Source organism: Dactylosporangium darangshiense, from assembly GCF_039537565.1.
Lineage (GTDB): Bacteria > Actinomycetota > Actinomycetes > Mycobacteriales > Micromonosporaceae > Dactylosporangium > Dactylosporangium darangshiense.
This window is the reverse complement of sequence record NZ_BAABAT010000021.1, coordinates 1-192,065: the sequence shown is the minus strand read 5'-3', so window position 1 is coordinate 192,065 and position 192,065 is coordinate 1. Positions and strand designations below refer to the sequence as shown.

General features: G+C 72.3%; 173 protein-coding genes and 1 pseudogene. 88 read left to right on the top strand and 86 right to left on the bottom strand.

Going from position 1 to position 192,065, the window contains the following annotated elements; genetic code table 11:
- The 9 genes from ABD901_RS32830 to dinB form a co-directional block, all read left to right on the top strand.
- Nucleotides 1-598 (top strand): DUF4352 domain-containing protein (locus ABD901_RS32830; protein WP_345132706.1); only part of this gene is annotated, 598 nt, incomplete at its 5' end.
- Nucleotides 599-861: 263 nt separating this feature from the next.
- The gene (locus tag ABD901_RS32825; RefSeq protein WP_345132704.1) at nt 862-1,881 is read left to right on the top strand and encodes a LacI family DNA-binding transcriptional regulator; all 1,020 of its coding nucleotides are present in this window, start codon (nt 862-864) and stop codon (nt 1,879-1,881) included.
- 147 nt (nt 1,882-2,028) lie between these two features.
- Nucleotides 2,029-3,681, top strand: coding sequence for an ABC transporter substrate-binding protein (locus ABD901_RS32820; RefSeq protein WP_345132728.1), 1,653 nt, complete (start codon nt 2,029-2,031; stop codon nt 3,679-3,681).
- Nucleotides 3,682-3,782: 101 nt separating this feature from the next.
- Nucleotides 3,783-4,910: an ABC transporter ATP-binding protein gene (locus tag ABD901_RS32815; RefSeq protein ID WP_345132702.1), complete on the top strand. Its 1,128-nt coding sequence runs from the start codon at nt 3,783-3,785 to the stop codon at nt 4,908-4,910.
- On the top strand, nt 4,907-5,887 hold the full coding sequence (locus ABD901_RS32810) for an ABC transporter permease (RefSeq protein ID WP_345132700.1): 981 nt from the start codon (nt 4,907-4,909) through the stop codon (nt 5,885-5,887). Before ABD901_RS32815 ends, ABD901_RS32810 begins: the two co-directional genes overlap by 4 nt.
- Before the next feature lies 1 nt (nt 5,888).
- On the top strand, nt 5,889-6,935 hold the full coding sequence (locus tag ABD901_RS32805) for an ABC transporter permease (protein WP_345132697.1): 1,047 nt from the start codon (nt 5,889-5,891) through the stop codon (nt 6,933-6,935).
- Entirely contained in the window at nt 6,932-7,945 is a 1,014-nt protein-coding gene (locus ABD901_RS32800; RefSeq protein ID WP_345132695.1) for an ABC transporter ATP-binding protein, read from the top strand. Before ABD901_RS32805 ends, ABD901_RS32800 begins: the two co-directional genes overlap by 4 nt.
- A gap of 44 nt (nt 7,946-7,989) precedes the next feature.
- On the top strand, nt 7,990-9,384 hold the full coding sequence (locus tag ABD901_RS32795; RefSeq protein ID WP_345132693.1) for a GH1 family beta-glucosidase: 1,395 nt from the start codon (nt 7,990-7,992) through the stop codon (nt 9,382-9,384).
- Nucleotides 9,385-9,417: 33 nt separating this feature from the next.
- Nucleotides 9,418-10,617, top strand: a complete 1,200-nt coding sequence (dinB, locus tag ABD901_RS32790) for a DNA polymerase IV (RefSeq protein WP_345132691.1) — start codon at nt 9,418-9,420, stop codon at nt 10,615-10,617.
- 34 nt (nt 10,618-10,651) lie between these two features.
- Here the strand turns inward: dinB and ABD901_RS32785 are convergent, their stop codons facing one another.
- The 3 genes from ABD901_RS32785 to ABD901_RS32775 form a co-directional block, all read right to left on the bottom strand.
- Complete coding sequence (locus tag ABD901_RS32785; RefSeq protein ID WP_345132689.1) at nt 10,652-11,176, bottom strand: hypothetical protein; 525 nt, start codon at nt 11,174-11,176, stop codon at nt 10,652-10,654.
- Nucleotides 11,177-11,332: 156 nt separating this feature from the next.
- Nucleotides 11,333-12,766 carry an ATP-binding protein gene (locus ABD901_RS32780; RefSeq protein ID WP_345132686.1) on the bottom strand — a complete coding sequence of 478 codons (1,434 nt, stop codon included), beginning with the start codon at nt 12,764-12,766 and terminating at the stop codon, nt 11,333-11,335.
- Nucleotides 12,763-14,424 carry an NAD(P)/FAD-dependent oxidoreductase gene (locus ABD901_RS32775; RefSeq protein ID WP_345132684.1) on the bottom strand — a complete coding sequence of 554 codons (1,662 nt, stop codon included), beginning with the start codon at nt 14,422-14,424 and terminating at the stop codon, nt 12,763-12,765. The genes ABD901_RS32780 and ABD901_RS32775 overlap by 4 nt, the downstream gene beginning before the upstream one ends.
- On the opposite strand from ABD901_RS32775, the gene ABD901_RS32770 reads away from it, so the two are divergent.
- The gene (locus ABD901_RS32770; RefSeq protein ID WP_345132725.1) at nt 14,423-14,776 is read left to right on the top strand and encodes a UBP-type zinc finger domain-containing protein; all 354 of its coding nucleotides are present in this window, start codon (nt 14,423-14,425) and stop codon (nt 14,774-14,776) included. The two genes, ABD901_RS32775 and ABD901_RS32770, sit on opposite strands and share 2 nt — an antisense overlap.
- Before the next feature lie 22 nt (nt 14,777-14,798).
- On the opposite strand, the gene ABD901_RS32765 is transcribed toward ABD901_RS32770, so the two are convergent.
- On the bottom strand, nt 14,799-15,668 hold the full coding sequence (locus ABD901_RS32765) for an NAD(+)/NADH kinase (protein ID WP_345132682.1): 870 nt from the start codon (nt 15,666-15,668) through the stop codon (nt 14,799-14,801).
- 10 nt (nt 15,669-15,678) lie between these two features.
- Nucleotides 15,679-16,317: a DUF1275 family protein gene (locus ABD901_RS32760; RefSeq protein ID WP_345132680.1), complete on the bottom strand. Its 639-nt coding sequence runs from the start codon at nt 16,315-16,317 to the stop codon at nt 15,679-15,681.
- A gap of 47 nt (nt 16,318-16,364) precedes the next feature.
- Between ABD901_RS32760 and ABD901_RS59180 the strand changes: the two are divergent.
- Both ABD901_RS59180 and ABD901_RS32755 read left to right on the top strand, forming a co-directional pair.
- Nucleotides 16,365-16,712, top strand: a pseudogene (locus tag ABD901_RS59180) (ATP-binding protein); the annotation flags it as partial.
- 282 nt (nt 16,713-16,994) lie between these two features.
- Nucleotides 16,995-17,165 (top strand): ATP-binding protein, encoded by a 171-nt coding sequence (locus tag ABD901_RS32755; RefSeq protein WP_345132678.1) that lies wholly within the window; start codon nt 16,995-16,997, stop codon nt 17,163-17,165.
- Between the two features lie 124 nt (nt 17,166-17,289).
- Here the strand turns inward: ABD901_RS32755 and ABD901_RS32750 are convergent, their stop codons facing one another.
- The 6 genes from ABD901_RS32750 to ABD901_RS32725 all read right to left on the bottom strand — a co-directional run bounded on the left by ABD901_RS32750 (nt 17,290) and on the right by ABD901_RS32725 (nt 28,122).
- Complete coding sequence (locus ABD901_RS32750) at nt 17,290-18,696, bottom strand: MFS transporter (RefSeq protein ID WP_345132676.1); 1,407 nt, start codon at nt 18,694-18,696, stop codon at nt 17,290-17,292.
- Between the two features lie 452 nt (nt 18,697-19,148).
- The gene (locus tag ABD901_RS32745) at nt 19,149-19,688 is read right to left on the bottom strand and encodes a dihydrofolate reductase family protein (protein WP_345132673.1); all 540 of its coding nucleotides are present in this window, start codon (nt 19,686-19,688) and stop codon (nt 19,149-19,151) included.
- 494 nt (nt 19,689-20,182) lie between these two features.
- A complete protein-coding gene (ahcY, locus tag ABD901_RS32740; protein WP_345132671.1) occupies nt 20,183-21,709 on the bottom strand; it encodes an adenosylhomocysteinase in 1,527 nt (508 codons plus the stop codon).
- A 165-nt stretch (nt 21,710-21,874) separates the two neighbouring features.
- Nucleotides 21,875-22,663, bottom strand: a complete 789-nt coding sequence (locus ABD901_RS32735) for an SWIM zinc finger family protein (protein ID WP_345132669.1) — start codon at nt 22,661-22,663, stop codon at nt 21,875-21,877.
- A complete protein-coding gene (locus ABD901_RS32730; protein ID WP_345132667.1) occupies nt 22,656-26,732 on the bottom strand; it encodes an SNF2-related protein in 4,077 nt (1,358 codons plus the stop codon). Before ABD901_RS32730 ends, ABD901_RS32735 begins: the two co-directional genes overlap by 8 nt.
- 175 nt (nt 26,733-26,907) lie before the next feature.
- A complete protein-coding gene (locus tag ABD901_RS32725; protein WP_345132665.1) occupies nt 26,908-28,122 on the bottom strand; it encodes a hypothetical protein in 1,215 nt (404 codons plus the stop codon).
- A gap of 45 nt (nt 28,123-28,167) precedes the next feature.
- On the opposite strand from ABD901_RS32725, the gene ABD901_RS32720 reads away from it, so the two are divergent.
- Nucleotides 28,168-29,361 carry an alanine racemase gene (locus tag ABD901_RS32720; protein ID WP_345132663.1) on the top strand — a complete coding sequence of 398 codons (1,194 nt, stop codon included), beginning with the start codon at nt 28,168-28,170 and terminating at the stop codon, nt 29,359-29,361.
- On the opposite strand, the gene def is transcribed toward ABD901_RS32720, so the two are convergent.
- Complete coding sequence (gene def / locus ABD901_RS32715) at nt 29,330-29,842, bottom strand: peptide deformylase (protein ID WP_345132660.1); 513 nt, start codon at nt 29,840-29,842, stop codon at nt 29,330-29,332. The two genes, ABD901_RS32720 and def, sit on opposite strands and share 32 nt — an antisense overlap.
- Before the next feature lie 112 nt (nt 29,843-29,954).
- Between def and ABD901_RS32710 the strand changes: the two genes are divergently transcribed.
- Together ABD901_RS32710 and ABD901_RS32705 are read left to right on the top strand one after the other, a co-directional pair.
- Nucleotides 29,955-31,721, top strand: coding sequence for a substrate-binding and VWA domain-containing protein (locus ABD901_RS32710; RefSeq protein WP_345132658.1), 1,767 nt, complete (start codon nt 29,955-29,957; stop codon nt 31,719-31,721).
- A 13-nt stretch (nt 31,722-31,734) separates the two neighbouring features.
- Nucleotides 31,735-32,574, top strand: coding sequence for an alpha/beta fold hydrolase (locus ABD901_RS32705; protein WP_345132656.1), 840 nt, complete (start codon nt 31,735-31,737; stop codon nt 32,572-32,574).
- On the opposite strand, the gene ABD901_RS32700 is transcribed toward ABD901_RS32705, so the two are convergent.
- Nucleotides 32,534-33,958 (bottom strand): IucA/IucC family protein, encoded by a 1,425-nt coding sequence (locus tag ABD901_RS32700; protein WP_345132654.1) that lies wholly within the window; start codon nt 33,956-33,958, stop codon nt 32,534-32,536. The two genes, ABD901_RS32705 and ABD901_RS32700, sit on opposite strands and share 41 nt — an antisense overlap.
- 158 nt (nt 33,959-34,116) lie before the next feature.
- Here ABD901_RS32700 and ABD901_RS32695 point away from each other — a divergent pair, with 158 nt between their 5' ends.
- The gene (locus tag ABD901_RS32695; RefSeq protein ID WP_345132652.1) at nt 34,117-34,470 is read left to right on the top strand and encodes a nuclear transport factor 2 family protein; all 354 of its coding nucleotides are present in this window, start codon (nt 34,117-34,119) and stop codon (nt 34,468-34,470) included.
- On the opposite strand, the gene ABD901_RS32690 is transcribed toward ABD901_RS32695, so the two are convergent.
- Nucleotides 34,452-34,838 carry a RidA family protein gene (locus tag ABD901_RS32690; protein ID WP_345132650.1) on the bottom strand — a complete coding sequence of 129 codons (387 nt, stop codon included), beginning with the start codon at nt 34,836-34,838 and terminating at the stop codon, nt 34,452-34,454. The two genes, ABD901_RS32695 and ABD901_RS32690, sit on opposite strands and share 19 nt — an antisense overlap.
- Before the next feature lie 17 nt (nt 34,839-34,855).
- Nucleotides 34,856-35,707: an ADP-ribosylglycohydrolase family protein gene (locus ABD901_RS32685; RefSeq protein WP_345132648.1), complete on the bottom strand. Its 852-nt coding sequence runs from the start codon at nt 35,705-35,707 to the stop codon at nt 34,856-34,858.
- A 42-nt stretch (nt 35,708-35,749) separates the two neighbouring features.
- On the opposite strand from ABD901_RS32685, the gene ABD901_RS32680 reads away from it, so the two are divergent.
- From ABD901_RS32680 to ABD901_RS32660, 5 genes are all read left to right on the top strand, one after another.
- Nucleotides 35,750-36,223 (top strand): phosphatase domain-containing putative toxin, encoded by a 474-nt coding sequence (locus tag ABD901_RS32680; protein ID WP_345132646.1) that lies wholly within the window; start codon nt 35,750-35,752, stop codon nt 36,221-36,223.
- A gap of 112 nt (nt 36,224-36,335) precedes the next feature.
- Nucleotides 36,336-36,599, top strand: coding sequence for a ribbon-helix-helix domain-containing protein (locus ABD901_RS32675; protein ID WP_345132644.1), 264 nt, complete (start codon nt 36,336-36,338; stop codon nt 36,597-36,599).
- Nucleotides 36,596-36,997 (top strand): hypothetical protein, encoded by a 402-nt coding sequence (locus tag ABD901_RS32670; RefSeq protein ID WP_345132642.1) that lies wholly within the window; start codon nt 36,596-36,598, stop codon nt 36,995-36,997. Before ABD901_RS32675 ends, ABD901_RS32670 begins: the two co-directional genes overlap by 4 nt.
- 236 nt (nt 36,998-37,233) lie before the next feature.
- The gene (locus ABD901_RS32665; protein ID WP_345132640.1) at nt 37,234-38,013 is read left to right on the top strand and encodes a hypothetical protein; all 780 of its coding nucleotides are present in this window, start codon (nt 37,234-37,236) and stop codon (nt 38,011-38,013) included.
- Nucleotides 38,014-39,285: 1,272 nt separating this feature from the next.
- Nucleotides 39,286-40,020, top strand: coding sequence for a lysophospholipid acyltransferase family protein (locus ABD901_RS32660; RefSeq protein ID WP_345132723.1), 735 nt, complete (start codon nt 39,286-39,288; stop codon nt 40,018-40,020).
- Between the two features lie 109 nt (nt 40,021-40,129).
- Here the strand turns inward: ABD901_RS32660 and ABD901_RS32655 are convergent, their stop codons facing one another.
- Both ABD901_RS32655 and ABD901_RS32650 read right to left on the bottom strand, forming a co-directional pair.
- Complete coding sequence (locus ABD901_RS32655; protein ID WP_345132638.1) at nt 40,130-40,738, bottom strand: LuxR family transcriptional regulator; 609 nt, start codon at nt 40,736-40,738, stop codon at nt 40,130-40,132.
- Between the two features lie 16 nt (nt 40,739-40,754).
- Entirely contained in the window at nt 40,755-43,271 is a 2,517-nt protein-coding gene (locus ABD901_RS32650; protein ID WP_345132636.1) for a helix-turn-helix transcriptional regulator, read from the bottom strand.
- 227 nt (nt 43,272-43,498) lie between these two features.
- Between ABD901_RS32650 and ABD901_RS32645 the strand changes: the two genes are divergently transcribed.
- Genes ABD901_RS32645 through ABD901_RS32630 form a run of 4 tightly spaced genes read left to right on the top strand, consistent with a single transcriptional unit; the run spans nt 43,499 to nt 48,558 of the window.
- Complete coding sequence (locus ABD901_RS32645; protein ID WP_345132634.1) at nt 43,499-45,016, top strand: dynamin family protein; 1,518 nt, start codon at nt 43,499-43,501, stop codon at nt 45,014-45,016.
- 55 nt (nt 45,017-45,071) lie between these two features.
- Nucleotides 45,072-45,872 carry a nucleotide exchange factor GrpE gene (gene grpE, locus ABD901_RS32640; RefSeq protein ID WP_345132632.1) on the top strand — a complete coding sequence of 267 codons (801 nt, stop codon included), beginning with the start codon at nt 45,072-45,074 and terminating at the stop codon, nt 45,870-45,872.
- Entirely contained in the window at nt 45,869-47,788 is a 1,920-nt protein-coding gene (locus tag ABD901_RS32635) for a dynamin family protein (RefSeq protein ID WP_345132630.1), read from the top strand. Before grpE ends, ABD901_RS32635 begins: the two co-directional genes overlap by 4 nt.
- A gap of 14 nt (nt 47,789-47,802) precedes the next feature.
- Complete coding sequence (locus tag ABD901_RS32630) at nt 47,803-48,558, top strand: hypothetical protein (protein WP_345132628.1); 756 nt, start codon at nt 47,803-47,805, stop codon at nt 48,556-48,558.
- A 139-nt stretch (nt 48,559-48,697) separates the two neighbouring features.
- Here the strand turns inward: ABD901_RS32630 and ABD901_RS32625 are convergent, their stop codons facing one another.
- Nucleotides 48,698-50,239 carry an Hsp70 family protein gene (locus ABD901_RS32625; protein WP_345132625.1) on the bottom strand — a complete coding sequence of 514 codons (1,542 nt, stop codon included), beginning with the start codon at nt 50,237-50,239 and terminating at the stop codon, nt 48,698-48,700.
- A 104-nt stretch (nt 50,240-50,343) separates the two neighbouring features.
- Here ABD901_RS32625 and ABD901_RS32620 point away from each other — a divergent pair, with 104 nt between their 5' ends.
- The 6 genes from ABD901_RS32620 to ABD901_RS32595 all read left to right on the top strand — a co-directional run bounded on the left by ABD901_RS32620 (nt 50,344) and on the right by ABD901_RS32595 (nt 58,941).
- The gene (locus tag ABD901_RS32620; RefSeq protein ID WP_345132623.1) at nt 50,344-51,108 is read left to right on the top strand and encodes a glycerophosphodiester phosphodiesterase family protein; all 765 of its coding nucleotides are present in this window, start codon (nt 50,344-50,346) and stop codon (nt 51,106-51,108) included.
- Nucleotides 51,099-52,478 carry an MFS transporter gene (locus tag ABD901_RS32615; RefSeq protein WP_380139479.1) on the top strand — a complete coding sequence of 460 codons (1,380 nt, stop codon included), beginning with the start codon at nt 51,099-51,101 and terminating at the stop codon, nt 52,476-52,478. Before ABD901_RS32620 ends, ABD901_RS32615 begins: the two co-directional genes overlap by 10 nt.
- 45 nt (nt 52,479-52,523) lie before the next feature.
- On the top strand, nt 52,524-55,520 hold the full coding sequence (locus ABD901_RS32610) for an AfsR/SARP family transcriptional regulator (RefSeq protein ID WP_345132619.1): 2,997 nt from the start codon (nt 52,524-52,526) through the stop codon (nt 55,518-55,520).
- A gap of 44 nt (nt 55,521-55,564) precedes the next feature.
- Nucleotides 55,565-56,242, top strand: a complete 678-nt coding sequence (locus ABD901_RS32605; protein ID WP_345132721.1) for a thymidine kinase — start codon at nt 55,565-55,567, stop codon at nt 56,240-56,242.
- A 54-nt stretch (nt 56,243-56,296) separates the two neighbouring features.
- Nucleotides 56,297-57,559, top strand: a complete 1,263-nt coding sequence (locus tag ABD901_RS32600) for an MFS transporter (protein ID WP_345132719.1) — start codon at nt 56,297-56,299, stop codon at nt 57,557-57,559.
- A 269-nt stretch (nt 57,560-57,828) separates the two neighbouring features.
- Nucleotides 57,829-58,941, top strand: coding sequence for an erythromycin esterase family protein (locus ABD901_RS32595; RefSeq protein ID WP_345132617.1), 1,113 nt, complete (start codon nt 57,829-57,831; stop codon nt 58,939-58,941).
- 169 nt (nt 58,942-59,110) lie between these two features.
- On the opposite strand, the gene ABD901_RS32590 is transcribed toward ABD901_RS32595, so the two are convergent.
- The 3 genes from ABD901_RS32590 to ABD901_RS32580 form a co-directional block, all read right to left on the bottom strand.
- Nucleotides 59,111-60,058 carry an endonuclease/exonuclease/phosphatase family protein gene (locus tag ABD901_RS32590; RefSeq protein ID WP_345132615.1) on the bottom strand — a complete coding sequence of 316 codons (948 nt, stop codon included), beginning with the start codon at nt 60,056-60,058 and terminating at the stop codon, nt 59,111-59,113.
- Nucleotides 60,055-60,441, bottom strand: a complete 387-nt coding sequence (locus ABD901_RS32585; RefSeq protein WP_345132613.1) for a VOC family protein — start codon at nt 60,439-60,441, stop codon at nt 60,055-60,057. Before ABD901_RS32585 ends, ABD901_RS32590 begins: the two co-directional genes overlap by 4 nt.
- A gap of 74 nt (nt 60,442-60,515) precedes the next feature.
- Nucleotides 60,516-61,685, bottom strand: a complete 1,170-nt coding sequence (locus ABD901_RS32580; RefSeq protein WP_345132611.1) for a winged helix DNA-binding domain-containing protein — start codon at nt 61,683-61,685, stop codon at nt 60,516-60,518.
- Nucleotides 61,686-61,728: 43 nt separating this feature from the next.
- Between ABD901_RS32580 and ABD901_RS32575 the strand changes: the two genes are divergently transcribed.
- On the top strand, nt 61,729-63,402 hold the full coding sequence (locus ABD901_RS32575) for an acyl-CoA dehydrogenase family protein (protein ID WP_345132609.1): 1,674 nt from the start codon (nt 61,729-61,731) through the stop codon (nt 63,400-63,402).
- On the opposite strand, the gene ABD901_RS32570 is transcribed toward ABD901_RS32575, so the two are convergent.
- On the bottom strand, nt 63,395-64,366 hold the full coding sequence (locus tag ABD901_RS32570) for a tyrosine-type recombinase/integrase (protein WP_345132607.1): 972 nt from the start codon (nt 64,364-64,366) through the stop codon (nt 63,395-63,397). The genes ABD901_RS32575 and ABD901_RS32570 overlap by 8 nt on opposite strands.
- Nucleotides 64,367-65,002, bottom strand: a complete 636-nt coding sequence (locus tag ABD901_RS32565; RefSeq protein WP_345132606.1) for a class I SAM-dependent methyltransferase — start codon at nt 65,000-65,002, stop codon at nt 64,367-64,369.
- A gap of 248 nt (nt 65,003-65,250) precedes the next feature.
- Between ABD901_RS32565 and ABD901_RS32560 the strand changes: the two genes are divergently transcribed.
- The 4 genes from ABD901_RS32560 to ABD901_RS32545 all read left to right on the top strand — a co-directional run bounded on the left by ABD901_RS32560 (nt 65,251) and on the right by ABD901_RS32545 (nt 67,477).
- A complete protein-coding gene (locus tag ABD901_RS32560) occupies nt 65,251-65,571 on the top strand; it encodes a hypothetical protein (protein ID WP_345132604.1) in 321 nt (106 codons plus the stop codon).
- A gap of 3 nt (nt 65,572-65,574) precedes the next feature.
- Nucleotides 65,575-66,321, top strand: a complete 747-nt coding sequence (locus tag ABD901_RS32555; RefSeq protein ID WP_345132602.1) for a hypothetical protein — start codon at nt 65,575-65,577, stop codon at nt 66,319-66,321.
- 86 nt (nt 66,322-66,407) lie between these two features.
- The gene (locus ABD901_RS32550; RefSeq protein ID WP_345132599.1) at nt 66,408-66,899 is read left to right on the top strand and encodes a GyrI-like domain-containing protein; all 492 of its coding nucleotides are present in this window, start codon (nt 66,408-66,410) and stop codon (nt 66,897-66,899) included.
- 20 nt (nt 66,900-66,919) lie between these two features.
- Nucleotides 66,920-67,477: a hypothetical protein gene (locus tag ABD901_RS32545; protein WP_345132597.1), complete on the top strand. Its 558-nt coding sequence runs from the start codon at nt 66,920-66,922 to the stop codon at nt 67,475-67,477.
- Between the two features lie 8 nt (nt 67,478-67,485).
- Here the strand turns inward: ABD901_RS32545 and ABD901_RS32540 are convergent, their stop codons facing one another.
- The 5 genes from ABD901_RS32540 to ABD901_RS32520 all read right to left on the bottom strand — a co-directional run bounded on the left by ABD901_RS32540 (nt 67,486) and on the right by ABD901_RS32520 (nt 73,549).
- Nucleotides 67,486-68,823: an outer membrane protein assembly factor BamB family protein gene (locus ABD901_RS32540; protein WP_345132595.1), complete on the bottom strand. Its 1,338-nt coding sequence runs from the start codon at nt 68,821-68,823 to the stop codon at nt 67,486-67,488.
- The gene (locus tag ABD901_RS32535; RefSeq protein WP_345132593.1) at nt 68,820-69,569 is read right to left on the bottom strand and encodes a hypothetical protein; all 750 of its coding nucleotides are present in this window, start codon (nt 69,567-69,569) and stop codon (nt 68,820-68,822) included. The genes ABD901_RS32540 and ABD901_RS32535 overlap by 4 nt, the downstream gene beginning before the upstream one ends.
- Before the next feature lie 12 nt (nt 69,570-69,581).
- Nucleotides 69,582-69,953, bottom strand: coding sequence for a hypothetical protein (locus tag ABD901_RS32530; protein WP_345132591.1), 372 nt, complete (start codon nt 69,951-69,953; stop codon nt 69,582-69,584).
- A gap of 802 nt (nt 69,954-70,755) precedes the next feature.
- On the bottom strand, nt 70,756-71,091 hold the full coding sequence (locus ABD901_RS32525) for an ArsR/SmtB family transcription factor (RefSeq protein ID WP_345132589.1): 336 nt from the start codon (nt 71,089-71,091) through the stop codon (nt 70,756-70,758).
- 10 nt (nt 71,092-71,101) lie between these two features.
- On the bottom strand, nt 71,102-73,549 hold the full coding sequence (locus ABD901_RS32520) for a HelD family protein (RefSeq protein ID WP_345132587.1): 2,448 nt from the start codon (nt 73,547-73,549) through the stop codon (nt 71,102-71,104).
- A 96-nt stretch (nt 73,550-73,645) separates the two neighbouring features.
- Here ABD901_RS32520 and ABD901_RS32515 point away from each other — a divergent pair, with 96 nt between their 5' ends.
- Together ABD901_RS32515 and ABD901_RS32510 are read left to right on the top strand one after the other, a co-directional pair.
- Nucleotides 73,646-74,422, top strand: a complete 777-nt coding sequence (locus ABD901_RS32515; protein ID WP_345132584.1) for a phosphotransferase family protein — start codon at nt 73,646-73,648, stop codon at nt 74,420-74,422.
- A 193-nt stretch (nt 74,423-74,615) separates the two neighbouring features.
- The gene (locus ABD901_RS32510) at nt 74,616-75,080 is read left to right on the top strand and encodes a MarR family winged helix-turn-helix transcriptional regulator (RefSeq protein ID WP_345132582.1); all 465 of its coding nucleotides are present in this window, start codon (nt 74,616-74,618) and stop codon (nt 75,078-75,080) included.
- Between the two features lie 150 nt (nt 75,081-75,230).
- Here the strand turns inward: ABD901_RS32510 and ABD901_RS32505 are convergent, their stop codons facing one another.
- Complete coding sequence (locus tag ABD901_RS32505) at nt 75,231-75,734, bottom strand: DinB family protein (RefSeq protein ID WP_345132580.1); 504 nt, start codon at nt 75,732-75,734, stop codon at nt 75,231-75,233.
- Between the two features lie 57 nt (nt 75,735-75,791).
- On the opposite strand from ABD901_RS32505, the gene ABD901_RS32500 reads away from it, so the two are divergent.
- The 4 genes from ABD901_RS32500 (at nt 75,792) to ABD901_RS32485 (ending at nt 80,756) form a co-directional block, all read left to right on the top strand.
- Nucleotides 75,792-77,402, top strand: coding sequence for an MFS transporter (locus tag ABD901_RS32500; RefSeq protein ID WP_345132579.1), 1,611 nt, complete (start codon nt 75,792-75,794; stop codon nt 77,400-77,402).
- Between the two features lie 309 nt (nt 77,403-77,711).
- Entirely contained in the window at nt 77,712-79,430 is a 1,719-nt protein-coding gene (locus tag ABD901_RS32495; RefSeq protein WP_345132576.1) for a hypothetical protein, read from the top strand.
- A 313-nt stretch (nt 79,431-79,743) separates the two neighbouring features.
- Nucleotides 79,744-80,064, top strand: a complete 321-nt coding sequence (locus ABD901_RS32490; RefSeq protein ID WP_345132574.1) for a DMT family transporter — start codon at nt 79,744-79,746, stop codon at nt 80,062-80,064.
- A gap of 134 nt (nt 80,065-80,198) precedes the next feature.
- Complete coding sequence (locus tag ABD901_RS32485; RefSeq protein WP_345132572.1) at nt 80,199-80,756, top strand: TetR/AcrR family transcriptional regulator; 558 nt, start codon at nt 80,199-80,201, stop codon at nt 80,754-80,756.
- Between the two features lie 262 nt (nt 80,757-81,018).
- Here the strand turns inward: ABD901_RS32485 and ABD901_RS32480 are convergent, their stop codons facing one another.
- Genes ABD901_RS32480 through ABD901_RS32470 form a run of 3 tightly spaced genes read right to left on the bottom strand, consistent with a single transcriptional unit; the run spans nt 81,019 to nt 85,186 of the window.
- Nucleotides 81,019-83,118 (bottom strand): 3-hydroxyacyl-CoA dehydrogenase NAD-binding domain-containing protein, encoded by a 2,100-nt coding sequence (locus ABD901_RS32480; RefSeq protein WP_380139483.1) that lies wholly within the window; start codon nt 83,116-83,118, stop codon nt 81,019-81,021.
- Nucleotides 83,119-83,138: 20 nt separating this feature from the next.
- On the bottom strand, nt 83,139-84,350 hold the full coding sequence (locus ABD901_RS32475; RefSeq protein WP_345132569.1) for an acetyl-CoA C-acetyltransferase: 1,212 nt from the start codon (nt 84,348-84,350) through the stop codon (nt 83,139-83,141).
- A gap of 14 nt (nt 84,351-84,364) precedes the next feature.
- Complete coding sequence (locus ABD901_RS32470) at nt 84,365-85,186, bottom strand: class I SAM-dependent methyltransferase (protein WP_345132567.1); 822 nt, start codon at nt 85,184-85,186, stop codon at nt 84,365-84,367.
- Between the two features lie 119 nt (nt 85,187-85,305).
- On the opposite strand from ABD901_RS32470, the gene ABD901_RS32465 reads away from it, so the two are divergent.
- A complete protein-coding gene (locus tag ABD901_RS32465) occupies nt 85,306-85,977 on the top strand; it encodes a winged helix-turn-helix transcriptional regulator (protein ID WP_345132564.1) in 672 nt (223 codons plus the stop codon).
- Here ABD901_RS32465 and ABD901_RS32460 read toward each other — a convergent pair.
- The 6 genes from ABD901_RS32460 to ABD901_RS32435 form a co-directional block, all read right to left on the bottom strand.
- Nucleotides 85,970-87,067 (bottom strand): CaiB/BaiF CoA transferase family protein, encoded by a 1,098-nt coding sequence (locus tag ABD901_RS32460; protein ID WP_345132562.1) that lies wholly within the window; start codon nt 87,065-87,067, stop codon nt 85,970-85,972. The two genes, ABD901_RS32465 and ABD901_RS32460, sit on opposite strands and share 8 nt — an antisense overlap.
- A 9-nt stretch (nt 87,068-87,076) precedes the next feature.
- The gene (locus tag ABD901_RS32455; protein ID WP_345132560.1) at nt 87,077-87,829 is read right to left on the bottom strand and encodes an SAM-dependent methyltransferase; all 753 of its coding nucleotides are present in this window, start codon (nt 87,827-87,829) and stop codon (nt 87,077-87,079) included.
- A 72-nt stretch (nt 87,830-87,901) separates the two neighbouring features.
- On the bottom strand, nt 87,902-88,306 hold the full coding sequence (locus ABD901_RS32450; protein WP_345132557.1) for a MarR family winged helix-turn-helix transcriptional regulator: 405 nt from the start codon (nt 88,304-88,306) through the stop codon (nt 87,902-87,904).
- A 324-nt stretch (nt 88,307-88,630) separates the two neighbouring features.
- A complete protein-coding gene (locus tag ABD901_RS32445) occupies nt 88,631-89,968 on the bottom strand; it encodes a cation:proton antiporter (protein WP_345132555.1) in 1,338 nt (445 codons plus the stop codon).
- Nucleotides 89,965-90,288 (bottom strand): cation:proton antiporter, encoded by a 324-nt coding sequence (locus tag ABD901_RS32440; protein WP_345132553.1) that lies wholly within the window; start codon nt 90,286-90,288, stop codon nt 89,965-89,967. Before ABD901_RS32440 ends, ABD901_RS32445 begins: the two co-directional genes overlap by 4 nt.
- Before the next feature lie 294 nt (nt 90,289-90,582).
- The gene (locus tag ABD901_RS32435; RefSeq protein WP_345132550.1) at nt 90,583-91,512 is read right to left on the bottom strand and encodes an EamA family transporter; all 930 of its coding nucleotides are present in this window, start codon (nt 91,510-91,512) and stop codon (nt 90,583-90,585) included.
- A gap of 89 nt (nt 91,513-91,601) precedes the next feature.
- On the opposite strand from ABD901_RS32435, the gene ABD901_RS32430 reads away from it, so the two are divergent.
- Nucleotides 91,602-92,732, top strand: coding sequence for a LysR family transcriptional regulator (locus tag ABD901_RS32430; protein WP_345132548.1), 1,131 nt, complete (start codon nt 91,602-91,604; stop codon nt 92,730-92,732).
- A gap of 44 nt (nt 92,733-92,776) precedes the next feature.
- Here ABD901_RS32430 and ABD901_RS59175 read toward each other — a convergent pair whose 3' ends face one another.
- A complete protein-coding gene (locus ABD901_RS59175; RefSeq protein WP_380133422.1) occupies nt 92,777-94,042 on the bottom strand; it encodes a sugar nucleotide-binding protein in 1,266 nt (421 codons plus the stop codon).
- An 85-nt stretch (nt 94,043-94,127) separates the two neighbouring features.
- Between ABD901_RS59175 and ABD901_RS32415 the strand changes: the two genes are divergently transcribed.
- The 3 genes from ABD901_RS32415 to ABD901_RS32405 all read left to right on the top strand — a co-directional run bounded on the left by ABD901_RS32415 (nt 94,128) and on the right by ABD901_RS32405 (nt 99,018).
- Complete coding sequence (locus tag ABD901_RS32415) at nt 94,128-95,693, top strand: acyltransferase family protein (protein WP_345132546.1); 1,566 nt, start codon at nt 94,128-94,130, stop codon at nt 95,691-95,693.
- Nucleotides 95,694-95,877: 184 nt separating this feature from the next.
- Nucleotides 95,878-96,984, top strand: a complete 1,107-nt coding sequence (locus tag ABD901_RS32410) for a hypothetical protein (RefSeq protein WP_345132544.1) — start codon at nt 95,878-95,880, stop codon at nt 96,982-96,984.
- Between the two features lie 354 nt (nt 96,985-97,338).
- The gene (locus ABD901_RS32405; RefSeq protein ID WP_345132542.1) at nt 97,339-99,018 is read left to right on the top strand and encodes a hypothetical protein; all 1,680 of its coding nucleotides are present in this window, start codon (nt 97,339-97,341) and stop codon (nt 99,016-99,018) included.
- A gap of 202 nt (nt 99,019-99,220) precedes the next feature.
- On the opposite strand, the gene ABD901_RS32400 is transcribed toward ABD901_RS32405, so the two are convergent.
- Complete coding sequence (locus ABD901_RS32400; RefSeq protein ID WP_345132540.1) at nt 99,221-100,102, bottom strand: LysR family transcriptional regulator; 882 nt, start codon at nt 100,100-100,102, stop codon at nt 99,221-99,223.
- A 203-nt stretch (nt 100,103-100,305) separates the two neighbouring features.
- Between ABD901_RS32400 and ABD901_RS32395 the strand changes: the two genes are divergently transcribed.
- The 7 genes from ABD901_RS32395 to ABD901_RS32365 all read left to right on the top strand — a co-directional run bounded on the left by ABD901_RS32395 (nt 100,306) and on the right by ABD901_RS32365 (nt 110,664).
- Nucleotides 100,306-101,640, top strand: coding sequence for an MFS transporter (locus tag ABD901_RS32395; RefSeq protein WP_345132538.1), 1,335 nt, complete (start codon nt 100,306-100,308; stop codon nt 101,638-101,640).
- 250 nt (nt 101,641-101,890) lie between these two features.
- On the top strand, nt 101,891-102,700 hold the full coding sequence (locus ABD901_RS32390; RefSeq protein ID WP_345132536.1) for a slipin family protein: 810 nt from the start codon (nt 101,891-101,893) through the stop codon (nt 102,698-102,700).
- Nucleotides 102,701-103,420: 720 nt separating this feature from the next.
- A complete protein-coding gene (locus tag ABD901_RS32385; protein ID WP_345132534.1) occupies nt 103,421-106,795 on the top strand; it encodes a ThuA domain-containing protein in 3,375 nt (1,124 codons plus the stop codon).
- Nucleotides 106,796-106,884: 89 nt separating this feature from the next.
- A complete protein-coding gene (locus ABD901_RS32380) occupies nt 106,885-108,189 on the top strand; it encodes a hypothetical protein (protein ID WP_345132532.1) in 1,305 nt (434 codons plus the stop codon).
- A gap of 424 nt (nt 108,190-108,613) precedes the next feature.
- Nucleotides 108,614-109,099, top strand: coding sequence for a DUF1062 domain-containing protein (locus ABD901_RS32375; protein ID WP_345132530.1), 486 nt, complete (start codon nt 108,614-108,616; stop codon nt 109,097-109,099).
- 177 nt (nt 109,100-109,276) lie between these two features.
- Nucleotides 109,277-109,735: a GNAT family N-acetyltransferase gene (locus ABD901_RS32370; protein WP_345132528.1), complete on the top strand. Its 459-nt coding sequence runs from the start codon at nt 109,277-109,279 to the stop codon at nt 109,733-109,735.
- Nucleotides 109,736-109,926: 191 nt separating this feature from the next.
- Nucleotides 109,927-110,664, top strand: coding sequence for a VOC family protein (locus ABD901_RS32365; RefSeq protein ID WP_345132526.1), 738 nt, complete (start codon nt 109,927-109,929; stop codon nt 110,662-110,664).
- 255 nt (nt 110,665-110,919) lie between these two features.
- On the opposite strand, the gene ABD901_RS32360 is transcribed toward ABD901_RS32365, so the two are convergent.
- Nucleotides 110,920-111,369, bottom strand: coding sequence for an endonuclease VII domain-containing protein (locus ABD901_RS32360; protein ID WP_345132523.1), 450 nt, complete (start codon nt 111,367-111,369; stop codon nt 110,920-110,922).
- A 192-nt stretch (nt 111,370-111,561) separates the two neighbouring features.
- On the opposite strand from ABD901_RS32360, the gene ABD901_RS32355 reads away from it, so the two are divergent.
- The 3 genes from ABD901_RS32355 (at nt 111,562) to ABD901_RS32345 (ending at nt 114,645) form a co-directional block, all read left to right on the top strand.
- Entirely contained in the window at nt 111,562-113,010 is a 1,449-nt protein-coding gene (locus ABD901_RS32355) for a coiled-coil domain-containing protein (protein ID WP_345132521.1), read from the top strand.
- Between the two features lie 236 nt (nt 113,011-113,246).
- The gene (locus ABD901_RS32350; RefSeq protein WP_223092257.1) at nt 113,247-113,591 is read left to right on the top strand and encodes an RNA polymerase-binding protein RbpA; all 345 of its coding nucleotides are present in this window, start codon (nt 113,247-113,249) and stop codon (nt 113,589-113,591) included.
- Nucleotides 113,592-113,847: 256 nt separating this feature from the next.
- On the top strand, nt 113,848-114,645 hold the full coding sequence (locus ABD901_RS32345; protein ID WP_345132518.1) for a pentapeptide repeat-containing protein: 798 nt from the start codon (nt 113,848-113,850) through the stop codon (nt 114,643-114,645).
- A 388-nt stretch (nt 114,646-115,033) separates the two neighbouring features.
- On the opposite strand, the gene ABD901_RS32340 is transcribed toward ABD901_RS32345, so the two are convergent.
- The gene (locus ABD901_RS32340; RefSeq protein ID WP_345132516.1) at nt 115,034-115,366 is read right to left on the bottom strand and encodes an STAS domain-containing protein; all 333 of its coding nucleotides are present in this window, start codon (nt 115,364-115,366) and stop codon (nt 115,034-115,036) included.
- A gap of 77 nt (nt 115,367-115,443) precedes the next feature.
- Here ABD901_RS32340 and ABD901_RS32335 point away from each other — a divergent pair, with 77 nt between their 5' ends.
- A complete protein-coding gene (locus ABD901_RS32335; protein WP_345132514.1) occupies nt 115,444-117,045 on the top strand; it encodes an MFS transporter in 1,602 nt (533 codons plus the stop codon).
- A 209-nt stretch (nt 117,046-117,254) separates the two neighbouring features.
- Here the strand turns inward: ABD901_RS32335 and ABD901_RS32330 are convergent, their stop codons facing one another.
- The 13 genes from ABD901_RS32330 to kdd form a co-directional block, all read right to left on the bottom strand.
- A complete protein-coding gene (locus ABD901_RS32330; RefSeq protein ID WP_345132512.1) occupies nt 117,255-117,785 on the bottom strand; it encodes a GNAT family N-acetyltransferase in 531 nt (176 codons plus the stop codon).
- A gap of 129 nt (nt 117,786-117,914) precedes the next feature.
- On the bottom strand, nt 117,915-118,574 hold the full coding sequence (locus ABD901_RS32325; RefSeq protein WP_345132510.1) for a GNAT family N-acetyltransferase: 660 nt from the start codon (nt 118,572-118,574) through the stop codon (nt 117,915-117,917).
- Between the two features lie 104 nt (nt 118,575-118,678).
- On the bottom strand, nt 118,679-119,236 hold the full coding sequence (locus ABD901_RS32320) for a hypothetical protein (RefSeq protein WP_345132508.1): 558 nt from the start codon (nt 119,234-119,236) through the stop codon (nt 118,679-118,681).
- A 175-nt stretch (nt 119,237-119,411) separates the two neighbouring features.
- Entirely contained in the window at nt 119,412-120,041 is a 630-nt protein-coding gene (locus tag ABD901_RS32315; RefSeq protein WP_345132506.1) for a nucleoside/nucleotide kinase family protein, read from the bottom strand.
- Nucleotides 120,038-120,544 (bottom strand): FxsA family protein, encoded by a 507-nt coding sequence (locus ABD901_RS32310; RefSeq protein WP_345132504.1) that lies wholly within the window; start codon nt 120,542-120,544, stop codon nt 120,038-120,040. The genes ABD901_RS32315 and ABD901_RS32310 overlap by 4 nt, the downstream gene beginning before the upstream one ends.
- A 26-nt stretch (nt 120,545-120,570) precedes the next feature.
- Nucleotides 120,571-121,365, bottom strand: coding sequence for a polyprenol monophosphomannose synthase (locus ABD901_RS32305; RefSeq protein ID WP_345132502.1), 795 nt, complete (start codon nt 121,363-121,365; stop codon nt 120,571-120,573).
- On the bottom strand, nt 121,362-122,939 hold the full coding sequence (gene lnt, locus ABD901_RS32300) for an apolipoprotein N-acyltransferase (protein WP_345132716.1): 1,578 nt from the start codon (nt 122,937-122,939) through the stop codon (nt 121,362-121,364). The genes ABD901_RS32305 and lnt overlap by 4 nt, the downstream gene beginning before the upstream one ends.
- A gap of 657 nt (nt 122,940-123,596) precedes the next feature.
- Nucleotides 123,597-124,802: a glutamate mutase L gene (locus ABD901_RS32295; RefSeq protein ID WP_345132500.1), complete on the bottom strand. Its 1,206-nt coding sequence runs from the start codon at nt 124,800-124,802 to the stop codon at nt 123,597-123,599.
- Complete coding sequence (gene kal, locus ABD901_RS32290) at nt 124,799-125,179, bottom strand: 3-aminobutyryl-CoA ammonia lyase (protein ID WP_345132498.1); 381 nt, start codon at nt 125,177-125,179, stop codon at nt 124,799-124,801. The genes ABD901_RS32295 and kal overlap by 4 nt, the downstream gene beginning before the upstream one ends.
- Nucleotides 125,176-125,913 (bottom strand): lysine 5,6-aminomutase subunit beta, encoded by a 738-nt coding sequence (kamE, locus tag ABD901_RS32285; protein WP_345132496.1) that lies wholly within the window; start codon nt 125,911-125,913, stop codon nt 125,176-125,178. Before kamE ends, kal begins: the two co-directional genes overlap by 4 nt.
- The gene (gene kamD / locus ABD901_RS32280; RefSeq protein ID WP_345132493.1) at nt 125,910-127,466 is read right to left on the bottom strand and encodes a lysine 5,6-aminomutase subunit alpha; all 1,557 of its coding nucleotides are present in this window, start codon (nt 127,464-127,466) and stop codon (nt 125,910-125,912) included. The genes kamE and kamD overlap by 4 nt, the downstream gene beginning before the upstream one ends.
- A 14-nt stretch (nt 127,467-127,480) precedes the next feature.
- Entirely contained in the window at nt 127,481-128,992 is a 1,512-nt protein-coding gene (locus tag ABD901_RS32275; protein ID WP_425556741.1) for an amidohydrolase, read from the bottom strand.
- Nucleotides 128,980-130,017: an L-erythro-3,5-diaminohexanoate dehydrogenase gene (gene kdd / locus ABD901_RS32270; protein ID WP_345132489.1), complete on the bottom strand. Its 1,038-nt coding sequence runs from the start codon at nt 130,015-130,017 to the stop codon at nt 128,980-128,982. Before kdd ends, ABD901_RS32275 begins: the two co-directional genes overlap by 13 nt.
- A 209-nt stretch (nt 130,018-130,226) precedes the next feature.
- Here kdd and ABD901_RS32265 point away from each other — a divergent pair, with 209 nt between their 5' ends.
- Nucleotides 130,227-131,561 carry a KamA family radical SAM protein gene (locus ABD901_RS32265; protein ID WP_345132487.1) on the top strand — a complete coding sequence of 445 codons (1,335 nt, stop codon included), beginning with the start codon at nt 130,227-130,229 and terminating at the stop codon, nt 131,559-131,561.
- Nucleotides 131,562-131,760: 199 nt separating this feature from the next.
- Here the strand turns inward: ABD901_RS32265 and ABD901_RS32260 are convergent, their stop codons facing one another.
- Together ABD901_RS32260 and ABD901_RS32255 are read right to left on the bottom strand one after the other, a co-directional pair.
- Nucleotides 131,761-133,287 carry an outer membrane protein assembly factor BamB family protein gene (locus ABD901_RS32260; RefSeq protein WP_345132485.1) on the bottom strand — a complete coding sequence of 509 codons (1,527 nt, stop codon included), beginning with the start codon at nt 133,285-133,287 and terminating at the stop codon, nt 131,761-131,763.
- A 68-nt stretch (nt 133,288-133,355) separates the two neighbouring features.
- A complete protein-coding gene (locus tag ABD901_RS32255; protein WP_345132483.1) occupies nt 133,356-134,135 on the bottom strand; it encodes a M15 family metallopeptidase in 780 nt (259 codons plus the stop codon).
- 271 nt (nt 134,136-134,406) lie between these two features.
- Between ABD901_RS32255 and ABD901_RS32250 the strand changes: the two genes are divergently transcribed.
- The 4 genes from ABD901_RS32250 to ABD901_RS32235 all read left to right on the top strand — a co-directional run bounded on the left by ABD901_RS32250 (nt 134,407) and on the right by ABD901_RS32235 (nt 138,882).
- Nucleotides 134,407-135,486, top strand: a complete 1,080-nt coding sequence (locus tag ABD901_RS32250) for a sugar ABC transporter substrate-binding protein (RefSeq protein ID WP_345132481.1) — start codon at nt 134,407-134,409, stop codon at nt 135,484-135,486.
- Nucleotides 135,487-135,603: 117 nt separating this feature from the next.
- Nucleotides 135,604-136,386 (top strand): ATP-binding cassette domain-containing protein, encoded by a 783-nt coding sequence (locus tag ABD901_RS32245; RefSeq protein ID WP_345132478.1) that lies wholly within the window; start codon nt 135,604-135,606, stop codon nt 136,384-136,386.
- Nucleotides 136,387-136,487: 101 nt separating this feature from the next.
- A complete protein-coding gene (locus ABD901_RS32240; RefSeq protein ID WP_345132714.1) occupies nt 136,488-137,642 on the top strand; it encodes a sugar ABC transporter permease in 1,155 nt (384 codons plus the stop codon).
- Between the two features lie 271 nt (nt 137,643-137,913).
- Complete coding sequence (locus ABD901_RS32235) at nt 137,914-138,882, top strand: ROK family protein (RefSeq protein ID WP_425556740.1); 969 nt, start codon at nt 137,914-137,916, stop codon at nt 138,880-138,882.
- 212 nt (nt 138,883-139,094) lie between these two features.
- Here ABD901_RS32235 and ABD901_RS32230 read toward each other — a convergent pair whose 3' ends face one another.
- The 3 genes from ABD901_RS32230 to ABD901_RS32220 all read right to left on the bottom strand — a co-directional run bounded on the left by ABD901_RS32230 (nt 139,095) and on the right by ABD901_RS32220 (nt 141,445).
- Nucleotides 139,095-139,457, bottom strand: a complete 363-nt coding sequence (locus tag ABD901_RS32230) for a histone-like nucleoid-structuring protein Lsr2 (RefSeq protein WP_345132473.1) — start codon at nt 139,455-139,457, stop codon at nt 139,095-139,097.
- Nucleotides 139,458-139,790: 333 nt separating this feature from the next.
- Nucleotides 139,791-140,723 (bottom strand): acyl-ACP desaturase, encoded by a 933-nt coding sequence (locus ABD901_RS32225; RefSeq protein ID WP_345132471.1) that lies wholly within the window; start codon nt 140,721-140,723, stop codon nt 139,791-139,793.
- Nucleotides 140,720-141,445 (bottom strand): lysophospholipid acyltransferase family protein, encoded by a 726-nt coding sequence (locus ABD901_RS32220; RefSeq protein WP_345132469.1) that lies wholly within the window; start codon nt 141,443-141,445, stop codon nt 140,720-140,722. The genes ABD901_RS32225 and ABD901_RS32220 overlap by 4 nt, the downstream gene beginning before the upstream one ends.
- Nucleotides 141,446-141,598: 153 nt before the next feature.
- Here ABD901_RS32220 and ABD901_RS32215 point away from each other — a divergent pair, with 153 nt between their 5' ends.
- The 3 genes from ABD901_RS32215 (at nt 141,599) to ABD901_RS32205 (ending at nt 143,801) form a co-directional block, all read left to right on the top strand.
- Entirely contained in the window at nt 141,599-142,690 is a 1,092-nt protein-coding gene (locus ABD901_RS32215; RefSeq protein ID WP_345132467.1) for an AI-2E family transporter, read from the top strand.
- A gap of 87 nt (nt 142,691-142,777) precedes the next feature.
- The gene (locus tag ABD901_RS32210) at nt 142,778-143,116 is read left to right on the top strand and encodes a hypothetical protein (protein ID WP_345132465.1); all 339 of its coding nucleotides are present in this window, start codon (nt 142,778-142,780) and stop codon (nt 143,114-143,116) included.
- Nucleotides 143,117-143,165: 49 nt separating this feature from the next.
- Entirely contained in the window at nt 143,166-143,801 is a 636-nt protein-coding gene (locus tag ABD901_RS32205; protein WP_345132463.1) for a nucleotidyl transferase AbiEii/AbiGii toxin family protein, read from the top strand.
- Nucleotides 143,802-144,193: 392 nt separating this feature from the next.
- Here ABD901_RS32205 and ABD901_RS32200 read toward each other — a convergent pair whose 3' ends face one another.
- The 3 genes from ABD901_RS32200 to ABD901_RS32190 form a co-directional block, all read right to left on the bottom strand.
- On the bottom strand, nt 144,194-145,423 hold the full coding sequence (locus ABD901_RS32200; protein WP_345132461.1) for an ATP-grasp domain-containing protein: 1,230 nt from the start codon (nt 145,421-145,423) through the stop codon (nt 144,194-144,196).
- Nucleotides 145,424-145,720: 297 nt separating this feature from the next.
- Nucleotides 145,721-146,440, bottom strand: a complete 720-nt coding sequence (locus tag ABD901_RS32195; protein ID WP_345132459.1) for an alpha/beta hydrolase — start codon at nt 146,438-146,440, stop codon at nt 145,721-145,723.
- The gene (locus ABD901_RS32190; RefSeq protein WP_345132456.1) at nt 146,441-146,683 is read right to left on the bottom strand and encodes a PspC domain-containing protein; all 243 of its coding nucleotides are present in this window, start codon (nt 146,681-146,683) and stop codon (nt 146,441-146,443) included.
- Nucleotides 146,684-147,291: 608 nt separating this feature from the next.
- On the opposite strand from ABD901_RS32190, the gene ABD901_RS32185 reads away from it, so the two are divergent.
- Nucleotides 147,292-147,747 (top strand): general stress protein, encoded by a 456-nt coding sequence (locus tag ABD901_RS32185; RefSeq protein ID WP_345132712.1) that lies wholly within the window; start codon nt 147,292-147,294, stop codon nt 147,745-147,747.
- Nucleotides 147,748-148,043: 296 nt separating this feature from the next.
- On the opposite strand, the gene ABD901_RS32180 is transcribed toward ABD901_RS32185, so the two are convergent.
- Entirely contained in the window at nt 148,044-148,460 is a 417-nt protein-coding gene (locus ABD901_RS32180) for a MarR family winged helix-turn-helix transcriptional regulator (RefSeq protein WP_345132453.1), read from the bottom strand.
- Nucleotides 148,461-148,541: 81 nt separating this feature from the next.
- Here ABD901_RS32180 and ABD901_RS32175 point away from each other — a divergent pair, with 81 nt between their 5' ends.
- Complete coding sequence (locus ABD901_RS32175; protein WP_345132448.1) at nt 148,542-149,609, top strand: NAD-dependent epimerase/dehydratase family protein; 1,068 nt, start codon at nt 148,542-148,544, stop codon at nt 149,607-149,609.
- 926 nt (nt 149,610-150,535) lie between these two features.
- Here ABD901_RS32175 and ABD901_RS32170 read toward each other — a convergent pair.
- Complete coding sequence (locus tag ABD901_RS32170; protein WP_345132446.1) at nt 150,536-152,839, bottom strand: MDR family MFS transporter; 2,304 nt, start codon at nt 152,837-152,839, stop codon at nt 150,536-150,538.
- A gap of 115 nt (nt 152,840-152,954) precedes the next feature.
- Between ABD901_RS32170 and ABD901_RS32165 the strand changes: the two genes are divergently transcribed.
- From ABD901_RS32165 to ABD901_RS32140, 6 genes are all read left to right on the top strand, one after another.
- Complete coding sequence (locus ABD901_RS32165; RefSeq protein WP_345132444.1) at nt 152,955-154,592, top strand: ABC-F family ATP-binding cassette domain-containing protein; 1,638 nt, start codon at nt 152,955-152,957, stop codon at nt 154,590-154,592.
- A complete protein-coding gene (locus ABD901_RS32160; protein WP_345132442.1) occupies nt 154,589-154,960 on the top strand; it encodes a PPOX class F420-dependent oxidoreductase in 372 nt (123 codons plus the stop codon). Before ABD901_RS32165 ends, ABD901_RS32160 begins: the two co-directional genes overlap by 4 nt.
- A gap of 86 nt (nt 154,961-155,046) precedes the next feature.
- On the top strand, nt 155,047-156,207 hold the full coding sequence (locus ABD901_RS32155) for an ABC transporter substrate-binding protein (protein WP_345132441.1): 1,161 nt from the start codon (nt 155,047-155,049) through the stop codon (nt 156,205-156,207).
- Nucleotides 156,204-157,076, top strand: coding sequence for an ABC transporter permease (locus ABD901_RS32150; RefSeq protein ID WP_345132439.1), 873 nt, complete (start codon nt 156,204-156,206; stop codon nt 157,074-157,076). The genes ABD901_RS32155 and ABD901_RS32150 overlap by 4 nt, the downstream gene beginning before the upstream one ends.
- Complete coding sequence (locus tag ABD901_RS32145; RefSeq protein ID WP_345132437.1) at nt 157,073-157,939, top strand: ABC transporter permease; 867 nt, start codon at nt 157,073-157,075, stop codon at nt 157,937-157,939. The genes ABD901_RS32150 and ABD901_RS32145 overlap by 4 nt, the downstream gene beginning before the upstream one ends.
- Nucleotides 157,936-159,012, top strand: coding sequence for an ABC transporter ATP-binding protein (locus tag ABD901_RS32140; RefSeq protein ID WP_345132434.1), 1,077 nt, complete (start codon nt 157,936-157,938; stop codon nt 159,010-159,012). Before ABD901_RS32145 ends, ABD901_RS32140 begins: the two co-directional genes overlap by 4 nt.
- 222 nt (nt 159,013-159,234) lie before the next feature.
- On the opposite strand, the gene ABD901_RS32135 is transcribed toward ABD901_RS32140, so the two are convergent.
- Nucleotides 159,235-160,470, bottom strand: a complete 1,236-nt coding sequence (locus ABD901_RS32135) for a hypothetical protein (RefSeq protein ID WP_345132432.1) — start codon at nt 160,468-160,470, stop codon at nt 159,235-159,237.
- Between the two features lie 96 nt (nt 160,471-160,566).
- Between ABD901_RS32135 and ABD901_RS32130 the strand changes: the two genes are divergently transcribed.
- Nucleotides 160,567-162,432 (top strand): tetratricopeptide repeat protein, encoded by a 1,866-nt coding sequence (locus tag ABD901_RS32130; protein ID WP_345132430.1) that lies wholly within the window; start codon nt 160,567-160,569, stop codon nt 162,430-162,432.
- Nucleotides 162,433-162,479: 47 nt separating this feature from the next.
- Here the strand turns inward: ABD901_RS32130 and ABD901_RS32125 are convergent, their stop codons facing one another.
- From ABD901_RS32125 to ABD901_RS32110, 4 genes are all read right to left on the bottom strand, one after another.
- Complete coding sequence (locus ABD901_RS32125; protein ID WP_345132428.1) at nt 162,480-162,635, bottom strand: DUF6131 family protein; 156 nt, start codon at nt 162,633-162,635, stop codon at nt 162,480-162,482.
- Nucleotides 162,636-162,710: 75 nt separating this feature from the next.
- A complete protein-coding gene (locus ABD901_RS32120) occupies nt 162,711-164,663 on the bottom strand; it encodes a VWA domain-containing protein (protein WP_345132426.1) in 1,953 nt (650 codons plus the stop codon).
- 2 nt (nt 164,664-164,665) lie between these two features.
- Nucleotides 164,666-166,075 carry a sigma 54-interacting transcriptional regulator gene (locus ABD901_RS32115; protein WP_345132425.1) on the bottom strand — a complete coding sequence of 470 codons (1,410 nt, stop codon included), beginning with the start codon at nt 166,073-166,075 and terminating at the stop codon, nt 164,666-164,668.
- A 19-nt stretch (nt 166,076-166,094) separates the two neighbouring features.
- Nucleotides 166,095-166,946: a LysR family transcriptional regulator gene (locus tag ABD901_RS32110; protein WP_345132423.1), complete on the bottom strand. Its 852-nt coding sequence runs from the start codon at nt 166,944-166,946 to the stop codon at nt 166,095-166,097.
- Between the two features lie 71 nt (nt 166,947-167,017).
- On the opposite strand from ABD901_RS32110, the gene ABD901_RS32105 reads away from it, so the two are divergent.
- On the top strand, nt 167,018-167,683 hold the full coding sequence (locus tag ABD901_RS32105; protein ID WP_345132422.1) for a type 1 glutamine amidotransferase domain-containing protein: 666 nt from the start codon (nt 167,018-167,020) through the stop codon (nt 167,681-167,683).
- Here ABD901_RS32105 and ABD901_RS32100 read toward each other — a convergent pair.
- The gene (locus ABD901_RS32100) at nt 167,670-169,205 is read right to left on the bottom strand and encodes an MFS transporter (protein WP_345132421.1); all 1,536 of its coding nucleotides are present in this window, start codon (nt 169,203-169,205) and stop codon (nt 167,670-167,672) included. The two genes, ABD901_RS32105 and ABD901_RS32100, sit on opposite strands and share 14 nt — an antisense overlap.
- A gap of 52 nt (nt 169,206-169,257) precedes the next feature.
- Nucleotides 169,258-169,812: a hypothetical protein gene (locus ABD901_RS32095; protein WP_345132419.1), complete on the bottom strand. Its 555-nt coding sequence runs from the start codon at nt 169,810-169,812 to the stop codon at nt 169,258-169,260.
- A 64-nt stretch (nt 169,813-169,876) separates the two neighbouring features.
- Here ABD901_RS32095 and ABD901_RS32090 point away from each other — a divergent pair, with 64 nt between their 5' ends.
- Nucleotides 169,877-170,251 carry an FKBP-type peptidyl-prolyl cis-trans isomerase gene (locus ABD901_RS32090; protein ID WP_345132417.1) on the top strand — a complete coding sequence of 125 codons (375 nt, stop codon included), beginning with the start codon at nt 169,877-169,879 and terminating at the stop codon, nt 170,249-170,251.
- Between the two features lie 170 nt (nt 170,252-170,421).
- On the top strand, nt 170,422-171,105 hold the full coding sequence (locus ABD901_RS32085) for an adenylate kinase (RefSeq protein WP_345132415.1): 684 nt from the start codon (nt 170,422-170,424) through the stop codon (nt 171,103-171,105).
- Nucleotides 171,106-171,117: 12 nt separating this feature from the next.
- Here ABD901_RS32085 and pgm read toward each other — a convergent pair whose 3' ends face one another.
- On the bottom strand, nt 171,118-172,743 hold the full coding sequence (gene pgm / locus ABD901_RS32080) for a phosphoglucomutase (alpha-D-glucose-1,6-bisphosphate-dependent) (protein ID WP_345132413.1): 1,626 nt from the start codon (nt 172,741-172,743) through the stop codon (nt 171,118-171,120).
- A gap of 115 nt (nt 172,744-172,858) precedes the next feature.
- On the opposite strand from pgm, the gene ABD901_RS32075 reads away from it, so the two are divergent.
- On the top strand, nt 172,859-173,206 hold the full coding sequence (locus ABD901_RS32075) for a group I truncated hemoglobin (protein WP_345132710.1): 348 nt from the start codon (nt 172,859-172,861) through the stop codon (nt 173,204-173,206).
- Nucleotides 173,207-173,240: 34 nt separating this feature from the next.
- The gene (locus tag ABD901_RS32070) at nt 173,241-173,756 is read left to right on the top strand and encodes a DinB family protein (protein ID WP_345132411.1); all 516 of its coding nucleotides are present in this window, start codon (nt 173,241-173,243) and stop codon (nt 173,754-173,756) included.
- 60 nt (nt 173,757-173,816) lie between these two features.
- Here the strand turns inward: ABD901_RS32070 and ABD901_RS32065 are convergent, their stop codons facing one another.
- Nucleotides 173,817-174,200 (bottom strand): SPW repeat protein, encoded by a 384-nt coding sequence (locus ABD901_RS32065; protein ID WP_345132409.1) that lies wholly within the window; start codon nt 174,198-174,200, stop codon nt 173,817-173,819.
- A gap of 395 nt (nt 174,201-174,595) precedes the next feature.
- Here ABD901_RS32065 and ABD901_RS32060 point away from each other — a divergent pair, with 395 nt between their 5' ends.
- The 5 genes from ABD901_RS32060 to ABD901_RS32040 all read left to right on the top strand — a co-directional run bounded on the left by ABD901_RS32060 (nt 174,596) and on the right by ABD901_RS32040 (nt 179,299).
- Entirely contained in the window at nt 174,596-177,535 is a 2,940-nt protein-coding gene (locus tag ABD901_RS32060; protein ID WP_345132407.1) for a glycoside hydrolase family 48 protein, read from the top strand.
- Between the two features lie 82 nt (nt 177,536-177,617).
- Complete coding sequence (locus ABD901_RS32055; protein WP_345132405.1) at nt 177,618-177,932, top strand: ArsR/SmtB family transcription factor; 315 nt, start codon at nt 177,618-177,620, stop codon at nt 177,930-177,932.
- A complete protein-coding gene (locus ABD901_RS32050) occupies nt 177,929-178,351 on the top strand; it encodes an SRPBCC family protein (protein WP_345132403.1) in 423 nt (140 codons plus the stop codon). The genes ABD901_RS32055 and ABD901_RS32050 overlap by 4 nt, the downstream gene beginning before the upstream one ends.
- The gene (locus tag ABD901_RS32045; RefSeq protein WP_345132401.1) at nt 178,341-178,949 is read left to right on the top strand and encodes a TIGR03086 family metal-binding protein; all 609 of its coding nucleotides are present in this window, start codon (nt 178,341-178,343) and stop codon (nt 178,947-178,949) included. The genes ABD901_RS32050 and ABD901_RS32045 overlap by 11 nt, the downstream gene beginning before the upstream one ends.
- Before the next feature lie 11 nt (nt 178,950-178,960).
- Nucleotides 178,961-179,299, top strand: a complete 339-nt coding sequence (locus tag ABD901_RS32040; protein WP_345132399.1) for an MmcQ/YjbR family DNA-binding protein — start codon at nt 178,961-178,963, stop codon at nt 179,297-179,299.
- Here the strand turns inward: ABD901_RS32040 and ABD901_RS32035 are convergent.
- A complete protein-coding gene (locus ABD901_RS32035; RefSeq protein ID WP_345132397.1) occupies nt 179,296-180,411 on the bottom strand; it encodes an outer membrane protein assembly factor BamB family protein in 1,116 nt (371 codons plus the stop codon). The genes ABD901_RS32040 and ABD901_RS32035 overlap by 4 nt on opposite strands.
- 59 nt (nt 180,412-180,470) lie before the next feature.
- On the opposite strand from ABD901_RS32035, the gene ABD901_RS32030 reads away from it, so the two are divergent.
- The 3 genes from ABD901_RS32030 to ABD901_RS32020 all read left to right on the top strand — a co-directional run bounded on the left by ABD901_RS32030 (nt 180,471) and on the right by ABD901_RS32020 (nt 183,005).
- A complete protein-coding gene (locus ABD901_RS32030; RefSeq protein ID WP_345132395.1) occupies nt 180,471-181,358 on the top strand; it encodes a serine/threonine-protein kinase in 888 nt (295 codons plus the stop codon).
- Between the two features lie 76 nt (nt 181,359-181,434).
- A complete protein-coding gene (locus ABD901_RS32025; protein ID WP_345132393.1) occupies nt 181,435-181,791 on the top strand; it encodes a YciI family protein in 357 nt (118 codons plus the stop codon).
- Complete coding sequence (locus ABD901_RS32020) at nt 181,788-183,005, top strand: RNA polymerase sigma factor (protein ID WP_345132391.1); 1,218 nt, start codon at nt 181,788-181,790, stop codon at nt 183,003-183,005. The genes ABD901_RS32025 and ABD901_RS32020 overlap by 4 nt, the downstream gene beginning before the upstream one ends.
- Before the next feature lie 101 nt (nt 183,006-183,106).
- Here ABD901_RS32020 and ptsP read toward each other — a convergent pair whose 3' ends face one another.
- From ptsP to ABD901_RS31965, 11 genes are all read right to left on the bottom strand, one after another.
- Nucleotides 183,107-184,750, bottom strand: coding sequence for a phosphoenolpyruvate--protein phosphotransferase (gene ptsP, locus ABD901_RS32015; protein WP_345132389.1), 1,644 nt, complete (start codon nt 184,748-184,750; stop codon nt 183,107-183,109).
- Nucleotides 184,743-185,036: an HPr family phosphocarrier protein gene (locus ABD901_RS32010; RefSeq protein ID WP_345132387.1), complete on the bottom strand. Its 294-nt coding sequence runs from the start codon at nt 185,034-185,036 to the stop codon at nt 184,743-184,745. Before ABD901_RS32010 ends, ptsP begins: the two co-directional genes overlap by 8 nt.
- Nucleotides 185,037-185,060: 24 nt before the next feature.
- On the bottom strand, nt 185,061-186,107 hold the full coding sequence (locus tag ABD901_RS32005; protein WP_345132385.1) for a zinc-dependent dehydrogenase: 1,047 nt from the start codon (nt 186,105-186,107) through the stop codon (nt 185,061-185,063).
- 13 nt (nt 186,108-186,120) lie between these two features.
- A complete protein-coding gene (locus ABD901_RS32000; protein WP_345132383.1) occupies nt 186,121-186,552 on the bottom strand; it encodes a PTS mannitol transporter subunit IIA in 432 nt (143 codons plus the stop codon).
- Nucleotides 186,545-186,853 (bottom strand): PTS sugar transporter subunit IIBC family protein, encoded by a 309-nt coding sequence (locus ABD901_RS31995; protein ID WP_345132381.1) that lies wholly within the window; start codon nt 186,851-186,853, stop codon nt 186,545-186,547. Before ABD901_RS31995 ends, ABD901_RS32000 begins: the two co-directional genes overlap by 8 nt.
- Nucleotides 186,854-187,993 carry a mannitol-specific PTS transporter subunit IIC gene (mtlA, locus tag ABD901_RS31990; RefSeq protein ID WP_345132379.1) on the bottom strand — a complete coding sequence of 380 codons (1,140 nt, stop codon included), beginning with the start codon at nt 187,991-187,993 and terminating at the stop codon, nt 186,854-186,856.
- Between the two features lie 13 nt (nt 187,994-188,006).
- Nucleotides 188,007-188,957 (bottom strand): 1-phosphofructokinase, encoded by a 951-nt coding sequence (pfkB, locus tag ABD901_RS31985; RefSeq protein ID WP_345132377.1) that lies wholly within the window; start codon nt 188,955-188,957, stop codon nt 188,007-188,009.
- The gene (locus ABD901_RS31980) at nt 188,954-189,715 is read right to left on the bottom strand and encodes a DeoR/GlpR family DNA-binding transcription regulator (RefSeq protein ID WP_345132375.1); all 762 of its coding nucleotides are present in this window, start codon (nt 189,713-189,715) and stop codon (nt 188,954-188,956) included. Before ABD901_RS31980 ends, pfkB begins: the two co-directional genes overlap by 4 nt.
- A gap of 9 nt (nt 189,716-189,724) precedes the next feature.
- Complete coding sequence (locus ABD901_RS31975; protein ID WP_345132372.1) at nt 189,725-190,306, bottom strand: hypothetical protein; 582 nt, start codon at nt 190,304-190,306, stop codon at nt 189,725-189,727.
- A 198-nt stretch (nt 190,307-190,504) separates the two neighbouring features.
- Nucleotides 190,505-190,927 carry an SRPBCC domain-containing protein gene (locus tag ABD901_RS31970; RefSeq protein ID WP_345132370.1) on the bottom strand — a complete coding sequence of 141 codons (423 nt, stop codon included), beginning with the start codon at nt 190,925-190,927 and terminating at the stop codon, nt 190,505-190,507.
- Nucleotides 190,928-190,931: 4 nt separating this feature from the next.
- Nucleotides 190,932-191,579 carry a response regulator gene (locus ABD901_RS31965; protein WP_345132708.1) on the bottom strand — a complete coding sequence of 216 codons (648 nt, stop codon included), beginning with the start codon at nt 191,577-191,579 and terminating at the stop codon, nt 190,932-190,934.
- Nucleotides 191,580-192,065 lie beyond the last annotated feature (486 nt).

Genomic DNA, 192,065 nt, shown 5'->3' with positions numbered 1-192,065 from the left:
GGGCGGGCGGTCCGCGCCGCTGCCGCCGCCGCCACCGCCGCCGCGGCGCCCGCCGCGCCGGGTGGGCCGGGGCGTGGCGACCGGCGTCGCCCTCGCGGCGATGCTGGCGTGCCTGCTGGGCGGGCTGAGGCTGGCCGAGAGCGCGGGCGGGCGCGGCGGGCAGGCCGCGGACCGGCCGCCGTCGCCCTCGCCGTCCCCGTCGCCGAAGCCGACCAAGACGGTGACGGACGGCAAGCTGCGCTTCTCCGTCGCCAAGTTCACCTGCGGTGTCACGCAGGTCGGCGACTGGCCGCTGGTGCAGAAGCCGAAGGGCCAGTTCTGCCTGGTGGAGCTGAAGGTGGAGAACACCGGCGACAGCAAGGGCCGGGTGTGGATCGGCAACCAGAAGCTGCGTGACTCGGGCGGCACGGAGTACGACCCGGATGCGTGGTCGTTGCTGTACTACGACAAGACGCGGCCCCTGGCCAACGACATCGGGCCGGGGGAGACGGTGCAGGGCACGCTCGTCTACGACGTGCCGACCGGGCTCACGTTCACGGAGCTGCGCGTCAAGTCCGGCCTCGTCGGCGGCGCCAGCAGCGGGATCAAACTCGGCTGACCGGCTGTGAGAGCGCTCCATGGGAGCGTTTCCGCCAAGGTCATGAGTGCATCGCCGGTGCGGCCGCAAACGCATCGACGGTGATCCCGAGCAAACACCATGGGCAGTGCCTTGGCAAGGGTTGCGGTGTCGTTAAGTTTCGTTACATCCGTGTTATTGACACCACTGTCCGCAATCCGATTTAGTGTGCCGGAACCGGTTGCGGAACCGGTTCCAGAACACGCTCTCTTGCCAGAAAGCGCTCTCACCGGAAGGATCGCGGCGTGCCGATAACCATCGCCGATGTCGCGGCGCGAGCGGGGGTCAGCAAGACCACCGTTTCGCGGGTGCTCAACGGCAAAGGGGAGGTCGACGAGGCGACCGCGGCACGGGTACGCACGGTCATCGACGAGCTGGGCTACGTGCCCAGTGCGCGGGCGGTCAACCTCGCGCGGGGGCACACCCGGGTCATCGGGATGCTCGTGCCGTCGCTGACCTGGCCGTGGATGGGCGACATAGTGCAGGGCGCGGTGGACGTCGTGGAGTCGGAGGGATACGGGTTGCTGCTGTTCACGTGCAACCGCGGCGCCGAGTCCATGCGCCAGTTCTCCGCGCAGGTCTCCGGCAAGGCGTTCGACGGGCTGCTGGCCATCGAGCCCGAGGGGACCCTGGACTACCTGGCCGACCTGTACGCCGGCGGCCTGCCGGTGGTGCTCATCGACGATCGCGGCGACAAGCCGCTGATGCCGTCGGTGGCGACGACCAACCGGGCGGGCGGATCGCTCGCCGCCCGGCACCTCGTGGAGATCGGCCGGCGACGCCCCCTTGTCATCACCGGCTCCGAGAAGTTCGGCTGCACCCAGGACCGGCTCGGCGGCTTCGCGGACGTGTTCGCGGCGGCCGGCGCGCCGATCGACCCCCGGCTCGTCATCGAGGGGGACTTCACCTACGAATGCGGCGCGGTCGCCGTCCAGCGGGCGCTGGACGAGGGCCTGGAGTTCGACGCCGTGTTCGCGCACAACGACCTGTCCGCCGCGGGCGCCCTGCAGGCGCTGCGGCTCGCGGGCCGATCGGTGCCGCAGGACGTCGCCCTGGTGGGCTTCGACGACATCCTGCAGTCGGCGCACACCGAGCCGCCGATGACCACCGTCCGCCAGCCCATGCGCCAGATGGGCGAGATGGCGGCCCGCCGGCTCATCGCCCATTTCGACGGCACGCCGTTGACGGCCGAGCCGAACATCCTGTCCACCACGCTCGTCGTGCGCGGTTCGACCGTGCCGGCGCAGCCCGAGCGCAACACCTGAAGGTTCTACGTCACGCCGCACCACTGGGCGGGACCGGCCGCAAGGGTTCCGTCGTCATTCCCGATTTTGTAAATGTCCGCCCCACCTGTCGATCCAGGTACAAAAGGAGACACCCCCGTGTTGACCAGACGCTCCGTTCTGCTCGGCATGGCCGGTCTGCTGGCCACGTCGACCACTCTGGCCGCGTGCGGCGACTCGCCGAACGAGAAGGCGAAGAATAGCGGCGCCAAGACGACGGTCCTGACCGTCGGCATGCCCAACGGCCCGCTGACCGAGAACGAGAACCCGTTCCTCACCACCTCGGCCGGGGCCAAGGACGGCTACCGCTGGGTGGTCTACGAGCCGCTGATGATGTGGAACCCCGTCAAGCCGGCCGACCCGATGAAGCCGTGGCTGGCCACGAAGGCGGAGTGGAACAAGGACTACACCTCGGTCAAGGTCACGATCCGTGACAACGCCGAGTGGTCCGACGGGCAGAAGCTCACCGCCGACGACGTCGCGTTCACCTACAAGCTGGTGCGTGACAACGAGGCCCTCAACTCCGGCGGCGTGCCGATCACCGACGCGACCGTGAGCGGCGCGGACGTGACCATCACGTTCAAGTCCCCGCAGTTCGTCAGCCAGCAGAAGGCGATCGCCCAGATCCCGATCGTGCCCAAGCACGTGTGGGAGAAGGTCTCCGACCCGAAGTCCGAGGTCAACAAGAACCCGATCGGCTCGGGCCCGTACACCATCAAGTCCTTCACCCCGCAGACCACGACCCTCGTGGCCCGCGACAAGGGCTACTGGCAGGCGCTGCCGCAGGTCAAGGAGCTGCGGTACACCTCCTACAACGACAACAACGCGCAGACCACGGCCCTGGCCAACGGCGAGTGCGAGTGGAGCTTCGTCTTCATCCCCAACGTGAAGACGGTCTTCATCGACAAGGACGCGGCCAACCACAAGATCTGGGCCCCGCCGGTCCTGGGCATCCACGGCCTCTACATCAACACCACGAAGGCGCCGTTCAACGACCCGAAGCTGCGCGTCGCGATGGGCATGGTCATCAACCGCGACGACATCTTCACCACGGCCGAGGCCGGCTACTTCCACCCGCTGGTGAAGAGCGTGACGGGCCTGCCCTCGCCGGCCGGTGACGCCTACATCTCGGACGAGTACAAGGGCAAGGACTACAAGGTCGACGTCGAGGGCGCCAAGACGCTGCTCGCCAGCGCCGGCTACAAGCTCGACGGCAACACGCTGAAGGACCCGTCCGGCAAGCCGGTCACCCTGACGCTGACCGACCCGGCCGGTTGGTCGGACTACCAGACCTCGCTGGAGATCGTGAAGGCCAACCTGGCCACGATCGGCATCAACGCGACGGTCGACAAGGCCAACCAGGACGCGTGGTTCAAGAACGTCGAGGCCGGCCAGTTCGACGCGGCGTTCCGCTGGACCGAGGGTGGCTCGACCCCGTACGACATCTACCGCACGGTGATGGACGGCGACCAGCTCAAGCCGATCGGCACCGCCTCCCCGGCCGGTAACTTCGGCCGCTTCGACAGCAAGGACGCCACGGCGGCGCTGCGCGCCTACGCGGCCGCCACCGACGACGCGGCCCGCAAGACCGCGCTCGCCACGCTGCAGAAGATCTTCGTCGAGCAGGCCCCGATGATCCCGGTCGGTGCCGACAACATCGGCGGCGCCTTCAGCACGAAGAACTGGACCGGCTGGCCGGACGACGCCAACCCGTACGGCGCCGCTCAGCCGACCCAGGCCAACGCGCTGGACGTCATCCTGCACCTCAAGCCGTCCGCCTGATAATCGGATCGGACCGACACCGCTCCCCGGGTGGCCCTTGCGCGGCCGCCCGGGGAGCGGTACCCCATGAGGACGACACCCCCGAGACAGGACCAACGGCAATGACGTTGAGCGAGAGCCCGGCGGCGCCGGTCGGCGAGGTGGTGCTGGAGGCCGAGGGCCTGACCAAGCACTTCCCCGTCCGGCGGAAGCTGAGCGACATCTTCACCGGCAAGCGGGCCGTCGTGCACGCGGTCGACGACGTTTCCCTCACCCTGCGCCGCGGCAGGGTCACCGCGCTGGTCGGCGAGTCCGGCTCGGGCAAGTCCACCGTCGCCCGGCTGTTCGCCCAGCTGTACCCCCGCACCGCCGGCGACCTGCGCCTGCACGGCGAGACGACGAAGGTCCACGGCGGGCGCCGGTTCCGCGACTACGTCAGCCGCGTGCAGCTCATCTTCCAGGACCCGTTCGGCTCGCTCAACCCGGTCCACACGGTCCGCTACCACCTGACCCGGGCATTGAAGATCCACGGCAATGCCGGCAAGAACGCCGAGGAGCTCGAGGCCGCCCTCGCCGCGCTGCTGACCCGGGTGGCGATGACCCCGCCCGAGCGCTACATCGACAAGTTCCCGCACGAGCTGTCCGGCGGGCAGCGCCAGCGCGTGGCCATCGCCCGCGCTCTCGGTGCGGACCCCGAGGCGCTGCTGGCCGACGAGCCGGTGTCGATGCTCGACGTGTCGATCCGCCTCGGCATCCTGAACCTGCTGCGCGACCTCAAGGAGCGGCTCAACCTCGCCATCCTGTACATCACGCACGACATCGCCTCGGCGCGGTACTTCGCCGACGAGACGATGGTGATGTACGCCGGGCGGATGGTCGAGGGCGGCGACAGCGAGTCGGTCACGCAGAACCCCGCGCACCCCTACACCCGGCTGCTCATCGAGTCCGCGCCCGACCCGGACCGCATCGCCGGCATCGCCGACGCGACCGCCAAGGACCGCGGCAACGGCGAACCGCCGAGCCTGATCCGGCCCCCGTCCGGCTGCCGGTTCCACCCCCGCTGCCCGCACGCGATGAAGCGCTGCACCGTCGACCTGCCGCCGCGGCTGGAAGTCGGCGGCGAGCCCGGCCACTGGGCGGCCTGCTGGCTCTACGACGCCGAGACGGTCGCCAAGGAAGGCGTCGGCTCGGCCGCCGACCCGTCGATCCCCACGCCGCCGGCGCTGCACCTGCCGGAGGAGGCACGATGAGATTCCTGCTGCAACGCCTCGCCTTCTACCTGTTCACGGCGTGGGCGGCGATCACGATCAACTTCTTCATCCCGCGGATGATCCCCGGCGACCCGATCAGCTCGTTCCTGGCCCGCAACCAGGGCGCGGTGTCCGCCGACGCGATCCAGTCGCTGCGAGTGCTCTTCGGTCTCGACCAGAAGCAGAGCCTGTGGCAGCAGTACCTCGACTACTGGGGGCAGCTCTTCCACGGCGACCTGGGCCTGTCCTTCACGTTCTTCCCGTCCACCGTCTCCGAGGTGATCGGGCAGAGCCTGCCGTGGACGATCGGCCTCGTCGGCATCACCACCGTGATCAGCTTCATGGTCGGCACGACGCTGGGCATCGGCGCCGGCTGGCGGCGCGGCACGTGGATCGACGGGCTGCTGCCGGCCACGACGTTCCTGTCCTCGATCCCGTACTTCTGGCTGGGCCTCGTCGCGATCGCCGTGTTCACCGGCCCGGGCAGCTACTTCCCGTCCTCCGGCGGCTACACCCCCGGCCTCGTGCCGGCACTGGACCAGTACTTCATCGGCTCCGCGATCAACCACAGCGTGCTGCCGGCCGTCACGATCCTGCTGTCCTCGATGAGCGGCTGGATCCTCGGCATGCGCAACATGATGGTCACCGTCTCGGCGGAGGACTACATCACCGTCGCCCACGCCAAGGGCCTGTCCGAGCGGCGGGTCGCGTTCAGCTACGCCGCCCGCAACGCGCTGCTGCCCAACGTGTCGGCGTTCGCGCTGTCGCTGGGCTTCATCGTCGGCGGCACCCTGCTGGTGGAGATCGTGTTCTCCTACCCGGGCGTCGGCTTCCAGCTCTTCCAGGCCGTCGGCGCGCACGACTACCCGCTGATGCAGGGCATCTTCCTGGTCATCACCATCTCGGTGCTGGTGGCCAACCTGCTCGCGGACGTCGCGTACCTGCTGCTCGACCCGCGCACCCGAAAGGCAGGCTGAGATGACCGCCACCCCCTCGAGCATCGAGCAGGTCATCCCCGGTCAGGGCGCCATGGCCCAGCCCGACGTCACGCCGGCGGGCAAGAAGGCCAAGCGCAGGCGGTTCCGGTTCATCGCCAACGGCAAGGCGACCACCGGCCTGGTCATCCTCGCCATCTACGTGCTGTTCGCGATCATCGGGCCGTGGGTCGCGCCGTTCGACCCGGACAAGATCACCTCGGACGTGCTGCAGGCGCCGTCGGCCAAGCACTGGTTCGGCACCTCGCACCTCGGCCAGGACATCTTCAGCCAGATCCTGGCCGGCACCCGCAGCGTGGTGATGGTCGGCGCGATCGCCGGCATCGTGGCCACGGTCCTGTCGATCCTCGTCGGCGTCACCGCCGGCTACCTCGGCGGGGTCATCGACGAGATCCTGTCGGTGCTGTCCAACGTGTTCCTGGTCATCCCCGGCCTGCTGCTGATCATCATCATCTGCACTTCGCTGCCGCGCGTGAACGACCTCACCGTCGCCCTCGTCATCGGCCTGACCAGCTGGTCGTGGGGCTCACGCGTGCTACGAGCACAGACCCTGTCGCTGCGCCAGCGCGACTACGTCGAGGCGTCGCGGGCCACCGGCGAGAAGACCTGGCGGATCATCTTCTTCGAGATCCTGCCCAACCTGACGGCCATCATCGCCTCCGGCTTCGTCGGCACCGTCATCTTCGCCGTGCTGTCGGAGATCACGCTCGCGTTCATCGGCATCTCCTCGGTCAGCTCGTGGAACTGGGGCACCATCCTGTTCTGGGCGCAGGGACAGCAGGCCCTCGCGCAGGGCGCCTGGTGGTGGTTCGTGCCCGCGGGCCTGGCCATCGCCATCCTCGGCACGGCGCTGAGCCTGGTGAACTTCGGCATCGACGAGTTCGTCAGCCCGCGGCTGCGCACCTCCGGCCACGGCCCGAAGCGCACCAGCACCGGCGAGAAGGTGCGGATGAAGGTCGGCTTCACGCCGGTCATCCGCCCCGTCGAGCCGACCGGGACGATCGACATGAAAGACGGTGCAACGCGATGACCCAGGTCCTCACCAGGCCGCTGCTGGAGATCAAGAACCTCAACGTCGACTACGGCCTCGGCGACGAGGCCGTGCACGCGGTGCGCGACGTGAGCCTGACCATCCACCGCGGCGAGGTCGTCGGCCTCGCCGGCGAGAGCGGCAGCGGCAAGTCGACCCTGGCCTACGGCGTGACCCGGCTGCTGCCGCCGCCCGGCGTCGTGGCCGGCGGCTCCGTCACCTACCACCCGCCGACCGGCGAGCCGTTCGACGTGCTGAGCCTCTCCCACGCGGAGCTGCGCAAGTTCCGCTGGGCCGAGACGTCGATCGTGTTCCAGGGCGCGATGAACTCGCTCAACCCGGTGCACAAGGTCGACGTGCAGATGATGGACGCGATCAAGGCGCACGAGCCGCAGCTGTCCAAGGCCGCCCGCCTGGACCGGGCCAAGGAGATGCTGCGCCTCGTCGGCATCTCCGAGGACCGCCTCGACGCCTACCCGCACCAGCTCTCCGGCGGCATGCGCCAGCGCGTCATGATCGGCATGGCGCTCGCCCTGGAGCCGCAGCTGGTCATCATGGACGAGCCGACCACCGCGCTGGACGTCGTCATGCAGCGGCAGATCCTCGGCCAGCTCGTCGAGCTGCGCGAGCGGCTGGGCTTCTCGGTGCTGTTCATCACCCACGACCTGTCGCTGCTCGTCGAGTTCAGCGACCGGATCGCGATCATGTACGGCGGCCGGATCGTCGAGGAGGCGCCGTCCGCCGACATCTACCGCGACCCGCTGCACCCCTACAGCGTCGGCCTGCTGCGCTCGTTCCCCGCCCTGCGCGGCGATCGGCGCGAGCTGACCGGCATCCCCGGCTCCCCGCCGGACCTGCGGGGGATGCCGTCCGGGTGCGCGTTCCACCCGCGCTGCCCGAAGCGGTTCGAGCCGTGCGACAAGGAGATCCCGGTCCTGGGCAAGCCCGACGACCATGTCGGACCGGCCCGCACCGTGGCGTGCTGGCTGCATCCGGTCACCGCCGGATAGCACCGCGCTGCCGCGTCATCATCCACGAACAACCCAGGAGAACCATGGACACGACCGCGACCCCCCTCGATCTCGCGAACCCGATCGCCACGCTCCCGCCCTCGTTCCGCTGGGGTGTGGCGACCTCGGCCTACCAGATCGAGGGCGCGGTCGACGAGGGCGGGCGCACCCGGTCCATCTGGGACACCTTCTGCGAGGTCCCCGACGCCGTCGACAAGGGCGACACCGGTGAGGTCGCGTGCGACCACTACCACCGCATGCCCCAGGACGTGGCGCTCATCCGGGACCTCGGCGTCGACCTGTACCGCTTCTCCGTGGCCTGGCCGCGCGTGCAGCCGCGCGGCCGCGGCCCGGTCAACCCCGAGGGCATCGGCTTCTACGACCGGCTCACCGACGAGCTGCTCGCCAACGGCGTCGAGCCGTGGGTGACGCTGTACCACTGGGACCTGCCCCAGGAGCTCGAGGACGCCGGCGGCTGGCCGGAGCGCGACACCGCGTACCGCTTCGCGGACTACAGCATGATGGTCTTCGACGCGCTGCAGGACCGGATCAAGACGTGGACGACGCTGAACGAGCCGTGGTGCTCGGCGATGCTCGGCTACGCCTACGGTGCGCACGCGCCGGGCCGGCGCGACTTCGCCGCCTCGATGCGGGCGGTGCACCACCTGCTGCTCGGCCACGGCCTGGCCACCCAGCGGATGCGCGAGGCCAGCGACGGGCGCCACGAGTTCGGCATCACGCTGAACATGGGCGTGTCGACGCCGCAGACCGACTCCGCCGCCGACCGCGACGCGGCCCGCCGCTCCGACGCGCTGGGCACCCGCATCTACCTCGACCCGCTGGTCCACGGCCGGTACCCGGCCGACCTCGTCGACGACCTGGCCCGCCGCGGCGTGACGCTGCCGGTCCAGGACGGCGACCTCGAGGTGATCAGCACCCCGCTGGACGTGCTCGGCGTCAACTACTACTTCTCCGAGACCGTCTCCGGCGTCGACGAGGACGGCAACAACACCGACCCGGACGGGCTGCCGGTCACCCGGGTCATCCCGACCGGCCGGCCGATCACGGCGATGGGCTGGGAGATCGTCCCCGAGGGCTTCACCCAGCTGCTGGTGCGCCTGCACAACGACTACGGCCTGCCCATCTTCGTGACCGAGAACGGCTCGGCGTTCGACGACGTGCCCGACGAGACCGGCTTCGTCGACGACGAGGACCGGGTGGCGTACTTCGACTCCCACATCGGCGCCGTCGCCCTGGCCCGGCAGCAGGGCGCGGACATCCGCGGCTACTTCGCGTGGTCGCTGATGGACAACTTCGAGTGGGCGTACGGCTACGACAAGCGCTTCGGCATCGTCCGCGTCGACTACGACACGCAGGAGCGCACCCCGAAGCGCTCGGCGCACTGGTACCGCGACACGATCCGCTCCCTGCGCGCCTGAGTATTCCCAGCTCACCCGGCTTTGTGCGAACATATGTTCGTGCCGGGTGGTGCTGCTCATATCCTGCACGCCGACCTCGACGCGTTCTACGCCTCCGTCGAGCAGCGTGACGACCCCCGCCTGCGTGGCCGACCGGTCATCGTGGGCGGGGGTGTCGTGCTGGCGTGCAGCTACGAGGCCAAGCGCCGCGGGGTCCGCACCGCGATGGGCGGGCGGCAGGCCCGGGCGCTGTGCCCGGAGGCGATCGTGGTGCCGCCGCGCATGTCGGCGTACTCGGCGGCGTCGAAGGCCGTCTTCGAGATCTTCCGCGACACCACCCCGGTCGTGGAGGGCCTGTCGATCGACGAGGCGTTCCTCGACGTCGGCGGCCTGTACCGCATTGCCGGCGCCCCGGTGGGCATCGCCGAGCGGCTGCGGGACCGGGTGCGCGCCGACGTGGGCCTGGCCATCACCGTCGGCGTGGCCCGCACGAAGTTCCTGGCGAAGGTGGCCAGCGGCGTGGCCAAGCCCGACGGGCTGCTGCTCGTGCCGCCGGACGAGGAGCTGCAGTTCCTGCACCGGCTGCCGGTGGAGCGGCTGTGGGGCGTCGGCACGGTCACCGCGGCGAAGCTGCACGCGCACCGGGTCACCACCGTCGGGCAGGTCGCCCGCCTCGGCGAGGCGACGCTCGTGTCGCTGCTGGGGGAGGGCCAGGGCCGGCACCTGCACGCCCTGGCGCACAACCGCGACCCGCGCCCGGTCGTCGTCGGCCGGCGGCGCCGCTCGATCGGCGCGCAGCGGGCCCTGGGCCGCGGCCCGCACCCGCGCCCGTTCGTGGAGGCGGTCCTGGCCGAGCTCGTCGACCGGGTGAGCCGCCGGATGCGCACGGCCGGCCGCACGGGCCGCACCGTGGTCCTGCGGCTGCGCTTCGCCGACTTCACGCGGGTCACCCGCTCCCACACGCTGCAACGCCCCACGTCGCACACGCAGACGCTGCTGGACGCGGTGCGCCGCCTGCACGAGGCCGCGGTCTCGGACATCGCCAACCGCGGCCTGACGCTCGTCGGCATCGCCGTCGCGAACCTCGACAACGACGACTCGCTGCAGCTCGAGTTGCCCTTCGACGTGACATCCGGGGCCGAACTGGACACGGCCCTGGACCGGGTCCGTGACCGGTTCGGCTCGGCGGCGCTGACGCGCGCCTCGCTGCTGGGCCGCAGGCAGGGACCAACCGTTCCGCTGCTTCCGGACTAGCTTCCTAGGATGCGGTACACGATGTGCCCCCGCTTCAGACAGGGTTGCCACAGCGCCCGGCCAGGACTCCGCAGTTCCGGCAGGCTTCGCCCGGCTGCCGGTCCTCGTTGCCGCAGACCAGGCATCGTCCGGCGGGGTCGGCCCCCGCGGCGCACGCGTCAAGCACCCGGCCCACCACAACGGGGAGCGGTTCGACCGGATGCTGCTGCGGGTCGGGGCAGTAGGCGATGGCGTGGCAACCCCAGGAGTCCCACGGATGCGCCGACGCGGGGACGCGCCGGCCCTCCCGCTTCCGCAGTCGGCGGCGGACGGCAAAGGCGGCTGCCCGCGGCAGGACCAGAGCGCGGGCCATCTCGAGCTCGTCGAGGGCTCGGACCAGCGACGAGGGATCGGCCTCGATACCGCCGACGATGCGGTGTGTGGTCGCCAGGTGGTGCCAGGTGGCCCGGAAGCCGTACGGCGCGAAGTGGTAGAGACAGTTCCGCAGGTGCATCCGGCGCTGACGGGGGCCGATGCTCTCGTCACGAACCCGGCGGGCGGTCGCGGGGAAACTGGTCACCCCAGCATGATCACAGAGAGGCTTCACCCCTCGGGCTTTGCGTGTTTTCCTAGCATCCTAGGACGGCTTAGGCAGCGTGCCTAACGGCACGCCTCTTTCAAGAACGATCGGCGCTTCGCGCCGAACTGCTCCAACCAGAGCAGCAGGCCTTGAGGGTTAGGCGGTCTCGGTGAGGGGGAGCAGGACGGTGAATGTGGTGTCGCCCGGCTCGGAGGTGACACGGATGTCGCCGTGATGCTTCTTGACGACGATGCGGTAGCTGATGTCCAGGCCGAGTCCGGTGCCTTCGCCGACGGGCTTCGTAGTGAAGAAGGGTTCGAAGATCCGGGGGCGGACCTCGGGCGGGATGCCGGCGCCGGTGTCGTTGATGTCGACGGCGAGGCACTTGCCGGTTTCGTCGAGGCGGGTGGTGATGGTGAGGGTGCCGGCGCCGTGCATGGCGGAGACGGCGTTGTCGATCAGGTTCGTCCAGACCTGGTTGAGCTCGGCGGCGTACGCGGGGATGGTGGGCAGTTGGCGGTCGTAGTTGGTGTTCACGCGGATGCCCTGGGGGATCTTGGCGTTGAGCATGATGAGGGTGGCGTCGAGCAGGTCGTGGACGTCGACGACCTGGAATGGTCCGCGGTCGAGTTGTGAGTATTGCTTGGCGGCGTTGACGAGGCCGGAGATGCGCGCGACGGCGTCGTCGATTTCGCCCATGAGCAGTTCGGTTTCGATGGTGTAGGAGAGCCATCGGATGGCGGGTTCGAGGTCGAGGTCGCCGATGCACTCGGCGATGTCCTGGAGCCAGGGGACGTCGACGCCGCCGGCGACGAGGTTGGGTGCGAGGTCCCAGGCGCCGTTGACGTCGTGTTCGTCGAGCCAGTCGCCGATGGCGTCTTCGGCGTCGCTGGTTTCCAGTGCGGTGCGTTTGGGGGCGTTGGCGGCCTTCTTGACCGCGGTTTCCTGGAGCTCGACGAGGCCGTGGAGTTTTTCGCCGTCGAGGCGGCCGTCGGCGATCATGGCGAGTTTGTGGCGCATACCGGCGACTTTGTCGCGTAGTACTGCGGTGGCGCGGACGGCTGCGGCGGCGGGGTTGTTGAGCTCGTGGGTGAGGCCGGCGGAGAGGGAGCCCAGGGCGAGGAGGCGTTCGCGTTCGGCGACGGCGTTGTTGCTGTTGCGCATGCCGAAGAACAGGCCTTCGAGCAGGTGCATGGCCATGGGGAACCATTGGCGGATGGTGGGGCCGAATTCGGCGGCGGGCAGTTCGTAGACTTCGGCGTCGGTGATGGCGTGCATGGTGTTGTTGTAGAGCTGGGGCACCTGGTCGCCGAGGTATGCCTGGGTGGCGCCGCCGTAGACGCCGATCTGGTCGGTGCGGGAGACTTCGACGTCGTCGCCGCGGATGTTGCGGCTGAGGGCGACGGTGCCGGAGAGCAGGACGACGAAGCAGGTGGCGGGTTCGCCTTCGGTGTAGACGGCGGTGCCGGCGGGGTGGGTGACGGCCCGGCCGCGGGTGGCGAGCCAGTCGAGCTGGGTGTCGTCGAGCTGTTCGAAGAGGAAGAGCTTGCGCAGGTCGGTGGGGGACAGGCTGCGTGCGGGGGTGGTCATTGTCCCTCCACGAGGTACCGGTGGACGAGTGAGACGGCCATGGCGCCTTCGCCGACGGCGGAGGCGACGCGTTTGACGGAGTCGGCGCGGACGTCGCCGGCGGCGAAGACGCCGGGGACCGAGGACTCGAGGTGGTAGGGGTCGCGTTGCAGGAGCCAGCCGGGTGGGGGGCTGTCGCCGGTGAGCAGGTCGGGGCCGGTGAGGACGAAGCCGCGGGGGTCGCGTTGGACGGTGCCGTCGAGCCAGTCGGTGCGGGGTTCGGCGCCGATGAAGATGAAGAGCCAGGAGGCGTTGACTGTGCGGGTGGGTCCGCCGTCGATGGGTCGTAGTTCGAGTTGTTCGAGGTGTTCGTCGCCGTGTGCTGCGGCGACTTCGGTGCAGGGGTGGATGGTGATGGTGGGGACGGCGGCGATCTGGTCGATGAGGTATTGGGACATGGAGGCGTTGAGGTTGGGTGCGCGGATGACGAGGTGGACGTTGCGGGCGTAGCGGGAGAAGAACATGGCGGCTTGGCCGGCTGAGTTGGCGCCGCCGACGATGTAGACGTCCTGGTCGGTGCAGCTGGGTGCTTCGGTGGCGGCGCTGCCGTAGTAGACGCCGCGGCCGTGGAGGTCGGCGAGGCCGGGTGCGGTGAGGCGGCGGTAGGCGACGCCGGTGGCGAGGATGACGGCGTGTGCGCCGATGGTGGTGCCGTCTTCGAAGTGCAGGATGCGGGTGTTGCCTTGGATGTCGAGGCGGGTGGCACGGCAGGCGGTGAGGAGTTCGGCGCCGAATTTGACGGCTTGGCGGCGGGCGCGGTCGGTGAGCTGGGCGCCGGATACGCCGTCGGGGAAGCCGAGGTAGTTCTCGATGCGGCTGGATTGGCCGGCTTGGCCGCCGGTGGCGCGTTCTTCGAGCAGGACGGTGCGGAGTCCTTCGCTGGCGCCGTAGACGGCTGCGCCGAGGCCGGCGGGGCCGCCGCCGACGACGACGAGGTCGTAGAAGTCGTTGGTGGGGGTGGTGGTGAGGCCGACGTGGGTGGCGAGTTCGGTTTCGGTGGGGTTGACGAGGGTTTTGCCTTCGGTGGTGACGACGAGGGGTACGTCGTTGGGGGTGAGTCCGGCGGCGGTGAGGAGGCGTTGGCCTTCGGCGTCGTCGGTGGTGTACCACCGGTAGGAGATCATGTTGCGGGCGAGGAAGTCGCGGACTTTGAAGGATGGTGCGGACCAGCGGTGGCCGACGATCTTGACGTCGGCGGTGGGGCGGTCGGGTGCGGCTTTCCAGGCCTCGAGCATGGCGTCGATGACCGGGTAGAGCTTCTCTTCCGGCGGGTGCCAGGGTTTGAGCAGGTAGTGGTCGAGGTCGACGATGTTGATGGCCTGGATGGCGGCGTCGGTGTCGGCGTATGCGGTGAGCAGGACGCGGCGCGCGCGGGGAAAGAGGTCCATGGCGGCCTCGAGGAACTGCAGGCCGTTCATGTTGGGCATGCGGTAGTCGGCGAGCAGGACGGCGACCTGTTCGCCGCGGAGTTTGAGTTCTTTGAGGGTGTCGAGGGCTTCCTGGCCGGAGTCGGCGCGGACGATGCGGTAGTCCTCGCCGTATTGTCTGCGCAGGTCGCGGGCGACGGCGCGGGAGACGGCGGGATCGTCGTCGACGGTCAAGATCGCTGGCTTGGCCATGGGGTCAATCCAACCACGCTGTTGGGCGGTCGACGAATGTGGTTGTGGGTACGGTGGTGACGTGAGTAATGGGTGTGCGCATCTTGATGTGATTGGGCCGGTTGAGCCGTCGGCGGATGGTTGTGAGGACTGTCTGGCGGTGGGCGGTCAGTGGGTGCATCTGCGGTTGTGCCTGACGTGTGGCCATGTGGGGTGTTGCGATTCGTCGCCGGCGAAGCACGCGACGGCGCATTTCCACAGCGTGGGGCATCCGTTGGTGCAGTCGTTCGAGCCGGGTGAGGACTGGGTGTGGTGTTACGCCGATGAGGCGTTGCTGCGGGTGCCCGGTCTGCCGGAGCACTCGCACAGTTAGTTGCCGGGGCCTCGGGGCCGTTTTAGGGCAGTTCCACTTCGAGGCTGCCGTTGACCTGGAGTTTTCTGCGGGCCCGTTCGTAGAAGGTGGTGTAGCCGAGGCGCACCACCTTCGCGGCGCTGGGTGCGGCGGAGACGGTGAGGGTGTCGCCGGGGTTGAGTTCGCCGAGGACTTCGCCGTCGACTTCGACGACGAGGCGGCCGCTGGTGGGCAGCAGTTCGAGGTCGAGGTCTTCGTTGGGGGACAGGACGAGGGCGCGGTTGAAGGCGGAGTGCGCGGCGGCGGGGACGACGAGGATGCCTTCGACGGTGGGGGAGACGATGGGTCCGCCGGCGGAGAAGCTGTAGGCGGTGGAGCCGGTGGAGGTGGCGACGATGAGGGCGTCGGCGGAGTAGCGGACGAACGGGTAGCCCTGCATGGAGATGGCGACGGCGGCGAGGCCGTGTCCAGGGGTGCGGACGAGGGCGATGTCGTTGAAGGCGGTGACGTTGGTGCCGTCGGGCAGCTGGGTGCGCACGGCCATGCGGGGTTCGACGGTGAAGCGGTGCGCGTCGATGGCGGAGAGCGCTTCGGGGAGTTCGTCGACGCCGATTTCGGCGAGGAACCCGAGCCGTCCGAGGTTGACGCCGAGGACGGGGGTGGGTTTGCCGGACAGGAGTCGCATGCTGCGCAGCATGGTGCCGTCGCCGCCGAGGCTGACGACGAGTGAGGCGCGCCCGACGAGCTCGTCGGCGTTGACGGCGACGGCGGTGCAGTCGATGCGGTCGACTTCGTCGGGCAGGCCGAGGACGGTGGCGTCGCGAGCTTTGGCCCAGTCGATGATGGCGTCGATGGCCGGTTTGGAATCTCGGCGCGGGTGGAGGACCAGCCCGACGGTGTGCACCATCCCCATTGCAGGAATTCTACGGCGTGTAGGCGGCGGCGGGTTGTGGGGCGGGCGTCGGTGGGCGGGGCGGCCTGGGCGGGACGGCGTGCACGACGCATGCGCCGGCGACGAGGGCGACGGCGGGTAGGGGCCCGAGCCAGGGGATGTGGTCGAGCAGCAGTGCCGCGCCGGCGGCGCCGATCGGTACGGCGATGAGCGGCGGCCCGTCGGCGGCGAGCCTGGCGCGTCCTTGGGCGAGGCGGGTGAGGGTGCCGGTGAGGTAGGTGGTGGGTGTGTCGGTGTCGCGTAGCGCGGCGGCCTGCAGCCCGGTGGCGATGGTGGCGAGGGCGAGCAGCGGCAGCTGGGTGGTGCCGTGGGGGTCGTGGCCGGCGATGGCCCAGCCGCCGCAGAGGGTGCACAGGGCGGCGAGTTCGGCGACGAGGCAGCGGGCGGGCGGGATGTGCCGGGCGAGGGTGACGGTCGCGGCGTAGACGGCGACGGCGAGGGCGGCACGGGTGGCGGCGCCGGTGAGGTGGTGCGGGTCGGTGGCGGCGGCGACACCGACGAGGACGAGGTTGCCGGTGATGACGCTGGCGAAGATGCCGCCGAGGTACAGCAGGGCGAGCCCGTCGACGTAGCCTGCGGCGAGGGCGAGTATCCACACGGTGCGGCGCACGGTGTCCGCCTTCCCGTTTGGTTGCGGTCGACCCTCACCCACCTGGGATGAGGATCCGGTGGCGGGGGTACGTTGCGTTGTCGGATGTTTTTGGTCGATTGTTTTTGATCGGGGATTGTTCGGTGGTGTCGATCGCATTGCGCCTGGCGTTGCACCTGCCCCGGGATGCCGCGACGGTACCGCTGGTCCGCCGCCTCCTGGCCCAGTCCCTGCAGACCTTGGGCGTGGCGTCGTCGTGCCGCGACGACATCGGCCTGATCGTGACGGAGGCGTGCACGAACGTGATTGAGCACGCTCAGCAGACCGATGACTACGAGATCACGATCGAGGTGAGCTCGTCCCGCTGCGTGATCCACGTCGTCAACGCTGGTGCGGCGGTGGATCCGTCGCTGTTGTCGCCTTCGCCGCGTTCCGCTGTCCCGGCGTCGCTTCCGGCGTCCGCGGCGTTACCTCCTGCTCGGGCCTCAGTTGCCCAGCCCGTTGTTCCGGCTGCTCGTCCCGCGGCCGGGGCTCCCGTCGCCCAGCCCGCTGTTCCGGTTCGCCCGCCCGCGTCGCCGGCGCCCCCGCGCCCGCCAGCTGCGCCGGCGGCTGCCCGCCCGGCTCCTGCCCAGCCTCGCCCGGCCGCGGGTGAGCCGGTTTCCGCCGTCCCCGCGTACGGCCGGCCCACCACGGCGGCGATGGATCCGCTGCTGGACGCGGTGCTCGACGAACACGGCCGGGGCCTGCACATCATCCGTTCGCTGGCCGACGAGCTGTACCTGACACCCGCCCTGGCCGGCGGCCTGGTCCTGCAGGCCGTGATCACACTGCGGTGGACCGCCGACGCCGCGGTGTGGCAGCACCACTGACCGCGCCCCCGGCCTCGTTCCCGACCTGGACCTCGACGTCGACCCTGTCCTCAGCCTGGTCTGCGACCTCAACCTTGCCTGGTCTGCGACCTCAACCGGGCCTGGCCTGGTCTGCGACCTCGGCCTAGTCTCCGACTTCGACCGAGTCCTTGATCTCGGCGTGGTCCACAACCTTGACCCGGACCTCGTCCTTGATCTCGACAGGGTGGCCGACCTCGCCCTGCTGTCCGAGCGCATCCGCACCCGCCGCCGCGGCTGCCTCGGTCGCACTCCCGATCCGCCCGACGGCATCGACAACGAACGCCACCAGGGCCCCCGCGATCCCGACGCCGACCGCGGCCCGCGCCGACCAATGCTCGATCACGACCCCGGCAACGGCGGTCCCGAGCGCGTTCCCGGCCATCGTCGCGGTACTGGTCCACATCCGCGCCTCGGTCACGGTCCCCGCGAGCGCAGCCCGCTCCGTCACCTCATAGGCAACCGCGTTCAGCGGCGCAACCGGCGCTCCCGCCACCGCGAACAACACGGCGAGCCACCACAGCCCGACAGGCAGCAACAGCGGCACGAGCGCCACGCCCATGAACCCGACGAGCACCACGGGTCGCATCCGCATCACACCGGCCCCGACGAGGCTGCCGAACGCACACGCCCCGAGCAGGACCCCGGCGAACCCAGCTCGTCCGTGCCCTTCGGCAAACCCGGCGGCGGCGACCTGCAGCGCCCCGAGGGTGACCCCGATCGCGGTCCGCGACACGACGAGTACCCGAATCGCCCGGGCCCGCAGCGCGCCGAGCACATCCACCCGCGCCCGACGTTCGGCGACCGCGCCCTTACGCCGGGTCATCGCTTCGACCTGACCCGCCCGTTTGACCGAACGCCGCCGTTGGACCGGGGCCGTCGTCCGGCCGGCACGGTCGCTGGAGTCGGACCCGTCGCGTGACCCGGAGTCGCTGCGGGAGGCGGCGCGCGACGGCGGCAGCAGCGCGAACACGACCGTGGCACCACCGGCGATCGCAGCGGTCAGAACCAGCCCGAGTGCGGGTCGCCCGAGCGCGGCGACGAGCCCGGCGATCAGCGGCCCGGCAATGAACCCGATTTCCAGCAATGCACTTTCGAACCGGTACGACGCCCGCCGCTCCCGCTCGTCCTCGAGCATCGCCACCCAGATACCGCGCATCCACGCCCCGACCGGCGGCCGGGCCGCCCCGCCGAGCACCGCGATACCCGCCACGACACCGAGCGGCACGCGCGGCAGCCCGGCGATCGCCAGCAGCGCCCCGGCGTGCACAGCGGCCGTGACGAGCAGCACCCTGGTCGCCCCGACCCGGTCGACGAGCCGCCCGGTGACCGGCGCCCCGCACGCCGTACCGACGGCGAAGCACCCGGCGACGAACCCGGCGGCCGCGAACGAGCCCCGGCTCTCCTGCACGAACAGCACGAGCGCGAGCGCCACGGCCCCTCCGGCGAGCCGCACGAGAAGGTTCATGGCGGACAGCCCGACCGCGTACGGCTTGCGCAGGATCTTGAACACTCAGGAGTTTCTACGCCTCCCGCCCGCGTCGCGGCCACCGGATTACGCCCAGTGGCAATCCCGATCAGGGTGCCTACGCCGCGCGCGGGCGACACGTCCCGCATACGTGCGACGTGGGCGTGCACCCGCCGAAACCGGGACCTCCGTCCGCGACCGCCCGGCCTCGCTGGGGCTTCGGCGCGGCGCGGTGCCGCGGATCGTGCCGGCAGCAGCACCGCGACCCAGCCGTCGCGGCGCGCGACCGCAGGTCGCCGCACGTGCGACGTGAGCGCGCACCCCATCGAATCGGGGACCTCCGTCCGCAACCGCCCCGGTTTCGGGGCGGTTGCGGCGCGGCGCGGTGCCGCTCCTGCCGCAGGTCGCTGCGGACTCAGGTCGCCGGCTCGCGCGAAGCGCGGAAGCGGGCCGGCGGTGCCGTTGCGGATTATCGAATTACGATTACCGGATTGCAGTTATTTGATAATCCGCATCCAGATGTTGATCGCCTTCGGGGTGTGGCTCACGTGCAACTGTTCCATGCGCACCTGCGGGCCCGAGGGGCGGTCGAGCAGGCGGGTGCCGCCGCCGAGAAGTACCGGGGCGATCAGGGCCAGGACCTCGTCGAGCTCGCCGGCGTCGAGGCATTGGCGGGCGACGTCGGCGCCGAGGACGTTGACGTAGCGGTCGCCGGCCGCGGCCTTCGCCTCGCGCAGTGCGGTAGCGACGTCCGGGACGAACGTGATGCCGTCGCCGGCTGGGCGCGGGTGGTGTGTGACGACGAACTGAGGGCCTTCCCAGCCGCCGCCGAACGGCTTGCCGGCGCGTTCGGTGCCCTTGTACGGGTCGTCGCCGCCGTACGTGCGGTTGCCCACGATCAGGGCGCCGATGCGCGGGACGAGGTCGTCGACGAGCTCGTTCGGGCCGAGGTGCGGGGTGACCCAGCCCATGTCGCCGCCGGGGCCGGCGATGAAGCCGTCCAGGGACATGGTCGCGGAATACAGGATTGTCGCCATCGTCGTTTCCTCCGTCGTCAGGGGGATCGTCCGTCCTGAGACGAGTCAGCGCCGGTGATTTCATCGGTTGCGCGCAAGGCTGGCGGAGATTGCCGCTGCCGTCGTGTGCGCCGGACACCGCCGCGCGGCGGACAGCGGTGGGCGCCGACGCTGCAGCGCCCACCGGACCTTGTAGGCGCCCGGGCCTTTATGTACGAACGTGGTCACGTTCTGCGGACGCGGCCGGGTACGGCGTGGATTGGCGATCGCCGCGGTGCCGGCAGCACAGGGTGCCGGCACCGCGGCTCGGGTGCGGCAGTCGACAGTGCTCGGCGACCGCCGGCATCCGCGCTGGGCGCCGGCATCCGCAGGTCGGCTGGCTGCTCGAGCCCGGGCAGTCGGCCCGACGCACGGTGCCACCCCAATGCGGGTTGCCACCGCGACGCACAGTGCTGGCCGGTGCACTCGGTGCACCCGCCGGTGTCGAGCGGCGGGTGCACCGAATGGTGTGACGGTCAGTAGCGGTAGTGCTCCGGCTTGTAGGGGCCGGCGACGTCGACGCCGATGTACTCGGCCTGTTCCTTCGTCAGCTCCGTAAGGTGTACGCCGAGCGCCTCCAGGTGCAGGGCGGCGACCTTCTCGTCGAGGTGCTTCGGCAGGCGGTAGACCTGCCGGTCGTAGGCGTCGGGCTTCGTGTACAGCTCGATCTGGGCGATCGTCTGGTTGGTGAACGAGTTGGACATGACGAAGCTCGGGTGTCCGGTGGCGTTGCCGAGGTTGAGCAGGCGGCCCTCGGAGAGCACGATGATCGCGTGGCCGTCGGCGAACGTCCACTCGTGGACCTGCGGCTTGACCTCGGTCTTCGTGATGCCGGGGAGCGCGGCGAGGCCGGCCATGTCGATCTCGTTGTCGAAGTGGCCGACGTTGCCGACGATCGCGTTGTGCTTCATGCGGGCCAGCTGGGCGGCGGTGATGATGCCCTTGTTGCCGGTGGTGGTGATGAACACGTCACCGGTGGTGATGACCTCGTCGAGGCGTACGACGGGCAGGCCGTGCATGGCGGCCTGCAGCGCGCAGATCGGGTCGATCTCGGTGACGACGACGCGGGCGCCCATGCCGCGCAGGGCCTCGGCGGCGCCCTTGCCGACGTCGCCGTAGCCGCAGACGACGGCGAGCTTGCCGGCGAGCATGACGTCGGTGGCGCGGTTGAGGCCGTCGAGCAGCGAGTGGCGGATGCCGTACGTGTTGTCGAACTTCGACTTCGTGACGGAGTCGTTGACGTTGATGGCCGGGAACAGCAGCTCGCCGGCGTCGGCGAGCTTGTACAGGCGCTTCACGCCGTTGGTGGTCTCCTCGGTGACGCCGCGGACGGCGGCGGCGATGCGGGTGAACCGCTGGGGGTCACGCTGCAGGCTCGTGGCGAGGGTTTCCAGGATGATGCGGTACTCCGTGTCGTCGTCCGGGCTGGCCTGCGGCACCTGGCCGCGGGTTTCGAACTCGGCGCCCTTGTGGATGAGCAGGGTGGCGTCGCCGCCGTCGTCGACGATCATGTTCGGGCCGAGGATCTCGCCGTTGTCGCCGGGGAACTGGAACAGCTGGTCGGTGCACCACCAGTACTCCTGCAGCGTCTCGCCCTTCCAGGCGAACACGGGGGTGCCGGCGGGCTGCTCGGGGGTGCCGGTGGCGCCGACGACGACCGCGGCGGCGGCCTCGTCCTGGGTGGAGAAGATGTTGCACGACACCCACCGGACCTGCGCGCCGAGCGCGACGAGGGTTTCGATGAGCACGGCGGTCTGCACGGTCATGTGCAGGCTGCCGGCGATGCGGGCGCCGCGCAGCGGCTGGGTGGCGGCGTACTCGCGGCGGGTCGCCATCAGGCCCGGCATCTCGTGTTCGGCGAGGCGGATCTGGGTGCGGCCGGCGGCGGCGAGGGACAGGTCGGCGACGGCGAAGTCGATGCCGTTGCGTTGCTGCAGGTAGGGGTGGGTTGCCGCGACGTGCTGGCGGTCTGCGGCGGTGGTGTAGGACCGGTTTTCGGACATACCTGAGGTCACCTCCTGGTGACAGGAGGCGCCCTTAGGTCAAGGGAGGTCAGGAACGGCCGAGCGTGGCGGATCCGGCGTGGCCTGGAAAAGTGGCGAAGTGCCGGGTCCGTCGCAGCGCCTCTCGGCCCTGACGGCGGCGTCGTTGTGCCGCTGTGTCCGAAGCTACCGGGCGGGATGGCGCTGTGGCAACCCGGGGTCGCTGTCGGTGAGGGTGTGGTATGCGCCACGGAGCAGGTCGGTGACGTCGAACCGGCCGGCGGTGAGCGGGAGCGGGTCGAGTTGTTCGAGGATCGCGTCGGCGCGGTGGACGGACCCGGGCACCGACGCCTCCGGTGGGGTGATGCGGGGGCCGCAAGCCCAGAAGGTACCGAATCCGGTGCTTGGTTTTGGGGTTTCGGGTGGGGATGTGTGCTGGTGGCGGGCGATGTGGCCCAGGGCGGAGACGCGGTGGGCCCGTAGGGCGTGCAGCAGCTCGTCGCGGTCGCGGCCGCGCCAGGCGAGGATGGCGAACGGGTCGGCGTCGAACTCTTCGGCGAGGACGTAGCAGGCGGCGGTCAGGTGCCGGCACGGTTTGTGCCAGCCGGGGCAGGAGCAGTCCAGGACGATGTCGGACAGGGTCTGCGGGAACAGCGACAGGCCGAACCCGGCGAGGATGGTGTCGAGGTCGTCGGGCAGGTGCCCGGCGAGGAGTTTCGCGGCGTGGATGGCCTCGCCGGCCAGGGCGCGTTCGATGCGGGCCCAGTCGGCGGCGGTGAACGCCTTGACGCCGATCCTAGCCCGGTACGTCTCGCCGTCGTCGTCGACGACCAGCGCCGTCACGATACTCGTCGACACCGTCACGGACCGTACCTGCCCGGAGCGGGCGTAGCGGCGGCCCTGCGAAAATGTCGTACCCATCCGCAACGATTCCAGCATGACGATGAACTGGTGCGACCAGCTGCGTTCAGGCATCTTCGACCGCCTCCGGCGACAGCGACATCAGCTCGAGCAGGTCGTCGGTGGACAGGCCGGTGAGCCAGCCCTCGCCGCTGCCGACGGCGACGCCGGCCAGGCCGCGTTTGCTGGCCATGATGTGCTCGACGCGTTCCTCGATCGTGCCGATGCACACGAACGTGTGGACCTGCACGTCGCGGCGCTGCCCGATGCGGAAGGCCCGGTCGGTGGCCTGGGCCTCCGCGGCGGGGTTCCACCACCGGTCGATGTGCACGACGTGGTTCGCGGCGGTCAGGTTCAGGCCCGTGCCGCCGGCCTTGAGCGACACCAGCAGCACGCCGGCGCCGTCGCCGCTCTGGAAGCGTTCGACCATCCGGTCGCGGGCGCCTTTGGGTGTACCGCCGTGCAGGAACTCCACCGGCGTGGCGAGCCGCTGCGCCAGGTGCGGGACGAGCAGGTGGCCGAAGCGGGCGAACTGGGTGAACACCAGCGCCCGGTCGCCGGCCTCCAGGGCGGCGGTCAGGATCTCCTCGAGCCGGGCGAGCTTGCCGGAGCGGCCGGGCAGCGGGGTGCCGTCGCCCATCAGGTGCGCCGGATGGTTGCACACCTGCTTGAGTTTCGTCATCGCCGACAGGACGAGGCCTTTGCGTTGCGGGCCGGCGCGGCCCTCCCGCAGCCGGATGAACAGCTCGTTGACGACGGCCTTATAGAGGGTCGCCTGTTCCAGGGTCAGGTTGCACCACTGGCGGCGCTCGAACTTCTCCGGCAGGTCGGCGATCACGGCCCGGTCCGTCTTGACCCGCCGCAGCAGGAACGGGCGGGTCACGCGGCGCAGCCGGCGGGCCGCGTCGGCGTCGGACCAGCGTTCGATCGGCACCGAGTAGCGGGCGCGGAAGATGCTGGCCTCGCCGAGCAGGCCCGGGTTGAGGAAGTCGGCGATCGACCACAGTTCGGTGAGCCGGTTCTCCACCGGGGTGCCGGTCAGCGCGACCCGGTGCCGGGCGGGCAGGCGCCGCACCGCCCGCGCGGTGACCCCGGCGGCGTTCTTGACGTGCTGTGCCTCGTCGAGCACGACCCGGTCCCAGGTGATCGCGGCGAGAGTGTCGACGTCGCGGGTCGCGACCTGGTAGGTGGTGAGGACCAGGTCGGCGTCGGCGAGCCCGGCCGGGTCGCCGGTGCCGCCGCGGCCCGGCCGGGCGCTGCCGTGGTGGACGGCGACGGTCAGGCCGGGGGTGAAGCGGGCGATCTCGCGGCGCCAGTTGCCCAGCACCGACAGCGGGCACACGATCAGCGTCGGCGGGCGTGGGCCGCGTTCGCGGGCCAGCGCCTCCAGCGCGAGAAGCTGCACCGTCTTGCCCAGTCCCATGTCGTCGGCGAGGAGCGCGCCGACGCCGAGGGAGTCCAGGAACGCCAGCCACGACAGGCCCCGCCGTTGATAGGGGCGCAGCGTCGCGGTCAGCGACGCCGGCGGGTCGAGCAGTTCGAGACGTTCCACGGCCCGGCCGGTGAGCAGGTCGGCGAGCCACCCGGAGCCGTCGACGCCGACGACCGGCAGCGGCAGGTCCCCGTCGGGGACGAGCCGGGTCAGCCGGATCGCCTCACCGGCGGTCATCTCGCCGGTGCCGCCGCGGCGCAGGAACGCCAGGCCGGCCGCGAGCCGGTCCCGGTCCAGGTGCACCCAGCGGCCGCGCAGCCGCACCAGCGGCACCTTCGCCCTGGCCAGGGCCGTCAGGTCGGCCTTGCTGAGGAACTCGTCGCCGATGGCGAGCCCCCACCGGTAGGCGAAGATCGCATCACGGTTCGCGGTCGTGTCCCGCAGCACCGGCGCCGCCGGCTGCCGCGCCCGCACCGTCAGCGTCAGCCCCAGGTCCTGCTGCCGCTGCCACTGCGCGGGCAGCAGCACCCCGAACCCGGCGTCGTGCAGCAGCGTCGCATGCTGCAGAAACCGGTAGGCGCCGGCCGTGTCCAGTCGCAGCACCTCCGGCCGCGGCGTGCGCAGCGCGTCGTCGAGGTCCGGCCACAGCCGGCTCGCCCGCCCCAGATCCGCCAGGAGCACGTCCTGCGGATAGTCCACCCACCGAAACAGCGGCGACGCCTTGTCCCGCCACACCTGCTCGGCCGGCACGAGCAGCCCCGGCTCCTCGGCGGGCTGCAGCAGGAACTCCACCAGCCAATGCCCGCCGTCGCCGTCGTCCTCTCGACGGTCCCGGCCGCCGAGGCCACGCTCCGCACCAACGCCGTCGCCGCCGGTCCATCGGCCGCTCGAGGCTTCCCCGGCGCCGTCCGTGCCGTCGCTCCACCGGCCACTCGAGCCGCCCCGGCCGTGCTCCGCGCCGCTGCTGGCGCCGTCGGTCAACCGGGGGCCCTGGCCGTCCCGGCCGCGGTCGGTGCTGCTGCGGGTGCCGTCGGTCGCCCGGGGACCCTGGCCGTCGCGGCCGCGGTCGGTGCCGTCGCCGGGTGTGTCGTCCCGGCCGGCGTCGGTCCCGGGATCGAGGCGCTCGGGTCCCGCCGCATCCTGCGCGTCGATGCCGGCGGGCCGGTGCGGGTCCATGTCGATGTCGATGTCGGTGTCGTCGGGCTCGTCGGGGTCCTCGACGAAGGAAAGGCGGAAGCAGGTGCGCACGGCCGCGGGCCGCCCGCTGTCCGCCCACCGCTCGACGATCTCCCGCAGGCGCGCCACCTCGGGCCCTTCGGCGATCGCCCGCGAGGCCACGCCCGCTGCCACCGCGCCGCCAGGCGCCTGCTCAGCCGCACCCGCACGCGCGGCCGCGGCGCCGGGCATCGGCTCGTCGCCTGACGGCGCTCGGCCATCGGGTGGCCCGAACTCGCCTGCTGACGCCGACCCGGAGTGCGTCCCGAGCGCGTTCTCTGGCGCTGGTCCGAGCCGTGGTGCGAAGTCGGCGTCGGGTGCCGGCTCGGTCGAGGGATCGGCTGGGGCGCGGGCCGAGGGCTCGGTGGCGGACGGTTCGGCGGCAATGCGCGGGGTGGGCCACGTGATGGCCGAGGGCTCGATGGGGGCGGGGGCGGTGCGGAGGCGGGCGTCGGGGGCGGTGAGGGCGGCGAGCCAGGAACGTACGACGGTGTCGTGGCGGACCTGTCCTTCCGAGAGCAGGGGGTGGTAGCGCAGGCGGGCACGGACCAGGGCGTCGACCGTCGTGTTCACCGCGGCGGTGGTTGTCTCCTCGCGGGAGCGCTGCGTTGCCGCGGCGGCCACGCCGGGCATCGCGCGGCAAAGGGACTCGAACGTCGCGGCGTCGGCGCCCCACAGTGCCGGGCGCCACCGCGCGGCCGGTCCCGCCGTCAGGACGTCGGCCGCACGACTCGCCGTGACGCCGCTGGGCGCACGACCCGCGGCCGCGGGTGCGGCCGCCGCACGATCCGTGGTTGCGGGTGCGGCCGCGGACACGACCACGGCCGTGTCTAAACCGGCGGACCGGCCCTCCGCGGTCGCGGCGGCGGCGTCCGAACCGGCGGCCTGGCCGGTTGCGGCCGCGGTGATGTTCGCGTCGGCCTGGACCTCGAGCGTGTCCGAGGTCGGACGGGCGGGTCGGGCTGCGGCAGTTTCCGTCGTACGGGCTTCCGGCGAGGGGACAGCAGGTAGCGGGGGTGGCGATTCGGTGACGAGGGTGGGCAGGACGCGACCGCGGTCCACCAGCGACGTGGCGAACATGGTCACGTCGGACAGGTAGCCGATGGAGGAGCCCGGGCGTACGTCCGGGGCGGTGGAGAGGAGGGCCTCGGGGTCCGTTGCGGGCGGGAGCACCACGATCGGAACCGTCCACGTCGTCTGACGGCGAGGCTGGGGCTGGCGGGCGCCCGGCGTCTTCGGCAGGTGCTCGGACAGTTCAGGGGATGCGGCCGGGCGGGTCTGCGTCGACGGGAGGAGCAGGTCCGCCGTGGCGACCGTGCCGGGCAGCGGCGGGAGTACGGCGAACGGATGCCTCGACGGGGTGTCGTCCCGGGCGCGCGGCACCGACAGTGCGGCGGCAGTCGTAGTCGTAGTCGCGCGGAGGATTGGTGCGTCGGTGGTCTCGGCCCAGCAGGCGAGCCTTCCGTCCGGGGTCACCAGGCCGTGCACGACGATCACCGGTACGACCCTACTGCGCCCCGCCGCGTACCCGCGCGCCCGGCACACCGGGCGACCGACGCGCCTGCCCGCCAGCGGGGCACCGCAGGGCGCTTCCCGTGCTGTACGCGAGCCCAAGACCGACCCCGTACCCACCCCGCGACGGAGCGCGCGTTGGAAGGCCCGCGAGCCCAGGTCAGCGCCAGACGGGGTGTTGGCCGGTGTCGACGAGTTTCCAGTCGCCGTTGTCGTACAGGACGTTGTCGTAATAGAAGATCGTCGGTGGGAGCAGGTCGGGGGCGGTGAACGCTGCGCGGGCGGCCTCGTGCAGGGTGGCGGGGGGTACGCCCCAGGTCGTGGCGGCCAGGTCGGCGATGTACGACAGGGCGTGGTGGCCCATGAAGCTGTCGTACGTGAGGCTGAACACCTCGTCGGCGGCGAGGGGGACGTCGCGTGGGATGACGTTGGCCGGGGGGAGGTCGCCGGGCAGGCCGGCGGCGTCGCGCAGGGTGCTGTCGACGTAGATCGCGCAGTCGCGGTACACGACCTTTGTCCGGTTTGTCGTGGTGTCGAAGGTGAACAGGGTGTTCTGGCCGTGGGTTTCCAGGGGGCAGCCGGTCGCGCGGGCGGTTGCGGACCAGAGGGCGACCATCGGGGTGATGATGCGGGTTGCCACGTACGTGGCCGGGTCGTCCGGGGAGGACTCGACGAGCTGCTGCAGCAGCGGCGGGTCGTCGGGGGAGTGCAGGTCGTGGCCGTACAGGGCGAACAGGGGGACGGTCCAGGCGGGTGCGTCGTGCAGCGGGCGGGCCTGGCGGACCAGGAAGCCCCACGCCTCCTCGGCGAGGGTGCCGTCGGGGTCGAACCAGGCGCCGCCGACCTCCGGCAGGATCGGGGTGCCGACGCGGGTCAGGTCGTTGGACACCCACAGCTGCAGCTCGATCACCGGGCGGCGCAGGCGGCGGGTGAAACGGGACAGGCGGCGCGGGTAGTGCAGTTTCACGAAGTGCGGCTCGACCGGGTGGCCGTCGGCGGCGACGACGAAGACGGTGCGGGCGTTGGCGGACGGGACGACGGTCAGCGTCGGGCCGGGGGCGTGGCGGCGCAGCGCGGCGGCGGCGTGCAGGTCGGGGCTGTCCAGGGCGTTCGGGTGGACGGGCAGCAGGAAGCCGTCGCCCGCCGCGTAGAGCTCGTGCAGCGGGCTGGCCGGGACGGCGCGGCGGTACTCGCCGTGGCCGGCCGGGATGCGGAAGGTCGGGATCTCGAAACTCGCCGCGCCCCGCTGCGGGTGGTACACGTCGGCGATGTCGAGGTCCGCGGCATAGGGGCTGTACGTGCGGGTCCCGACTCCGAGATACCGTTCCGCGTACTGCCACAACGCGATCGGGTCGCGGGCGTCGATGAGGCGCACGCGGTGAGCCTACTGCGCGCGGCCGCAGCACCTGAACGGAGTGCGGTGTCACCTGCCCCACGTGTGATCCGGGCGGCCCTGCAGGGGCCGCGGCCCGCCTACATCTACGACCTCGCCGTAGTCAGGGAGCGTGTCGCCGCGCTGCGGGCGGCGCTGCCGGAGGGGACGCGGATCGCGTATGCGATGAAGGCCAACGGTCACCCGGCGGTGGTCCGGGCCGCCCTCGACGCCGCCGACGGGCTCGAGGTCGCCTCGACCGGCGAGCTGCAAGCGGCAACCGACGAACTGCGAGCGGCGACAGACGAGCTGCAAGCGGCGGCGGGCGGGCTGGGAACGGCGACGGGCAAGCTGGTGCTGTTCAGCGGGCCCGCCAAGAGCGACGAAGGGCTGCGGGCCGCGGTGGCCGGGGGAGCGGTCATCAACGTGGAGAGCCTGCACGAGCTGCGCAGGCTGCCGGCCGGGGCGAGGATCTGCCTGCGGGTCAACCGGGAGCATGCGGCGCTGCCAGGGACGCATCGCATGACGGGGGCGGCGACCCAGTTCGGGCTCGCCGAGGACGACCTCGAGCGGGCCGTCCACACAGCGCGACGCGGCGGGCACGAGGTGCTCGGGTTCCATCTGCATGCCGTGTCGAACAATCTCGACGCGGCCGCGCACGGGGCGTACATCGACGACTGCATCGCGTGGGCGCAACGGCAGCAGGGGCCGCTCGGGGTGGCGGATCCGTGGGTGAACGTCGGCGGCGGGTTCGGTGTCGACGTCACCGGCGCGGCCGGGTTCGACCTCGCCGCGCTCAAGATCGAGAGGAAGATCACGCCGGGGCGGCTGATCGTCGAACCGGGGCGGTTCGTCGCCGCGGAGGCCGGCTGGTACGCGACCGAGGTCGTCGACGTCAAACGCAGCCACGGCACCTGGTTCGCCGTCGTGCGCGGCGGCACCCACCACTTCCGGCTGCCGGCGTCGTGGGGGTACAGCCATCCGTTCACGGTCCTGCCCGTCGACGACTGGCCGTACGGGTTTGAACGGCCCGAGGTCCGCGACGCGCGGGTGACGGTCGCGGGGGAGCAGTGCAACCCCCGCGACGTGCTGTCCCGTGACGAACCCGTGCAGCGGCTACGGGCCGGTGACGTGCTGCTGTACGCGCGGACCGGCGCCTACGGCTGGGAGGTCGCCCACCACGACTTCCTCAAGCTCGAGCATCCCGCGTTCACCGTGCTCGACCCGGGCGCGACGGGCTGAACGTCGCCCGGACCGTGCGCAGCGCCTGCCGGCGGGCGTCGCCGGTGAGCCGGTCGACGTAGAGGACACCGTCGAGGTGGTCGGTCTCGTGCTGCAGCGCCCGCGCGAGCAGGCCCGTGCCGGTGACGGTTGCGGGTTCGCCGTGCTCGTCGAGGCCTTCCGCGGTCACCTGCCACGCCCGCGGCGTCGGGTACGAAAGGCCCGGGATCGACAGGCAGCCCTCGTCGCCGTCCTGGGCGCCGGAGCGGGCGGTGATCCGCGGGTTGACGAGATGGCCGGTCACGCCGCCGGCGCCGTAGACGAACACCCGGGCGCTGACGCCGATCTGCGGTGCGGCGACGCCGGCGCGGCCGGGCTCGCCGGTGAGGGTGTCGAGCAGGTCACGGACCAGCGCCCGCAGCTCGGCATCGAACGAGGTCACTGGCTCGGCGGGGGTTCGCAGTACCGGATCGCCCAAAACCCGGATCGGTCGGATCGTCACGGGGCAAAGGCTACGTCGGGGCGGCGTGAACCCCTCTTGACGAGGGCCTAAACTATGCCGACTTCCCACCCCCGGAGGCACACCCATGGCCCACCCGGCCGACAGGGCAGACGTGCGGTCACACCGCCGCAGCCCAGCTCAGCGCCGCTTTCGGTTCACCCCGTGGATCATCGGCGGGCTCGTCGTCGTGCTCGTCGGCGCCGGCGGGGCCTACGCCGCCACGAAGCTGGTCAAGAGCTCCTGTTCCGGCTCCATCACCGCGAACATCGTCGCCTCACCGGCGACCGCCACGCTCCTGGAGGGGCTGGCGACGAAGTGGTCCGGCACCGGCCCGGCCGTCGCCGGGCAGTGCGCCCACGTGAGCGTGACGGCCCGCGACACCGCCGTCATGGCCCAGGCGCTCGGCACCGAATGGGACAGCAAGACCGGTACCGCGCCCGACGTGTGGGTGCCGGACTCCACCGCCTGGGTGCGGCGGGCCTCGACCGCGGCGATCGCGGAGCGGATGATGCCCGACCTGCAGCCCAGCCTCGCCCGGACCCCGTCCGTCCTGGCCATGCCGAAGCCGATGGCCGAGGCGCTGGGCTGGCCCGACGGCGAGATCTCCTGGCAAGACATGATCAACAAGGTGGCGGCGGACCCGCAGGGCTGGGCGAAGTACAACAAGCCCGACTGGGGCAAGTTCAAGTTCGGGATGAGCGACCCGCTGCAGTCCACCGCCGGGCTGCTGGCGCTGATGGCGATCCTGGACGGCAACGACGACGGCGAGGTCACCGCCGACGAGCAGGCGACCCTCGCCAAGCTCAAGCAGGAACGCGCCGTCTACACCGACACCACCGCCCAGCTGCTGTCCGGCCTCGGCGCCGCCGACAAGCAGGGCGCGGAGCAGGGCCTGCAGTACGTGTCGGCGTTCCCCGCCCTCGAGCAGGACGTCCTGACCTACAACAAGGCCAACCCGCACACCCCGCTGGTCGCGGTGTACCCGTCCAACGGCAGCGCCGACGCCGACAACCCGTACCTGATCCTCGAAGCGCCGTGGGCGAAGAAGGACAAGCAGGACGTCGCCAAGGCGTTCCTCGCCTACGTCCGCGGCCCGGACGGACGCAAGGTGTTCCTCGACGCCGGGTTCCGCGACCCGAACCGGGTCGGCGGCTCCGCACTGTCGGGCAACGCGTCGTTCTCCGCCCGGATCAAGACCGTGCCCCGGGCCGTGCTGCTGCCCGAGTCGGTGAAGCAGTCGATGGACACGTGGACGGCGCTGACCCGCCCGACAAACGTGCTGCTCGTCCTCGACGTGTCCGGCTCGATGGCCGAGCAGGTCCCTGGCACCGGCAAGACCCGCATGCAGCTGGCGAAGGACGCCGCGCACGCCGCCGTCGCCCTGTTCGACGCCGACGTCGACGCCGGCCTGTGGGTGTTCTCGTCACGGCAGGCCGGCAACACCGACTACAAGCAGCTCGTCCCCGTCGGCCGGGTCGGCGACGCCGTCGCCGGCAAGCCGCGCCGCGACCAGATGCTCGGCGCGATCGACAAGCTCACCGCCATCGGCGACACCGGCCTGTACGACACCGCCGCCGCGGCCCAGCAGGCCGTCGTCGACGCGTACAAGCCCGGCGCGACGAACCTCGTCGTGCTCATGACCGACGGCAAGAACGACGACCCGACCGGCGGGCTCAACCTCGACCAGCTGCGCGGCAAGCTGCAGGCGAACGCCGGCAGCGACAAGAAGGTCCCGATCGTCACCGTCGGCTACGGCAACGACGCCGACTTCGCCGCCCTGCAGGACATCTCCCGCGTCTCCGGCGGCACCCTGTACACGTCGAAGACCGCGTTCGACATCAACGAGGTACTCCTGACGGCGATCTTCGGCCGGGTGTAGTACAACGAGCTGCATGCTGTGCAGCGAAACGTACGCTCCGCCCGAAACGCCCGATGCCCCGCCGATCGTCCTGATCGGCGGGGCATCGTCGTCGATGGACTGGTGGCATCCCGACTTCTGCCTGGCCCTCGCCGCCCGGGCCGGGCGGCCCGTCGTGCGCTACGACCACCGCGACACCGGACAGTCCCCGGCCAGCCCCGCCGGCCGGCCCGGCTACACGTCGGCGGACCTCGCCGACGACGTGCTCACCCTCGCCGCCGGGCGCCTGCACCTGGCCGGGGTGTCGATGGGCGGCGCCATCGCTCAGCGGGTCGCGATCGAACACCCCGACCGGGTCGCGTCACTGACCCTCATCGCGACCACGTTCGCCGCAGGCGGGCCCGCCGGGCTGCCGCCGGCCGCGCCGCGGGTCCGGGCGTCGTTCGCCACGCCGCCACCGGACTGGCACGACCGCGACGCCGCCGTCGAGCGCGTCACCGCCGACGTGGCGCTGTATGCGGGTACCGTGACCGCCGACCCCGACGACATCCGGGACCTGGTGCGGCGGGTCTTCGACCGGACCACCGACATGGCCGCCGCCCAGACGAACCACTGGATCCTCGACGACGGCCGTCCGGTCACGGGACGTACCGAAGACATCACCGCACCCACGGTCGTGCTGCACGGCACCGACGACCCGCTGTTCCCGCCCGCACACGGCCGGGCCCTCGCCGCCGCGATCCCCGGCGCCCGCCACGTGCCCCTGCCCGGCCTCGGGCACGAGGTCCCGCCGCGGCCGCTGTGGCCGGTCGTGATCGCCGAGATCGCGGCGGTCACCGCAGCGGGTTCGGCACCGGGCACCACCGGTCGGTGAGCGGGTCCGCGGCCAGCCGCATCGCCGTCGTCGCCTTCACCGGCCACGTGTCGGCGAACACCGCGGCCAGGTCGGCAGGCCCGGCGTGGCGGCGGGCGACGGCGGCGACGTGGTCCCACAGCCGCTCGTCGCCGAGCGCCGCGACCAGGCTCGACAGCACGGTCGCGAACGCGGACGCGAGCAGCTTCGTGCGCAGCGCGTCGTCGTCGCCGGTCGGCAGCGCCCCGGTCAGCGGCGGCATCTCGTGCCCGGCGGCGGCGAGCCGGCCCGGGTGCACGTGGATGCCGCCGAGGTCGCGGTAGTACAGGCGCACCGGACGGCCGGCGGGGTCGAGCTCGACGAGGGTGTTCTGGCCGTGCGCCTCCAGGGCCACGCCGAGGCGCAGCAGCCCCAGCAGCGGCGGCAGCATCAGCTCCACCAGCGCCGTGAAACACGCCGGGGTCAGCAGGTCCGGCCGGTGCGGCAGCAGCGCCAGGGGCACGACCCGCGCCGAGGCGGGGGGCGCGTCGCGCCAGACGGCGCCGAGCGAACGCTGCGGCTCGCCGTCGCGCGACAGCACCGTGCCGGCGGAGCGTTCCCGCAGCACATGGATTCCGGGTGTACCGCGGGACAGCGCCGCCACCAGCTCCGACGCGAGCGGCCCGTTGTGGATCGCCGGGGCGGACAGGGTGCGCACGGCGCTGGTCATCTGCACCTCGACCGCCGTCTTCACGTGCAGGCCCGCCCAGTCCCCGCCGCCGACCTCCAGGGTCCGCAGCGACATCAGCGGCCGGGCCGGGATGTCGATGCCGGTGTCGGTGACGAGGCCGGAGGCCAGGGCGCGGGGCAGCTGCCACGGGTGGACCGGCAGCCGCGGCGGCATCGGCGTCCCGGCGGTGCGCCACCGGTCGGGTTCGACGTCGACGAGCCGCAACCGCACGACGGGGTGGTGTTCCGGCGCGTAGGCGAGGACCTCGAGGGTCGACATGCCGATCCGGGTGCGGCAGCACGGGTGCAGCGGGTGACCGTCCACGATGGACTGCTCGGCGTCGGCGAGGGTGTCGCCGGGCGACGGCGGGGCGGTCATGGCCAGGGCGAGGTTCGCGACGCTGTTGTCGAGCTCGACCCGCAGCCGCTCGTGCAGGCCGAGCGCGGCGGCGAGGACGCCCGGGTCGTCGTACTGCACGCCGTCGGCGACGACCGTCGGGACGAGCGGGCCGAACAGCGGCGGGGCCGCGCCGCCGAGCCGGGCGGTGCCGACGATCCGTTCGCGCCACAGCGCGCCCCAGAGGCGGGTGAGGACGGCGGCTCTGGCATGCGGTACCGCCGCGGAGAAATCGGCGACGAGGTCCGGCCGGTGCGCGCGCAGCGCCTGCAGGGTCTGCCCGACGTCGGGTGCATCCACCCGGCGAGTCTAGGTGGCGGGCGCCGGCACGCCGACGACCGGCGCACACCACCGTTCCAGTCTGCGCCCGCCCGCGCCCGGTTACGGTCCCGTTTCCGGGTGTAAACATCGACCGGCAGGGCGTTGACCGGCCGCGGCCGGCCGCGTGTCATAGGAACATGGGCGACGAGCCGGGGTTGATAGCCGACCTGCTGACCGTGATCGACCGGCGGGACTGGGCGGGCCTTGCGGGGCTGGTGACCGAGGACGTCGTCTACCACCGGCCCGGCTGCCCGCCGATCGAGGGCGTCGAGCAGTTCGTCGGCTTCTACCGCCGCCGGTGCATCGTCTCCGCCGGCCGGCACCACGTCGACCGGTGCATGGCCGCCGGCGAGCAGGGGTTCTGCTGGGGACGCTTCGACGGCATGTCCCACGCCGGGGTGCCGCTGAACGAGATCTTCGCCGACTGGTACGAGTTCCGGGGCGGGCTGATCGCCCGCCGCCGCACGTTCTTCTACCGGCCGGCGATATAGGCGACCGCCTCCACCTCCACCAGCTGGCCCGGCCAGCCCAGGACGGTGACGCCGAGCAGGGTGCTGGGCGGGCGGTGCGGTGCGAGGCGGTCGCGGTACAGGTCCCAGACCGTGCCGAGGTCGGCCCGGTCGGCGGTGGCGACATAGATGGTGGTCTTCACCACGTCGCCCAGGCCCGCTCCGGCGCCGGTGAGGGCCGCTTCGAGGTTGTCGAGGGTCCGGCGGGTCTGTGCGGCCAGGTCGCCCGGCGCGACGACGGCACCGGAGGCATCCAGGGGGCAGGCGCCCGCCGTCCACACGTGCCCGCCGGCGGTGGCGGTGTAGTCGTACTCGACGGCGTCGGTCAGCCGCGCTGTTCTGCTTTCCATCGCTCCAGCATGCCAAGCTAGGGGAGGGGTTCGCGGTTGCGCAGCCACGCATCCGGCAGCGCGGGGTTGTGCGCGGCCACGATCCCGCCCACGATCGCCGCGGTCGTGTCGACGTCACCGCCGGCCGCGCAGCACGCCTCGACAGCGCCCTCGAAGTCGTCGAGGAACCGGTCGGCGACCCACACCGCGAACGGCACCGTGTCCTGTGCGGTGACCCGCACCCCGGTGCCGAGCACCCGGGCGGCCTCGGCGGGGTTGCGGATGCGGCGGGCCCGGCGCAGCAGCCGCCACACCGTCGTGTCCGGGCCGGTGTGCTCGAGCGCGACCGCGAGCAGGTCGGGCCGCTGCCCGGACAGGCGGGCGTGCGCGGCCGCGGACGCGGCGACAGCGACGGCGACAGCGCCGGCGACACCCTCCGGGTGGGCGTGGGTGAGGACCGCCTGCCGGGCCGCTTCGCGGGCGGCGGCGTGCGGGTCGCCGGCGTGGTAGGCGCCCAGGGGTGCCACGCGCATGGCGGCGCCGTTGCCGTAGGAGCCCTGCCCGCCGAACCCGGACGCGGCGGCGTCGCGCCACGGGGTGCCGGCGGCGATCGCCTGCAACGTCAGGTAGGCGCCGACACCGTAGCCGCGGTCCGGTTCACACGCGGCCGCCCACTGCACGGCAAGGAGGTCCTGATCGACGGGAACATGTTCGGACAGGTGCGCGACGAGGACCGCGGCCATCTGTGTGTCGTCGGTCCACGGCCACGGCGGCGTGCGCAGCTCGGGCCGGGTGAAGTGCTGCGCACCGTACGCGTCGCCGACGGACAGCCCGTCGAGACTGTCGCGGGCCAGGCCGATCCGGGTCTGCGGGTACAGCACGACCTTCACGTCCCGATCCTATCTTGGTTGACATAATGTACATTATCGAACATGTTGTACTCGGTGACTGAGCCCGGCCCGGGCCGGGTCAGCATCATGGCGAAGCCGCGTCCCGGTGACTGGCTCGCCGACGACCTGGCCCGCCTCGCCGGGCGCGGCGTCGACATCCTCGTCAGCCTGCTGACGCCCGCGGAGGTCGCCGAGACCGGGCTTGCCGGCGAGCCGTCGCTGGCCGCGGCGGCCGGGCTGCGTTTCCTGCACGCGCCGATCCCGGACCGCGGTGTTCCCGGCGCGGATTTCGCGGCGACGGTACTGCACGAGCTGAGCTCCTGCCACGCCGCCGGCGGCCACGTGGCGGTCCACTGCCGGTTCGGCATAGGCCGCTCCGCGATGGTCGCCGCGGCGATCCTCGTCCGGGCCGGCGGCAGCCCCGGCACGGTGTGGGCGGACCTGGCGGCGGCGCGGGGCGTGCCGGTCCCGGACGTCGACGAGCAGCGCCGCTGGGTGGAGAAGCTGGTCACGTAGGGTTGCCGATCTTCGGACGTCGGGGCCGGATCGACGCAGGTGGGCACGAACTTCGCCCGGCCGGGTGACACGACGCTATGTGAGCGGCGTATGCGGCCGCTACCCTGTGCGTATGCGTGAGGTGCGCAAGGAACGGGTGACGGTGACGATGCCCGCCGATGACGCCGCAGCGGTGCGGCGGTTCGTGGACGCCGGCGGGGCGGAGTCGGTTTCGGCGTACGTGGCCGAGGCGGTGCGTGGGCGGCTGGCCCGGGACCGGGCCCTGCTGACGCTGAACGAGCTGTACGCGCAGCGCGGCGTGCGGCTGGCCCCGGAGCACCACGCGTGGGCGCGCGAGGTGCTGGGGGTGGCGCCGGCCAGCGGGCCGGTGTCGTGACCGCGGTCGGGGGACGAATCCTGGACAGTTCGGCGATCCTGGGGTTCGTGGCGGGCAAGCCGTACTCGTCGGCGATCGTGTGGCACGCCGTGGACCAGGGCGTCGTCCTGGCTGTGCCGGCGGCGGCGCTGGCCGAGGCGTGGGCGCAGACGTCGCCGAAGGACTACGACGTGCTCAAGGTGCTGCTCGCCCTGCCGGTCGTGGTCGTCGACGACCTGACCGCCGCAGACGCGGTCGACAGCGGTGCGCTGTTCGGCGGCGAGGGCGGGCCGGCGCTGGTCGCGGCGGCGCACGTGGTCCGCCGGGCGCAGGCGCGACCGGGCTGGGCGATCGTCACGGACCGTGCGGCGATGCTGCGCACGCTGGACCCGCAGGCGGAGATCGACGAGCTGCCCTGATCGGAATGCGTCGCGACGCCCGGCTGCCGGTCACCGGGCGTGGAGGCCTCGGCATCGGCCGGTCCGCGAAGCGCCAACCACCCGTGAGGTCCGCGGCATGAACGCCGCGCAGCCGCGGGAATCCCCCGCCTTCAGGCGTGGAGACGACAACGTACGGTGTGTCGCACTCGGAAATGTCATAGGTGGCTGGTATGACTGTTCCGACACATGTTCGATTGAGCGGGTTGGAGGGTGCGATGGTTGCCGCACGGACCGCGGCCAAGGGCTTGTCGACGGTGGATCTGGAGCAGATCCGGGACACCCTCGCGGCCGGCCGGAAACCGAAGGTCGTGTTCACCGAGCAGGCCGGGCAGATCGCCGGGCAGTTGGGCCAGGTCGTCGCGCTGACGGACCCGGAGCTGTCCGACGAATGGGTCGTGGTCCGGTTCGGCCGCGACGAGCTGCCCTTCTCCCCTGCCGACCTGGCGATCGCGCCGAAGGCTGCGCCGGCGAAGCGCGCACCCGCCGTTCCAGCACCTCGTGAGGAGAGCCCCGTGCCAGCCCCTTCCGTCACCGCCGAGCCCACCGACTCCGCGGAAACACCCGACTCCCCCGCCGCCGCGTCCCCCGCCGCTCCCCCGGCAACGCCTGCACCGCCGGCAGCCGACACCGCGGCGCCGGCCGACCCGGCCGCGAAGCCCGACGCGGGTGAGTCCCGCTCGTCGAGCCGCCCGCCGGCGAAGAAGGCCGCCCCGAAGGCGAAGACCCCGGCCGGCCTGACGGTCACGCTGTCCTACGCCGACGGTGAGTGGACGGTGGCCGCGAACCAGGGCGCGAAGGCCTTGGCGAAGCCGTATGTCATCAAGGCCGGCGAGGCGCTGAAGATGGTCGCGATGCTGGACGTGCCGGGCGTGCACGAGGCCGTCGAGGAGATCGTGGCGGCGGCCCGCGCGGAGGCCGAGCACCAGGCGGAGCGGCTGCGGGCGGAGCTGGCCGAGATCGAGGCGCGGCTGGCGGAGCTCCGCGAGGCCGAGTAGCCGCGAGGCCGCTGGGCCGCTGGGCTCGGTCACCGCCGGTTCGTGCGGAGGCCACCGGTTCGCGCGGAGGCCACCGGTTCGCGCGGAGGCCGCCGAAACGCGGAACGCGGGTCACCGGCGCTCTGCGTGGCCGCGCCCGCTCGGCGGCCTCCGCGAGGCCGGGCGGCCGCAAGACCGCTGGGCGCGGCGACCGACGGCTCGCGCGGAGGCCATCGAGTGGGCGCCGGAACGTGGAATGCGGTCACCGGCGCCTTGCGTGGCGGCCGCCGAGTGGCCGACGCAACCCGCAATGCGGATCGCCGGCGCCCTGCGTGACGGCCGAGTGCTGTCGCCGCTCGGCACATCTCGTCCCCCGCGTGCCGCTATAGGCATCGCCGACTGGTGCGCCCTCGGTGGCCGCGGGCGAGGCCGAGTGGTCCGGAGCGCCGCCGCGCGGGTTTCGCCGCCATGCGGTCGATCGGGCGCGCGGCAGGCGATGCAGCCGCGCGCCAGGCAGCCGCGATCTCGACCGGGTGGCCGATCTCGCCCTGCTGCGCCAGACAGCCGCGCCGCCCCGCGCCGCCCGCGGTGCGAGCGCGGCGCTTGTCGGCGGACGTGACGTCGACCGGGCCAGCCGCGGCCGGTGGCGCGACGGTGACCCGGTGGCGAGCGCGGTTGGTCGGGGTAGGTAAATAGGTGTCGTCGGGACGGTTGCGCCGCGGGGTTGTGGCGCTACCGTTCCATGGTCGGCTCACAGGGGCCGGCCGGAAACCGGTGCGCTCCGTGCGCGCCGGCAGACACGACTCGGCGCCGGTCCGGGCGGGGCCAGGTGGCCCCGACCCGTCTCGGGCGCCCGCGGCAGGCCAGGACGGGAAACAGTACGTGAGCGACGGGGAGCCGGACCGGTTGCACGGCGACGACGCGACCACCACCGTGGCCGACAGCCATGGACACGCGCCGCGGGTCAGGCCGCCCGGGGACGCGGTCCTCGCCGCACCGGTCGATTCGATCCGTGAAATCCCGGTGACGGCCGCAGTCCCGGATGACGGCCTCTTCCCTTCGGCCCCGTCCCCCGCGTCGCCGACCACATCGATCCCGGCGTCCGCGCCGCTGTCCGTGCCCGACGATCCGGCCGATGCCGTGATCGCGGCGGCCGTCGTCCCGCATGATGACGGCTCCCCCACGTCCGCGCCGCTGTCCCTGCCAGGCGATGCGGCCGGCGCCGCCGAAGGCGATGGCGCGGCGGTCGTGAGCGCCGGTTCGCGGGGCGTGGTGGCGTGGCGGGTGCCGCGGATGTGGCGGGTGTTGCTCGGTGTTGCCCGTTTGGTGGTCATGCCGGTGGCGCGGCTGCGGGTCACCGGGGACGTGCCGGCGGACCTGCGTAACGGGCCGATCATCCTGGCCGTGAACCACATCGGGCCGTTCGACCCGATCGCGATCACGGCCGCCTGCCGGGTGATCCGGCTCGCGCCGCGGCTGATGGCGACCGGTGGGCTGTTCCGGGCGCCGGTCGTCGGGGCGGCGATGCGGGCCGCCGGGCACATCCGCATCAACCGGCGGCAGGCGGACGTCGCCCTGGCCGTCGACGACGTGGCGGCGGCGCTCGCGGTGGGGTCGCACGTGCTCGGGTACCCGGAGGGGCGCATCACCCTCGACCCGGGGATGTGGCCGGAGCGGGGCAAGACCGGGATGGCCCGGGTGGCGCTCGCGACCGGGGCGCCCGTCGTGGCCGTGGCGCAGTGGGGTGCGCACGAGGTGGCGGCGTGGGGCGGGTTCGGGCCGACGGTGCGGGCCCTGTGCCGGGCGTTGGTGCGCCGGCCCGTGGTGCGGGTGCACTTCGGCCGGCAGGTCGACCTGTCCGGGATCGATGCCGGCGTGCCGGGTGCGGCGCAGCGGGCCACCGACCGGATCATCGATGCGATCACCGAGGAGCTGCGGTCGTTGCGGGTCGACGAGCCGCGGCTCCCCCGCTACATCGACCCGGTGCGGCCGTTGAGCGTGCAGCGCCGCCACCGTCCCAGCGCCTGACGCCCGCCCGTCCGCCGTGATCCGGCGTCCGCCTGAGCGCGGGCGCGGCGATCGGCCACGGCTGGCCGAGGTCAACGCTGGAGGCCAGTGCCGGGGACGTGCGGAGGGGTCAGGCGCCCTCGCGGCGCATGCGGAGGTAGGCGAGGACGGCCTCGCGGGTGGTGCGGACGCCCAGGACCTCGCGGGCCTCGGCGATGCGGCGGTTCGCGGTGCGCAGGGAGAGGAACTCGGCGGCCGCGGCGGCCGCGATGGTCTCGCCGCCGGCGAGGCGTTCGAGCAGGGCGCGCTGTTCGGGGGCGAGGACGGGGCCGCCGGCGTCCTCGGCCGGTGCGGTGCCGAGGTCGGCGTCCGGGTCGGTGGTGACGGGGCCGATGCGGCCCAGGTCGGCCAGCAGTGCCCGGCCGATCTCGGCGGCGGCGTCGCTGATGGCGACGATGCCGGCGCCGCGGGCGGCGGCGAGGAGGGCGAGCTCGGCGGTGTCGGCGTCGGCGACGCGGCCGAAGAGGGCCAGGCGGGCGTCGGAGACGTCCCAGGCCTGGTCGGTGAGGGCGAAGCCTTCCCGGGTCGTCCAGCCGGCCCGGGCGAGGCGGCGCAGGACCGCGGTGGCCTCGGCGCCGGTCGCCACGACGTACCGCGGTGCGAGTGTGGGATCCCCCGCCATCAGCGGCCCATCGGTGATGACATGCGCCCACCATGCGATGAAGGTGCCGTCCGGCACAAGAGCACTGCCTTACTCATCCAAGTTCCTCGATTGCGAGGGCGGCGGCCTCAGTGCGGGTGCGGGCGCCGAGCTTGCGCATGCCGGAGCGGATGTGGGTTTCGACGGTTTCGCGGGAGATGCCGAGCTGGCCGGCGATGCGTCTGGTGGGCTCGCCGTTGGCGACGAGGCGCAGCACGTCGCGTTCGCGGTCGGTGAGCTCGTCGCCGGCGCGGCGGCCGCGGGTGTCGCGGCGGATCGAGTGGCGGCGCAGGGCGCGGCGGGCCCGGCCCAGCAGCACGACGAGGCCGGCCTCCTCGGCGAGGCGTTCGGCCTGCAGCAGCGGCGGCACGGCCTGTTCGGCGCCGTCTTCGAGGATGCCCTGGGCGAGCAGGCAGCGGACCTCTTCGCGGCGGGCGAGCTCGTGCCAGGCGGCGGCGGCCTCGGCGAAGCGGACGGGTGCCTTCCACGCCTCGAGGGTGGCCCGCACGGGGGCGAGGGGGGCCTCGTCGTCGCCGGGGGCGGCGGAGACGCCGGCGTCGTGGGCGGCCCAGCGTGCGGTGATGCGGCGCAGGCCGTCGACGAGCGGGGAGGCGCCGTCCTGCGACACCGAGTAGGCCTGGTCGGGGCGGCCGTCGAGCCAGGCCGCCTCGCGGGAGACCCAGTCCAGGACGGGGCCGGTGGAGGCGGGGCGGTTCTGGAGGGCTTCGAGGCGGGCGCGGGCGGGGGCGAGCAGTCCGCCGTCGGCCTCGGCGAGGCTGGCGGCGGCGACGGCGTAGCCGCGGGCCAGGGCGGGCAGGGTCCGGTCGGCGAGGTCGCCGGCGCGGCGGACGACCTCGTCGATCTCGTCGCCGCGCAGGGCGTCGCACCACAGTTGCGCGGCCAGGAACCGGGTCTGCCAGCTGTAGGCGAGGTCGCCGGCGCAGGCGGCGGCGGCCGCGGCGGCGGCCTGTGCGGCCTCGGCGAGGCGGGCGTCGGCGGTCAGGGTCTCCACGAGCAGCCACGCCGACCAGCGGGCGGCGAGGGCGTCACCGGCCTGCCCGGCCGAGGATGCGGCGGAGGCGAGGCCGTACTCCCAGCCGGGCTGGCGGGTGCCGGCCCGCACGGCGGCGATCGCGGCGCGCAGGCCGGGGTGGGCGGGCGCGTCGCCGTGGATTTTGAGGAGCTCCTCGGCGCGGGTGAGTGCGCCGCCGGGGTCGGTGGTGAGCATGGACAGCAGCCGGATGCGGTCGCGGGCGCCGACGACCTCGGCGGGGGCGTCGTCGGGCACGTCGGTGACGGCGGCCGCGGCGGCGACCGGGTTGCCCTGCTGCAGCAGGGCTTCGCCGCGCAGGACGGCGGCGACCGGGTCGACGGCGCCGCCGTACAAGTTCGGGTCGAGGACGGTGAGGCAGGAGCCGGGGCGGCCGGCGGCCAGGGCGGCGCGGGCGGCGGCGACGCGGACCTCGGGCTCGACGTCGACGCCGGGCAGGCCGCAGGCGAGCAGCAGCAGTTCGGCGCGGTCGCCGGAGGACTCGGCGGCCGCGGCCGCGGCGACGGCGACCTGGTAGGCCTCGGCGGCGGAGCCGGCGGCGGCGAGGTGCCGGGCGGCCTCGCGGGGCGGGACGAGGGTGGCGAGGCGGCGGTGCAGCGCGGCCCGTTCCGGCGCCTCGAGCAGGCCGGCGGCGACCTCGGCGGTGTATGGGGAGACGGGCGCGGCGACGCCGTCGGTGAGCTCGACGAGGCCGGCCTCGACGAGCTCGGCGAGGCCCTCGCCGAGGACGGTGGCGGTGACGGGCCGGCCGAGCAGGCCCAGGGCGGCCATGGCGGTGCGGGCGGGGCGGGTGAGGTCGGCGAGGGCCCCGGCGACGGCGTAGGCGAGGCCCTTGTCGAGGCCTTCGCCGAGTCCCCCGCCCTGCGCGACGTGCTTGGCGAGGGTGACGACGGCGAGGGGCACGCCGCCGGCGCGGCGCACGAGGTCGGCGACGACGGCGGCGGGCGCGGACGGTGCGAGCTGGCGCACGAGGGCGGCGGCGGCGTCGGCGGGCATCGGCGGTACCGACAGCCATGCGGTCGCGGCGGCGCGCAGCGCGCGTTCGGCGTCGCCCGGTAGGCGGTGCGGTGTCCGCAATGTGACAACTATCCGACAGTGTTCGGCGATGGCCGGGAGGGCGGCCATCGTCAGCGGATCCGCCCACTGCAGGTCGTCGAGGAGCAACAGGCCGTGACGGACGCGGGAACGGACGGCCTCGGCGAGCAGTGGCGCCTCGTGTGACGGCAGTCGCACCCGCACCGCCCGTGACAGCGGCAGCGCCGGCACGCCGCGCAGCATCGCCAGGGCGCCGCCGGAGAACACGGCGCCGCGGAAGGACTCCCCGAGGCGCTTGAGCACGCTCGTGCGGCCCGTGCCCGGAGCGCCGGCGATGACCACCAGACCCGGGTTGTGCAGGGCTTCCACCGCCGCGGCGATCAGGTCGGGCGGCGGCCACACCGCGGTAGGAACGCTCGCCCGGCCGACCACCGCCGGCCCGGCCGCCGAGGCGGCGGCGGGCTCATCAGTCGGTGCCTCAGGCACGGGTCGCCTCCATTCCTGGCACGAACATGGGATCCTGCGCGCGCAGGATATTCGTAATGTGTGTGCCGTACGTGCGTGACATGACGGTACTGATTGCACCCAGGAGCGAATAATGAGCGAGGTCCACCCCTTGGACACCCGAGGGTACGTCGGCATTGTGGCTGAACCCACCGGCCTCGCGCAGTCGGTGATCAGTCTGTGCGCGACGTCGAAGCGGAGCTGACCCCGTGGCTCCAGGACCGCTGAGCTCCCGCGTGGCCGACCTGTGCGCCGAGGTCGGCAACCGTCTCGGTGGCGCCGCACAGGCCCAGGTGATCGACGTGCGGCGGCGGCTCGGCGAACCGCTGCGGGTCGCGATCGCCGGCCGCCTCAAGTCCGGCAAGTCGACCCTGGTCAACGCTCTCATCGGGCGGCGGGTCGCGCCGACCGAGGTCGGTGAGTGCACACGCATCGTCACCCAGTTCCGCTACGGCACCTCCGACCGCGTCGACGTGGTCAAGCGCAACGGCGCCCGGGTCAGCCTCCCCCTGGACGAGGCCGGCATGATCCCCCAGCGGCTCGGCGTGGCCCGCCACGAGGTCGCCTACGTCGACGTCACCCTCACCAGCGACCACCTGCGCGACCTGACCGTCGTGGACACCCCCGGCCTGTCCAGCGCCAACACGTCCGTGTCCGACCAGGCCCGCCGGTTCCTGTTCTCCGAGGCGCCGATCGACGACGACCTCGACTCCGACTCCGCCGGGGCCCTGTCCGGCGCCGAGGCGATCATCTACGTGTTCACGCAGTCGGTCCGCGAGGACGACGTGCAGGCCCTGGAGGCGTTCCGGTCGATCTCGGCGCGGCTGTCGAGCAACCCGATCAACTCCCTCGGCCTGTTCAACAAGGTCGACAAGCTCGCCGGCGGCGGGCAGGACCCGTGGCCGATCGTCGCGCCGCTGGCCAACGACCAGTCGAAGGTGCTGCGCCGGGTCGTCTCCGACGTCGTGCCTGTGGTGGGGCTGCTCGCCGAGACGACCGAGGCGGGCCGGCTCACCGCCGCCGACTGCGAGGCGCTGCGCCAGCTCGCCGCACTGCCGCAGGGTGAGCGGACCGTGCTGCTGGCCTCCGTCGACCTGTTCACCAGCCGCGAGTGCCCGGTGACCCGCGAGTCGCGGGAGCGGCTGCTGCGCCTGCTGGACCTGTACGGCATCAGCTTCGCCATCGCCCAGCTGGTCGGCAAGCCGACCCTGGCCACCGGCGAGCTCGTCCGGATGCTGTTCCAGGCGTCCGGGTTCCCGCGGCTGCGCCAGACCCTCGACCACGCGTTCCGGTGGCGCACCGACGCGATCAAGGCCGGGTGGGCGCTGTCGAGCCTGGAGAAGATCGCCAGCCACGCCGAGCGGCCCCACGACCGGGAGCTGCTGCGCGACGCCATCGAGCGGGTGCTGCAGCAGCCCGAGTCGCACCGGCTGCGGCTGCTGGAGGTCGCGCAGCTGGTCACCACCGGCGCCGTGGACCTGCCCGACCAGATGGAGGGCGAGCTGACCCGCCTGGCGCTGTCCAACGACCCGGGCTGGATCCTCAACCTGGCCGGCTCCGACCGCGACCAGATGGTCCGGGCCGCGCTGGACGCCGCGACCCGCTGGCGCGCCTACGCGGTGGCCGGCGCGTCGCCGTCGCAGTCGCGGGTGGCGCTCGTCGCGCACCGCGGTTTCTACCTGCTGTCCCAGCGCATCCGCGGCGGGGGGCAGGGCAATGCCCGTTAACCGACCGATCTCCAGCCCAGCCAACAGCCGAGGCCCCCACCCCCAGGAGCCGAGAATGTCCTCCAACAGCCTGCGCCTCATCGCGGTCGCCGTCGCGCTGATCATCGCGGTGCTCACCGGCGCGGCGACCGGCCTGCTCAGCGGCGCACCCGACTGTCCCGGCGGGACCGTCGCCGCGCCGCCGGCGGCCAACCCGACGGCCGGCGCGTCGAAGGCCGGCACGCCCGAGCAGCCCGACGCGAACGCCGCGAACCAGGCGCAGACGGTCAAGACGGCGGCGTGCACGTCGCGGCAGTCCTTCGGCGTCGTGCCGGCGCTGACCGCGTTCGTCGGCACCCTGTTCGTCGGTGCCGCGCTGCTGCTGCTGTTGCTGCTGGCGTCCCGCCGGCCCGCCGGGGCGGCCGCCCCGGTGTCCGCGCCGCCCGGACGCGGCGGCGGCCAGGCCGACGCCGACCGGCGCGCGCTGGTGCAGGCGTCGATCTACGTGCGGGACCGGGTCACCAGCAAGGCCCTCGGCGACCGGCTCGGCGCCGCCCTGCACGAGGCGGGCGTCACCACCCTCGAACCGAACGGGGTCCGGTTCGACCCGGCGCACCACGAGGCCGGCGGCACCACACCGACCAACGACCCGGCGCTGAGCGGGCAGATCTCCGGCGTCGAGGTCCCCGGCTACCTCGACCGCGACGGCCGGGTCCTGCGGGCCCCGATCGTCACCGTGTTCCAGGCCGGGCGCAGCGCCGGCGGCGCCACCGGCGCCCACCCGACGGTCCAGCCGCACCAGACCGGCCAGCACCCGGTCAACCAGCACACCAACCAGCACACGACGCAGCAGCCGCGCAGAGAGCAGCCACGATGACCTCGACGTCCAACCCACCCGCCGGGCAGCAGCAGGCGGCGAAGAAGCCGGCCGACCCGACCGCGGCGCTGGGCAAGCTGCTCAAGGCCGGCGTCGACGGCAGCCTCGCCTACCTGCGCAAGATCGACCCGGACGCGGCGTCCGACATCGACACCGAGCGGCGCCGCGACGTGCAGCGGCCCCGCATCGTCGTGGTCGGCGAGACCAAGCGCGGCAAGAGCTCCCTGACGAACATGCTCATGGGCGTGCCCGGCCTGTCGCCGGTCGACGCCGCCGTGGCTACCGCCTCCTACCTGGAGTTCAAGCACAACCCGCAGCACGGCGCCCGCGCCTACGTCCCCGGCCGCGAGGACCCGATCCCGCTCGGCCTGAGCGACCTGCGCGACTGGGGCACCGTGCTGGGCCGGCTGCCCGACGGGATGCGCCCGCCGCGGCACATCGAGGTGCACCACTCGGCGCCGCTGCTGCAGTACCTGACGCTCATCGACACCCCCGGCACCGGCGGCCTGGACTCGATGCACGCCGAGGTCGCCATGGACGCCGTGGAGAAGGCCACCGCGCTGCTGTTCGTCGTCGACTCGTCCTCGCCGTTCTCCAAGCCGGAGATGAACTTCCTCATCGAGGCCAGCAAGAAGGTCAACTTCGTGCTGTTCGCGCTGACGAAGGTCGACGCGTACCCGGGCTGGCGCACCATCCTCGCCGACAACAAGGGCCAGCTGCAGGCCCACGCGCCGCGGTTCGCCTCGGCGCCGTGGTTCCCGGTCTCGGCCCGCCTGGCGGAGCTGGCGATGCAGATGCCGAAGGAGTCGGCCGGCGAGCTGATCCGCGAGTCGCGCATCGCCGAGCTGCAGCACGCGCTCATCGACCTGGCCAGCAAGGGCCACCTGCTGCAGCAGGCCAACGTGCTGCGCTCGGTGCGTTCGGAGTACATCCGCGTCGACCAGGAGCTCGGCGACCGGATGAAGGCCACCGACCCCGACCCGGCCGACGCCGAGCGGGCCAAGGAGGAGCGCGCCCAGGTCGCCACCCGCAAGCGCACCGAGTCGCGGCAGTGGTCCCTGGCGCTGTCGACGGAGACCCAGCGGGCCCGGGTCGAGGCCACCACGCGGCTGCGTAACTACATCACGCAGCTGCAGGAACAGTTCATGGAGAAGATCGACAAGGGCGGGCGCAGCGACATGAGCGAGCTGCCCGCCGAGCTGGACAAGGCGCTGTACGCGCTGAGCGTCCGGCTGTCGCACGACCTGGAGTTCCGCTTCCGCAAGGTCGGCGAGCGGGTCCTGGCCCAGGTGTTCCACCCCAACGAGCTGCAGCACGTGCTGCGCGGGCTCAACGCCCGGCTGCGTCACGCCCTGGGCACCAAGCCGCGCCGCGACGGCGGGCAGGGCGACGGCGCGATGGTCGTGATGTCCTCGGCCGGTATGGCCATGATGGCCGGCCGCGGCGCGATGATGGCCGGCGGTGCCGCCCTCGCGGGCGTGGCCGGCGGTGCGCTCATCATCCCGGTCCTCGGCGTCGGCCTCGGCCTCGCCGCCGGCGCCTACATGATCTTCAAGCGCAAGAGCATGGCCGACAAGGTCACCGCCCGCACCTGGCTGCGGGAGGTCCTCGGCGAGGCCCGGGCCGCGCTGTCCGACGAGATCATGCACCGGTTCACCGACCTGCAGTACGCGCTGACCCTCGCCCTCGACGAGGCGATCGAGCGGCGGCTCAAGCAGCTCGACGCCCACATCGCGAACATCGACAAGTCGTTGGCCGAGGACAAGGCCGAGCGCGCCAAGCGCAAGGCCGTGCTGAACACCGAACGAGAGGGCCTGCGCTCCCGCATCAAACAGGTCGACGAGGTGCTGGTGCGCATCCGCGCGCTCACCCCGAACGCGCCTGGCGACGCGGGCGAAGCGCCGGCCGAGGCGTAGGGGGTCGAGTTTCGATGGACGGGCACTGGGACTGGGCGGAGGGCGGCGACGACGCCGACACCGCGGACCTCGGCGGCGACGCGGGCCACGACCTGCACTCGGAGTTCTCCGAGGACTACGGCGCCGACTTCGGCGACGGCGGGCACGACGACCTGCACGGCGGGTTCGGCGTCGAGGACCACGACCTCGGCGGGCACCTCGACGCCCAGCACGGCGACGACTCCCTCGAGGAGCCGATGGGCACCGAGCACGCCACGGCCGAGTACGACCAGGCCCTGCACGAATCCACCGACGGCCACGACGGCGGCCCCTACGACGAGGACGCGGGCCACGACCCCGGCCACGACGGCGGCGGCGACCCCGGCCACGACGACGGGCACGACGGGCAGCAGCACGAGGACGTCCTGCACCGCGACGACGAGGAGCAGCCGGGGCACGAGGCCGCGTTCGGCGCCGACCCCGACGTCCACGCGGGCGCCGACGACCCCGCCTGGCACGAGGTGCAGTTCCCGCAGGAGCTGCACCTCGACGACCCGCCCGAGCCCGTCGACGGGTTCCCGTGGAGCGACGCCGACGTCCTCGGCGGCGGCGACCACAGCCTGTCCGCCGCCTACGACCCGGCCGTGGCCGAGCACGGCGGCGCGGAGCCGGGCGGCCTGGCCGACTACGCCGGCGTCGACGTGCCGTCCGGCGCCGACCCGTGGAGCCTGCTGCTGGGCTCCGAGGACCCGGCCACCAGCAGCCTGGCGACCTTCTGGCTGCCGCAGTAACGAGCACCAAACCAAGGCAGTAACGAGCACCAAACCAAGGCAGTAACGAGCACCAAACCAAGGCAGTAACGAGCAGCAAAACAAAGCGGCGCCGGTACCCTCACGAGGTACCGACGCCGCTTTTGGCTTTGGCAGAAACTCAGCTGAGCGCCGTGTAGAGCAGGATCACGAACAGCACCGCCACCAGCACGAGGACCACCACGATCACGGCGATCCAGTTGCGCTCGGTCGCCTCGCCCTGCTGCGCCGGCGCCTGCCGGGCCGCCTGCGGCGGGAACGGGCCGGGGCGGGCCGGCTGCACCGGCTGCTGCACGACAGGCTGGACCACCGGCTGCGGCGCCGGCTGGGCCCGGAACACCGGCTGCGGCTGCGGCGGCACCGGCCGCTGGACGGGCTGCTGCACCACCGGCGGGCGGGGCTGCACCACCGGCTGCTGGACCGGCGGGCGCTGCACCGCCGGGGACACCGGCACACCCGACATCGGCGCCGCCGACACCGGCGCGTGCTGCGCCGCCTGGACGGGCCGGGCGGGCTGCGGCTGCACCGGCGCGACCGGGCGGGCCGGCTGCGGCGCCGGCGTCACCTGCCGCGGCGTGCCGGACGTGCCGCCCGGCGTGACCGCCGCGCCGATACACAGCGCGCCCTCGACCACGACCGTCTCCGGCTGCTCCAGCGTCGTCGGGGCCACGCCCAGCTCGGTGTGGATGAGGTGCGCGGCGAGGGGGATGCGCGACGAGCCGCCGACGAGGAAGATGCCGACGAGGTCCTTGGGCTGCAGCCGCGCCGACTCGATCGCCCGGCGCAGGCACGCCACGGTGCGCTCCAGGTAGGGGCGCACGAGGGTCTCGAGCTCCTCGCGGGTCAGGTGCGCGTCGATCTCCATCGACGGGATGTGGATGTCCGTCGACGCGGTCCGCGACAGCATCTCCTTGGCGCCTCGCACGTCCTCGTACAGCATCCGCCGCAGCCGCCGGTCCGAGGCGTCGGTCGGGTTGGCCAGCGACGCCCACTTCTGCGGGTGCGACTCCGAGTACGTCTTGCCGAGGTGCTCGATGATGGCGTGGTCGAAGTCGAGGCCGCCGACGTCGGGCAGGCCGTCCTCGGCGAGGACCTCGAACCCGGACTGGGTGCGGCGCACCACTGTCGCGTCGAACGTGCCGCCGCCGAGGTCGTAGATGGCCAGGCTCCGCCCGACCGGCACCGCCGAGCCGAGCACGGCGGTGAAGTACGACGCGGCGCCGACCGGCTCGGCGATCAGCCGCGGCGTGCCCAGGCCCGAGATGCGGGTCGCCTCGATGAGCAGCGACCGGCGCCGCTCGCCCCACCGGGCCGGGTGCGTCAGGCGCACCTCCTCCGGTGCCGCGCCCAGCTGGCGCCTTGCCTCCGCGTTCACCTGGCTCAACACGTGCGCGAACAGCCGCGGCACGGGCATCGGGTGGTCGCCGATGAACACCTCGCCGTCGTCGATGCGCCGCTTCGGGTTGGGCTCGAAACGGGCCGGGTCGAGCCGGGCGTTGCGCTCGGCGTCCCGGCCGACGAGGACCTTCCCGTCGGTGTTGAAGTACAGGGCAGAGGGCAGCAGGGGGGAACCGTCGAACAGCAGCGGTCGCATCCGCGCATCCGCCGTGCGGACCATCGCAACCGTGTTCGACGTGCCGAAGTCGATGCCGAGCACGCGCATGTGCGTCACCCTACCTTTGCCGTTCCGCGCTCTGCGTCGGCCGTCAAGCCTGCCGTAACCCGCCGTTGCGCAAAGTTGACCGAAGATCGCTGCATACTGACCGCGTGAGACAGCAGGTCCCCTACCTCGACGCGCCAGGACCGCTGGGCTTCGCCCACCGCGGCGGGGCGTCAGCCGGTGACGAGAACACGACAGCGGCGTTCGCCCGTGCGGTCGGACTCGGTTACCGCTACATCGAAACCGACACGCACGCCACCGCCGACGGGGTCGCGGTCGTGTTCCACGATGACACGCTCAGGCGGCTCCTGGGGCGCCCGGGTCGGATGATCGACTTACGGTGGGCGGACCTGCAGACCGAGCGGGTCGGCGGCGCCGCCGCGGTCCCCCGCCTCGACGAGGTCCTCGACGCCTACCCGGACATCCGGTTCAACATCGACACCAAGACCGAGCACGCGGTCGCGCCGACCGTCGAGGTCGTCGAGCGGCTCAAGGCGCACGAGCGGGTGCTGCTGGCCTCGTTCTCCTCCGCCCGGCTGCGGCGCATGCGGCGCCTCGCCGGGTCCGCCGTGGCGACCTCCATGGGCATGCGCGAGGTCGCCGGGCTGTGGGCGGCCTACCGGACCGGTCGCCGCTACACCCCCGCCGAGACCGTCGTGGCGATCCAGATCCCGCCGCGGTACGGCAGGATCCCCCTCGCCACCGCGAAGCTCGTCGACTACGCCCACCGGTGCGGGCTGCAGGTGCACCTGTGGACCATCGACGACCCGGACGAAATCGCCCACTTCCTCGACCTCGGTGTAGATGGCATCATGACCGATCACATCGAGGTGCTGCGCGACGTGTACATCCAGCGCGGCATCTGGCCGTGACGCGCGTCCAGGAAGGGTCCACAGTGGAGCTCAGCACTCGTCGTGAACGGGTCGGCTGGTACTTCTACGACTGGGCCAACTCGGCGTTCTCCACCACCGTCATCACCGTCTTCCTCGGCCCCTACCTGACGTCCATCGCCGAGAAGGCGGCCGGCTGTGTCGACGACGGCTGCGACGACGCCGTCATCCACCCGCTCGGCCTGTCGATCGCGCCCGGCGCCCTGTTCCCCTACACGGTGTCGCTGTCGGTGCTGCTGACCGTGTTCGTGCTGCCCGTCGTCGGCGCCATCGCCGACCGGTCGCCGCGCAAGAAGCAGCTGCTGGCGCTGTTCGCCTACATCGGCGCCGGCGCCACCGCCGCGATGCTGTTCCTCACCGGCGACCGGTACCTGCTCGGCGCCGGGCTGTTCCTGCTGGCGAACGTCGCCTTCGGCGCGTCCGTCGTGGTGTACAACTCCTTCCTGCCCCAGATCGCCGACGAAGAGGACCGCGACCGGGTGTCCAGCTTCGGCTGGGCCTGGGGTTACCTCGGCGGCGGCCTGCTGCTGCTGCTCAACGTCGCCGCGGTGCTCATGAAGGACAGCCTGGGCCTGTCCACCGGCGAGGTCGCCCGCTACAGCCTCGTCTCCGCCGGCCTGTGGTGGGCCGGGTTCACGACCATCCCGCTGCTGCGGCTGCGCAACCGGCCCGTCGCCGACGAGGCCGCCGTCGTGACCGGCAACGTGCTCACGGCCGGGTTCAGCCAGCTGTGGCGGACCCTGCGCGGCCTCAAGGCCTACCCGCTGACCCTGTTCTTCCTCGCCGCCTACCTCATCTACAACGACGGCATCCAGACCGTCATCTCCCTGGCCAGCCAGTACGGCACCGAGGAGCTGCAGCTGGACCAGAGCGTGCTGGTCCCGACCATCCTCATGGTGCAGTTCCTCGCCTTCGCCGGCGCGCTGCTGCTGGGCCGCCTCGCCCGGGCCATCGGCGCGTGGAAGACGGTCCTGGTCAGCCTCGTGCTGTGGACGCTGGTCGTCCTCGTCGCGTTCTTCCTGCCGGCCAAGCAGGCGGTGCCGTTCGTCATCCTCGGCGGCGCCATCGGCCTCGTCCTCGGCGGCAGCCAGGCCCTGTCCCGGTCGCTGTTCTCCCAGCTGATCCCGAAGGGCAAGGAAGGCGAGTACTTCGGCATCTACGAGATCTCCGACAAGGGCACAAGCTGGCTCGGCCCGCTGCTGTTCGGCCTCGCCTACGACCTGACCCGCAGCTACCGGATCGCGATCGTGTCACTGCTGGTGTTCTTCGTCGTAGGGTTCATCGCCCTCGCGTTCGTGCCGATCCGCCGGGCCATCGAACAGGCCGGCAACACCCCGCCCGAGCGGCTCTGACCGGCACCTGTCGCCTGGATGACACCCTGCGTTACTGTTCGGTTCGTGCGATACCGGCTGCTCGGTCCGCTCGAAGTCGACGTCGACGGACGCCGGCTGGAGATCTCCGCGGCCCGCGACCGGATCCTGCTCGTCATGCTGCTGCTGCAGCCCAACCGGGTCGTCACGCTGCCCCGGCTGGTCGACGCCGTCTGGGGCGACGCCGCACCGGCCACCGCCCGTGCGCAGCTGCACACCTGCGTGTCCCGGCTGCGCCGGCAGCTGCCCGGCGCCATCCACACCGACACCGCCGGCTACCGGGTCCTGGCCGGCGATGACGAGCTCGACACGCTCGTGTTCGGCCGGCTCGTCGCCGACGGCCGCGCCGCCGTCGCCGCCGGCGAGCTGCAGGCCGCCCGCAAGCACCTGCGCGACGCCCTCGAGCTGTGGCGCGGCCCCGCCCTCGCCGGCGTCGACAGCCCCAGCGTCCAGGCCGCCGCCGTGGCCCTCGAGGAGCGGCACAGCAGCGCCCTGGAGGACTGCATCGACGTCGAGCTGCAGCTGGGCCTGCAGGCCGAGCTGATCAGCCAGCTGACCGGCCTCGTCGAGCAGCACCCGCTGCGGGAACGGCTGCACGGGCAGCTCATGACGGCCCTGGCCCGGGTCGGGCGCACCGCCGACGCGATCGCCGTCTACCTGCGCCTCGCCGACGCCCTCGACGACGAGCTGGGCCTGGCACCCAGCGCCGCGCTGCAGGAGTTGTACCGCGGGCTGCTGCAACCGGCCGGCGGATCGTCCCCGGCGGATCGGGCGCCCGGGCCGGCGCCGCTGTCGAGCCTCAACCACCCCGGCCGCGGCATGCCCGTGCCGACCCCGTGGACGCTGCCGCGCGACGTCGCCGACTTCTCCGGCCGCGACGACCTCGTCGACCGGCTCGTCGCCGCCGCCCGCGCCGGCCGCGACGACATGCCCGTCGTGCTCACCGTCGACGGGATGGCCGGCGTCGGCAAGACCAGCCTCGCCGTCCACGTCGCGCACCTCGTCGCCGACCGGTACCCCGACGGGCGGCTCTTCGTCGACCTGCGCGCACACAGCGAACGGCCCCCGCTGGCCGCGCACGACGCCCTCGGGGTGCTGCTGCGCAACCTCGGCATCGACACCGAACGCGTCCCGGTCGACCCCGACGAGCGCATCGCCCGCTGGCGCACCGAGCTCGCCCAGCGGCGCATGCTCGTCGTGCTCGACAACGCCGCCGACCCCGGCCAGGTCACGCCGCTGCTGCCCGGCGCGTCGGCGAGCCTCGTCATCATCACCAGCCGGCGGCGCCTCGGCGGCCTCGACGGCGCCTGCAGCGTCTCCCTCGACGTGCTCGACGACGCCGACGCCGCCCGGTTCGTCACCACCGTCGTCGGTGAACGCGCCGCCTCCGACCCCGGCGCCACGGCCGAGGTCGTCCGGCTGTGCGGCGCGCTGCCCCTCGCGCTGCGCCTCGCCGCCGCCCGCCTCGCGCACCGGCCGTCGTGGACCGTCGCCGACCTCGCCGAACGGCTGCGGCAGGCCAACCCGGCCCCGATCGACCTCGCCGTCGACGGGCGCTCCACCCACGCGGCGTTCGACCTGTCGTACCGGCAGCTGGACGAGCCCGCCCAGCGGCTGTTCCGCCTGGCCGGGCTGCACCCCACCGGCGAGTTCAACGTCCGCGTCGCCGCCGCCCTGTCCGGCCTGCCGATCCGCGACGCCGACGAGCTGCTGAGCCGGCTCGTCGACGCGCACCTGCTCATCGAGCCCGTCGCCGGCCGGTTCCGGCTGCACGACCTGCTGCGCGAGTACGCCGCCGGCCTCGCCGCCGCCGACCCCGAACGCGAACCGGCCACGACCCGGATGCTGGACTTCTACCTGCAGGCCACCGCCGCCGCGACCCGCCCGTCGGAGCAGGGCCGCCACCGCGGCCAGATCGACGACGCCGAACCCGGCCCGTCCGTGCCCCGCTTCGCCGACCACACCGCCGCGTGGCGGTGGCTCGAGCTGGAGCAGGGCAACGTCGTCGGCGCCGTGCACCTCGCCGACCGCAACGGCCTGCACCGGTACACGAGCCTGATCACCCGGGCGCTGTGGCTGTACCTGTTCCGCAACTCGCTCAACGAGCTGTCCATCGACCTGCACGAGCGGGCGCTGGCCGCCGCCGAGGCCCTCGCCGACGACGACCTGGTCGCCATGGCCCGCAACTACCTGGCGTCGGCGTTCGTGCGGGCCGGGCGCTGCGACCTCGCCGCCGAACAGCTCAACAAGATCATCGACCATCCGGCGTGGCGGTACCGGGCCAGCAACAACCTCGCCGCCGTCTATGTGTTCTCCGGTCGCTTCGCCGAGGCCCTCGCCCTGCTCGAGGAGTCGATGGCGGCGCGGCGAGGCGACGACACCGGCCTGTCGGAACAGTGGGTGTGCCTGGCCACTGCGCTGCGTCACGTCGGGCGGACCGACGAGTCGCTCAACGTCGCCCGTCGCGTCCTGGCCGTCGGCCGCGCCGCCGGCGGCACCCAGCTGGCCGCGTCCGGGACCCTCGAGCTGGCGTTCATGCGCCAGAAGCTCGGCCAGCACCGCCTCGCCGCGCTGCTGCTGCGCTCGCTGCTCGACCGCGCCATCCCGCAGGTCGGCCCGGCCGCCGTGTGCGAGGCCCGCAGCCTGCTCGGCCTGAGCCTGCAGGCCCTCGGCCGCCCAGCCGACGGCCTGGCGCTGCTGGAGGCCGCCCGGCGCCAGGCCGAGCACCTCGACCCGTCCACCGTGTGCATCATCGACAACAACCTCGGCGTCGGCCTGCACGCCGTCGGCCGCCTCGAGGAGGCCAAGCACGTGCACGCCCGCGCTCTGGAGCGGGCGATGCGCATCGGCTACACCGTCGAGCAGGCCCGCGCCTACGAGGGCCTCGGCCGGTGCAGCACCGAGCCGCGCCTGGCCCGCCAGCGCCTGCAGGCCGCCCTCGACCTGTACGACGCGATGGGCGCCACACAACGCGAGCAGGTCGCGGCGCGCCTGCGGGCCATCGACGAGCCCGGCGGCAAGTAGGCTCTCACGCCGTGACGCCAACCGACGACGACCCCGACGCCTGCGTGGCCGCCGGCGACAGCCGCCTGCGCCGCGGCGGCCGGCTGAAGTTCTTCTACGGCCCGATGGACTGCGGCAAATCCACCCTCGCGCTGCAGATGGACTACAACCACGCCCGGCAGGGCCGCCACGGCCTGGTCCTGACCACCATCGACCGGGCCGGCCCGGGCCGGCTCAGCACCCGCATCGGCCTGGGCAAGGACGCCGTCGACGTCGCCGGCCTCGACCTGCGCGCCCTGGTCCGCGACCGCTGGGCCCGCGGCATCCGCGTCGACTACCTCATCTGCGACGAGGCCAGCTTCTACACCGTCGAGCAGATCGAGCAGCTGGCCGACCTCGTCGACAACTCCGACGTCGACGTGTACGCCTTCGGCCTGGCCACCGACTTCCGCACCGCCCTGTTCCCCGCCGCGCAACGCCTCTTCGAGCTCGCCGACGAGGTCACCAAGGTCCAGGTCGAGGTGCTGTGCTGGTGCGGCCGCTCCGGCCTGCTCAACGCCCGCATCGTCAACGGCGTCATCGCCCGCGAGGGCGACCAGGTCGTCATCGGCGACACCGCCGCCGACGACGGCGGCGAGGCCCCGCCCGCCGACGTGCACTACCAGGTCCTGTGCCGCCGCCACCACCGCGTCGGCAACCTCGGCCCCGCCGCCCGCACGGGGGGCCAGCTCCGCCTGGTCTGAATTTCGGATGCCGTGTGCCGGTGCCGCCGCTACGCTGCGGCACCTGTGAGCCTGATGGACCGCCTGCGGGAGCTGCGCATCGACGGCCGCCCGCTGCGGCGCCGCGACTTCCGCCTGCTCACCGCCAGCGGCGTCATCACCATGTTCGGCAGCTTCATCACGATCGTGGCCGTACCGTTCCAGCTCAAACAGCTGACCGGCTCCTACGTCGCCGTCGGCGCGGTCGGCGTCGCCGAGCTCGTCCCCATGGTGGTCTTCGGCCTGTGGGGCGGCGCGATCGCCGACGCCGCGGACCGCCGGCGGGTCATCCTGTGGTGCGAGGCCGCCATGGCCACCTGCACCGCCGGCCTGCTCGTCAACGCCCTGCTCCCGCATCCGGCGATCTGGCCGCTGTACCTCGTCGCCGCCGCCGTCGCCGCGCTGGACGGCCTGCAGCGCCCGTCCTTGGACGCGCTCATCCCGCGGCTGGTCCCCCGCGAGGAGATGACCGCCGCCAACGCGTTGCAGGGCCTGCGGTACCAGATCGGCGCGATCGCCGGCCCCGCGGTCGGCGGCGCCCTCGTGGTCGCCGCGGGCGTCCCGGCCGCCTACGCCATCGACGCCCTCACCTTCCTCGCGTCCATCGCCCTGCTCTTCGCGCTGCGCCCGGTCCCCCCGTCGGAGCACGCCGAACGCCCGAGCCTGGCCGGCATCGCCCGCGGCGCCCGGTACGCCTGGTCCCGCCCCGAACTGCTCGGCACCTACTTCGTCGACCTGGCCGCGATGTTCCTCGCCATGCCGATGGCCCTGTTCCCGTTCGTCGCCGACGAGCTGCACGCCCGCTGGGCCCTGGGCCTGCTCTACGGTGCCCTGCCAGCGGGTGCGATGCTCGTCTCCCTCACCAGCGGCTGGGCCTCCCGGGTCCACCACCACGGCCGCGCCGTCCTCATCGCCGCCGGCGTGTGGGGCCTGGCCATCGCCGCCTTCGGCGCCGCCCCCGACATCTACACCGCCCTGGCCCTGCTCGTCGTGGCCGGCGCCGCCGACATGGTCAGCGGCCTGTTCCGCTCCACGATCTGGAACCAGACCATCCCCGACCACCTGCGCGGCCGCCTCGCCGGGATCGAGCTGCTCTCCTACTCGATCGGCCCGACCGCCGGCCAGCTCCGCTCCGGCGTCATGGCCGGCCTGACGGGCCTGCGCCCGGCGATCGTCTCGGGCGGCCTGCTGTGCGTGGCCGCGGTCGCCGCCTGCACCGCCCTGATGCCCGGCTTCACCGCCTACGACGAGCGCACGTCCGACCCCGCCACAGTTGGCCTCGACGCCAGCCGGAACTGACAGGCGGAGTGCTTCCGCGTACCACTCGCCAGTGGTGTGGTGCCATGCAACCGCGCCTTTGACGCAGGCGTCGAGTGCCTCGTCATGGCGCCCGACCGCCGCTGAGGCTCATCGGCCGGGAAATGCACGAAGAGGTGTTCGTCGCGCGGATCGCTGCCGCCGCGCCAACCGAGCTGCAGCGGGATCGTCGTGTTTGAGGGTTTTGGCTCGTCATAAGGCCAGATCTGCCGGGAAGGCTCAACCGTCGGTTCAGCGATAGCGTCGAAGGTATGGATATCGGCATCAAAGGCGCCGTTCGCAGTGTTGACGCTGCCGCCGTGCTCGGGTTGTTGCCGGCTCGGCCGCGGCTGCTGGCGCTGGGTGAGCCGACCCACGGCGAGGACGTGCTGCTCGAGCTGCGCAACGAGCTCTTCCGGCAGCTCGTCGAGCACGGCTACCGGACGATCGCGGTCGAAAGCGACTGCGTGGCGGGCCTGGTCGTGGACGACTACGTCGCCGCGGGCGTGGGGACGCTCGACGACGTCATGGAGCGCGGCTTCAGCCACGGGTTCGGCCGATCGCCGGCCAACCGCGAGCTCGTGCGCTGGATGCGCGCGTACAACGACGGCCGGCCCGGCGCGGAGCGGCTGCGGTTCGCCGGGTTCGACGGGCCGCTGGAGATGACCGGCGCGGCCAGCCCCCGGCAGGCACTCACCGCGCTGGACGACTACCTCGGCGCCGATCGGGCGGCGGCGCTCGACCGGCTGATCGGCGACGACGAGCGGTGGACCGAGCCCGCCGCGATGATGGACCCGGCGCGGTCCGTGGGGCGGACGGCCGAGGCGGACGAGCTGCGGCTGCTCGCCGACGAGCTGGTGGCGCTGCTCGACGTGCAGGCGTCCGAGCGGGTGCGGATGTTCGGGCGCACCGCCGTCGGGTTGCTGCGGTACCACCACTGGATGGCCGACGAGTCGCCGGACCGCATCGCGGAGCTCGTCAAGACGCGGGCCGCGATGATGACCGGCAACCTCCTTGCCGTCGCCGAGCGCGGGCCGGCGCTGGTCTACGCCCACAACGGCCACCTCCAGCGCAGCAGCGACACGAGCGCCGGGGCGACCGTCGGCGCGCAGCTGGGCGACGGGTACGCCTTCCTGCCCACGGCCATCGGCACCATCCGCCACCGCGGCGTGGACACCCCGCCCCCGGACACCATCGAGGGGCTGCTGTATGCGCTCCCGGAAGACCGGTACGTGGTCGACGCCCGCCCACTCGGCGACGTGACGCTAGCGCCGCGCGTGTCGCCGTGGTTCGGCTACGCGCCGCTCGACCCGGCCCGCATCAACGACTGCGACGGGATCGTGTTCGTCAAGGACGCCCCGGCCGGGCCGACATGGTGGCCGTGACGCAGCACGGCGGCAGCACCAGCGCCGCAGCGGCCGCCCAACGCACGGACCCACCCAGCGCGGCAGGACCAGCTCGGCGACGACCGCGCGGGTGGTCGCTTGCCGGCGTCCGCCGGGTGCCGAACTTGCGCAGGCCGAGCGCGGCGGCTGGCCAACGCGTGGACCCCGGTCAGCGCGCAGGCAGGATCAGCTCGGCGACGACCGCGCGGTGGTCGCTGCCCGGCGTGCGGCGGGTGCCGAACTCGCGCACGCCGACCCGCCGGTCCGCCAGGACGTGGTCCAGGGTCACCGGCGGTGTCCAGAACGGCAGCGTCTCGGTCTTGTACGGCCACGTCGCCGACAGCCCCCGCCCCCGCGCCGCGGCGGCGTCCCGGTAACCCGCCCGCACCAGACGCCGCAGCGGCGCGTGGTCGAGCGTGGCGTTGAAGTCGCCGAGCAGGATGCGCGGCGGTCCCGACGGGTCCGGGAGGTGCTGCTCGGCCAGGTTCGCCGACCACACCCCGGTCCGCAGCGGGTGCGGCGGATACGGGTGCACAGACTCGATCAGGACCGCCCCGGCACCGGGCACGTGCACCGTCGCCGAGGTCTGGGCCAGGTGCATCGGCTCGAGGATCCGGATGGTGGGCGCGCCGATCGGGTGACGGCTGAACAGGGCGGAACCGCGTCCGCCCGGCTGTGGGGCGACCACCCGGTGCGGCAGGAGCGCATCGATGCCGGCCTCGTCGAGCGCGGCCAGGCCCTCGGCGGTCAGCTCCTGCAACGCCAGGACGTCGATGTCGTCGACCTTCACCTGCTCGGTCAGCGACGACGTGGCCCCGGTCCCGTACAGGAGGTTGGCGCTCATCACCCGCAGGCGCACCCCGTCCGCGGGCGCCCGGGCCGGGATCAGGCGGGGAACCACCAGCGCCGCCAGGAGCAGCCCGCAGGCCAGGCACGCCAGGGCCGGGGCGACGGCGCCGAGCGTGAGAGCGATCGCGCCGACGGCCAGGGCGCCGGCGGCGGCATACGGCGTGTAGGACACCAGCTGCACCAGCGGCGTCCCGCGCTCGGCGCCGAGAACGCGCACGGCCGTGAACGCGAGCGCCAGTGCGGCGATCACCCAGAATGTCGCGGTCACGCGGCCGCCTCGGGGTCGGCGGCGAGGCAGAACGGGTGGCCGGCCGGGTCGAGGAACACCGTCCAGCGGCCGTCGCCGGGCTGGGTGGCCGCACGGGTGGCGCCGAGGGCGAGGAGGCGCTCGGCGGCCCCCGACGGGTCGGGGGCATACAGGTCCAGGTGGAACTGCTGCGGGGCGGCCGGGTCGGGCCAGCGTGGCGGGCGGTAGTCGGGCACCCGCTGGAAGCACAGGTTGATCCCGCCCGGCTGGACCGGGGCCAGCGCGACCTGGTCCGAGCTGTCGTGCTCCCGGATCGCGCCGGTCACCGCCTGGTAGAAGTCCGCAAGCCCCCGTGGGTCGGCGCAGTCGAGGGTGACCGAGCCGACGCGTGCTACCGCCGTCATGGGCAGACCGTACCCAGGGGGTCTGACAATTTGCCGCCCCGCAGCCAATTTGCGTCCCGCAGCGGGCAACTGGCTCAAGACTGGGCGAGCTTGCGTTCCAGCGGGGCGCGGAACCGCGGGGTGACCCGCGCGTCGCCGAGCCAGCCCGCAAGCTCCTGCGCGGCGGCGGAGACGGCGCGGCGAGTGGCCGCAGGGACGTCCTCCACCAGCTCGAACGCGACCTCGCCCGTCTGGCGTTGGGCCCAGCCGCCGATGATGCGCCCGTCGGCCCAGACGGTCGGGCCGGCGTTTCCGGTGCGGTCGAAGAGGGTTGGGGCGTGGCTGCCGAGGTACCACATCCGGCTTTGAAATCCCATCACCGTCGGGTCGAGGCTGGGCAGCAGGGCGACCCACGGGCCGGGCGACGGGACCGGGGCGGTGTCGTCGGGCAGGACGTAGCCCGTCTCGCCGCCGTCCAGGGTCACCTCGACCGCCTCCAGGGCGCGCAGCGCGGCGCGGGCGTGGGTCATCGTCCAGCCGGTCCACCACTTGAGGTCGGCGGCGGTGGCGGGGCCGAACCGGGCGAGCCACGCGCGGGCGAGCTCGGTGCGGGCGTGTGCGGGGTCGAGGTCGGGCATGGGTTCGGGGAGCCAGTCGGCGGCGCACGACCAGGCGTACTGGCTGCTGATCCAGGTGCCGAGCGGGCGTCCGCGCACGATGCGGCCGTCGGCGGCGAGCAGGAACAGCAGGCGGCTGGTGACGTACTGGTTGCCCTGCGGGAAGACGAGCAGGGTGCGCAGGCGCGGCTCGTCGGCGGCGAGCTGGGCGGCGGTGGCGGTGCCGCGGCGGCGCAGTGCTTCGTAGGTGGACTCCTCGACGTCGGACAGCCAGGCGGCGTCCTGGCCGCTGCCGGCCTCGGCCAGGTGGCGCAGCAGCAGCTTGCGCTGGTCGGCGGCGATGGCCCGGGTGGCGGCGGCCTGCACGGTCGCGGCGAAGCCGGTCGGTACGACGAACATGGTGCGGCGCATGCCGAGCATCCGCAGCAGGGTCCGCCGCTCGTACAGCGCGTCCTCGAGCGTCTCGACCAGCGGCGTGTGCAGCCGGGCGGAGACGGACAGGTGCACGGTCGCGGGGTCGGTGGCGTGCAGGGCGACGAGGTCGGCGGCGACGTCCTCGGGGCGCTTGCCGGGCGGGACGGGGCCGGCCAGGCCGTGGCGCCAGGCGAGGCGGGCGCGGCGCTGCTCGGTGTCGATGTGCAGGGTCACGGTTACCAGTATCGCCGCCGTACCGGGCGGTAACCTGTGGGGCATGACGCGTTTCGTGCAGACCGGCCCGTCGTTGCGTGATCCGTACACGGCCGACCCCCAGCTGCGCGGCTGGCTCGACCGGCTGCTCGGCGAGGACGGGCACGCGGCCGCCAAGCAGCGCCTCGCCGACCTGTCCGCCGAGGTCGTCGGGCCGCTGCGGGCGGCGCACCACGACGCCGAGACGCACCCACCGACGCTGACCCGCTTCGACGCGTGGGGGCGGCGCGTCGAGCGGGTCGACACGTCGGCCGGCTGGCAGGCGCAGCGGGCCGCGGCGGCCCGGCACGCCGTCGTCGCGCTGCCGTACCTGCCGGACGCGCACGCGACGTGGGGGCCGGGGGCGCGGGTCGTGCAGCATGCGCTGCTGCACCTGTGGGGTCCGGAGTCGGCGACGTTCTCCTGCCCGGTCGCGATGGCCGACGGCGCCGCGGCGCTGCTCACCCAGACCGGTGCGCAGCCGCAGTGGCTTGCCCGTCTGGTGTCCACCGCCCCGGCGGTCGCGGTCACGTCCGGGCAGTGGATGACCGAGTCGCAGGGCGGCTCCGACATCGCCCGTTCCACCACGGCCGCCCGGCCCGACGCGGGCGGGTGGCGGTTGACCGGCGACAAGTGGTTCTGCTCCGCGATCGACTCGGCGATGGCCGTCGCGCTGGCCCGCCCCGAGGGCGCCGGTCCCGGCAGTCGCAACCTGGTTCCTTATCTGGTACCTCGTTACGCCGCCGACGGCGCATCGCCCGCGGCCGGGCTGCAGGTGCTGCGGCTCAAGGACAAGCTCGGCACGCGTTCGGTGCCGACGGGCGAGGTCCGCCTGGACGGCGTCGAGGCGTTCCCACTCGCCGACCCGGCCGCGCCCGGCCTGGCCACGATGATGACCCTGGTCGTGGTGACCCGGCTGCACAACGCCGCCGCGGCCGCGGGCGGGATGCGCCGCGGCCTGGAGTACGCGCTGGGCTACGCCGCCGAGCGCACGATCGCCGGCGGGGTCCTGGCCGACAACCCGCTGCACCGCGCCACCCTCGGCGGCCTGGCCGTCGACGCGGCCGGCGCGTTCGCCCTCGCCATGCACGGCTTCGCGCTGCTGGGCCGGGCCGAGCACGGCGACGCCGAAGCGGCCGCCGAGCTGCGTCTCGCCGCGCCCCTGGCGAAGCTGACGACCGGCCGGCTCGCGGTGGCGTCGGCGAGCGAGTACCTGGAGTGCTTCGGCGGCGCCGGCTACGTCGAGGACACCGGCATCCCGCGGCTGCTGCGCGATGCGCAGGTGCTGCCGATCTGGGAGGGCACCACCAACGTCCTCTCCGTCGACGTGCTGCGCGCCCTGTCCGGCGGCGACGGCATCGCGCCGCTGCTGCACCGGCTCACCGCCGCCGCGGACGCCGGCACGCACCGCCGGCCCGGCGTCGCCGAGGCCCTGAGCGCGGCGGCGGCCCGGCTGGCCGCCGACGCGGCGACCGCGGCCGCGGACCCGCGCAGCCCGCGCGTCGTGGCCGGCGCCCGGGAGCTGGCGCTGCGGCTGGGGCACGCGCTGACGGCGGCGCTGCTGCTCGAACATGCGGCGTGGGCGGCCGAGCGCGGCGACGAGCGCCCGGCACTGCTGGCGTCGTTGTGGATTCTGCGCCGGCTCGGGCAGGCCGACGTGTCCGCCGAGCTGCACGAGCACTTCAACCAGCTCATCTAGGTGTGGTACGCCTGGATCGCGCCGCAGCCAGGGTGTAGGCCGGGTCGCGGTCCAGGTTGTGCCGGTCCCGGTCGTAGCGGCGGGTGGTGCGCGGGTCGGCGTGCCCCATCGCGTCCTGGACGTCTTCGAGGGGGACGCCCTCGTCGCGGGCGGTCGTGGCGAACGCGTGGCGCAGCGAGTGCGGCGACAGCCGCTCCCAGGCCGGCACCCCCGCGTCCCGGGCGAGCCGGCGCACCAGCCGGAACACGGCGTGCCGGTCGACCCGCCCGCCGGTCGCGGTCGCGAACAGCGGCCCGGGCGCGTCGCCGCGGGCCGGCAGGTAGTCCTCCAGGGCCCGGATCACGCCCGGGGTCAGCGCCCGCCGGCGCGCCTTGCCGCCCTTGCCGACGAACCGGACGGTGCGGTGGCCGCGCTCGGCGCCGAGATCCTCCAGATCGAGGGCGACGACCTCGCCGACGCGCAGCCCCAGGTCGGCCAGCAGCGCCAGGACAACCCGGTCCCGGGCGGCGGTCGGCCCGTCGAGGCGCTCCGCGGCGGCGAGCATCGCGTCGACCTCGCCGGCGCTGAGCCCGACGGTCGCCGAAACGTCCCGGGCCACGCGGGGCCGGTCGGCGCCGCCGACCGGGTTGGCGGCGACCGCCTCCAGCCGCAGCAGGAACACGTACCAGCTCGACAGCGCCGAGAGCTTCCGGGCGACGCTGGCCGGTGCGAGGACCCGCCCGGTGCGCCCGTCCACGGTGGACTCCAGCTCCCGGGCGTAGGCGTTGACGTGCAGGAACGACGCACGCAGCGGGTCGAGGTCGCGGCCGGCGCACCAGGCCACGTACTGCTGCACGTCGCGGCGGTACGCGGCCCGGGTATGCACCGACAGCCGCCGGTTGGCCAGCCACGCGTCGGTGAACTCGCCGAACTGCTCGACGGTCGCGGGCAGGCCGGCCGGCGGGATGCGCGAGGGCGTCGTCATCTACGGGTTGACCGACCACACCGTGGTGCGCTTCACCGGCGTGTCCTCGAGCGTCTGCGGCACGGGCACGTCGTACTCGGCCAGCAGCGTCAGGTGGTCCTTCGGCAGGTAGGCGCGGCCGGGGTCGCCGACGAGGACGGTCGCGCCCCGCGCCGCGGCCCGGCGCAGGTAGTCGAGCATCCGGCGGGTCATCTCGCGGCTGTAGAACACATCACCGGCCAGGACGACGTCGGCGTCGGGCTCGGTCTCGAGGATGTCGGCCAGCCGCGCGGTCACCTCGACGTCGTTGGCCCGCGCGTTGATGCCGATCGCGGTCACCGCGAGGGCGTCGATCTCCACGGCGGTGACGCGGGCCGCGCCGGCCTTCATCGCCGCGATCGCCACCAGCCCGGACCCGGCGGCCAGGTCGAGCACGTCACGCCCGGCGAGCAGGTCGGGCCGGTCGAGCACGTAGCGCGCCAGGGCCTGCCCGCCGGCCCACGCGAACGCCCAGAACGGCGGCGGCATCTGCCCGCCCTGATCGGTTTCGGTCCGTTCCCACAGCTCGATGGCCTCGTCGGCCAGGTGCAGCAGTACCTCGGGCGTGAGCGGCACCGGCGCGAGGCGCGTGTTCGCCAGGACGAATTGCGTGGTCATCGCGACGGACGGTACCAAGCCCGCCTGTCACTCGTGCGTGCGACGCCCCGGGCGGGCCGCCGCGGGTACCGTCACGCCATGGGGGGCGATGCCGTATTCGCCTGGATCGTTCTCGGCCTTGCAGTGGCCGTGCTGGTCCTGCTCGCCCTGTATGTCGACTCGTGGCGGGACAAGGACGACGCCTGAGTTATCCACAGGCCGCGACCGCCTCTTCCGGCCGTGCGCGGCGCCGTGATGTGGTGGTTGGCATGGCGCCACCACCGACACCGGAGACGATCGCCGCGGGGATCGCGGCGCTGCGCGACGACGCCACGGCCTGGCTGGTCGCGGCGGCCGACCTCGCCGAGGCGGCCGCGGCACCGCCACCCCTCGACGGCGGCGAGTTCGGCCTCGTCGGCGACGCCGCCGGCCTGGCCCGCGTCCACGCCGGCCTGCGCCGCGCGGCCGCCGACCGGCTCGGCGAGGGCGCCCGTGCCGGCACCGCGACGGCCGCCGCCCTGAACCGCGCCGCGGACGGCTACGAGCGGGACGAGCGCGCCGCAGTGCATCGCCTGCGCGGGATCTGGTGAGCCGTGGCGCCGAACGATTTCGGTCAGCTGCTGCGGGACGCCGCGCAGCGCCTCGGCGTCGCGGCCGGCCGGGCGGAGCTGGTCGTCGCCGGCTGCCGCCGGTGGCCACGGCTCGCCGGTGACGTGGAGCGGGCCGCCGCCGATGCCGCCGAGCTGCTGCGGGGGCTGCTCGAGCGGCCCGGCGACCCGGTGGCGCTCTGGCGGGCCGGCGATCGGTGGCGGGTCGCGGTCGCGGCACCCACCGGCGATCGGGCGGCGACATTCACCGCCGACTTCGTCCACGCCGACGACCACTGGCGCGGCCCGGCCGCCGAGGCCTACCGCGCGACCCTGCCGCCGCAGCACGAGGCGCTGCGCGAGACCCACGAGATCGCCGGGGCCGCAGCCGGCTCGCTGCACGAGTCGGCGACGGCCCTGGTCGCGTTCTGGGCGGCGGTCGGCACCGCCCTGGCCGGCCTGTCGGCCCAGCTGGCCGCGGCCGTCGCGGCGACCGCGACGCCGTTGACGGCCCCGGCGGGCGCGGCGATGGCGGTGGCCGCACTGTCGGAGGCGATCGCGGTCGTCGACGGCCTGACCCGGGCCCTGTCGGCGGCCCTGGAGCACGCCCGCCACACCCAGCAGGCCCTGCTCGACCGGTTGTCCGATCCCGCGGTGTTCCCGGGCGGCCGCTGGCCCGTCTCGGCCGCCAGCACCCTGTCCGACGCGAGCCTCTCCGACGGCGACGCCTCCGACTGGTCCCTGGCCCGATGACCGCCGCGCTTGACCTTGACCCTGGGTGAGACCGCAGGCTGACGTCGTTGGCTCATGGGGGGCCACCGCGAGTGGAGGGAGCGATCGTGCTCGAGATTCGGTTGCGCGACGTGCCGGAGCAGCACGTCGTGACGGAGGTGCGCACAGTCGACCAGGCCGAGCTGCTGGCCTGGCTCCCGGGCGCGATGGCCCGGGTGGCCGAGCGCGCGCGGGAGTCCGGCGGCCTGCTCGGCACGGCGGACTGGCCGTTCCTGGAGCGCTCCGACCGGCCCGACGAGCCGGTGTTCGTGGCGATCTACGAGGGCAACCCCAACGAGGCGCCGACGCCGGTCGAGGTCTGCGCGACGGTGCCGGCCGGCGGCGACCGGACCATCCCGGCCCACCGCGAGGCCTTCGCCCGCGTGACGAAGGGCCTGGTCGTCAGCGGGCAGCTCGGCGGGGTCTACGAGGCGGTGGAGAAGTGGGTCACCGCCAACGGGATGAGCGTCGCCCGCGCGCCCCGGGAGACGTATTGGACCGACTTCCCGGCCGCCGCGGATGACGACGAGGTCTTCGACGTCGCGTTCCCGGTGTCCTGACGCCGGACGGCCTGGGCGTCGTGCGCAGCGTCGTCGTCGCCGTGATGCTGGTGCTCCTCGCCGGCTGCACCGCCGTGCCTGATGATGGCTCGCCGAGCCGGTCCCCGCGGCCGGCGGGCAGCTCGCCGGCCGCGCTGGGAGCCTCGCCGGCGAGCGCGGAGAAGGTGCGTGGATGCGCGGACTCGGCGACGATGGACCTGCCGGGCGGCGGGCCGAACAGCGCGGCGGCCGGGCCGGCGCGGTTCACTGCGCTCGACATCCGCTTCGGCCGGCCGGACCGGGCCGCGGCGCCGGACGGCACCGGCTGGATCTCGCTGAAGATCGCGCTGTTCGTCCGGGCCGGCTCGCGGGTCACGGTCACCATCCCGGCGCAGCACCGCGCGACCGCCCGGCTGCTGTACCTGGCGGGCGCGGACGCGGCGACCACGTTCGAGAGCTGCCCCGCGAGCACGGGCCCCGTCGAGACGGCGTTCCCGGGCGGGTTCGCGATCACCGGGCCGGTGTGCCTGCCCGTCGACGTCGGCTGGGACGGGCAGACCGCCCGGCTCACCCTCGCGCTGCTCAGGGGCGGCTGCTGAGCGAAGGGCTAGCCGCGGTAGCGGCGGACCTCGTTGCGGTATTCGCCGCCGACCGGGCCCGCCGACTGGCAGCCGAAGGCGCCGTCCGTCGCGGTGCCGCACAGGCGGGTGCTCGGGGCGCTGGTCCACAGGCGGCGGCCGGTGGCGGTGTCGAAGGCCGTCATGACGTACGCGACGCGGACCTTCGGGGACTCGCCCGGGATCGGGTCGAGGCGGTCCAGCGTCATGTACAGGGTGGTGCCGGACAGCGCGAACTCCTGGTTGGCCGTCCCCGCCGGGTTGGCGTTGTGCTTGTCGAGCGGGGTCGACCACAGGAACTTGCCGGTGGTCAGGTCGGTGCCGGTGAGCGGGCCGGTGCCGTGGCCGGTGCGGGTGACCACGACCGGTCCGGCGGCGGCGATCGGGTAGTCGCCCGCCGCGCCGGTCCACGCCGGCTGGCCCGTGTCGAGGGGCGCGACCTGCGGGTGCTCGTCGGGGTCGAGGGTGAGCAGGCGGTCGCCGGAGACGGTGAGGTACCCGGGCGTCGTGCACGACGGTGTGTCGCCGGTGCGGGAGAGGCGCCACTGGCCGATCCGGCGCTGCCACGCCTCGGCCCCGGTGCGGGCGTCGTAGGCCTGCAGGAAGACCGGGCAGTTGCGCTCGCCGGGGTCGTGCGCGAGGACGATGCCGGGCGCGGCGAGCTGGACGCCGCGGGGGTCCTGGGTGTCGCGGGCGGCGATCACGGCGCCGGTGGCGGGGGCGAGGAACGTGATCCGGCTGTGGGCGGACTCGGTGGTGACAACGGGCAGAGACGCGGGGGTGGTGCCCTGCAGGGCGGTGACGCCGCGGGCGACCTCGGCGGAGCCGTGGCCGGGCAGCGTCCGGGTCCAGCGGGGGCGGCCGGTGGCGGGGTCGACGGCGGTGACGGTGTTGCCGGCGGTGGTGGCCTCGATGGTGTACGCCGAGTCGGCCGTCACCGCCGCCAAGGCCCCGGGCGCGCTCGCCCGGTCGGCGCCGGTGGCGAGGTCGAGCACGCGCACGGAGTCGCCCTTGGCGTTGAGGACGATGCCGGCCCGGGCGATCGTCACGCCGGCGGGGGCCGCGCCGGTCGAGTGGCGCCAGCGTATGGCGCCGCTGGCGGCATCGAGGACCGCGACGCCGTGCTCGGCGCGCACGACGACGGCGTCGCCGGCGAGGGCGGCCTCGAGCGGGGCGCCTACGTCGTCGGGCAGCGGGGTTGCCCACAGCGGGGCCTTGCGTTCGCCCTCGTCGGGCGGGGCCGGGTCGCCCTTCGACAGGGTGCAGCCGGCGGCGAGCAGCGCAACGGCGAGGATCGCCGCAGCCGGGCGCGAACGGGCGGCGGTCACGCGGAGTCCCACGGCTTGCCGTCGACGGGCTCGGGGCGCCAGCCGCGGGTGTAGTCGACGAAGTCGGCGACGTCGGGGGCCGCGGTCGCGGCGAACTGGTTGGAGTCGATGATGGGGATGGCGTCGACGGCGCGGGCGACCTCGATCGTGTCGCCGTACACGTCGGCCTTCCAACTCGCGGCGGTCATGACGCCCTTCCAGAAGCCGGCGACGCCGTCGGTGAGGGCGGAGGCCAGGGCTGCCGGGTCGCCGGCGATGCCGTTCCACAGGTCGCTGAACGTGACCGAGATCGCGTCGGCGTACTCGTTCGCGGTCTCGTGCATGCCCTTGAGGTTGGCCACGACCGCGGTGGCGCACGCGGAGCGCAGGTCGTTGAGGCGGTCGGCGACCTCGGCGGCGCGCTGGGCGTGCTGGGTCGCCTTCTCGGCGAGGGTGCGCAGGTGGGCGTCGACGCGTTCCCACAGGTAGCCGAAGTGCTGCGCGCCCTGGCCGGCCCAGGCGTCCTGGAGCAGGTCGTACTTCTGCCGGGACTGCGCGGCCATGTTGTCGGCGTAGACGCGGGCGAGCACGTGGATCTGGTCGGCGCGCGCCGACAGCACGTCGGGGCGGATCCGCAGGGCCGCGGCGAGCAGCTTCGACGGGACGAGCGCCTCGGGCACGCCGGTGAAGAACGTCCGGGTCGCCCAGTCGGCGGCCGCGATGTCGCGCTGGAAGCCGCCGACGGTGTCGACGAGTACGTCAGACATGGCCGCCGCGCCTCAAAGGGCCGGTCGGACGTCGACGGAGGTGCTCGGCCCGTGGTACGGCTCGCCGGGCAGGAACCCGGGGATCTGCATGTTGATCGTGGTGGCGGCGACGACGTCGGTGTGCGAGTAGTTGGCGACGGCCTGGAACAGGGCCATGCCGACGCTCTGCAGCAGCAGCGCCAGGTCGGCGGCCTCGCGCCGGCGGGCGTCGAGGCCGTGCTCCCAGCCGGCGTGCAGGTCGTCCGCCCACGGTGCGTCGCCGCCGAAGTGCTCGACCGCGACGCGGCAGTTGTCGTCGACGAACCGGCGGATCTCCCGCGCGGTGACCGCGTCGCCGAGCCGCTCGGCGGCGAAGTGCTTGATGATCTCCAGGTCAGCCTTCACGGCCGGTCCCCCCGTTCGTCCGGTGCCGATGCGTCGCCGAAGAGGCGGCGCAGGTGCCGTGCCTGGGTGCCGTTGGCGTCGGCCAGCGACTGGCGGTACAACCGCAGAATCTCCGAACCGAGGGACTCCTCGGTGTAGTGCCCGAACGTGCCGCGGGCGAGGCTGACGCCGGTCAGGGTCAGGTCGCCGCGGACGGTGACGGCGACGCGGCCGTCGCGGGAGGTGGACCATCAGCGCCGCCGGGGAGCTGCGCGGCGTCGACATCGCGTCCGGCGCGTTCCGCCGCACCGGCGAGGCCGCGCTCGCCGACAGCGTCGCCGACACCATCCGCGCCGCCTGCGACCTCGTCCGCCGCGCCGGCGCCGCCGCGCTCGGGCGAGCCTGAGGCGGACGCAATGTCCGACCGGATGGCCGAGGCCTGGCGGATCATCGAGGCCGCGGAGGGCCGCGTCTACGAGGAGCTGCGCCTCGCCCGCCGCGCGATCGCCGCGGAGGAGCTCGAGTCCCGACGCGCACGAGCCCGTCGGGCGAGGCGACGCTGGTCTCGATGCCGCCGATGCGGTCGCGGGCCTCGGCGCGCCCGGTGTCCGGGGTCACGCCGGCCGCCCGGATCGCGTGTGCGAGGTCCTCGACCATATTCATGACCGCGAGTATATGGACGAATGCGCTCCGCTGCCGCCCCGTTTGCCCGAAGGCCCGGCCAGCGGCGACAGGACCCCGCGGCGGGAGGGCTCCGGCAGGGGGTTGCTAGGCTCACGTCGGTTCGGTGAGCGTGCTGGAGTCCGACCCATCACGCTCCCGGCTAAACCTCTTCCTCTGCCGCGCCCTCCTGCTCGGCCAGGTCGTCGAGCGCCCGTTCGAGGCGGTCCAAGTGGCGCGACCACAGGCGGCGATAGGGTGCCAGCCACGCGTCGATCTCCGCGAGGGGCCCCGGGTCGAGCTCGTAGAAACGGCGCTGCGCGTCGGTGCGCACGCGGACCAGCCCGGCCTCCCGCAGCACCCGCAGGTGCTTCGAGGTGCCGGGCTGGGTCAGGCCGAGCCGGTCGGTGAGCGCGCCCACGGGCTGCGGGCCGTCCAGCAGCGCATCGAGGATGCGGCGGCGGGTCGGCTCGGCGAGGACGTCGAAGGGCGCTACCACCCTGCCGATCTTATATTCCCACCACGGCATGTAGGGAGTCGGGCAGCGTTCCGGGGTGCAGGATGCCGAGTCGCTGGGTGGCGCGGGTCAGGGCCACGTACAGGTCGTTGGCGCCGCGCGGGGACTCCTCGACCATGCGTTCGGGGTCCACGACGATGACGCCGTCGAACTCCAGGCCCTTCGCCTGCTTGACGGTGAGCACCACGACCCGCGCGGTGAGGTCCGGTTGCTCGCCGAGCGCGGCGTCGGGGGCGGCCTTTCGCACATGGGGTACCAAATCCTCGAAAAGCCCCGACGGCAGCAGCACGCCCAGTCGTCCCTCGCCGGCGGCCTCGGCCTCCCGCTCGACCGCCTCCGTCAGCGCGTCGGCGAGCCTGGCCGGCGCGACGCCGCGGACCCACGGCTCCACACCCGCCTCGCGCACCGACCGCGGCGGCCGGATGTCGGGGTCGATCCCGGCGAGCACGCCCGCCGCCACCGACATGATCTCGGCCGGGGTGCGGTAGTTGACGGTGAGCTCGCGCAGCCGCCAGCGTTCCCCGACGTAGGGGGTGAGGGCCTGCCCCCACGACGACGCGCCGGCCAGGTCGCCGGTCTGCGCGACGTCGCCGACGACGGTCATCGAGCGGCTTGGGCAGCGGCGCATCAGCAGCCGCCACGCCATCGCCGACAGCTCCTGCGCCTCGTCGACGATGACGTGCCCGAACGCCCACTTGCGGTCGGCGGCGGCCCGCTCGGCCGGGGTGAGCGCCTCGCCCTCGTCGTGGCGCTCGGCGAGCCGGTCGGCCTCGAGCAGGTCGGTGACGGACAGCAGCTCCGGATCGTCCTCGTCCTCGACGTCGATGGACCGGGAGCCGAACGCGATCTCCAGGGCGCCCTCGGCGTAGGCGACCTGCTGCCGGCGGCGCCGCTCGGCGATGATCTCCAGCACCGTCTCGTCCTCGCCGAGCAGCTCGGCGGCCTCGTCCAGCAGCGGCACGTCGGCCGGCGTCCAGCCGGACCGCGCCGAGCGCTTGAGCCGCGGGTCGGCACCCGCGGCCGCCAGCCGGGCGTCCGAGGCGAAGAGCCCGGCGACCAGCTGCTGCGGGGTGAGGATCGGCCACAGCCAGTCGAGCGCGCCGAGGACCTCCGCCTCGCCGCGCAGCTCCCGGCGGATCTCGGCCAGGTCGGCCTCCTCCAGCAGCTGCCTCTCGCCGGGTGCGTCGTCGCCGCCGAGCGGGTCGTCAGCGTACGGGTCGATCCCGATCGTGTCGGCCACGAGCAGCGACAACGCGTGGATGATCTCGGTGTCGAAGTCGGGCCGGGCCAGGTTGTGCAGCCGGCCGGAGCGCCGCGCCCGCTCCCGGGCGTCCTTGATCACCTCCGGCTCGAGCATGACGGCGCCGCCGTCGAGCAGGTCCAGGTGCAGCGCGAGGGGCTCCTCGGGCACCCGCTGCCGGTCGCGGACCGCGGCGGCGAGCACGTCGGCCATCCCCGCCTGCCCCTTGATGGCGGCGATGTCGGCGGGCTCCTCACGGTGCGCCGCGACGCCCGGGAACAGGTCGCCCATCGTGCCCAGCAGCACGCCGGTCTCGGCGAGGGAGGGCAGGACCTGCGAGATGTACCGCAGGAAGGTCGCATTGGGCCCGACGATCAGCACGACGCGCGACGAGAGCACCTGGCGGTGGGTGTACAGCAGGTAGGCGGCCCGGTGCAGTGCCACCGCCGTCTTGCCGGTGCCCGGCCCGCCCTGCACGACGAGCACCCCGCCCAGGTCGGCGCGGATCACGTGGTCCTGCTCGGCCTGGATCGTCTCGACGATGTCGCGCATCCGGCCGGTCCGCGACGCGGTCAGCGCGGACAGCAGCGCCGCCTCGCCGGTCACCCCGTCGTGCGCGCCCCGCCCCGTGCCGTGTGCCTCGGTGAGGTCCAGCACCTCGTCGTCGAGCCCCGTGACGGTGCGCCGCTCGGTGCGGATGTGCCGGCGCCGCCGCACCCCGTCGGGCGCCGCCGCCGTCGCCAGGTAGAAGGGACGGCTCGCGGGCGCGCGCCAGTCGATGAGCAGCGGCTCGTAGTCGTTCTCCTCGTCGAAGATCCCGATACGCCCGATATACCGCGTTTCGCCTTGTGTCTTGTACTCGCCTTTTGCGCCGTTTTCGCCTTTTGCGCCGCGCTCGCCGTTTGCGTCGTCTTCGCCGCTCGCCTCGTCTTCGCCGTTCGCGCCGTCTCGGCCTTCTGCGAAGTCGAGGCGGCCGAAGCACAGCCCGTTCTCCACGGCGCTGTACTGCGCGACCCGCTCGCCATACAACGCCGACTCGGAGTCGCGGTGCGACCGGTCCGCCGGCGTGCCGCCGGTCTGCAGCAGCGCCTTCGACAGCTGCGCGGAAGCCTCCTCACGCAGGGCATCCAGGTGCCCATACAACGTGTCGAGGTGCCCCTGCTCCTCGACGATGTCGGCTGTGTCGGATGAGTTTGACAATCCGTCTCCAGTCGGCTAACATTCACAGCAGTCAGACGCCGTAAGGCGTCTTTTTTCTTGCCCGAACGCTCTACGATAGCCTCCGGCGGCCCCCCAGTGCGAATTCACGCCGCAAGCCTCGGCCTGCTCTACGAGGGCCCGTGCTCCGGCGGCGAGATCGGCGCCGCCTACGTCCGCTTCCCGGACGGCCGCCGTGCCGTGCTCGGCGAGGGCAACCCCGCATCCGCTCCGTTGCTGGAGATCGCCCGCTCCGCCGGCATCCCGGCCCCGCACTATCTGCTCGTCTCCAGCCGCTTCATCGTCCAGTCGCTCCTGCCCGGCCGTCCACCGGCGGCGATCACGGCCCGCCTGGTCGACGAGATGTCCGCCGTCAGCCGCCGTTGCGCCGGCCTGTTGCGCAACACCGAGCTCCAGCCGCTGCACTTGTACCTCCAAAGCCCGGGCCCCGGCTTCTGCCTACACGATTCTTTGGCGCAGTATTCCCCGCGATCGGCGGCTCTGCTGTCCTCAATCCGCGCGGTACCGCTACTCGACCTCCCCGGCGACGACCTGGTCCACGTCGACTTCCACCCCGGCAACGTCCTCGTCTCCCCCGACGGCACCATCACCGGCGTCGTCGACTGGGACGGCGCCGGCCGCGGCAACCGCGCCTTCGACCTGGTGACGCTGCTGTTCTACGTACAGCGCCACGCCCCGTCGCTCGCACCGTCACTGATCGCGCAGGCGCTGGAACTGGCCCCGCCACTGGTACTGCAGGCCAGCTGGGCCCACATGAGCCTGCGCCAGGTGGACTGGTCGCTGCGCTTCCACTCGGTCGCGGAGGTGGAGACCTGGCTCGCGGTGGCGGAATCTCCTCCACCGGCCCTGTTCTGACCCGCCGCTGGTTGTCGGCTCGCACCCCGGCGTTGTTTCGGCCCGCGTTCCGGTCTGCTTCTCGGCTTGCTTTGCATCGCTCTTGTTCGGCTCGTGGTATCCGACAGTGATGAGCTGCGTACCCTGCGCTGCGGAGGACCGGCCGGACGTCGAGCGGAGCAGGTACCAACCGTGGGTATCTATGCTGGGTGACATGGCCGCAACGCTCACGCCTGACCTGTCGTTCCTGCTGGACCACACCAGTCACGTGCTGCGCACCCAGATGACGGCGGCGCTCGCCGAGATCGGGCTGACCCCGCGAATGCACTGCGTGCTCGTGCACGCACTGGGCGAGGAGCGCACGCAGATCCAACTCGCGGAGATCGGCGGCATGGACAAGACCACGATGGTCGTCACCGTCGACGCGCTGGAGAAGGCCGGCTACGCGCAGCGACGCCCGTCGAGCACCGACCGCCGCTGCCGGATCATCGCCGTCACTCCCGAGGGTGCCGAGATGGCCGCGCGCAGTCAGGAGATCGCCGACTCGGTGCACGCGGCCGCGCTCGACTCGCTGCCCGACGACGAGCGCGCCGTGCTCGTGCGCGCGCTGACCAGGCTGACCCAGGGCCACCTGGCCAATCCCGTCGAGGCCCAGGGCGTCCGCCGCGCCCGCCAGTAGTCAGCACCTGATCCAGAAATGTCGAGGTGGCCGCGCGGCGAGCGCGACCGCGAGGTCCCACCTGGCCGCGCGGCGAGCGCGACCGCAAGGTCCCACCCAGCACCCCCGGCCGTCAGCCTGGCCTTGAACCCGTACCGGCCTCCCTCGCGGCTACTCGCCCTGGGTGCCACCCGCCAGCTCGACCACGATGTCGATGTGGCCGGCGTGCCTGGCGTACTCCTGCACCAGGTGAAACAGGATCCGCTCGAGCGATGGCGGGTCCGCACCCTCCCACCGCGGGCCGGGCACACCGAACGCGTCGAGGGGGTTACCCGTCACGACCTCGCGCGTGATCTCGCCCTGGCGGCGTAGATCGTCGCTCAGGGTGGCGACGTCCTCGCCGGGTGCCACGTACCAGCGGTCGTCGCGGCGGTCGGCCCACGGGTCGGGGACGTCCTGGCCGCCGAAACCCCAGACGAGCCAGCGCAGCTCGACGTACCGCAGATGTTTGAGCAGCTCCAGCGGCGTCCAGCCCGACGGCAACGCGCTCGATCCGCGCGCTTCGGCCGGCATGGACGCGACCTTCGCGATGACCGTTTCGCGATAGAAGTCCAGGTAGCGCAGGAAGACCTCCGCCCGGTCGGCGGCGGGCACGGTCGGCTCGGGAAACGTCACAGGATTCCCTCTCATAAGAGATAGTTCCGTAGCAGACGTTCTGCTACGGTCACATCTATGAAGCAGAACCGATGGCTTGCCCTGGCAGTGCTCGCGACCGGCATGCTCATGGTCATTCTCGACGGCAGCATCGTCACCGTCGCGATGCCCGTGATGCAGCGTGACCTCGGTTTCACGCCGGAGGGCTTGACCTGGGTCATCAACGCCTATCTCATCGCGTTCGGCAGCCTGCTGCTGCTCGCCGGACGGCTCGGCGACCTCCTCGGCCGCAAGCGCATGCTGCTCGCCGGCACCGCGGTGTTCGTCGGCGCGTCCATCCTCGCCGGCCTCTCGACCAGCCCCGCGACCCTGATCGCGGCGCGCTTCCTGCAGGGCGCCGGCAGCGCGATGGCCAGCGCGGTCAGCCTCGGCATTCTCGTCACGCTCTTCCCCGACCAGCGCGAACGCGCACGGGCGATCGGCGTCTTCTCCTTCACCGGCGCGGCCGGCGCCTCCCTCGGCCAGGTCCTCGGCGGCGTCCTCACCGACGCGCTGAGCTGGCACTGGATCTTCCTGATCAACGTCCCGATCGGCGTGGCCACGCTCGCGCTCGCCGTGCCGTACCTGCCCACCGACCGCGGCCTGGGCCTGCGCGCCGGAGCCGATGCGCTCGGTGCACTCCTCGTGACCGCCGGACTCATGGCCGGCATCTACGCCGTGGTGCAGACCAGCGGCAACCGCCTCATCACAGCCGGTATCGCCGTGGCACTCCTGGCCGGATTCGTCCTGCGCCAGGCCACCGCCAAGACCCCGCTCATGCCACTGCGCATCTTCCGCTCACGCCAGGTCACCGGCGCGAACGCTCTGCAGATCCTCATGATCGGCGCGATGTTCTCGTTCCAGATCCTCATCGCGCTGTACATGCAGCGAGTGCTCCACTACACCGCACTGCAGACCGGCCTCGCCATGCTGCCCGCCGCGCTCGCGATCGCCGCGGTGTCGCTCGGCGTGTCCGCCCGCCTGATCCACCGCTTCGGCGAGCGCACCGTACTCATCGCCGGCCTCGTCCTGCTCACCGCCGCGCTCGGCTGGCTGACCCGCCTGCCGGTCGCCGCGCACTACGCCACCGACCTGCTCCCCGTCATGCTGCTCATCGCCGGCGGCGGCCTGGTCCTGCCCGCAATCACCGGCCTGGGCATGTCGGGCGCCCGCCCCGACGACGCCGGCCTGGCATCGGGCCTGTTCAACACGACCCAGCAGCTCGGCATGGCGATCGGCGTCGCCGCGCTCTCCACGGTGGCGGCCGCCCGCACCACGACACGGTTGCACGCCGGCGCCGCCGAGGCGTCCGCCCTCACCGACGGATACCGCCTGGCCTTCACGATCGGCGCGCTCCTGCTGGCCCTGTCGATCGCCGGCGCCGCGTTCGTCCTGCGTTCCGCCTCCGCAGCGGTACCGCCCGACGCTCCCTCAACAACGCCCCACGCCGACGCGCCGAGCCCTGTTCCGGCACCGGCGGCGACGCCGTCGGAGGTGCCCGGCGCCGACGCTCCCTCCGCAACTCCTGCCTTCGACGCCGCAGAGTCACCGCAGCCGAACCCTGAGACACGCATCGAGCCCGACTCGGCGGCGCACGTCCAGCGCAACGCTGCGGTCATGGCCAGTAACGAGCCGCACGCACGAACCTGATCGTCTCTGCGCACACCGAACGGCCGCCCCCTCGGCAACGAGCGGGCGGCCAATGGTGCGCGAGCGCGGCGAACAGTTTGGGCCGACTACACGACGTGCGATGTCGGCCGGTGCGGGCGCTCCGCCGTGTTTTCGCCTTGGAAACGGATTAGGTCGGCCACGCGGCGTGCACAGCCGGCCGGTGCGGGCGCTCGGCCTTCTGATAGACGCCGACGTAGCAGCAGGCATCGAGGGGTGACGCGGCGTTGCGATCAAGGGGAGGGACGGGCACCGGCAGAATTCTCAGCGGCGTCTGCGAGACTGTCGCGCATGCTGCAGCGGGTCGGGGGCGCGTTCGGGGCGTCCGTGTTGTTGGTGGTGCTACCGGCGGTAGTGGCGTTCGGGTCGCCGGCGGTGGCGAAGGCGCCGAGCCCGACGCCCAGCGCGTCCGGGAGTGCGAACCCGAACCTCGGGCCGTCGGTCGCCGGCGTCGCGATGTGCTCGATCAGTGACCCTCAGGTGACCGAGGTGTCGGGACTGGTCGTCACCGCGAACGGCTACGTGGTGATCAACGACAGTAACACCGAGCGATCCCGCGAGAAGATCTTCTTCCTCGACCAGCAGTGCCGGCAGACGCGCAGCGTGGGGTACCCGAGCAGCGCCTTCGACCCGGAGGACCTGGCGGTGTCGAAGGACGGCACGCTGTGGGTCGCCGACGTCGGGGACAACACCACGCTGACGGGCGGGTCCGGCAACCGCCGCTCGTCGATCGCGCTGTGGAGCCTCGCGCCCGGGTCCAACTCGCCGGTGATCCATCGCCTGGCGTACCCGGACGGGCGCGCCCGCGACGCCGAAGCCCTGCTCTTCGACGGTGAGGGCCGGCCGGTCATCATCACGAAGGACCCGGTCGGCGAGGTGTTCACGCTGAAGGAACCCCTGCCGGCCAACAACGCCAATCCGGCGGCGCTGACCCGCGCCGGGTCGTTCAGGCCGCAGACGACCGGCACCGCGAACCCGTACGGCATCGTCGGCACCGCCGTCGTGACCGGCGCCGCGATGAGCCCCGACGGCAAGCGCGCGGTCGTGCGCACGATGTCGGACGCGTACGAGTTCGACGTCACCGACGGCGACGTCGTCGCCGCGATCACGACGGGCACGCCGCGGATCACGCCGCTGCCGAGCGAGCCGCAGGGCGAGTCGATCGCCTACTCACAGGACGGCACGGAGTTCCTGACCGTGTCGGACCAGCCGAAGACCACCTCGATTCTGCGGTACCGCCGGTTCGTGCCCGCCGCGCCACCCTCGGCGAGCCCGGCGCCGGCCCAGCCGCAGCAGGCGAAGGAGCGTTCGTTCCTGCAGAGCCTGTCGCTGTACGACATCACCCGGATCGTCATCGGCATCGGCCTGCTGGGCGTGCTGATGATCGTGATCGGGGTGGTGGCGGTCATCCGCTCCCGCCGCCGGCGGCGCGCCCTGCTCGCGGCCGCGCCAGCGGCTCAGCACGACGCGGATCCAGCCGCGTCGGCAGCGCAGCACGACGCGGATCCAGCCGCGTCGGCAGCGCAGCACGACGCGGATCCAGCCGGGTCGGCAGCGCAGCGAGGAGCCGGTTCGGCGGGGTCGGCGGCGCAGTCAGGAGCGGGTTCGGCGGCGGGGCAAGCACGCGGATTGGCCGTGCCGCCTATCCAGGAAGCCGGATCGGCGACGCTGGGCTCGTCGGAGACCAGCGCCGACGCGCCGGTGGGACGTGAATCCGGGTCGCCATACGGGTCGATCGCCACCGACTCGTCGTCGGCCACCATGCCGGTAGCGACCCCGGGCGCCCAGCCGGCCCCCACACAGCCCCGTCCCGCGCAGGCCCCCGCGCTGCCCGGCACCGCGCAGGCCGACCTGGAGCAGGACGGCCCCACGCAGGCCAGCATTGCGCAGCAGGATACGGTCGACTCGCCGCAGCCTTCTGCCGCTGCCTCCTCGTCGGGGTCGAAGTCGCGCGGCCGGCCGCGGGGCTCGTCGGGTCGTTCACCAAAGCGCGGCAACGGCAAGGCGTAACGGGTCGAACGCGGAGCGAATCTGCGACAACGGGTGCGGTCGGACGCCGTGCGGCCGCACCCGAACGTGACGGAACGGTTGCGCAACACGCGACCGGTAAAGCCCAGGTAGGCGGGCGCGAGGTCCGGATGCCGGCGGCGCTCGAGCAAGGGGCTGCCGCGATTACCGGATTGTTGGATTAGCGATTAGCGGCAATCCGGTAATCGCTAATCCCGCGGCGATGATCATCCTCGGCGCCGTTCCGGCGTGTGGCCGCGAGCGGTCCCGAACTTGTACGATCGTACAAGTTCGGCAATCGGGGAGGGCCGCCGCCGTGGCGTATGTGTTTCTGGGGCTGGCGATCGCGGTCGAGGTGATCGGGACGAGTCTGCTCAAGGCGACCGACGGGTTCAGCAAGCTCTGGCCTACCACCGGGGTGCTGGTTGCCTACGCGCTGGCGTTCGTCTTCATGGCGCAGTCGGTGAAGGAGGTGCCGGTCGGGGTGGCGTACGCGATGTGGTCGGGGCTCGGGACCGCCGCCATCGTCGCCATCGGGGCCGTGTTTCTCGGCGAGCCGCTCAGCCTCCTCAAGGTCACCGGCGTCGGGCTGGTGATCGCCGGGGTTGTCGTGCTCAACCTCGGCGGGGCGCATTGACGCGACGGCGAACGGCGCACCCGACGGTGACGGTGACGGTGACGGTGACGGTGACGGCGGACAGGACAGCGCACCGACGGCCGGTAGCAACGGACGAGTGCAGGTGAGCGGCGAGTGACAGAGCAGGCGGTGGGATGAGCGCGCGGCGGGATCCTGAAGGGCGGAAACGGGCGCTCGCGCAGGCCGTTGTCGAAGTGGTTGCCGAGGTGGGGGTCGGGCGGACCACGCACCGGATGGTCGCAAGCCGCGCCGGGGTGCCGCTCGGGGCCACCACCTACTACTTCCCGACGCTCGGTGACCTGATTGCCGCCGGGCTTGCGTTGGTCAGTGAGTCCGTCGCGTGCGAGCTCGAGCAGTGGCGGGAGGCGCTCGAGCCGGGGGCGGGCGATCTGGGGGCGGGCGATCTGGCTGAGCGGTTGAGCCTGATGGTGGCCGAGTACGTGGCGGATCAGCCGAAGGCGCTGCTGGAGTACGAGCTGTACCTGGCCGCCGCGCGGAGTCCGGCGCTCCGGCCGCTCGCGCGGGCGTGGCTGGATGGGGTGCATGAGCTGCTCCTGCCCGCCGTTGGGGAGGCCCCGGCGCGGGCGATCAGTGCGCTCCTCGACGGGGCGATGCTGCAGTCGGTCGTCACCGGGGATCCGATCGATTCGTCGGCGCTGGCCGCCGCCGTCCGGAGCCTTGCCGACCGATAACGCCTATCCCGCAAAACGAGCCGACCAAACGCCGGCCGGGCGCGGGCCGTCGGTGGGAGAGCCTGCCAGAACGACTCGCTCGCGCGAGCGGACCGACCCGGGCTGGGCGGCGCCATCCGCAGAAAGACGCGAGCCGTCCGCAGAAAGAGTTGCAAGAACGGCCCGCCCCGTGCCAGGAGCCGAGGCGGGCCGTGCAGGTGAGGCCGTGCAGGTGAGGCCGTGCAGGCGAGGAGGGACAAACCGGGCCGCGCAGGCGCCGGGCCTAGACGAACGTCTCGCCGGCCGCGGCCTTCGCGACGAGCAGCGCGGGCGGGGTGAAGCGGTCGCCGTAGCGCGACGCCAGCTGCGAGGCGCGGGCGATGAAGCCGGGCAGGCCGCCCTCGTACTGGTTGATGTACTGCAGGACGCCGCCGGTCCAGCCGGGGAAGCCGATGCCCAGGATCGAGCCGACGTTGGCGTCCGCGACGGAGGTCAGCACGCCCTCGTCCAGGCACTTCACCGACTCCAAGGCCTCGGCGAAGAGCATCCGTTCCTGCATGTCGGCGAACGGCACGGCCGCGGCGGGGCGCTCGAAGTGCTCGCGCAGGCCGGGCCACAGAGCGGTGCGCTTGCCGTCGGTGTAGTCGTAGAAGCCGGCGCCGCCGGAGCGGCCGGGGCGGGAGAACTCGTCGACCATGCGGTCGATGAGGTCGTCGGCGGGGCTCGGGGTCCAGGTGCCGCCCGCGGCGGCGATGGCGGCCGCGGTGGCGTTGCGGATCTTCTGCGGCAGCGTGAGGGTGAGCTCGTCCATGAGCTGCAGGACCGGGGCCGGGTACCCGGCCTGCAGGCTCGCCTGCTCGATCGACGGGGCGGGCACGCCCTCGGCGAGCATGCGCAGGCCCTCCATGGTGAACGTGCCGATGACGCGGCTGGTGAAGAAGCCTCGGCTGTCGTTGACCACGATCGGGGTCTTGCGCAGCAGGCGTACCACGGCCAAGGCCCGATCCAAGGTCGCGTCGGACGTCTCGGCGCCGCGGATCACCTCGACCAGCGGCATCTTGTCCACGGGCGAGAAGAAGTGCAGGCCGACGAAGTCGGCGCGGCGCTGGACGCCCTCGGCGAGCAGGGAGATCGGCAGGGTCGAGGTGTTGGAGCACAGCAGCGCATCCGGCGCGACGACGCCCTCGATCTCGGCGAACACCTTGTGCTTCAGGCCGGGGTCCTCGAAGACGGCCTCGATGACGAGGTCGGCGCCGGCCAGGTCGGCGACCTCGGACGTCGGGGTGATCCGGTCCAGCAGGGCCTGGTCGACGCGCTTGCGGGTCTCGGCGTAGGCCTTGCCGCGCTGGGCGGACTCCAGGGTGACGTCCTTGAGGACCACCTGCAGGCCGGCCTTCGCGCAGACGTACGCGATCGCGGCGCCCATCATGCCGGCGCCGAGGACGGCGACCTTCGTGAAGTGGGCGTCGGCCGAGCCGCGGGCGTTGGCGGCCTGCAGGTCGAAGAAGAACGCCTTGATCATGTTCTTGGCGATCTGGCCGGTGGCGAGCTCGACGAAGTACCGGCCCTCGATCGTGAGCGCGGTGTCGAGGTCGACCTGGGCGCCCTCGACGGCGGCGCACAGGATGTTGCGCGGTGCCGGGTACGGCGCGCCCTTGAGCTCCTTGCGCAGGGTTGCCGGGAACGCGGGCAGGTTGGCGGCGAAGGACGGGTTGCTCGGGGTACCGCCGGGAATCTTGTAACCGGCGACGTCCCACGGCTGCACGGCATTCGGGTTGGCGGCGATCCAGTCCCTGGCGCGCGCCAGCAGCTCCTCGGCCGGCACGATCGAGTGGACCAGGCCGACCTGCAGCGCCTTGGTGGGGCGGTGGCGCTGGCCCCTGAGCAGCACCTGCATGAGCGCCTCGGTGATGCCCAGCAGGCGCACGGTGCGCACGACGCCGCCGGCGCCGGGCAGCAGGCCGAGGGTGACCTCGGGGAAGCCGATCTCGATGCGGGCGTCGTCGGCGACGATGCGGTGGTGGCAGGCGAGGGCGAGCTCCAGGCCGCCGCCGAGCGCGGAGCCGTTGAGGGCGGCGACGACCGGCCGGCCGAGGGTCTCCAGGCGGCGCAGCAGGCCCTTGAGGTGTGTCGTGGACTGCATCACCGCCGCGGCCTGGTCGGGGCCGATGCTGCCGAGCAGGTCCAGGTCGCCGCCGGCGAAGAACGTCTTCTTGGCGGAGGTGAGCACGACGCCGGTGATGTCGTGCTTCTCGGCGTACAGCCGGTCGACCGTGGCCGCGAGGGCCTCGGTGAACGCGGCGTTCATGGTGTTGGCGGAGCGGGCGGGGTCGTCCATGGTCAGCAGGACGACGCCGTCCTCGCCGCGCTCGTAGCGGATGATGTCCACGAAGCTCTCCCCGTTCACAGTCGCTCGACGATCGTCGCGATGCCCATGCCGCCGCCCACGCACATGGTGGCCAGCCCGTACCGCTCGCCGCGGCGCTCCAGCTCGTCGACGAGCGTGCCGAGCAGCATGCCGCCGGTCGCGCCGAGCGGGTGGCCCATGGCGATGGCGCCGCCGTTGACGTTGACCTGCTCCAGGTCGAAGCCCATGTCCTTGGCGAAGTGCAGCACGACGGCGGCGAAGGCCTCGTTCATCTCGACCAGCGCGATGTCGTCGACGGTGAGGCCGGCCTTGGCGAGGGCCTTGCGGCTGGCCGGGGCCGGTCCGGTGAGCATGATGAGCGGGTCGGCGCCGCTGACGGCGGCCGAGACGATGCGGGCGCGCGGTGCCAGCCCGAAGGCGTTGCCGGCGGCCTCGCTGCCGACGAGAACGAGCGACGCGCCGTCGACGATGCCGGAGCTGTTGCCGGCCGTGTGCACATGGTCGATGCGTTCGACCCAGTGGAACCGCTGCAGGGCCACCGCGTCGAAGCCGCCCAGCTCGCCGATGGTGGCGAACGAGGCGGGCAGCGCGCCGAGGCCCTCCATCGTGGAGGCGCGGATGTGCTCGTCGCGGTCGAGCACGACGAGGCCGTTGCGGTCGCGGACGGGCACGACGGAGCGGGCGAAGTGTCCGCCCGCCCACGCCTTCGCGGCCCTCGTCTGCGACTCCAGCGCGTACGCGTCGACTTCCTCGCGGCTGTAGCCGTCCATGGTCGCGATGAGGTCGGCGCCGATGCCCTGCGGCACGAAGCTGGTCGCCAGGTTGGTCTCGGGGTCCATCGCCCAGGCGCCGCCGTCGGAGCCCATCGCCACGCGGGACATGGACTCGACGCCGCCGGCGAGGACGACGTCCTCCCAGCCGGCCCGGACCTTCTGCGCGGCGATGTTCACCGCCTCCAGGCCGGAAGCGCAGAACCGGTTCAGTTGTAACCCGGCAGCGGTCTCCCCCAGCCCGGCGGCGATGGCGGCGATGCGCGCGATGTCGGAACCCTGGTCGCCGATCGGCGAGACGACGCCGAGCACCACGTCGTCGATCCGCTCGGGATCGAGTCCGGGGTTGCGCCGGCGGATCTCGTCGATCAGCCCGACGACCAGCGAGATGGGTTTCACGCCATGCAGCGAGCCGTTCTTCTTGCCCCGGCCGCGGGGTGTGCGGATGGCGTCGAAAACGAAAGCCTCAGTGCTCACCTACTGAAGAGTAACTAGGCTCCGGTCGGCGCACCAGACCGCCTGGCGGTGAGCAGCAGATACTCCCACTCCATGGAACCGTCCGGCGCCCGGAACCGCGCGGCCAGCTCGTCGAGGGCCAGGTCCAGCGCGGCGGTGCGGTCGCGGTCGTCGGCGAGGGAGCGGTAGACGGCGAGGGTGGGGCCGTAGTTGTGCTTGAAGTACTCCCGGAACGCCGACGCCGCCGCGAACGCCTCGACCCGGACGGTCGCGGTGCGCGCCTCGACGGCGGTGACCCGGTCGCCGAGCAGCGCGCGCACGTGGGCCTCGTCGCCCCACAGCGGCGGCGGCTGCGCACCGGGCGGCGGCGGTGCGGCGTAGGGCTTCATGGTCCCGAACAGGTGCCCGATGAACCCGGCCGGCGTCCAGCTCAGCAGCGCGATGGTCCCGCCGGGCCGGCAGACCCGCACGAGCTCGTCGGCGGCGGTCTGGTGGAACGGCGCGAACATCACCCCGACGCACGACAGCACGGTGTCGAACCGCCCGGTGTCGAACGGCAGGTCCTCGGCGTCGGCCTCGACCCAGTCGAGCTCGGCGCCGCGCTCCGCGGCGAGCTTCGACCCGATCTCCAGCAGGCTGGGCGTGAGGTCGCTGGCGGTCACTCGCGCGCCGGCGAGCGTGGCCGGGATGGCGGCGTTGCCGGTGCCGGCCGCGACGTCGAGGACCTCCTGCCCGGCCTGCACCCCGGCGGCCTCGACGAGTAGCGCCCCGAGCTCGGGGATGATGTCGGCGGCCACGGCCGCGTAGTCCCCGGACGCCCAGACGGCGCGGTGCTTTTCCTTCAGTGGTGTGGTCATACTTCGACGCTAGGTTCGCCGCGAGGAGGCCTTCCAGTACACGATCTGTACCGCGGGACGGCGAGTCGGAAACACAACTCGGCAGCAGAAGGCGCTGCTCGGCGGCCTACGCTGCGGCCATGAGCGCCTACTACCAGTTCTGTCCCGTGGCCAAGGCGATGGAGCTGCTCGACGAGCGGTGGACGATGCTCGTGCTGCGGGAGCTGCTCATGGACAGCCGGCGCTTCAACGACCTGCGGCGGGGGCTGCCGCGCATGTCGCCGGCCCTGCTGTCGAAGCGGCTGCACCAGCTCAGCGTGGCCGGGCTCGTCCGGCTCGACGGCGGGCTGTACATGCTGACCGACGCCGGGCGGGAACTCGGGCCGATCCTGGAGGCGATCGGGGTGTGGGGTGCGCGCTGGATCGGCGAGCTCGGCGACCCGGACCTGGACCCGAAGCTGCTGCTGTGGGACATGCACCGCCGCGTCGACCACGACGCGGTCCCGGACGGGCGCTCGGTGGTGCACTTCGAGTTCACCGACGTCGCGGGGCCGACGCGGTACTGGTGGCTGGTGATCGCCGCCCGCGCGGCCGACGTGTGCGACGACGACCCGGGGTTCCCGGTGACGGTGACGGTCCACGGCACGCTGCGGCGCATGGTGGAGATCTGGCGCGGCGACGTGTCGTGGCAGGGCGGGCTGCGCGACGGTGCACTGCGCATCCTCGGGCCGGAGCACCTGCGCCGCTCGCTGCCGGCCTGGTTCGCCCTCGCCTCCTACGCCACCGCGCAGCGGCCGGCCGCCGTCAGCTGACGCCCCAGTCCCGCAGCACCTCGGCGGTGTGCTGTCCGGGCAGCGGGGGCGCCCCGCCGGGCGCCGCCGGCGTGTGCGAGAAGCGCGGAGCCGGGGCGGGTTGCGGTACACCTTGGATTTCCAGAAACGTGGCGCGGGCGGCGAGGTGGGGGTCGGACCGTGCCTCGGTCAGCGACAGCACCGGCGCAACGCAGGCGTCCGTGCCGTCGAAGACGGACGCCCACTCGTCGCGGGTGCGGCCGCGGAAGGTCTCGGCGAGCCGGGCACGCAGCGCGGGCCACCCGGCGACGTCGTACTGCTCGGGCGGGTCGTCGAGGCCGAGCCGGGCCATGAGCTCGGCGTAGAACTGCGGCTCGATGGCGCCGACGGCGACGTGCCGGCCGTCGGCGGTCTCGTACACGTCGTAGAACGGCGCGCCGGTGTCGAGCAGGTTGACGCCGCGCCGGTCGCGCCACAGCCCGGCGGCCAGCAGGCTGTGCAGGATCATGCCGAGGTGCGCGACGCCGTCGACGATGGCGGCGTCGACGACCTGGCCGCGGCCGGTCGCCTCGGCGGCGCGCAGGGCGGCGAGGACGCCGACGACCAGGTACAGCGCGCCGCCGCCGTAGTCGCCGAGCAGGTTCACGGGCACCTGGGGCGGCCCGCCGGCGCGGCCGATGGCGTGCAGGGCGCCGGTCCGCGCGAGGTAGGTGATGTCGTGGCCGGCCGAGGCCGCCAGGGGCCCGTCCTGCCCCCAGCCGGTCATCCGCCCGTAGACGAGCGCGGGGTTGCGCGCCCACACGTGCTCCGGCCCGACGCCGAGCCGTTCGGCCACGCCGGGCCGGAAGCCCTCCAGCACCACGTGCGCCCGCTCGGCGAGCGCGAGCACCGTCTCCAACCCCGCGGGGGTCTTGAGGTCGGCGGCGACGGACCGCTTGCCCCGGTTGACCAGGTCGCTTCCGGGCGGCGGCCCGATCGGCAGCCCGGGGCCGGGCCGGTCGACGCGGACGACGTCGGCGCCGAGGTCGGCCAGCAGCATCGCGGCGAACGGCCCGGGCCCGATCCCGGCGAGCTCGACGACGCGCACGCCGCGCAGCGGTCCTTCATGCATGCGAGCAAGTTACCGTTCGGTCACCCGGCAGACGAAGATCCCCCACCCCATGTACCTGCGCTGGAACCGCACGTAGCCGCGCCGGCAGGTCTCCAGATACTGACGCATCGCGGGCGCGTCGGCCGAGCCCGCGTTCTCCCGCAGCCAGTCGGAGACGGCCCACCACTGCGAGGCGACGTACCGGTCCCAGCTGTCGCCGTCGGCGGCCACCATCTCCAGCAGTTCCAGCCCGGCGCCCTCGATCCGGTCGAGCGTGCCCTCCAGCGTGGTGTAGTCCTCGCGCTCCATGCCGACCGCCGCGTACGCCTCGTCGGGAGTGTCCTCGGCCCACCACGGCTCGCCGATGAGCAGCAGCCCGCCGTCGACGAGGGCCGGGCGCATCAGGTCCGCGGTGCCGGCGAGCCCACCGCCGATCCAGGTCGCGCCGATACAGGAGACGATGTCGTACTGCATGTGCTCCGCCTTCGCCGCCTCGGCCGCCTCCCCGAGGTCGAAGGTGACCCGGTCGGCGACGCCGAGCTCGACGGCGCGGGCGCGGGCGACGGGCAGGAACGCCTCGCTGATGTCGACGCCGCGCCCTTCGATGCCGAACGCGTCGGCCCAGCGGCAGAGCATCTCGCCCTTGCCGCAGCACAGGTCGAGCTGGCGCTGCCCGGGTCGTAGTCGGCATATCTCACCGAGGAGCATGAGCTTCTCTTCGGTGAACGGGTTGAGGATCCGATGCCCGGCCTCGGAGATCTCGTGCATGGTCAGGATATCCATGCCCGAGACCGTGGCAGCGCGCTGTTCGCCTGTCCACCGGGTTTCGCGCCGCCTTCGGGCCGTTGGCGGCGCCTAGCTGTGGACGATGCGCGCGGCCAGGTCGGTGATCGCGGCGCGCTCCTCGGCGGTGAGGCCCGCGATGAGCGCGTCGATGCGGCGGCCGACCTCGGCGGTGCCCGCCTCGGTGAGCCGTTGGCCGAGCGGGGTGAGCGAGACGAGCACCGCGCGCCCGTCGTGCGGCGAGGGCGCGCGGGCGACCAGGCCGCGCTTCTCGGCGCGGGTGACGAGCCCCGTCATCGAGGACTTGTCCAGGCCGAGGTACTGGCCGAGCTCCAGCATGCCGACCGTGCGGTCCCGCAGGATGCCGAGCAGCCGCATCTGCACGATCGACATGTCGTGCCCGGCGCCGACGTCACCGAGCAGGCGCTGGATGCGAAACGACAGCTGCACGAGCGCATCGACGGTGTTCAGGGTCATGCCGGCACCCTACTTGACGTAGTACGTGGCACAAACTAACTTGCAATTTAGTACGTGCCACAAACCGATTGGAGACCTTCCATGTACGCCGCCTGGTCCGCTCCGACGGCCCCGGGTGAACGCGTCGTGCTGGTCCCCTGACGTTCCGCTCCGGCGCCGTCTTGCGGCGAGCGCTGGCCGGACTCGCACCGAGTGTGCCGTGTCGGCTACCGGTTGCACACCCGTGCCGGCTGCGTGCGCGGCGGCCAGGTCTCCGACCTGGTTGCGTGACCCTTCCCTGGCCCGCTTGCATGAAGCCCTTTCTGGCTTCGGAACAACTGCCGCTCAAGCCGGGGCAAGGTACAAACCCGAAAAATCCAACCACTCCGTGGCCGGATTTTTCGGACATTTCATTGATTTAGCAGGATTCCTCGCCGCCTGCTCGAGGTCGACCTCGTGGACCAGGACGCGGGCGGTGTTGTCGTCCAATTCCCCCGTCATGACGGCCGACGCGACGGCGTGGCGCTGTGCGTCGAAGTCGGCCGTGGTGCGCGGCCCGTCGTGCGCCACGGCCATCGCCGCGATCGCGCGGCCGCGTGCGAGCAGGTCGGAGGCCTGCTGGCGCTCGCCGCCGACGTCGATGTGGAGCCGGCGTACCAGCATGGGGATCGTCGTGCCCTGGATGAGCAGCGTGCCGAGCGTGACGAACAGCGCGATCGCCTGGATCGCGTCGCGCCCCGGGAACTCCTCGCCGTTGCGCAGCGTGTGCGGGACGGCCGCGGCGGCGGCGAGGGTCAGGATGCCGCGCATGCCGGTCCAGCCCACGATGAGCGACTCGCGCCCGGTCGGCGGGCCGAGCGGCCCGCGCCACTCGCCGGAGGCCTGCCTGAGCCGGCGCCGGCGCCGTTGGTCGCGGGCGGCGCGGTGCCGCTCGACCCGCGCCCGGAACCGCGGGTCGTCGGCCAGCCGCCGCTCGAACGCCCGTGCGCTCCACCCCCACCACGCAAAGTAAGCCCATACGGCGCCGAGGCGGAACAGGATGACGGTGACCAGGAGTACCGCCGCGCTGACCAAGGTCGTAGCAAGTCCGGGACGGGCGGCGGCGTGCCCGAGATCGGCGATGACGAACCGCAGCTGGAGCCCGATGTAGGCGAACACGAACGTCTCGAGCAGGAAGTCGAGGACGGGCCACACGGCGTCCTCCTGCAGGCGGGTGCGGTAGGCCCCCGGGTACTGATGCTGGGGATCGAGCGAGATGTTGAGGCTGAACGCGACCGCGGCCGTGACGACCGCGATGATCCCGGAGGCATGGATCTGCTCGGCCGTGAGGAACGCGGTGAACGGCAGCAGCAGCGCCAGCGACGTCTCCAGCACCGGATTGTGCAGCCGCGGCCGCAGCCACAGCGCGATCACGGCGAACACGGCGCCGACGGCCAGCCCGCTCGCCACGGTGTACGCGAACAGCCCGAACGCATTGTCGAACAACGTCTCCCCGGCCCCCGCGGCGGCCGCCGCCAGCCCGAACAGCGTCAACGCCGTAGCGTCGTTGACCAGGCTCTCCCCCGTGAGGATCGCCGACACCCGCCGCGGCAGCCCGAGCTCGTCACCGTGCGAAACGGTCGTGATCGTGTCCGGCGGCGCCAGCACCGCCCCGAGCAGCAGCGCCGCCGGCAGCCCGATCACGGCATCAGCCAGCTCCCGACGAGCCCGGCGACGCCGGTGGTCAGCACGACGAGGGTGACACCGAGCGTGAGTATCGGCCGCAGGTTCTGCCAGAACCCGGAGGCCGACGCCGCGCGCGCCGCGGAGTACAGCAGCGGTGGCACAACGACGGCAAGGATGAGCTCGCTGTGCAGTTCCAGCCGCGGTACGCCAGGAATGAACGACGCCCCCGCCGCCAGCACGACCACGACCAACCCCGGCTGCATGCCCCGACGGTGCGCAAACGCCGACACCGCGATGCCGCCGACGATGATGATGAGCAGCAGCTGGACACCGTTCACGAGTGATCACCCTAGTGGCGGGGCGAGCTCACCGCGTGGTCATCCGCCACCCGCCGCGCCGCACGCGCGTAGGGTCGCCGCATCCCGCTACTGCGCCGACACGGTCCGCCGCACCCACGCCCCGCCAGCCGCGCTCGGCTCCCTCCGCGCACACTAGGACGCACGTCGCGCTCGGCTCCCTCCGCGGGCACTCGGACGCACGTCGCTACTTTGCCGACACGGCCCGGCGTTCCTCGGTCGCACCCACGCCCGCCCCACGCTCGACCCGCTCTGCGCGCGCTCGGGCGCACGTCGTTACTGCGCCGACACGGTCCGTCGTTCCTCTGCCGCCTTCGCACCTTCCGCGGGCTCGATTCCCTCCGTGTCCACACCGCCGCGTTCCGTGTCCGATTCCGTGCGGGCGCCGGAGCGCTGCGCACCGATACTCGCCGCGACAACGAGTGCGATCCCCGCGACCGCCGCCGGCCCCGGCACCTGCCGGAGCACGAGCAGCCCGATCAACAGCGCCGCCGCCGGCTCGAGGCTCATCAGCACGCCGAACGCCCCCGCGGTGAGCCGCCGCAGTGCGAGCAGTTCCAGGCTGAACGGAATCACCGGCACCAGCACCGCCAGCCCGAGCCCGGCCAGCGCGAGCCGCCAGTCGAGGTCCGCGAACACCCCCGGCCCCGCGATCACCGCGGCGACCACTCCGGCGACCGGCATCGACACGGCGAGTCCCCGAAGCCCGCTCACCTCGTCGCCGACGAACTGCGTCAACAGGATGTAGGCGGCCCAACACGCACCGGCGCCGAGCGCGTATCCGACCCCGACGACGTCGACCCCTTGCCGCCACGGCTCGGTGAGCAGCACCACCCCGGCCGCTGCAACGATCGGCCACGCCTTGGCGGTCCGGCGCCCGCGCACCACGGCGACGCCGAGCGGCCCGAGGAACTCCAGCGCGGTCGCCGTACCCATCGGCAGCCTCGACACCGCCGCCATGAACAGCGAGGTCAGCCCGGCGGTCGCGACCCCGAGCCCGACGCAGGCCAGCAGCGCCCGCCGGGTGAACTGCGCCGGCCGCGGCCGGATCAGCACGAGCAGGATCAGCCCGCCCCACCCGAGCCGCAGCGCCGCCACCCCCGCCGGCCCCAGGTCATCGAACAGCGGCACGGACGCCGCAAGCCCGAACTGCACGCAGAGGATCGACCCGACGGCCATCGCGGCGCCGGCACGGTTGGTAGCCATGCGCCCCAGTAGACGCGTCCAAACCATTCACGTCCACGTGCTAATCATGGCCATACCGTTCGAGATCTCTTAACGGTACCGTGGGATCCGTGGACACCCGGCGCCTCCGCCTGCTGCTGGCGCTCTCCCGCCGCGGCTCGATGCGTGAGGTCGCCGAGGAGCTCCACGTGACCACGTCGACGGTGTCGCAGCAGCTCGCGGTGCTGGCAAAGGAGGCGGGCGCGACCCTCATCGAGCCTGACGGCCGCCGGGTGCGCCTGACGCCGGCCGGCCGTCGGCTGGCCGAACACGCCGTGACGATCCTCGCCGCCGTCGAGGCCGCTCGCCTGGACCTCGACCCTGACGCCGAGCCCGCCGGAACGCTGCGGGTGGCGGGTTTCGCCACTGCGGTACGCCGCTCGCTGCTCCCTCTCGTCGCCGACCTCGCGCAACGCCACCCGCGCGTCCGCCTGCTCATCCACGAACACGAGCCGGCGGAGGCCTTCGCTTTGCTGGCCGCCGACGAGATCGACCTGGCGCTGACCTACGGCTACAACCTGGCACCGGCGACGTTCGAGGCTTCCGTTTCGGCGGTACCCCTCTGGTCGACCTCCTGGGGCCTGGGCGTCCCCGACTGGTCGTCCTCCCTAACGTCCTCCGCCTCTCCTACCTTGCCCGGCTCCGCCCCTCTCGCTTTGCCCGGCTCCGCCCCTCCCACCTTGACCGGCTCCGCGTCTCTGGCTTTGTCCGGCTCCGCCACCTCGCGCGACCTGGCCGCCACCTCGTGCGCCCCGACGGCCACGTTTCGTGACCTACCCGCCACCTCGCGCGACCTGCCCGCCGCCGGGGGCATCGGCGTCGCCTCGGACGAGGCCGAAGGCGCCGTTCGGGAGCCATCGACCGCGATCTTCACCCGCTACCGGGACGAGGACTGGATCGTCAACTCCCGCAACACCGCCGACGACCAGGCCGTGCGCACCATCGCCGGCCTGGCTGGCTTCGAACCTCGCATCACGCATCGAGCCGACAACCTGAACCTCGTCCAGGACCTGATCGTCGCGGGCCTGGGCGTAGGCCTCCTGCCACTGGACTTGCCGACGATCCCCGGCGTACGCATCCTCCCGTTGTCCGACCCGGCGGTAACGATGCGCGCATACGCCGTGACCCGCCGCGGCCGCACCGCATGGCCTCCGCTGGCGTTGCTGCTGACCCTTCTGCAGCGCGATTCCCCGAAGCCTTAGCCAGCCGCCCGCACCCGTCTCGCGTCTTGCGCTTCCGGGGCTCGTTACGGCTTCGCCTGCATGAACTCGTGAGCGCCCCGTAACCGTGTGCGCAACAGCCGGGTGGCGAGCGTGACGTCCAGCCTGATGTCACCCGGCCGCCCCGAACTGGTCGCGCTGGGTATCCGATCGGCATCAAGCCCGTCGCGCCGGGCGACCAGCATCCCGAGTTCGTACCGGCTGACCGCGTCGCCCCCGGCCACGTTGATGACGCCGGCGAAGTTCCCGAGCCCAAGTTCCAGCAACGCCGCGGCGAGATCGTCGACGTGCACCGGCTTGCGGATCTCGTCCACGAACAGCGCCCCATCGACGCGCCCCGCCACCAGGTCGTGCGTGAGGTGCTCGTGCGCCCCGTTGCCGTCCCCAAGGATCAGCGAGGTCCGCACGACGGCCGCGAGCGGATCGATAGCACGCACCGCGGTCTCGGCCGCCGCCTTGGCCGCCCCGTACGGATAGATCGGATCCGGCTCGTCACTCTCGGTGTACTCCCGTCCGGCCCGCCCGGAGAAGATCGCGTCACTCGACACGTGCACGAGCCGCACACGCCCTGTTGCCGCACCGCCGCCCACGCCTTTGCGACCCTCGCCGCCGCGCTCGCTACGGCCCGCACCACCGCCGCTCTCAGCGCCGCCTTCGCCGCCGCCGCTCTTAGTGCCGCCGAAAGGCCCGCGATCGCCGAGGTCATCGCGGCCCTCCGCGCCGGCCTCGCTACGGCCCGCACCGCCACCGCCCTTACCGGCGCCGAAAGGCCCGCGATCGCCGAGGTCATCGCGGCCCTCCGCGCCGGCCTCGCTACGGCCCGCACCGCCACCGCCCTTACCGGCGGCGAAAGGCCCGCGATCGCCGAGGTCATCGCGGCCCTCCCCGCTGGCCTCGCTACGACCCGCACCGCCGCCGCCCTCACCGCGGCCGGCCTCACCGGCGGCGAAACGCCCGAGATCGCCGACGTCGTCTCGCATCGCGTCGGCGAATCCGACGCAGGCCAACGCCATGTTCGCCGCGCCACGCGCAGTCGGCGCCCAGTCATTGCGATCCCGCCCGGCGGCGGTGTGCACCACGACGTCGGGACGGAACGCACCGACAACCTCGCGAACCGCATCGAGATCACAGATGTCGAGCCGCACCCAGTCTCCGACGTCATCCCGCACGCCCGGCGTCACCGTGCGTGGCCGCAGGTGGGTGCCCAGCACGACATGCCCGTCGACTGCCGCCCGCGCCGCGACCCGCCTGCCCAACGATCCGGTCGCCCCGGTGACCAGGATTCTCGCCATGGCGACCACTAGTACCAGAGAGCTACACGAAGATCGCTCCGCAGCGTGACGTGACACCCTGAACCTCGCTCGTACGGTCCGCGCCATGACGACCGAACGTGACCGGGCCATCGACGCCCTGCGTGCCATAGCGATCCTCGGCGTGGTGCTCGGCCACTGGCTGGTCACGGCCGTGGTCCGCGACGGCGACACGATCCGCGTGGCCAGCCCGCTGCGCGCGGTTCCCTGGCTGGCCCCGGCGTCGTGGCTGTTCCAGACGCTCGCGGTGTTCTTCTTCGTCGGCGGCATGGTCGCCGCCCGCTCCACCATCGACCGGTACAGCACCTGGCTGCGCTCCCGCCTCACCCGCCTGTTCCGCCCCGTGCTCGCCCTGCTGATCGCGTGGACGGTCCTGCTCGCCGCGCTGTACGCGTGGCACTCCGTCACGACATCGCCTGCCGACGCGACCAGCACGTCCGGCGACCTGCTGTCGATGTTCGGCTCACACACCGTGCTGAAGCTCGTGGCATCACCGCTGTGGTTCCTGCTGGTCTTCGCCGCCCTCACCGCCGCGACCCCGCTGGTCCGCCGCCTGCACCCGGCCTGGCCCCTGGCGGTCGTGGCCCTGGTCGACACCGCGAGGTTCGCGCTCGGCGCCCCCGCCTGGATCGGCTGGACGAACCTGGCCGCGGGCTGGCTGGTCCCGTTCTGCCTGGGCGCGGCCTGGACTCGCGGCAACCTCCGCTCGCGCACTACCGCCTGGCTGTTGCTGCTCGGCGGCGCCGCCGCCACCGTCGCGCTGACGCGCTGGTTCGGCTACCCGGTGTCGATGGTCGGCGTACCCGGCCAGGGCATATCGAACCTCAACCCTCCGACGCTGGCCGCAGTGACGTTCGGTATCGCCCAGTGCGGCGCCGCCCTCCTGCTGATGCCGGCGCTTCGCCGCGCCACGCAACGCCCGAGGCTTTGGCTGGCGGTGGCCGTCGTCAACCTGAGCGCGATGACGATCTTCCTGTGGCACCAGACGTCCCTGCTCGCGGTGACGGTGCTCTCCCCGGCCCCGCTGCCGGGCCTGCACACGGCTCCGCAGAGCACGTCGTGGCTGACCGCGAGGGTGATGTGGCTACCGGTCTTCGCGGCGGTGCTGCTGGCGTTCTGGCTCCTGTTCCTTCGCGTCGAACGCCCCGGCGTTTCCCCGTCGATGCTGTTCGGCCGATCAACGCCGATCGGCCGGCCCCACCCGATCCGGTCAGCGCCGACGACCGCCGCCTCGACGACCACGTCAGCGTCGTCCGTCGCGGCACCTCAGCGTCATCGGCAGCATCGTCCGCTGCGGCACCGCTCGCCACGGCGTGTACCTCGGCGCCATCGGCTGCGGCACCGCTCGCCACGGCGTGCGCCACGGCTCCATCGGCTGCGGCACCGCTCGCGTCGACGAGCACCTCAGCCTCGTCCTCAGCGGCACCGCACGCCACGACGCCGACCCGCGAGTCGTCACCCTCGTAGTGCCCCTGTTCGCACTCAACGCCACACGCTCGGCAAACGTCGGCCGCCCGGATTCGGACTACCGTGTTGGTTGTGCTCGACTACTACGAGCAACGAGCTCCGCACTGCGACGCCGTCTATGAACGGCCGGACCGCCGAGCAGACCTGGCCCGCCTCGGGGAGCTGATCCCGGCCGAGTTCCCCGGCCGCCACGTCCTCGAGGTGGCGGCCGGCACCGGCTACTGGACCGTGGCGATCGCCGAGGCCGCCGCAACCGTTCACGCGACGGACGCGAACCCCGGCGAAAATGACCTGACGTGACCGCGCGGCAGGGCAGCGGCAGCGCCCGGCCGCCGCATACGTTCGGTGCCATGCAGAGACTGTCGGCAATCACCTACCGGCTGCCGTACTCACCGGCCTCGACCGACTTCCTCGCCCACCTGCGGGCACTGCTCACCCGCGTCCCGTACGCCGGAACCGCACCCGGCCGGTTGCAGCTCACCCCGCCGTGGCCGGCCGGCGCACTCCCGGTAACCGCTTTCGAGGTCGCGAACGTCCCGTCCGCGGAGATCCGGTTCGGTGACGCCTGGTCGCTCGGCACCGACGCAGGGTCCTGGTCGCCGACGCAGACGGCCGCCGCCCTCGGTTGGAGCACAGTCGGCACCTCTGCGCCGGATGCCACCTCCAGCCGTGCAGCGCCGGCGGCCGCGCCCGGCCATGAAACCCCGGCTGCTGCGATTGAGGATCTTGCGAACGCGCACGTGGGGTTGTCCGGCTCGGGCAACGATGCGTCCACTCAGGCGGTACCGGATGCTGGCATCGGCATGGCCGAGTTCGCGCAGCGCCTTGCCGGCCACGTCGTGGCGGTCGACCACACCGGCATGAACCTTCCGGCGGCGGCCGTGCCACCCGAGCGTTGGCAGGCGATCGTGCATGCCGTCGCCGGGGTCTCGACCTTCTATCGGTACCCGACGGGTGAACCCTGGCTGTTCGTGCTCCCGTCGAACGAGGCCGAGTACGCGACCGACATCGACGCCTTCGCCGACGGCCGCGAGCCTCGCTTCGAGCTGGTCCGCGACGAGTGGCTGGACGGCCCGCTGTGGCAGTTCGCGCTGCGCACCGACCTGTCCCGGCCCGACCTGGAGGCGATGTTCCCCGACCCGGTCGGCGCCGCGTTCCCCGGCCTCGGCGAGGTGTTCCGCGCCGTCACTGTCCGCAGCCCATGGCCCGGCCTGCAGATCCGATTCGACCTGTACTACAGCCGCATCGATGCCGTCACCGACCGCGCCGGCGCCCTCACCGATTGGGAGACCGGCGAGTGGCTCGTGACGGCGGGCGGCCGGATCAAGCGCGACGACGGGTCCGAGCCGAACGCCATTGAGACTGAGCGCGTTCGCGAGGACCGGCGCACAGCCGTGGCCGGCAACGACCTCACCCAGGGCGTCGCCGCGGACGTACGAAAGAATGGCGCCTCATGAGCGACCACAACGCTTCGATGCCCTCGGCTCACCTGGCGTGGCGGTCGTAACAGTATGTCGAACCGCCGCCGAGCGTCGCTCATTGTGGCTGCCTGCCTGCTGGCCGCTGTCGGCCTGTTCCTGGCGTACCTGCGCATGGCCCGCGCCGTCACCGTCAACAGCGACGGCGCGAGCAACGCGCTGCAGGCCTGGGACCTGTTCCACGGCAACCCGCTGCTGCGCGGGTGGACGTTGTCGGACGTGTCGTTCTACCCGACGGAGCTGATCCAGTACGGCCTGATACAGCTCGTCACCGGCGTCACCACGGACCAGATCCACGTCGCCGCTGCAGTCACCTGGCTACTGGTCGTCGTGATGGCGGTCTGGCTCGCCTGCTCGATCACGCGAAACCGCACGACCACCCTTGCGGATCGGCCGAAACCGGGCACCGGCGACCGGCCGGCCACCGACGGCGACGACGCCTCCACCACCGGAGATCGCACAGACGTCGCCAGTGACCTCACGGCCAGCGCTGCAGACGGCACGGCCACCACCGCAACTGCAGACGGCACGGCTGCCACTGCAACTGCAGACGGCACGGCTGCCACTGCAGAGGTCACCGCCACCGGCCGCACTGCCGCCACCGGGCAGTCTCGAACGGTCCCCGTCGGATTCTCGAGCAGCGCGGGTCTCCGCGTCGGCGCGGGCGAGCAGCGCGGAGCCGCCGGCGGCTGGCTTGCGGCCGCGATCACGCTGGCGATCCTGGCCGTGCCGGCGCCGGGCCTGGGCTACCAGACGCTGCTGTCCTCGCCGAATCACACCGGATCGGCGGTACCGCTCCTGCTGGCCTGGCTGCTCGTGGAGCTGGTCCGCGACCGTGCGTGGCTGCCGTACGTAGTCGCCACGGTGCTCGCGTGGGGTGCGCTCGGTGACCCGCTGATCACGTTCGTGGGCGCGGCGCCGCTCGTGATCGTCACGGCCCTGCGAGCGCTGCGGCGGCGCGACTTCCGGGGGCTCGATGCGCGGCTCGCAATCGCGGGCCTGGCCTCGGTGGCGATGTCACACGCCGGCATTTGGCTGATCGAACGCGTGGGCGGATTGCATGCGCCACGTCCGCCGATTCAGCTGTCGCCGGTGTCGGAGTGGCCCGATCGCGCCGCGACGGTGGGACGGATGGCCGCAATCCTGTTCGGTACGACCCGGCCGGCCGTTCACGCACGCTGGGTGGAGGGCGTGCTACAGGCGGTACACCTGCCGGGTCTTGTTCTGGCCATCGTCGCGCTGTCGCTCACCGTGATCGCCGTGCTACGCGGCACCGCGGACCGCGTCGACGCCGTGCTGGCGGTCGCGATCGTTTGCGATATCGGCGCCGAGATCGTTTCGACGCTGCCGATCGACCTGCTCGCAACCCGCGAAATCGCCCCAGCGCTGCCGATGTCCGCCGTCCTGGCCGGCCGGCTGATCGTCCGCTGGCTGCGGTCGCCCGCGTCCGGCGCGTTGCCGCCTGTGCCCGGCGCGATCCCACGCACGTCGATCGCCGCCTCCGTCTCCATACCGGCGGCCAACTCCGTCCGCAACGGCGTGCACGGCGTCGTTGCCGGTCAACGACTGGCGCGGGCCGGCCGTGGCCTGCTCGCAGTAGTTCTGGCAGCACAGCTGGTGACTCTCGTGGCGTACGCCCCGCCGCGCGCCGAGCCGATTGAGGGCCAGGAGGCCGCGAACTGGCTGCTGCAGCAGGGCCTGCGGTATGGGCTGGGTTCCTACTGGGTCTCGAACAACATCACCGTCGGCACATCACGCAAGGTCACCGTGGTGCCGACGCTCAGTGGGCCCGGCAAACTGGTCGGGATGTGCTGGCAGACGCACGACGACATGTACGACGCCGCTAAGCACGACGCCAGGTTCGTGCTGTTGGAGAAGCAGCGCCCGATGTACGGCACGCCCGCCGACGTGCTGCAGCAGTACGGCCAGCCGATAACGCGGCGTGATTTCCCGGCATACGTGATCTTCGTGTACGACCGCAACCTGCTGGACGGCTTCACCACAACCTGCTGACGCGAACCGCCCGCTCAACGCCGACGCCGTCTCATCGCGACCCACCGGCGACAGCGACAGCGACCCGCGCAACGCCGTCGCCGCCTCGCCAAACCGGCCGGGGGGAGCGAGGACCCCCCTGCACCGCGACCCCAGCGATACGGGCCTCATCCGAGGGCGGCGCCGGTCGCTCAACGCTGGCGCGGCCTCGACCCGCGGGCGGTCACGGGCGGGCGGCGGCGTAGAGGATCTCGCGCATCCCGGGGAGCTGCTCGTGGTCCTCGCGCCACAGCAGGCGCAGGCTCAGATCGGGCATCGGCAGGCCGAGGCGGACGAGCGTGCCCGCTCGCACACTGTCGGTGACGGCGAACTCTGGCAGGAGCGAGACGCCGAGGCCGTGCTCCGCCCAGGCGCGCATGACGGATACGCCGCCGGCCCGCACGCGCTTGGGGCCGGCCCCGAACAACCGTTCGCCGGCCAGCCAGAACGAGCATTCGGGCCGGTTGACGAGCAGCGACTCACCCTCGAGATCCGCGGCGACGAGGCTGTGACGCTCCGCGAGCGGGTGCGTGGGTGCGGCGATGAGCGCGAGCGGGACCGGCTCCAGGTCGAGGTACGTAAGCGGGCCGGCCGGCGGCGCGAACCCCAGCCCGCCGATGTCGTTTCCGAAGTCGAGCAGTAACGCCGCGTCAAGTTGGCCGTCGAGGACGCCGCTGAGCAGGCCGTCGCGGGCCCGATCGACGTGGACCTCGACGTCGATGTCGGGCCGTCGCTGCGCGAAGCGGGCCAGGACGGCCGGAACGTAGACCTCGGCGATGGTCTCGAGCGCGCCGAGGCGCAGCGGGCGCCGCTCGTCGCGTACGTCGCGGATGGCCGCGTCGGCCTGTGCGAGCAATGTCCTCGCCCAACCCTGCAGGCGTTTGCCGGCCGTGGTGAGCTCCATGCCCCGCGGGCCGCGAACGAACAGCCGGACACCGAGCGTGGTCTCCAGCGTCCGGATCTGCTGGGAGACCGATGACGGCGCGAGGTCGAGCGCAATTGCGGCGTCGGTCACCGTCCGGTACCGGATGACTGCTTCGAACGTCCGCAGTTGGCGCAACTCCATGTCGTGACCAAGCCCGTGGAGCGTTCGGAAATTCCGAATGCTGCATGCGGCCCAGCCGGTGGAGCAGTAATCGCGGTCTGACGCATCGTCATCGTCGTCACGCCACTCCTCCGTTCCCTGGGGTTGCCCGAATCATGAGCGTTCAGCATTCAGTCGAACACAGCACGTCGCAGGCGGCGCCTGGCGGTCGAGGGCGCCGGCGGGTGCTCGCCGGCATTTCGCTCGGGTACTTCATGGTCCTGCTCGACATGACGGTGCTGTCCGTCGCCGAGCCGGACCTCGCGGCGTCGCTGCACACGTCGGTTGCCGGCCTGCAGTGGGCGACCAGCGGGTACACGGTGACGTTCGCCGCACTGCTGCTGTCCGCGGGCGCCGTCTCCGACCACTACGGCGACTCCCGGCTGTTCCGGGCCGGTATCGCCGTATTCGCGGCCGCGTCACTGCTGAGCGCGCTCGCGCCCACACTGTGGGTGCTCGTGCTGCTGCGGGCCGTCATGGGCGTCGCGGCGGCGGCCTGCGTGCCCGCTTCGATGTCGTTGATCGCCCGCCTGTACCCGGAGCCGGCCGCCCGGGCCCGAGCGATCGCGACCTGGGCCGCGACGAGCGGCGCGGCGGTCGCCGCGGGCCCGATCGCCGGCGGCGCCCTGGTCAATGCGGCCGGCTGGCGCGCGGTGTTCCTGGTCAACGTGCCGATCGGCCTGCTGGTGCTCGCCCTGGTCGTGAACCGGTCCGGGAAGCATCGATCGACGGTAATCATCCCGGGTACCAGCGGTGACGGGCCGGTGCGACGGATCGACTGGCCGGCCCAGCTACTCGCCGCAGTCGTGCTGGCTCTGGCCACGGACACCCTGATCGCCGCCGGCGCGCGCCACTGGTTGCACACTGGGGTCGCCGCCGCTGCCACAGCGGTGGCACTCGCAGCATTTCTCTGGCTCGAGCGGCGCAGCACGGCGCCGGTGCTGAACCGGCAGCTGCTGCGTGTCGGACGGGTGCGCGCCGCCCTGCTCGTCGGCGCCGCGGTGAACTTCGCGCTGTCGGGAGCCCTGTTCGTCCTGCCCCTGCTCCTGCAGCGGCATCTGGATCCGTTCCGTACCGGGCTCGCGTTCCTGCCGCTCACGGTGCCGTTCGTCGCGAACCCGCCGGTGACGGGCCGGATCGTCGCTCGCGTCGGCCCGTACGGGCCGATCGTCGCCGGCCTGGCCCTGATGACCGGCGGTGGTGCCGTGCTCGCGACCGCGTTGTTCGCCCGCGCGCCCTATCCGTGGCTGGCGCTGGGCCTGCTGATGACCGGTTTCGGTGTGTCGTTCGCGCTGCCGGCCCTGACGAGCGCGATCGTCACCGCGGCACCGCAAGGGACGACAGGGGCGGCCGCGGGTGTGCTCAACGCCGTACGGCAGAGCGGCGCCATCGTCGGCGTCGCCGTGATGGGTGCCGCGGTGGCGTCGGGTGCGGGTTGGTCTCTGGTCATCGCGGCGGCGGTGTGCGCGCTGGCACTGGCCGTCTTCGCCCTCGCCGGCCGCGTACGTCGCGCAGCGTAGCCGACACGGGCCCAAACGTGCGCGAGCGGATGCCGGCCGGGCACGGCGCCGATGACCGTGGGTCGAGCGGCGTAGCGGATACGGACCGCGACGTGCCCGATCGGATGCCGACCGGCACAGTGCCAGTGACCGGAGTGTGATGTGGCCGCACACAGAGTGACCCACGCCGAGCTGAGACGGTCGAATCCCGCATCCCGGTTTCACCGCACCGGAGATAGGCTGAATTGAGCTTAAAAATGGCGTGGTTGTCATGTTCTTGTTTGTTTTCTTGTTGATTGTGGCGATCGTCGGGTTCGCGGGCAGCATCCGCATCGTCCGGCAGTACGAGCGTGGTCTGATCTTCCGGCTGGGCCGGTTGCGACAGGCCACCCGAGGGCCGGGACTGGCGATGATCGTGCCTGTGATCGACCGGATGCAGAGAGTGAGCCTGCAGATCGTCACGTTGCCGGTACCGGCGCAGGACGGGATCACGCGGGACAACGTCACGGTCAAGGTGGACGCGGTGGTGTACTTCCGCGTCGTCGACCCGGTCCGGGCCGTCGTCGAGGTGCAGGACTACATGTTCGCCGTCCTCCAGGTGGCGCAGACGTCGCTGCGGTCGATCATCGGCAAGAGCGACCTCGACGAGCTGCTGACCAACCGAGAGCGGCTCAACCAGGGCCTGGAAGTCATGATCGACAACCCGGCGATCGAGTGGGGCGTGCACATCGACCGAGTGGAGATCAAGGACGTGTCGCTGCCGGAGTCGATGAAGCGGTCGATGTCCCGGCAGGCGGAGGCCGAGCGCGAGCGGCGCGCGCGGATCATCACGGCCGACGGCGAACTGCAGGCGTCGCGCAAGCTGGCCGACGCCGCCACCGCGATGGCGGGGACGCCGACGGCGCTGCAACTGCGCCTGCTGGAGACGGTTGTCGAGGTGGCCGCCGAGAAGAACTCCACGCTGGTACTGCCGTTCCCGGTCGAGCTGCTGCGCTTCCTGGAGCAGCGGGCGCAGGAGCCCGCCACCGGGCCGTCAGACGCGGAGCTTCCCGCCGACCAGGCGTACGTCCGTGCGGCCTGATGATCGGATCTTTTGCTGCTTCAGATAAAAGTTAAGCCACTGTCATGCAGAAGCCCTGGACAGCGCGTCCGGAGGCGCTCTACCGTGTGCGGCACAACACGGCGCGTTGCGTTCGTGTAGGAGCCGTGTCGTGCAGACAGCGCCACGACACCACGGAGCTCTCCGGGGTGGGGTGCAGAGGGTCCGGCCGGGGGAGCCCCCGGCCGGAGCACCACAGGCCGGGGCGGTTGACCGGTGCGGTCCGGGATCGGGATTCCCGGCCGCACCGGAGACCGAAGACACGACACTCAGACAGGGCCGCCGGCGAGTAACGCCGGCGGCCCTCTCTGCGCTTCTTAGTTGGTGCGGGCCAGCCGCCCGCTCTTTCGTCGCCGCTCGGGCAACTTTCTACGTTCCTAACAGAAGTTTGTTCGATGAGAACTCAACTTTTGTCGGCGGCACTCTTTCTTTCGAAAGAATCGACGTATACGGTGACGGCTATGCGTTGATCGAGCCAGTCGCTCGCCCCGCTACGCGGGATCCCGGCGAGCACTGAGGCGCCACTCGGTACAACGTCGCCGCACTGCCACACCCCGCGATCGACTCTCTCGGCATGCCTTCCCTCCGGGCGCGCCGTGCCCGCACCCAACCCCCGTCCCCGGCCGGATGTGCTCGCCAACGGCTGCCGCCTCGCGTCTTCGGCGGCCCGCGCATCCGGCACCGCCCCACGGAGGAGGTTTTATGTCCAGCCCTCCGGGCCGTCGCCGTACCGCGGTCGCCGGCCTGCTCGCCCTCATTGCGTCACCGCTGGTCGCAACGAGCTCGACGTCCACGCCCGCGCTCGCCGCGCCGGCTCCCTCGAGCAACGGCATGCAGTACAAGGTGCTGGTCTTCACCAAGGCCGCCGGCACCGCGAACCCTTCGACCGCGGCCGGCGTCAACGCGATCAAACAGCTGGGCAACCAGCTGCGGTTCACCGTCGTGGACACCAACGACGCCGGCAAGTTCGACAAGGCCCACCTCGACCAGTACCGCGTCGTCGTCTTCCTCAACACGTACGGCGATGTGCTCGACGCGTCGCAGCAGGCGGCGTTCGAGCAGTACTACCGCGACGGCGGCGGATTCGTCGGCGTCCACTCGGCGATCGAGACCGAGACCGACTGGTCGTTCCTTACCGACATCCTCGGTACCAGAGCGTCCGGCTCGTCCAACGTCACGCAGGCCAGGATCAAGGTGGCCGACCGTGTCCACCCGGCTTCGAAGAGTCTGCCGGAGTCGTGGAACCGCACCGACCAGTGGTACAACTTCACCTCCAACGTGCGCGGCTTCTCGCACGTGCTCGCGACCGTCGACGAGACCACCTACGCCGGCGGCACGATGGGGTCCGACCACCCGATCACCTGGTGCAAGGACTACCAGGGCGGCCGGTCCTTCTACACCGGGCTGGGCGACACCGCGGCGAGCTTCGGCACGCAGGACCTGCGCGCGCACCTGGGCGGAGCCATCCAGTGGGCCGCCGGTGTGACCGACGGCGACTGCGGCGCCACCGTGCTGGCCAACTACCAGATGGAAACCATCGCGGCCCCGCCGAACATCGGCGAGCCGATCGGCTTCGACGTCATGCCCGACGGCCGCGTCCTGCAGACCGACCGCCGCGGCATCCTGCGGCTGCACGACCCGGCGGCGAACACCAGCCACGTGCTGGCCCAGATCCCGGTCTACACGGCGAGTGAGGACGGCCTGTACGGCCCGGCGATCGACAACGACTTCGCCACCAACCACTGGGTGTACCTGTACTACTCGCCACAGACCCAGGACGCGCCGTATCCGCAGACAACGCCGACCGCGAACTCCCCGACCACCGGCGCCGACCCGAGCGTCTGGGACCCGTGGAAGGGCTACTTCCAGCTGTCGCGGTTCAAGTTCGTCGACGGGCCCAGCCCGACCATCGACCTGTCGACCGAGCAGAAGATTCTCAAGGTGCCGGTCGACCGGGGCGCCTGCTGCCATGTCGCGGGCGACATCACCTTCGACAAGGACAACAACCTGTGGATGGTGACCGGCGATGACACGCCGGCCGGCGGCGGCAACTCCGGCGGCTTCGCACCGTTCAACGACATGATGACCACGACCGGGCAGTACAACGCCCCTTACGTCGACGCCCGGCGCTCGGCGCAGAACACCAACGACCTGCGCGGCAAGGTCCTGCGCATCAAAGTGCAGGGCGACGGCTCGTACACCATCCCGGCGGGCAACCTGTTCACCGGTAACGAGGAGGGCGGCGGGAAGACCCGGCCCGAGATCTACGCCATGGGCTTCCGCAACCCGTTCCGGATCACGGTGGACAGCGACGGCGTCGCGTACGTGACCGACTACTCACCCGACTCCTCGACGCCACAGGTGTACCGGGGGCCGGCGGGCACCGGCCGGATGGAGATCGTGCGGCGCCCGTCCAACTACGGCTGGCCGCTGTGCTACTCCCCTGACCTGCCGTACTACCGGTGGAACTTCAACACCTCGACGCCGCTGGACAACCCGCCGCAGGCGTTCGAGTGCAACAACCCGGACCACGGCCCCGCCAACACATCGCGGTGGAACACCGGCCTGACGTACGGGCCGCCGGTCGCGCAGCCGGACATGTGGTACTCCTTCCAGGACAACAACGCGGCCAACCCGCTCGGCACGCCCTGCGCGGCGTACTACATGCAGAGCCCGGCCGGGAAGTGCCCGCAACTGTTCCCCGAGCTCGGCACCGGCGGCGTCGGCCCGCACGGCGCGGCCAAGTACGAGTTCGACGCGAACAACCCCAACCCGACGAAGTTCCCGGCGTACTACGACGGATCCATCTTCTTCGGCGAGTTCACCCGCGACTACCTGCGGGAGATCCGCCTGGACTCGTCCGGTCACGTCTTCAAGATCAACGATCTGCTCAGCTGCGGCCAGGGTCCCGTGACAGCGGCCCGACCGTTCCTGTGCGACAACCCCATGGACATGAAGTGGGGCAAGGACGGCAACTTCTATCTGCTGACGTACGGTGACGGCTTCTTCACAGCCAACCCGGACGCCCTCATGGTGAAGTTCAGCTACGTCAAGGGCACCCGGGCACCGATCGCGAAGCTCTCCGCCACCCCGACGGACGGCGTCGCACCGCTGACGGTCGCGTTCTCCAGCGACGGCTCGAACGACCCGGACCCGGCCGACTCCATCAAGTTCGCCTGGGACTTCGACGGCAACGGCACGACCGACTCGGCCGACCCGAACCCGACCTTCAACTACACCACCAATGGCGTATACACGGCGCGCCTGACCGTGACCGACTCCAGCGGCAAAACGGCATCGGCCAACACGACCATCACCGTCGGCAACACCTCACCGACGGTGAAGGTCAACGTACCGATCGAGGGCGGCATGTTCGCCTTCGGCGACACGATCCCGTTCAACGTGACGGTCACCGACCCGCAGGACGGTCAGATCGACTGCTCCCGAGTACAGGTGACGTTCGTGCTCGGCCACGACAGCCACGGCCACGCCGAGTCCACGGCGACCGGCTGCTCCGGGACGCTGCCCACCTTCGCCGAGGACGTCTCGCACGGCGGCAACGTGTTCGGCGTGATCAGCGCGTCGTACACGGACCTCGGCGGCCCTGGTGGCGTCCCGGCGCTGACCTCGGTCTCGCAGACGACCATCCGGCAGAAGAAGCAGGAGGTCGAGTTCGCCGTCGACCAGTCCGGCACCAACACCGCGGCGACCGCGGACACCGGTGGCGGGCTGCAACGCGGCAGTCTCGGCAGCGGTGACTGGATCGCGCTCAACGGCACGATCAACCTGCAGAACATCAATTCGGTGACGTTCCGTACGTCAGGTGGCAGCGGCGCGGCCGGTACCGGCTCGGTCGAGGTCCACCTGGACGCCGTGGACGGTCCGACCCTGACGACGGTCACGATCGCGGCCACGGCGAACGCGACCACGTATCAGAGCCAGACCTTCCCGATCACCGACCCCGGCGGCGCGCACCGGATCTACCTGGTGTTCCGACCCGTCGCGGGCGGGCCGACGAACAACTTCTTCAACCTCAACTGGGTGGAGTTCGGCGGCCAGGGCGTGAGCGCGCCCTAGCACCACCACCCGGGGCGGGGTGCGTCACCCCGCATCACGCCGCACCCCGCCCCGGTCTGAACCACACGCACATCAGCAGAGGAGCATCAGTGTCCAAGAACATCAGCCGTCGCCGGTTCATCGCCGGCGCGGGTCTCACGGCGGCCGCCGCGTTCACCCCGCTCGGCCCGGCCTCCGTCTTCGCCCCCACGGCGGCGAGCGCCGCCAACGGCCGGCTCATCCCCGACGGCAAGCTCGGCACCATCGCATACAGCCAGCGTGACGTGCCGACCCGGCTCGGCATCGCCGCGAGCGCCGCGCTCGGCGTGGCCCCGACGATGGGGTACCTGGGCGGCCCCAACTTCCCGCACGACCCGACCGACCTCGGGCCGCTCGTGCCGCTGCCCGGCGGCTGGCTGGAGCTGTTCGAGTTCCTGGCCAAGGCCGGCTTCAAGCAGATCGAGTTCGCCGGCTACGGCCAGAACGCCAACAACCCCGGCGGCGCCGCGCCCAACCCGGCGCCGGGCGGGACGACCACCGCGGCGTCGCGCGCGGCGTACCTCGCCTACGCCCGGACCCTGCGCGGGTACCTCGACAGCTTCGGGCTGGAGGCGATCGGCAACCACGGGTTCGTCCCGAACACGTGGAACGGCCCGGGCAGCGCCGGCGGCGCGATGACCACCGAGGACTACAACCGGCTGCAGACCGAGCTCGAGTTCGCCTCGATCCTCGGCACGCCGTTCATGGGCACGGGCAACGACCCCACGAGCGCGAACAACCGCAACATCGAGCCGTGGACGGTCGCGGGCGAGAAGTGGAGCGCGCTGAACGAGATCAGCGTGCAGCAGTGGGACATTCACATGTACACCCACAACCACTCGCCGGCGTACAACTTCCTGCAGGACGGTCCGCTGGTCACCGTGACCCAGGACCGGATCACCGGCGCGCCGATCGCCCCGACCCAGGTCCGCGGCGAGTCCGGCAAGCGGCTCATGCAGCACTACCTCGACATCACCGACCCCAGCCTCGTCGTCATCGAGATGGACGTGTACTGGGCCCACGTGGCGCAGCACCAGCACCGCTGGCGCTACGACTGGAACGGCAACCGCGTCGAGGACATCTTCGACCCGATGGCCCAGGTCGCGAAGCAGACCCAGCGGTACGCGCTGTTCCACGCCAAGGACGGCGACGCGACTACGCAGGCCGACGGCGTCGGCGACGGCTACACGATGATTCCGTTCGGTGACGCCCGCAGCGACATCGACTACAAGAAGTTCTACCGGGGCATCGGTGCCAAGGGCTACCACAACTCGAACTACGAGCAGGACAACGCCCCCGGCGGTAACGCGGACCCCGGGCAGTCGCTACGTTTCTCCAAGATCAGCGCCGCCGGCATGGCCGGTCTGCGAGGCTGACAGTTTCACCAACGGTGGCCGCGCCCCGGGTACGCCGGGGGGCGGCCACCGCCGCATTGCCTTTGTCGCCGCCGGGTCCCGGAAGCACTGCCGAAGCTTTCGGTCGGAAAAACCCATTGAGCATTCCTTCCGCGTTGCCGTAGGTTGCCTGCGGCCCGTCGCCGTGAGGACAGAGGACACATCCGCGTGACCCCGCCTGCTCTTTAGACCTGACACGTCTTGCGCTCACCTGTAGCCGACGCTCCCGTCGGTTCTGCCGGGCTGCCCTCGCGCGCCCGGTCATACAGCGTTCGAGGCCGCGCGTAATCGGCCTCGTGTCGGGTCTACAGAGATCAGGTCTCGAGAGATCATGTCTTCACAACCTCATACCGTGCTGCCCTGGGTCGTTCGTCGGACCAAGCTGCCTCTGCTGTCGTTGCGGTGCATGGACTGCCGGTCGGAGTCGGCCACCACCGGCGAGGGCAGGTTCCGCGTCAACGCCAACGGCAAGCTGCTGGACGTGTGGCTGCTGGTCCGCTGCATATCCTGCAATCGGACGAGCAAGCTCACCGTGCACGAGCGAATGCCGGTCAGCTTCTTCGATCCGGACGAGCTCCACCGGTACCACATCAACGATCCGGAAATGGTGGCGTCCAGGTTGTTGGATCCGTTGCTCGCCCGGCGCAACCGCTTCGTCCTGGACTGGACGGGGGCCTGGCGGCTGCACACCCCGTCGGCATGCCTCGACGAGGCGTGGCCGGTCCAGGTCGAGGTCGTCTTCGAGGATCCGGTACCGGTGCGCCCGGAACGGCTCATCGCGCACGCGCTCGGCTTCAGCAGGCCCGAGGTACTGCGCCGGATCAAGTGCGACATTTCGCTGCGCCGTCCGACGATCGCCGGATTCACCTTTACCGTGACGGCCGGGGATTAGCGGCAATGCCCGATTAGTTGAGGCTTCGGGCTTGGTGTCAGCCGTGTCTTGAGACGCGGGTGGCGAGGCTCCGGGTATCAAGGTTTGTTACTCCAAGCTTGAACCGGGAGCCTCGCCGTTGCCCGAATCTGCGTCTCGACAGGCCCGAACAGGTGCTGACCGTTAGAGTCGTGAACCATGGGCGTTGACGTCGAGCTCGTGCAGGACGCGACGGACGAGGTGCTGAAGGCGTTCGGCCGGCTGCTGCCGCAGCTGTCACGATCCGCCGAACCGCTCGACGCCGAGGCGTTGCGGACCTTGGTCGCCTGGCCGGGCAACCGGCTGCTCGTCGCTCGCGTCGACGGCGAGATCGTCGGCGCGTTGACGTTGGTGATGTTCCCGATTCCGACCGGCTGGCGCGCCTGGATCGAGGACGTCGTCGTGGACGAGTCGGCACGGGGCCAGGGCGTCGGCGCGGCGTTGACCCGGGAGGCAGTCGCGGTGGCGCAGGCGGCCGGAGCCCGCACCGTCGACTTGACATCCCGGCCGTCGCGCGAGGCGGCGAACCGGCTGTACGAGCGGCTGGGTTTCGAGCTGCGGGACTCGAAGGTGCACCGGCTTTCGGCCATCGCTGGCGGCCGCGAATCAGCGAAGTAGTGATTTCCGCTGCTGGAGGCGGCCGCCCGCAGCAAGATCACGCCCAGTAGTTGGACATGGTCCCGGGTCGCCGGATCGCTGGCGACCAACCAGGTCCGCGCCTACGACCTGCCGCGTATGTTCTGCCGCAACGGCAACCCGGCCCCGATCGGGCAGGCGTTCGCCGAGTACGGCCGCATAGGGTAGGCGGCGTGGCGCTGCGACTTGTTCAGGCGAATTTCAAGGCTCGGGATGACGCGGCGCTCGGCCGGTTCTGGGCGGAGGCGCTCGGCTGGGTTTCCCACTCGAGTCCCGGTGCGACCAGCGTTGTACCCGTGGGCTTCGTCTGGACGGACCCCGACGCCCCTGTCTGCGTCGATGTCATCGCCGTCCCGGACCCCGAAACGGTGAAGTACCGCGCACACATCGAACTCGCCACCACCTCGGCAGCCCATCAGGCGGAGTTGGTCGCGCGCCTGAAGGAGCTCGGCGCGACGCCCGCCGATGTGGGCCAGGGCGACGTCCCGTGGACGGTGCTGGCCGACTCGGAGGGCAACGTGTTCTGTGTGCTGGAGCCTCGTGAGATGTACCGGGACACCGGGCCGATCGCCGCGGTAGTGGTCGACTGCGCGGACCCGCGGGCCATGGCCCGGTTCTGGGGCGAGGCGATGGACTGGACGCTGCACGAGGTGACCGACGATCGTGCGCTGCTGCGCTCGGCCAAGGATGTCGGGCCGTATCTGGAGTTCCTCCGCACGCCCCATCTGCACGACCTGTCGCACCGCGTCCATCTCGACGTGGTGCCGTATCGCGGTGACGGTCAAGCAGCCGAGGTGGCCCGGCTGCAGACCCTCGGCGCGACGCCCGCCGACGTCGGCCAGGGCAACTTCCCATGGGTCGTCCTCGCCGACCCTGAGGGCAACGAGTTCTGCGTCCTCGCTCCGGCCTGACGCGGAGCATCCCCCGTCTACGCGCCGGCCGGCGGCAAGCCGCTCGATTTCCAGAGGCCGAGAGCGTGTCGATGACGTGCGGGACAACGTCGGCTGCCGTCTCCTGCTTCTGCCGGTGGGTCCGTCCGTCAGGGCCGGAGTCGAGATCGACATCCACCAGCTCCGCCACGCCCACGCTATCGACCTCATCAACGCGCGCGTCTCCGTCGACGTCGACGGCGTGCCGGCTCTCGGCCGACCGCTGACAGTCGCGAATCAGTGCTGGACGGGCCCGTCCGGCGCGTGATGCCGCAGGTACGCGACGGCGGCCTCAAGGAGCGCCGGCTCCTGTTCGAGGGCCCCGACGAGCAGGTTGCACCGCTGGCACAGCAGCCCTCGCACCCTGCCGGTCTGCTGGTCGTGGTCGACGGCGAGCCGCCGCGCCCGCCCCTTGTACGTCACCGCCTCGGCCTCGCGGCAGATGGCGCACACGCCGGCCTGTGCGGCGAGTTTGGCGGCGTAGTCCTCGGGCCGTAGCCCGTACGCAGTGCGCAGGACCTGTCGGTGAGCCTCGATGCCGCCCGTGGCTGCGTACCGGGTTCTCCGCGCGCTGTTGGTGCAGGTCTTGCAGTCGGCCCGGTATCCGCCGGCGCGAACGGTTGCCGGGTTCCGGTAGAAGTCGCTGACCGGCTTTGTCTCGCCACAGGTGCGGCACTGCTTCGTCACCGATCGACCGTACTACACCACACTGCCAGTCTCACGTCGCGCATAACCGTCATTATGGTGTATGCCGTCGCGCGGCGTTCGAGAGCTTCCGCAGCGCCGTGGCGGGCAATTATCGAATTACTGGTAATAGCAATTCAATAATTCGGCGCGCCGTGGCGACCGGCGACCTCGCGGTCCCCTACGCTGTGCCCCGTGACTGAGTCTCGTATCGACGTGCGGCTCGACGCCAATGGATCACCGGCCGGCGAGTGGGTCGTCGAGGAGCACGGCGGCGACGACCGGCCGTGCGGGTACTGCGGACGCCCCGTCCCGCAGCGCAACGCCGCCGGGCGGCCGTTCCGGTACTGCCGCGACAACGAGGGCGAATGCCAGCGCAACGCCCGCAACGCGCGGATGCGGCAGCGCACGTCGCCAGGGCTGCCCGGCCAGGTCGCCCGCGCGTTCGAGATCGCCGAACGGCTCGACCAGGCGCTGACCGACCTCGTCGAGGCGCTGCACGCCGAGGTGTCCACCACCGGCATCGAGCGGCGCGTCGCCGAGGCACGCGCCGAGGCCGCCGCCGGGCTCGTCACCGCGCACGCCGAACGCGACGACGCCCGCGAGGAGTCCCGCCGGGCCCGGGCGGAACTGCACGAGGCGCGGGCCGAAGCGGTACGCCTGCGTGCCGAGGCCGACGAGTCACACGCGACGGCGATGCAGGCCCGCGGTGACCTGCTGCAGGCGGAGGCGGACCTGCAGGCGGCCCGCGACGACACCGAGCACGTGCGGGGCGAGAGCATCGCCCGGCTCACCGAGGCGCAGCAGCGGGTGGATGCCGCGGAGGAGCGGTCCCGGCGTACCGCAGCGGAAGCCGAACAGCAAAGCCGGCGCGTCGCCGCGGAGGCCGAGGAGCGGGTCCGCGCCGCCGAGGAGCGCGCCGAACGGCGGGTCGCCGAGGCGAAGGCGGCCGCCGCCGCGACGGTCGCCGAAGCCCGCGCACAGGCGGATCAGACGATTGCCGCGGCACGCAAACAGGCAGAGCAGGCGGTCGCCGAGGCAAAGGCCGACGCCGCGGCCACCGTCGCCGAGGCGCGCACGTCGATGGAACGCGCCGTCGCCGACGCCCGCACGGCCGCCGACCGGGCGATCGCCGAGGCACGTGCGGACGGTGACCGCAAGCTCACACAGGCGCAGGCCGCGGCCGACGAGTCGATCGCCGCGACACGGGCGACGGCGGAGCAGGCCATCGCGCAGTTCCGGGAGTCGATCGACAGCACGTCCGCGGAACGTGACGCGGCCCGCCGGGAGGCGGCCACGGAGTCGGCACTTCGCGCCGAGGCGTACCGCGAACGCGACGCCGCCCGCGACCTCGCCGGCAGCGCGCTACGCGAGCGTGACGTCGCACACACGGCGATCGAACGGGCGCTGCGCGAAGGCGCCGAGACCGAGAGCCGGCTGCAGCGCCGCCTCGACGCCGAAGGCGCACGCGCCGCGGCGGCCGAAGCGGGCCTGATCTCGGCACGTGAGGAGCTGGTACGGCTGCGCGCCGAAGCGGACCGGGCCCGCGACTGGGCCGACGATCTCCGCGATCAAGTGACGCAACTCACGTCGGCACTCACCCGGCTGACCACCCAGGAACCGGGGTCCCGCCCCGGAGGGTGATCAGCGTCAACCTGTAGGGTGACCTGCCGAAACTACGATGGGTGAGGCGCGCCACGAAACGACCGAACTGGTCGATCATTGAAACCCAACGTAAAATCAGGGTACCGACCCGGCGACTAACCTACCGCTGTCCCGGGTAGGTCGTGTAATCTGCCCGCCCGCGGTGGGAATCGTCAGACCACGTGGCGTCGTTGGTTACAGCGAAGCGCAACACGATTCGAAGGGGAAGACCGACCATGGGCGAGCGCATGCTGCGCGGCAGCCGTCTCGGAGCCGTCAGCTACGAGTCCGACCGCAACACCGAGCTGGCTCCGCGTCAGACCCGAGAATACCTGTGCGCGAAGGGGCACCAGTTCGAGGTTCCGTTCGCTGTCGACGCCGAGGTCCCGATGACCTGGGAGTGCAAGTTCGACGGCAGCGTGGCGCGGCTGGTCGACGGCAGCGAGCCCGAGCAGAAGAAGGCGAAGCCGCCGCGCACGCACTGGGACATGCTCCTCGAGCGGCGCACGATCGCCGAGCTCGAGGACATCCTCAACGAGCGCCTCGAAGAGGTTCGTCTGCGCCGCGGTCGCTCCGCCTGACAGCACGGACATCGTCGAAAGCCCCGGCCCCTCGCCGGGGCTTTCGACGTCCAGTAAAGCGACCGCGCACCTGCATTTCGGCACGGCGACCTGCCCGGACTTCACCCGGCGGCCCACGCGCCGGCGTGGCCGAGCACCAACCGAACGGCAGTCCTGTCACCCGGCCGCCGTGCCGCCGCATGCTCGGGCCCACGCACGGCGATAGGGTGCGCACGCAGCGCCGGTGGCGCCTAGGCCGGACTGATTGGAGCGCAGCATGGACCCAGAGCTACGCGCCGACTGCTCACGGTGTTTCGGGTTGTGCTGCGTGGCGCCGGCGTTCGCCCGTTCGTCCGACTTCGCGATCGACAAGCCGGCCGGGCACGCCTGCCCGAACCTGGGCGAGTCGTTCCGCTGCGGCATCCACACCCAGCTGCGCCAGCGCGGCTTCGCCGGCTGCACCGTCTACGACTGCTTCGGCGCCGGCCAGCACGTCGCCCAGGTCATCTACGAAGGCCGCGACTGGCGTCGCGATCCGGCGTCCGCGCCGCGGATGTTCGACGTCTTCGCCGCGGTCCGCGTTTTGCACGAATTGATGTGGTACCTCACCGAAGCCCGCGAACTCCCCCAGTCCACGCCGTTCCATGAGGCCCTGGACGACGCTCTGTCGGCAACCCGCGCACTGCGTGACGCCGCCGGCGACCTCACGCCCCAGGACGCGGAACGTCACCGGGAGCGCATCGCCCCACTACTGCGCGAAGTCAGTACGGCGGTCCGTATCACCCGCGCAAAATCACCCGGCAAGCACCTCATCGGCGCCAAGCTCCGCCGCGCCGATCTCCGCGGCGCCGACCTGCGCGGCGCGCTGCTCGTCGGCGCGGACCTGCGCGCGGCGGACCTGCGCGGCGCGGACGTCATCGGCGCCGACCTGCGGGGCGCGAACCTGGCCGGCGCCGATCTCAGCACGACGCTGTTCCTGATCCAGTCCCAGCTCGACGCCGCCGGCGGCGACGCGTCGACGAAGCTGCCGCCCCGGCTCAGCCGCCCGGGCCACTGGCGCCAGCAGCCTCGATGACCGCCCGCAGACCCCGCGTCCCCCGCGCCGGCGCCACACGCTCACAGCCGGGGGTTGCTGGGCAGCCTGAACGAAGCTTGGAGCCGCGCGAAGCCTCAAGCCGGGGCACCGGCTCGCGCGGCGCCCACGGCGGAGCCTGGGCGCCACGCGGAGCCTGGGCGCCACGCGGAGCCTGGGCGCCACGCCGGGCCTCAGGCCCGGACGTCGGCTTGCACGGCGCCCTCAGCGAAGCCCGAGCGCCACGCGGGGCCTCAAGCCGGGGCACCGGCTCGCACGGCGCCCTCAACGAGGCCTGGGCGCCGCGCGGAGCTTCAGGCCCGGACGTCGGCTTGCGCGGCGCCCTCACGCCGCTGGACAGCCGAGCGAAGCCCGGGTGTCATGTCGGGCCTCAGGCCGGGGCGCCGGCCCGCAGGGCGTCCTCGATCGTGTCGTGGACCGGGATCGGGCCGGTGAGTCCGACGACGCGCAGCAGGTTGGCCAAGGGCGGCGGCGGGGCTGCGAGGCGGAGGAAGCCGCCGGAGGCGACGCAGTGATTGTGGCCGTACGCGAAGGTGCCGAGGCCGATCGAGTCACAGGAGTCGACGTCGGCGAGGTCGACGACGATCCGGGCCTGGCCGGTGTCGAAGAGCGCGTGCATCGCCTCGCGGAGTTGTGGCGCGGTGGACAGGTCGATGGGGCCGTGCACCGACACGAGGGCGACGCCGTCCTCACGGTTCGTCACTGCAACATGCATAGTCAGATCCTGCATGTGATCGCCACGTTCCGCAGCAGCGTCAGTACCCGATCGGGTGACGCCCGGTGAGCGCGGGGCGGTGGCTGGCGGCGGCGACGCTGGCGCGCACGGCGGACTCCGGGGCCGGTGTCGTGGTGGTGCTCGCGTCGTTGCGGCAGTTCGGCGGGCCGGCGCAGGGTTCGCTGGTGCTGTCGGCGCTGCTGGTGCCGCATGTGGTGGCCGGGCCGTTCCTCGGGCTCGTGACCGACCGTGCCCGCAACCCCCGCGTGCTGCATGCGTGCTTCGTCGGCGTGTTCGGCGTCGCGCTCGGTGGCGTGCTGTCGTTGCTCGGCCACGCCCCGCAGCCGTTGGTCCTGGCGCTGGCGTTGATGGCCGGGTGTTGCGGTCCGATGATCTTCGGTGGGTTGTCGAGCCGGCTGGACGATGTGGTGGTCGAAGAGCGGCGGCGCCGGTTCCGTGGGCTGGATGCGGCCACGTACAACGTTGCGGACATCGCTGGGCCGGCGGCGGGTGCGGCGTTGGTGGTGTCGGCGGGCGCGCCGATCGCGGCGGCGGTGCTGGCGGGCTCGTGTCTCTGCGCCGCCGTGCTGTTGCTGACGGTGCGCGCCGCGCGTGTGGACGACATCGAGGCGCCGCCGCATCAGGGAGTAGAGGCGGCGGCATCCCATGTGCAGTCGCAGCTACTGCCTGATGTGGCGGCGTCCCACGCGCAGTCGCTGGTGAACGGTCGGGCCGCGATATCCGCCGAGCTCGTGGTGGAAGACGAGGTGCCAGGGCTTCGCGGGCAGGCGGCTGGTACGCGCGGGCAGGCGGCTGGTACGTGCGAACAGGCAACAACTGCCCGCCAAGCGGCAACAAGTGCGCGCGAACAGGCGATGAAAGCGCGCGAACGCGAAACGAGCGTGCGCAACGGGGCAATTGGTGCGCGCGAGCGAGCGATGAATGCACGCGAACAGGAAACAAGTGCGCGCAACGGGGCAATAGCCGCGCGCGAACTGGCAATAGGTGCGCGCGAACAGGTGATGAATGCGCGCGGACGGCGGGGGCGGCTCGGGGACGAGTTGCTGGCGGGGATGCGGGCGATCGTGCGGTCGAGGCCGCTGCTGGCGGTGACCGTGGCGTCGTGCTTTGCGACGTTCGGGATGGGGATGCTGCCGCCGATCGCGGTGTTGCTCGGGGCGGCGCACGGGCGGCCGACCGGTGGTGGGGTGCTCATCACTGCGGTGGGGGTCGGTGCGTTGACGGGGTCGCTGCTGGTGGCGCGGCGGCCGGTGGAGTTGGCGGCGCATCGGGTGGCGCTGGCGTGCCTCGTGGTGACGGCGGCGGTACTCGGGGTGGTGCCGTTCGTGGGGGCGTGGCCGGTGCTGGTGGGGGTGTTCGCGGTGGCGGGGTTCTGTAACGGGCCGTTGCTGACGGCGGTGTTGCAGGTGCGGGCTTCGGAGGCGCCGGCGAGTACGCGGACGCAGGTGTTCACGATCGGGGCGGGGTTGAAGGTGACGGCCGCGGCGGTGGGGGCGGCGTGTTTTGCGGTGGTGGCGTCGTGGCCGGTTGCGGTGCTTGCCGGTGCGCTGGCGGCGACGCAGGGTGTGGCCGCCGCTGCGGGGGCGCTGCTGCTGGCGGGGCGGAGCCGAGCGGTCACGGTGCGCGCTGAGCCGGCGGATGCCTAGGAGCCGGCCCTGAGCGGGCGGATGCCTAGGCGCCTGAGCCGGCGGATGCCTAGCAGCGCCCTGAGCCGGCGGGATGCCTAGGCGCCGCTCTGAGCGCGGCGAGCGGCGCACGCAGCGTGGCGCGGACGATGCGCAGACAGACGCACCGCCCCCGCTACACGGGATGGACGGTGCGGCGAGACGAGCGGCACGCGCAGCAGCGCCACTGCCTACAGAGTGATCCAGTAGCGGCGCTTGAGGCCTGCGCTGGTGGTGCGCACATCTTCCAGGACACCGCCGTTGTGTTCGATGCTGCGTGCCGACCCGATGTTGTTGTCGTCGCAGGTGACGAGGACTCGATCCAGGCCGAGCGCGCGGGCCTCGGGTAGCACTGTCGCGAGAGCCCACGTTGCCAGGCCGCGTCTGCGGAAGGACGGTCGGATGCTGTAGCCGATGTGGCCGCCGACGTCGAGCAGAAAGGCGTTCAGGTAGTGCCGCAGATCAATGGCCCCCAGATAGGTGTCGCCCTCGACGATCCACCAATGGGTGGCGTGGACGCGCTCTTCGCCCACGGCAGCCGACCTGTCCGACTGCTGGTGCAGTCGTTCGACCCACTCCGAGAAAACCTCGGGGTTGTCGAGGTCGCCGTCGGGCGCGAGACGTAGGCCTGTCCCGTCCTGGTGGGCACCTGGGGACCACTCGTCACGCGCTGCGAGCCATGAGGATTGCAGCCGGCCGGTGGGTGCGATCAGTTCGGGCATGCGGGCGACGCTAGCACCCGGTCGTCACCGTGATCACATCTGTTGCGCTGGTCCGGACCCACGACGGCTCGCTGTCACACCGCGTTGGACGTGAGCATCCACGACCTTGATCCGCCTTCGCAGCGGACCCTAGTGCCGATTGACGGGGCGGACGAGGACCGTGCCGCCTGTCGTGAACGGCTCGCGCTGCGTGACGATGAAGCCGCAGCGCAGGTAGGCGGTCATGGCCGGGGTGTTGCCCCGCGCGACCTCGAGCTCGACGGTGTCGTGGCCGTGGTCGCGGGCCCAGCCGACGACGGCGTCGACGAGCAGGGCGGCGACGCCGCGGCCGCGGGCGATGGGGGCGACCCACATGCTGATCAGGTGCGTTGTGCGTGGCTCCGCGGCCGCCACCCACGTGCCGGCGATGCCCAGCGGCTCGGCGGACCCGACGTGATCGAGCCGACCAGCGCGGGACAAAACACTCTCGACGCCGGATGAGACGCCCTCGAGACGGGATGAGCCACCATCAACGCCGAACGAGACGGCGTGGGATGAGAAGCGATCAACGCCGTCCACAGTGGCGGGCGGCACTGCAGCAACGGGGAGGAACGCGGTGAAGAAGGCGCCGCCCGGCGGCCAGGTGCGCCAGTCGGTCTCGCTGCGGTGCGCCTCCCGGGCGTAGCTGCTCGCGAACGCGTCCGGGCTGTCCTTGAGCGCTGTCAGCCGCAGGTCGCGCTTGAGCTGCCACTCGTCGCCGGAGAGCGCCCGTACGTCCACGTCCACGTCCACGTCCACGTCCACGTCCACGGGACGACCTTCCCAATTCACCCGCCACAGGGCAAGTAGGAATCAACCCGAAAACACACCGGCGATTTGCCATGTCCAAGGCACGGAAGTGCCAAACGCACCGGTCAGGTGACGGCGCGGGACGTGTCCAGCTGCTGCAGCAGCGGGCCGACCAGGTCGGACAGGTCACGGACGAGGACGGTCACGGCCCGTTCGGCCGACGCTGCGACATCCTCGGGCGACGCGGACGGCTCGGGCGCGGCCGGCAGGCCGTCCAGCGGCAGCGGCGCCTCGACGAGCAGGGTGGCCCGCAGGTGCGGGTTGCGGCTCACGTCCCGGTCGGACGGCTGGACGAACTGCCCGAACAGCTCCGGCCAGCCCCGCCATCCGCGGTCGCGCCACCAGGCCCGGGTCGCGGTGAGCTCGGCGGGCAGTGACGAGACGAGCTCGACGCGGACGGTGAGGCCGCCGTCGAAGGGGTTGCGGACACAGGCGGCGCTCAGGACGCGGCGGTGCCAGCGGACGTAGCCGGGGTCGAGGGCGGGCGGGGTGGCGAGGGCCCAGGCGGTGCAGGCGAACTCGACGGGGGCGATGTCGCCGAGGGCGTCGGTGAACACGGGCTGGGAGGCGAGGACGAGCGTGTGATACCGGTCGTGGTCGCGATCCAGCCAGAACGTCTTCACCACTCCAAAGCTAGCCCGGCGCGCGACCTTTGCCCGCCCCGTCCGCGCACAGCCGAAACCCCAGGCCAGCACAGCCGAAACCCCGGCCGCGCAGAGCGAAACCCCAGGCCGCGGACAGCCGAAACCCCGGCCGCGCACAGCGAAACCCCAGGCCGCGTACAGGCGAAACCCCAGGTCAGAGGCTGGTGACCAGCGCAGGGTGGCGAGGGTCGTCGGCGCGGACGACGAGGTCGGCCTGGTACTCGGGCATCACCTCGTCGCGGTAGCGGCCGTAGGCCGGCAACGTCCAGGCGAGGTCCGCCGGCAGCCGCCGCGCCAGAGCCGGGTCGCTTTGCATCAGGTGTACCGCAACATCGAAATCCAGGCCGGCACCCAGCAGGAACGTCCCGGAGACCACGACGACCGCGTGGCCGGGCAGCGTCACGTACCCGGCGCGGGTGGCCCGGTCGGTGACGGGATCCCACAGCGACGGCAGCACCCGGCCGTTGCCGCCCGGGCCGGCGGGGGTGAGGACCTCCCGGGTGAGGGCACGCAGGTCGAGCCAGTCCTCGTAGTACGCGTCAGGGTTCGTCCGGCCCCGTTCGAGGCGCAGCGACGCGGCCCGCAGGAACCCGCCGGCGGGCACGTGCAGGACCGGGACGCCGTCGCCGGCCAGGACGTCGGCGACGGCGGCGGCGAGGCCGGCGGTGCCGGCGGTCGGGGCGCCGTCGACGGCGACCCGGGCGGGATGCTCACCCGCGGCGGCGACAGCACGGGCGGCGAGGTCGGCGGCGAGGGCGGGGACGGTGACCGGCGACGCCTTCACCGCTGGTGCGGGTGCGGGTCGACGATCTCGCCCTCGACGACGTCGCCGGCCGGCGTCTCGCCGCTGGTGGTGGGGGTGTCGTGGCGTTCGGCGCGCACGACCCGCGGGCCGAACAGGTCGCCGGCGGCGGCCGGGGAGATGCGCCGTTCGGCGACGCGGCGGACCTGCCGGCCGGTGAACGCCCGCACCGGCGGCACGAGCAGCAGCAGCCCGGCGGCGTCGGTGATGAAGCCAGGGACGATGAGCAGCAGCGCGCCGAGCAGGCCGGTGAGGCCGTCGGACACCTCACCGCCGGCGGGGCGGCCCTCGTTGACGGCGGTGCGGAACCGCCGCCAGGCGCGGACGCCTTCGCGCTTGATGAGCATGCCGCCGAGCGCCATCGTGGCCAGGCCCAGCAGGATCGCCCAGCCCCAGCCGATCCACCGGGCGACCAGCACGAACACGGTGATCTCGGCGATCACCAGCAGGAACGCGCCGGCCGTCGTCCAGCCGAGCCCTCGCATGTGTGCCGTCCCCTCGTCAGGCCCCGTCAGCGCCGGGCCGGTCCGTTACCGGCGACGGCGGTCTTGAGGGCGGTCCACCGCGCGGAAGTACCCCACACGGTCACCTTCCACAGTGCCTCGCGGACGATGCTGGAGCTCATCTTCGACTGGCCGCGTTCGCGTTCCGTGAACGTGATCGGCACCTCAACGACCCGGAACCCGTCCTTGAACGACCGCCACGCGAGATCGACCTGGAAGCAGTAGCCGTGTGACGCGATCGACTCGAGCTCGATCTTGCCGAGGACCGGGATGCGGTACGCCCGGTAGCCGCCGGTCGCGTCGCGCAGCGGCATACCGAGCGCGAGCCGCACATACACGTTGCCGATGCGGGAGATCGCCTGCCGGTGCACCGGCCAGTTGACGGTCCTGCCGCCCTTGACGTAGCGGGAGCCGAGCACAACGTCGGCGTCGGCGAGGGCGTCGAGGAGCTTCGGCAGCTCCTCCGGGGCGTGCGAGCCGTCGGCGTCCATCTCCACGACGGCGTCGTAGCCGTGCTCAGCACCCCAGCCGAACCCGGCGATGTAGGCGGCGCCGAGGCCCTGCTTCCCGGCCCGGTGCATCACGTGCACCGCCGGGTCGTCGGCGGCGAGCTCGTCGGCGATCGCGCCGGTGCCGTCGGGGCTGTTGTCGTCGGCGACGAGGATGTCGACGGCCGGGGTGGCGCGACGGACCCGCTCCACGATGATGCGGATGTTGTCGGCCTCGTTGTACGTGGGGATGATGACCAGCACCCTGCCGACCCCGGGGTATTGGTCCTCGCCTCGGTCGTCGGTAGCGCTCACAGGTCCTCCTCCGTGCCGTCGTCGGTCGCGGCCAGCTGCTCGCGGCGGCGCCGCAACGCGACACCGCCGATACCGGCCAGGGCCAGGGCGACGATCACGTATTCGGGGACCGCGCCGAGCCTTGTAGCAAGCGTACGTTGGTTGCTCAGACGCAGCTCGGCGAGCACTACCGCCGGGTGGTTGAACTGCGTCTCGCCGCTGGTGGCGCCCGTGCTGTCGGCGAACGCGGAGATGCCGACGGTCGAGGCCATCAACGCGTCGCGGCCGTGCTCGACGGCGCGGAGGCGGACCATCGCCAGCTGCTGGCGGGCTTCGGCCTCGTCGAACGTGGCGTTGTTCGTCTGCACGGCGATGAGCTGCCCGCCGCCGGTGACGGTGTCGCGGACGATGCCGTCGTAGGCGACCTCGAAGCAGATGACGTCGCCGACGGTGGCGGGGCCGACGGGCAGGACGCCGGGGCGGGTGCCGGCGGTCATGTCGGTGACCCGGTCGACCTCTTTCGACACGATGCGGGCGATGCCGCGCAGCGGGATACGTTCGGCGAACGGCACCGGATGCCGCTTGACGTACTTGTCGACAGGGTCGCCGACCGTGCGGCCGGGGTTGAACACGAGGCCGGCGTTCTCGACCCCGGTCTCCGGCGTGTACAGCACCGCGCCGACGAGGATCGGGGCGTGGATGGCGTCGGCGGCCCGGTCGATGAGGATGCCGGCGTCGAGGTTGCGCAGCGGGTCGATGTCGCTGGCGTTCTCCGGCCACACGACGAGGTCGGGCTGGCGGGCGGTGCCGGCGCGGACCTGGTCGGCCAGGGCGATGGTGGCGTTGACGTGGTTGTCGAGCACGGCCCGCCGCTGGGCGTTGAAGTCCAGGCCGAGACGCGGCACGTTGCCCTGCACGACGGCGACGTAGACACTGCGCCCGCCCGGCTTCGCATACGGCACCGCCTGGGCGAGCCCGGCGACGGCGCACGCGGCGGCAACCGCGGCGAGGGGCGCCACGGCGCGGCGGGTGTCGCTGCCGGCGCCGATCCCGCGCAGCACCGCATACCCGGCCAGCGCGCCGATGAGCGCGACGGCGAAGGTGAGCAGGGGCGCGCCACCGGCGGCGGCCAGGCGCAGCAGCGGCGACGTGTCCTGGCTGAACGCGATCCGCCCCCACGGGAACCCGCCGAACGGGGCGCGGTCACGCAGCGCCTCCTGCGCGGTCCAGATCGCCGCGACAGCAAGGGGCCACGCCCACCCGCCGCGGTTCCAGCGGTCACGCCGGTCCAGCAGCGGACTGACCCAGGCGGTCGCGGCGCCGAGCAGCCCGAAGAACACGGCCTCCATGCCGGACAGCAGCAGCCACGGCACCATGCCGGTGTGCAGGTTCGTCCACGACAGCAGCGGGGTGAAGAACAGCACCCCGGACAGGACACCGAGCCCGAACCCGGCCCGCATCCGCCGCCGGTGGGTGGCCAGCGCGAGCAGGGCGACGGCGGCGGGCGCGGCCCACCACAGCCCGTACGGCGGGAACGCGACCAGCATCGCACCGCCGGCGACGGCCGCGGCCAGCAGCGCCGCCCACGTCGGCAGCGGCGGCGCCGGCGGCCCCGGCGGGGGGTCGTCGGCGGGTGCTGGGGTGGCGGACTCTGCCTCGACCAACGTCACCTGCGCCCATCCCCGGTCTCGTCCGACACTGCGGCGCCCATTATGCGGGGTCACACACCGAAATGTGGAATCACGAAGACAGCCCGGAACTGAAATGGGGGCGCGACCGAAGTCGCGCCCCGCGCTCCCAGGCCCTGTGTCCGGCCGGTGCGGCAGTGACGTTCGTGCGCGGCCTTCGTTCCGGCGCGGGACGAGCTGGCTGCCCGTGACGTGCCGTTGTCTACTGGTCGCGTGATCCCCCCTGCCCTGACACCGGTGGATGCCCGGTTCACGGCCCCCGCCGGACCCCCGCCGCCTGCACTCGGTGCGCCCCGTCGGTTGACGTCGAGCGTCCGGCCAGCCGGCAGTGGGGAGTAGCGAACCGCGGTCATCCTTCCCGAAGTAGGACGCCAAAGAAGGTACGTGTTCACGCCCCGTCGATGTCAACCGGTGCATGCAATGTAATTCGCTGCGGCGGCGTGTCGCCCAGGCGTGTCGACCACCGTTCACCCGAACGTACACACACGAACACAGCCCGTATTCGCGCGGTCGTCACGTTGCGTGACGGCCATGCGGCCGCCGCCGACAGTTCACCCAGCCAGCTCACCCAAGCTGATCACACAACCGGGCCGCCACCTGCGGATGCTCGCCGGCGAGCAGGCCCGCAGCGGCAAGGACATAGGCGGTGTCGACAGCGACACGAGGTGCCCGCGGCAACGCCCAACCCCCGGCATGATCGTGCAGCGTCGGCGCGATCGCCGCGGCCGCCGCCGCCGGCTCCGCATGCCGGAACACCCCACCCGACGCCACCACCGACACCACGTGCCGCAGGTCCCGCCCCGCCCTGGTATGCCGCCGCACCGCCACCGTCACCGCCGCCGCCGCCAGCCCGAGCGCCCCGTCACCGACACCGACACGTTCCCGCTGCGCCGCGGCGACGATCCCGGGCACGTTCCACCGCACCCCCAGATCCCCCTCCACCGTCCGCGTGTGCCACAGCACCCCGGCAACCGCGTCCGGGGCCGTCTCCCGCGGCTGCAGCGCGCTGTACACGTCCGTCGTCGCCCCACCCACGTCCACCACGAGCAGATCCCCGCCGAGCCGGGCGGCGAGGACCCCGACCCCGGTGAGCACCGCATCCGGCGTGGCGGCCGAGACCAGCCGCGCGAACCGGGGCCCCCTCGACAGCCGCTTCCCGCCGATCACATGCCGGATGAACAGGTCCCGGATCGCCGCCCGCGCCGCCCCGGGCTCGGTGACCCCGATCCGCGGCAGCACGTTCCCGGCCGCGACGACCGGCAGCCGCCGCTGCCGCAACAACACGACGATCTCCCCGGTGACATCGCCGTTGCCGGCCACGACGACAGGCACCCGCCACCGCGCGGCAGCCAGCCGCCGGGCGTTGTGCAGGATCACCTCACCGTCCCCGCCATCCGTACCGCCGACCAGCAGCACCACGTCGGGCCGGGCCGCCCGCACCGCACCCAGCTGCGCAACCGACAACGGCCCGGCCGCGACATGCACGACCCGGGCCCCGGCCGACAGCGCGACGCGATGGGCGGCGTCGGCGGACACCAGCGCCTCGTACCCGATCACAGCCAGGCGCAGGCCGCCGCCGGCCGACGAACAGCAGTACACCTCCTGCACCGGCCCGCACGCCCCCAGCAGCGCATCCACACCGTCCAGAACATCGGTACCGACGGTGGTGGGGTGCACCGCGGTACTCACCAGGTCGCCGGTGCCGACGTCGACGACGGCGAGCTTCGTGTCCGTCGACCCGACATCGACACACGCGACCCGGGTCGTCACGGCGCGGCGGGCACCACGACCGTGCCCGTCGCCGACACCGCCAGCAACGGCGGATCGAGCACCGCGGCCGCCGACGGGCCACGGCCGGGCTCGGCACGGCACGTGACGTGACAGGCGAACTCGACGGTCCGCGACCGGTTCCCGCGCCGCGTGACCACCGCGGTCACCTCGACAACGTCACCGGCGTGGACGGGCGCATGGAACGCGACGGTGCTGTACCCGGCGAACAGGCCCTCGTCGCCGTCGGTGCGGATACACAGCTCCGTGGCGGCGTCACCGAACAGGGCAAGGCTGTACGCGCCGTCGACGAGATTCCCGCCGTAATGGGCATGCGCATACGGCACATAACGGCGGTGCACGACCTGGGTGCCGATCATCGGTTCCCTCCGGCAATGGCATGGGCGAGATACGAAGCGACCTCGCGAGGGGTGGTGCCACGGCCGAAGATCCGGTCCACACCGAGCTCCCCGGCCATCAACTCGTCGAACCGGGGCCCGCCGACCACCAGCAGCGGCCGGCGCGCCGGCGGGAACGCCTCCCGGAACGCCGCCGACATCGCCCGCGTGTTGTGCAGATGCGCGTCCCGCTGGGTCACAACCTGAGAGACGAGGACCGCGTCCGCCTTCTCCGCCGTCGCCTGCGCGACCAGCTCCGCAACAGCGACCTGAGCACCGAGGTTGACGACCCGCAACTCCCGGTAGTACTCCAGGCCCTTCTCACCGGCGATGCCCTTGACGTTGAGAATGGCGTCGATGCCGACCGTGTGGGCGTCGGTACCGATGCAGGCGCCGACAACGACAAGCTTGCGCCGCAGCCGGCCACGCACGGCGGCGTTGACATCCTTCGGCGACAGCAACGGAAAGTCGCGCTCGGCGACAACGACCTTGCCCGGCTCCACGAGGTGGTTGACCCTGCCGTAGACCACGAAGAACGTGTGCGCCTCACCGATCGGCCGCGCATGCACCACCATCGCCGGGTCGATACCCATCTTCCCCGCCAGCTGCACCGCCGCGCCCTCACCGCGCTTGTCGGCCGGCAACGGCAACGTGAACGACACCTGCACCATGCCATCGCCGGTGGTGTCACCGTACGGCCGCACGACGTCCTTCACCGGACACCACCCTCGAGGATCTCCTCGGCCGGGTTGCAGTACCCGTCCTCACGCCGCGCGACACCGTCCAGGCCACGGCCGCGGTCGGCGGGCCGACGCATGATCCCGAACGTGCCGTCGGCGATCGCGTCGAGCAACCCGTCGTCGACGATCCGCTCCAGGAGGGCGACCGCCTCCCGCAGTACCGTCGCCGCCCGGTTTTGAATGAAAGAACCCGGCGTGAAGTCCTCGTGCAGGTTGCCCGCCGCCCGCAGGACATAGCGGACGTTCTGCAGGGCGATGTCCCGGTCGGACAGCCACGGCGTCACGACCGCCTCCGTCATCATCCCCACCAGCAGAATGCCCTGACCGGTGAGAGCCCCGGCCAGGTTGAAGAACCCGTCGAGGAGGTTGCCGCGGAACACGTCGCCGGTCATGTGCCGCGTCGGCGGCATCCACTTCAACGGCGCACCGGGAAACAACTCACGGGCCAGCAGCGCGTGCGCCAGCTCGAGCCGGAACGACTCCGGCAGATCGGGGTTGATCTCGAACGCGTGCCCGAGCCCCAGCTGCCACGTCTCGAGACCGGCCTCGGTCGCGAAATACTCGTTGAGCAGCTGCGACACCGTAACGGTGTGCGCGGCGTCGACAGCGTCGGCGGTGGTGAGGTAGTTGTCCTCGCCGGTGTTGATGATGATCCCGGCACGGGCATGGATCTGCCGGGAGAACCGCTGGTCGACGAACGTGCGGATCGGGTTGATGTCCCGGAACAGAATCCCGTACATCGAATCGTTCAACATCATGTCGAGCCGCTCGAGACCGGCAAGGGCGGCGATCTCGGGCATGCACAGCCCCGACGCGTAGTTCGTCAGCCGGACGTACCGCCCGACCTCCTTCGACGTCGCATCCAAAGCGGCGCGCATCAGCCGGAAGTTCTCCTGCGTCGCATACGTGCCCGCAAACCCCTCCCGGGTCGCGCCCTCGGGCACATAGTCCAGCAGCGACTGGCCCGTGGAACGGATGACGGCGATCACGTCGGCACCGGCCCGCGCGGCCGCCTGCGCCTGCGGGATGTCCTCGTAGATGTCGCCGGTGGCGACGATGAGGTAGATCCACGGCCGCTGCTGCGGATCGCCGTGCCTCGCGATCAGCCGGTCCCGCTCCCGCCTGCGGCGGTCGATCCGGGTGATGCCGCGCCGCACCGCCGCCGTCGCCGCCCTGCGCGCCCGCCCCTGCTGCCCAGGATTCGGTACCTCGAAATGCACACTCCCCGCAGCCGCCTTCTGCGCCAGGAGGGTGAGATCGGCGTGCCCGTCGCGCAGCAGCGCATCGAACACCGGCACGGCGACACCGTGGCCCAGACCGACGTCGGCGGCGACAGCGTCCACGAGCCGGTTCACCCACGGGATGCCGTCCGGGTCCGCGCCGGTGATCCCCGCCAGCCGCAGCGTCGCACGCTCCACGGCGACGGTGGTGTGGGTCTTCGCCAGGTCCACGACCGGCTTCCCGGCCGCGGCCGCCAGCCGCCTGGCCCGGGCCACGGTCCGCGCGTCCAGGCCGAGTTTCCCGCCCACCGGCGCCCCTTTCCTCATGTGGTGTGGATCGTCTCCCCGCGCAGCACCGTCAGCCGCGCCGCCGGGGTGGCCTCGCCGTGCAGAACGCCACGCAGGTCAGCGGTGGTGTCCCAGACGGTGAACGTCGCCGTACCGCCCGGATTGAGGACACCCTCGTCATCGACGCGCGCCGCCCGCCAGCCGCCGCGGGTGTGCGCCGCGAACGCCGCCTTGCCACCGATCGACTGCACCGGGTTGTGGTGATGCATCGCCGCCCGGCAGCTCCCCCACGGGTCCAGCGGCGTCACCGGGCTGTCGGACCCGAACGCGAGCGTCACCCCGACCCCGGCGAGCGAACCGAGGGGGTTCGCGGCCAGCGCCCGGGCGGCACCGAGCCGCTGCGCATACATGCCGTCCTCCCCGCCCCACAGCCGGTCGAACGCCGGCTGCACCGACGCGACGATGCCGTGCTCCACGAACCGGGCGATCGCCGCCTTGTCGAGCAGCTCGGCATGCTCGATGCGGTGCCGCCCGTCGCGGATCGCCTCGACACCGACGATCGCGGCGGCACCGGCGAACCCGTCCAGGACGGTGCCGATGGCCTGGTCGCCGATGGCGTGGAAGCCGCCCTGCACCCCGTGCCGGGCACAACCGACGAGATGGTCGGTGACCTGCTGCGCCGTGAGGTAGCCGTGGCCGCAGGAGCCGGCATCGTCGATGTAGTCGTGCCGCAGGTGCGCGGTGCGGGCCCCGAGAGCACCGTCGGCATACAGGTCACCGGCCGCGCCGTGCGCACCCAGCTCCCGGGCCTTCGCGGCCGCGCCGGCCTCCCCCCACAGCCCGATCACCTGCGGGAACCCCGGCCCGTGGCCCAGCGCGGCGGTGAAATCGGCCTCGCCTGAGGTGCCGGGGCCGCCGCACTCGTGCACGCACGCGATCCCCAGCGCGGCCGCGTGCCGCAGGGCGGCCCGCTGCGCGGCGAGAACCTGGGCGGCGGAGATGGACGCGTAGGCGGCCTCCCGCACCACGTGGTGGGCGTCGCGGCGCAGCCAGCCGCCGTCGTCGTACCCGGCCGCCGCCCGCGCCTCGTCCGTCAGCAGCGCCGAGGAGACGAGCGCGGCATGCACACACGTCCGGGACAGATACACCGCCCGCCCGCCACCGGCCCGGTCCAGCTCCGCGGCGGTGGGCGTGGTCTGGTCGGCCCACCCCGACTCGTCCCAGCCGTGGCCGATGACGACCGCGTCGGCCGGCAGCCCGCCGGCGTGCACGGCGACGGCGTCGAGGACGTCCGCGGCGCTGCGGGCGCCGGCGAGATCGAGGCCCTGCAGCGTCAACCCGGTCGCGGTCGTGTGCACGTGAGCGTCGACGAACGCGGGCGTCACCAGGGCACCGGCAAGGTCGACGACCCGGTCCGCGCCGGTAGGGGCGTCGGCGTCGGGCCCGAGCCAGGCGATGCGCGGCCCGTCAGCGAGCAACGCGGTGGCGAAGGGGTCGGCCGGGGTATGGACGCGGCCACCGCGGTAGAGGGTCTTCATGCCGCCCAGTCTGCCAACCGCGGCCCGACGCGCGCCTGCAGCAGCCCCCGCACGGCGCTGTCGGATCGCAGCAACGCGAGGGCATACTCGGCATGGCCGGGCACATACCCGTTGCCGATGAGCATCGTCACATCCGCGGCGAGCCCCTCCGCGCCCAGCGCCGCCGCGGGGAACGACGTGGCCATGGAGAAGAACACGACGGTCCCGCCCGGCGCGGTGGCCAGAATCGCGGCATGCTCGCACCCGGGCACGTCGACGCAGACGACCGTCAGGTCGGCCGGCCCGCCGACCTTGTCCAGGGCGGCGGCGAGACCGACCGCATCGCGGGCGTCGGCGACGACGATGTGCTCGGCCAGGCCCGTGCCCTCCAGGCGGGCGCGTTCGCCGTCGTCGCGGACGACGGCGACACGCTCGGCGCCCTTCGCCGCGGCCAGGGCAAGGCTGCCGGACTTCCCGGCCCCGCCGAGCACCGCAACCCGACCCGCCGGCCGCTCCCGCAGGCACCGCGCGACCAGGGCCGGCGCCCCGCACACATCGAGGACGGCCAGGGCGAGCTGCGGGTCGACGTCCTCGGGCAGGACGGCGGCGATCGACCGGGCGAACAGGATCGCATGCCCGTCGCACGGCACCTGCTCGCTGCGCCCGTCCCAGCCGGCGAGGCCGTCGGTGACGGCGAGGGGGGTCAAGGTGAGCGACACGAGGGTCGCGACCCGGTCCCCGGCCCGCAGCCCGAGCGGCGAGTCCGGGCCGGCCTCCTCGACAGTGCCGATCAGCATGCCGCCGGAGCCGGTGACCGGGTTGTGCATCTTCCCGCGGGCGCCGATGATCCCCAGCACCGCGGCCCGGATCCGGTCCCCGTCCCCGCCGTGCTCGTCCGACAGCTGCCGGTAGCTGGCCGCGTCGAGGTTGAGCCGCTGCACGCGGATGCGGACCTCATCGTCGGCGATCGCCGGTGACGGGTCGAGACGGTCCGCGGCCTGGGGCAGCACCCCGGCCGGCGACACGACACGATGCAACCCGATCGGCGAACTCATTTCCCGCACCACCCCACGTATACCGCAGATTTTCCGGCACATTAGCGCGCTCGCAGGATATTTTTCAAGACGCCAGTGCCGTGGACAGGGTAAGAACATCCGCGCCGGGCCGCGAGCCGCCAACAGTAAACCTTGCGCTCTCGGGGTCGCTCGGCGAAAGATTTCCCGCTATCCTGCCGACAAGACGGAAGAATTCAGGGAGCGGACCCATGCAGCCATATGCCTACCAGCGCCACGCGCTCGAAGAACCCGACTGGCGACGCTTCCCCGGCTGGTCCGGCGTCACCCGCGAACAGTGGGAAGACGCCCAATGGCAACGCGCACACTGCGTCAAGAACATCAACCAGCTGCGAGCCGTCCTCGGCGACACCGTCACCGACACCTTCTACGACGACCTCGCCGCCGACCAGCAACACCACGCCACCATGTCCATGCTCATCCCCCCACAGATGATCAACACCATGGTGCCCGCCACCACCCCCACCGACGACACCCTCCGCGACGACCCCATCCGCCGCTACATGCTCCCCGTCGCCACCGACCGCCTCACCGACTGGCCCTCACACCCCTACGCCACCCGCGACTCCCTCCACGAACACGACATGTGGGTCGCCGAAGGCCTCACCCACCGCTACCCCACCAAGGTCCTCGCCGAACTCCTCGCCACCTGCCCCCAGTACTGCGGCCACTGCACCCGCATGGACCTCGTCGGCAACAACACCCCCACCGTCACCAAACTCAAGCTCGCCACCAAACCCGCCGACCGCCACACCGCCATCCTCGACTACCTGCGCGCCCACCCCGGCGTCCGCGACGTCGTCGTCTCCGGCGGAGACGTCGCCAACCTCCCCTGGCACCAGCTCGAATCCTTCCTGATGCAGCTGCTCGCCATCGACACCATCCGCGACATCCGCCTGGCCACCAAAGCCCTCATGGGCCTCCCCCAGCACTGGCTGCAGCCCACCGTCGTCGAAGGCCTCGAACGCGTCGCCCGCACCGCCGCCCGCCGCGGCGTCAACCTCGCCATCCACACCCACGTCAACCACGCACAGTCGCTCACACCGCTCGTCGCCAAGGCCGCACACACCGCCCTCGAGGTCGGCGTCCGCGACGTACGCAACCAGGGCGTCCTCATGCGCGGCGTCAACGCCACCGCCGCCGACCTGCTCGACCTCTGCTTCGCCCTGCAAGGCGAGGCCGGCATCCTGCCGTACTACTTCTACATGTGCGACATGATCCCCAACGCCGAACACTGGCGCGTCGCCGTCTGGCAGGCCCAGCAGCTCCAGCACGACATCATGGGCTACCTGCCCGGCTACGCCACCCCCCGCATCGTCTGCGACGTCCCCTACGTCGGCAAGCGCTGGGTCCACATGGTCACCGAGTACGACCGCGAACGCGGCATCAGCTACTGGACCAAGAACTACCGCACCAGCATCGAGGACGACGCCACCCAGCTCGACCGCACCTACCCGTACTACGACCCCATCGACACGCTGCCGAAGACCGGCGCCGACTGGTGGCGCAAAGAGCACGCCAAGTAGGCGCGCCGGCGAGACCCACCGCGATGTAGCCCGCGCAGCGCAAGCAAAAACGGAAGTCTGCCGCGCAGCGGCTGGAAATGTTTTTGCAGACGTGGCGGAGCCACGTCGTGTATGGCGTCCTAGGATGCTAGGACAGGAGCCCCGGACGCAGATGCCCGCCGGTCGGGGCACACCGCTTAGCGCATCCTAGGACGCTAGGTCAGGACGTAGACAGCGCGTGGATGGCGCCCGCACGGGTGCCGAAGTACATCGCGCCCTTCCAGACCGCCGGCGTCGACTCGATGCAGCCGCCGATCTTGACCTCCCACAGCAGCCGCGGGTCCGCGTTCGTGTCGGCCACGTCGTAGGCGCGCATCGTGCCCAGGCAGTCGCCGATGAACAAGGTGTCGTCGACGACGACCGGGGACTGCCACGTCTCGCCGCCCGGCACGTGGAAGCGCCACCGCACCGCGCCCGTGGCCCGGTCGATGCCGAGCACGTCGCCGCCCGTGGTGTCGTAGACGGCGATGTCCTTGTACAACGCCGGCGTACCCCAGATCCCGGCCGGCTTCGCGCCCTGGTCCTTTACCGACCACACGACCGGATTGTCCGGCTTGGACGGGTCAAGCTTGAGCATCTGCCCGACCGCCTTGGAGCGGGCGTTGCCCGTCTCGAACTCCGACCCGACGTACAGGAAACCCTCCGCGTCGATGACGATGGACGCGTCGGTGTCGTCGCCGGTCCAGAAGCGGAACGTGCGGGTCGGCGCGCGGCCCTCCTTCAGGCCCGACAGGTCCCAGCCCTGCACGAGGCCCGCGGAGTTGGCGAAGTAGACGGTGTCGCGGTAGACGGCGACCGAGTTCTCGATCGACATCGCGGTGCCGCCGAAGTCCTTGAGCAGCTGGTCGTCCCAGCTGGGCGTGTGGAACACCAGCTGCGGGTTGACGGTCACCTTGCCGTCGGGGCCGTAGCCGCGGTTGAGCTTCACGATGTGGAACTGGCTGTTCTCCCCGCCCTCGAGCAGGTAGTCGTCGATGATGATGCCGGAGCCGTCCCAGTCGTCGTTCCACATCGTCGGCTTCACCGCGTCCGCGGAGAGCTTCCACAGCTCCGTCGGCGTGCCCCGGTCCAGGGCGATGACGCGGTAGTAGTTGTCGCGCGAGCCGGAGTACAGCAGCGGGAACCCGTCCGGGTCGACCGTCACGCTGCCCTTGATGATGTCGCCGGTCTTGAAGTCGGGCATGATCCGCTCGCCGGTGGCCGCGTCGAGGAAGTGCAGGCTGCGGTCGTAGGCGCCGAACACCACCCACGTGCGGCCCTCGCGCTCGAAGACGGCCGGCTGGCCGGTCCAGCCGTTGCCGCACCACTCCGACGTCTTGCCCTTGTCCGTCGACAGCGAGCACAGCCCGCCCGACTGCGGGAACTGCCACTTCTGCACCGGTGTCGTGCGCGGGACGGGGCCCTGCCCGTAGTACGTGCGCGTCGGGTTGCCGCGGAACGTCAGCAGGCCCTGCACCTTCGTGCCGTACGGCTTGCCGACCAGCGCCGGGTCGGACCAGCCGGCGAACGGCGGCGCCGACGGCGAGGCGGACGGCGAGGCGGCGACGGCCGGCGTCGCCTTCGCCTCGGCCGGACCCGAAGGCTTGTCGTCGGCGTTGCGCAGCGCGTACGCGGTCGTCGCGACGGCGCCGACGATGAGCACGAGAAGCCCCGCGATGAACACGCGGAACAGAACCACACGTGGCATTGGCACAGTATGGGGTCGGTGACCGGGTTCGGGTTCCTCCATTCGGTGATACGGCAACCGAGAACGAACTATGCGGTCTTCTCGAAATGCTGGTAGTCCGTGCCGGACTTCCAGGCGCCGCCCCAGGCGAAGCCCTCGGCGGCGAACGCCTTCACCGTCGCGTCCCCGGCGATGATCATGCCGGGGCGCACGTCGCGTCTGTCCAGATAGGACCGCCCGGCCGGCGGCATCACCTGCCCGCCCGGCAGGTACGGGTTCTCGACCGTGTTCACGTCGATCGCCCGCCCGTAGGCGTGGTTGGACCAGTGGCTGGTGCCCGGCACGTTGCGGCAGTTGAAGCCCGACGTGTTGTCGGCGGCCATCGAGGCGTCGTCGCTGCCGTCGTACCGCTCGATGAGGTCCATGCTGCGGATCGGGAACCGCGCCGCGCGCAGCCGCTGGAACACCCGCAGGGTCGCCTCGGCGATCGCCCGGTGCACGACGAGCTGCCCCGGCCGCACGACGCCGTCGAAGTCCACAAAGGACACGTGCACCAGGCGCAGGTCGTCGAGGCCGACCGGGCAGCCCGGCCGCCACGACACGCCCGTCATCACCTTGCGCAGGTCCGCCGGCAACGGTTCGATGCCGTCCTTCGGCGCTTGCGATGCCGCTGTGGTACCCCCTGAGCCCGCCGCTGCTGCCGACGCGCTCGGCGCCGTGCTCACCCCGGCCGCGCCGGAGCCGCCCGCCACGGCCTGCGGCCCCGGTGCCGCCGGCCCACCGCTGCACCCGCCGGCGGCAACGCAGACCGCCAGCAGCCCCGCCACCATGCGGCTTTTGGCCGGATTTGCACGGGAGCCGACGGTCATGCGGTAGATACTAAGCGTCGCGGGTCGCCGGCCCCGGCGGCGCACGGCGCTCGCCGGGTCGCCGTCACAGCGACCACCCGGCTCGGCCACCCCCGAGGCCGCAGCAGGTAGCGTCGCACGGGCGGCGCCATTGCTGCCGCTTTTCCGAATCGTTACGGACGGCTACCGTCCACCGTCGGCGGCGCCCTTGTGCGCACGCGCGGCGCGCAATACGTTGCCCGACACAACAATCGCCGTCGAACCCCGGATCGACACCGAAAGGACCCGTGCAATGCGCAGAGGGATCCTGTCCCTGCTGGCCGTGGGCGTGCTGGCCGCGGGCGGCCTGGCCGCGTGCACCGAGAACGTGGCCGGCACCGGCGGCAGGCCGCGCATCGGGGTCATCCTGCCCGACAGCAAGTCCTCGGCGCGCTGGGAGACGGCGGACCGCAAGTACCTCGCCGCGGCGTTCAAGGCCGCCGGGGTGGACTACGAGATCCAGAACGCGCAGAACGACAAGAGCGCCTTCACGACCCTCGCCGAGCAGATGATCACCCAGGGCGTCGACGTCCTCATGATCGTCAACCTGGACTCGGGCACCGGCAAGGCGGTGCTGGACAAGGCCCGCAACGCCGGCGTCGCCACCATCGACTACGACCGGCTGACGCTGGGCGGCTCGGCGCGCTACTACGTGTCGTTCGACAATACGGCCGTCGGCACCCTGCAGGGCCAGGGCCTGGTGCGCTGCCTCGCCGACGCGAAGATCACCAAGCCGGTCATCGCCGAGCTCAACGGCTCGCAGACGGACAACAACTCGACGCTGTTCAAGGACGGCTACGACGGGGTCCTCGCGCCGAAGTTCGCCTCCGGCGAGTACGTCAAGGGCCCCGACCAGTGGATCGAGGAGTGGGACAACACCCGGGCCGGGACCACGTTCGAGCAGATGCTGACCTCCCAGCCCAACATCGGCGGGGTCATCGCCGCCAACGACGGGCTGGCCAACGCGGCGATCAACGTGCTCAAGAAGCAGGGGCTCAACGGGCGTATCCCGGTCACCGGGCAGGACGCCACCGCGCAGGGCCTGCAGAACATCCTCAACGGCGACCAGTGCATGACGGTGTACAAGGACGTGCGGCGCGAGGCGGCGGCCGCGGCGAAGCTGGCCATCAACCTGGCCAGGCATGAGACGGGCGTCACGGACAACAAGGTCTACGACCCGCTCGGCAAGCGCTACGTGGACTCGATCCTGCTCGATCCCAAGGCGATCACCAGGGACAACGTGAGGGACGTCATCGACGACGGGTACGTTGCGGCACAGGACGTGTGCACCGCCGAGTTCGCCGCGAAATGTGCCGCAGCGGGTATCAAGTAAGGTACCGGATCTCACCCGGGGATCTGTCAGCCCGGCGGGGCGCGCGGCGGCAGCGGTGCCGGCCGCGAACGCCGGGGCGACGCCGCCCGCCAACCGCGGGCCGGCAGAAGGAGCATCGTGACCGACACACCCCTGCTCGAGATCCGCGGGCTGAGTAAGAGCTTCGGCCCGGTCCAGGTGCTGCGCGACGTGGACTTCTCGGTGTACGCCGGGCAGGTCACCGCCCTGGTCGGCGACAACGGGGCCGGCAAGTCCACCCTCGTCAAGTGCATCGGCGGGATCTACACGAGCGACTCCGGCGAGTACCTGTTCGACGGCCGGCCGGTGTCGGTGCACGGCCCGCGCGACGCCGCCGCGCTCGGGGTCGAGATCGTGTACCAGGACCTGGCGCTGTGCGACAACCTCGACATCGTGCAGAACATGTTCCTCGGCCGGGAGATCCGCCGCGGGCTCGTCCTGGACGACATCACCATGGAGCAGCGGGCCGCAGAGACCCTGGCCAGCCTGTCGGTGCGCACCGTGGCGTCGGTCCGCCAGCCGGTCTCGAGCCTGTCGGGCGGCCAGCGCCAGACGGTCGCGATCGCCAAGGCCGTGCTGTGGAACAACCGGATCGTCATCCTCGACGAGCCCAACGCCGCGCTCGGCGTCGCGCAGACCGCCCAGGTGCTCGAGCTGGTGCGGCGGCTGGCCGACAACGGGCTGGCCGTGGTCCTCATCTCGCACAACATGAACGACGTCTTCGCGGTGGCCGACCGCATCGCCGCGCTGTACCTGGGCCAGATGGCCGCCGAGGTGCGCGCCACCGACGTGACCCACTCACAGGTCGTCGAGCTCATCACGACCGGCCGCAGCGGCGAGCTCGGACTCGCCCGGATGCGCCAGAACGGAGCCGCCGCATGAGCGTGTCGTTGCTGAGCGCCCAGGAGCGGTCCGGCGAGCGCCGGCCGGAGGGCTTCGGGGGGTACGCCCGCGACTACCTCGCCCGCGTCCGCGGCGGCGACATGGGTGCGCTGCCGGCGGTCCTCGGGCTGCTCGCGCTCACGATCGCGTTCTCCGTCGCCCGGCCCCGCTTCGTCACCGCCGGGAACCTCGCCAACCTGCTCAACCAGGGCGCGGCCGTCACCGTCATCGCGATGGGGCTCGTGTTCGTGCTCCTGCTGGGCGAGATCGACCTGTCCGCCGGGTTCGCCAGCGGGGTCTGCGCCTCCGTCCTCGCGGTACTGCTGACGAACTTCGGGCTGCCGTGGTATGTCGCGGTGCTCGGCGCGATCCTCACCGGGGCCGCGATCGGGCTGCTCATCGGCCTGCTCGTGGCCAAGCTCGGCATACCGTCGTTCGTGGTGACACTCGCCGCGTTCCTGGCCTTCCAGGGCGCGGTGCTGCTGCTCATGAAGGGCGGCACGATCGTCGCGGTCGACGACCCGACCATCAAGAAGATCAACTTCGACGGCCGGTTCACGCCGGAGCAGGGCTGGGTGCTCTACGGCGTCACCGTCGCCGGCATGCTCGCCCTGCACCTGTGGAAGCGCTACAGCCGGGTCCGCCACGGGCTGTCCGCCGAGCCGTTGTCGATCATCGCGATCCGGGTCGTCACCGTCGCCGTGCTGCTGGGCGGCGCCGTGTGGGCGCTGAACCTGGAGCGCTCCAAGAGCGACACGACGTCGCAGCGGGGCGTGCCGATGATCGTGCTCATCGTCGGGGTGCTGCTGGCCCTGTGCACGTTCGTGCTCAACCGCACCGCGTTCGGCCGGCACGTGTACGCCGTCGGCGGCAACCGGGAGGCCTCCCGCCGCGCCGGCATCCACGTCGACGCCATCCGCATCTCCGTGTTCGTCATCTGCTCGACGATGGCGGCGGTCGGCGGCATCGTCGCGGCGTCCCGGGACGCGTCGGTCAACCCGAACACCGGCGGCAGCAACGTGCTGCTCTACGCCGTCGGCGCGGCCGTCATCGGCGGCACCAGCCTGTTCGGCGGCAAGGGCAGGGTGCTCAACGCGGTGCTCGGCGGCGCGGTGGTGGCCGTCATCGAGAACGGCATGGGCCTGATGGACTACAGCCCCGGCACGAAGTACGTCGTCACCGGCGTCGTGCTGCTGCTGGCCGCCGGCATCGACGCGGTCACGCGCCGCCGGGCGGCCGCGGCGGGACTGCGATGACGCGCAACGACTAGTCTCACGTCAGCACCCCACAAGAAAGCCGAGCATGCGCGTTGGCCCCAGCCAGGAGGAGATCCGCCGGAGCAACCTCGGAGCGCTCCTGCGTTCCGTGCACCTCCACGGCGCCATGTCCCGCGCCGACCTCACCACCAGCCTGGGACTCAACCGCAGCACGATCGGCGCGCTGACGGCGGACCTCGCCGCGGCCGGCCTCGTCAGCGAGGGCGCGCCGCGCGAGCAGCGGGGCCGGGCCGGGCGCCCGTCGCTGGTCGTGCGGCCGGAGTCGGAGAAGGTGTACGTGTACGCCTTCGCGGTGGAGGTCGACCGGATCGTCGCCGCCCGGGTCGGCCTCGGCGGGGTGCTGCTGGACCGCTTCGAGGCCGCCCGCCCGCGCGGCGAGCACGACGCCGCCACCGTCGTCGCCCCGATCGCCGACTTCGTGCGCAAGATGCAGGTCACCGCCCCCGCCGGCGCCCGCCTCATCGGCAGCGGCGCGGCGGTTTCGGCCATGGTGCGCCGCGACGACGGCTTCGTCCGCCTCGGCCCCCAGCTCGGCTGGGCCGACCAGCCCCTCGGTGAGGCGCTGCGCGAGCTCATCGCCGACGGCCGCCCGGTGGCCGTGCGCAACAACGCCGACCTCGCCGCACTGGCCGAACACACCCGCGGCGCCGCCGCCGGCTGCGACAACCTCGTCTACCTCTACGGCGACGCCGGCGTCGGCGGCGGCATCATCGCCGCCGGCCGCCCCGTCACCGGCCACGGCGGCTACGGCGGCGAGGTCGGCCACATGGTCGTCAACCCCAACGGCAAGGCGTGCAGCTGCGGCTCACACGGCTGCTGGGAGACCGAGATCGGCGAGCACGCCCTGCTGTCGGCGGCGGGCCGCAACGCCACCTCGGGCCGCGAGGGCATCCTGGCCGTCGTCGACGCCGCCTCGCGCGGCGACAACACCGCACAGGCCGCCATGCGGCAGGTCGGCGACTGGCTCGGCTTCGGCGTGGCCAACCTGGTGAACATCTTCAACCCGGAGATGGTCATCTTCGGCGGGACGCTGCGGGAGGTGTACCTCGCCTCGGCGGCCCAGGTGCGCAGCCGCCTCAACCGCAACGGCCTGCCCGCCTGCCGCGAGCACGTCCGCCTGCGCACCCCGCAGCTGGGTCAGGACGCGGCGCTGCTCGGCGCCGCGGAGCTCGCCTTCGAGCCGCTCTTCGCCGACCCCCTCGACCCGGTCGGCCGCTGACCGGTGTGCGCCTTAACGGGACAAATCGGACGCCGTTCCACCTGACCCACCCTGCGTGACGACCCCGCGGCGCCTTGTCATGGCCGCGAAGGGCGTCGTCCGGCCACCTCAAGGCATCACTCAGTGCTCGTATCGCAACAGCATCGGCGCGTCGGGTGCCGCACATTCGCGTCCCGAAACGAAGGGGCGCCCGCAACTCGGGCGCCCCTTCTTCAGCTTCCCGCTTCTGCGTGGAACCGTTCGACGATGTCGGCCCGGATCCGGCCGCGGTCGGACACCTCGAGACCCTTGCTCTGCGCCCATTCGCGGATCGCCCGGTTCTGCTCCCGCTCGGCGCGGGCGGACAGGACCGGGCGGCCGCGAGCGCCGCCACGCGCCGGGGGTACCGGCGCCGACGTCCGGCCGATCTTCGTGGCGGCCACGACGTACGGGGCGAGAACGTCGCGCAGGTCGGCGGCGTTCTTCGCGGACAGATCGATGGTGTACTGCACGCCGTCGAGGCCGAAGCTGAGGCTCTCGTCGGCGAGGCCGCCGTCGAGGTCGTCGATCAGCTCATGTATCACGCGTCTGGCCATTGGCGATGATGCCTTCCGATACGGGGAGTGAAATTCCGCAGCTCGGCGACGCCCGCCGGACGCGTCGAAAACGGTCAGACGGGCAGTGACGGGCACGGAACGGTCGTCGCAGCCTACTGCAACGCTCACGGAAGGCAACCGGCGCCCTGAACGGAAACCGGCCACGGAGAGTCGTACGCATGGTGATCACACCGACACGGCGGTCGTCGACGCACGCGGCCGCCGCTGGCGTATCGGACCTATGACGACGAACGCACGCGGGCCCGAACGCACGGACACCCGGCGCCGAGGGCGCCGGGTGTCCGGTGGGGTTCCTGCTGTACCGATAGACAATCAGACTGCGGCGCGAGCACGCTGCGCGTCGCGACGCTCGACGAACCGTGACGCCTGGGCGTCGAGGTCCGCCATGAACGTCGCCAGCTCCTCGCGCGCGGCCTCGCCGTCGCCGGACAGTGGCCGTTCGTACGCGCGCACCTGCCGCAGCACCGGCGTGAGCACATCGTCGTGGTGCAGTCGCAGGTCGTAGATGCCGGCCTTGGCGATCTGCACCGACTTGCGGCCGAAGCCCTCGATGGTGTGGCCGGGCATCTGGAACGAGGTCGCGACCCGGGTCACGGCCCGCATCGCGGCGTTCGGCGCCAGGTCGAACGCGGCCGCGAGCAGGTTGCGGTAGAAGATCATGTGGAGGTTCTCGTCGGCGGCGACGCGCGCGAGGAGCTGCTCGCAGACCGGGTCGCCGGAGATCGTGCCGGTGTTGCGGTGCGACACGCGGGTGGCGAGCTCCTGGAACGACACGTACGCGACCGACTCCATCAGCCCCTCGTAGGAGTTGTGGAAGCCGCCCTCCATGTGCGTCATCCGCGCCCGCTCCAGCGCCACCGGGTCGACGGCACGCGTCGCAAGCAGGTAGTCACGGATCGCGATGCCGTGCCGGCCCTCCTCGGCCGTCCACCGGTGCACCCAGGTCCCCCACGCTCCGTCACGGCCGAACACCGTGGCGATCTCGTGGTGGTAGCTGGGCAGGTTGTCCTCGGTGAGCAGGTTGACGACGAGGGAGACCCGGGCGACCTCGGACAGCTTCGACTGCCCCGGCTCCCACGCCTCCCCACCGAGGATTCCGTCGAAGTCGCGACCCTCGCTCCACGGCACGTACTCGTGCGGGAACCACTCCTTGGCCGTGGCCAGGTGCCGGTTGAGGTTCTCCTCGACGACGGGTTCGAGCTCGCGCAGCAGCACGAGCAGGTCGGTGGGTTCGGCTGGGCTCACTGGGCCTCCGGTTCGTAGACGGCTGGTGACGGTGCGCTGCCGCCCAGGTGGGCGGGCAGCCACCACTTGTCCTCCGGGCCCTTCGGCTGCTGCGGGTACTCCCGCTGGGCCCGGTCGAGCATGATTGTCATGCGGGAGCGTAGTTCCGCGGTGACCGCGTCCTGGTTGTCGCGCCGGCCCGGGTGCAGCGGCTCACCAACAAGAATAGTGATCGGCACGCCACGCTGCGTGAGATTCTTGGGGTGCCCCTTGGTCCAGAACCGCTGGGTCCCCCACAGCACGACGGGTATCAGCGGCGTGCCGGTCGCTGCGGCCATCCGGGTGGCGCCGCTCTTGAGGTCCTTGACGGTGAACGACTGGCTGATCGTGGCCTCCGGAAACACGCCCACGACCTCGCCGGACTTCAGCGCCGAGAGCGCCGCCTTGTACGAGGCCATGCCCGCGTCGCGGTCGACGGGAATGTGGTGCATGCCACGCATCAGCGGGCCGCCGATGCTGTGCCGGAAGATCGAGTCCTTGGCCATGAACCGCACCAGGCGCTTCGAGCGGCGCGCGGCGAGGCCGCAGAAGATGAAGTCGAGGTACGACACGTGGTTGCAGGCGATGACCGCGCCCCCGTCGGCCGGCACGTGCTCCTCGCCCTCAATCGTGATCTTCATGCCGAGGAGCGTGAACATGGTCCTCGCGAACGCGATGACCGGCGGGTACACCAGATCTGCCATGGCATAACGCTAGCGGTACATGCTGGAGAGCACCCGGTACCCTGCCTCAAGACCACATGACTTCCCAGGGAGTTCACAGTGCAGGATGAGGTGCAGGATCCTCCGGCGCCCCCGTCACCTTCCGCAGCCTCTCCGTCACTCGTCGAGGCGCCCGTGCCCACGGAGATCGACGTCGAGGTCGTCGTGGTCGAGCCGGAATCGCGTTTCGGCAAGCCCGGCCCGCCGATGCGCCGCTCGCCGCTCATCATCGGGTTCACCGCCGGATTGGGCCTGCTGCTCGCGTACAGCGCATATCTCGCGGTGCAGAACGTCCGCTCCATATTGATCCTCATCTTCATCGCGATGTTCCTCGCGATCGGCCTCAACCCCGCCGTGGTACGCCTGACGAAGTGGGGCATGCCGCGCGGGCTCGCCGTCGCCGCCGTCGGCATCGGGGCGATGCTGGTGCTCTGCGGCGGTATCGTCGCGCTCATTCCGCCACTGGTGCAGCAGAGCAACGAACTGGTCGACAGCCTCCCGCAGTACATTGACAACCTGCGCCGAAACGACCAGCTGAACCGCCTCAACGAGCAATATCAGCTGCTGGACCAGCTCAAGAACGTCGCGACGCCGGGAAACGTCACAAAGGCCCTCGGCGGCGTCTGGGGCGGCGTGCAGGTCGCGTTCTCGGCGCTGTTCAACATCCTCACCGTCATCATTCTCACGGTGTACTTCATGGCCGCCTTCGACCGGCTCAAGGAGGGCGGCTACCGCCTCGTCCCGGCGACCCGCCGCGAGCGCGTCCGGCTCCTCGGCGACGAGATCCTCACCAAGGTGGGCGCCTACCTGGGCGGCGCCCTGGCGATCGCGGTCGTCGCGGGCCTGAGCTCGTTCGTGTTCCTGCTCATCATCGGCGTCGCATACCCATACGCATTGGCGGTCCTCATCGCCATCACCGACCTCATCCCGCAGATCGGCGCCACGCTCGGCGCCGTCGTGGTGAGCATCGTCGGATTCGCGACGTCATTGCAGGCCGGCATCGCCTGCGTGGTCTTCTTCGTCATCTACCAGCAGGTCGAGAACTACGCCATCTATCCGACGGTGATGCGCCGCGCCGTGAAGGTGAGCGACCTGGCGGCCATTCTGTCGGTACTGCTCGGCGTCGCCCTGATGGGTGTCGTCGGCGCGCTCATCGCCATCCCCGTGGTGGCCGCCGTGCAACTGCTCGTCCGCGAGGTCGTCATTCCGCGCCAGAACACCCGGTAGCCAATTTCCGCAGTGGTACCCGTTGTGCCTACCGGCGCCGTAATGTCAATGGCGCCGGTAAGGCCATGCCCGGGTACACTTCGGGCCATGCAGGACGAGTCGGCGCGCGGACCGGTGGCCTTTCTGGCCCGTCCGCATCGCCCTGCGCTGGTTTCGCGAACGCTCGGCGAACTGCGCGGCCCGGTGCACGGCGTCGTCGAACTGCCGCAGCGGCTGATGTGGAACCCGCAGCGCCGCTTCGACCTCGACAACCACGACCTGCTGCTGTGGATGTACGAGAACGTGCTGCGCGAGGCGATCCGCCACGACGAGCTGCGCCGCTTCCTCAACAAGCGCCTGCTCGTGCAGGTCTGGCCGGAGCTCAACCTCCCCCACGGCGTGCGCCGCGCCTGGGAGTCCCGCCACGCCGCACTGCGCGCCAGGTGACCCCCGCCCACGCACCTACGGTGACGGCGCCCCCCACCGAGCGCAACCGGTGATCCCCTTCTACACGGACGTCGCCCGCGTCGCCCTGGCAGTGGCGGAGCGTCACGGCTTCGTCCTCGGCGGCGGCTTCGCCTGGCTCATGAACGGCCTCGTCGAACGCCCCACCGAGGACGTCGACCTGTTCACCGACACCGACGGCGCCGCAGGCGCAGCCGCCGACGCGGTCTGCGCCGCCCTGCGCGAGGCCGGCTACACCGTCCACGAGGAGGAGGCCGACGACCTCCTGGAGCTCTTCGCCGGCTTCGACCAGCGGGAGTTCACGGTCGGCGACGGCACCCGCACGGTACGCCTCACCCTCTCCCGCCTGGACCGCCGCCAGAGCCCCGTGATGATGGACGTCGGCCCGGTCATGCACCTGGACGACCTCATCGCCACGAAGGTCGCCGCGCTGGTGAACCGCCGCGAGGTACGCGACTACATCGACGTCGCCGCGGCCTTGGAGCGCTACACGGTCGACGAGCTGCTCGAACTGGCCCGCCGCCAGGACCCGGCCTTGGAGGACGACGACATCGTCGCCGCCGGCCGCTACCTCGACCGCCTGGACGACGGCCGCTTCGCCTTCTACGGTCTGGACATCACACGCATCGCCGCGCTGCGCTCGCGCCTGACCGCCTGGCCCCGCTGACACAGCCACCCGGGAACACCGACACTCTGCTCCCGCTGCCATCGTCGTCGCCAGCGGACATCGAGCCCGGTAACCCCGCGACGCGACCTCGGTTGTGAGTTGGATCCGCCTTCCGCAGCACCGCTTTCACGATCAACGCGATCGACACGCCCGAAGCACGGACGCCCAGCTGCCGAAACTGCAGATTGTGACGCGCACTATCGCAGCGTCACCGTTTCGAACGACCGATCCTCGTGAACCCGGTCACGCACTCAGCGCGACCAACCGGCGGCGGGCTGGCGTGCCCCGCCGCCGGCCCGGCAACGGCAACGGCAACGGCAACGGCAACGGCAACGGCAACGGTCGTACGGTCATATGAATACGGTCATACGCATACGGTCATGCGCATACGGTCATGCGGCGTTGTCGTTGCGCCACAGGTCGAGCAGGCCGCGGAAGTGGCCGACGAAGCGGTCGTGCTCGTGCGCCGGGTAGGTGCTGCGTACGGTGCTCACCAGGAGGTCGTCGAAGTCGGCGGAGCCCACCCAGTCGGCAACGAGCTCGGGCACGTGACGCAGGGTCGTGTCGCAGAACTCGCGGTAGTCGTCGACGTCGAAGTAGGCGTCGGCCAGCCCACGGTAGCGCTGGAGCTTGTCGCGGTAGCCGTCGGTGGTGTCCGCGACCTCGAAGTAGCGGGCGGTGTCCATGTCGAGGCGCGCCTTGCGGCCGGTGATCACACAGAACGCCGTCCAGCGCAGCAGCGCCGTCATCGCCCACGGAAAGTAGTAGTGCAGGCTCGTCAGCGCAACGTCCGGGCACGCGTTGGCGTAGTCGATCGGATACACCACACCGTCGCGGACCAGGCACTCGCAGGAGTTGAACTCCCACCGGAAGAACGCGTTGACCAGCCGCGAGATCGTGACGACCTCGTCGCCGACGGCGTCGGTCAGGAACCCGTGCGACACCTCGTACCGCTCGTGCATCGGCAGCGCCGGCCGGAACTTCATCACCATCGTCTCCGGCCCGATCGACAACGACCGGGCGAAGACGTCATAGCCTTCGACCGCCTGCTGCAGGTGCATGAGCCGCGCGCCCGACTCGTCGTACGCCGCATGCAGTTGCGCACTGTCGGCAATGCGTGACACCCCGACCCACGCACCGCCATCGTACGGCTTCATGAACAGCGGGTACCCGAGCCGCTCCGCAACGGCGTCAAGATCGAACGGCCGGTTGTACTGCTCCGCCGTGTACGCCCACTTGGCATGGTCGACAGGGTTCTTGTACGGCACGAGCACCGTCTCGGGCACATGCAGCCCGAGACGCATCATCGCGCAGTAGGCGGCATGCTTCTCCATGGACTGGAACGTGAACGGGCTGTTGAGCAGGTACACGTCGTCCATGAGCGCGACTTTCTTGAGCCATTCGCGCGGGTGGTAGTACCAGTAGGCGAGCCGGTCGATGACCAGGTCGTGCGACGGACGGTCACGCAGGCCGAACGGTTCGATGGTCACGCGCACGGTACGCAGCCGGTGCTCCGCACCGTTGCGGTCGGTGACGGTCCCGAGCCGGCGCACCAGCGTCTCGTACGCACGCGGCCAGTCCTGTTCCGTGCCGAGCAACAGCCCGACGAGATGCTCGGTCATGACGCCTCCGCCGTGTGCGCCGACCTTGCCTCGATCGGCCATCGCACCCCAGGCGCCGACCGCACCCGGCACGGCGAACCCGCGATGAGCGCCGGTCGCATCTCGTGCAGACATCGCGTCTCGTGCAGACATCGCATCTCAGGCGCCAGTCGCGTCTCGTGGAGCCACCGCATCGCAGGCGCCGGTCGCGTGTCGTGCAGCCATCGCATCGCAGGCGCCGACCGCGCCTCGTGGAGCCATCGCATCGCACACGCCGACCGCGCCCCCCGGCGCGGCGAATCCTCCGTAGGCGCTGGCCTAGCTTTGCGCGGCCGCCGCGCCGTGGGTACCGGCCCCGTCGCGTTTGGTTTCGTCTCGGTCATCCGTGACCTCCTGCAAAAGGCGGTGCAGGTGCGGGTCGAGCGCATCACGCCAGGTGACCATCGAGTGACCACCCGGCAGCTCGAGCAGCGGCGCGCCGAGCCGGCTCGCCATCGCCCGGTTGTTCAGCAGGTTCTCCTCGTCACGCCCGCACGTCAAGACCACGCGAGCCGCTACCGGCCGGACGGTCTGCACGAAGGCGGTGATCCGGCGGAACCACGGGAACCCGGCCTCCTGCGGGTCGAGCTCCGCGGTGAAGAAGCTCCCCGACTGCAGGAACAGCCCGGCAAACCGTCCCGGGTAGATGGTCTCCGCGTGCAACAGGGCGAGCCCGCCGAGGCTGGCGCCGAGCCCCACTACGGGCCCGGGTGGCAGAGCCGGTAACACATCGTGCACGAGCGCGGCGGCATAGGCGGGGTTGGCCGAGTACCACTCGCTGCGGCTGCCCGGTGACAGCAGGACGACGTGATAGTGCGCAAAGCGCTGCGACAGGCCGGCGATGCGCTCGTACTCCGGCCCGTCGTGCGCGAGCAGCACCGCTCGGGCGCCGCGCACGGCGGCGCCGGTGGGCACCGTGGCGTCGGCGGGCGCGGTGACAGGCCGCGACGCCGGCGGCACGATCCGTGCCTGGATCGTCACCCCGGGATCGCGGCCCACTCACGCACCATAGGTCAGGTGATCGTTCGGCGCAGGGCTGACCGGCGCCGGCGGCGCCTCCGGCATGACGATCCACAGCATCGGGTACGCCAGCACGGCCACGCCACCGGTCAGCAGGATGGACAGAAGGAAGACGGCGCGCACCATGGTCGAGTCGGTGTTCAGGTACTCGCCGATGCCACCCAGCACACCGGCGACGGTGCGGTCGGTCTGCGAGCGGCGGAGACGCTTGATGTCGGTCATGCCAACAAGGTTGCCCGCCGAAGCGGCTCGGCGACCTCGGGTAACGCCCTGACCGACCCCTGAGTCCTCACCCCGATCGGTACCCTCCGGGTGACCGTCTGCACGCACCGCACTCGCCACAAGTACCGCGCGCTGGGTGCCGAGCACGGAACGCGACAGTGGCGGGCCGGCATCCGGCGGGCAGTCTCAAAACGCCGTGGCGAAACGGGCGGGACAGCCCGGACATCTCTACCCTGTCGCGCATGACGACCCCCCCGAAGGACGAACCGCCCGCCGCCGAGTCTGCGGCGACTCCTGACCCCTCGGCATCCACTCCCGAACCCGCCTCCCCCGCATCCGCGACAGCCTCCTCCGAAGCCGCCCCGTCCGAAGCCGCCCCGTCCGAGGCCGCCTCCTCCGAAGCCGAAGCCGCCCCGTCGGAAGCCGTCACCTCCGAAGCCGCGGCCGCCCCGTCCGAAGCCGCCACCTCCGAAGCCGTCTCAAACACTGCTGAGCCGGCGGCTTCAGCTGCCGAGCCTGTGGTCGTCGCTGCTGCGTCCGCGGCGCCCGGCGCCGAAGGCACAGCCGACGTCAGCGTGCCGAACCCGAACATCGACGAGCTGGTCGAGTTGGGCCGCAGCACCGTCACGGTCGCGCGCTACGCCGACTACGCCGGCGCGCAGCAGGCGGTGGATTACCTGTCCGACAACGGCTTTCCGGTTGAACGGACCGCGATCATCGGCACTGATCTCCGGCTCGTCGAGAACGTGCTCGGTCGACTCACCGTCGGCCGGGCCGCGCTCGCCGGCGTCGCCAGTGGTGCGTGGTTCGGGCTGTTCGTCGGCATCCTGTTCACACTGTTCAGCGACTCGAACTGGCTGGGCATCCTGGTCACCACGATCCTCGTCGGCGCGTTGTGGGGCGGCGTGTTCGGCGCCATCGCGCACGCACTCACCGGCGGTCGCCGCGACTTCACCTCGCGCAGTTCGCTGCAGGCCGGGCAGTACGCCGTGACCGTCGAAGCGGAGTTCGCCGACGAGGCCCGCGTGCTCATCACCCGGCAGAACTGGCGCGCCGCGAACTGACTACCGCGTACGTGCCCACGGAGCCGGCACCGAATACATGAGCCAGGCCCGGTAGGAAGACGCCCGGCATCGCGACCAAACGCAGCGCGGTCAGGACGTCACGCACCGCAGAGATGATCCGGACTGCCGTACGGGACCAGCACCGCCCATTCAGCGCACCGACCACAATACGAGCCGTAAGACACGACCCGTCAATCGCCGCGCGGCGCCCAAGCCGCGCGGCGCCCAAGCCGCGCGGCGCCCAAGCCGCGCGGCGCCCAAGCCGCGCGGCGCCCAAGCCGCGCGCTTCAGGCCACTCAGCGGGCCGGCGGGGACTGCATCTGGTCGACGATCTTCTGCAGGGCGGTCGCCAGCGTTTCGCGTTCCTCCGCGGTCAGTGTTGCCAGGGCGTGAGCTGCGAGGCGGGCCCTGGCTTCCTCGATCGGGGCCTGGGCCGAGCGGCCCTTTTCCGTCAGGTACAGGCGGACCAGCCGGCGGTCGCCGGGATCGGGGCGCCGATCGATCAGGCCGTCCTTCACCATGCGTGTCGCCGTGTTCACCACGGTGGGCGTGGCCACCTGCAGCCGAGCGGCCAGCTCGCCCGGTGACAGGCCGTCGCGCTCCCAGAGCACCTCGAGTACGAGGTTCTGGCCGATGCGCACGCCGTGGGCGCTCATTGCCTCGTCGGCGGCCGCTCGCAGCAGCTTCTGAGCGCGCGTCAGCAGCCGGATCACGTCGGTCACGTTTGCATGCTAACGAGTTCCCGGCTACATTTCGCTAGCACGCTATCGATCCACACGACCTGGGGAGATCGCTTGATTCTCGTTACCGGCGGGCTGGGTTTCATCGGCAGTCACACCACCCGCGCACTGCTCCAGGCAGGCGCCGAGGTGCTGCCTGCGTCGCGGACACGCACCGAATCGCCGCTACTACCGAGCGCGTTGGAAGTCGCGAAGCTCGACTGCACCGATCCGGAGTCGCTGTCCGCAGTCGGAAGGCGACACCGGATCACCGCCATCGTGCACCTGGCCGCGGTCCCGCTGGGGCGCGAGCCACTACTCGCGGAACTACGCGGCAACGTCGACGCGCTGCTGACGGTGCTGTCGGCGGCGGCGCGATGGAACGTTGGGCGGGTGGTCGTCGCCAGCAGCATCGGCGTGTACGCCGGCGTCGAGACACTGCCCTGGCACGAGAACGCGCCGCTGCCCGTCACCTCGCCGCACCCGATCCCGGCGGCGAAGAAGTCCGCGGAGATCCTGTCGCTCGCAAGCGGCCTCGACGTGATCGTCGCCCGCATCGGCGGCATCTGGGGACCACTCGGCCGACCGGCAAGCCCGTTCCTGGCGGCGCCGGGCATGATCCACGCCGCCGCGCGCGCCAGCACACACTCGCACGGCCCCAGCGACAGCAGCGATCCCGAGTACGGCAACGGCGCCGGCAGTGGTCGAAGCACTGAAGCTGTTGGTCGCGGACCCCGAACGACGAACGCCGCAGGCGACGAAGGCAGGCGCCGCGGCGATTCCGGAGGCGGTGATGGACACGCCGATGCGCAACGGACCGCGGTGAACGCCGATGGCGGGGCGGACATGCTGTACGCGCCGGACTGCGGCACTGCGCTCGCCATGCTCGCGACGGCGGGCGGGCTCGCGCACCGGGTGTACAACGTCGGGGGTGGGCGGCCGACGACCAACGGTGAGGTCGCCGCGGCCATAACGCGGCACTCCCCCGGGTTTCATCCGAGCCTGACCACCGGCAACGGCGGTGCGCTGATCCCCTACCTCGACACGACGCGGATTCGAGGCGCCGGGTGGCATGCGCAATGGCAGCTGGATCGGGCGGTCGCCGACTATATCGAGTGGCTGAAGTTTGGACACGAGCGATGACGGCCACATCGCCGAGGGCGTCCTAGGATGCTAGGTTGGAGCGGTTTCGCGTCAGGCAATGCTGAAGAGCGCGAATGGTGAATCGGGCAGGCGCGGCTGGTATGTGATGCTGGAAGTCGCGCCCGTCAATTGCACCACCTGTTCTTCGGCCAGTGGATGGGGTCAAAGTACCAGCGGTCGCCTGCGGCTCTCCGGCTATGCACCTGCCGGGTGCGGCGACGCACCACCTGGGTGCGCACGAGGTGTCAGCGGCGTTTTGTTTCCGCGATCATGCATATTCTGCGCCGCAGAGGCTGGTTTTCTCGATGATGGCGGAAAGAAAACGCACACCTGGGTACATCATGTTTCCGCGATCATGAAAAACCGGCCGTTCAGAGGCCCGAAAATTCGTGATCGCGGAAACATAATGCGGGCCGGCGCCAAGGATGTGAGGCGAGGCCGCCAAGCGGCGAGCCGGCAAGTGGCGGAGCGGAAGCGACGTGTCGAGCCGACATGGCACCCCGGGCGGGTACGAGCGGAGCAAGGCCCCGAGCTGCGCACGCTTCGGAGCAGGGCTGGAGTTGGCGGGCTCCCGAACAACAAGCGACCTGGGCGTGCCCCGGAATGAGGCGCGAGCTGGGCGAGCTACGGCGAGTGGCGGAGTTGGGTCTCCGAGGTGGGGCCTGGCCGTCTACTTGCGGGCGCACGCTCTGCAGGCGTGCGCAGGAGCGTGGGTGCCGCTGGCCGGGACGGCCAGCGCGCGAGGCCGCGAAGCAACGCGAAGCCCGCGAGGCCGCGCAGCTGGCGAGTGGTGGAGCGGAGGTGCCGTGCCGAGCACGGCACGGCACCTCGAGTGGTATGTGAGCGGAGCCGGGACTGAGTTGAGTGCGCTCCGGAGCGGGGACTGGGTTTGGGCCGGCTGCGGGGCGAGGCTCGAGCTCGGCGGGCTACAACGAGTGGCGGGGTTCGGTGTCCGACGTCGGGGCCTCGCCGTCGGCCTCGTGGACGCCGCTTTGCCGGGCGTGCGCCGGAGCGTGAGTGGCGCTGGCCGGGCTGGCCACGGCGTCCGCCTCGTGAGCGCCGCCGGCCGAGTCAGCCGGCGACGAAAGCGAAGCGGAGGACTCCAGGTGGGTGCCGTCGCCGGAGATCGCGGCCGGCGTTGACGAAGCGGCCGTCGGGCCACCGTTTGGCGACGCCGGCGTAGGCGATGCGCCGCCGCCGTTGGGAGACGACGCGGCCGAGAAGGCGGAACCGGCCGTCGGGTCCACCGAGAGCGCCCCGTCGCCGCCAGCCGTCACGGCCGAGGCGGAGGCCGACGAGGACGCGGCTGCGGCGAACGGCGTGCCGGCCTCGGTTGACGCGGTGGCGGAGGTGGACGTAGAAGGCGGCGCAACCGAGGCGGATGGCGGCGCGGCGCCGCCATCCGCTGAGGCCGGGGCGGCGGTGGACGCGAGGGCGGCACCGCCCGCGGCGGAGGAGGCCGGGGCGCCCGCAGGGGCGGGTTCGGCAGCGCCGGCGGCGGAGGCCGAGGCGGCAGTGGACGCGAGGGCGGCACCGGCCGCGGGTGAGGCGGCGGCCGCGGCGGCGCCGTCGGCGGCGGCGTCCTCGGCGGCGCGGGCCTGGGCCGCGGACATTGAGCGGAGCGCGATCTCCGGCAGGAACTGGATGGCGATGAGGCCGGCGACCATGATGGCCGAGGCGACGAGGAAGACGACGCTCATCGAGTCGGAGAAGCCGACCTTGAACGGGTGGGCCAGGGTGGCGTCGAGCTTCTCCAGGAACGACGTGTCGTTCAGGGAGCTGGACGAGCCCGACGTGGTGGTGCTCTGCAGGGCGGCGACCTGGTCGGGGTGGGCCGCGGCGGCGGAGCGGAAGGCCGTGGTGGACTGGGCCGCGGTGAAGGCGGACCTGATCTTGTCCGGCAGGAGGCTGAACAGGATCGACAGGAACACGGCGGCGCCGAGCGTGCCGCCCATCGAGCGGAAGAACGTGACCGTCGACGTGGCGACGCCGATCTCGCGCGGGCTGGCCGCGTTCTGCACCGCGGTGATCACGGGCTGCATGTTGCCGCCCAGGCCGAGGCCCATGAGCGCCATGATGAGCATCGTGCGCCACAGCGGGGTGTCGGCGCCGATGCGGGAGAACAGCACGAGCGCGGCGAGCATCAGGGCGGCGCCGACGATCGGGAAGATGCGGTAGCGGCCGGTGCGGGCGATGACCTGGCCGGAGATGATCGAGCCGCTCATGATGCCGAGCACCAGGGGCAGCAGCATGAGGCCGGCCTTCGTCGGGGTCGCGCCCTTGACGATCTGCAGGTAGAGCGGCAGCGTCAGCAGGCCGCCGAACATCGCCATGCCGAGGATGAAGCTCGAGATCGAGGCGACCGAGAACGTGCGGCCGCGGAAGAGGCGCATCGGCAGGAGGGCGTCGTCCTTGTATCCGAACTCGGCGAGCAGGAACAGCACCAGGCCGACGGCGCCGATGCCGTAGCACAGCAGGGAGCGGCCCGAGCCCCAGCCCCACTCGCGGCCCTGCTCGGCGACGGTCAGCAGCGGCACGAGTGTGACGATGAGCGTGAGCGCGCCCGGCCAGTCGATGCGGTGGTCCTGGCGGCGGTGCGGGATGTGCAGCACGCGCATGACGACGAGGAACGCGGCGAGGGCGATCGGCACGTTGATGTAGAAGATCCAGCGCCAGCCGGTGACGCCCAGGATCTCGCTGGAGCCGGCGAAGAAGCCGCCGAGCACCGGGCCGAGGACGCTCGAGGTGCCGAAGACGGCGAGGAAGTACCCCTGATACTTGGCCCGCTCCCGGGGCGGCACCACATCGCCGATGATGGCGAAGGCGAGGGAGAACAGGCCGCCGGCGCCGATGCCCTGCACCGCGCGGAACGCGGCCAGCTGGTAGATGTTGCCGGCGACGCCGCACAGCACCGAGCCGACGATGAAGATGCCGATCGAGAACAGGATGAACGGCTTGCGCCCGTAGATGTCCGACAGCTTGCCGTAGAGCGGCGTGGAGATCGTCGACGTGATGAGGAACGCGGTCGTGGCCCACGCCTGCAGGGAGAACCCGCCGAGGTCGTCGGCGATCGTCCGCATGGCCGTCGACACGACGGTCTGGTCGAGCGCGGCGAGGAACATGGCCATCATGAGGCCGATCAGAATCGTGACGATCTGCCGGTGGGTCAGGACGGTGTCCTCCGCGGCGGCGGCCGCCGGAGCCGAGCCGGCCGGTGCTGATGTGCTCAAGGTTGTTCTCCCCATGAGAGCAAGCCGTTTCGATCCGATCGCGTTTCAGAATTCACGCTACTCCTCGATCGAGGACACTAGTCGGGGGGTACGACAGAATCGGAGGCAGCAGCGCGTGTCAGCAACACTGGTGGTCAAGGATCTCGCGGCCGGTCACGGGGACAAGGCCCTGTTCATGGGCCTGGACCTGGTCGTGGCGCCCGGGGACGTGATCGGGCTCGTCGGGGTCAACGGGGCCGGCAAGTCGACGCTGCTGCGCACGCTGGCCGGGCTGCTGCCGATCGAGCAGGGCGCCGTGCAGCTCAGCCCGCCGACGGCGACGGTCGGGTACCTGCCGCAGGAGCCCGACCGGCACCCAGGCGAGTCGTTGCGCGCGTTCCTGGCCCGGCGCACCGGCGTCGCCGAGGCGCAGCGGCGCATGGACGCCGCCGCCGAGCAGCTCGGCGACGGCGACGCGGCGGCCGAGGAGTACAGCGTCGCCCTGGAGCGCTGGCTCGCCCTCGGCGGCGCCGACCTGGACGAGCGCGCCGAGGAGGTCGCCGCCGACCTGGGGCTGGCCGTGGACCTCGACCTGGAGATGACGGCGCTGTCCGGCGGCGAGGCGGCGCGGGCGGGCCTGGCGAGCCTGCTGCTGTCGCGCTACGACGTGCTGCTGCTCGACGAGCCGACCAACGACCTGGACCTCGAGGGCCTGGCGAAGATCGAGGCGTTCGTCAACGGGCAGCGCAACAAGACGGTCATCGTGGTCAGCCACGACCGGGAGTTCCTGGCCCGCACCGCGACCGCGATCCTGGAGCTGGACCTGCACCAGCTGCAGGTGCACTTCTACGGCGGCGGCTACGCGGCCTACCTGGAGGAACGGGCCGTCGCGCGGCGCCACGCCCGGGAGCGCTACGAGGAGTACGCCGACACGAAGTCCGACCTCGAGGCCCGCGCCCGGATGCAGCGCGCCTGGATGGAGAAGGGCATCAAGAACGCGCGGCGCAAGCAGCCGGACAACGACAAGATCGGCAAGTCGAAGAAGATCGAGTCGACGGAGAAGCAGGCGGCGAAGGCGCGCCAGACCGCGCGGCTCATCGAGCGGCTCGAGGTGGTCGAGGAGCCGCGCAAGGAGTGGCAGCTGCAAATGGAAATCGCCGCGGCGCCCCGGGCCGGCGCGGTGGTCGCCACGCTCAATGGCGCGGTGCTACGCCGGGGATCCTTCACCCTCGGCCCCGTCGACCTGCAGATCGACTGGGCCGACCGGGTGGCGATCACCGGCGCGAACGGCTCGGGCAAGACGACCCTGCTCGCGGCGCTGCTGGGCCGCCTGCCGCTGGACGAGGGCCGCGCACATCTCGGCCCCGGTGTCGTCGTCGGCGAGGTCGACCAGGCCCGGCGGATGTTCGAGGGCGAGGATTCGCTGCTGGACGCGTTCCGCCTCGCGGTGCCCGACCAGAACCCGGCCGACGTGCGCACCCTGCTTGCGAAGTTCGGGCTGCGGGCGGGCCACGTGCTGCGCCCGGCGCGCAGCCTCTCCCCCGGCGAGCGCACCCGCGCCGCCCTGGCGCTGCTGCAGGGGCGCGGCGTGAACCTGCTGGTGCTCGACGAGCCGTCCAACCACCTCGACCTGCCGGCGATCGAGCAGCTCGAGTCGGCCCTGGACAGCTACCCGGGGACGCTGCTGCTGGTCACCCACGACCGGCAGATGCTCGAGGCGGTGCACACCAACCGGCACATCGAGGTTGCCGACGGCAAGGTGACCAGCGCGTGAGCCTCGAGGAGTTCTGGACCGAGCGGCACCTGTGCACGCTCAGCACGATCCGCCGCGACGGCACCGTGCACAGCGTCCCGGTCGGCGCCACCTACGACCCGGCCACCGGTACGGCGCGCATCATCACATCCGGCAAATCGCAAAAAGTGCGAAATATCGGGTACAACGCACAGATCGCGATATGCCAGATCGATGGCCGGCGCTGGAGCACGCTCGAAGGGCACGCCACGATCGAGACCGATCCCGCGGCGGTACAGGACGCGGAGGTGCGCTACGCAAAAAGGTACAAGCAGCCCAGGGCCAACCCGGAGCGCGTGGTGATCATGGTCACCGTCACGAGGGTGTTGGGGACGTATCGGCCCGCCTGACATTCAGCGTTCAACAACAGGCAAACAGTCGACCCGACGCTGAGCGCGCCGAAGACGTTTCGGCTCCTCAGCATCGGGAGCACTCCATGCAACGCAATATCGTGCGACGCGGGCTCGTCGCCGGCCTCCTGTCGGCGACGGTTGTCGCCGCCGTGGCCGGCTGCGGCTCGTCCAAGAAGGCCGCGGACGCCCAGAACAACAAGACCGGCGCCGCCGCGGCGACGTCCGTGCAGGACATCGGCGGGCTCGACGCCCTGGTGGCGGCCGCGAAGGCCGAGGGCCAGCTCAACGTGATCACGCTGCCGCGCGACTGGGCGAACTACGGCGAGCTCATCGACACGTTCAGCACCAAGTACGGCATCAAGGTCAACAGCGACAACCCGGACGGCTCGAGCCAGGACGAGATCAACGCCGTCAAGTCGCTCAAGGGCCAGGACCGCGCGCCGGACGTGCTCGACCTCGGCGGCGCCTTCGCCCAGTCGGGCGCGAAGGAGGGCCTGTTCGCGCCGTACAAGGTGCAGACCTGGGCCGACATCCCGGACAACCAGAAGGACGCCGACGGCGCCTGGTACAACGACTACGGCGGCTACATCTCCATCGGCTGCGACGCCAAGAAGATCGCCGTCTGCCCGCAGACGTTCGCCGACCTCAAGAAGCCGGAGTACAAGGGCAAGGTCGCGCTCAACGGCGACCCGACCAAGTCCGGCTCGGCCTTCGCCGGCGTGTTCGCCGCGGCCCTGGCCAACGGCGGCAGCTTCACCAACATCCAGCCCGGCATCGACTACTTCGCCGCGCTGAAGAAGTCGGGCAACTACATCCCGGTCGAGTCGACCCCGGCCACCATCGAGAAGGGCGAGACCCCGATCTCGATCGACTGGGACTACCTCAACGCCGGCTACACCAAGGAACTGGCCGCCAAGGGCATCGACTGGAAGGTCGCGGTCCCGGCCGACGGCGTCTACGGCAACTTCTACTGCCAGGCGATCAACAAGACCGCCCCGCACCCGGCCGCCGCGCGGCTGTGGGAGGAGTTCCTCTTCTCCGACGAGGGCCAGAACCTGTGGCTGAAGGGCTTCGCCCGGCCGGTCCGGCTGCCGAAGATGACCACCTCCGGCAAGGCCGACGCCACCCTCGTGGCCGCCCTGCCGCAGGTCGACACCACCAAGGCGCAGCTGCCCGCCCCGGACCAGGTCGACGCGGCCAAGAAGGTCCTCACCGACGGCTGGACCAAGGCGCTGAACGGGTGACCACCCCCGCCGTCAACACTGTCCGGGCACGGTCCTTCACGGACCGTGCCCGGCGGTGCGGCCCCTGGCTGGCGGTCGCACCGTTCCTCATCGTGATGCTCATCGGCCTGGTACTGCCGGTGATCGCGCTGGCCACCGGGGCGTTCGAGGGCGACTCGCTCAAGTCCTCCCTGGGCAGCGGCTACCGCTCGGCGTTCTGGGGCTCCGTCAAGCTCTCCGTCGTCTGCGCCGTGCTCGGCGCCGTGGTGGGCCTGCTCGTCGCGCGCGCCGTGCTCTCCGGCGGCACCGTGCTGCGCCGGCTGGTGCTCACCGCGTCCGGCGTGCTGGCCAACTTCGGCGGCGTGCCGCTCGCGTTCATGTTCATCGCCTCGATCGGCAACGCCGGCATCGTCACCGGCCTGCTGCACGACTGGACCGGCTTCGACCTGGCCGACTCCCCGTTCAGCCTCTACCAGTTCGGCGGCCTCGCCGTCGTCTATCTGTACTTTCTGGTACCGCTGATGGTCATCGTCATCGCACCGGCCCTCGACGGCGTGCGCGCCGAGTGGTCCGAGGCGGCGGAGAACCTCGGCGCGACCCGCTGGCAGTACTGGCGCCACGTCGCCGGCCCGCTGCTCGCCCCGCCCGTCATGGCCGGGGCGCTGCTGCTGTTCTGCGGCTCCCTGTCGGCGTTCGCGACCGCGCAGGCCATGGTCGGCGCGACGGTACCCCTGGTCACGCTGCAGATCGCCAACGCCCTGTCGGGCAACGTCTCGGCCGACAACGCCGGCGTCGGCGCGGCCCTGGCCATCGAGATGATCGTCCTGGTCGCCATCGTCATGGCCGCCTACTGGACGATCGAGCGCCGCACGGCGAGGTGGCTTCGGTGACCGCCGTGCTGACGCGGCCGGTCGAGGCTCCCGCGGTACACAAGCGGAAACGGCGATTCAACGCGACCCGGACGGTCGTCCTCGGCCTTGCGGCGGTCTACTTCCTGGTGCCGCTTGCCGCCGCCGTGTGGTTCACCGTCCAGGACAAGGTCCACGGCGGCGTGACCGGCGAGTACTACACCAGCATCCCGCAGGCCGAGGGCTTCGCCGGGGCGCTTCGCCGCTCGCTGTCCCTGGCGGTGCTCACCGTGCTCGGCGTGCTGCTGGTGACCGTGCCCGCCATGCTCGCCGTGACGCTGCGGCTGCCGAAGCTGCGCCCGATCGTCGAGGGCCTGTCGCTGCTGCCGCTGGTCATCCCGCCGATCGCGCTCGTCGCCGGCGTGCGCGACATGCTGGCGCTGGGCCCCAACCAGCTGGCCGGCACGCCGTTCGGCGACGCGCTGGTCTCCTCGCAGGACCCCGAGCTGCCGATCATCCTCGTCGTCGTGTACATCGTGCTGGCCACCCCGTTCGCCTACCGTTCCCTGGACGCGGGCATCCGCGCCATCGACGCGCGGACACTGGTCGACGCGGCGCGGGGGCTCGGCTCGTCGTGGTTCGACGTCGTATGGCGGGTGCTGCTGCCCAACCTGCGCGGCGCGGTCCTCGGCGCGGCGTTCCTGACGCTGGGCCTGGTGCTGGGCGAGTACACCATCGCCAGCATCCTGCTCTTCGACACCCTGCCCACCTGGCTGGTGAAGATCTCCGGCGAGAACGGGCAGCTGTCCGTCTCCGTCAGCACCGCCAGCCTGCTGTTCACCTGGCTCCTGCTGCTCGTCGTGTCCCTCGCGGACCGGCCCAAGACTTCTCGGAGTGACTCATGACTGCGGTCGGTGTGCGCATGCTGGGCATGCGGCGCAGCTTCGGGGCGGTGCACGCGCTGGACGGGCTCGACCTGGTCATCGAGCCGGGCGAGTTCATCGCCCTGCTCGGCCCGTCCGGCTGCGGCAAGACCACGGCCCTGCGGGTGCTGGCCGGGTTTGAGACCGCCGACGCCGGCACCGTCTGGGTCGGCGACAAGGACATCACCGGTACCCCGCCGAACAAGCGGGACATGGGCATGGTCTTCCAGGCCTTCAGCCTGTTCCCGAACCTCACCGCCGCCGACAACGTCGCCTTCGGGCTGCGGGTGCGCGGCGTGGACTCCGCGGCCCGCCGCAAGCGGGCCGCGGACCTGCTCGAGCTCGTCGGGCTCGGTCATGTCGGCAAGCGGTACCCGCACCAGCTCTCCGGCGGCCAGCAGCAGCGCGTCGCCCTGGCCCGGGCCCTGGCGATCGAGCCGCGGGTGCTGCTGCTCGACGAGCCGCTGTCGGCGCTGGACGCGCAGGTGCGGGTCCAGCTGCGCGACGAGATCCGCCGCATCCAGCAGCGGCTCGGGATCACGACCCTGTTCGTCACCCACGACCAGGGCGAGGCGCTCAGCGTCGCCGACCGGGTCGGCGTCATGCGCGCCGGGCGCCTCGAGCAGCTGGCCGACCCCGACACGCTGTACCACCGCCCGGCCACCCCGTTCGTCGGCGAGTTCGTCGGCACGATGAACCGGCTGCCGGGCGTGCTGGGCTCCGACGGCACCGTACGGGTCCTCGGCGCCGACCGGCCGGTCGCCGAGGGCAGCGACGCCGTGCCCGGCGAGGTGGCGGTGCTGGTGCGACCCGAGGCGATGACGCTGTCCGCCTCGGAGACCGGCAGCGCCCTCGTCGTGGTCCGCACCTTCCACGGCGCGCTGACCCGCCTGTCGGTGCGGCTCGGCGACGGCGACGAGGCCCTCGTCGACCTGCCCAGCCCCGCCGCCGCCGGCATCATGCCCGGCGACACCGTGACCGTGGGCGTCGGCGAGGGCCCCGTCCTCGTCGCCGCGACCGACGCGACCCGCATCCCGGCGGGCGAGACGGTCTGACCCGGCCCGCGGCCTGCCCCGTGCTACCGGCTGAGCCGGGGCAGGCCGAGGCGTAGGCAGGTGCGCTCGTCGCCGGGGAACACCGCGGCGACGCCGTCGGGCATGGCGCACGCGGCCAGCGGCGGAGCAGGCCGCCGAAGGCGGTCCCGTCGCCGGGGCCGCGGGTCTGCATCGGTGGCATACCCGTTGATGTCCGCGACCCCCGGGCGCCATCCCCGCAGGTCACTGCGGTGGCGGCGGCGGCCACCCAGGCGCCGGCGGCGCGGCGGGCGGGCTGACCGGCGGCCCCGAAACCGGCGGACCGGCGAACTGCGGCGGCCCCGAAACCGGCGGACCGGCGTACTGCGGCGGTCCCGAAACCGGAGGCGGACCGGCGAACTGCGGCGGAGCCGAAACCGGCGGCGGACCGGCGAACTGCGGAGGAACCGCGCCGGGAGGCGCAAAAGGCACATTCGGAACGGGCGCCGGCACCGCATACCCTGCGAACGGCATCGGCGCGGGTACGACCGGCGCGGGCGCCGTGACCAGGGGCGACACGCGGCGGCCGATGAGCTCGATCAGCCAGATCGCGAAGAGGCCGACCAGCGCGCAGATCGCGGCCGTCAGCGTCATCACCCACGAACCGGCCCCCTTGAGCAGCTCCCACTGCCACAGGAAGTCGACGATGACGACGCCCAGCGCCACCCCGAACACCCCGGCCCGCCGCCCGAACGGGCTCACCGCGCCCAGCAGCACCGCCGCCAGCCCGTCGACGAGCAGCCCGGTGTCGAAGGGCTGCGCCGCCGAGATGTACCGCGTCTGCAGGATGCCGGCGACCGCGGCGAGGACCGACGAGCCGGTGATGCCGACGAGCGCGCCGAGGAGCTTCGCGACGCTGAACGCGCCCGCCTCCCCGCCGGCCGGGCGGTTCGCCGACAGCAGCCGTCGCACGGCCGGCACCGCGAACAGCACCCCGCCGAGGATCGACAGGACGAAGAACGCGACCGCCCACGGCACGTAGCTGCCCGGGACGCCGGGGTCCTGGAGGCGGATCACGCCGCCCGTGGCCTGCCCGATCAGGATCGCCTGCACGACGAGGCCGGCCGAGAACGTCACCACCCAGCCGGGCAGGCCCGTCAGGCCGGTGATGAGCGCCATCGCCAGGCCGAGGCCGAGGACGGCGAGCAGCGCCAGCAGGATGCTGTCCTGCTTGGCGTAGATCACCCCGGCGAGCGCGGCCAGCTGGCCCACGGCGAGGTTCGGGGTGCCGGTGCGCAGCGACAGGGCCAGGCCCAGCGCGGCGAAGCCGGTGAAGGCCATCGTCGACCAGGCGCCGCCGCGGCCGAACACCTCGGAGTTCTGCAGGTACAGGCCGATGGTGACGCCGACGGCGACCAGCAGCAGGACGGCTTCCCAGATCAGGTTCGGCAGCAGCTCCCGGACCGGGCGAGCCGGTGGGGCGGCGCTCACGTCGCTCATGGCGGGCAACATATCGCGCATCGCCAAAGGTCGCTCCCATTGCACACCCGACGCGCCAGGGCACCGAAACCGGGCGGTTCGCACTACCCTCACGCCGTGAACGACGAACGCCCCGCGCGCGGCGGGCGGCGCGACGAGGACCCGACCGCGCGGGCGCACGCCGAGCTGGACCTGGCCCGCGCCGCGCTCGCCGAGGGCGATCTGGCCCACGCGGCCGGGCACGTCGCCGGGGCGATCGCCGCGGCGCCCGGCCTGCCGGAGGTGCACGAGCTGCTCGCGGCGCTGAGCGCCCGGGCCGGCGACGAGGGCGCGCTGGAGCTGTTCCCGGTCGAGCAGCCGGCGTTCATCGGCACCGTCGTGGCCCGGGCGCACCTGCAGGGCCGCCACGACCCGATCGGCGGGCTGCGGATGCTCGCGCAGGCGACCCAGTTCAACTGCTCCCAGCCGTGGGCGGACGTGAGCTGGGTGCGGCACCTGGAGCCGCGCCGCCTGGACCCCAACGAGCTGGCCCGGCTGTTCGTCGCGGTGATGTCGAGCCTCGGCGACCCGGCCGAGGCGCGGGTGGCGAAGGCCAACGAGGTGTACCTCGACCTGGCCCGCCGGGCCACCGCCGCCCACCCGGGCAGCGCGCTGCTGCACGGCGCCGCGGCCGGCCTCGCCCGCCGGTTCACGGCCCTGGCGCCGGCGGCCCTCGCCGACGCGGTGCGGTGGGGCGCGCACGGCCACCGGCTGCGGCCCGACAAGCTGACCTCGGTCTGGTACGCGTATGCGCTGAAGGCCGACGGCCGCCTCGACGCCGCACTGCAGGTGATGCGCCAGGCCTGGCAGGCCGAGCCGGGCGAGGTCGACCTGTGCGCCGACATGGCCAACTGGCTCGCCGAGGCCGGCCGCGCCGACGAGGCCCTGGACCTGCTGGACACCGCGATGCGCACCGAGCCGGACTACGACTGCGCGGTGCACACCGCGGCGCGGCTGCGCTTCGAGCGCGACGGCGACGTCGCGCACCTCGTGGGCCTCGTCGACTTCATGCGCGAGCACCCGCTGACCAGCCACGAGCACACCGACCTGGCCGGGGCGTGCCGTGGCCGGCCGTGGCTGGCGATGGTCGGCGGCCCGGCCGAGTCGGTGATCAACCTGCTGCACCAGATCGAACGGGACCGCCGGGCACACCTCGAGGGCACCGCGACCGTCTCGGCCCTGGAGGTGCCCAGCGCCCTCGCCGTCGTACGGCGCGAGCTGCCGGGCCTGCGGCTGTCGATCGAGGGCGGCCCGCCGCCGGAGATGGTGGGACCGCAGCGCCCCGACGGGCGGGTGCTGTGGCGGTACGACGGGATGCTCGCCCGCCCGGCCGTGCCCCCGCCGTCGGCGCGGGCCCTGCAGCTGCTCGGCGGCCTGGTGTGGCCGTTCTGGCCGGACCCGGTCGCCGCCTACGACCAGGCACTGCCGCTGGGCCAGCTCGGCGCCGAGGAGCTGCTGTCGCTGCTGGTGCACCCGCCGGCCGGCACCGACCCGAAGCTGCCCGACGGTGCGTGGGAGCGGGCCTCCCAGGTGTACGCCTGCCTGGGCCTGCTGCACTGCGAGGAGCTGCGCGCCGGCGCCGAGCCCGGCGACACCGGCCGCTCGCGGGAGCTGCTCACCGCGATCGCGTTCGGCGTGGAGGACTGGACCACCGAGGCGGCGCTGTTCGCGCTGGTGGTGGCGGCGTGGCTGGACCCGGGCTGCCGGGAGGAGGTGCGCGGCGTCGTCGGGCGGCGCTTCCTCGACGCGATGCAGCAGTCACGCGACCGGGTGGTGACGATCCGGGAGTCGCTGGGCGAGCTGGCGCTCATCACGCCGCAGATGGTGCCGGAGGTGTCGGCGCTGGCCCGCGAGGTGCTCAGCCGCCGGGAGGAACAGCGGGCCGGCCCGCCCGATCAGACGGGCGAGCCGGCCAGAAGACGTCGCTGGTTCGGACGCAGGTGAACTGCTTGCGATGCAGGTGAACTGCTTGCGATGCAGGTGAACCTGCGTCACCAGTAGTGGCGGCGACCGGCCAGGGGGCGGCCCATCGCGCCGAGAATCCACAGCACCGCGCCCACGATGAGCAGGACGATGCCGATCGTCTCGATGATGCCTACGTGCAGGAACAGGCCGACGAGGAAGAGGATCAGGCCGAGGATGATCATGTGTGCTCCCCTGGGGAAGAGGTACCGATCTACGTTGATCTGGTACCCCTCGCCCCATGGTTGCCAAACACGGGATCACCCGCGGCGACCCCGGCGGGCGCGGATGTAGTCGGAGATCACATACCGGCCGAGGTCGTCCGGGTCGGGAGTGAAGACCCGGCCGCCGTTGCGGCGGGCGACCGCGTCGACGAAGCGGCGCAGGCCCGGGTCCTCGCCGAGCATGAACACGTTGAGCACGGCGCCGTAGCGGGTCAGCTGGTCGACCTCGTGCACGGTCGCGGCGACGGTCTCGCGGGTCGAGGGCCACATGAAGGTCGAGGTGCCGTCGTCGAGCAGGTGCGCGGTCGGCTCGCCGTCGGTGACGACGAGCACCACCGGGTCGGAGGACGGGTGCCGGCGCAGGTGCCGGCCGGCGAGCTTCAGCGCGTGCTGCAGGTTGGTGCCCTGCACCATGTCGGGCTCGACGGCGGCGAGCTGCTCCTGGCTGAGCGTCATCGCGTAGCGGCCGAAGCCGATGATCTGCAGCGCGTCCTGCGGGAACCGGGTCGCGACGAGGTGCGACAGGGCGAGCGCGGCCTGCTTCATCGGGCCCCACCGCCCGTCGGCCATCATCGAGAAGGACAGGTCGACGCAGAGCGCGACGGCGGCCGACACCCGCCGCTCCGTCTCGGCGATCTCGAAGTCCTCGACGTCCAGGGCCAGGGGCAGCGTGGCCGCTCCCCCGGCCGCCTGGCGGCGCACGGCGTTGCCGATCGTGCGCACGACGTCGAGGGCCTGCTCGTCGCCGTACCGCCACGGTCGAGAGGCACCGGTGAGCTCACCGGCGGCGCCGGCGTCACGCAGGTCGTGCTGGCCCTGCCGGCCGGCGTGCAGCTGCGCGAACACGGTCCGCAGGGCCGTGCCGCCGAGGCGGCGCAGCGCCTTGGGGCTGAGCGTCAGCCCCTCCGCGCCGCGGGTCACCCAGCCCTGCCGGCGCAGCTGCTGCTCCAGCTCGCGCAGCCGGCGCACGTCGTCGGCGGCGGAGCGGCCCAGCTGCCGCTCGACCGCCTCCACGTCCACGTCGTCGAGGGTCGCGCCGGGGTGTTCCTGGCCGAGCTGGTCGATGAGGTCGTCGAGGTCGCCGATCTCCTCCAGCGCCCCGGCCGCCTCGCCGTAGCCGAGGTCGCGCTCGCCGCGGACCCGCTCGCCCCGGCCCCAGTTGAGGTTGGGGCGCAGCGCCCGCAGGTTGTCGCTGAGCTCGGCCATCTGCCCGGCGAGGTCGCCGAGGGACTGGGCCATGAGCTGCTCGAGCTCGGCGCGCTGCTGCGGCGACAGGGAGCGCATCATCCGCTCCCCCGCCGCCGCCCGCCGGGCCAGGGCGTCGATGAGCTCGTCGACGTTGGCCGGCTTCTCCGGGAAGAAGTCGCCGTGGCGGTTCATGAACTCGGCGAACTGGTCGTCGGTGTTCTCGCCGCGGGCGTGGCGGGCCAGCAGGGCGTTGAGGTCCTGCAGCATCTCCCGCATCGCCGCCTGCGCCTCCGGGTCGCGCAGCGCGCGCTGCATGCCCTGGAAGCGCTGCTCGACGACCTCCTGGCGGAGCTGGTCGAGGATCTGGTTGTACAAACGCCGGGCTTCGTCAGATGTCCAGTTGTATTCGGACAGTTCCGATACGGCCTGCGCGGTGGAGCGCGGCAACGCGTCGAGCTGCGCCTCGGCGAAGCGGGCCTCGTCGGTGTCCAGCCGCGCGAGCGTGTCGCGCTCCTCGGCGAGGGCCTGGTCGAGCAGCTGCTGCGCGCGGGTCACGGCGCCGTCGAGCTGCCCGCGGCGCATCGCCTCGCGGCGCATGCGGCGGGCCCGGGCGAGCAGGTCGTCCAGGCCCCGCCCGCCCTGCGGGCCGCGGCGCAGCAGGTTGCGCAGCGCCTCGCGCAGGCTGCCGCCGTCGAGGACCTCGGCGCCGACCTGGTCGACGGCGGCGCGCACGTCGTAGGGCGGCGCGAGCGGGTCGGGCCCGCCGCGCCACGCCCCGTAGCGGAACCTGTTGTGCGGCACGGTCAGCCTCCGTAGACGGTGCGGCCGTCGTCGGTGAGGTCCTTCGACAGCCGCCGGGTCAGATGCAGCCCTTCGAGGGCGAACTCGACGCCGGCCGCGGCCTCGCCCCGGCTGGGCGCGTCGCCGAGGCCAAGCCGGTCGAGGACCTTGGCCAGGCCCGGCACGGTGCCGACCTGGCGCAGGATCTCGTCGGCGCCGGCGAGCTCGCCGGTCTCGACGACCTGGCCGTCGGCGACGAGGTCGGTGAACCCGGACAGGTCCAGCCCCGCGAGGCGGCTGCGGAACGTGTCCGCGGTCGCGGTGCGCAGCAGGTGGGCGAGGATCTCGATCTCGCGGCCCTCCTCGCCGCTGTCGAACTCGACCTTGCCGCGCAGGGTGCTGGTGACCGACTCGGTGTCGCCGATGCGGGCCACCGGCAGGTCCTCGCCGAGCATGCCGGCCCGGCGCAGCGCGGAGGCGGCGACGGTCTCGGCGGCGGCGATGGCGAAGCGGGCCGACACGCCGGAGCGGGCGTCGACGGCCGGCGACTCGCGCACCGCGCGCGTGAAGCGGGCGAGGACCTCCACGACGTGGTCGGGGACCTGGGCGACGAGGCGGGCCTCCTGCCGTACCAGATCCATCTCCAGGTCGAGGTCCAGCGGGTAGTGCGTGCGGATCTCGGCGCCGAAGCGGTCCTTGAGCGGCGTGATGATGCGGCCGCGGTTGGTGTAGTCCTCGGGGTTGGCGCTGGCCACGAGCAGCAGGTCCAGCGGCAGGCGCAGGTTGTAGCCGCGGACCTGGATGTCGCGCTCCTCCAGGACGTTGAGCAGCGACACCTGGATGCGCTCGGCGAGGTCGGGCAGCTCGTTGACGGCGAAGATGCCGCGGTTGGTGCGCGGCACGAGGCCGAAGTGGATGGTCTCCGGGTCGCCGAGGGTGCGGCCCTGCGCGACGCGGATCGGGTCGACGTCGCCGATGAGGTCGCCGACGCTCGTGTCCGGGGTGGCGAGCTTCTCGCCGTAGCGCAGCGACCGGTGCAGCCAGTCGACGGGCAGGTTGTCGCCGGCCTCGGCGGCCAGGCGCCGCGACGCGGGCGTGATCGGCTCGTAAGGGTGCTCGTTGAGCTCGGAGCCGGCGATGACCGGCGTCCACTCGTCCAGCAGCGAGATCAGGCCGCGGATCACGCGGGTCTTGCCCTGCCCGCGCTCGCCGAGCAGGACCATGTCGTGCCCGGCGAGGATGGCCCGCTCCAGCTCGGGCAGGACGGTGTCGTCGTAGCCGACGATGCCGGGGAAGCGCGGCTCGCCGCTGCGCAGCCGGTCGAGGAGGTTCTCACGCAGCTCCTCCTTGACGGTGCGGAACCGGTGGCCGGCCGCGCGGAGCTCGCCTACCGTGCGGGGAAGGTCCAGGGGCTGGTCTGGCGTCACAGTCACGGTTTGAACCTAGCGCGCGTCAGAAGCTTTTTGCCGCCGCAAGCATCCGGGCCCGGACCGTGGCGACGGCCGGGCTCGCCGCGCCGGCACGGTGCGCGAGAAAGAGCGTGTTCAGCGGCGGTACCTCGGGAGCGTGCAGCGCCACGAGCCGCCCGGCGGCGAGGTCGGCCCGGCACAGGTACTCCGGCAGCACGCTGAACCCGGCGCCGGCCCGCACCGCGGCGAGCACGGCGTGCAGGTTGGGCACGACGAGGTCGGCGGTGCGGGTGGCGCGGGTGTCGAAGACGCTGCGCCAGTACCGCCGCACGATCGGCAGCTCCTCGGCGTAGGCGACCAGCGGCGCCTTGTGCACGTCCGGGTCGCATCCGGGCGCGGCGACGAGCACGAACTCCTCGTCGTAGAGCGGCTCGGCGACCAGCCGCCGCTGCCGGGGCCGCCCGGTGAGCACCGCGAGGTCCAGGGCGCCGGACTCGAGGCCGCGCACGAGGTCGTCGGAGAGCCCCAGCGTGACCCGCAGCCGCAGCCCGGTGCCGCACAGCGGGGCCAGCGCCGGCAGGACCAGCTCGGTGAGGAACTCGGCGGCGCCGCCCAGGTGCACGGTGCCGGTGGCGCCCGCGGGCGTCGGCGCGACGACGGTCTCGAGCTCGTCGAGCGCGCCGGACACCTGCCGGGCGAGCAGGTCCGCGACGGGCGTCGGCGCGACGCCGCGCGGCTGGCGCACGAACAGCTGCCGCCCCAGCGCCGCCTCGAGCGCCCGGACCTGCCCGGTGACGGCCGGCTGCGACAGCGACAGGCGCCGCGCCGCCGACGTCACGGAGCCCTCGCGGTAGACGGCGAGGAAGGTGCGCAGCAGATCGAGCGACAGAGCCATAAGATTTTCTATCGTACCGCGGGTGCTTCCGCATTGGTCGTGATGGCACCCGGTGGGCCAGCCTTGGCCGCATGTCCACGATCCTCATCGTCCTGACCAGCCACGCGACCCTCGGCGACACCGGCCGCCGGACCGGCTTCTACGTCTCGGAGGCCGCCGAGCCGTGGCGCGCGTTCACCGCCGCCGGCCACGCCGTCGAGCTCGCCTCGCCCGCCGGCGGCACGCCGCCGTCCGACGGCGACTGGGACGGCTTCGACGACTTCCGCCCCGTCGCCGGGGCCGGCACGATCCCGCTGTCCGCCGCCGACCCGGCCCGCTACGACGCGGTGTTCCTGGCCGGCGGGCACGGCACCATGTGGGACTTCCCGGGCTCGGCGGACCTGTCGGCCCTCGTCGCCGCCGTGTACGCGGGCGGCGGCGTCGTCGGCGCGGTCTGCCACGGCCCGGCGGGCCTCACCGAGGTCGTGCTGCCCGGCGGGACGCACCTGCTCGAGGGCCGGGAGGTGGCCGGGTTCACCGACGAGGAGGAGGCCGCCGTCGGCCTCACCGCCGTCGTGCCGTTCTCCCTGCAGCAGCGCCTGACCGAGCGCGGCGCCGCGGTGCGCACCGCGCCCGCCTTCGCGGCGCAGGTGGTCCGCGACGGCCGCCTCGTCACCGGCCAGAACCCGGCCAGCGCCGCCGGCGTCGCCGAGGGCGTCCTGGCGGCCCTGGCCGGGCGGGAGGTCACCGCGGGCTGAGCGCCTCCTCCTCGGCGGCCGGCGACGGTGCGCTCAGCGCCGGCACGTGGCGCAGCATCCGCAGCGTCACGGCGGCCAGGCCCACCAGGACCACGGCGCAGACGGCGGCGACGACGTGCAGGCCGGAGGTGGCGGCGGCGAGGGCGGCCGCGAGCAGGGCGTCGGCCGCGGCCTGCGGCAGCCCGGCGGCCGCGCCGGTCGCCGCCGTCACCGTGTCCCGCGCACCGGCGACGGCCGACGGCGGCAGGCCCGCCGGGAGGTCGAGCGTGGCGCGGTACACGGCCGTGCCGAGGCTGCCCAGCAGGGCGATGCCGAGGGCGTAGCCGAACTCGCCGCTGACCTCGTTGAGCGCGCCGGCCGCCCCGGCCCGCTCGGGCGGGGCCGAGCCGAGCACGATGCCGGTGGCCAGGGTGACCATCGGGCCCATGCCGATGTTGGAGATCACGAACGCGACCACGATCGGCAGCGGCCCGGCCGCCGGCGGGATCGTCACCACCAGCGCGGCGCCGGCGGCGGACAGCAGCAGGCCGCCGGCGATGAGCCGGCCGGGCCGGAAGCGGCGGGCCAGCAGCGGCGAGACCTGGAAGCTGGCGGCGCTGGCGATCGCGGCGGGCAGGATCCACAGTCCGGCGTCGCGCGGTGACAGTGCGTCGACGAGCTGCAGGTGCTGGGTGATGAAGACCATCATCGCGCCGGTGACCATCGTGCCGGCGAACATGCCGCCCAGCGCCGCCGCGAAGCCCCGGTCGGCGAAGAGGCGCAGGTCGAGCAGCGGGTCGGCGAGGGTGCGCTGGCGGCGTACGAACACGGCGGCCACGGCCAGGCCGAGCACCAGGGCGGCGACTGGCAGGGGGCGCCAGCCGTCGCGGGCGAGCTCCTTGATGCCGTAGACGACCGGCAGGATCGCGGCCAGGGACAGCCCGACGCTGGGCAGGTCGAAGCGGCCGGCGCCGGGGTGGCGCTGCTCGGGCAGCAGGACCGGGCCGAGGATCAGCAGCAGCACCATGGCGGGCACGCCGAGCAGGAACGCCGAGCCCCACCAGAAGTGCTGCAGCAGGAATCCGCCGACGACCGGGCCGATGATCGCGCCGCTCATGAAGCACACCATCCACACCCCGATCGCCAGGCCCCGGCGGCGCGGGTCCGGGAACAGGCCGCTGATGAGGGCGAGCGAGGACGGTGCGAGGGTGGCGCCGGCGATGCCGAGGGCCGCGCGGGCGGCGATGAGCATGACCGGGCCGGTGCTGTAGGCGGCGGCGATCGAGGCGGCGCCGAACGCGGCCGCGCCGAGCAGCAGCAGGCGGCGCCGGCCGATGCGGTCGCCGAGCGTGCCCATCGTGATCATGAACCCGGACAGCAGGAAGCCGTACACGTCGAGGATCCACAGCTGCTCGGTGCTGCTCGCGTGCAGGTCGGCGCCGATGCGCGGCAGGGCCAGTAGCAGCACGAACACGTCGATGGAGACCAGCAGGGCGGGCAGGGAAAGCACGGCGAGGCCGAGCCAGGCAGAACGCTTCGTCATGCCAACCGGTCGGACCCGCGCGGCCGCATTCGACATGCTTCGACGGGAAACTTCAGTCCTGGAAGCGCACGTCCAGCCACGAGGTGAAGCCGTGCCAGTGCGCGGTCGGGTCGTGGCGCAGGTAGTACTCGGCGGCGGCCTCGCGGCCCAGCCGGAGCACCGCGAGGACCGAGCAGACGATCACGGTGGCGACGACGCAGCCCTGCATGGCGGTGTACCACAGCGGCAGCAGCGGCAGGAGGTGGTCGAGCTGGGCCTGGTCGTCGGGCAGGAGCGCCGAGTCGGGGCTGTAGACCACCCCGAGCAGGAGCGACAGGGTGACCAGCAGCAGCGCCCAGCCGACCACCCCGCGGGTGTGCGGCCGGCGGCGCGGCACGGCCATCGCCGCGCCGGCCAGCAGCGTCGACAGGCCCACGGCCAGCACGAACGCCCCGATCAGATGCACGTAGACGTTCTGCACGAGGATCGCCTCGTTGCGCGTCCACGGCCCGAGGCTGGTGACCAGCCCCTCGTAGCGCAGCAGGAGCCAGCCGGCCGCGGCGGCCTGGCCCAGCTGCAGCCCGGCGCAGGCAGTCACCAGCCAGAACGCCACCCGTACGGGATGCATGCGCCGACGGTACGACGCCATGAGGCAGGATGGAGGCGACGTTTCGTAACGAAGGAGTCAACGCATGGCGCTGAGCAAGCCCGAAGTCACCCTGCCCGACGGCCCGCCGCCCGCCGACCTCGTCATCGAGGACATCACCGTCGGCGACGGCCCGGAGGCGGTGCCCGGCCAGCAGGTGAGTGTCCACTATGTGGGAGTGTCGCTGTCGACCGGGCGCGAGTTCGACGCGTCGTGGAACCGCGGCGGCACCTTCGACTTCGGCCTCGGCCGGGGCCAGGTCATCGCGGGCTGGGACCAGGGCGTGGCCGGCATGAAGGTCGGCGGCCGGCGCAAGCTGGTCATCCCGCCGCACCTGGGCTACGGCGACCGCGGCGCCGCCGGGGTGATCAAGCCGGGCGAGACCCTGGTGTTCGTCGTGGACCTGCTCGGCACCCGCTGACCAGGCGGTCAACGCCCGAACCGCGCTCTGCATTCCCGGCTGATGGGATCACGACCATCAGCCGGGAATGCAGAAATTCACAGGCATCCCACAGCGAGTTCGTCATATTCGGATGCGATGCTGGACCATCGGCGGCGGGCCGATGGGCGGGCATACGAAGGGGTGTGCAAATGACGATGCAGTCGGCGGCACCGCGGGCGAAACGGATCCTGATGGTGGGCGCCCCGGGCGCCGGCAAGGGCACCCAGGCCGACGCGATCGCGAAGCAGTTCGGGATCACCCATATCGCCAGCGGCGACATTCTACGCCGGCACATCGCCGAGGCAACGACCATCGGCCGGACCGTGGAGGACCTCGTCAACAAGGGCGAGCTCGTCCCCGACGCCGTGATCATGGACATGTTGCGCAAGCCGGTCCTCGCCGCCGCCGACACCGGCGGCTACGTCCTGGACGGCTTCCCGCGCACCGTCGAGCAGGCCGAGGCGGCCTACCGCACCGCCGGCAACCTCGGCGTCGGCGTCCAGATCGCCGTGCACCTCGAGGTGCCCGAGGAGGAGCTGATCCGCCGGATGCTCGCCCGGGCCCGCGGCGCCGACGACACCGAGGACGTCATCCGGCACCGCATCAAGGTGTACGAGGAGAAGACGCGGCCGCTGCTGGAGTACTACGCCCAGCGCGAGCTGCTCGTGCAGGTCAACGGCGCCCGGCCGGTCGCCGAGGTCACCTGGTCGATCGTCGTGCAGCTGCAGCGGGCGTTCAAGCGCCCGGCCACGCAGGCCGGCTCCCACGCCGGCGCGCACGCCGGCACGGCCCGGCCGGCCACCACCTCGGACTCCGACAAGGCGGTGGCCTGACCGCACGCCCGGTCAGCCGGACAGCGCCGCCGACACCACCCCGCGGGCCTCGTCCTGGATCCGGGCGAGGTGCTCGGGGCCCTGGAACGACTCCGCGTAGACCTTGTAGACGTCCTCGGTCCCGGACGGGCGGGCGGCGAACCAGCCCGTCTCGGTGACGACCTTGAGCCCGCCGATCGCGGCCCCGTTGGCCGTGGTCAGCTTCTGCGTGATCGGCTCGCCGGCGAGGCTCGCCGCGCTCACCTGCTCCGGCGACAGCTTCGCCAGGATCGCCTTGTCCTCGCGGGTGCAGGCGACGTCGACGCGGGCGTAGGCCGGCTCGCCGTGGCGGGCGACGAGGTCGCGGTAGTGCTCGCTCGGGGTCCGACCGGTGCGGGCCAGGATCTCCGAGGCGAGCAGGCACAGCAGGATGCCGTCCTTGTCGGTGGTCCACACCCCGCCGTCGCGGCGCAGGAACGACGCGCCGGCGCTCTCCTCGCCGCCGAAGCCGATCGAGCCGTCGAGCAGGCCCGGCACGAACCACTTGAAGCCGACCGGCACCTCGACGAGGACGCGGCCGACGTCGCCGGCGACCCGGTCGATCATCGACGACGACACCAGGGTCTTGCCGACCGCGGCGCCGGCCGGCCAGCCGTCGCGGTTGCGGAACAGGTAGTCGATCGCCACGGCCAGGAAGTGGTTGGGGTTCATCAGCCCGGCGTCGGGGGTGACGACGCCGTGCCGGTCGGCGTCGGCGTCGTTGCCGGTGGCCACCTGGTACTCCGCCTTGCGGCCGATGAGCGAGGCCATCGCGTTCGGCGACGAGCAGTCCATGCGGATCTTGCCGTCCCAGTCCAGCGTCATGAAGGCGAACGCCGGGTCGACGACCGGGTTCACCACCGTCAGGTCCAGCCCGTAGCGCTCGGCGATGTACGCCCAGTAGGCCACGCTCGCCCCGCCGAGCGGGTCGGCGCCGATGCGCACCCCGGCCTCGGCGATCGCCGGCAGGTCGATGGCGGCGGCGAGGTCGTCGGCGTAGCCGGCCAGGAAGTCGAAGCGCTGCGTGCCGCGGGCGGCCAGGGCCTGGGCGTAGGTCACCCGGCGCACGTCCTTCAGGCCGGAGCGCAGCAGCTCGTTGGCCCGGTCCTGGATCCACTTCGTCACGTCGGTGTCGGCCGGGCCGCCGTTGGGCGGGTTGTACTTGAACCCGCCGTCCTCGGGCGGGTTGTGCGACGGGGTGACGACCACGCCGTCGGCGCCGCGGTGGCGGTTGGCGAGGATCGCGTGCGACACGGCCGGCGTCGGGGTGTAGCCGTCGCGGCTGTCGATCAGCACCGTCACGTCGTTGGCGGCGAACACCTCCAGGGCGCTGACCGTCGCCGGCTCCGACAGCGCGTGCGTGTCGCGGCCCAGGAACAGCGGCCCGGTGTAGCCCTGCGCGGCGCGGTAGTCGCAGATGGCCTGGCTGGTCGCGACGATGTGGTCCTCGTTGAACGAGCCGCGCAGGCTCGAACCGCGGTGACCGGAGGTGCCGAAGGCGACCTGCTGCGCCGGGTCGGCCGGGTCGGGGTGCTCGGCGTAGTAGCTGGTGATGAGGCGCGGCACGTCGACGAGGTCGGAGCGCTGCGCGGGCTGCCCTGCGCGGGGATGGACGGACATACCCATACGTTGCCACGTCGCCGGGCGCCGCGGGCGAGGGACGGGACAGCGAACGGAAACGTGTCGGACCTACACTGCCGCGCATCGATCCCTTTGGAGGCGCTCAGTGACCACGATGTACGTCCGGGTCGGCGGCGGGCCGGCCATCAAGCAGGTCGTGGACCAGCTGTACACCTGGATTCTGTCCGACGAGCAGCTCAGCCCGTACTTCGAGCACGTGACGGTGGAGTCGCTCAAGCGGCACATGGCGGCGCTGCTGGCCCAGGTGCTGGGCGGGCCCGCGGAGTACGGCGGGCGCGACCTGGGCGCCGCGCACGCGAGCCTGGACATCACCCCCGAGCACTACACCCGGGTGGTGGACCTCGCCCTGGCGTCGCTGTTCCTGGCACACGCGCCGCGCGAGGTCGTCGCCGCCGTCGAGGAGACCCTCGACGCCGTGCAGCCGCAGATCGTGGCCGCCTGATCGGCTCGCGCCGGGCGGATGCGATGATCAGGTCATGACCTGGGTAGCACCGGAGCCGCCGCCCTTCGGGGGTTCGCTCGTGGCCGGCGAGCGGACCCTCCTCGAGGGATTCCTGGACTGGCAGCGCGCCGTGCTCGTCGGCAAGTGCACCGGCCTCACCGGCGCGGAGCTGGCCGAGGCGGCCTGCCCGCCCTCGACGTTGTCGCTGCTGGGCCTGGTGCGCCACCTCACCGACGTGGAGCTCGAGTGGTTCCACCGCCGCTTCCACGGCCGGGACGTGCAGTCCTTCTACCGCCGCCCCGACGCCAAGGACGCCGCCTTCGACGAGGCCGACCCCGACGAGGCCGAGCGTGACTACGAGCGCCTCATTGCCCAGTGGCGCTCCTCCCGCGAGGCGGTCGCCGGCAACGCGCTCGATGACGCTTTCACGGACGAGCTGCGCGGGCCGATGTCGCTGCGGGCGGTGTACCTGCACCTGATCCAGGAGTACGCGCGCCACAACGGCCACGCCGACCTGCTGCGGCAGCGGATCGACGGCGAGACCGGCTGAGGGCCGTCCCAGCCTCGGAGAGCCGGCTGAGCCCGCGGGGCGCGGGCTCAGCCCGGCCCGTCATCGTTTGCGGGCCACCATGCCCGGACGCATCGCCACCAGCCCGAGGGCGATCGTGATCAACCCGATCACGATGTTGCTGGCGATGGCACCGCCCGAGGCGTACCCGCGCTGGATGATGAACGGCGCGACGATCGTCCACACACCGAGCACCACCGGCAGCCACGTCAGGCCGTGGGTGCGGCCGTACGCGACCGCGAAGCCGGCGGCCAGCAGGGCGACGGCGACGCCGCAGATGAAGTTGTTCACGGACAGGTTGGCCTCGAAGGGCGGGAAGCCCACCACCCAAGGGCTGATCGCCAGGTAGAGCCCGGCGAGCACCAGAGCGCCGTCGGTGATGCGTGCGGTGGGCGTCTCCGCCACCTGGTCGTACCGTGCGCGCATCTCGGCAACGTCTGGATGACCCTCGAGGTCTGAGATGGGTCGGACCATGACGACCCCCTTCCGGTCGGATGAGGAACGTCTAACCCAAATCCGGCGGAACTAACCCGTGGACCGGCTTATGGATGGACCGGGCACGGCGGGAGGCGCTGCAGACGCCGGGCCGCCGCGCCCGGCTTTCGCGTGGGAGCCGCGATTGGGGGGTTGGGCATCACCTCCGGGCCATCGATTTGTGGCGGTGAATCTAGCGCGCTTGTCCCGGGAGCGCTCCCATGCCAGAATCAGCGCCACCTCGCGTCTGGGAGCCGCCGGGGCACTGCCTGCAATGGCCTTACGCAACAACGCCATTGCGCTGTCCGGTGCCCGTTCCCCGGTACGAAACTTTCACGAGGAGCGACATGTCCACTCCCAGACGACGCGGGCCGCACAAGCGGCTCCGCGCGTTGGCCGCCGGCCTGCTCATCGCCGGCACGTTCGCCGCGCTGCCGGCCGGCACCGCCCATGCCGCCGCCGGCTGCCAGGTGACCTACACCGTGCGCAGCCAATGGCCGACCGGCTTCACCGGCGACCTCGTCGTCAAGAACCTCGGCGACGCGCTCACGAGCTGGAACGTCAGCTGGACGTTCGCCGGCAACCAGCAGCTGCAGCAGAGCTGGAACGGCGACTTCACGCAGACCGGCAACCAGGTCACCATCCGCAACGCGCCCTGGAACGGCAGCCTGCCCTCGGGCGGGACCGTCAACCCGGGCTTCAACGCCGCCTACAGCGGCACGAACGTCGACCCGACCTCGTTCTCGGTCAACGGCGTGGCCTGCACCGGGCCGAACCAGGCGCCGGTGGTGACGCTGACCAGCCCGGCGGCGAACACCCGCTACACCGCGCCGGCGTCGATCCCGATGGCCGCCACGGCGACCGACCCCGACTCCGGGGACACGATCGCGAAGGTCGAGTTCTACCACGACGGCCTGCTGCTGGGCACGGACACGTCCGCGCCGTTCACCTACAACTGGACCGGCGTGCCGGCCCAGACGGCGGCGTACAGCCTGCAGGCCAAGGCCTACGACAGCCGCGGCGCGGTGGGCACCTCCACCGCGGTGCCGGTCTACGTCGACCCGGTCGTCGGGCCGCAGATCGTGGCCTCGCCCACGGTGCTGACCGTGCCCGAGGGCGGCTCCACGCCGCTGTCGGTCAAGCTCAACCAGGCCCCGACCGCCAACGTGACCGTGGCCGTGGCCCGCACCGGCGACAGCGACATCACCGCCACCCCGGCGTCGCTGACGTTCACCACCGCCAACTGGAACACCGCGCAGACGGTGACCGTGGCCGGTGCGCAGGACGCCGACTCCGTCAACGGCACCGCCACGATCAGCCTGACCGCCTCGGGCTGGACCGCCGCGTCCGTCACCGCGAACGAGAGCGATGACGACGTCGCCGGCGGCGTCTACGTGCAGCGGTTCCTGGAGCAGTACAACAAGATCCACAGCAACGGGTACTTCTCGTCCGAGGGCGTGCCCTACCACGCGATCGAGACGCTGGTCGTCGAGGCGCCGGACTGGGGCCACGAGACCACGTCGGAGGCGTTCAGCTTCTGGCTGTGGCTGGAGGCGCAGTACGGCCGGGTGAAGCAGGACTGGGCCCCGTTCAACAAGGCCTGGGACACGATGGAGAAGTACATCATCCCGACCCACGCCAACCAGACCAGCGGCGGCTACAACGCCTCCGACCCGGCGGACTACGCCCCCGAGGCCGACCAGCCCAGCCTGTACCCGCAGCAGGGCGGCCACCTCGACTCGTCCGTCAAGGTGGGCTCCGACCCGCTGTACAGCGAGCTGACCTCGACGTACGGCAACACCGACGTGTACGCCATGCACTGGATCGAGGACGTGGACAACGTCTACGGCTACAGCTCCTGCACGCCGGTCGCCGGCTCCAAGGTGTCGTTCATCAACACCTACCAGCGCGGCCCGCAGGAGTCGGTGTGGGAGACCGTCGCCCACCCGTCCTGCGAGAACTTCACCTACGGCGCCAAGCAGAACGGCGGCTACCTGCCGCTGTTCATCGACGGCACCCCGGCGAAGCAGTGGCGGTACACCGACGCCCCGGACGCCGACGCCCGCGCGGTCGAGGCGGCCTACTGGGCACTGCAGTGGGCGACGGCCCAGAACAAGCAGGCCGACGTGGCGGCGACCGTCGCCAAGGCGGCGAAGATGGGTGACTACCTGCGCTACGCGATGTACGACAAGTACTTCAAGAAGCCGGGCTGCACCTCGACCTCGTGCGCCGCGGGCACCGGCAAGGACTCGGCGGCGTACCTGCTGTCCTGGTACTTCGCGTGGGGCGGCGACGCCGGCGGCCAGTGGTCCTGGCGGATCGGCTCCAGCCACAACCACCAGGGCTACCAGAACCCCCTCGCCGCCTGGGCGCTGTCCAACGTCTCGGCGCTGACCCCGAGGTCGCCGACCGCGAAGGCGGACTGGCAGACGAGCCTCGGCCGGCAGCTGGAGTTCTACCAGTGGCTGCAGTCCTCCGAGGGCGCCTTCGCCGGCGGCGCGACGAACAGCTGGGGCGGCAGCTACTCCACGCCCCCGTCCGGCACGCCGACGTTCTACGGCATGTTCTACGACGTGCAGCCGGTGTACCACGACCCGCCGTCGAACCAGTGGTTCGGCTTCCAGGCGTGGTCGGTCGAGCGGGTCGCGGAGTACTACTACGCGACCGGCGACGCCAAGGCCAAGTCCCTGCTCGACAAGTGGGTCAGCTGGGCGATCGCGAACACCTCGTTCACCTCGAACGGCGACTTCAAGATCCCGGACACCCTGTCGTGGACCGGCGCGCCGGCCACCTGGAACCCGTCCAGCCCGGCCGCCAACACCAACCTGCACGTGTCGGTCGTCAGCACGGGCACCGACGTCGGTGTCGCCGCCGCCTACGCGCGGCTGCTCACCTACTACGGCGCCAAGGCCAACAACGCCTCCGCCAAGACCACGGCGAAGAAGCTGCTCGACGGCATCTGGCTGCACACCGACGCGCAGGGCGTCGGCATCCCGGAGACCCGCACCGACTACAACCGCTTCGACGACGTGTGGAGCTCCAGCAACCAGCAGGGCCTCTACATCCCGTCCGGGTACAGCGGCGTCATGCCCAACGGTGACGTGATCGCCCCCGGCAAGTCCTTCCTGGACATCCGCTCCTTCTACAAGAACGACCCGAACTGGCCGCAGGTGCAGGCGTACCTCAACGGCACCGGCCCGGCCCCGACCTTCACGTTCCACCGGTTCTGGGCGCAGTCCGACATCGCCATGGCGATGGCCGACTACGGCCTGCTGATCGGCTCCTGACCCACCCGGGCGCCCCGATCCTTGAGGAGCGGGGCGCCCGGCCCTTTGACACGTCGGGTTTTTCCGACCTATAGTCGCCGACGTGTCCGAGACCGCTGTCTTCGCCGCCCTCGCCAACCCGGTGCGGCGCGAGGTGCTGCAGGTGCTGCGCGAGCAGGGGCCGCAGCCGGTCGCCGCGCTCGCCGCCCGCTTCGACCTCGCCCGGCCGAGCTTCTCCGAGCACCTCAAGGTGCTGCGCGACGCGGGCCTGGCCAGCGAGACGAGGGCTGGGCGGCAGCGGCTGTACCGCCTGGAGCCCGCCCCGCTCGAGCGCGTCCGCGACTGGCTCGCCCCGTTCGAGGCCTTCTGGGGCCAGCGGCTCGCCGCCCTCGGCGACGTGCTGGACGACCTGCCGTGACGGCGCTGGACGCCGGTGCCTACTACCCGCACCCGCCCGCGAAGGTGTGGCGTGCCCTCACCGAGCCCGACCTCATCGCCCGGTGGCTGATGCCCGGCGACTTCCGCCTCGAGGCGGGCCACCGCTACACGATGCGCACCGCGCCGCTGCCGGCCGCCGGGTTCTCCGGGCGCATCGAGGCCGAGGTCCTCGCCTTCGAGCCGGAGCGGATGCTGCGGGTGTGGTGGCGCGACCCCGAGGGCGGCGGCGCCTGGACCATCACCTGGACGCTGCACCCCGAGGGGCGCGGCACCCGCCTGCTGCTGCACCAGGAGCCCGGCCCCGGCGGCGAGGCACTCGAGATCGCCGGGGCCGTCATGCTCGCCGGCTGGCGCGGCCGGATCGCCGAACGACTCAGGGAGGTACTCGATGACATCTGACGTCGCCGCCGACTACCGCGTGATCGCGGACGGCTTCCTGGCCCGGGTGCGGGCCACCCCGCCCGAGGGGTGGGGCGCGCCGAGCCCGTGCCGCGGCTGGAGCGCCCGCGACGTCGTCGCGCACCTGGTCAACGGCCACCGCGGCATCCTGTTCCTGGCCGGCGGCCCGCCACCGGCGCCGGCCGACGGCGTCGGCTCCGGCCCGATGTCCGGCGCGCCGCAGGTGGCGCCCGGCGCCGACCTCGCCGTCGCGTTCGGCCGCGCCCGCGACGACATGCTGGCCATGCTCGCCGACCCGGACCGGCGCGCGATCCGGATGCCCTTCGGGCCGATGGGCGCGGTGCCGGTCGCCGACGCGGTCGCCGTCATCGGCAGCCTGGAGGTGCTGGTGCACACCTGGGACCTGGCCCGGGCCACCGGCGGCGACGAGGCCCTCGACCCGGCCCAGGTGGAGCGGACCCTGCGGGCCGCCACGCCGCACGCGGCCGGCCTCGTGGCCACCGGCGCCTTCGACCCGCCGGTGCCGGCACCGCACGGCGCCGACGCGCAGACGCGGCTGCTGTGCTTCGCCGGGCGCAGCCCCTGGCGGCTGCGGTAGCGTCGGCGGACATGACCAGGGATGAGCTGCTCGCCCACTGCCTCGCCAAGCCCGGCGCCTGGCAGGACCAGCCGTGGGAGGGCGACGTGGTGGCGAAGGTCGGCCCGAAGATCTTCGCGTTCGTCGGCGCCGACAGCGTCGGGCTCAAGTGCGCCGCGACCCGCGAGGCCGCCGACGAGTGGCTGCACCGCTACCCCGGCGACGCGTCCGTCATGGCGTACATCGGCCGCAGCGGCTGGAACACGCTGCGCGTCGGCGGCGCCATCCCCGACGACGAGATCCTCGAGGCCCTCGACGAGTCCTACCGCTGGGTCGTCTCCAAACTCCCCAAGAAGGATCGCCCCGCTTAACGGATGCGGTACATCGCGAGGATGTCCCCCGCCGCCACGGCCAGCCGATCCCCTGACACGGCGAGCCGGTACGCGTCGCGCTCCGGCAGGGCGGCGCCGGTGGCCTGCCCGGTGGCCGGGTCGAGCGTGACGACGCCCTCGGGCAGGGCGAGGAACAACCGGCCGCCGAGCGCGGCGAGGTCGGTCGCCTGCCGGTCGCTGCTCCAGCGCTCCCGGCCGGTGCGCAGCTCCAGGCCGGTGAGCAGCCCGCTCTCGTGCACGGCCACGACCGTGTCCCCGGCCACCGGCGGCGGCCCGTCGAGCAGGAACCCGCCGGGCGCCTCGTAGGTCCAGCGCGTCTCGCCGGCGGCCGCGTCGACGGCGTGCACGGACAGGTTGCGGTACCCGAAGTCCTCGTCGATGTAGCGCATCCCGAGCGCCACGACCACGCCGCCGTGCAGCGCCGGGCGGCCGAAGACGCGGCCCTCCGGCCCGGCAACGCCCCAGCGGCGGGTGCCGTCGGCGACGTCGTGCGCGGCGAGCTCCCGCGCCGCGACCACCAGCGTGCCGCCGTCCGACGCGAGGTCGAACGGACCTTGGTCGGCCGCCTGCACCGACTGCCACCAGCGCTGCCCGGTCGCGTCGAAGCCGCCCAGGCCCCGCCCGCCGGCGGCGTCGGCGGAGGCGACGACCGTGCCGGCGGCGGTGATGAGGGTCGAGCCGAGGTACCCCTCGAACGGCCGCCGCCACCGCTGCGCCCCGTCCGCTAGGCCCGCGACCTGGATCACCGCCGAGTCGCCGGTCTGCGTGCGCACCGCGAACGCGTCCCGGTCCGCGGTGAACAGCGCCGTGCCGGAGCGCCCCGGCGAGATCGTGTTGCGCCCGACGTCCTGGTGCCAGCGCACGGTCCCGTCGCCGGCCGCGTGCCCGCTGACGCCGTTGCCGGAGACGAGCAGCGTGTCACCGGCCAGGTGCAGCGCGTCGGCCTGCACCGCCATCGGCCGGCGCCACAGCATCACGGCCGGCCCGTCGGAACGCGACGCGAACCAGGCGCCACCGCCCGCGATCGCGAGGGCCCCCGCGCCCACGCCACCCAGCAGCAGCCCTCGCCGGCTCAACCTTCGCTCGCCCATGGCGACCGATGGTACAAATCGCACCCATCCGAGCGCCCGCCCGGCCACGAAACCTTCACATGACACAGTTGCGGATCGACCGGTACCGCCTGGACCGCGTCATCGGCACCGGCGGCATGAGCCGGGTGTGGCTCGCACACGACGACCTGCTCGACCGCCCGGTGGCGGTCAAGGAGATCCTGCCCGTCGCCGGGCTGGACGTGGCGGCCGGCACGCGCACCGTCGCCGAGGCGCGGGCGGCGGCGCGCCTGGCGCACCCGAACGTCGTGCGCGTGTACGACGTGCTGCTCGGCGGCGGCCGGGCCTGGATCATCATGGAGCACGTGCCGTGCCGCGACCTCGAGGCGCTCGTGCGCGAGCGGGGCCCGCTGCCGCCGGCCGAGGCGGCCCGGGTGGGCCTGGCCGTGCTCACCGGCCTCGACGCCGCGCACCGGGCCGGGGTGCTGCACCGCGACGTGAAGCCGCACAACGTGCTCATCGCCGACGACGGGCGCATCCTGCTCGGCGACTTCGGCGTCGCGCTGCTCGCCGACCGGGTGCAGGGCCCGGAGTCGGGACCTCTCGTCGCCTCGCCCGGGTACGTGGCGCCGGAGCGGGCCCGCGACGGGGAGTCCAGCGCGGCGGGCGACCTGTGGTCGTTCGGTGCGACGCTGTACTTCTGTCTCGAGGCCCGCCCGCCCTTCGCCCGCCCGACCGCGGCGGAGCAGCTCGCCGCCCCGTTCGCCGGTCCGCCCGACCCGATGGTCAACGCGGGCCCCCTGGAGCCGGTGGTGGCGGAACTGCTGCAGGTCGACCCGGCCCGCCGCCCCAGCGCCATCGAGGCCGCCGAGCGGATCCGGGCGCTGCAGCGGGTACACCGCTCCCCGGCCGTCGTCTTCGTGGCCTGGGTGATGGCGTTCGCGCTGCTCGGCGGCATCGCGGCCGCGTTGCTAACGTCGCTGGCGTGACCTGTCGATCGCGGCACCGTCTCGTTCGTCGCCTTCATGAAGGCAACACCACCGACACGATTGGACGCGAGCGGACATGGCCAAGTACCTGATCCTCATCTACGGCGACGAGCAGCGCTGGGAGGCCGAGACCGACGCGCAGCGCGCCGCGAAGGAGGCCGCGCACGCCGCGTTCGCCGCGGCCGCCGGCCCGGGCCTGCTGGCCGGCCACGAGCTGGAGGCGTCCTCGACCGCGACCACGCTGCGATCGACGACCGGCGCCGCCCCGACCCCGACCGACGGCCCGTTCCTGGAGACGAAGGAGGCGATCGGCGGCCTCTACGTCGTCGAGGCCCCCGACCTGGACGCCGCGCTGTCCCTGGCGGCCCGCCTGCCCGAGCTCGCCTCCGGCCACGGCGGCGTCGAGGTCCGCCCGATCGTGGACCATTCGTGAGCGTCGCCGAGACCGTCGCGCGGGCCCACCGGGAGGAGTGGGCCCGCGTCCTCGCCGCGACCGTCCGCCTGACCCGCGACCTGGACCTGGCCGAGGAGTGCGTGCAGGACGCCTTCGCACAGGCGATGACGTCCTGGTCGCAGGGCGCCCCCGAGCGCCCCGGCGCCTGGCTGACCACGGTCGCCCGCAACCGCGCCCTGGACCTGCTGCGCCGCGAGCAGGTCCTGCGCCAGAAGCTCCCGCTGCTGGTCACCGACGAGCCGGCGCCGGCCGCCGACGAGACCCTCGACGACGACCGCCTGCGCCTCATCTTCACCTGCTGCCACCCGGCACTGTCCCGCGACGCACAGGTCGCCCTGACCCTGCGCCTGGTCTGCGGCCTGTCCACGGCCGAGGTCGCCCGCGCCTACCTGGTCACCGAGCCCACCATGGCGGCCCGCATCACCCGGGCGAAACGCAAGATCGCCGCCGCGCGCATCCCGTACCGCGTCCCCACGCCCGACGAGCTCCCGGCGCGCGTGAGCGCCGTCTGCGAGGTCCTGCACCTCGTCTTCACCACCGGCCACACCGCCCCGTCGGGCTCCCGCCTGGTGCGCTACGACCTGGTGGACGGCGCGCTATCGGTGGCCCGGATGCTGCGCCTGCTGCTCCCCCGCGATGCCGAGGTCGCTGGGTTGCTCGCCCTGCTCCTGCTGGTCGACGCCCGCCGCTCGGCCCGCGTCGCCGCCGACGGCCGCCTGCTCCTGCTCGCCGAGCAGGATCGCACCCGCTGGGACCGCACCCTGATCGTCGAGGGCGCGGCCCTGCTGGGCGAGGCGCTGCGCCGCCCGCCGACGCGCTGGGCGGTGGAGGCCGCGATCGCGGCCGTACACGCCGAGGCCCCCTCGTGGGAGGCCACCGACTGGACCGAGATCACCGGCCTCTACGACGTGCTGCTCACGCTGTGGCCCTCCCCGGTCGTCCGCCTGAACCGCGCCGTGGCCCTGGGTCTGCGCGACGGCCCGGCGGCGGGCCTGGCCGCGCTGGAGCCGCTGCTGGAGGAGCCGTCGCTCGCCGGGTACGGCTACCTGAGCGCGGCCCGGGCCGACTTCCTGCGCCGCCTGGACCGCCGCGAGGAGGCCGCCCTGGCCTACGAGGAGGCCCTGGCCTTGACGGACAACGAGGTCGAACGCGCCTTCCTGACTTCGCGCCTCGACGCCCTGCTCCGCCCCTGACCTCGGGCTTTTGCGACAAGTCGGGCGCTGGCGCGCCACGACTTGTCGGATTTATACCCTGACAGGGGAAAAGTTAGCGCCAATCGGTCGGGCTGGTGCGCCTATCGAGGGGTTGCCGAGCGGACCGCGGCGCGGGCGGCCTCGGGGGTGTCGGCGGCCAGGGCGGCCTTCGCGATCTGGCGGCACTCCTCCAGGGTGTGGGCGGCCAACGACTCGCGCACGGCGGGAATGCTGCGCGGGGCCATCGACAGGCTCGAGATGCCCAGGCCCGCCAGGACCAGGGCGAAGTCCGGGTCCGCGGCCGACTCGCCGCAGACGCCGACCGGCTTGCCGGCCTCGGCGCCGGCCGTGGCGCACGCGGCGATCAGGGCGATCAGGGCGGGCTGCCACGGGTCGAGGAGGTCCGCCAGGTCGCCGCACATGCGGTCGGCGGCGAACGTGTACTGGCTCAGGTCATTCGTGCCCAGGCTCAGGAAGTCGACGTCGCGCAGGATCGACGGGGCGCGCAACGCCGCCGCTGGGATCTCGATCATCACGCCGGTCGTCGGCAGGCCGTGGGCGCGGCAGGCCGCGGCGAACTCGGCGGCCTCCGACGCCGTGGCGACCATCGGGGCCATGACCCACACCTCGGCGTCGGTCGCGGCGGCGGCCGTGGCGATCGCGGACAGCTGCGTGGACAGGACCTCGGGGGCGCGGCGGGAGACGCGCAGGCCACGCACGCCCAGCGCGGGGTTGGGCTCGTCGGCCAGGCGCAGGAACGGCAGGGGCTTGTCGGCGCCGGCGTCGAGGGTGCGGACCACGACCTTGCGGCCGGGCAGGGCCGAGAACACCGCCGTGTACGCCGCGACCTGCTCCTGCTCGCCCGGCGGGTCGGTGTGGTCGAGATACAGCAGCTCGGTCCGGAACAGCCCGACGCCCTCGACGTCGGCGATCAGGTCGCGGGCGGAGCCGATGTTGGCCAGCAGTGCGACCGGATGGCCGTCGGCGGTGCGCCCGGGGCCGTGCGACGCCGCCCGCTGTGCCCGCACCTCCTGCGCCGCCCGGTTGACGGCCGCCGCCTCCTCGTCCGTGAGGCCCGCCGTCACCACGCCCGTGCCGCCGTCGACCGCCACGACGGACATATCCGGAATCTCACCTATCTCGGCACAACGCACGATCGCCGGGATGCCGAGCGTGCGGGCCAGGATCGCGGTGTGGCTGGTCGGGCCCCCCTCGGCCGTGACCAGCGCCAGGACCACCGAGGGGTCCAGGCCGGCGGTGTCGGCGGGGGCCAGGTCCCGGGCCAGCAGGATGAACGGGTGGCCGGGGGCGGGCACGCCGGGCATCGGCAGGCCGAGGCACGCGGCGACGAGCCGGTCGCGCAGGTCGTCGAGGTCGCTGACCCGCTCGGCCAGGTAGCCGCCGGCGGCCTCGAACGCGGCGCGGTGCTCGGCCAGGGCCGCCGCCAGGGCGTGCGGCGCGGCCGAGCCCGCCTCGATCGCGGCGTCGGCGGCGTCGGTGAGCATCTCGTCGGTGGCCATGAGGACCTGCGCGCGCAGAACCTCGGCGGCGGTGGGGTCGGCGGCCGCCTCGGCCCGGCGCGTGAGGTCCGCGGCAACGGACGTGACGGCCCGGCGTACCACATCCTTCTCCGCCGCGGCATCGACCACCGCGGGCGGCGACGGCAGCGCGGGCGGCGGGGCCAGGCGCAGCACCGGGCCCGCCGCCCGGCCCGGGCTCACGCCGATGCCGCGCAGCTCACGCATCGCTGGCGTCCAGATCGGCGGCGTCGAGGTCGCGGGCGAGCAGCGCGGCGAGCTCGTCCAGGGCGGCGTCGGCGCCCTCGCCGGTGGCCTCGAGGGTCACCGGCGTGCCCTGCTTGGCGCCGAGGGACAGCACGCCCAGCATGCTACGGGCCGGGACGGGCTTCTTGGAGGCGTCCGTGCGGATGGTCACGGACACGCTCTGGCGGGCGGCGGCGGCGACGAACAGGGCGGCGGGGCGCGCGTGCAGCCCGCTGGCCGAGCCGACGACGACGGTTCGTTCGGGCACGGCAACCTCCTCAGGCGTAAGAAACTACGGTTCGACCGTGACCTTGATCGCCTCGCCGCGGGCGACGATGCCGAAGGCGTCGAGCGCGCGGTCCAGGGGCAGGCGGTGTGTGATCAGGTCGGCGACGGGCACGGCGCCCGAGGCGATGAGGCGCAGCGCCTCCTTGTTGTGCGCGGGGCTGGAGCCGTTGGCGCCGACGATCGTCAGCTCGCGGTAGTGCACGAGGTTGGAGTCCAGGGCGATGACCGGCTTGTCCTTCGGCAGGCCGCCGAAGAAGCTGATCCGGCCCTGGCGCGCGGCCATCTGCACGGCCTGCTCCTGCGCCGCGCCGGCCGCCGCCGCGGTGATGACGACGTCGGCGCCGCGGCCCTCCGTGAGCTTGAACACCGCATCGACAACGTCGGTCTCGGAGCCGCAGATGGCCGCGTCGGGGTGCACGAGGTCGGCAGCCAGGTCGAGGCGCTCGCGGTTGAGGTCGACGAGGAACACGCGGGCGGCGCCGCGGGCCCGGGCCAGGCGCACGTGCAGGCAGCCGATCGGGCCGGAGCCCATCACGACCACGTCGTCGCCCGCGCCGACGCGGGCGAGGTTCTGGCCGTTGAGCACGCAGGCGAGGGGCTCGGCGACCGAGGCCTCGGCGTAGGAGATCCCGTCGGGGATGCGGTTGAGGCCGTCGACCTGCAGCACGTTGGGCGGCACGATCATGTACTCGGCGAAGCCGCCGTCGAAGTGGTACCCCATCGACACCTGGTTGGGGCACACGGTCATCCGGCCGCGGCGGCACTCCTGGCACCGCCCGCACGGGATGGCCGCGATGACCTGGACGCGGTCGCCCGGCGCCCAGCCGGCACCGGCCGCGTCCACGCCGGCCTCGACGACCTCACCGGCGATCTCGTGCCCCATCACGCGCGGCGGCACGATGTGGTGGTGTCCGAAGTTCAAGATCTTCACGTCGGTACCGCATGTCGAGCAGGCCCGCACCCGGATCTTCACGTCGCCGGGGCCCGGCGCCGGCTCGGGCGCCTCCTCGATGCGCACGTCGCCGGGGGCGTGGAACCGCACTACCTTCACGATCGCTCCATCGTCAGCTGTTCACAACCAGCAGTTCGAGTACCTGGTCGGGTTCGGTGGCGGCGCGCAGCCGCGCCGCCTGGTCGGGGTCCATGAGGATCTCGGCGAGCTGGGCGAGGATGTCGACGTGGCCGTCGCCGGCCGCGGCGATCGCCACGCAGACCCGCACGTCCTCGCCACCCCAGTCAACCCCCTCCGGGAAGCCGACCACGGCGAGCGCGTCGCGGCGGACCGCGTCCTTGCTGTGCAGGGTGCCGTGCGGGATGGCAACGCCCTCGCCGATGTAGGTGGAGATGCTCTTCTCCCGCTCGAGCATCGCGGCGACGTAGTCCTCGCCGACGGCGCCGGCCTCCACGAGCACCGCGCCGCAGCGGCGGATCGCCTCCTCGCGCGATCCGGCCCGTTCGCCGAGCCGGATCGCGTCGCGGGCGAGCAGGTCACCCACTGAGTTCACCGCCGCGCTGGACGGCGTTGACGACCTTCGTGACCGCGGGGTCGCCGATGAACACCTGGAACGGGATGATCACCTTGTCGGGCGCGCTGACGCGGGCCCGGGCGGCGAGGCCCGCGTGGCAGAGCACGACGTCGGCGTCGGCCGGGATCGAGTTGACCGGGGTGTGCTCCACGGTCACCGCGTTCTTGGCGAGCTGGCGCTTGAGCTGGCTGGCGAGCATGACGCTGCTGCCCATGCCGGCGTCACAGGCGACGACGACCTTCCTGATGTCCGTACCGCTGATGCTTGGCACTTATGCCTCCTGACGCGTGAGCTTGGCCTGGGCGTGCGCGGCCTCGTCGGGGTTGACGACGGTCTGCTCGTCCGGGCCCAGCGCCTCCTCCTTCGGCTCGCCGCGGCCGAAGCCCATGAGCATCGACGCGACGGCGAAGGTGACGGCGGCGGAGATGACGATGCCGAGCAGGACGACGAAGTACCCGCCCTTGGGTGTCACCGCCATGTAGGCGAAGATGCTGCCCGGCGACGGGGTGGCGACCAGGCCGGCGCCGGTGAGCATGAACGTGCCGACGCCCGAGGCGCCGCCGCAGATCATGGCGAGGATCAGCTTCGGCTTCATCAGCACGTACGGGAAGTAGATCTCGTGGATGCCGCCGAGGAACTGCACGATGATCGCGGCCGGCACGGTGGGGCGCAGCGAGCGGGGGCCGAAGAGGAAGAACGCGAGGAGCAGGCCGAGGCCGGGGCCCGGGTTCGACTCGATCATGAACAGGATCGACTTGCCCTTGTCGGCCGCCTCCGCGACGCCCAGCGGCCCGAACACGCCGTGGTTGATCGCGTTGTTGAGGAACAGCACCTTTGCGGGCTCTACCAGCACCGAGGTCAACGGCAGCAGGTGGTGCGAGACGAGCCAGTCCACGCCGTGCCCGGCCGTCTTGGTCAGCCCCTGCACCACGGGGCCGACGCCGTAGATACCGCCGACGGCCATCGCGCCGCCGATGATGCCGGCGCTGAAGTTGTCCACGAGCATCTCGAAGCCGGGACGGATGCGGTTCTCGACCAGGCCGTCCCACAGTTTCAGAACGTAGGCGGCCAGCGGGCCGATCAGCATCGCGCCGAGGAACATCGGTACGTCGGCGCCGATCACGATGCCCATCGTGGCGACCGCGCCGACCACCGCGCCGCGCTGGCCGTGCACGAGCCGGCCGCCGGTGTATCCGATGAGCAGCGGCAGCAGGATCTTGATCATCGGGCCGACGATCTGCGCGATGTGCGCGTTGGGCAGCCAGCCGGTCGGGATGAACAGCGCGGTGATGAGGCCCCAGGCGATGAATGCGCCGATGTTCGGCATGACCATCGAGGCGAGGTAGCCGCCGACGCGTTGCACGGAGGCTCGGAAGCCCGAGCCGGTGACCTCAGGTGTGTAGGTCGTCACGGGGGTGTCTCCTTCAGGAAGGCGGACCGGAGAGCAGGGGGCGGAGCTCGTCCGGGCGGGGGTGAATGGTGACGTTGTGGCGGATCAGGTCTTCCGGGCCGGGCATCCGGCTGCCGGGCAGGCTCACCGCGGCCGCGCCCCACGCGAGGCCCTCGGCGAGCGCCGCGGCGCCGCGCGCGCCGCCGGCGAGGAAGCCGGCCAGCAGCGCGTCGCCCGCGCCGACGGTGCTGCGCGGTCGGGCGACCGGGCAGGTGCCGGTGACGACGCCGTCGCCGTCGACGAGGACGGCACCGTCGGCGCCGAGGCTCGCGAGGACGGCAGCCGCGCCCCACTCGCGCAGCTGCTGCGCGGCGGCGACGACGTCGCCGAGGTCGCCCAGCGGCCGGCCGACGACCTCGGCGAGCTCGTCGCGGTTGGGCTTGAGCAGCGTGGCGCCGGCCGTCGAGGCCTCGCGCAGGGCCGGGCCGCTGGTGTCGACGGCGACCCGGATGCCGGCGGCGAGCAGCCGCCGGCACAGCTGGGCGTAGGCGTCGGCCGGCAGCCCCGGCGGCACGCTGCCGCACAGCACGACCCAGTCCGCGGTGCCGGCGCGGGCCAGCACGCGGTCGGTGATCTCGTCGAACTCGGCCCGCACCAGGGCCGGACCGGGCTCGTTGACCTTCGTCACGGTGCCGTCCGGCTCGGCCAGGGTGATGTTGGAGCGGGTCCGCCCGGCGATCGGCACCGCGAGCACCTCGACGCCCTCGGCCTTGAGCAGCCGGACCAGCTGGCCGCCCTCGTCGCCCCCGCACGGCAGGACCGCGACGGAGGGCACGCCGTTGGCCAGCAGCGCCCGGGACACGTTGACGCCCTTGCCGCCGGGGTCGAGGTGCGCCTCGGTGGCCCGGATGACCGCGCCGCGGGCGAGCCGCCCGACGTCCATGGCCCGGTCCAGGCTGGGGTTCAGCGTGACGGTGACGATCATGCCCGCACCACTCGCACGCCGGCGCCCTCGATGTCGCCGACGAGGTCGCTGTCGGCGCGGGTGTCGGTGATGAACATGTCCAGCTCGGCGAGCTCGCCGAAGCGGGCCAGGTAGTCGTTGCCGAGCTTCGTGTGGTCGGCGAGCAGGACCGTGCGGCGGGCCGCGCGGATCATGGCCCGCTTCACGGCGGCCTCGGCCGGGTCGGGCGTGGTGAGCCCGCGCTCGACCGAGATGCCGTTGGTGCCGAGGAACGCCACGTCGACGTAGAGGTCGGCGAGGGGCCGCAGCGACCAGTCGTCGACGGTGGCGAGGGTCTTGCCGCGCACCCGGCCGCCGAGCAGCAGCACGTTGAGGTTGGTGCGCGTGCCCAGCGCCGTGGCGATGACCGGGGAGTTGACCACGACGGTCAGCTCCCGGTCGGTCGGCAGCAGGTGGGCGAGCTTGATCGTGGTGGTGCCGGCGTCGAGGATGACGGCGCCCTCCTCGGGCACCTCGGCGAGCGCGAGCTTGGCGATGCGCTCCTTCTCGTCCACGAGCACGGCGTCGCGCGCGGCGAGGGCCGGTTCGAAGCCGATGCGCTCGACGGGGATCGCCCCGCCGTGCACCCGGCGCAGGACGCCGGCCCGCTCGAGGGTGGTGAGATCGCGCCGGATGGTCTCCGACGTGACGTTGAGCTCGTCGGCCAGCCCGGCCACCTCGACCCGCCCCTGCTCGCGGGCGATGCGCACGATGGCCTGCTGCCGCTCCTCGGCGTACATGATGTGGTTTCACCGCCGTTTCGTTTTGCTTGTGCTTTGTTTACGCCCGATTGTGTGGGCAGTCAAGAGTTGAACCACAGAAACCCACACCGGCCAGCCCACGAACCACACCGCCACCACCAGCCCGAGGAAGGCGGTCATACCCTGCAGGGCCGCCGTACGCTGCGGATCCCCGATCCACAGCCGCCCGGCCTGCAGCAGCGCGACCGCGATCGCCGCGCCGAGGACGGCCTTGCCCCATTCACGCCACTCGTACCTGACCCGTTCGGGCCCGCGCTTGGGCACCACGCGCGGCGGCGGCCCGCCGGCGAACCGGTGCGCGAAACGGACGTCGGCCCACCGCACCAGCGACGGGCCGAAGGCGACGGAGAAGCCGAGGTAGACGGCGGCCAGGGCGTGCGCCCGCCCGGCCTCGCCCCCGTTTCGCAGGTCCACTCCCGCGACGACGAGCAGCACGAGATCCACGACGGGCGTCGCGGCGAGCAGCACCGCACCGGCCCGCGGCCGCCGCAGGGGGTAGCGGGCGAGCAGCCCGGCGGCGAGCAGCACCCAGAACGCGATCTCACACCCGACGATCCAACCGATCAACATGCATCGAGCCTCGCCGCGCCGGGGCCGCGCCGCCTCGGCTCCGGCGACGGTTCGCGTACATCGTTGGTCGTACGCGCGGTTGGTCGTACGCGCGGTTGGCGCCCGCGCGGTTGGCGCCCGCGCCCACACGAACGGCCCGGCGGCGACGTGGGCGCGAAGCCGCGTCGCCGCCGGGCCGGTCCGGCAAGGATCGGCGGTTCAGTCGCCGAAGGCCGACCCCGTCTCCAGGAGGCTCTTGAGGTCGCTGAGCACCCACGCCCAGCCGCCGCCGGCGCCCATGTCCTCGAACTCGCCGGACATGAGCCGCCCCAGGTTGGGCGCGTCCGCCAGCTCGTGGGTCACGGTGAGCGACGTGACGCCGTCCTTGCCCTCCTTGAGCTCGTACGTCAGCCGCGTGAACCCTTCGGCGGCCGTGTTCGGGTCCATGAGCATGCGGAACGTCTGCACCAGCCGGTGCGGCGGGTCGACCTCGACCACCTCGCCGTCCACGCCGATCTCAGGCGCGCCGGCCGCGATCATGTCCGGGTTGGACCGCCCCCGCACGGCGCCGCCGGGGTGCAGCTCCATCTCGGTGGTACCGCGGTAGCCGTACCGCCCGTTCCACTCCGCCGACGTGACCATCTGGTCACGTGTCAAGCGCCCGCGCCGCGAGCGCCGCCTGCATGCGACTCTGCAGCCCGAGCTTCGCCAGAATCCGGCTGACATGCGTCTTGGTCGTCGCTTCGGCAATCCCGAGCCGCGCCGCGATGCCGGCGTTGGACAGCCCTTCACCGAGGCACGCGAGGACATCCCTCTCGCGCGCGGTCAGCACTCCGAGCGGCACCGGCCCGGGCGGCGGCGCCCCCTGCGGCCCCGCGATCGGCCCGGAGAACGCCGCCAGCACGCGCCGCGTCACGGCGGGCGCGACGACCCCGTCACCACGCGCAACCGCCCGGACGGCGTCGATGAGCTCGTCGGCCGAAGCATCCTTGAGCAGGAACCCGGCCGCACCGGCCCGCAGCGCCCCGAACAGGTACTCGTCGACGTCGAACGTGGTGAGCGCCAGCACCCCGCGCACCCCGCCGTCGACGAGCTCCCGGGTGGCCGCCACCCCGTCGAGCCGCGGCATGCGCAGGTCCATGAGCACGACATCGGGCCGCAGCCGCAACGCAAGCTCGACCGCCGCCGCCCCGTCCCCCGCCTCGCCGACCACATCGATCCCGGCCGCGGAGCGCAGGATGAGCACCAGCCCCGCGCGCACGGCCGGCTGATCGTCCGCGACCAGCACCCTGATCGCAGCGTCCTCTCGCGCGCCAACCCCGGTCCCGCCTACCCCGGCCGCAACAGCCCACGCCCCAGCGGCGGCGCTCCCGGTCGCAGCGCTCCCTCTCACGGCATCCCAGTTCACAGCAACCCCCGCACTCAAGGCCCCACGCCGGCGCCGCCGCCGGTCCCGATCCCAATTGCCCGCATCACGGCCGCCCTGGCCGCGGCAACCCGGGCCCTGGCCGCAACAGCACTCGCCGAGCGGTGCCAGCGCTCCCGGTCGCGGCGCTCCCCCTCACGGCGTCCCAGGTCACGGCAACCCCGCACCCAAGGCCCCACGGCGCCGGCGCCGCCGGTTCCACCTGCCCCACCACGGCCACCCTGGTTACGGCAACCCAGGCCTCGGCCGCAGCTGCTCCCACCCCGACGACGCCGCCGGTCCCGGTCCCAGCGCTCCCCCTCACGGCGGCCCGGGTCATGGCAACCCCCGGCCCCCGCCCCCGGCCCCCCACCC

Bases quoted from the DNA above. Each gene is read 5' to 3' on its own strand.
- ABD901_RS32820 (WP_345132728.1), top strand. From the start codon at position 2,029: ATGGCCGGTCTGCTGGCCACGTCGACCACTCTGGCCGCGTGCGGCGAC.
- ABD901_RS32815 (WP_345132702.1), top strand. From the start codon at position 3,783: ATGACGTTGAGCGAGAGCCCGGCGGCGCCGGTCGGCGAGGTGGTGCTG.
- ABD901_RS32810 (WP_345132700.1), top strand. From the start codon at position 4,907: ATGAGATTCCTGCTGCAACGCCTCGCCTTCTACCTGTTCACGGCGTGG.
- ABD901_RS32805 (WP_345132697.1), top strand. From the start codon at position 5,889: ATGACCGCCACCCCCTCGAGCATCGAGCAGGTCATCCCCGGTCAGGGC.
- ABD901_RS32800 (WP_345132695.1), top strand. From the start codon at position 6,932: ATGACCCAGGTCCTCACCAGGCCGCTGCTGGAGATCAAGAACCTCAAC.
- ABD901_RS32795 (WP_345132693.1), top strand. From the start codon at position 7,990: ATGGACACGACCGCGACCCCCCTCGATCTCGCGAACCCGATCGCCACG.
- dinB (WP_345132691.1), top strand. From the start codon at position 9,418: ATGTTCGTGCCGGGTGGTGCTGCTCATATCCTGCACGCCGACCTCGAC.
- ABD901_RS32780 (WP_345132686.1), bottom strand. From the start codon at position 12,766: ATGACCACCCCCGCACGCAGCCTGTCCCCCACCGACCTGCGCAAGCTC.
- ABD901_RS32770 (WP_345132725.1), top strand. From the start codon at position 14,423: ATGGGGTCAATCCAACCACGCTGTTGGGCGGTCGACGAATGTGGTTGT.
- ABD901_RS32775 (WP_345132684.1), bottom strand. From the start codon at position 14,424: ATGGCCAAGCCAGCGATCTTGACCGTCGACGACGATCCCGCCGTCTCC.
- ABD901_RS32765 (WP_345132682.1), bottom strand. From the start codon at position 15,668: ATGGGGATGGTGCACACCGTCGGGCTGGTCCTCCACCCGCGCCGAGAT.
- ABD901_RS32755 (WP_345132678.1), top strand. From the start codon at position 16,995: ATGGATCCGCTGCTGGACGCGGTGCTCGACGAACACGGCCGGGGCCTG.
- ABD901_RS32745 (WP_345132673.1), bottom strand. From the start codon at position 19,688: ATGGCGACAATCCTGTATTCCGCGACCATGTCCCTGGACGGCTTCATC.
- ahcY (WP_345132671.1), bottom strand. From the start codon at position 21,709: ATGTCCGAAAACCGGTCCTACACCACCGCCGCAGACCGCCAGCACGTC.
- ABD901_RS32735 (WP_345132669.1), bottom strand. From the start codon at position 22,663: ATGCCTGAACGCAGCTGGTCGCACCAGTTCATCGTCATGCTGGAATCG.
- ABD901_RS32705 (WP_345132656.1), top strand. From the start codon at position 31,735: ATGCTGTGCAGCGAAACGTACGCTCCGCCCGAAACGCCCGATGCCCCG.
- ABD901_RS32695 (WP_345132652.1), top strand. From the start codon at position 34,117: ATGGGCGACGAGCCGGGGTTGATAGCCGACCTGCTGACCGTGATCGAC.
- ABD901_RS32690 (WP_345132650.1), bottom strand. From the start codon at position 34,838: ATGGAAAGCAGAACAGCGCGGCTGACCGACGCCGTCGAGTACGACTAC.
- ABD901_RS32680 (WP_345132646.1), top strand. From the start codon at position 35,750: ATGTTGTACTCGGTGACTGAGCCCGGCCCGGGCCGGGTCAGCATCATG.
- ABD901_RS32675 (WP_345132644.1), top strand. From the start codon at position 36,336: ATGCGTGAGGTGCGCAAGGAACGGGTGACGGTGACGATGCCCGCCGAT.
- ABD901_RS32665 (WP_345132640.1), top strand. From the start codon at position 37,234: ATGGTTGCCGCACGGACCGCGGCCAAGGGCTTGTCGACGGTGGATCTG.
- ABD901_RS32660 (WP_345132723.1), top strand. From the start codon at position 39,286: ATGTGGCGGGTGTTGCTCGGTGTTGCCCGTTTGGTGGTCATGCCGGTG.
- grpE (WP_345132632.1), top strand. From the start codon at position 45,072: ATGTCCTCCAACAGCCTGCGCCTCATCGCGGTCGCCGTCGCGCTGATC.
- ABD901_RS32635 (WP_345132630.1), top strand. From the start codon at position 45,869: ATGACCTCGACGTCCAACCCACCCGCCGGGCAGCAGCAGGCGGCGAAG.
- ABD901_RS32630 (WP_345132628.1), top strand. From the start codon at position 47,803: ATGGACGGGCACTGGGACTGGGCGGAGGGCGGCGACGACGCCGACACC.
- ABD901_RS32625 (WP_345132625.1), bottom strand. From the start codon at position 50,239: ATGCGCGTGCTCGGCATCGACTTCGGCACGTCGAACACGGTTGCGATG.
- ABD901_RS32600 (WP_345132719.1), top strand. From the start codon at position 56,297: ATGGACCGCCTGCGGGAGCTGCGCATCGACGGCCGCCCGCTGCGGCGC.
- ABD901_RS32595 (WP_345132617.1), top strand. From the start codon at position 57,829: ATGGATATCGGCATCAAAGGCGCCGTTCGCAGTGTTGACGCTGCCGCC.
- ABD901_RS32585 (WP_345132613.1), bottom strand. From the start codon at position 60,441: ATGACGGCGGTAGCACGCGTCGGCTCGGTCACCCTCGACTGCGCCGAC.
- ABD901_RS32575 (WP_345132609.1), top strand. From the start codon at position 61,729: ATGACGCGTTTCGTGCAGACCGGCCCGTCGTTGCGTGATCCGTACACG.
- ABD901_RS32570 (WP_345132607.1), bottom strand. From the start codon at position 64,366: ATGACGACGCCCTCGCGCATCCCGCCGGCCGGCCTGCCCGCGACCGTC.
- ABD901_RS32565 (WP_345132606.1), bottom strand. From the start codon at position 65,002: ATGACCACGCAATTCGTCCTGGCGAACACGCGCCTCGCGCCGGTGCCG.
- ABD901_RS32560 (WP_345132604.1), top strand. From the start codon at position 65,251: ATGGCGCCACCACCGACACCGGAGACGATCGCCGCGGGGATCGCGGCG.
- ABD901_RS32535 (WP_345132593.1), bottom strand. From the start codon at position 69,569: ATGTCTGACGTACTCGTCGACACCGTCGGCGGCTTCCAGCGCGACATC.
- ABD901_RS32510 (WP_345132582.1), top strand. From the start codon at position 74,616: ATGGCCGCAACGCTCACGCCTGACCTGTCGTTCCTGCTGGACCACACC.
- ABD901_RS32500 (WP_345132579.1), top strand. From the start codon at position 75,792: ATGAAGCAGAACCGATGGCTTGCCCTGGCAGTGCTCGCGACCGGCATG.
- ABD901_RS32495 (WP_345132576.1), top strand. From the start codon at position 77,712: ATGCTGCAGCGGGTCGGGGGCGCGTTCGGGGCGTCCGTGTTGTTGGTG.
- ABD901_RS32485 (WP_345132572.1), top strand. From the start codon at position 80,199: ATGAGCGCGCGGCGGGATCCTGAAGGGCGGAAACGGGCGCTCGCGCAG.
- ABD901_RS32470 (WP_345132567.1), bottom strand. From the start codon at position 85,186: ATGACCACACCACTGAAGGAAAAGCACCGCGCCGTCTGGGCGTCCGGG.
- ABD901_RS32465 (WP_345132564.1), top strand. From the start codon at position 85,306: ATGAGCGCCTACTACCAGTTCTGTCCCGTGGCCAAGGCGATGGAGCTG.
- ABD901_RS32460 (WP_345132562.1), bottom strand. From the start codon at position 87,067: ATGCATGAAGGACCGCTGCGCGGCGTGCGCGTCGTCGAGCTCGCCGGG.
- ABD901_RS32455 (WP_345132560.1), bottom strand. From the start codon at position 87,829: ATGGATATCCTGACCATGCACGAGATCTCCGAGGCCGGGCATCGGATC.
- ABD901_RS32450 (WP_345132557.1), bottom strand. From the start codon at position 88,306: ATGACCCTGAACACCGTCGATGCGCTCGTGCAGCTGTCGTTTCGCATC.
- ABD901_RS32435 (WP_345132550.1), bottom strand. From the start codon at position 91,512: ATGGCTACCAACCGTGCCGGCGCCGCGATGGCCGTCGGGTCGATCCTC.
- ABD901_RS59175 (WP_380133422.1), bottom strand. From the start codon at position 94,042: ATGGCGAGAATCCTGGTCACCGGGGCGACCGGATCGTTGGGCAGGCGG.
- ABD901_RS32415 (WP_345132546.1), top strand. From the start codon at position 94,128: ATGACGACCGAACGTGACCGGGCCATCGACGCCCTGCGTGCCATAGCG.
- ABD901_RS32410 (WP_345132544.1), top strand. From the start codon at position 95,878: ATGCAGAGACTGTCGGCAATCACCTACCGGCTGCCGTACTCACCGGCC.
- ABD901_RS32405 (WP_345132542.1), top strand. From the start codon at position 97,339: ATGGCGGTCTGGCTCGCCTGCTCGATCACGCGAAACCGCACGACCACC.
- ABD901_RS32400 (WP_345132540.1), bottom strand. From the start codon at position 100,102: ATGGAGTTGCGCCAACTGCGGACGTTCGAAGCAGTCATCCGGTACCGG.
- ABD901_RS32390 (WP_345132536.1), top strand. From the start codon at position 101,891: ATGTTCTTGTTTGTTTTCTTGTTGATTGTGGCGATCGTCGGGTTCGCG.
- ABD901_RS32385 (WP_345132534.1), top strand. From the start codon at position 103,421: ATGTCCAGCCCTCCGGGCCGTCGCCGTACCGCGGTCGCCGGCCTGCTC.
- ABD901_RS32375 (WP_345132530.1), top strand. From the start codon at position 108,614: ATGGACTGCCGGTCGGAGTCGGCCACCACCGGCGAGGGCAGGTTCCGC.
- ABD901_RS32370 (WP_345132528.1), top strand. From the start codon at position 109,277: ATGGGCGTTGACGTCGAGCTCGTGCAGGACGCGACGGACGAGGTGCTG.
- ABD901_RS32350 (WP_223092257.1), top strand. From the start codon at position 113,247: ATGGGCGAGCGCATGCTGCGCGGCAGCCGTCTCGGAGCCGTCAGCTAC.
- ABD901_RS32345 (WP_345132518.1), top strand. From the start codon at position 113,848: ATGGACCCAGAGCTACGCGCCGACTGCTCACGGTGTTTCGGGTTGTGC.
- ABD901_RS32330 (WP_345132512.1), bottom strand. From the start codon at position 117,785: ATGCCCGAACTGATCGCACCCACCGGCCGGCTGCAATCCTCATGGCTC.
- ABD901_RS32310 (WP_345132504.1), bottom strand. From the start codon at position 120,544: ATGCGAGGGCTCGGCTGGACGACGGCCGGCGCGTTCCTGCTGGTGATC.
- kal (WP_345132498.1), bottom strand. From the start codon at position 125,179: ATGATCGGCACCCAGGTCGTGCACCGCCGTTATGTGCCGTATGCGCAT.
- kdd (WP_345132489.1), bottom strand. From the start codon at position 130,017: ATGAGTTCGCCGATCGGGTTGCATCGTGTCGTGTCGCCGGCCGGGGTG.
- ABD901_RS32265 (WP_345132487.1), top strand. From the start codon at position 130,227: ATGCAGCCATATGCCTACCAGCGCCACGCGCTCGAAGAACCCGACTGG.
- ABD901_RS32260 (WP_345132485.1), bottom strand. From the start codon at position 133,287: ATGCCACGTGTGGTTCTGTTCCGCGTGTTCATCGCGGGGCTTCTCGTG.
- ABD901_RS32255 (WP_345132483.1), bottom strand. From the start codon at position 134,135: ATGACCGTCGGCTCCCGTGCAAATCCGGCCAAAAGCCGCATGGTGGCG.
- ABD901_RS32250 (WP_345132481.1), top strand. From the start codon at position 134,407: ATGCGCAGAGGGATCCTGTCCCTGCTGGCCGTGGGCGTGCTGGCCGCG.
- ABD901_RS32240 (WP_345132714.1), top strand. From the start codon at position 136,488: ATGGGTGCGCTGCCGGCGGTCCTCGGGCTGCTCGCGCTCACGATCGCG.
- ABD901_RS32230 (WP_345132473.1), bottom strand. From the start codon at position 139,457: ATGGCCAGACGCGTGATACATGAGCTGATCGACGACCTCGACGGCGGC.
- ABD901_RS32220 (WP_345132469.1), bottom strand. From the start codon at position 141,445: ATGGCAGATCTGGTGTACCCGCCGGTCATCGCGTTCGCGAGGACCATG.
- ABD901_RS32210 (WP_345132465.1), top strand. From the start codon at position 142,778: ATGCAGGACGAGTCGGCGCGCGGACCGGTGGCCTTTCTGGCCCGTCCG.
- ABD901_RS32200 (WP_345132461.1), bottom strand. From the start codon at position 145,423: ATGACCGAGCATCTCGTCGGGCTGTTGCTCGGCACGGAACAGGACTGG.
- ABD901_RS32190 (WP_345132456.1), bottom strand. From the start codon at position 146,683: ATGACCGACATCAAGCGTCTCCGCCGCTCGCAGACCGACCGCACCGTC.
- ABD901_RS32155 (WP_345132441.1), top strand. From the start codon at position 155,047: ATGCAACGCAATATCGTGCGACGCGGGCTCGTCGCCGGCCTCCTGTCG.
- ABD901_RS32140 (WP_345132434.1), top strand. From the start codon at position 157,936: ATGACTGCGGTCGGTGTGCGCATGCTGGGCATGCGGCGCAGCTTCGGG.
- ABD901_RS32135 (WP_345132432.1), bottom strand. From the start codon at position 160,470: ATGAGCGACGTGAGCGCCGCCCCACCGGCTCGCCCGGTCCGGGAGCTG.
- ABD901_RS32125 (WP_345132428.1), bottom strand. From the start codon at position 162,635: ATGATCATCCTCGGCCTGATCCTCTTCCTCGTCGGCCTGTTCCTGCAC.
- ABD901_RS32110 (WP_345132423.1), bottom strand. From the start codon at position 166,946: ATGGCTCTGTCGCTCGATCTGCTGCGCACCTTCCTCGCCGTCTACCGC.
- ABD901_RS32105 (WP_345132422.1), top strand. From the start codon at position 167,018: ATGTCCACGATCCTCATCGTCCTGACCAGCCACGCGACCCTCGGCGAC.
- ABD901_RS32100 (WP_345132421.1), bottom strand. From the start codon at position 169,205: ATGACGAAGCGTTCTGCCTGGCTCGGCCTCGCCGTGCTTTCCCTGCCC.
- ABD901_RS32095 (WP_345132419.1), bottom strand. From the start codon at position 169,812: ATGCATCCCGTACGGGTGGCGTTCTGGCTGGTGACTGCCTGCGCCGGG.
- ABD901_RS32090 (WP_345132417.1), top strand. From the start codon at position 169,877: ATGGCGCTGAGCAAGCCCGAAGTCACCCTGCCCGACGGCCCGCCGCCC.
- ABD901_RS32085 (WP_345132415.1), top strand. From the start codon at position 170,422: ATGACGATGCAGTCGGCGGCACCGCGGGCGAAACGGATCCTGATGGTG.
- pgm (WP_345132413.1), bottom strand. From the start codon at position 172,743: ATGTCCGTCCATCCCCGCGCAGGGCAGCCCGCGCAGCGCTCCGACCTC.
- ABD901_RS32075 (WP_345132710.1), top strand. From the start codon at position 172,859: ATGTACGTCCGGGTCGGCGGCGGGCCGGCCATCAAGCAGGTCGTGGAC.
- ABD901_RS32070 (WP_345132411.1), top strand. From the start codon at position 173,241: ATGACCTGGGTAGCACCGGAGCCGCCGCCCTTCGGGGGTTCGCTCGTG.
- ABD901_RS32065 (WP_345132409.1), bottom strand. From the start codon at position 174,200: ATGCGCGCACGGTACGACCAGGTGGCGGAGACGCCCACCGCACGCATC.
- ABD901_RS32060 (WP_345132407.1), top strand. From the start codon at position 174,596: ATGTCCACTCCCAGACGACGCGGGCCGCACAAGCGGCTCCGCGCGTTG.
- ABD901_RS32045 (WP_345132401.1), top strand. From the start codon at position 178,341: ATGACATCTGACGTCGCCGCCGACTACCGCGTGATCGCGGACGGCTTC.
- ABD901_RS32040 (WP_345132399.1), top strand. From the start codon at position 178,961: ATGACCAGGGATGAGCTGCTCGCCCACTGCCTCGCCAAGCCCGGCGCC.
- ABD901_RS32035 (WP_345132397.1), bottom strand. From the start codon at position 180,411: ATGGGCGAGCGAAGGTTGAGCCGGCGAGGGCTGCTGCTGGGTGGCGTG.
- ABD901_RS32030 (WP_345132395.1), top strand. From the start codon at position 180,471: ATGACACAGTTGCGGATCGACCGGTACCGCCTGGACCGCGTCATCGGC.
- ABD901_RS32025 (WP_345132393.1), top strand. From the start codon at position 181,435: ATGGCCAAGTACCTGATCCTCATCTACGGCGACGAGCAGCGCTGGGAG.
- ptsP (WP_345132389.1), bottom strand. From the start codon at position 184,750: ATGCGTGAGCTGCGCGGCATCGGCGTGAGCCCGGGCCGGGCGGCGGGC.
- pfkB (WP_345132377.1), bottom strand. From the start codon at position 188,957: ATGATCGTCACCGTCACGCTGAACCCCAGCCTGGACCGGGCCATGGAC.
- ABD901_RS31980 (WP_345132375.1), bottom strand. From the start codon at position 189,715: ATGTACGCCGAGGAGCGGCAGCAGGCCATCGTGCGCATCGCCCGCGAG.
- ABD901_RS31975 (WP_345132372.1), bottom strand. From the start codon at position 190,306: ATGTTGATCGGTTGGATCGTCGGGTGTGAGATCGCGTTCTGGGTGCTG.
- ABD901_RS31970 (WP_345132370.1), bottom strand. From the start codon at position 190,927: ATGGTCACGTCGGCGGAGTGGAACGGGCGGTACGGCTACCGCGGTACC.